At 39.3% G+C, this 230,686-nt stretch carries 227 protein-coding genes, 1 tRNA gene and 1 other RNA gene (2 of these 229 only partly in view); 121 read left to right on the top strand and 108 right to left on the bottom strand.

The window, feature by feature from the left end; all coding sequences use genetic code 11:
* Positions 1-883, top strand: the final stretch of a protein-coding gene (gene cphA / locus H561_RS0102355; RefSeq protein WP_027385552.1) for a cyanophycin synthetase. Its footprint begins 1,745 nt before the window's first position; the window shows 883 of its 2,628 coding nt (coding positions 1,746-2,628); its start codon lies beyond the left edge, outside the window; it ends in the stop codon at positions 881-883.
* A gap of 121 nt (positions 884-1,004) precedes the next feature.
* Here cphA and H561_RS0102350 read toward each other — a convergent pair whose 3' ends face one another.
* From H561_RS0102350 to H561_RS0102310, 9 genes are all read right to left on the bottom strand, one after another.
* Positions 1,005-2,189, bottom strand: coding sequence for a hypothetical protein (locus H561_RS0102350; RefSeq protein WP_027385551.1), 1,185 nt, complete (start codon positions 2,187-2,189; stop codon positions 1,005-1,007).
* Positions 2,190-2,221: 32 nt separating this feature from the next.
* A complete protein-coding gene (locus H561_RS0102345; RefSeq protein WP_027385550.1) occupies positions 2,222-3,055 on the bottom strand; it encodes a type 1 glutamine amidotransferase in 834 nt (277 codons plus the stop codon).
* Between the two features lie 34 nt (positions 3,056-3,089).
* Positions 3,090-4,208 carry a carboxylate-amine ligase gene (locus H561_RS0102340; RefSeq protein ID WP_027385549.1) on the bottom strand — a complete coding sequence of 373 codons (1,119 nt, stop codon included), beginning with the start codon at positions 4,206-4,208 and terminating at the stop codon, positions 3,090-3,092.
* A 24-nt stretch (positions 4,209-4,232) separates the two neighbouring features.
* Positions 4,233-5,186, bottom strand: coding sequence for an ATP-grasp domain-containing protein (locus H561_RS0102335; protein WP_027385548.1), 954 nt, complete (start codon positions 5,184-5,186; stop codon positions 4,233-4,235).
* A 41-nt stretch (positions 5,187-5,227) separates the two neighbouring features.
* A complete protein-coding gene (locus H561_RS0102330) occupies positions 5,228-5,941 on the bottom strand; it encodes an alpha/beta hydrolase-fold protein (RefSeq protein ID WP_027385547.1) in 714 nt (237 codons plus the stop codon).
* A 79-nt stretch (positions 5,942-6,020) separates the two neighbouring features.
* Positions 6,021-6,257 (bottom strand): hypothetical protein, encoded by a 237-nt coding sequence (locus H561_RS0102325; RefSeq protein WP_027385546.1) that lies wholly within the window; start codon positions 6,255-6,257, stop codon positions 6,021-6,023.
* Between the two features lie 5 nt (positions 6,258-6,262).
* Entirely contained in the window at positions 6,263-7,474 is a 1,212-nt protein-coding gene (locus H561_RS0102320; RefSeq protein WP_027385545.1) for an ATP-grasp domain-containing protein, read from the bottom strand.
* A 141-nt stretch (positions 7,475-7,615) separates the two neighbouring features.
* Positions 7,616-9,031 (bottom strand): M17 family metallopeptidase, encoded by a 1,416-nt coding sequence (locus H561_RS0102315; RefSeq protein WP_027385544.1) that lies wholly within the window; start codon positions 9,029-9,031, stop codon positions 7,616-7,618.
* A gap of 5 nt (positions 9,032-9,036) precedes the next feature.
* Positions 9,037-10,158: an alpha/beta hydrolase-fold protein gene (locus H561_RS0102310; RefSeq protein WP_027385543.1), complete on the bottom strand. Its 1,122-nt coding sequence runs from the start codon at positions 10,156-10,158 to the stop codon at positions 9,037-9,039.
* Positions 10,159-10,372: 214 nt separating this feature from the next.
* Between H561_RS0102310 and glgB the strand changes: the two genes are divergently transcribed.
* From glgB to apaG, 8 genes are all read left to right on the top strand, one after another.
* Positions 10,373-12,319 (top strand): 1,4-alpha-glucan branching protein GlgB, encoded by a 1,947-nt coding sequence (gene glgB / locus H561_RS0102305; RefSeq protein ID WP_027385542.1) that lies wholly within the window; start codon positions 10,373-10,375, stop codon positions 12,317-12,319.
* An 8-nt stretch (positions 12,320-12,327) separates the two neighbouring features.
* On the top strand, positions 12,328-13,734 hold the full coding sequence (locus tag H561_RS0102300; protein WP_027385541.1) for a glycogen synthase: 1,407 nt from the start codon (positions 12,328-12,330) through the stop codon (positions 13,732-13,734).
* 8 nt (positions 13,735-13,742) lie between these two features.
* Positions 13,743-14,174: a hypothetical protein gene (locus tag H561_RS0102295; protein ID WP_155845714.1), complete on the top strand. Its 432-nt coding sequence runs from the start codon at positions 13,743-13,745 to the stop codon at positions 14,172-14,174.
* A gap of 37 nt (positions 14,175-14,211) precedes the next feature.
* A complete protein-coding gene (locus H561_RS0102290) occupies positions 14,212-15,480 on the top strand; it encodes a glucose-1-phosphate adenylyltransferase (protein ID WP_027385539.1) in 1,269 nt (422 codons plus the stop codon).
* A 69-nt stretch (positions 15,481-15,549) separates the two neighbouring features.
* Positions 15,550-16,590 carry an SRPBCC domain-containing protein gene (locus tag H561_RS0102285; RefSeq protein ID WP_027385538.1) on the top strand — a complete coding sequence of 347 codons (1,041 nt, stop codon included), beginning with the start codon at positions 15,550-15,552 and terminating at the stop codon, positions 16,588-16,590.
* 124 nt (positions 16,591-16,714) lie between these two features.
* Entirely contained in the window at positions 16,715-19,531 is a 2,817-nt protein-coding gene (locus H561_RS0102280; RefSeq protein ID WP_027385537.1) for a 2-oxoglutarate dehydrogenase E1 component, read from the top strand.
* Positions 19,532-19,568: 37 nt separating this feature from the next.
* Positions 19,569-20,837 carry a 2-oxoglutarate dehydrogenase complex dihydrolipoyllysine-residue succinyltransferase gene (gene odhB / locus H561_RS0102275; protein ID WP_027385536.1) on the top strand — a complete coding sequence of 423 codons (1,269 nt, stop codon included), beginning with the start codon at positions 19,569-19,571 and terminating at the stop codon, positions 20,835-20,837.
* 81 nt (positions 20,838-20,918) lie between these two features.
* Positions 20,919-21,308 (top strand): Co2+/Mg2+ efflux protein ApaG, encoded by a 390-nt coding sequence (apaG, locus tag H561_RS0102270; RefSeq protein WP_034761106.1) that lies wholly within the window; start codon positions 20,919-20,921, stop codon positions 21,306-21,308.
* Positions 21,309-21,353: 45 nt separating this feature from the next.
* Here apaG and H561_RS0102265 read toward each other — a convergent pair whose 3' ends face one another.
* From H561_RS0102265 to H561_RS0102255, 3 genes are read right to left on the bottom strand one after another with little or no spacing between them, the layout of a single operon-like run.
* A complete protein-coding gene (locus H561_RS0102265; protein ID WP_027385534.1) occupies positions 21,354-21,908 on the bottom strand; it encodes a 3'-5' exonuclease in 555 nt (184 codons plus the stop codon).
* A gap of 28 nt (positions 21,909-21,936) precedes the next feature.
* Entirely contained in the window at positions 21,937-22,914 is a 978-nt protein-coding gene (locus tag H561_RS0102260) for a glycosyltransferase family 2 protein (protein WP_027385533.1), read from the bottom strand.
* A gap of 6 nt (positions 22,915-22,920) precedes the next feature.
* Entirely contained in the window at positions 22,921-23,805 is an 885-nt protein-coding gene (locus H561_RS0102255; protein ID WP_027385532.1) for a lysophospholipid acyltransferase family protein, read from the bottom strand.
* 79 nt (positions 23,806-23,884) lie between these two features.
* Between H561_RS0102255 and H561_RS0102250 the strand changes: the two genes are divergently transcribed.
* Positions 23,885-24,451: a thioredoxin family protein gene (locus tag H561_RS0102250; RefSeq protein WP_027385531.1), complete on the top strand. Its 567-nt coding sequence runs from the start codon at positions 23,885-23,887 to the stop codon at positions 24,449-24,451.
* Positions 24,452-24,677: 226 nt separating this feature from the next.
* Here the strand turns inward: H561_RS0102250 and rplI are convergent, their stop codons facing one another.
* From rplI to H561_RS0102225, 5 genes are all read right to left on the bottom strand, one after another.
* Positions 24,678-25,199, bottom strand: a complete 522-nt coding sequence (gene rplI / locus H561_RS0102245) for a 50S ribosomal protein L9 (protein ID WP_027385530.1) — start codon at positions 25,197-25,199, stop codon at positions 24,678-24,680.
* Between the two features lie 174 nt (positions 25,200-25,373).
* On the bottom strand, positions 25,374-25,676 hold the full coding sequence (gene rpsR / locus H561_RS0102240) for a 30S ribosomal protein S18 (RefSeq protein ID WP_027385529.1): 303 nt from the start codon (positions 25,674-25,676) through the stop codon (positions 25,374-25,376).
* 30 nt (positions 25,677-25,706) lie between these two features.
* The gene (gene rpsF / locus H561_RS0102235) at positions 25,707-26,048 is read right to left on the bottom strand and encodes a 30S ribosomal protein S6 (RefSeq protein WP_027385528.1); all 342 of its coding nucleotides are present in this window, start codon (positions 26,046-26,048) and stop codon (positions 25,707-25,709) included.
* 286 nt (positions 26,049-26,334) lie between these two features.
* Positions 26,335-27,645 (bottom strand): dihydrolipoamide acetyltransferase family protein, encoded by a 1,311-nt coding sequence (locus tag H561_RS0102230; protein ID WP_027385527.1) that lies wholly within the window; start codon positions 27,643-27,645, stop codon positions 26,335-26,337.
* Between the two features lie 63 nt (positions 27,646-27,708).
* Positions 27,709-28,536, bottom strand: coding sequence for an SAM hydrolase/SAM-dependent halogenase family protein (locus H561_RS0102225; protein WP_027385526.1), 828 nt, complete (start codon positions 28,534-28,536; stop codon positions 27,709-27,711).
* A 131-nt stretch (positions 28,537-28,667) separates the two neighbouring features.
* Between H561_RS0102225 and H561_RS0102220 the strand changes: the two genes are divergently transcribed.
* The 5 genes from H561_RS0102220 to H561_RS0102200 all read left to right on the top strand — a co-directional run bounded on the left by H561_RS0102220 (position 28,668) and on the right by H561_RS0102200 (position 32,842).
* Complete coding sequence (locus tag H561_RS0102220; protein ID WP_027385525.1) at positions 28,668-29,627, top strand: PhoH family protein; 960 nt, start codon at positions 28,668-28,670, stop codon at positions 29,625-29,627.
* Positions 29,628-29,764: 137 nt separating this feature from the next.
* A complete protein-coding gene (locus H561_RS0102215; protein ID WP_027385524.1) occupies positions 29,765-30,424 on the top strand; it encodes a porin family protein in 660 nt (219 codons plus the stop codon).
* A 128-nt stretch (positions 30,425-30,552) separates the two neighbouring features.
* Positions 30,553-31,062, top strand: coding sequence for a hypothetical protein (locus tag H561_RS0102210; RefSeq protein WP_027385523.1), 510 nt, complete (start codon positions 30,553-30,555; stop codon positions 31,060-31,062).
* Between the two features lie 211 nt (positions 31,063-31,273).
* Positions 31,274-31,936, top strand: coding sequence for an outer membrane beta-barrel protein (locus H561_RS0102205; RefSeq protein ID WP_027385522.1), 663 nt, complete (start codon positions 31,274-31,276; stop codon positions 31,934-31,936).
* A gap of 282 nt (positions 31,937-32,218) precedes the next feature.
* A complete protein-coding gene (locus H561_RS0102200) occupies positions 32,219-32,842 on the top strand; it encodes an outer membrane protein (RefSeq protein WP_027385521.1) in 624 nt (207 codons plus the stop codon).
* Positions 32,843-32,915: 73 nt separating this feature from the next.
* Here H561_RS0102200 and H561_RS0102195 read toward each other — a convergent pair whose 3' ends face one another.
* A complete protein-coding gene (locus H561_RS0102195) occupies positions 32,916-33,188 on the bottom strand; it encodes a TM2 domain-containing protein (RefSeq protein WP_027385520.1) in 273 nt (90 codons plus the stop codon).
* A 35-nt stretch (positions 33,189-33,223) separates the two neighbouring features.
* Positions 33,224-34,585 (bottom strand): signal recognition particle protein, encoded by a 1,362-nt coding sequence (gene ffh, locus H561_RS0102190; protein WP_027385519.1) that lies wholly within the window; start codon positions 34,583-34,585, stop codon positions 33,224-33,226.
* Between the two features lie 195 nt (positions 34,586-34,780).
* Between ffh and H561_RS0102185 the strand changes: the two genes are divergently transcribed.
* The 32 genes from H561_RS0102185 to H561_RS0102025 all read left to right on the top strand — a co-directional run bounded on the left by H561_RS0102185 (position 34,781) and on the right by H561_RS0102025 (position 65,634).
* Positions 34,781-35,152, top strand: a complete 372-nt coding sequence (locus H561_RS0102185) for a hypothetical protein (protein WP_027385518.1) — start codon at positions 34,781-34,783, stop codon at positions 35,150-35,152.
* 60 nt (positions 35,153-35,212) lie between these two features.
* Complete coding sequence (gene atpB, locus H561_RS0102180) at positions 35,213-36,310, top strand: F0F1 ATP synthase subunit A (protein WP_027385517.1); 1,098 nt, start codon at positions 35,213-35,215, stop codon at positions 36,308-36,310.
* 46 nt (positions 36,311-36,356) lie between these two features.
* Positions 36,357-36,551 (top strand): ATP synthase F0 subunit C, encoded by a 195-nt coding sequence (gene atpE / locus H561_RS0102175; protein WP_002979108.1) that lies wholly within the window; start codon positions 36,357-36,359, stop codon positions 36,549-36,551.
* 85 nt (positions 36,552-36,636) lie between these two features.
* Positions 36,637-37,134: a F0F1 ATP synthase subunit B gene (locus H561_RS0102170; RefSeq protein WP_027385516.1), complete on the top strand. Its 498-nt coding sequence runs from the start codon at positions 36,637-36,639 to the stop codon at positions 37,132-37,134.
* Between the two features lie 2 nt (positions 37,135-37,136).
* Complete coding sequence (atpH, locus tag H561_RS0102165; protein ID WP_027385515.1) at positions 37,137-37,676, top strand: ATP synthase F1 subunit delta; 540 nt, start codon at positions 37,137-37,139, stop codon at positions 37,674-37,676.
* A gap of 18 nt (positions 37,677-37,694) precedes the next feature.
* Entirely contained in the window at positions 37,695-39,272 is a 1,578-nt protein-coding gene (atpA, locus tag H561_RS0102160) for a F0F1 ATP synthase subunit alpha (RefSeq protein ID WP_027385514.1), read from the top strand.
* 71 nt (positions 39,273-39,343) lie between these two features.
* Entirely contained in the window at positions 39,344-40,207 is an 864-nt protein-coding gene (gene atpG, locus H561_RS0102155) for an ATP synthase F1 subunit gamma (RefSeq protein WP_027385513.1), read from the top strand.
* Positions 40,208-40,311: 104 nt separating this feature from the next.
* The gene (locus H561_RS0102150; protein WP_027385512.1) at positions 40,312-41,670 is read left to right on the top strand and encodes a hemolysin family protein; all 1,359 of its coding nucleotides are present in this window, start codon (positions 40,312-40,314) and stop codon (positions 41,668-41,670) included.
* 17 nt (positions 41,671-41,687) lie between these two features.
* Entirely contained in the window at positions 41,688-41,993 is a 306-nt protein-coding gene (locus H561_RS0102145) for an ATP-dependent Clp protease adaptor ClpS (RefSeq protein WP_034761101.1), read from the top strand.
* Between the two features lie 140 nt (positions 41,994-42,133).
* Positions 42,134-42,748, top strand: coding sequence for a uridine kinase (gene udk, locus H561_RS0102140; protein ID WP_027385510.1), 615 nt, complete (start codon positions 42,134-42,136; stop codon positions 42,746-42,748).
* Position 42,749: 1 nt separating this feature from the next.
* Positions 42,750-43,106: an FtsB family cell division protein gene (locus H561_RS0102135; RefSeq protein WP_027385509.1), complete on the top strand. Its 357-nt coding sequence runs from the start codon at positions 42,750-42,752 to the stop codon at positions 43,104-43,106.
* Positions 43,107-43,203: 97 nt separating this feature from the next.
* Positions 43,204-44,358 (top strand): methylmalonyl-CoA mutase family protein, encoded by a 1,155-nt coding sequence (locus tag H561_RS0102130; protein WP_027385508.1) that lies wholly within the window; start codon positions 43,204-43,206, stop codon positions 44,356-44,358.
* Positions 44,355-44,795, top strand: coding sequence for a DinB family protein (locus H561_RS0102125; protein ID WP_027385507.1), 441 nt, complete (start codon positions 44,355-44,357; stop codon positions 44,793-44,795). Before H561_RS0102130 ends, H561_RS0102125 begins: the two co-directional genes overlap by 4 nt.
* Positions 44,796-44,830: 35 nt before the next feature.
* Positions 44,831-45,979 (top strand): class I SAM-dependent methyltransferase, encoded by a 1,149-nt coding sequence (locus tag H561_RS0102120; RefSeq protein WP_027385506.1) that lies wholly within the window; start codon positions 44,831-44,833, stop codon positions 45,977-45,979.
* Positions 45,980-46,102: 123 nt separating this feature from the next.
* Positions 46,103-46,405: a hypothetical protein gene (locus H561_RS21925; protein WP_034761098.1), complete on the top strand. Its 303-nt coding sequence runs from the start codon at positions 46,103-46,105 to the stop codon at positions 46,403-46,405.
* 155 nt (positions 46,406-46,560) lie between these two features.
* Positions 46,561-47,946 (top strand): dipeptidase, encoded by a 1,386-nt coding sequence (locus H561_RS0102110; protein ID WP_027385505.1) that lies wholly within the window; start codon positions 46,561-46,563, stop codon positions 47,944-47,946.
* Between the two features lie 90 nt (positions 47,947-48,036).
* Positions 48,037-48,912: a T9SS type A sorting domain-containing protein gene (locus tag H561_RS0102105; RefSeq protein WP_027385504.1), complete on the top strand. Its 876-nt coding sequence runs from the start codon at positions 48,037-48,039 to the stop codon at positions 48,910-48,912.
* Positions 48,913-48,992: 80 nt separating this feature from the next.
* A complete protein-coding gene (locus H561_RS0102100) occupies positions 48,993-49,700 on the top strand; it encodes an SDR family oxidoreductase (protein WP_027385503.1) in 708 nt (235 codons plus the stop codon).
* Positions 49,701-49,894: 194 nt separating this feature from the next.
* Positions 49,895-50,641 (top strand): electron transfer flavoprotein subunit beta/FixA family protein, encoded by a 747-nt coding sequence (locus tag H561_RS0102095; RefSeq protein ID WP_027385502.1) that lies wholly within the window; start codon positions 49,895-49,897, stop codon positions 50,639-50,641.
* 98 nt (positions 50,642-50,739) lie between these two features.
* Positions 50,740-51,687: an electron transfer flavoprotein subunit alpha/FixB family protein gene (locus tag H561_RS0102090; RefSeq protein ID WP_027385501.1), complete on the top strand. Its 948-nt coding sequence runs from the start codon at positions 50,740-50,742 to the stop codon at positions 51,685-51,687.
* A gap of 147 nt (positions 51,688-51,834) precedes the next feature.
* On the top strand, positions 51,835-52,434 hold the full coding sequence (locus tag H561_RS0102085) for a bifunctional nuclease family protein (RefSeq protein WP_027385500.1): 600 nt from the start codon (positions 51,835-51,837) through the stop codon (positions 52,432-52,434).
* 17 nt (positions 52,435-52,451) lie between these two features.
* Positions 52,452-53,834 (top strand): nucleoside permease, encoded by a 1,383-nt coding sequence (locus H561_RS0102080; RefSeq protein ID WP_027385499.1) that lies wholly within the window; start codon positions 52,452-52,454, stop codon positions 53,832-53,834.
* A gap of 112 nt (positions 53,835-53,946) precedes the next feature.
* Entirely contained in the window at positions 53,947-54,492 is a 546-nt protein-coding gene (locus H561_RS0102075; RefSeq protein ID WP_027385498.1) for an RNA polymerase sigma factor, read from the top strand.
* The gene (locus H561_RS0102070) at positions 54,470-55,168 is read left to right on the top strand and encodes a hypothetical protein (protein WP_027385497.1); all 699 of its coding nucleotides are present in this window, start codon (positions 54,470-54,472) and stop codon (positions 55,166-55,168) included. Before H561_RS0102075 ends, H561_RS0102070 begins: the two co-directional genes overlap by 23 nt.
* 80 nt (positions 55,169-55,248) lie before the next feature.
* Positions 55,249-56,343, top strand: a complete 1,095-nt coding sequence (locus H561_RS0102065) for a hypothetical protein (protein WP_027385496.1) — start codon at positions 55,249-55,251, stop codon at positions 56,341-56,343.
* A gap of 148 nt (positions 56,344-56,491) precedes the next feature.
* Positions 56,492-56,872, top strand: a complete 381-nt coding sequence (locus H561_RS0102060) for a hypothetical protein (protein ID WP_027385495.1) — start codon at positions 56,492-56,494, stop codon at positions 56,870-56,872.
* Between the two features lie 155 nt (positions 56,873-57,027).
* Entirely contained in the window at positions 57,028-58,209 is a 1,182-nt protein-coding gene (locus H561_RS0102055) for an acetyl-CoA C-acyltransferase (RefSeq protein ID WP_027385494.1), read from the top strand.
* A 282-nt stretch (positions 58,210-58,491) separates the two neighbouring features.
* On the top strand, positions 58,492-60,021 hold the full coding sequence (locus H561_RS0102045; protein WP_027385493.1) for an MFS transporter: 1,530 nt from the start codon (positions 58,492-58,494) through the stop codon (positions 60,019-60,021).
* Between the two features lie 186 nt (positions 60,022-60,207).
* The gene (locus tag H561_RS0102040) at positions 60,208-62,373 is read left to right on the top strand and encodes a T9SS type A sorting domain-containing protein (protein WP_027385492.1); all 2,166 of its coding nucleotides are present in this window, start codon (positions 60,208-60,210) and stop codon (positions 62,371-62,373) included.
* 161 nt (positions 62,374-62,534) lie between these two features.
* Positions 62,535-63,461 (top strand): mevalonate kinase family protein, encoded by a 927-nt coding sequence (locus H561_RS0102035; protein WP_027385491.1) that lies wholly within the window; start codon positions 62,535-62,537, stop codon positions 63,459-63,461.
* A 10-nt stretch (positions 63,462-63,471) separates the two neighbouring features.
* Entirely contained in the window at positions 63,472-64,401 is a 930-nt protein-coding gene (locus H561_RS0102030) for a UbiA family prenyltransferase (RefSeq protein ID WP_027385490.1), read from the top strand.
* A 63-nt stretch (positions 64,402-64,464) separates the two neighbouring features.
* Entirely contained in the window at positions 64,465-65,634 is a 1,170-nt protein-coding gene (locus H561_RS0102025; protein WP_027385489.1) for a proline dehydrogenase family protein, read from the top strand.
* Between the two features lie 53 nt (positions 65,635-65,687).
* Here H561_RS0102025 and H561_RS0102020 read toward each other — a convergent pair whose 3' ends face one another.
* Positions 65,688-66,236, bottom strand: coding sequence for a helix-turn-helix domain-containing protein (locus tag H561_RS0102020; protein WP_027385488.1), 549 nt, complete (start codon positions 66,234-66,236; stop codon positions 65,688-65,690).
* Positions 66,237-67,054: 818 nt separating this feature from the next.
* Here H561_RS0102020 and H561_RS0102015 point away from each other — a divergent pair.
* Complete coding sequence (locus H561_RS0102015; RefSeq protein WP_027385487.1) at positions 67,055-68,164, top strand: M14 family zinc carboxypeptidase; 1,110 nt, start codon at positions 67,055-67,057, stop codon at positions 68,162-68,164.
* Positions 68,165-68,259: 95 nt separating this feature from the next.
* On the opposite strand, the gene H561_RS0102010 is transcribed toward H561_RS0102015, so the two are convergent.
* Positions 68,260-68,769: a DUF4920 domain-containing protein gene (locus tag H561_RS0102010; protein ID WP_027385486.1), complete on the bottom strand. Its 510-nt coding sequence runs from the start codon at positions 68,767-68,769 to the stop codon at positions 68,260-68,262.
* A gap of 134 nt (positions 68,770-68,903) precedes the next feature.
* Between H561_RS0102010 and H561_RS0102005 the strand changes: the two genes are divergently transcribed.
* The 6 genes from H561_RS0102005 (at position 68,904) to purF (ending at position 74,649) form a co-directional block, all read left to right on the top strand.
* A complete protein-coding gene (locus H561_RS0102005) occupies positions 68,904-70,319 on the top strand; it encodes an APC family permease (protein ID WP_027385485.1) in 1,416 nt (471 codons plus the stop codon).
* On the top strand, positions 70,300-70,668 hold the full coding sequence (locus H561_RS23180; protein ID WP_051349274.1) for a hypothetical protein: 369 nt from the start codon (positions 70,300-70,302) through the stop codon (positions 70,666-70,668). The genes H561_RS0102005 and H561_RS23180 overlap by 20 nt, the downstream gene beginning before the upstream one ends.
* 283 nt (positions 70,669-70,951) lie before the next feature.
* On the top strand, positions 70,952-71,557 hold the full coding sequence (locus H561_RS0101995) for a SatD family protein (RefSeq protein ID WP_027385484.1): 606 nt from the start codon (positions 70,952-70,954) through the stop codon (positions 71,555-71,557).
* 2 nt (positions 71,558-71,559) lie between these two features.
* Positions 71,560-72,258, top strand: coding sequence for a DUF3307 domain-containing protein (locus tag H561_RS0101990; RefSeq protein ID WP_027385483.1), 699 nt, complete (start codon positions 71,560-71,562; stop codon positions 72,256-72,258).
* A gap of 61 nt (positions 72,259-72,319) precedes the next feature.
* Entirely contained in the window at positions 72,320-73,042 is a 723-nt protein-coding gene (gene purC, locus H561_RS0101985) for a phosphoribosylaminoimidazolesuccinocarboxamide synthase (protein WP_027385482.1), read from the top strand.
* Between the two features lie 107 nt (positions 73,043-73,149).
* The gene (gene purF, locus H561_RS0101980) at positions 73,150-74,649 is read left to right on the top strand and encodes an amidophosphoribosyltransferase (RefSeq protein WP_027385481.1); all 1,500 of its coding nucleotides are present in this window, start codon (positions 73,150-73,152) and stop codon (positions 74,647-74,649) included.
* An 82-nt stretch (positions 74,650-74,731) separates the two neighbouring features.
* Here the strand turns inward: purF and H561_RS0101975 are convergent, their stop codons facing one another.
* From H561_RS0101975 to aroB, 3 genes are all read right to left on the bottom strand, one after another.
* Positions 74,732-75,454: a porin family protein gene (locus tag H561_RS0101975; protein ID WP_027385480.1), complete on the bottom strand. Its 723-nt coding sequence runs from the start codon at positions 75,452-75,454 to the stop codon at positions 74,732-74,734.
* Between the two features lie 345 nt (positions 75,455-75,799).
* Entirely contained in the window at positions 75,800-76,456 is a 657-nt protein-coding gene (locus tag H561_RS0101970) for a porin family protein (protein WP_027385479.1), read from the bottom strand.
* Between the two features lie 270 nt (positions 76,457-76,726).
* Positions 76,727-77,773, bottom strand: a complete 1,047-nt coding sequence (gene aroB, locus H561_RS0101965) for a 3-dehydroquinate synthase (protein WP_027385478.1) — start codon at positions 77,771-77,773, stop codon at positions 76,727-76,729.
* Positions 77,774-77,877: 104 nt separating this feature from the next.
* Between aroB and H561_RS0101960 the strand changes: the two genes are divergently transcribed.
* A complete protein-coding gene (locus H561_RS0101960) occupies positions 77,878-79,023 on the top strand; it encodes a pseudouridine synthase (protein WP_228372209.1) in 1,146 nt (381 codons plus the stop codon).
* A 171-nt stretch (positions 79,024-79,194) separates the two neighbouring features.
* On the opposite strand, the gene pncA is transcribed toward H561_RS0101960, so the two are convergent.
* Positions 79,195-79,800, bottom strand: a complete 606-nt coding sequence (pncA, locus tag H561_RS0101955; RefSeq protein WP_027385476.1) for a bifunctional nicotinamidase/pyrazinamidase — start codon at positions 79,798-79,800, stop codon at positions 79,195-79,197.
* A gap of 172 nt (positions 79,801-79,972) precedes the next feature.
* Between pncA and H561_RS0101945 the strand changes: the two genes are divergently transcribed.
* The 16 genes from H561_RS0101945 (at position 79,973) to H561_RS0101875 (ending at position 93,740) form a co-directional block, all read left to right on the top strand.
* On the top strand, positions 79,973-81,115 hold the full coding sequence (locus H561_RS0101945) for a DEAD/DEAH box helicase (protein WP_027385475.1): 1,143 nt from the start codon (positions 79,973-79,975) through the stop codon (positions 81,113-81,115).
* 126 nt (positions 81,116-81,241) lie between these two features.
* Positions 81,242-81,829, top strand: coding sequence for a hypothetical protein (locus tag H561_RS0101940; protein ID WP_155845713.1), 588 nt, complete (start codon positions 81,242-81,244; stop codon positions 81,827-81,829).
* On the top strand, positions 81,822-82,358 hold the full coding sequence (locus tag H561_RS0101935) for a YfiT family bacillithiol transferase (protein ID WP_027385473.1): 537 nt from the start codon (positions 81,822-81,824) through the stop codon (positions 82,356-82,358). The genes H561_RS0101940 and H561_RS0101935 overlap by 8 nt, the downstream gene beginning before the upstream one ends.
* On the top strand, positions 82,355-82,813 hold the full coding sequence (locus H561_RS0101930) for a DUF1569 domain-containing protein (RefSeq protein WP_228372208.1): 459 nt from the start codon (positions 82,355-82,357) through the stop codon (positions 82,811-82,813). Before H561_RS0101935 ends, H561_RS0101930 begins: the two co-directional genes overlap by 4 nt.
* Positions 82,810-83,190 (top strand): bacillithiol system redox-active protein YtxJ, encoded by a 381-nt coding sequence (ytxJ, locus tag H561_RS0101925; RefSeq protein ID WP_027385471.1) that lies wholly within the window; start codon positions 82,810-82,812, stop codon positions 83,188-83,190. The genes H561_RS0101930 and ytxJ overlap by 4 nt, the downstream gene beginning before the upstream one ends.
* Positions 83,187-83,783 carry a Crp/Fnr family transcriptional regulator gene (locus H561_RS0101920; RefSeq protein WP_027385470.1) on the top strand — a complete coding sequence of 199 codons (597 nt, stop codon included), beginning with the start codon at positions 83,187-83,189 and terminating at the stop codon, positions 83,781-83,783. The genes ytxJ and H561_RS0101920 overlap by 4 nt, the downstream gene beginning before the upstream one ends.
* Positions 83,784-84,285: 502 nt before the next feature.
* Entirely contained in the window at positions 84,286-84,882 is a 597-nt protein-coding gene (locus tag H561_RS0101915; protein WP_034761087.1) for a Crp/Fnr family transcriptional regulator, read from the top strand.
* A gap of 243 nt (positions 84,883-85,125) precedes the next feature.
* A complete protein-coding gene (locus H561_RS0101910; protein ID WP_081411616.1) occupies positions 85,126-85,755 on the top strand; it encodes a ferritin-like domain-containing protein in 630 nt (209 codons plus the stop codon).
* A gap of 131 nt (positions 85,756-85,886) precedes the next feature.
* Positions 85,887-88,028: a catalase gene (locus tag H561_RS0101905; protein WP_027385467.1), complete on the top strand. Its 2,142-nt coding sequence runs from the start codon at positions 85,887-85,889 to the stop codon at positions 88,026-88,028.
* 46 nt (positions 88,029-88,074) lie between these two features.
* Positions 88,075-89,253, top strand: coding sequence for a zinc-dependent alcohol dehydrogenase (locus H561_RS0101900; RefSeq protein WP_027385466.1), 1,179 nt, complete (start codon positions 88,075-88,077; stop codon positions 89,251-89,253).
* 29 nt (positions 89,254-89,282) lie between these two features.
* A complete protein-coding gene (locus H561_RS0101895) occupies positions 89,283-89,783 on the top strand; it encodes a CinA family protein (RefSeq protein ID WP_027385465.1) in 501 nt (166 codons plus the stop codon).
* 6 nt (positions 89,784-89,789) lie between these two features.
* On the top strand, positions 89,790-90,587 hold the full coding sequence (locus tag H561_RS0101890) for an SDR family NAD(P)-dependent oxidoreductase (RefSeq protein WP_027385464.1): 798 nt from the start codon (positions 89,790-89,792) through the stop codon (positions 90,585-90,587).
* A 5-nt stretch (positions 90,588-90,592) separates the two neighbouring features.
* Positions 90,593-91,345: an SDR family oxidoreductase gene (locus tag H561_RS0101885; RefSeq protein WP_027385463.1), complete on the top strand. Its 753-nt coding sequence runs from the start codon at positions 90,593-90,595 to the stop codon at positions 91,343-91,345.
* A gap of 17 nt (positions 91,346-91,362) precedes the next feature.
* Complete coding sequence (locus H561_RS23820) at positions 91,363-91,533, top strand: hypothetical protein (protein WP_155845712.1); 171 nt, start codon at positions 91,363-91,365, stop codon at positions 91,531-91,533.
* Positions 91,534-91,554: 21 nt separating this feature from the next.
* The gene (locus H561_RS0101880) at positions 91,555-93,078 is read left to right on the top strand and encodes an FAD-dependent oxidoreductase (RefSeq protein WP_027385462.1); all 1,524 of its coding nucleotides are present in this window, start codon (positions 91,555-91,557) and stop codon (positions 93,076-93,078) included.
* Positions 93,079-93,083: 5 nt separating this feature from the next.
* Positions 93,084-93,740 (top strand): DUF6766 family protein, encoded by a 657-nt coding sequence (locus tag H561_RS0101875; RefSeq protein ID WP_027385461.1) that lies wholly within the window; start codon positions 93,084-93,086, stop codon positions 93,738-93,740.
* A gap of 95 nt (positions 93,741-93,835) precedes the next feature.
* Here the strand turns inward: H561_RS0101875 and H561_RS0101870 are convergent, their stop codons facing one another.
* From H561_RS0101870 to H561_RS0101840, 7 genes are all read right to left on the bottom strand, one after another.
* Positions 93,836-94,345, bottom strand: coding sequence for a pyridoxamine 5'-phosphate oxidase family protein (locus H561_RS0101870; RefSeq protein ID WP_034761084.1), 510 nt, complete (start codon positions 94,343-94,345; stop codon positions 93,836-93,838).
* Between the two features lie 170 nt (positions 94,346-94,515).
* The gene (locus tag H561_RS21915; RefSeq protein ID WP_034761082.1) at positions 94,516-94,896 is read right to left on the bottom strand and encodes a rhodanese-like domain-containing protein; all 381 of its coding nucleotides are present in this window, start codon (positions 94,894-94,896) and stop codon (positions 94,516-94,518) included.
* Positions 94,893-95,195: a DUF3817 domain-containing protein gene (locus H561_RS0101860; protein WP_027385459.1), complete on the bottom strand. Its 303-nt coding sequence runs from the start codon at positions 95,193-95,195 to the stop codon at positions 94,893-94,895. The genes H561_RS21915 and H561_RS0101860 overlap by 4 nt, the downstream gene beginning before the upstream one ends.
* Positions 95,196-95,197: 2 nt before the next feature.
* A complete protein-coding gene (locus H561_RS0101855; RefSeq protein WP_027385458.1) occupies positions 95,198-95,656 on the bottom strand; it encodes a hypothetical protein in 459 nt (152 codons plus the stop codon).
* A 68-nt stretch (positions 95,657-95,724) separates the two neighbouring features.
* The gene (locus tag H561_RS0101850; protein ID WP_027385457.1) at positions 95,725-96,315 is read right to left on the bottom strand and encodes a TetR/AcrR family transcriptional regulator; all 591 of its coding nucleotides are present in this window, start codon (positions 96,313-96,315) and stop codon (positions 95,725-95,727) included.
* Between the two features lie 48 nt (positions 96,316-96,363).
* Complete coding sequence (locus H561_RS21910; RefSeq protein WP_034761080.1) at positions 96,364-96,750, bottom strand: MauE/DoxX family redox-associated membrane protein; 387 nt, start codon at positions 96,748-96,750, stop codon at positions 96,364-96,366.
* Between the two features lie 49 nt (positions 96,751-96,799).
* Positions 96,800-97,645: an NAD(P)-dependent oxidoreductase gene (locus tag H561_RS0101840; protein ID WP_027385456.1), complete on the bottom strand. Its 846-nt coding sequence runs from the start codon at positions 97,643-97,645 to the stop codon at positions 96,800-96,802.
* 217 nt (positions 97,646-97,862) lie between these two features.
* Between H561_RS0101840 and H561_RS0101835 the strand changes: the two genes are divergently transcribed.
* From H561_RS0101835 to H561_RS0101805, 5 genes are all read left to right on the top strand, one after another.
* Complete coding sequence (locus H561_RS0101835; protein WP_027385455.1) at positions 97,863-98,489, top strand: chloramphenicol acetyltransferase; 627 nt, start codon at positions 97,863-97,865, stop codon at positions 98,487-98,489.
* Between the two features lie 918 nt (positions 98,490-99,407).
* Positions 99,408-99,749, top strand: coding sequence for a helix-turn-helix transcriptional regulator (locus H561_RS21905; protein ID WP_051349273.1), 342 nt, complete (start codon positions 99,408-99,410; stop codon positions 99,747-99,749).
* 273 nt (positions 99,750-100,022) lie between these two features.
* A complete protein-coding gene (locus tag H561_RS0101815; RefSeq protein WP_027385454.1) occupies positions 100,023-100,712 on the top strand; it encodes a DsbA family oxidoreductase in 690 nt (229 codons plus the stop codon).
* Positions 100,713-100,755: 43 nt separating this feature from the next.
* Positions 100,756-101,334, top strand: coding sequence for a 5'-methylthioadenosine/S-adenosylhomocysteine nucleosidase family protein (locus H561_RS0101810; protein WP_027385453.1), 579 nt, complete (start codon positions 100,756-100,758; stop codon positions 101,332-101,334).
* 7 nt (positions 101,335-101,341) lie between these two features.
* On the top strand, positions 101,342-101,863 hold the full coding sequence (locus tag H561_RS0101805; protein WP_027385452.1) for a GNAT family N-acetyltransferase: 522 nt from the start codon (positions 101,342-101,344) through the stop codon (positions 101,861-101,863).
* 2 nt (positions 101,864-101,865) lie between these two features.
* Here H561_RS0101805 and pdeM read toward each other — a convergent pair whose 3' ends face one another.
* The 5 genes from pdeM to H561_RS0101780 all read right to left on the bottom strand — a co-directional run bounded on the left by pdeM (position 101,866) and on the right by H561_RS0101780 (position 109,437).
* A complete protein-coding gene (gene pdeM / locus H561_RS0101800; protein WP_027385451.1) occupies positions 101,866-102,510 on the bottom strand; it encodes a ligase-associated DNA damage response endonuclease PdeM in 645 nt (214 codons plus the stop codon).
* Between the two features lie 45 nt (positions 102,511-102,555).
* Complete coding sequence (locus H561_RS0101795; protein WP_051349278.1) at positions 102,556-104,955, bottom strand: ligase-associated DNA damage response DEXH box helicase; 2,400 nt, start codon at positions 104,953-104,955, stop codon at positions 102,556-102,558.
* Between the two features lie 120 nt (positions 104,956-105,075).
* On the bottom strand, positions 105,076-106,656 hold the full coding sequence (locus H561_RS0101790; protein ID WP_027385449.1) for an ATP-dependent DNA ligase: 1,581 nt from the start codon (positions 106,654-106,656) through the stop codon (positions 105,076-105,078).
* A 139-nt stretch (positions 106,657-106,795) separates the two neighbouring features.
* Positions 106,796-107,833 carry a ligase-associated DNA damage response exonuclease gene (locus H561_RS0101785; RefSeq protein WP_034761191.1) on the bottom strand — a complete coding sequence of 346 codons (1,038 nt, stop codon included), beginning with the start codon at positions 107,831-107,833 and terminating at the stop codon, positions 106,796-106,798.
* A gap of 122 nt (positions 107,834-107,955) precedes the next feature.
* A complete protein-coding gene (locus H561_RS0101780; protein ID WP_027385447.1) occupies positions 107,956-109,437 on the bottom strand; it encodes an aminotransferase-like domain-containing protein in 1,482 nt (493 codons plus the stop codon).
* 65 nt (positions 109,438-109,502) lie between these two features.
* Between H561_RS0101780 and H561_RS0101775 the strand changes: the two genes are divergently transcribed.
* From H561_RS0101775 to H561_RS0101745, 7 genes are all read left to right on the top strand, one after another.
* Positions 109,503-110,126 (top strand): hypothetical protein, encoded by a 624-nt coding sequence (locus H561_RS0101775; RefSeq protein WP_027385446.1) that lies wholly within the window; start codon positions 109,503-109,505, stop codon positions 110,124-110,126.
* Positions 110,119-111,228: an aminotransferase class I/II-fold pyridoxal phosphate-dependent enzyme gene (locus H561_RS0101770; protein WP_027385445.1), complete on the top strand. Its 1,110-nt coding sequence runs from the start codon at positions 110,119-110,121 to the stop codon at positions 111,226-111,228. The genes H561_RS0101775 and H561_RS0101770 overlap by 8 nt, the downstream gene beginning before the upstream one ends.
* A gap of 26 nt (positions 111,229-111,254) precedes the next feature.
* Positions 111,255-111,878: a dethiobiotin synthase gene (gene bioD, locus H561_RS0101765; protein WP_034761077.1), complete on the top strand. Its 624-nt coding sequence runs from the start codon at positions 111,255-111,257 to the stop codon at positions 111,876-111,878.
* Positions 111,863-112,843: a biotin synthase BioB gene (bioB, locus tag H561_RS0101760; RefSeq protein WP_027385443.1), complete on the top strand. Its 981-nt coding sequence runs from the start codon at positions 111,863-111,865 to the stop codon at positions 112,841-112,843. The genes bioD and bioB overlap by 16 nt, the downstream gene beginning before the upstream one ends.
* Before the next feature lie 64 nt (positions 112,844-112,907).
* Positions 112,908-114,176, top strand: coding sequence for an adenosylmethionine--8-amino-7-oxononanoate transaminase (bioA, locus tag H561_RS0101755; protein WP_027385442.1), 1,269 nt, complete (start codon positions 112,908-112,910; stop codon positions 114,174-114,176).
* A gap of 40 nt (positions 114,177-114,216) precedes the next feature.
* On the top strand, positions 114,217-114,756 hold the full coding sequence (locus tag H561_RS0101750) for a GNAT family N-acetyltransferase (RefSeq protein WP_027385441.1): 540 nt from the start codon (positions 114,217-114,219) through the stop codon (positions 114,754-114,756).
* A gap of 51 nt (positions 114,757-114,807) precedes the next feature.
* On the top strand, positions 114,808-115,515 hold the full coding sequence (locus H561_RS0101745) for a DUF421 domain-containing protein (protein ID WP_027385440.1): 708 nt from the start codon (positions 114,808-114,810) through the stop codon (positions 115,513-115,515).
* Positions 115,516-115,728: 213 nt separating this feature from the next.
* Here the strand turns inward: H561_RS0101745 and H561_RS0101740 are convergent, their stop codons facing one another.
* From H561_RS0101740 to H561_RS0101730, 3 genes are all read right to left on the bottom strand, one after another.
* On the bottom strand, positions 115,729-116,538 hold the full coding sequence (locus H561_RS0101740) for a ferritin-like domain-containing protein (RefSeq protein ID WP_027385439.1): 810 nt from the start codon (positions 116,536-116,538) through the stop codon (positions 115,729-115,731).
* Between the two features lie 27 nt (positions 116,539-116,565).
* Positions 116,566-117,273: a ferritin-like domain-containing protein gene (locus H561_RS0101735; RefSeq protein ID WP_027385438.1), complete on the bottom strand. Its 708-nt coding sequence runs from the start codon at positions 117,271-117,273 to the stop codon at positions 116,566-116,568.
* A 94-nt stretch (positions 117,274-117,367) separates the two neighbouring features.
* On the bottom strand, positions 117,368-117,937 hold the full coding sequence (locus H561_RS0101730; protein ID WP_027385437.1) for a fasciclin domain-containing protein: 570 nt from the start codon (positions 117,935-117,937) through the stop codon (positions 117,368-117,370).
* 274 nt (positions 117,938-118,211) lie between these two features.
* Between H561_RS0101730 and H561_RS0101725 the strand changes: the two genes are divergently transcribed.
* The 3 genes from H561_RS0101725 (at position 118,212) to H561_RS0101710 (ending at position 120,675) form a co-directional block, all read left to right on the top strand.
* Positions 118,212-118,781: an RNA polymerase sigma factor gene (locus H561_RS0101725; protein ID WP_228372207.1), complete on the top strand. Its 570-nt coding sequence runs from the start codon at positions 118,212-118,214 to the stop codon at positions 118,779-118,781.
* Between the two features lies 1 nt (position 118,782).
* Positions 118,783-119,592 carry an anti-sigma factor gene (locus H561_RS0101720; protein WP_027385435.1) on the top strand — a complete coding sequence of 270 codons (810 nt, stop codon included), beginning with the start codon at positions 118,783-118,785 and terminating at the stop codon, positions 119,590-119,592.
* A gap of 138 nt (positions 119,593-119,730) precedes the next feature.
* Entirely contained in the window at positions 119,731-120,675 is a 945-nt protein-coding gene (locus tag H561_RS0101710; protein ID WP_027385434.1) for an aldo/keto reductase, read from the top strand.
* A gap of 73 nt (positions 120,676-120,748) precedes the next feature.
* Here H561_RS0101710 and H561_RS0101705 read toward each other — a convergent pair whose 3' ends face one another.
* A complete protein-coding gene (locus H561_RS0101705) occupies positions 120,749-122,593 on the bottom strand; it encodes a chloride channel protein (RefSeq protein WP_027385433.1) in 1,845 nt (614 codons plus the stop codon).
* A gap of 74 nt (positions 122,594-122,667) precedes the next feature.
* Positions 122,668-123,939 carry an NAD(P)/FAD-dependent oxidoreductase gene (locus H561_RS0101700; RefSeq protein WP_027385432.1) on the bottom strand — a complete coding sequence of 424 codons (1,272 nt, stop codon included), beginning with the start codon at positions 123,937-123,939 and terminating at the stop codon, positions 122,668-122,670.
* A gap of 241 nt (positions 123,940-124,180) precedes the next feature.
* On the opposite strand from H561_RS0101700, the gene H561_RS0101695 reads away from it, so the two are divergent.
* Complete coding sequence (locus tag H561_RS0101695; RefSeq protein ID WP_027385431.1) at positions 124,181-125,170, top strand: aldo/keto reductase; 990 nt, start codon at positions 124,181-124,183, stop codon at positions 125,168-125,170.
* Positions 125,171-125,358: 188 nt separating this feature from the next.
* Positions 125,359-125,925, top strand: a complete 567-nt coding sequence (locus H561_RS0101690) for an OmpH family outer membrane protein (RefSeq protein ID WP_034761072.1) — start codon at positions 125,359-125,361, stop codon at positions 125,923-125,925.
* 201 nt (positions 125,926-126,126) lie between these two features.
* Here the strand turns inward: H561_RS0101690 and H561_RS23815 are convergent, their stop codons facing one another.
* Both H561_RS23815 and H561_RS0101685 read right to left on the bottom strand, forming a co-directional pair.
* Positions 126,127-126,297 (bottom strand): lmo0937 family membrane protein, encoded by a 171-nt coding sequence (locus tag H561_RS23815; protein ID WP_155845711.1) that lies wholly within the window; start codon positions 126,295-126,297, stop codon positions 126,127-126,129.
* 129 nt (positions 126,298-126,426) lie between these two features.
* Positions 126,427-127,224, bottom strand: coding sequence for a Cof-type HAD-IIB family hydrolase (locus H561_RS0101685; protein ID WP_027385429.1), 798 nt, complete (start codon positions 127,222-127,224; stop codon positions 126,427-126,429).
* Positions 127,225-127,416: 192 nt separating this feature from the next.
* Here H561_RS0101685 and H561_RS21900 point away from each other — a divergent pair, with 192 nt between their 5' ends.
* Positions 127,417-127,872: a PA2169 family four-helix-bundle protein gene (locus tag H561_RS21900; protein WP_051349272.1), complete on the top strand. Its 456-nt coding sequence runs from the start codon at positions 127,417-127,419 to the stop codon at positions 127,870-127,872.
* A 155-nt stretch (positions 127,873-128,027) separates the two neighbouring features.
* Here the strand turns inward: H561_RS21900 and H561_RS0101675 are convergent, their stop codons facing one another.
* The 3 genes from H561_RS0101675 to H561_RS23175 form a co-directional block, all read right to left on the bottom strand.
* Complete coding sequence (locus tag H561_RS0101675; protein ID WP_027385428.1) at positions 128,028-128,786, bottom strand: IS5 family transposase; 759 nt, start codon at positions 128,784-128,786, stop codon at positions 128,028-128,030.
* A gap of 106 nt (positions 128,787-128,892) precedes the next feature.
* Entirely contained in the window at positions 128,893-129,489 is a 597-nt protein-coding gene (locus tag H561_RS0101670) for a YciE/YciF ferroxidase family protein (RefSeq protein WP_034761069.1), read from the bottom strand.
* Positions 129,490-129,694: 205 nt separating this feature from the next.
* Complete coding sequence (locus H561_RS23175) at positions 129,695-130,300, bottom strand: hypothetical protein (protein WP_051349271.1); 606 nt, start codon at positions 130,298-130,300, stop codon at positions 129,695-129,697.
* A 347-nt stretch (positions 130,301-130,647) separates the two neighbouring features.
* Here H561_RS23175 and H561_RS24255 point away from each other — a divergent pair, with 347 nt between their 5' ends.
* From H561_RS24255 to H561_RS0101645, 5 genes are all read left to right on the top strand, one after another.
* Positions 130,648-131,493 carry an alpha-amylase family glycosyl hydrolase gene (locus tag H561_RS24255; protein ID WP_228372206.1) on the top strand — a complete coding sequence of 282 codons (846 nt, stop codon included), beginning with the start codon at positions 130,648-130,650 and terminating at the stop codon, positions 131,491-131,493.
* Positions 131,481-132,152: an alpha-amylase domain-containing protein gene (locus tag H561_RS24250; RefSeq protein ID WP_228372205.1), complete on the top strand. Its 672-nt coding sequence runs from the start codon at positions 131,481-131,483 to the stop codon at positions 132,150-132,152. The genes H561_RS24255 and H561_RS24250 overlap by 13 nt, the downstream gene beginning before the upstream one ends.
* A gap of 168 nt (positions 132,153-132,320) precedes the next feature.
* The gene (locus tag H561_RS0101655) at positions 132,321-133,556 is read left to right on the top strand and encodes a PQQ-dependent sugar dehydrogenase (RefSeq protein WP_027385426.1); all 1,236 of its coding nucleotides are present in this window, start codon (positions 132,321-132,323) and stop codon (positions 133,554-133,556) included.
* A gap of 341 nt (positions 133,557-133,897) precedes the next feature.
* Positions 133,898-134,455 carry a DUF4256 domain-containing protein gene (locus H561_RS0101650; RefSeq protein WP_027385425.1) on the top strand — a complete coding sequence of 186 codons (558 nt, stop codon included), beginning with the start codon at positions 133,898-133,900 and terminating at the stop codon, positions 134,453-134,455.
* A 175-nt stretch (positions 134,456-134,630) separates the two neighbouring features.
* Positions 134,631-135,134 (top strand): hypothetical protein, encoded by a 504-nt coding sequence (locus H561_RS0101645; RefSeq protein WP_027385424.1) that lies wholly within the window; start codon positions 134,631-134,633, stop codon positions 135,132-135,134.
* 191 nt (positions 135,135-135,325) lie between these two features.
* On the opposite strand, the gene H561_RS0101640 is transcribed toward H561_RS0101645, so the two are convergent.
* Positions 135,326-136,366: a threonine aldolase family protein gene (locus tag H561_RS0101640; protein WP_027385423.1), complete on the bottom strand. Its 1,041-nt coding sequence runs from the start codon at positions 136,364-136,366 to the stop codon at positions 135,326-135,328.
* 84 nt (positions 136,367-136,450) lie between these two features.
* Here H561_RS0101640 and H561_RS0101635 point away from each other — a divergent pair, with 84 nt between their 5' ends.
* Positions 136,451-137,104 (top strand): metal-dependent transcriptional regulator, encoded by a 654-nt coding sequence (locus H561_RS0101635; protein ID WP_027385422.1) that lies wholly within the window; start codon positions 136,451-136,453, stop codon positions 137,102-137,104.
* Positions 137,105-137,129: 25 nt separating this feature from the next.
* On the opposite strand, the gene H561_RS0101630 is transcribed toward H561_RS0101635, so the two are convergent.
* The 4 genes from H561_RS0101630 to H561_RS0101615 form a co-directional block, all read right to left on the bottom strand.
* Positions 137,130-138,308: an aminotransferase class V-fold PLP-dependent enzyme gene (locus H561_RS0101630; RefSeq protein WP_027385421.1), complete on the bottom strand. Its 1,179-nt coding sequence runs from the start codon at positions 138,306-138,308 to the stop codon at positions 137,130-137,132.
* A 128-nt stretch (positions 138,309-138,436) separates the two neighbouring features.
* A complete protein-coding gene (locus tag H561_RS0101625) occupies positions 138,437-139,576 on the bottom strand; it encodes a hypothetical protein (protein ID WP_027385420.1) in 1,140 nt (379 codons plus the stop codon).
* Between the two features lie 11 nt (positions 139,577-139,587).
* Positions 139,588-140,502 carry a TssN family type VI secretion system protein gene (locus tag H561_RS0101620; RefSeq protein ID WP_027385419.1) on the bottom strand — a complete coding sequence of 305 codons (915 nt, stop codon included), beginning with the start codon at positions 140,500-140,502 and terminating at the stop codon, positions 139,588-139,590.
* Positions 140,503-140,554: 52 nt separating this feature from the next.
* Positions 140,555-141,496, bottom strand: coding sequence for a type VI secretion system baseplate subunit TssG (locus H561_RS0101615; protein ID WP_027385418.1), 942 nt, complete (start codon positions 141,494-141,496; stop codon positions 140,555-140,557).
* A 289-nt stretch (positions 141,497-141,785) separates the two neighbouring features.
* Here H561_RS0101615 and H561_RS0101610 point away from each other — a divergent pair, with 289 nt between their 5' ends.
* The 4 genes from H561_RS0101610 to H561_RS0101595 all read left to right on the top strand — a co-directional run bounded on the left by H561_RS0101610 (position 141,786) and on the right by H561_RS0101595 (position 145,504).
* Positions 141,786-142,577: a S1/P1 nuclease gene (locus tag H561_RS0101610; protein WP_027385417.1), complete on the top strand. Its 792-nt coding sequence runs from the start codon at positions 141,786-141,788 to the stop codon at positions 142,575-142,577.
* Between the two features lie 232 nt (positions 142,578-142,809).
* The gene (locus H561_RS0101605; protein WP_027385416.1) at positions 142,810-143,676 is read left to right on the top strand and encodes a sigma-70 family RNA polymerase sigma factor; all 867 of its coding nucleotides are present in this window, start codon (positions 142,810-142,812) and stop codon (positions 143,674-143,676) included.
* 119 nt (positions 143,677-143,795) lie between these two features.
* On the top strand, positions 143,796-144,386 hold the full coding sequence (locus H561_RS0101600) for a hypothetical protein (RefSeq protein WP_027385415.1): 591 nt from the start codon (positions 143,796-143,798) through the stop codon (positions 144,384-144,386).
* Positions 144,386-145,504 carry an FAD-dependent monooxygenase gene (locus H561_RS0101595; RefSeq protein ID WP_027385414.1) on the top strand — a complete coding sequence of 373 codons (1,119 nt, stop codon included), beginning with the start codon at positions 144,386-144,388 and terminating at the stop codon, positions 145,502-145,504. The genes H561_RS0101600 and H561_RS0101595 overlap by 1 nt, the downstream gene beginning before the upstream one ends.
* A 27-nt stretch (positions 145,505-145,531) precedes the next feature.
* On the opposite strand, the gene H561_RS0101590 is transcribed toward H561_RS0101595, so the two are convergent.
* The 5 genes from H561_RS0101590 to H561_RS0101570 form a co-directional block, all read right to left on the bottom strand.
* Complete coding sequence (locus H561_RS0101590; RefSeq protein WP_027385413.1) at positions 145,532-146,005, bottom strand: DUF3347 domain-containing protein; 474 nt, start codon at positions 146,003-146,005, stop codon at positions 145,532-145,534.
* A 254-nt stretch (positions 146,006-146,259) separates the two neighbouring features.
* The gene (locus H561_RS0101585) at positions 146,260-148,476 is read right to left on the bottom strand and encodes a TonB-dependent receptor plug domain-containing protein (protein WP_027385412.1); all 2,217 of its coding nucleotides are present in this window, start codon (positions 148,474-148,476) and stop codon (positions 146,260-146,262) included.
* 368 nt (positions 148,477-148,844) lie between these two features.
* Positions 148,845-149,654, bottom strand: coding sequence for a 3-deoxy-8-phosphooctulonate synthase (gene kdsA / locus H561_RS0101580; protein WP_027385411.1), 810 nt, complete (start codon positions 149,652-149,654; stop codon positions 148,845-148,847).
* A gap of 116 nt (positions 149,655-149,770) precedes the next feature.
* Positions 149,771-150,295 (bottom strand): DUF1697 domain-containing protein, encoded by a 525-nt coding sequence (locus tag H561_RS0101575; protein WP_027385410.1) that lies wholly within the window; start codon positions 150,293-150,295, stop codon positions 149,771-149,773.
* A 154-nt stretch (positions 150,296-150,449) separates the two neighbouring features.
* On the bottom strand, positions 150,450-153,935 hold the full coding sequence (locus tag H561_RS0101570) for a glycosyltransferase family 117 protein (RefSeq protein ID WP_027385409.1): 3,486 nt from the start codon (positions 153,933-153,935) through the stop codon (positions 150,450-150,452).
* Between the two features lie 223 nt (positions 153,936-154,158).
* Here H561_RS0101570 and H561_RS0101565 point away from each other — a divergent pair, with 223 nt between their 5' ends.
* From H561_RS0101565 to H561_RS0101545, 5 genes are all read left to right on the top strand, one after another.
* On the top strand, positions 154,159-155,196 hold the full coding sequence (locus tag H561_RS0101565; protein WP_027385408.1) for a PLP-dependent cysteine synthase family protein: 1,038 nt from the start codon (positions 154,159-154,161) through the stop codon (positions 155,194-155,196).
* An 83-nt stretch (positions 155,197-155,279) separates the two neighbouring features.
* Positions 155,280-156,539, top strand: coding sequence for an aminotransferase class I/II-fold pyridoxal phosphate-dependent enzyme (locus H561_RS0101560; protein WP_027385407.1), 1,260 nt, complete (start codon positions 155,280-155,282; stop codon positions 156,537-156,539).
* Positions 156,540-156,805: 266 nt separating this feature from the next.
* Positions 156,806-157,228, top strand: a complete 423-nt coding sequence (locus H561_RS0101555; RefSeq protein WP_228372211.1) for a glucosaminidase domain-containing protein — start codon at positions 156,806-156,808, stop codon at positions 157,226-157,228.
* 116 nt (positions 157,229-157,344) lie between these two features.
* A complete protein-coding gene (locus H561_RS0101550; protein ID WP_027385405.1) occupies positions 157,345-158,697 on the top strand; it encodes an SGNH/GDSL hydrolase family protein in 1,353 nt (450 codons plus the stop codon).
* Complete coding sequence (locus H561_RS0101545) at positions 158,694-160,355, top strand: MBOAT family O-acyltransferase (protein WP_027385404.1); 1,662 nt, start codon at positions 158,694-158,696, stop codon at positions 160,353-160,355. Before H561_RS0101550 ends, H561_RS0101545 begins: the two co-directional genes overlap by 4 nt.
* Before the next feature lie 16 nt (positions 160,356-160,371).
* Here H561_RS0101545 and H561_RS0101540 read toward each other — a convergent pair whose 3' ends face one another.
* Positions 160,372-161,688, bottom strand: coding sequence for a GDSL-type esterase/lipase family protein (locus H561_RS0101540; protein ID WP_051349270.1), 1,317 nt, complete (start codon positions 161,686-161,688; stop codon positions 160,372-160,374).
* 94 nt (positions 161,689-161,782) lie between these two features.
* Here H561_RS0101540 and H561_RS0101535 point away from each other — a divergent pair, with 94 nt between their 5' ends.
* Positions 161,783-163,978, top strand: a complete 2,196-nt coding sequence (locus H561_RS0101535; protein WP_027385402.1) for a B12-binding domain-containing radical SAM protein — start codon at positions 161,783-161,785, stop codon at positions 163,976-163,978.
* A gap of 93 nt (positions 163,979-164,071) precedes the next feature.
* On the opposite strand, the gene H561_RS0101530 is transcribed toward H561_RS0101535, so the two are convergent.
* From H561_RS0101530 to atpD, 3 genes are all read right to left on the bottom strand, one after another.
* Positions 164,072-164,893, bottom strand: coding sequence for a hypothetical protein (locus tag H561_RS0101530; protein ID WP_027385401.1), 822 nt, complete (start codon positions 164,891-164,893; stop codon positions 164,072-164,074).
* Between the two features lie 78 nt (positions 164,894-164,971).
* Positions 164,972-165,253: a FoF1 ATP synthase subunit delta/epsilon gene (locus H561_RS0101525; protein ID WP_027385400.1), complete on the bottom strand. Its 282-nt coding sequence runs from the start codon at positions 165,251-165,253 to the stop codon at positions 164,972-164,974.
* A gap of 86 nt (positions 165,254-165,339) precedes the next feature.
* On the bottom strand, positions 165,340-166,848 hold the full coding sequence (gene atpD, locus H561_RS0101520) for a F0F1 ATP synthase subunit beta (protein ID WP_027385399.1): 1,509 nt from the start codon (positions 166,846-166,848) through the stop codon (positions 165,340-165,342).
* Between the two features lie 230 nt (positions 166,849-167,078).
* On the opposite strand from atpD, the gene H561_RS0101515 reads away from it, so the two are divergent.
* Entirely contained in the window at positions 167,079-167,999 is a 921-nt protein-coding gene (locus tag H561_RS0101515; protein ID WP_027385398.1) for a bifunctional riboflavin kinase/FAD synthetase, read from the top strand.
* Here the strand turns inward: H561_RS0101515 and H561_RS0101510 are convergent.
* Positions 167,996-168,349, bottom strand: a complete 354-nt coding sequence (locus H561_RS0101510) for an MmcQ/YjbR family DNA-binding protein (protein ID WP_027385397.1) — start codon at positions 168,347-168,349, stop codon at positions 167,996-167,998. The genes H561_RS0101515 and H561_RS0101510 overlap by 4 nt on opposite strands.
* Positions 168,350-168,482: 133 nt before the next feature.
* On the opposite strand from H561_RS0101510, the gene H561_RS0101505 reads away from it, so the two are divergent.
* The gene (locus tag H561_RS0101505) at positions 168,483-169,139 is read left to right on the top strand and encodes an NAD(P)H-binding protein (RefSeq protein WP_027385396.1); all 657 of its coding nucleotides are present in this window, start codon (positions 168,483-168,485) and stop codon (positions 169,137-169,139) included.
* 184 nt (positions 169,140-169,323) lie between these two features.
* Here the strand turns inward: H561_RS0101505 and H561_RS0101500 are convergent, their stop codons facing one another.
* From H561_RS0101500 to H561_RS0101450, 10 genes are all read right to left on the bottom strand, one after another.
* Positions 169,324-169,902 carry a glutathione peroxidase gene (locus H561_RS0101500; protein ID WP_027385395.1) on the bottom strand — a complete coding sequence of 193 codons (579 nt, stop codon included), beginning with the start codon at positions 169,900-169,902 and terminating at the stop codon, positions 169,324-169,326.
* A 16-nt stretch (positions 169,903-169,918) separates the two neighbouring features.
* Positions 169,919-170,581 carry a hypothetical protein gene (locus H561_RS0101495; protein ID WP_027385394.1) on the bottom strand — a complete coding sequence of 221 codons (663 nt, stop codon included), beginning with the start codon at positions 170,579-170,581 and terminating at the stop codon, positions 169,919-169,921.
* Positions 170,578-170,916 carry a hypothetical protein gene (locus tag H561_RS0101490; RefSeq protein ID WP_027385393.1) on the bottom strand — a complete coding sequence of 113 codons (339 nt, stop codon included), beginning with the start codon at positions 170,914-170,916 and terminating at the stop codon, positions 170,578-170,580. Before H561_RS0101490 ends, H561_RS0101495 begins: the two co-directional genes overlap by 4 nt.
* Before the next feature lie 133 nt (positions 170,917-171,049).
* Positions 171,050-171,772: a 3-deoxy-manno-octulosonate cytidylyltransferase gene (gene kdsB / locus H561_RS0101485; protein ID WP_027385392.1), complete on the bottom strand. Its 723-nt coding sequence runs from the start codon at positions 171,770-171,772 to the stop codon at positions 171,050-171,052.
* A gap of 83 nt (positions 171,773-171,855) precedes the next feature.
* The gene (locus H561_RS0101480; RefSeq protein ID WP_027385391.1) at positions 171,856-173,109 is read right to left on the bottom strand and encodes a pyridoxal phosphate-dependent aminotransferase; all 1,254 of its coding nucleotides are present in this window, start codon (positions 173,107-173,109) and stop codon (positions 171,856-171,858) included.
* A gap of 116 nt (positions 173,110-173,225) precedes the next feature.
* Positions 173,226-174,941 (bottom strand): phospho-sugar mutase, encoded by a 1,716-nt coding sequence (locus tag H561_RS0101475; protein ID WP_027385390.1) that lies wholly within the window; start codon positions 174,939-174,941, stop codon positions 173,226-173,228.
* Positions 174,942-175,105: 164 nt separating this feature from the next.
* Complete coding sequence (locus H561_RS0101465; protein ID WP_155845709.1) at positions 175,106-175,342, bottom strand: hypothetical protein; 237 nt, start codon at positions 175,340-175,342, stop codon at positions 175,106-175,108.
* A 234-nt stretch (positions 175,343-175,576) separates the two neighbouring features.
* Positions 175,577-176,278, bottom strand: coding sequence for a GIN domain-containing protein (locus H561_RS0101460; RefSeq protein WP_027385388.1), 702 nt, complete (start codon positions 176,276-176,278; stop codon positions 175,577-175,579).
* A gap of 1 nt (position 176,279) precedes the next feature.
* Positions 176,280-177,230, bottom strand: a complete 951-nt coding sequence (locus tag H561_RS0101455) for a glycosyltransferase family 2 protein (RefSeq protein ID WP_027385387.1) — start codon at positions 177,228-177,230, stop codon at positions 176,280-176,282.
* Between the two features lie 16 nt (positions 177,231-177,246).
* Positions 177,247-177,846 (bottom strand): DUF4199 domain-containing protein, encoded by a 600-nt coding sequence (locus tag H561_RS0101450; protein ID WP_027385386.1) that lies wholly within the window; start codon positions 177,844-177,846, stop codon positions 177,247-177,249.
* Positions 177,847-177,977: 131 nt separating this feature from the next.
* Between H561_RS0101450 and ffs the strand changes: the two genes are divergently transcribed.
* Positions 177,978-178,075: signal recognition particle sRNA small type (gene ffs, locus H561_RS23565), an RNA gene on the top strand.
* 101 nt (positions 178,076-178,176) lie between these two features.
* Here ffs and H561_RS0101440 read toward each other — a convergent pair.
* The 5 genes from H561_RS0101440 to gyrA form a co-directional block, all read right to left on the bottom strand.
* Positions 178,177-178,863, bottom strand: coding sequence for a metal-dependent hydrolase (locus H561_RS0101440; protein ID WP_027385384.1), 687 nt, complete (start codon positions 178,861-178,863; stop codon positions 178,177-178,179).
* 308 nt (positions 178,864-179,171) lie between these two features.
* Complete coding sequence (gene menA / locus H561_RS0101430) at positions 179,172-180,101, bottom strand: 1,4-dihydroxy-2-naphthoate octaprenyltransferase (protein WP_027385382.1); 930 nt, start codon at positions 180,099-180,101, stop codon at positions 179,172-179,174.
* Between the two features lie 91 nt (positions 180,102-180,192).
* Positions 180,193-181,029, bottom strand: a complete 837-nt coding sequence (locus H561_RS0101425) for a 1,4-dihydroxy-2-naphthoyl-CoA synthase (protein ID WP_027385381.1) — start codon at positions 181,027-181,029, stop codon at positions 180,193-180,195.
* Positions 181,030-181,391: 362 nt separating this feature from the next.
* Positions 181,392-182,426 carry a tetratricopeptide repeat protein gene (locus H561_RS0101420; RefSeq protein WP_027385380.1) on the bottom strand — a complete coding sequence of 345 codons (1,035 nt, stop codon included), beginning with the start codon at positions 182,424-182,426 and terminating at the stop codon, positions 181,392-181,394.
* 32 nt (positions 182,427-182,458) lie between these two features.
* Complete coding sequence (gene gyrA / locus H561_RS0101415; RefSeq protein ID WP_027385379.1) at positions 182,459-185,041, bottom strand: DNA gyrase subunit A; 2,583 nt, start codon at positions 185,039-185,041, stop codon at positions 182,459-182,461.
* Positions 185,042-185,194: 153 nt separating this feature from the next.
* Between gyrA and H561_RS0101410 the strand changes: the two genes are divergently transcribed.
* Entirely contained in the window at positions 185,195-185,503 is a 309-nt protein-coding gene (locus H561_RS0101410; RefSeq protein ID WP_228372203.1) for a DUF4286 family protein, read from the top strand.
* 681 nt (positions 185,504-186,184) lie between these two features.
* Here H561_RS0101410 and H561_RS0101395 read toward each other — a convergent pair.
* Positions 186,185-186,697 carry a DUF421 domain-containing protein gene (locus H561_RS0101395; protein WP_027385376.1) on the bottom strand — a complete coding sequence of 171 codons (513 nt, stop codon included), beginning with the start codon at positions 186,695-186,697 and terminating at the stop codon, positions 186,185-186,187.
* 111 nt (positions 186,698-186,808) lie between these two features.
* On the opposite strand from H561_RS0101395, the gene H561_RS0101390 reads away from it, so the two are divergent.
* On the top strand, positions 186,809-187,360 hold the full coding sequence (locus H561_RS0101390; protein ID WP_027385375.1) for a DUF3828 domain-containing protein: 552 nt from the start codon (positions 186,809-186,811) through the stop codon (positions 187,358-187,360).
* A gap of 36 nt (positions 187,361-187,396) precedes the next feature.
* On the opposite strand, the gene H561_RS23560 is transcribed toward H561_RS0101390, so the two are convergent.
* From H561_RS23560 to H561_RS0101360, 7 genes are all read right to left on the bottom strand, one after another.
* Entirely contained in the window at positions 187,397-187,531 is a 135-nt protein-coding gene (locus tag H561_RS23560; RefSeq protein ID WP_081411615.1) for a bacteriocin-like protein, read from the bottom strand.
* Positions 187,532-187,684: 153 nt separating this feature from the next.
* Positions 187,685-188,095, bottom strand: a complete 411-nt coding sequence (locus tag H561_RS0101385) for a hypothetical protein (protein WP_027385374.1) — start codon at positions 188,093-188,095, stop codon at positions 187,685-187,687.
* Between the two features lie 226 nt (positions 188,096-188,321).
* Positions 188,322-188,921, bottom strand: a complete 600-nt coding sequence (locus H561_RS0101380; protein WP_027385373.1) for a hypothetical protein — start codon at positions 188,919-188,921, stop codon at positions 188,322-188,324.
* A 5-nt stretch (positions 188,922-188,926) separates the two neighbouring features.
* Positions 188,927-191,758 (bottom strand): excinuclease ABC subunit UvrA, encoded by a 2,832-nt coding sequence (gene uvrA, locus H561_RS0101375; RefSeq protein WP_027385372.1) that lies wholly within the window; start codon positions 191,756-191,758, stop codon positions 188,927-188,929.
* 248 nt (positions 191,759-192,006) lie between these two features.
* Positions 192,007-193,881 carry a type VI secretion system baseplate subunit TssF gene (locus H561_RS0101370; RefSeq protein ID WP_027385371.1) on the bottom strand — a complete coding sequence of 625 codons (1,875 nt, stop codon included), beginning with the start codon at positions 193,879-193,881 and terminating at the stop codon, positions 192,007-192,009.
* 24 nt (positions 193,882-193,905) lie between these two features.
* Entirely contained in the window at positions 193,906-194,346 is a 441-nt protein-coding gene (locus H561_RS0101365; RefSeq protein ID WP_027385370.1) for a GPW/gp25 family protein, read from the bottom strand.
* 167 nt (positions 194,347-194,513) lie between these two features.
* Complete coding sequence (locus tag H561_RS0101360; RefSeq protein WP_027385369.1) at positions 194,514-196,379, bottom strand: endonuclease; 1,866 nt, start codon at positions 196,377-196,379, stop codon at positions 194,514-194,516.
* Between the two features lie 189 nt (positions 196,380-196,568).
* Between H561_RS0101360 and H561_RS0101355 the strand changes: the two genes are divergently transcribed.
* From H561_RS0101355 to H561_RS0101305, 11 genes are all read left to right on the top strand, one after another.
* Entirely contained in the window at positions 196,569-197,708 is a 1,140-nt protein-coding gene (locus tag H561_RS0101355) for an acyl-CoA dehydrogenase family protein (protein WP_027385368.1), read from the top strand.
* Positions 197,709-197,910: 202 nt separating this feature from the next.
* Positions 197,911-200,841 (top strand): reprolysin-like metallopeptidase, encoded by a 2,931-nt coding sequence (locus tag H561_RS0101350; protein WP_034761061.1) that lies wholly within the window; start codon positions 197,911-197,913, stop codon positions 200,839-200,841.
* A 240-nt stretch (positions 200,842-201,081) separates the two neighbouring features.
* Positions 201,082-201,549, top strand: a complete 468-nt coding sequence (locus H561_RS0101345; RefSeq protein WP_027385366.1) for a pyrophosphohydrolase domain-containing protein — start codon at positions 201,082-201,084, stop codon at positions 201,547-201,549.
* A gap of 1 nt (position 201,550) precedes the next feature.
* Positions 201,551-202,090 (top strand): TlpA family protein disulfide reductase, encoded by a 540-nt coding sequence (locus H561_RS0101340; RefSeq protein ID WP_027385365.1) that lies wholly within the window; start codon positions 201,551-201,553, stop codon positions 202,088-202,090.
* A gap of 29 nt (positions 202,091-202,119) precedes the next feature.
* A complete protein-coding gene (locus tag H561_RS0101335) occupies positions 202,120-202,725 on the top strand; it encodes a DUF4230 domain-containing protein (RefSeq protein WP_027385364.1) in 606 nt (201 codons plus the stop codon).
* Positions 202,726-202,866: 141 nt separating this feature from the next.
* A complete protein-coding gene (locus tag H561_RS0101330; protein ID WP_027385363.1) occupies positions 202,867-203,055 on the top strand; it encodes a hypothetical protein in 189 nt (62 codons plus the stop codon).
* Positions 203,056-203,341: 286 nt separating this feature from the next.
* Positions 203,342-205,261 (top strand): threonine--tRNA ligase, encoded by a 1,920-nt coding sequence (gene thrS / locus H561_RS0101325; protein WP_027385362.1) that lies wholly within the window; start codon positions 203,342-203,344, stop codon positions 205,259-205,261.
* A 154-nt stretch (positions 205,262-205,415) separates the two neighbouring features.
* Positions 205,416-205,916 (top strand): translation initiation factor IF-3, encoded by a 501-nt coding sequence (gene infC / locus H561_RS0101320; RefSeq protein ID WP_185095970.1) that lies wholly within the window; start codon positions 205,416-205,418, stop codon positions 205,914-205,916.
* Positions 205,917-206,224: 308 nt separating this feature from the next.
* Positions 206,225-206,422 (top strand): 50S ribosomal protein L35, encoded by a 198-nt coding sequence (gene rpmI / locus H561_RS0101315; RefSeq protein WP_027385360.1) that lies wholly within the window; start codon positions 206,225-206,227, stop codon positions 206,420-206,422.
* A 118-nt stretch (positions 206,423-206,540) separates the two neighbouring features.
* Entirely contained in the window at positions 206,541-206,885 is a 345-nt protein-coding gene (rplT, locus tag H561_RS0101310; RefSeq protein WP_027385359.1) for a 50S ribosomal protein L20, read from the top strand.
* A gap of 99 nt (positions 206,886-206,984) precedes the next feature.
* Positions 206,985-208,160 (top strand): M28 family peptidase, encoded by a 1,176-nt coding sequence (locus tag H561_RS0101305; protein ID WP_027385358.1) that lies wholly within the window; start codon positions 206,985-206,987, stop codon positions 208,158-208,160.
* 87 nt (positions 208,161-208,247) lie between these two features.
* On the opposite strand, the gene hisIE is transcribed toward H561_RS0101305, so the two are convergent.
* The 23 genes from hisIE to lat form a co-directional block, all read right to left on the bottom strand.
* On the bottom strand, positions 208,248-208,835 hold the full coding sequence (gene hisIE, locus H561_RS0101300; protein WP_027385357.1) for a bifunctional phosphoribosyl-AMP cyclohydrolase/phosphoribosyl-ATP diphosphatase HisIE: 588 nt from the start codon (positions 208,833-208,835) through the stop codon (positions 208,248-208,250).
* The gene (gene hisF, locus H561_RS0101295; protein WP_027385356.1) at positions 208,832-209,584 is read right to left on the bottom strand and encodes an imidazole glycerol phosphate synthase subunit HisF; all 753 of its coding nucleotides are present in this window, start codon (positions 209,582-209,584) and stop codon (positions 208,832-208,834) included. Before hisF ends, hisIE begins: the two co-directional genes overlap by 4 nt.
* A 62-nt stretch (positions 209,585-209,646) precedes the next feature.
* Positions 209,647-210,366 carry a 1-(5-phosphoribosyl)-5-[(5-phosphoribosylamino)methylideneamino]imidazole-4-carboxamide isomerase gene (gene hisA, locus H561_RS0101290; RefSeq protein ID WP_027385355.1) on the bottom strand — a complete coding sequence of 240 codons (720 nt, stop codon included), beginning with the start codon at positions 210,364-210,366 and terminating at the stop codon, positions 209,647-209,649.
* Entirely contained in the window at positions 210,366-210,947 is a 582-nt protein-coding gene (gene hisH / locus H561_RS0101285; RefSeq protein WP_027385354.1) for an imidazole glycerol phosphate synthase subunit HisH, read from the bottom strand. The genes hisA and hisH overlap by 1 nt, the downstream gene beginning before the upstream one ends.
* Positions 210,948-210,952: 5 nt before the next feature.
* Entirely contained in the window at positions 210,953-212,047 is a 1,095-nt protein-coding gene (gene hisB / locus H561_RS0101280; protein ID WP_027385353.1) for a bifunctional histidinol-phosphatase/imidazoleglycerol-phosphate dehydratase HisB, read from the bottom strand.
* Positions 212,044-213,075, bottom strand: a complete 1,032-nt coding sequence (gene hisC / locus H561_RS0101275) for a histidinol-phosphate transaminase (RefSeq protein ID WP_027385352.1) — start codon at positions 213,073-213,075, stop codon at positions 212,044-212,046. Before hisC ends, hisB begins: the two co-directional genes overlap by 4 nt.
* A complete protein-coding gene (hisD, locus tag H561_RS0101270; protein WP_027385351.1) occupies positions 213,062-214,354 on the bottom strand; it encodes a histidinol dehydrogenase in 1,293 nt (430 codons plus the stop codon). Before hisD ends, hisC begins: the two co-directional genes overlap by 14 nt.
* Before the next feature lies 1 nt (position 214,355).
* Positions 214,356-215,213: an ATP phosphoribosyltransferase gene (gene hisG / locus H561_RS0101265; RefSeq protein ID WP_027385350.1), complete on the bottom strand. Its 858-nt coding sequence runs from the start codon at positions 215,211-215,213 to the stop codon at positions 214,356-214,358.
* 250 nt (positions 215,214-215,463) lie between these two features.
* Positions 215,464-216,564: a glycosyltransferase family 4 protein gene (locus H561_RS0101255; RefSeq protein WP_027385348.1), complete on the bottom strand. Its 1,101-nt coding sequence runs from the start codon at positions 216,562-216,564 to the stop codon at positions 215,464-215,466.
* Entirely contained in the window at positions 216,561-217,337 is a 777-nt protein-coding gene (locus H561_RS0101250) for a polysaccharide deacetylase family protein (protein WP_027385347.1), read from the bottom strand. Before H561_RS0101250 ends, H561_RS0101255 begins: the two co-directional genes overlap by 4 nt.
* A gap of 2 nt (positions 217,338-217,339) precedes the next feature.
* The gene (locus tag H561_RS0101245; protein ID WP_027385346.1) at positions 217,340-218,269 is read right to left on the bottom strand and encodes a glycosyltransferase family 2 protein; all 930 of its coding nucleotides are present in this window, start codon (positions 218,267-218,269) and stop codon (positions 217,340-217,342) included.
* A 4-nt stretch (positions 218,270-218,273) separates the two neighbouring features.
* Entirely contained in the window at positions 218,274-219,443 is a 1,170-nt protein-coding gene (locus H561_RS0101240) for a glycosyltransferase family 87 protein (protein WP_027385345.1), read from the bottom strand.
* A 30-nt stretch (positions 219,444-219,473) separates the two neighbouring features.
* Positions 219,474-220,286 (bottom strand): 2,3,4,5-tetrahydropyridine-2,6-dicarboxylate N-succinyltransferase, encoded by an 813-nt coding sequence (locus H561_RS0101235; protein WP_027385344.1) that lies wholly within the window; start codon positions 220,284-220,286, stop codon positions 219,474-219,476.
* Positions 220,287-220,366: 80 nt separating this feature from the next.
* Positions 220,367-220,942 carry a C40 family peptidase gene (locus H561_RS0101230; protein ID WP_034761056.1) on the bottom strand — a complete coding sequence of 192 codons (576 nt, stop codon included), beginning with the start codon at positions 220,940-220,942 and terminating at the stop codon, positions 220,367-220,369.
* A gap of 134 nt (positions 220,943-221,076) precedes the next feature.
* Complete coding sequence (locus H561_RS0101225) at positions 221,077-221,451, bottom strand: hypothetical protein (RefSeq protein ID WP_027385342.1); 375 nt, start codon at positions 221,449-221,451, stop codon at positions 221,077-221,079.
* Between the two features lie 452 nt (positions 221,452-221,903).
* Positions 221,904-221,977 (bottom strand) — tRNA-Ala (locus H561_RS0101220).
* A 229-nt stretch (positions 221,978-222,206) separates the two neighbouring features.
* Positions 222,207-223,622 carry an efflux transporter outer membrane subunit gene (locus H561_RS0101215; RefSeq protein ID WP_027385341.1) on the bottom strand — a complete coding sequence of 472 codons (1,416 nt, stop codon included), beginning with the start codon at positions 223,620-223,622 and terminating at the stop codon, positions 222,207-222,209.
* A gap of 21 nt (positions 223,623-223,643) precedes the next feature.
* The gene (locus tag H561_RS0101210) at positions 223,644-226,790 is read right to left on the bottom strand and encodes an efflux RND transporter permease subunit (RefSeq protein WP_027385340.1); all 3,147 of its coding nucleotides are present in this window, start codon (positions 226,788-226,790) and stop codon (positions 223,644-223,646) included.
* A gap of 1 nt (position 226,791) precedes the next feature.
* Positions 226,792-227,979 carry an efflux RND transporter periplasmic adaptor subunit gene (locus H561_RS0101205; RefSeq protein WP_027385339.1) on the bottom strand — a complete coding sequence of 396 codons (1,188 nt, stop codon included), beginning with the start codon at positions 227,977-227,979 and terminating at the stop codon, positions 226,792-226,794.
* Position 227,980: 1 nt separating this feature from the next.
* Positions 227,981-228,433, bottom strand: a complete 453-nt coding sequence (locus H561_RS0101200; RefSeq protein WP_027385338.1) for a hypothetical protein — start codon at positions 228,431-228,433, stop codon at positions 227,981-227,983.
* 116 nt (positions 228,434-228,549) lie between these two features.
* Positions 228,550-229,062: a GNAT family N-acetyltransferase gene (locus tag H561_RS0101195; RefSeq protein ID WP_027385337.1), complete on the bottom strand. Its 513-nt coding sequence runs from the start codon at positions 229,060-229,062 to the stop codon at positions 228,550-228,552.
* Between the two features lie 159 nt (positions 229,063-229,221).
* Positions 229,222-229,452: a DUF2007 domain-containing protein gene (locus tag H561_RS0101190; RefSeq protein WP_027385336.1), complete on the bottom strand. Its 231-nt coding sequence runs from the start codon at positions 229,450-229,452 to the stop codon at positions 229,222-229,224.
* Between the two features lie 61 nt (positions 229,453-229,513).
* Positions 229,514-230,686, bottom strand: partial view of an L-lysine 6-transaminase gene (gene lat / locus H561_RS0101185; RefSeq protein ID WP_027385335.1) — the 3' portion only. 156 nt of this gene lie beyond the right edge of the window; only the last 1,173 of its 1,329 coding nucleotides appear in the window; its start codon lies beyond the right edge, outside the window; the stop codon is at positions 229,514-229,516.

Genomic DNA, 230,686 nt, shown 5'->3' with positions numbered 1-230,686 from the left:
ACTGAATGACATCCACAACCTGAAAGACCTGACAAAGGTGAAAAGAGTGGTCCTTGACAGTGTCAAGAAAAACGGATGGAGCATCCTGAATGCAGACAATGAATATTCAATGAAAATCGTAAATGACCTGGACAGCCAGGTGGCTATTTTCAGTATGAATGAAAATAACCCTTACATCCAGAAGTTTGCAAAAGAAGGCAAGATTACCTGTGTATACGAGGAAGGATTTGTAACCATCAAAAAAGGCGACTGGAAGATCAGAATCGGGAAGGCCAAAGATTTTCCGATTACGATGGAAGGAAAGGCCAAGTTTATGATAGAAAATGTGCTGGCTGCCAGCTTATCCTGTTATCTCTACGGTTTCGGGATTGAAGATATTTCGAATTCCCTGCGTACTTTTATTCCAAGTGCACAACTAACGCCGGGAAGGCTGAATGTTTTTAAATTCAAGAATTTTAAAGTACTGATTGATTTCGCGCATAACCCGTCAGGATACAAAGCCATTGAAGATTATCTTAAAAATGTTGAGTCCACGAAGAAAATAGGGATTATTTCCGGAGTGGGAGACCGACGTGACGGTGACATCAAAGAATGCGGAAAGATTGCTGGCAGAATGTTTGATCACATCATCATCAGAAACGAAAAACACCTGCGCGGCAGAACGGAAGATGAAATTAACGGGCTGATTATTGAAGGCATGCAGTCTTCGGGAAAAAGCGTCAGTTATGAAATCATTCCTAAAGAAATCGATGCCCTGAAGCACGCTATGGGAATGGCTGAAGAAGGAACTTTTATTACAGCATTGAGTGACGTAATTTCCAATGCCATCGAACTTGTACAGGAATACCAGACGAAGGAATTGCAGGAAGAGGACAAAGCTTAATTATTAAGTATAGGTTTTTGGGGCGGCTTCGTAGAAGCCGCCCCAAAAATAACAAAATAAAATAAAAAAGCCTTTCAGCATCTGAACGCTGAAAGGCTTTTTATTGATCACTATATGAGGATTATTCCTCTGCGAAGAACGCATTGGAGCTCCCGATCCAGATGGCATCTTTTTTATTGAAATCCACATTCACCATATCGGCTTTGGTCATTCTCCCGAGATTTTCCACCAGGATAGGACACTCATCCTGTTCTCTCCAGATATACAGCAGACGGATTTCCGCTTTTGAAAACGCTCCGTTAATATCTTCAAAAACGGGTTCGTAAGATACTTTTCTCTGTAAAATATAATTTTGCGGATCTTTAATAGACGCTGTAATTTCTTTAGTAGGAGTAAGGTTGACTCCGCTTCCGGCGAAAGAGAATAATGGTTTCAAAACAAAATCCTTAAGGTTTTCACTGTCGGGAAATTCATGCAGGAAATAACTTTTCGGGACGAACGGATGTTTTAAGAACGGCAGTAAAAATTTAGATATTTTAAAGAACCAGTTCGGATGGGTTACCCAGATAACATTCACCTCTTCACGAAAGTCAAACTCCGTTTTCAGATCGGGAATCCGGTCCAGTTCATCAAAGATAACGCGGTTATAAATCCGCTTGATTTCAGTTAATGTTCCGTCATTTTCATAAAACAGGTTTTTACCTTCTTTTTTTATCTGGGTCAGGCAAACCGTTTTTATTCCTAATAATTTTTCAGTCAGAAGGAAGTCGATGACTGTTTTCTGCTTTTCAGGATAAATTTCTAAAAGAATAGCGTGTTCAGGGTTTTCTTTTCCGACAATCAACTCCTTTAAATAATTTTTAAGCTGCTCGTGAGGCATTTCATTACGGATCTCCGAAAGAAAAGGGTATACTTCACAGAATGTTTCTTCAAAAATTTCCTGAAAGGCATATAATGAAGGAAAGGACTGCAGCTCAATTAATTGAGGCTCGATTTCCCCGTTCTCATTTTTGCAGATCCCGAAATCAATCGTGAAAAAATGGGGTTGGTCCGTATCATTCGGTACCCGGCAGTCATCAGGAATCGCTTTCTGTAAAGTTTCTTTCGGCAGAGATTTGATCTGGTCAATAATACTGTCGCTGGCATCCAGTAATTTTGATTTAAATTCTTTAGTCAGAAACATCGGGCTTTCGGAAATTCTGAAAGCCGGTTCCAGACCGCTTTTCTGCTTTAGGATTGCTTTTACCTGATCATATTTTTCCTTTGAAAATTCTTCATTGAACTGTTTTCTGTATTTCGGGATCATGCTTTTCTTTGGGATTTTAATTTTTGAATGCTTTAAACAGCTACTCCAGCTTGCTTCATGATATTTTCTCTCGCAAATTGTAAAAACCTTGGAATAATCTGGGCCTGGGTTAAAAGGATTTTATCAGGATCATCTATCCGGTCAATGGTTTCAAGGTATTTTTCCATGCCAAAACTGTCGATCATGGCCTGCTTATTCTTTTCATCTTTCAGGTTTTCGATCATGCCCGCAGGATTGGCTTCAGGATGAAACTGTGTGCCGAAAATCTCTTCTGAAAAGCGAATGGCCATTACCGCCCGTTCAAGATGGATGTGCGGACGGAATTTTTCAATACCCACAATTTTCATTCCCAGTGCTTCAATACGCTCATGTTCAGGTTCTATAAACTGGTAAGCCCTTGAATCCACGGCATAAAAAGGATCCGGAAGGTTTTCAAACAAGAATTCCTGTTCACCGTCTTCCGTTTTATGAACCGGCATGACTCCGAATGAATACGACTTTCTTTTGCAGATGTTCCCCAGTTTCCAGTGGATGCTGGCCAGCTGGAAGGAGTGACAGATCAGAAAGAGATATTTTTTGGATTGATGGGAAGTATTGTATTCGAAAATCTGATCCAGAAAATCGGCAAACCGGTATTCCCATTCCAGGCCTTCCCTGTGAGGATCACCCGGACCTCCGGAAGATATGAAGATGTCAAAATCATTAATATCTGGCATCTCATTTTTAAAACGGACATCGAATGAACTGATCGTTACATTTTCACTGCAGCGTTCCTTAAATGCCTCGGAAATTTCTTTTATATTTTTAAAGCCCTGGTTAACCCGGTTATTGTTCATATCCAGCAAAGCCATTCGGATATCCTTCATTTCAGCCTGTATTTTCACAAAATTAATTAAAATATCACCATGCGTTTTCGTGATGCGTTATGCCATATTCTGTTTCTGAGATCATATAATCCACTACCTTTGTCAGGTCTCCTGTTTCTTTCAGGACCCGGAGCTGGCGGTCTGCGCCTGTCCCGTGTTCCAGGATTTTCCATGCATAATCTACTTCTTCCCGGCATCCCAGATCATCAACGACATCATCAATAAATTCCAGAAGTTCTTTCAACAGATCAGGATAAGGTACGGATTCTTCCTTGCCGAAATCAATCAGATGGGCTTCAATCCCGCTTTTGGAAGCCCTCCATTTATTTTCATTCAGCAATAGTCTCCGGTAACTTCTGAAACTTAAATTCTGTTGGTGAAGCTTGTAAATTTTGGCCACCAGGCTCTGCATAATGGCAGCCATACAGACCGTTTCATCAATCCTCAGGGGCATATCACAGATTCTGAACTCAATGGTAGGATAGAACGGGTGAACCCTTAAATCCCACCAGATTTTCTTGGCATTATCGATGGTTCCGGTTTTCACCAGAAGGTCCACATAACTGTCGAATTCAGCCAGAGAATTAAAAAAGCTAGGAATACCGGTCCTCGGGAATTTTACAAAAATTTCCTGGCGGTAGGATTTGAAGCCTGTATTCCGTCCGATCCAGAAAGGTGAATTGGTAGACAATGCATACACATGGGGAAGAAAATAGCGCATGACGTTCTGAATTCTCACCCCTTCTTCACGATTCGGAATGCCGATATGAACATGTAGCCCGAAAATAAGGTTTCCGCGGGCTACATCGCCCATATCGTCTACAATTTTGTTGTAGCGTTCCCCATTGGTAATCGTATTATGTTCCCAGTTTGAAAAAGGATGCGTTCCGCCGCCGGAAACCCGAAGCCCCTGCTCATGGGCCGTTCTGATTAGATGCCTTCTCAGATTGGTGAGCTCCGCTTTAGCTTCCTGGATGTTCTGGCAGATGCCCGTTTCCATTTCAATCATGGATTCATGCATTTCATGTTTCAGGTTTTCACTTAAGACAGCCTTTCCGCCTTCAATAATTTTCGAAACATGAGACACCAGATCCCTGCTTTCAACATCAATGATTTGATATTCTTCTTCGATTCCGATCGTAAACTGATGCATTCTTTGTGCTTTTATGGTATGTTCTTATTGTACAGAATCTTTTACAAAAGTTCCCCAAGAGATATTCGGTTTTCCGGGAACATATTCTTTCGCTTTTTCAACAGCCAGTTTCGCTGCATGCTCCACAATCCATGCGAAATTCTCTTCCCCGACTGAGTTTCTGTCGGCATCCGGTGCCGGATTACAGAAATCAATGGCATACGGGATTCCGTCTTTTACTGCAAATTCAACGGTATTGAAATCGTACCCAAGTGCTTCATTCATTTTAATGGTATAATCATGGATGGTCTTCAACAGCTTTTCCCGTTTTTTACCCTTGGTCTGATGAGTAGTTTCATATCGTAAATGCGGTTCATTTCTCGGTTCATAAGGCATAATATGTACATACTTTTTACCCAGACAGTAAACCCGGTAATAATCTTCAAAAATAATTTCTTCCTGTACCATCATAACCAGCTGCTGTGTTTCACCAAGCTTATTCCATAGGTCTTCCGGGTTTTCCACACGGTAGACATTTCGCCAGCCGCCTCCGTCATGGGGTTTCATATAAGCCGGGAACCCTACATAGTCGAAGATATAATCCCAGTCGTGAGGGAACTTCAGGTTTCTGAAAGAGGTCTCCGAAGTATTGGTTGGTCTTTCGTGTGAAGGCAGCAGTACCGTTTTCGGAAGCGGTATTCCGAGCTTGGACATCAGGGCATTATTAAAGAATTTTTCATCTGCACTCCACCAGAACGGATTGTTGATGACATAGGTTCCGTTTAATGCAGCATTTTTAAGATAAGCCCTGTAAAAGGGAACATCCTGGGAAATCCTGTCGATAATAACGGCATAGCCGTAATCTTCGCCCTGTTCCAGTTTATCAATTGTTACCGGTTCGGCAATAATTTCCCCGCCTCCCAGTTCATTTACTTTATCGATAAAAGCCCAGGGAAATGTGTCTTCCATACCGAATAAAATTCCAACCTTTTTTGCCATAACTGAATGTTTTTTAATATTTTATATTTTGATTATAATTTTTATGAAAAGAAAGTACCGATAAAAGTGGGAAAAACCATGCGCCACAGCGGCCAGTCATGGTTGATCCATTTTCTTTCGTCATACCAGAAATCAATTCCTTTTGCGCTTAAAATGTCTGCCATTTCAATGTTTTTATCTTTACAGATGTCCTGGTCAGACGTGCTTAATACAATATGCATATGCTTGTATTTCCAGGCTTCATCATTTTTTACAAATTCTTTCGGACAGTTGAAATACACCAGATCATCGGAATATCCGTCCATGAAGTTCCGTATGCTGAAGGCTCCTGAAAGGCAGAATACATGTGAAACGACATCCGGGAATCTGAAGGCGAAATTTGCGGCATGATATCCTCCGAAGCTCGCTCCTGCTACGGCCACCCGATGGGTCTGATGAAGTTTCTGAATGTAAGGCACGAATTCCTGGATCAGAAACTGCACATACTTTTCGTAATTTCTGATTCTCTGTTGCGGGGAAATGTTTTCATTGTAAAAGCTCCAGCTATCGATGGTCTGGATATTATACAGCTTCACTTTTCCCTGTTCCACAAACCAGTTGATGCTTTCGTTTAAATGAAAATCATGGTTCTGGGTGTACTGTCCCTGAGAAGTGGGGAACATAATAATCGGGTGGCCGTAATGCCCTGTTAGTTCCACTTTAAGGCTTGTTCCTAAAATATTTGAATAATAATCCGTATGTTCTATCTGCGGCATTTCTTTTTGTTTGGGTTTAAAAATTATACTCTTGAGATTATATGAATTTAATAAATTCAATTCCTCCTAATTGACCGTTTTAAAGAATATCTAATACAATCGTTTTAAATTTTGGATGTTCCAAAACAATATTTTCTTTAAACTGCCATTCTGAACCGGGCTGGTTTGCATTTGTAGAATCAACAAATTTGTAATAAGCTTTGCTTTCCCACTTTCCAGATTTAATTGGTTCTAAATTACTTATTAAATTCAATTCTTCAGGTAGCTTAAACCTTATAAAATCAATAATTTCTTTAATATTAATATCTCTGTTCATTGAAATTATGAAGTTGGTTTACTTTTCGGAGGAAGGATGCTGAGCATTTCTGCCTGGATCTTTTCAGCGGCTTTGTCCAACCGTTCCCGGATGATCTCAGGATCTTTTGATTTGTACACAATGCCTACATGATATTCAATCGGTAAAAATTTTACCGCTTCTCCGCACTCAAACTGATGATAATCTGCTTCTTTATCCTTAATCAGAGCAATGATCAATCCGGAATAATAGTCTTTGGCTTTTGGTATTTTGTATTTTCTTTCCCTGAGTAAGGCATCTTCTATTTTTGCCCATTCCCTCCAGATATTAATGCTGCTCGAAGCTTCCACCAGATCAGGGATATGTGCTCCTCCGACCCTTGAAGAAGTCTCAAGAAAATAATATTTTCCATCTTCCTTGCTGCGGATAAACTCGGTGTGCGTAGCTCCGTTCATTAAGCCGAAATTGGAAAGCACTTTGGCATTGGCTTCTTTAAGAGCCTTATATTCCTCCGATGATTTTCCCAGAGTTCTGGTTCTGAATACGCCACCTTCATGGGAAACTTCCATGGGCGGGGCCAGATATTTTGAAGCGGAGGTGAAAACTATTTTTTTATTAAACGTCAGGCTGTCTACATGATACACATCGCCGGGCTTGAAACTTTCGAGTAAAAACAAATGTCTTTCTTCCCCGAGCTGATTCAGCGCGTCCCAGACACCGTCTTTAGAAGCCAGTTTTTTAATTCCTGAAGCGGACGCTTCCGAACGTGGTTTCAGGACCCATGGAGCGGGAACTGTATCTGCAAAATAGTTGACCTCATCGTTATTGAAGACAGCAGTAAACTCAGGAACATCAATTCCCGAATCTTTTGCTTTCTGCCTCATGGCCAGTTTGTCCCTGAAATAGCGGTGCGTAGTCTGTCCCATTCCGGGAATCCGGAAAGTTTCCCTGATCAGCGCAGCTTTTTCGACATCGTAGTCGTCAAGCGCGATGACAGCATCCACTTTTCGGGTCTGCATCAGATGGGAAAAACCCTGTACAAGATGGTCAAGATTCCAGACGGACGGTTTTATTTCGGGCATGTAGAAAACTTCATCCATAGCATGCCAGGGCCAGTTTTTATCTTTGAGATTCTCTGAGGTTACCAAGATTATTTTATTACCGAGCTGCTTCATTTCATCCATGAAGTCATAGCCCTTGTAATAGCACGAAATACATACTATCGTTTTTTTCTCCATATAATGTTTATTGGCTTCTGGTAAATTTTCAAAAATAAAAATACATTTTAGCTACATACTTCTCATTGAAATGGAAAATATAATAGGTATTTGAAAATTCCCCTATCAATTATACAGAGATTTTTTTTAATAAACTAATTTTTAGTGATAATTTTCGATTAAATCTGCCAATAACTGTACCCCGAATCCGGTTGCTGCTTTTTCCTTCGCATATCCTACATTCCCGAATGCAACCCCTGCAATATCAAGATGTGCCCAGTTAGGATGATTTTCAATAAACTGTTCAAGAAATTTCGCGGCCACAATGCAGTCCCCGATAGGTTTCATGGAAATGTTTTTAAGATCGGCAACATCAGACTGAATATCATCTTTCCAGATATCCCAAAGCGGCAGGTTCCAGAGTCTCTGGTTGGTTTTTTCGCCGGTTCTGATCAGAAGATTCTTCAGCTCCTCACTGTTGGAAAACAATGCTCCGCAGGTATCCCCGAACATCCTTACCGAACTTCCGGTTAAGGTGGCAAGGTCAATCAGGAAATCTGTTCTGTAGTTTTTTGCCAGGTAGGAGAGTGAATCGGCCAGAACCATCCTGCCTTCGGCATCTGTATTTAAAACCTCAATAGTTTTTCCGTTATAGGCCGTGATCACGTCGCTCGGAAGAAAAGCATTTTCAGAAACGGCATTATCCGTTATGGGCAGAACCGCGATGATATTTACAGGAAGCTGCATTTCTGCAGCGTAAATTAAAGTTCCTAAAACAGCTGTCGCACCGCCCATATCAGACTTCATATAATGCATGTTATCCGGGTTTTTCAAAGAGACTCCACCGGTATCAAACAAAACGCATTTCCCGACAAGGCCAAATGTCTTTGCATTTTTAGCAGGCGTTTTATATTCCAGAATCGTAAAAGCAGCATCATAGGCGCTTCCTTGGTTTACGGCAAGATAAGCTCCCAGCCCGAGTTCTTCACACTTTTTCCTGTTAAAGACGGTGTACTTTAAATCATGCTTTTTCGCAAGATTTTTAAGATATAAGCTCAGCGTATCCGGTTTCTTGAAATTGGCTGGTTTGTTAAGCCATTCCTGGCAGGCCGTTTGCCCGTTGCTTAAAGCCTCGGTTTTCTGGCAGATATAGTCTAATTTCTTCTGACTTAAATTTTCAAAATGAAGTTCAAATTTTGCATTCCAGAATGCATGGTTTTTTTCGAAAGGATAATGATAGGTTCCGCTCAGCAGGCCTTTCACCAGTTCCTCAAACTGCCTTTCGTTCATAAAATCCGCTACAATAAGGGTCGGGACTGCCTGCAGGGTCTTTTTCTGAGCCTGCGAAAACTTAACGGCCACCTGCTGGATCTCAAAGTTCTGTAATGTAGATTTCCCGAGGCCGATGAAATAGGCAATACCTTCTTCATGGGTATGAATGAACACTTCATGCTTTTTACCGGTGAAGAACGTGGAAATATTTTTGTTGAAATTCTTTTCCGTTTTTATCCATTCTTCTTCGGTGAACACATGGAAGATCTGAGTATAGGATTTGTTCTTTTTATTGATGAGTTTCATGCCTGTTAATTTTTAATGCTTTGCTGATGGGGTTTTACCTCCACCGGATTTTCTGTATTGTTGTAGAAAAGCCATTCAATGGCCCTAGGGAATTCCTGTGACCAGTAAAATTCACTGTGGGTACCTTCCGGATTGATGCTTGTCCTGAATTCAAAATCAAAAAGGTTCTTCTTTTCCCATCGTTTGAGGTACTGCTCAAAAACCTGAATCCTTTTCACCATTTTTGAACCTTCCTGTTCGCCTCCGTACAGATAAATCTTAGTGCTGAAAGGAGTCCTGAAATTCATCATCGGGAAATTATTGTTAGGCTCTACCCAAAGGGAAGGGGAAAAAATCAGTAGTTTGGAATATACTTCAGGGTAGAGGAAACCGCTGTAAATACTGATCAGAGCGCCCAGAGAGCTTCCTCCGATTCCCGTATTTTCACGGTCTTTTCTGGTGCGGTAATTCTGGTCCACAAAAGGTTTTAAGGTATCGGTGATAAAACGGATGTATTTCTTTCCTTCCGAACCGTTGGCCACATGATCATTGTCAAAGATATATTCCTTGATCCTTTCTTCGCTTCCGTGTTCTATGGCAATAATGATAATATCTCCCCGGCCATATTCTGCGAGGACGGAAAGCTTTTTATCGATCTCCCAGTTGCCGTAACCGCTGCCTTCATTAAAAAGGTTCTGGGCATCCTGAAGATAAAGCACGGGATAATTTTTGTCAGAAATATAATAGTCATGGGGGAGAAGTGCCCAGACTTTACGCGAACGTTCCAACTGCGGTATATAAAATTCCTCCGAAATAATTTCTGCAATCGGGAAAAATTCCTTTTTGAAAGGTCCCCAGTTAAACCTCCATTTTTCAACGGCATCAACTGTTTTCCCTATGTATTTTGAGACTTTTCTGTTGGGTGTAATATTGCCGTGAGCATCAAGTTCTACGTTTTCCCAACCGCCTTTGGCAAATTTATATTCAATTTGATCAGGTAAAATTTGAGGGTCAATCTCAATATAATAATTTTGAGCATCTGACTGTTTTAGCTGAAAGCGATAATCCTTCGGGTTCCAGTTGTTGAAATTTCCTGTGATATAGATTGCTCTGTCATCATCCGCTTCCGTATAAAGTTCAAACCTCATCATGCGTATTTAAAAATTCTGAGTGCTAAATTTATAAAAAAATCTTTTAAATCTCATTATATTCAAAACCATAAAAGGTGATTAAAAATTAATATATTTGATAGATACAAATGATGGTAGGTGGTTAATATAATAATAACTTCATTAATAATTAACACTTCCCCCTGTTTGTTTTTGGTACTTTCAGAAAATATAAAAATTAAATCAGACCGTAATGAATTCGGTTAAAACCTATACACTTTTTACAGATCATGATATTTACCTTTTTAAAGAAGGTAGTCATTACAAACTTTATGATAAATTTGGTGCCCATTCCGTTGAGAAAGACGGGGTAAAGGGGGTTTGCTTTTCCGTGTGGGCTCCGAATGCCAAGAAAGTTTCGGTGATCGGGAATTTTAACGGCTGGGACCATCAGGAGCATATCCTGTTTTCCCGATGGGACGGATCCGGTATCTGGGAAGGATTTATCGTAGGTTTGACCTGGGGTACTCTGTATAAATATGCCATAGAAACGGCCTTAGGCGAAATCCTTGAAAAAAGTGATCCTTATGCATTAAGCTGGGAACAGAACCTTCAGGCCGCCTCACTGGTTTCCACCACATGGTATGAATGGAAAGATAAGGAATGGATGACGGACCGGTTGAAAAACAACAGCCTGAAAGCTCCTGTCTCAGTCTATGAAATCCATTTGGGTTCATGGATGAGAAATGAAGATAACCCTGAACGTTTCCTGAATTATCGCGAGGTAGCAGAAAAGCTGGTGCCGTATGTAAAAGAAATGGGTTTTACCCATGTGGAATTTATGCCGGTCATGGAATACCCGTATGACCCGAGCTGGGGCTACCAGATCACCGGTTTCTTTGCCGCAACGTCACGCTTCGGATCCCCACAGGATCTGATGTTTTTAATTGATCAACTCCACCGGAATGAAATCGGGGTGATCTTAGACTGGGTACCGTCCCACTTTCCGGGCGATGCCAACGGGCTGCACCGGTTTGACGGTTCTTACCTGTATGAACATGAGGATCCGAGAAAAGGGTTTCACCCGGACTGGAAATCGTATATTTTCAACTACGGAAGAAATGAAGTGAAGTCTTTTCTCATTTCCAACGCGATGTTCTGGCTTGAAAGATACCATGCGGACGGCCTGCGGGTCGATGCGGTAACTTCAATGCTGCATCTCGACTATTCAAGAAATGAGGGCGAGTGGGAACCTAACATATATGGAGATAATGTGAACCTTGAAGCCAAAGCTTTTTTGCAGGATTTCAATACAGCGGTTTATAAAGAATTCGGAGATCATATCATCACCATTGCGGAGGAAAGTTCAGATTTTCCGCTGTTGACAAAACCCGTGCATGACGGAGGCGTAGGATTTGGAATGAAATGGATGATGGGCTGGATGCATGATACCCTGGACTATTTTAAAAAAGACCCGGCCGAGAGGAAATTTTATCACCATAAGCTGACGTTTGCCTCAATGTATATGTATAATGAAAATTATATGATGCCTTTGTCACACGATGAAGTGGTGCATGGAAAAGCAAGCCTGATCTATAAGATGCCCGGTGATGAATGGCAGAAATTTGCCAACCTCCGTGCCTTGTATGTGTATATGTTTACACATCCCGGTGCCAAACTCTTATTCATGGGAGATGAGTTCGGGCAGACCGGTGAATGGAATTTTACCCGCAGTCTGGACTGGCATTTGCTGCAGTATCCTGTTCATAAAGGCTTACAGACCTTAATCAAAGATCTTAATCATATCTACAGAAATGAAACGGCTTTTTACGAGAACCAGTTTGATGTAAACGGTTTTGAATGGGTGCAGGCTGATGATCAGGAAAATTCAGTGTATATCTATTTAAGAAAAGGAAAAAAGAAGGACAATATTTTTATGGTCATTCTCAATTTAACCCCGAAAGTTTTAGATTATAAAATCGGAGTACAGGACGGAAGCCGTTGGGAAGTTGTCTTTAATTCCGATGACAAAAAATACGGAGGAAGCGATGTGAAACCGGATATTTTCAATGAACATGGTGAAGCATACATGGGACATCCGGAATCAATCAACATCAAGCTGTCACCGCTTTCAGGAATAATTGTGAAGAAAAAAGACAAAAAATATAAACAGAACAGAATTAATCAACGCAAAAGATAAAGCAGAAAATGATCATATATCATCTAAGTACGGAATGTTATCCGGTTGCAAAAGTAGGAGGATTGGCCGATGTAGTAGGGGCTCTGCCGAAATATCAGAACAAAATTAAAGGAATTGATGCCAAAGTGGTAATGCCTTGGTACAATAAACCCTTTGTTTTAGACCATGAGTTTGACATCGTTTTTGACGGGTTTATTCACCAGGGGCCTAATATGCTCCAGGTACAGGTATTAAAAGAAAAATCCGATGCCCTGGGATTTGAGCTGTATATGGTCAGAATCCCGGGATTGCTGGACAGGGATAATCCGTACGGATACCAGGATGAAAATTTCCAGTTCATCGGTTTTCAGCATGCGATACTGCACTGGCTCAGCGCCATGGAGATCCGTCCCGATGTTTTGCATTGCCATGACTATCATACCGGGCTGGTCCCTTTTATGGTAGAACATTGCCCTGAATTTTCTTTTTTAAAAGGAGTTAAAACAATCGGAACGATCCATAATGGTGAATATCAGGGAATGATGAGCTGGGAAATGGCAAATTATTTACCGTCGTTTGATCAGTACCGATGGGGGCTGATGGATTGGAACGGGCTGATTAACCCTCTGGCAAGCATGATCAAATGTACCCATGCCTTTACGACGGTTTCTCAGGGATATCTTGAAGAACTTTTTGTAAGCTTCAGAGGATTGGAAAGCCTCGTGCGTTATGAATCCGGAAAAGCATACGGAATCATTAACGGAATTGATGCGGAAGTGTGGAATCCTGAGACGGATCCGATGCTGTATTTTAACTTTAACCGTAAAAATGCTGTGGCACAGAAAAAGAAAAATAAGGAGCATTTGTGTAAGACCTACGGTTTAAATCCTGAACTGCCCTTATTTGCTTTTATCGGACGCTTTGCCACAGAAAAAGGAGCCGATCTACTTCCTGATATGGTCTCAAGAAGCATCAAACAAAGTTTTGGGGCTCTGAATATCATGGTTCTGGGTTCCGGAAATTCCTATATAGAAAATAAACTGAAAGAGTATGAGTATATCTATACCAATTTTGCTCTGGATTTAGGTTATAAGGAACATCTTTCACATCAGATCTATGCTTCGGCAGATTTCTTACTCATGCCTTCAAGGGTTGAGCCTTGCGGACTGAACCAAATGTATTCCATGAAATACGGAACCGTCCCTGTTGTTTCTTATACGGGAGGCCTGAGAGATACGGTTCAGGATATTTCAACGGGCGGAGCAGGCATCAACTTTACACATGCCGGAGTAGATGATATTATTCACGCTATGAGCAGGGCTTTAATGCTCTACAACCAGAAAGGAATGATGGAAAATCTGATTCATGCCAATATGGATTTCAATTTTGCATGGGAACAATCGGCAGAGAAATATATAACTTTATACAATAGTTAGATAAAATCATGAAAAATATATCCTGCATAGGGATGTTTGGTTTAATGTTTGCCGTTCCTATTGGGATCAATGCCCAAAGCAATATGCAGATGGCTGTACGGCAAAACCAGCAGGTCATAGTGAACGAACAGCAAAGGCTTAACCGATTTGTTACATCAAGTTACAGCAACTACTACTCATCTAACTATGAAACGCAATTGAAGATCAGGTACAATCAATTGGCGAGGATTGAAGAAAGAATAAAAAAGCTAGAGACAGAAATTGCATCAGAGGAAGAGCCCAGATCTGATAATAAGGGAGAGAATATAAAAAGGATGAACAGCCTGGAAGCTAAATTAAATGATCTTCACAATGAAAAGGAAAAAGTTCAGAAAAGGATAATCAGGCTGGAATCTTTAGGTAAGAAACCTGAAAAAAATAAAACTGATACATTAAAATAAATAATATTAACTCAAAGATAAAAACGCAACATAATTTATGAACCGCAATGTTATATCCATTGTTTTAGGGGGTGGCAGAGGAACAAGGCTTTTTCCTTTAACGTATACGAGATCAAAACCGGCCGTGCCTATCGCGGGTAAATATCGTCTGGTAGACATTCCTATTTCCAACTGTCTGAATTCGGGGATGAATAAAATCCTTGTTCTGACGCAGTTTAATTCGGCATCTTTAAATTCACATATCAAAAACTCATATCATTTTGATATTTTCAGCAAAGGGTTTGTGGATATTCTCGCAGCAGAACAGAATGTAGAAAACGAAAGCTGGTACCAGGGAACAGCTGATGCCGTACGGCAGTCGATGAAGCATCTGGAAAAATATGATTATGAATATATTTTGATTCTTTCGGGTGACCAGCTGTATCAGATGGATTTCAAAGAAATGCTGGATTTCCATATTGAAAAAGGCGGTGACGTTACCATTGCCACGATTCCCGTTAATGCAAAAGACGCTACAGGCTTTGGAATTTTAAGTTCTGATGATGAAGGCAATATCACTTCTTTCGTTGAAAAACCGGGTTACGATATGCTGGATGGATTACAATCTGAAGTTTCTGAAGAAAATAAACATGCCGGAAAAGAATATCTTGCTTCCATGGGAATTTATATTTTCACGAAAAGCATTTTAATAAAAATGTTTGAGGATGGGGCAGGAGACGATTTCGGAAAAGATATTATCCCTAATTCGATCGGAAAATATACAACCCTGAGTTACCAGTATGAAGGGTATTGGACGGATATCGGAACGATTGAGTCCTTTTATGAAGCGAACCTGGATCTGTGCCAGGATTTCCCGCAGTTCAACCTATTTTCTTCTTCACCGATTTATACAAGGGCAAGAATGCTTCCGCCTTCTAAAATAAACGGTTCTTATGTAAGCAAGGCGGTTTTCGGGGATGGATGTATTATTATGGCCGATAAAATTGAGAATTCTGTAATCGGTAACAGGACAAGAGTCGATAAAGGAAGTACCATTGTTAATTCTTATGTGATGGGGGCCGATTTCTACCAGGATACCATGGAAATTATAATCAATGACAGAGAAGGCCGTCCCAATATGGGAATCGGGAAATACTGTTATATCGAAAAAGCGATTTTAGATAAAAACTGCCATATCGGGGACAATGTCAGAATCATAGGCGGCAAGCATCTGCAGGACGGGGATTACGGAACCCATTCGGTTCAGGATGGTATTATCGTCGTAAAAAAAGGAGCGTTTCTTGACCACGGTACCCATATCGGATAATTTAAACAAACATACAGCAGAAGTGATCAATATATTGGTCACTTTTGTTATTTGTGTTACATTTGTACGATGCGTTTTTTTAAGATCATAGCAGTATTGATAGTGTTGATGATCGGGGCTTATGCAGCCTCGATGTATTACTTTGTGGATGAAAGCAAGGATTTCAGAGTAGAAAAAGAAATTGATTATCCCATTGAAAAGGTTTTCAGCCAGTTTAACAACCTGCAGCATTTTACCCGCTGGAATAACTTCTTTACCAGTTCTCCGACCATTGATATCGATTACTACACGCCTTATGAAGGGCAGGGAAGTTCCATCAGTTATACAGACCCGAAAAATGAGACCGACGGAGAAATGTTTATCCGTTACGAAAACCCGAATAAGACACTGAGATACCAGCTTTTTGAAGACCGTAATGAAAGTCCTACCCTGGTGGATGTAAAATTCAAAGCGATTTCTCCAGAAAAAACTAAAATTATATGGATCGTCCATACCCCTAAATTATCTGTTTTAACACGGGTTGAAAACTTCTGGACGGAAGACCGGTTTGCCGAAAACATCGACAAAAGCATGGTAAACCTTAAAAATACTTTAGGGAATAAAGTGGAAAAAGACAACCAGATGGCTGCCATAAAATACGACAGCATCATGGTTGAAAATGATGAGGAAAAACTGCTGCTGGGCATCAATGTCAGTACTTCCAATAAAAAAGATGCATTGTACAGAAATATTGTAATGAATTATAATAAAATTTATAATTACACCACAATGGATCTGGGCAAAAAAGATGATGAATTCGGTTTCCCTGTCCTGATTACGGATGCCGATAATTACAAGGACAAAGAAGTCTCTTATTTCCTCGGTATTCCTTTATCCAAAAAGTTTGGGGTGACGGATAATAATTTCAGTTTCAGGACGCAGAATCCTACCCGGAATTATGTGATGTACTATAAAGGGAATTACGATGCAAGAGTAAAAGCCATACAGCAGCTGATCCAGAAAGCCAAAAAAGATGAAATGCGGTTTAATGACATTCGTCATACTTTCCTTGAACGTCCTGTAGAAGATCAGGAGGTCAATATGAAACTCTCATTATCAGTATTCAAGTAAATCCCCAGGAATAAATTTATTTATGGTTTTTTTAATAGTTTAAAGGCTGTTCTACCTCGGTTTTTTTTATTAAATTTGAAGATTAATTCTACTAACAAAATTTAATAACAGATAAACTGTAATAATGGACAGATTTTCATTCCTAAACGCAGCTCATTCTCAGTTAATTGAGGATTTATACCAACAGTATTTAAAGTTCCCAGACTCTTTAGAACCATCATGGAAGGCCTTTTTTCAGGGCTTTGATTTTGCGTTGGAGAATTACGGGGATGATGATAATCTCCAATATATTCAGACTTCCGCAGCTTCTGCACCTGCAGTACAGCAAATTTCCCAGGCCGCTGCCAATGGTGAAGTTCCGGAGCACATCAAAAAAGAGTTTAAGGTGGTAAACCTTATCGAAGCTTACAGAAGCAGAGGCCATCTGTTCACACAAACGAACCCTGTTAGAGAAAGAAGACACTATACTCCGACACTGGACATCGAAAACTTCGGACTGAGCAGTGCGGATCTTCAGACCAAATTCAACTGTGCGGTTGAAACAGGAATGAAAGAGCCTGCTACTTTGCAGGACCTGATCAAGCACCTTGAAAACATCTATTGTGATTCTATCGGTGTTGAATACATGCACATCAACAATGTTGAGGAAAAAGATTTTATTAAAAAATGGCTTCAGGTTAATGAAAACCATCCCAATCTTTCGGCCAACGAAAAAACAGAAATCCTTTTAAAATTAAACCAGGCGGTAGCATTTGAAAATTACCTTCATACCAAATTTGTCGGACAGAAAAGATTCTCTTTAGAAGGAGGGGAAACACTGATCCCTGCTTTGGATCAGCTGATCTCAAAATCTTCACAGCTTGGGGTTGATGAAGTGGTACTGGGAATGGCCCACAGAGGAAGGCTGAATGTTTTATCCAATATTTTCGGTAAATCCTACAAACAGATTTTCTCGGAATTTGAAGGGAAAGAATTTGAAGAAGATGTATTTTCCGGTGACGTGAAATATCACTTAGGATCGTCTAAAACCGTTAAAACCGCTTCCGGAGAAGAGGTTTCCATCAATCTGACACCGAACCCGTCTCACCTGGAAACGGTAGCGGCCCTTGTAGAAGGGATCTGCCGTGCGAAAGTAGATGATAAATACAAAGGGGACTATTCTAAAATATTGCCGATTGTTATTCACGGTGACGGTGCTATTGCCGGTCAGGGTATTGCCTATGAAGTTGCCCAGATGATGACATTGGAAGGTTACAAAACGGGTGGTACGGTTCATATCGTGGTGAACAACCAGGTATCGTTCACGACCAATTACATGGATGCAAGATCTTCAACATACTGTACCGATATCGCTAAGGTAACCGAATCTCCTGTAATGCACGTGAATGCAGATGATGCGGAAGCAGTGGTTCATGCTATCCATTTTGCTGCTGATTTCAGGGCTAAATTCGGTAAAGATGTTTATATTGATTTACTAGGGTACAGAAAATACGGACACAATGAAGGGGATGAACCAAGGTTCACCCAGCCTAATTTATATAAACTGATTTCAAAGCACCCGAATCCCAGAGAAATTTATAAAGACCAGCTTCTTAAAGACAGCATAACCTCAAACGACGTTATTGCAAAAATGGAAGCTGATTTCAAAGGACTCCTAGATAAGGATTTTGATGCATCCAAAGAAATCGAGAAGAATGTAATGGATGTTTTCATGGCAGAAGACTGGACAAAGTATCCGATTGGGAAAAGAGGAGCCGTTCAGGAAGCCGTTGATACAAAATATGACTTGGAAAAGCTGAAGAAACTGGCGATTCAGATGTCAACACTTCCGTCTGACAAAAAATTCATCAATAAAATCACCAGACTTTTCGAAAACAGAATTAAAGCGATTGAAGGGAACTCTCTGGATTGGGCTTTGGGGGAATGGTTAGCGTACGCTACTTTGCTTACCGAAGGTCATAACATAAGAATCTCCGGTGAAGATGTGGAGAGAGGGACATTCTCCCACAGACACGCCGTCATAAAAACTGAAGATACCGAAGAAGAATATATCCCGTTGAGACACGTTTCCGAAAACCGGTTTGATATTTACAATTCCCATCTTTCCGAATACGGAGTGTTAGGCTTTGATTATGGTTACGCGATGGCTTCACCGAATACCCTGACCATCTGGGAAGCCCAGTTTGGGGATTTCGTAAACGGTGCGCAGATTATTGTTGACCAATACCTGGCTGCAGCAGAAGAAAAATGGAAAATTCAGGACGGACTGGTGATGTTATTGCCTCACGGTTCGGAAGGGCAAGGTGCCGAGCACTCTTCAGCCAGACTGGAAAGATTCCTTACGCTTTGTGCCAATGAAAATATGGTGGTGGCGAATATTACCTCGCCTGCCAACTATTTCCACCTGCTGAGAAGGCAGCTGAAATGGCCGTTCAGAAAGCCGTTAATCGTCATGAGTCCGAAATCATTGTTAAGACATCCGAAAGTGGTTTCTCCGCTTGAGGATTTCTCAGACAAAGGGTTCCAGCCTATTTTAGACGATCCGGCTGCTGATCCAAATAAAATTGAAAAAGTGGTTCTTTGTTCAGGTAAGCTGTATTTTGAATTGCTTGCTAAAAAAGAAGAATTGAATGCTGAAAATGTCGCATTGGTAAGATTCGAGCAGTTATATCCTCTTCAGGCTGATGCCATCCAGGCCGTTTTCGATAAATATGAAAACAGAAAAGAACTGGTATGGGCACAGGAAGAACCTGAAAATATGGGGGCATGGTCTTATATCCTGAGAAATTTCAGAGAAACGGGAATTCAGGTGATAGCACCTGTTCCGAGCGGTGCTCCGGCTCCGGGAAGCCATAAAATGTTTGAAAAGAACCAGAACCTGGTGATCAACAGAGTGTTTGACAGGGATGATGCTCCGGCAAAAAGACCTGTAACCGCTTAATTTTAATTAATAATCAATAAAAAATAAAAAATACGATATGTCAGTTTTAGAAATGAAAGTTCCTTCACCGGGCGAATCAATTACAGAAGTTGAAATTGCAACCTGGCTTGTGAAAGATGGTGATTATGTAGAAAAAGATCAGCCCATCGCTGAAGTGGATTCAGATAAAGCGACACTTGAACTGCCTGCTGAAGAAAGTGGTATTATTACTTTAAAAGCTGAAGAAGGAGATGTGGTACAGGTAGGACAAGTGGTGTGTTTAATTGATAGGGATGCTGCAAAACCTGCGGGTGATGCTGGCGCTGCTCCGGCTGCTGAAGCTCCAAAACAGGAAGAAACGCCTAAAGCGGCCGAACCGGCAAAACAGGAAGCTCCGAAACCTGCTGCCCAACCGGCAGCGACTGCAACTCAGACTTATGCCACAGGCGCTCCGTCTCCTGCTGCCAAGAAAATTCTTGACGAAAAAGGGATTGATGCTTCACAGGTTTCAGGTTCCGGAAGAGACGGAAGAATTTCTAAATCTGATGCCGAACTGGCTGCAGTTCCTGCATTGGGAGGAAACCCGGTCAGTGCCACAGGATCCAGGTCTACAACGACCACCAAACTTTCAGTTTTAAGAAGAAAAATCGCTCAGAGATTAGTTTCTGTGAAGAATGAAACGGCTATGTTAACCACTTTCAATGAAGTTGACATGTCTGAAATCTTCAGACTGAGAAAACAATATAAAGAAGAATTTGCGCAGAAGCACGGGGTAGGACTTGGGTTTATGTCTTTCTTCACCAAAGCGGTGACCAGAGCATTGCAGATGTATCCTGATGTAAACGCATCCATTGACGGAGATTTTAAGGTAAACTATGATTTCTGTGATATTTCCATTGCTGTCTCCGGTCCTAAGGGATTGATGGTTCCGGTATTGAGAAATGCTGAAAATATGTCGTTCCAGAGTGTTGAAGCCAATATCAAGGATCTGGCAATAAAAGTAAGAGACGGTAAGATTACGGTTGATGAAATGACCGGAGGTACTTTCACCATTACCAACGGCGGAACTTTCGGGTCTATGATGTCTACACCAATCATCAACCCTCCTCAGTCTGCAATTTTAGGGATGCATAACATCATCCAGAGACCGGTTGCTGTTGACGGGCAGGTAGTGATCCGTCCAATGATGTATGTGGCTATGTCTTATGACCACAGGATTATCGACGGTAAGGAATCCGTAGGTTTCCTTGTGGCGGTAAAAGAAGCTATTGATAATCCGGTTGCTGTTTTATTGGGCGGAGACGAAAGAAAAGGTCTCGGTCTGTAATCCGGTTAATTAACACACAACTTACAATCTCGCCTCAAAAAGGCGAGATTTTTGTATCTCTTATTTATTATAAATACGAACATGATGTTTTCACAAACGACCTCAAATATCAAAGTTTCAGTTATCCCTGAGTATGATAGTAAGAACAGTTACCCCTCTGAAAACAGATATGTTTTCAAATATAATATCACGATCGAAAATGACGGGGATTTTCCCATACAGGTCCTTAAAAGAAAATGGCTTATTTTTGATGTGGGTTTTGGGTTTACGGAAATTATCGGTGACGGAGTAATCGGTTTAACCCCGGAAATTCCTGTCAATGAAAATTTCACTTATTTTTCTAATGTCATGCTTCGCTCTGGAGTAGGGCATATGAGCGGAAAATATCTGGTAAGAAATATGGACACCCAGGAAAATTTTGAAATTGACATCCCGAAGTTTAATTTATTATCGGAAGTGTTGAGTAATTAAATAAAAAAGTATCATTTCAGATTACTCAATTTTCCTTAAAAAAAATTAAAGCTTCTTAATTTTCAGCTTCATATAATCGGAAACTTCTTCATTGCTGGTAAGCAGCAGTTTTTCAAAAGCCAGTAAAGAAATTTTGGCACATACTTCGGCATCCGCTCCGGCCCTGTGATGATTAAACTTAATCTGATGGTATTCCGCAAGATGTTTTAAGCCGTATTTAGGCAGATAATTCCATGATTTTTTGGCCAGCTGAATGCTGCACATATAATTCATTTTTGGCGTGAACATTCCATAATGGTTCAGGCATCCTCTTAAAACTCCGGCATCAAATCCTGCATTATGAGCGATCATTAATGTACCGTACATCATTTCTTCCACTTCGTACCAGATCTCATCAAAAGTAGGTGCGTCTTTCACATCATCCGGAATAATTCCATGAACTCCAACGTTAAAAGGACTGAAATATGGAAAGCTCGGCGGCTTGATCAGCCATGTTTTTGTTTCCACGATTTCAGAATCCTGTACAATGCATATTCCCAGCTCACAGGCTGAATTCCTTTCATGGGTAGCGGTTTCGAAGTCTAGTGCACAAAAATCCATTCAGTTGGTATAAAGGTTTATATTAAAATTATTTTACGCCTGAAAAATGTTTAAAGATCAGCCATTCCGACTGATAGAACTTTTTTTTCTGATACTTTTGGCGGCGTTTCCAGGTTCCGGCAGCCTGCCTATAAAATGAAGAATGTGCCCTTCCGACAGCCCAGAAATGGGCTATTCCATATTTGTATCCAAAATATGCCGCAGCCAGTCCGTCAAGGCAAAGTCTTAAGAAAAGGATACCGATCAGTCTTGGAAACGGAAGATTCTTCAGCATCATGGACAGATTGTTCCTGATATTCAGGAAGGTCTTTTGAGGGCTTTGTTTATTCAAGGTTCCGCCGCCGACATGATAGACAGCAGATTTTCCGGTATAAAAGATTTTCTTCCCGGAATTGATGAGTCTCCAGCAGAGATCAATTTCCTCCTGATGGGCAAAGAACCGTTCATCAAAACCGTTCTGCTCCCAAAAATCTTCTGAGCGGATAAATAAACAGCAGCCTGAAGCCCAGAAAATTTCTGTTTCATCATTGTACTGCCCTTTATCTTCTTCAAGGTCATCAAAAACCCTTCCCCTGCAGTACGGGTAGCCCAGATTGTCGATCAAGCCTCCTGCAGCCCCGGCAAACTCAAAATGTTTTTTATGATCAAAAGATAAAATTTTTGGCTGAACGGCTGCAATTAGGGGATCCTTTTCAAATAATTGCAGGACAGGCGCAATCCAGTTTTCCGTAACTTCCACATCAGAGTTCAGCAGACAGTAATAGGGATTGTTGATCTTTTTTAATCCTTCATTGTAACCTCCTGCAAAGCCGTAATTTTCACTGTTTCTAATAATTCCGACTGATGGATAATGAGTCTCTAAAAACGTAATAGAATCATCTGTAGAAAGATTGTCAATGACATAAATATCTGCATTTTGAGAAAACCGGATTACATCAGGAAGAAACTTTTCAAGCCAGTTTTTCCCGTTCCAGTTTAAAATGATAACGGCTAACTTTTCGGACATAGGAAGTTATTTTTTTTCAGAATCAAAATTTTTAATGGAATCCTGATATTTCCATTTTCTGTGTGACCACAGGTAATTATCAGGACGCTTACGCAATGTGTTTTCCAATAGCTTATGAAATTTCTTAACAACTTCATGCTCAACAAACTTTTCCCCGTCAGGCTCAATCCTATGATAGTTTACCTGGTAAAACCCGCGTTTTACTTTCTTCATTTCAGAATAGATAAAGGCAAGGTCCATCCGGGTGGCTAATTTATCATATCCTGTAAAAACGGGCGTTCTCTGATTCAGAAATTCAAGGCCATACGTAATATGTGAAAAATGCGGTGTCTGGTCAGCTACAAACATATAGGCAGCGTTACCGTCATTCTTGGCTCTGAAAATATGGAGAATTACCTCATTGGCTTCCAGTGCTTCGTTACCGAACTTGTTTCGTGTCATTTTCATCTGGTTTTCCCAGAAATCACTGTTCACTTTTCTGTATACGGGATGGCTGTGGTCCTGTGGGGCAATAGTAGCCAGAGCATTCATCCATTCCCAGTTGAAGACATGACCCGCAAGTAAAATAATATTTTTGCCTTCTGCCTTTGCCTGATGGAAAACCTCTTGATTGATGTGCTGCATCCTCACCTTAGCTTCTGTTTCCGAAATGTTGAAAGATTTAATGGTTTCAACCAGATAATCAGAAAAATTCCTGTAAAACTTTTTTCTGATCCGGGCAATTTCTTCATCCGATTTTTCAGGAAATGAGTTTTTTAAATTTTGGGTAATGACCTCTTTTCGGTAACCTACAAAGTAATAGTTCAGAAAGAACATAATATCCGAAAATATGTATAATATTTTCAGCGGAAGCTTTGAAACTAAATTTAATATACTGATCAGGATATTCATAAAACAGGCAAATTTACGGATAATAAAATTATGGTTCCGTTTTTGCTGGCAATAAGTATTATTTTTTTATTTTTATAGTATGAAAAAAGTATTATTAACAGCTTTTTTGGGATTCAGTGCTATTGCTTTTTCTCAGGAACTGAAAGATAAACCCGAAGCAAGGGAAGCGGATAAAACCTTATTGATGCCAGCAGATCATGCGGAATTGGATGCAAAGAAGAAAGCCGCGGAGGAGAAGAACAAACTGCCTAAACCCTACGATCCGAAGGCCGATGCAGAGAAAGACATTCAGAACTTAATAGCAAAAGCTAAAAAAGAAAAGAAGAATATCATGATCCAGGCAGGAGGAAATTGGTGTATTTGGTGTTTGCGGTTTAATAATTTTGTACAGACCACGCCTGAGCTGAAACAGATTGTCGATAAAAATTACCTGTACTACCATCTTAACTATTCTCCGGATAATAAAAACGAAAAAGTTTTTGCTAAATATGGAAATCCGGGAGATAAATTCGGGTATCCTGTTTTTATTGTTCTGAACAGAGATGGAAAACAGATTCATATCCAGCAAAGTGATGTTTTGGAAGAAGGAAAAGGATATAGTTTAGAAAAAGTAAAGCAGTTTTTGGAAAATTGGAAACCTAATTAATCAATAATCCCTTTCATCATCGAAAGGGATTATTATTTTGTTTAATTAGAAACACATAATTCTAATTTCACTTTATATAGGGATAAATTATTTGAGTATAATTATAGCCAACATTTTTCATAAAATTTCAGCAGGAATTTAATCCCAAAATAATATAATGACAATAAAAAAACCACTTCAAACGAAGTGGTTTATATATTTAAGAAAAAATTTCTTGAATTTTTAATTAAGCTTCTTCAGAAGGAGTTTCTTCCGCTACCTTAGCCGGCTTTGGAGCTGCAGGAGCCTGTGGAGCAGGAGGTGCATCAGATACGATGTCGAATTCGAAATTATACTCAACGTTTCTGTGTAATCTGATGTTAGCTGTTACTTTACCGGTTCTCTTAATCGTGTTCCCAGGAATTTTGATATATTTTTTATCAACAGAAACTCCGGTTTTAGCAAGAGCAGCAGAAAGATCTGCATTGTTGATAGACCCGAATAACTTGTCGCCTGAACCTACTTTTGCAGGAATGGTAACAGAAGTTTTCTTTAATTGATCTACGATACCGTTGGCAGTAGCCACTAATTTAGCTTCTTCTTCTTTTCTGGCTTCCAAAGTAGCTTCAAGAGCTGCTTTGTTTTTAGGAGTAGCCAAAAGAGCGATCCCCTGAGGCAATAAGAAATTTCTTGCGTAACCAGGCTTTACACTTACCGTGTCAAATTCAAGGCCTAAGTTTTCTACGTCTTTTTTTAAGATAATGTCCATTGTTGTTGTCCTTTTTTAGATATTAGAGGTTAGAGATGTCAGGGGTCAGAGATCAGACAAAGTCTGTCATCTGAATTCTGTGATCTGAAATCTAAAATCAAGTTAGAATTAAAATATTTATTCAGCAACAAAAGAAGAGGTTGCCCTCTTCCTTTATTTATTTTTGTCTTATTATTATTTTAATAAGTCAGCTACGTAAGGTAGTAATGAAAGGTGTCTTGCTCTTTTAATTGCAGCAGAAACTTTTCTTTGGTATTTTAAAGAAGTTCCGGTATATCTTCTTGGTAAGATTTTACCTTGCTCGTTTACAAACTGTAATAAGAAATCAGCATCTTTGTAATCAACGTGCTTAATTCCGAATTTTTTGAATCTACAATATTTCTTTTCAGATTTTGTATTGATATCAAGCGGAGTAAGGAATTTTACTTCAGATTCTCCTCCAGCTGAGGCTTGTTTAGCCATATCATCTATTGCCATGTCTTGTCTTTTTTAATAGGGGGTTAATAATTAAGCTCTAGCTGCTTTTACTTTTGCTCTTCTTGTTACAGCGTACTCAATAGCGTGTTTGTCCAGCTTTGTAGTCAGGTAACGGATTACTCTCTCGTCACGTTTGAATGCCAATTCTAAATCAGCTACTACAGAACCTTCACCTTTAAATTCGATTAAAGTGTAAAAGCCGTTCTTTTTCAATTGGATAGGATACGCTAATTTTTTTAATCCCCAGCTTTCTTTAGCAACGATTTCGCAGTTCTTTTCTTTGATAAGATCTTCAAATTTTTTCACTGCTTCCTCCACCTGTGCGTCAGATAGAACGGGAGTTAAAATGAAAACAGTTTCGTAATTGTTCATAATGTTAAATGAATTTGTTAATTATTTCGAGGTGCAAAAGTATGAAATATATTTGTAATAAACAATATCGAGTATAGTTTTCTTAATGATAGTAAAAATATATTCTTCTGATAAATCCGGAAATCTTATACTTTTATTAAAGTTAGAATGTATATGATTTCTAAAATCAGGTTTCTAATATGTTTAAATAAAGTTCTTCCTATTATATTAAATCAAAAACCTCCGGAAGATCCGAAGGTTTATATTTTGAAACTGGTAAAATTACTTATTGCCAATTATTCATCATTTATATTTCCGTATTCAGATCCCAGTTTTGAAGGTAATCATGAACATGCTTCAGCATCATTCCTCCCAATGAACCGTCTACGACTCTGTGGTCATATGAGTGAGACATGAACATCAACTGACGGATGGCGATTACATCACCGTCTTTAGTCTCAAGAACTGCCGGTTTTTTCACGATAGCACCGATGGCCATAATGGCAACCTGCGGCTGGGGAATTATAGGGGTTCCCATCAGGTTTCCGAAGCTTCCTACATTGGAAATCGTATACGTGGCACCCTGAGTGTCTTCCGGTCTTAATTTTTTGTTCCTTGCTCTGTATGCCAGATCATTGATCGCTTTAGCCAATCCTGAAAGTGATAATTGATCAGCATTTTTAATAACCGGAACAATAAGGTTTCCGTCGGGTAAAGCCGTTGCCATCCCGATATTGATGTTTTTCTTTTTAATAATGTTGTCACCGTTCAAGGAAACATTGATCATTGGGAAATCCTGAATCGCTTTCACGATTGCTTTCACAAAAATCGGCATGAACGTTAATTTTTCACCCTCACGTTTTTCAAAAATATCTTTATGCTTGTTTCTCCATTTTACCACGTTGGTCACGTCTGTTTCAATGAAAGAAGTCACATGCGGAGCAATATGTTTGGCTTTCACCATATTCTCAGCGATGATTTTTCTCATTCTGTCCATCGGAATGATCTCGTCACCTGCTGCTACAGCAATGGTAGAAGCTGGAGCTGAAATAGCAACGGATTGCGGAGCATGGGCCACCTGTTGTACCGGAGCTGTTTGTGGAGCCGGCTGGTTCCCTCTGTTACTTACGTAGGCTAAAATATCTTCTTTGGTAATTCTCCCTTCCAGACCGTTTCCTGTAATGGATTTAAGTTCTGTTTCAGAAATATTTTCCTGTTGTGCGATTGATTTTACCAGGGGAGACAAATATAAATCTCCGGAAAATTCCTGTGCTGAAGCAGCAGGCTGTAACGGCTGTTCAATAGTGTTTAAAATCTCGGTATCCGGTGCAGGAGTTTCGGCTTTCACTTCTTCCGAAGCTGTATTCCCGTTCTCACCTTCAATTTCTAAAATGGCAATAGCTTCACCTACCTTGGCAACCTCGTCCTTCTGTTTCAAAATCTTCACGATTTTCCCCGAAACCGGTGTCGGAACATCTGAATCTACCTTATCGGTTGCAATTTCCACTACGGAATCATCTTCTTTCACACTATCACCTTCGCTGAACAACCAAGTGATAATTGTCGCTTCCATAACGCCTTCTCCCATGGAAGGAAGCAATAATTTGTACTCTGCCATTTTTAATTTTTAGATTTTGACAAATATATAAAAAAAAACGATTTTTTTATGAAATATTAAATGTTAGAAAAATTCAATGTAAATATTTTCCCCGACATTAAGACCGAATAAAGTTTTAGCCCCGTTTTTTCTGCTGCCTTTGTAGATCGTGAGCTCTAAAACCTGACTGTCATTGAAAATTGCTGCAGACTGCCCGTGGAATTCCGTTTCTCTTTCCCAGTCTGAAACCACTTCCGTATGGCTTCCGAATACTTTTGAAAGAGCAAGATTCCTGAACTTTATGGTGAAACTTTCGTATCCTTTTCCAATGGTTTCAAATAAGTCTTTATTGATATTTGAGATTATATTTCCGAAATTATCAATATACATCACCTCGCCGATAATCATTTTTTCAGAATCATTATAAACAGGCTTTGGAAACAGCAGCTGCTTTGAAGAGTCGATTTTCCGCCCGATGACCTCCGGGAGCCCACCATTGGCAAGGTGTACGGCTGCAGGGACAAAAACGTCGCTTGAAGTAAAATTAACAATATCATCAAATCTGTTATTCAGGGTGATTTCATAGATGGCTTCCGGCTTGATATCAAAAAAAACAAGGCTTACAAGACCGTTATCGGCGGCAATAAAGTAATGCCCGTCTGCTTTACAGACAATATTTTTCCGGGATTTATGATGAAAACTGTCAACAGAAAGTATATGGATGGTACCTTTCGGGAAATGCTTATATGCGTTTCTTACAATGTAAGAGGTCTGTACAAGGTTGAATGCCTGGATTTCGTGGCTGATATCAATAATATGAACCTCCTGATTCAGAGAGAGGATGCTGCCTTTTACAGCGGCAACTCTGTAATCCAAATTTCCGAAATCTGAAGTGAGGGTAATAATTGACATTGATTCTTTATGAAATAATAGAAATGCAAATTTATCTAAAATAAAGAGAAAGCCGGGACGATTGTGGAAAAGAATTTGATATAAATCTCAAAAAAAGTTTTAAATTTAAAATCTAAATTAATAAATACTGCATGTTTGAATTAACATATGATTTGGAGGATATCGATGCGAAAATCTTCTATGGAGTTAATAACCAATATTTCAATGTCATAAAATCTACTTTTCCTACACTTAAAATTACAGGCAGGGACCATTATATTTTTGCGATGGGAAATCAGGAAGCTCTTGATATATTCAGGCAGAAACTTGATGATATTGTCGGATTTATATCAAAAAACAATTCTATCGGGCTGAAAGATGTTGAAAATATTCTCAATATCAAAGACGAAAACGAAAAACAGCTGGTTTTTGATCAGGATATTATTGTAAAAGGGGTTAACGGCAAAGTGATTAAAGCGAAAACGACTAACCTTAAAAAACTTGTTAAAGAAACGGAGAAAAAGGATATGGTTTTTGCAATAGGACCTGCAGGGACGGGGAAAACCTATACAAGTGTGGCTTTGGCAGCAAAAGCGTTGCGGGATAAATCGGTAAAAAGAATTGTTCTAACAAGGCCTGCCGTGGAAGCAGGGGAGAGCTTAGGGTTTTTACCGGGTGATCTTAAAGAAAAGCTGGATCCTTATCTACAGCCTTTATATGATGCGCTCCGTGATATGATCCCGCATGAAAAGCTGGAAGGGTTTATAGAAAAAAAAATAATTGAAGTGGCACCGCTGGCCTTTATGAGAGGAAGAACCCTGGATGATGCGTTTGTGATTCTGGATGAAGCTCAGAACACCACCCATTCCCAAATGAAGATGTTTTTAACCAGGATGGGAATGAATGCCAAGTTTATCATTACGGGAGACCCAAGCCAGGTCGACCTGCCGCCAAGACAGCAGTCCGGATTAAAGGAGGCGATGAGAATCCTGAAAGACGTTAAGGAAATCGGTTTTGTGCATCTTACGGAAGAAGATGTGGTAAGGCATCCTGTGGTTAGGAAAATTATTTTAGCCTACAACAGTGAGGATAAGAAACAGAGAGAGGAATAATTCTAAGAATCATACTATAAATGCAGAATGAATCAATTATTCTGCATTTTATTTTCATACCACAAAATATCACTTCATTTTGATATTTAAAAAAAAGCGTTATTTTTGCCTCGAATTAATTAAAAACTATTAATACAATGAAGAAATTTATACTTTTGGCAGCCGTGGCTGTAATGGGAATGAGTGTTAATGCTCAGGAAACAAAGTTTGGTGTGAAAGCGGGATATTCAATGTCTACTCTTAAAGCCAAATATGACGGAGGATCTGAAAGCAGTGATCCACTACATACTTTTTATGTAGGAGGTTTAGTAGAACATAAAATCAGTGATAAATTTGGCTTACAAGGAGAGGTCTTATATTCTCCATTGGGAGGTAAGATTTCTGAGACTGTTCAGGCTGATGCAAATACATTTGTTTCTGCAAAAGCAAAAATGACTTTTGGAACTTTATTAGTACCGATCTCAGCGAAATATTTTATTACTGAAGGTTTATCTGTCTCTGCAGGAGCGAGCTTCGGATTTATTCTTTCTGCAAAAACAAAATATGAAGTTGATGCCGGATTAGGTCTGCCTGGATTAGGAATTCAGATCGGTGACGAAGTAGATGTTAAAGACCAAACCAATACGTTAAACATTGCTCCTTTCATTGGTGCTGAATATATGCTAGAAAACGGTTTGTTTTTTGATGCAAGATATAATGTAGGAGTTTCTAACTTAGCTAAAGACGCAGCTAATGGTGAGAAAATGACCAACAGTTTCTTACAGGTAGGTGTAGGATTTAAATTCGGAAATAACTAAGATCTTTTCCATACACAATTAAAGCGGTACAAAATTTGTATCGCTTTTTTTTATTGTATTTTACATACCACATATTTGGGTTTCAGTTTAGATAAATATTTCTCAATTCAATATATAAACTTTTTAAAATGAAAAAATTACTATTATTGGGTGCGTTCGCACTTTTGGGTGGTGTTGCGCAGGCGCAGGAAGGTTTCAGGCTGGGAGGCCATATCGGGGCTCCGCTTGGTGATGCTTCAGATGCTGCCAGTGTTACCTTAGGAATAGATGCCGCATATATGTGGAATATTACAAAAGGTCTGGATATCGGTGCCACTACAGGATATTCTCATTTTTTCGGGAAAGACCGTTTTGAGGATTTCGGTTTTGTGCCTGTTGCCGCTTCAGGAAAATATAAGTTTGCCAAGATCCCACTGTTTGTGGGACTGGATCTGGGAGCAGCCATTTCTACCAGGGATTATATCAACAGCGGCTTATATGTTGCACCAAGAGTAGGTTATCAAATGAAAAAGGCAGAATTGTATCTGGGATTCCAAAATGTAAGCAGTAAATACAAATCTCGCGACTATTATTGGGACCATAATGACAGATTTAGCTTTGGAGCCGTCAACTTCGGCGCTAATTTCTTCTTAAATTAAGATTTTTTTTAATCAGCTATATTGAACTCCAATTGAAAAATTGGAGTTTTTTCATTCAAAATTTTGTGAAAATCCTAAAGGTCTTTATTTAATAAATCTTTTAGCCGAAAATATCTAATAACCTTCAATGATATTAATCACATTAACAAATTGTAATACTACCACAGCATCACAGTAAATTTGCCGTCAGAAAGTATTAAAATTTTAAAAAATGAAAAAAGTATTATTAGCAGGTGCTGTTGCACTTTTCGGTTTATCCAATGCTCAGATTGCTAAAGGAACGGTTTATTTATCAGGACAGGTTGGATATTCTCAACAGGAAAATAACAATACAGACAGAAAAGACGAGAGCTTCAGAATTCTTCCCACTGCTGGTTATTTTGTAGGCACTAATTTAGCTGTAGGTTTAGGAGTTGGGTATGCAAGTGATAAAATAACAACTACTCAAACTACACCTTTCCCTACAGGAAGTGTTGTTGCAGAATCTAAAAATACACAGTCTGCAGTTGTTGTAGCTCCTTTTGTAAGAAAATACTGGACTTTAGCTGACAAATTATATATCTTTGGCCAATTAGAAGTTCCAATGGAATTTGGTAACATTAAACAAGAAGGATCTACGATTACTACAGCAGGTAATACAGTAACTACAACTTCTTCTTCTACAAAGAATAACTATACTTCAGTTGGTGTCAACATTAAGCCAGGTTTGGATTATTTCTTGAATAAAAACTGGTCTATTGAAGCAACTATCGGTGAATTCGGATACAATACTTCAAAATTAGATGTTGACGGAGCGAAAAGCGTAGATAACTATAACTTCGGTTTAAACTTATCTTCTATAACGTTCGGAGTTAAGTATGTATTTGCAAAATAATAAACAAAGCATATAAGTTTAAAGTCCTGGGATTTAATTTCAGGACTTTTTTATCGTATTATACATATGATGTTGAAAAATATCAGTCTGTAGAATAAATTATATATTTTTGCAAAACTTAAACTTCCTTTATTATTAACCAGGATTGCAGTAATGCAACATGAGGAAATAAGGAATTTATAAGAGATATTTTGATTAAACTCCTTATTAAGGTATTTTCCGGTTAAGAGTTTATACCAAATAAAAATCAGATTAATTATATTTTAAATAAAATAAATAACTATGAAAAAACTATTATTAGCAGGTGCAGTGGCACTTTTCGGCTTGTCAAATGCCCAGATGACTAAAGGTGACTGGGTAATCAGTGGAAATACAGGTCTTGGTTTCAACAGTGTTGATACTAAAACCAAAGTAGAAGGGCAGACGTATGATGGTGCTAAAGTAAGTACGTTTTCTGTCACTCCATCTGTAGGGTATTTCGTAATTGACAAATTGGCCGTAGGTATTGATTTAGGCTTTACAAACATTACAACAAAAGAAGATGGTGATAAATCTACAATCTCCAGCTTTTCTGTAATGCCGACTGCCACTTATTATTTTGTAAACAGCAGCAAACTGGTTCCTTTCTTAGGTGCCGGTATCGGATATGCATCCGGTAAAACAAAAGAGACATATTCTAATGTTTCTGAAGAATTTACAACGAATGGTTTAGCCTGGAAAGTAAAGGGAGGAGTAACTTATATGGCGACTCAGTCTTTAGGTATTAACTTAGGGGTATCTTTCGATCAGTTTTCCAACAAAGAAACGTATTTCGGAACCGAGTATAAAAATACGGTAAATACTTTCGGTGTAAATGTAGGTTTCTCATATTTCATCAAAGGTAAAGCTCAGAAATCTGATAAATAAGGAATTATTTTGGAGGATAAAAAAAACGGCTCATTTCTGAGCCGGTTTTTTATTTAAATAGTAAGTATTGTAACTAAAACCATTCTTTCTGATTATGGACATAGGTTCTGTCAAATTCTTCATCAGACTTCGTCAGGTAGATGATCCCTTCGATAAACCCGACAATACCTACAATCCCGCAGCTTACCAGGCCCAAAACCAATTGAATAATCCCAGCTTTTGTGTAACCCAGATAAAATTTATGAATGCCAAAAGTACCGAGCAGCAATCCTAAAATACCCGCTACTACTTTTTTTTCCGATTTGTAAGGCTGCAGGTAATTTCCCTGCTTCTCATTAATTTCCATATTGTTTATTTTTTGGTGTGTGTAGTGTATTTATATTATTTACCGAACATTCCGCCCATTCCAGGCATGTTCGGCATTTTGCTCATCATCTGCATCATCTGTTTTCCCTGAGGCCCCTGCATCATCTTCATCATTTTACCCATCTGGTCAAACTGTTTCATCAGAGCATTAACATCTTCAATTTTTCTGCCTGCGCCTTTGGCAATCCTGTTCTTTCTCTGGGTGTTGATAATGGATGGCCTTCTTCTTTCGTCCGGAGTCATTGAATAGATGATCGCTTCGATGTGTTTAAAGGCATCATCGCTGATTTCCACATCTTTGATCGCTTTTCCGACACCCGGGATCATTCCCATCAGATCCTTCATATTCCCCATTTTCTTGATCTGGTTGATCTGCTTTAAGAAATCATCAAAACCAAACTCGTTCTTGGCAATCTTCTTATGAAGTTTTTTTGCTTCTTCCTCATCAAACTGTTCCTGAGCCCTTTCTACCAGGGAAACAACGTCTCCCATCCCAAGAATTCTGTCGGCCATCCTTTCCGGGTAGAAAAGGTCTAATGCTTCCATTTTCTCTCCCGTAGAAATGAACTTGATCGGTTTTTCCACGACTGACCGGATGGTCAGTGCCGCTCCACCACGGGTATCACCATCCAATTTGGTTAAAACAACCCCGTCAAAATTCAAAGCTTCATTAAATGCTTTTGCCGTATTGACAGCATCCTGACCGGTCATTGCGTCAACAACGAATAAAGTTTCGCTGGGCTTAATAAAATAATGAACCGATTTGATTTCATTCATCATCTGCTCATCAATGGCCAGACGGCCTGCCGTATCCACAATGACTACATCATGGCCGTTTGACTTAGCAAAGGCAATCCCGTTTTCAGCAATCGTAGAAGGATTGGTAGAGCCGTCTTCAGTAAAAACCGGAACACCGATCTGCCCGCCCAATACCTTCAGCTGGTCAATGGCTGCCGGACGATATACGTCACACGCTACCAAAAGGGGTTTTTTATTTCTTTTTGTTTTTAAATAATGAGCCAGTTTCCCGGAGAAAGTCGTCTTACCGGAACCCTGGAGGCCGGCAATCAGAATGACAGACGGTTTTCCGGAAAGGTTGATGCCTTCCTGGGAACCTCCCATCAGATCTACCAATTCATCATGAACGATTTTGGTCATCAGCTGTCCCGGGGTCAGGGAAGTAAGAACATCCTGTCCCAGTGCTTTATCCTGAACCCTCTTGGTAAGATCCTTGGCAACTTTATAATTAACGTCGGCATCTACCAATGCTCTGCGAATCTCTTTTACGGTTTCCGCAACATTGATTTCCGTAATTTTTCCTCTTCCGGAAATATTGTGAAGTGCTTTGTCTAATTTATCCTGTAAGCTATTAAACATATGTATTGTAAATTATAGGTGTGCAAAAATAAGGAAATTTTAGAATATTTGAGTCTTCAATACGTAATATTATATATAGGCAGATATTAATGGGATGATAAAAATCAAATTATGCCGAAATCCGCTAGAAAAAGTATATTTTTGTGACACTTTGAAAATAAGCCTAATGGATGTTAGGCAGAATAAATATAATGCATGAAAGCTAATCCGAATATATTAGTTACCCTATTGTTCTTTTTAACATTCCTGATCCATTTTTCACTCTGGAAGTTTGTTTTTCATCTGGATGAAATTATCATCGTGAAATTTTATCTTTTTTTAAGTGTCATGTTTATGATGATGATTACGCTTATTGTGCTGATCAATAAGGTCGTTCCTGAATTTTTGGGACTGTCTGTCATCGGTTTGGTTCTTCTTAAATTCGCTTTGATGTATTTAATCAGAAAGAAACTGAATTTTGAAGTCATCCCGGGATATAAATTCCACTTTATTATTCCGTATTTTGTGCTGACTACGCTTCTTACCTATTATGCGATTAAGCTGATCAATCATGACAAAAAACAGTAAAATTATTTATTGAAACTAGAAAAAAATATTATATTTTTGCACAACGAAAAAAACCTATCAATGTTTAAAAAATTCGCAGTTTTATTCTACAGTATTTTTGTATTAAGCTTAGTGTCCGCACAGCACGGTGAGGCAGGTTCTGAGGCTATTCCGGCTACAGAACTTTCTGAAAAAGACAAAGTAAGTAAAGAAAACAAAGAGTACATCGATCATCACTTGTTGGATGCACACGATTTTACATTGATGGTGGACAAAGAAGGCCACCACATCGGTTTCCCTCTTCCGGTTATTTTTTATGATAACGGTTTTCATTCTTTCATGAGCAACAAAGAAGGATTTATTCACGGAGAGCCCATTGAAGTTGACGGTAATTTCTATAAGCTTCACCATGAAAAGATTTATAAGACTGATGTCAACGGAACTTTGAATTTAGGTGAAGACGGACATCCTGTCAATGAAAAGCCTTTAGATCTTTCCATTACAAAAAGTGTGCTTATTATTTTATTGACATCAATCTTTATGCTGTTACTATTTACAGGAATGGCAAGGTCATATAAAAAATCTCAGGTTCCTACAGGGGTGGCAAGATTTTTAGAGCCTTTGGTAATTTTTGTAAGAGACGAAGTAGCAATTCCGAATATCGGACATAAGTATAAAAGATTTATGGGGTATTTATTAACGGTATTCTTCTTTATCTTATTTCTGAATGTATTAGGATTAATGCCTTTCGGAATCAATGTTACGGGTAATATCACCATGACATTCTTCTTAGCAATCCTTACTTATCTGATTACAACATTTTCCGCGAATAAGGATTACTGGAAGCACATCTTCTGGATGCCTGGAGTTCCGGTACCGATGAAACTGATCATGCTGCCAATCGAATTATTGGGGACAATCACAAAGCCTTTCGCATTGATGATCCGTCTTTTTGCCAACATGACGGCAGGGCATATCGTTGTAATGAGTCTGATCGGATTGATCTATGTTTTTAAAAATGTAATTGCAGGGGTTGCATTTCCTTTCTTAACATTAGTAATTTATTTACTGGAAGTACTGGTAGCATTCTTACAGGCGTATATCTTTACGATGTTATCGGCTTTATTTATCGGAATGGCTGTACAGGAGCACGAACATGAACATCATGCCGCTCACTAATTAATTATATTATAATAAAAGAAACAAATTTTTAAAATTATATATTATGGAAATCCCTAAAATTGTAGGTGCTGGTATCGTAGTACTAGGTGTAGGTATCGGTCTTGGTAAAATCGGAGCTGCTGCTCTTGAAGCTATCGCTAGACAACCTGAGCAATCTGGAAAAATCCAAACAGCTATGCTTATTGCTGCTGCCCTTGTAGAAGGTGTTGCGTTTGCTGCTCTATTCGCAGTAAACTAATTAAAACTAAAGCCACTATCCGTAACGGTTGGTTACAGATAGTGGTTATTTAAGAAAAAATAGTAATCATTTATACATTTATATAATGGAATTAATTCACCAGTTTTCATCAGGATTATTTATTATCCAGACTATTATTTTTCTAGCATTGTTATTTTTGTTAGGTAAGTTTGCCTGGAAACCTATTTTGAACTCTATCAACGACAGAGAAACGTCTATTGTTGATGCTCTTAATCAGGCTACATTGGCAAGAAAAGAAATGGAAACTTTAAAAGAGGATAACGAAAGAATCATTCGCGAAGCTAAAATCGAAAGAGATGCCATCCTTAAAGAAGCAAGAGAAATTAAAGACAGAATTGTAGGTGAAGCTAAAGATACTGCCAAAGCTGAAGGTGATAAATTAATCGAAGCTGCGAAGCAGACCATCAATGCAGAGAAAAATGCTGCCATGGCAGATATTAAAACCCAGATCGGTGTTTTATCTGTGAACATTGCAGAATCTATCCTGAAGCAAAAGCTGGATAACAGCGAAGCTCAAAACGAATTAGTTCAGAATTATCTAAACAAATCAAACCTTAACTAAGAATGCTTACATCTAAAGTAGCTAAAAGATACGCACAGGGTTTACTTGATTTTACGAACGAATCAGGTCAGACTTCTGCTGTATTTTCTGACATGAAAGATGTGGTGAAGTTAATGTCTCAATCTCCGGATCTGAACAAATTCTTCCTTACGCCTTATATTGACAGCAAAAAGAAAATAGAGGTAGCGAAAGAGATATTTAAAAGCTTGTCGGCTTCTTCTCAGAATCTGATTACTCTGGTGATCAGACAGGGAAGAGAAAACCAGCTGAAAAATATCGCACAGGAATTCATCAATAAAGTTGAAGATATCAACGGTGTGGAAAGAGTGACGCTTACGACGGCAACTGAGCTTTCAAAAGAAAATCTTGATCAGATTTTAAAATCTACAAGCCTTGTCAAAGCAGATTCCAATTTTGATCTGAAAGTGCATGTAAGACCTGAAATCTTAGGAGGTTATATTTTGAGGGTCGGAGACCAGCAGATCGATGCTTCCGTAAAGTCTAAGCTTAACAGTATTAAAAAAGATTTTCATTTAAATTAAGAAAAAAACAACCATACAATGGCAGAAATAAATCCGGCAGAAGTATCTGCGATCTTAAAACAGCAATTGGCCAACTTCGATACTCAATCCAACGTTGAGGAAGTAGGTACAGTTTTAACCATCGGTGATGGTATTGCTCGTGTATACGGGTTAGAAAACGTACAATACGGAGAGTTGGTGAAATTTTCTAGTGATGTAGAAGGTATTGTACTTAACCTTGAAGAAGACAACGTAGGGGTTGCTTTATTGGGTGAAAGTAAACTGGTAAGAGAAGGTGATACCGTAAGAAGAACCAACAGAATCTCTTCTATCAAAGTAGGAGAAGGCATGTTAGGAAGAGTAGTGGATACTCTTGGTAACCCTATCGATGGTAAAGGTCCTATTTCAGGAGATTTATACGAAATGCCATTGGAAAGAAAGGCTCCCGGAGTTATCTTCAGACAGCCGGTAACCGAGCCTTTACAGACCGGTATCGTAGCGATCGACTCTATGATCCCTGTAGGAAGAGGACAGAGAGAGCTTATCATCGGTGACAGACAAACGGGTAAAACCACGGTTGCCATTGATACGATCATCAACCAAAGAGAATTTTTTGATGCAGGAAATCCTGTATATTGTATATATGTTGCAATCGGGCAGAAAGCTTCTACTGTAGCACAAATCGTTAAAACGCTTTCTGATAAAGGCGCTTTGGCATATACGGTAATCGTTGCAGCTAACGCCTCAGATCCTGTTCCGATGCAGGTGTATTCTGCAATGGCAGGAGCTTCGATCGGTGAGTTCTTTAGAGATACCGGGAGACCGGCATTGATCATTTATGATGATTTATCTAAGCAGGCGGTGGCTTACCGTGAGCTTTCTCTTCTATTGAGAAGACCACCGGGCCGTGAAGCTTATCCTGGAGACGTTTTTTATCTTCACTCAAGATTATTGGAAAGAGCGGCAAAAGTTATTGCTGATGATACCATTGCAAGCCAGATGAATGATTTGCCTGAGTCTTTAAAACCAATAGTAAAAGGAGGCGGTTCGTTAACAGCACTTCCGATTATCGAAACTCAGGCGGGTGACGTTTCTGCGTATATCCCGACGAACGTAATCTCTATTACAGACGGACAGATCTTCCTGGAGTCTGACTTATTCAACTCAGGGGTGCGTCCGGCGATCAACGTAGGGATTTCCGTATCGAGAGTAGGAGGTAACGCTCAGATCAAATCAATGAAAAAAGTGTCTGGTACTTTGAAGTTAGACCAGGCTCAGTATAAAGAACTGGAAGCATTTGCTAAATTCGGTTCAGACCTTGATGCTTCTACTTTAGCAGTAATCTCCAAAGGAGAAAGAAACGTGGAGCTTCTTAAGCAGCCGGTAAATTCTCCGCTTCCTGTAGACAGCCAGGTAGCTATGATTTATGCAGGTACCGAGAACCTGATGAGAAACGTTCCTATTAAAAAAGTAAAAGAATTCCAGATCGAATATATCGCTTTCTTAAGATCCAAGCATCCTGAGACAATGGCTGCTCTTAAAGCCGGGAAAATCGATGATTCCATCACAGGTGTTCTTAAGCAGGCTGCTAATGATTTAGCTTCTAAGTATAACTAAAAAATTCAATGTTTAAGGTTTAGACAAAGTTTAAACCTTAAACTTAAGACCTTAAACCTTGAACCAAAATAATGGCAAACTTAAAAGAAATACGAGGCAGGATTACGTCAATTTCATCAACGATGCAGATTACCCGTGCTATGAAAATGGTTTCGGCTGCGAAACTGAAAAAGGCACAGGATGCAATCGTAATGTTAAGACCATATTCTGAAAAACTGCAGGAGCTTATCCAGAATGTCAATTCAAGTTCAGATCCTGATCAGATTTCTGTCTATGCTCAGAAAAGAGAAGTTAAAAAGATACTTTTCATCGCTGTTACTTCAAACAGAGGTTTGGCGGGGGCTTTCAACTCTAATGTGGTAAAAGAACTGAACATTCAGTTTCAGAATAAAGCTCAATATGAGTTTGAAGTTCTTACCATTGGTAAAAAAGCTTACGATTCTGTAAGAAGAACCCGTGCAGTATACTCCAATGAAAGTGCCGTTTTTGATAACTTAAACTTTGATACGGTATCCCATGTTACCGAGGGAGTAATGACCAGTTTCAGAGAAGGGAAATTTGATGAAGTATATGTAATTTACAATAAATTTGTCAATGCAGCGACTCAGGAAGTAACCACAGAGCATCTTCTTCCGATCTCTATGCCGGAAACTACGGAACCTCAGGTAGAAACAGATTATATTTTTGAGCCGAACAGAAAAGAAATCCTTGATAATCTGATTCCTAAATCAATCAAGACTCAGGTATTCAAAGCGGTCCTTGATTCTGTTGCATCGGAACACGGAGCGAGGATGACTGCCATGCATAAAGCTACTGATAATGCTCAGGAACTTAAAAATGATCTGGTAATCTTCTACAACAAAGCAAGACAGGCTGCCATTACAAACGAAATCCTGGAAATCGTTTCGGGAGCGGAAGCACTGAAAAATTCGTAAGAATTTATTTTAACATAAATATAAAGCATCGTCTACCACGATGCTTTTTTTGTTACTTTTATTTTGTCTATCTTTGTCATTACAAATTTTATATTAATTTCTAAATGGACTCGGACATAGTCAGGCTTTTGCTAGCCTTATTTCTTGTTTTACTTAATGGCTTTTTTGTAGCCGCAGAATTTTCAATTGTTAAAGTTCGTTACTCACAGATACAGATCAAAGCCGCAGAGGGAAACTCTATGGCAAAGCAGGCGGAACATATCATCAAGCATCTTGATGAGTATCTGTCAGCCACACAGCTGGGGATTACACTGGCTTCGCTGGCCCTGGGTTGGGTTGGGGAAAGCGCCCTTCACCATGTGGTTCAGAATATTTTCAGCTCTTTACGCATTGATTTGGCTGAAACAACAGTTACCACCATTTCAGTGGTAACCAGTTTTGTACTGATTACCGTTATGCATATTGTATTCGGTGAGCTTATTCCTAAATCAATAGCCATCAGGAAGGCGGAGGCTACGACAATGGCCACTGCTGTACCATTGAGGGTCTTTTACACCGTTTTTAAGCCGTTTATCTGGCTGATGAATCTAATGTCAAATACCTTTTTAAGACTGGTTAAGATCCACCCAGCTTCAGAGCAGGAGATCCACTCAACAGAAGAATTGCAGCTTTTGGTAAAGCAAAGTGCAGACAGCGGGGAAATTGAAGAGGAAAACTATGAGATTATCAAGAATGCCTTTGATTTTACAGACCATTCCGCAAAGCAGATCATGGTTCCCCGTCAGAACATTACCTCTATGGATTTTGAGGAAGATGTGAATGAGATTATTAATAAAATAATGGACAGCGGATATTCGCGTATTCCGGTATATGTCGATTCCATTGATAATATAATCGGTATTTTATACACAAAGGAAATTATCAGGGAATTTGTTAAGAGAAAAGGGGAGCTGAACCATGATGATCTTAGAGAATTGATGCGGGATGCATTCTTCGTAGTCGGAAGTAAGAAGATTTCCGATTTACTGAAGATTTTCCAGCAGAAAAAGCAGCATTTGGCGATTGTAATTGATGAGTTTGGAGGAACGGAAGGAATTATCACCCTTGAAGATATTTTGGAAGAACTGGTTGGCGAAATCCAGGATGAAGAAGACGATGAAGAGAAAATCGTTGATAAAATAGGAGAGAATACCTATTGGATCCAGGCCACGCAGCCTTTGGATGAAATCAATGAGTTCTTACCTAAAAAACTGCCGCTTCCGGAAGAAAGCGAGTATAATACCCTGGCCGGATTTATTCTGCATGCCCTTGAGGATATTCCGGAAGAAAATCAGGAATTCGCCCTTGAAAACTACCATTGCAAAATTCTGAAAATGAATAATAAAAGCGTGGAGATGGTTGAACTGGTCTATCAGGAACCCAATGATATCAATGATCAGGCAGAAAAAATAGGAGAGGTTTAATTTAACGAAGCAATACAATGATTTTTTATAACAGTATAAAAGATTACGAAGATCCGAAACGTCAGTACGAAGAAGATGTGCTGGTTTTAGATGAAACAGATGAAGTGTACAAGTTGGTTTTACACAATGATGAGATTCATACTTTTGATTATGTCATTGACTGCCTGATTGAAATATGCAAACATACCCTGGAACAGGCGGAACAATGCACTATGTTGGTACATTTCAAAGGTAAATGTACCGTAAAAACAGGTTCAATGGACCTGCTGAAGCCCATGCATGAAAAATTGCTGTCACGGGAACTGACAAGCGAAATCATATAATACAAAGCTCTGACCACCGGTCGGAGCTTTTTTTTATCTCAACGATGATATTACTCACAAAACTTCACATTTTATAAACTCCATTGTTACATCTTATCTAAAATAGTATATTTGTATAAACTATATAGAAACAAAAAAGAATGCTTGTAATAGGAATTGCCGGCGGTACCGGATCCGGCAAAACTACGGTTGTTGATAAGATTATCCAGCAGCTTGATGTTGAAGGAATGAACATCCTTTCCCAGGATAATTATTATCACGACAATCATAATTTAACGCTTACCGAAAGAGAAGCCTTAAACTATGACCATCCGAAGTCCATAGATTTCGAACTGATGCTGAAACATGTAAAAGCATTGAAAAACAATGAATCCATAGAGCAGCCGGTTTACAGCTTTGTTACGCACTCCAGAACCGGAGACCATGTTACGGTAGAACCTAAAAATGTATTGGTGGTAGAAGGGATCCTGGTTTTAACCAATAAAGAATTATTAAAGGAGTTTGACCTTAAAGTCTTTGTGCATGCCGATTCAGATGAAAGACTGATCAGACGGATCAGGAGAGATACCCAGGAAAGGGGACGGGACCTGAACGAAGTCCTGCACCGCTATCAGACTACTTTAAAACCGATGCATCAGGAGTTTATTGAACCTTCAAAAAATGAAGCCGATCTGATTATTCCGAACATGAGGCAGAATTCCGTAGCCATTGATTTTTTAACAACCGTTATCAAAAATTCATTGAGAAAACACTAAAATGAAAGAAAATAAGCTTATTAAAGATATTCAGCCTAAATCTGAGAGCATTAAACTGATTCAGAAGTATGTTCTGAATAAATACACCATTACCATAGGTCTATTTCTGGTCTGGATGGTTTTCTTTGATAAGACCTCTTTTCTGGTAATTAACGAATTGAACGGCGAGATCAATAAATATGAAGACCAGCTTCAGTATTATAAAACGGAATATGAAAAAAATGACGCGTTTTATAAAAAATTGATGAATAATAAATCGGAAAAGGAAAAATACGCAAGAGAAAACTATTTCATGAAAAAACCGAATGAAGAGATCTTCATCCTGGTCGTGGACAGTACAAACATTGCAAAAAAATAATTGGCAGATAAAGGTGAATGCTTTTAAACAGGTCAGTTAAAACCGTTTTAAATTCAATACACTGTCAATAACCAATCATAAATTTTAAAACGAGACTATGTCAGATACAGCCTGGGAAATTTTAGTAAAAAAACAGCTTAAGACAGAAGATATTTATTCAGTCCTTACCAAAGAAAACCTGGAAGGGATTGAAGTAAAACCTTTTTATGATTCCGTTTCCGGTCCTTTGGTAAACCTTCCCAAAATTGAAGAAAGCACGCATCTGGTAGCAAGGTACCATGAAAGCCTGGAAGAAGATGTGTTCGCATTCCTTCTGGATCATAATGTTGAAAATCTTGAGCAGAAAACAATTTTTGTCAACAATGCAGATCTGGCAGGCCACATCAGTCCGAAAGAAGAAGACCAGTATTTTTGTCTAGTTGATGTTTTTGATGAAGAGAAAGCCGAGATTAATGATCAGCTGGTAAAAGAATTACTTGCAAAAGAGTTCAGAAGAAATATCTGTGTCGACATTTCCCTTCACCAGAATGCAGGAGCCTCCATTTATCAGCAGTTGGGGATTGCCCTGGCAAAAACGAAAGAATTAACGGAACTCTATGGACCTGACATTTTAAACAAGCTGATCTTCAGGATAGCGGTCGGAGGAAATTATTTCTTCGAAATGGCAAAATTAAGAGCTTTTAAAATGGTTTTCAATCAGTTTTCAAAAGAATATGACTTAGATGAGATTCCTTATATTTTTGCAGAAACTTCATTGAGGAACAAAGCGGTTTCAGATCAGGAAAACAATCTGATCCGTTCTACCCTGGAACTGACTTCTGCCATGATTGGCGGTGCCGATGCGGTGTTCAGCAACAATTATATGGTAGATAAAAGCACGGATATTTCTGAAGAAATCTCTTTTAAGCAGCAGATTGTCTTGGCTTATGAAAGCATCATCAATGTATTTGAAGACGCTTCCAACGGCAGTTATTACATAGAAGATGTTACGCGGCAGATGGCTGAAAAATCATGGGCTCTGTTTATAGAAATCGAAGAGGCGGGAGGTTATCTGGAGCTTTTAAAACAAGGAATTATTCAGAAGAAAATCTATGACCATGCTGTTGAAGAACAGAAATGGGTAGAAGAAGGAAAAATAAAACTGATCGGTGTTAATTTATATCCCAAATTAGACGTTATAAAATCAGTTACGGAACTTTATAACGAAAATGAGATTAAAGCCGTTCGTTGGGCGGAAATGTTTGAATCATGAAAGAAAAACTGACCGACCTGTTTGAATATACCTATCATTTCAATAAAGAGGTGATTGCAGTTATTTCTGAGAATATTTCCGGCGTTGATGAAAAGACAATCAGCTTAATCAATCACACGCTGAATGCCCAGCAGGTCTGGAACTCACGAATTTTAGGGGAAACCCCTTTCGAAGTCTGGCAGATCAATCCTTTTGAAAACTTAAAGGATATTAATCATTTGAATTTTCAAAAAAGTATAGGAATTGTTGAAAATTCGGATCTTGACCAAAAGATAGAATATCATAATTCCAAAGGAACACGATTTGAAAATACCGTTTTTGAAATGCTTTTTCAGGCGGTCAATCATTCCACTTACCACAGAGGGCAGATCAACTCTTTATTAAAGCAAAACGAGATCGAACCTCTGCTGACGGATTATATTTTTTATAAAAGATAGATTGTATAAATCCTTTACATTAATCTGCGAAATCTGTGGGAAACAAACTGCTGAATAAAGAAATCCAGGAATACATCAATGCAAATCTGAATACAGATCTGCATACCTTACTGTTGAAAAAGTCCCCGTTTACGGAAATCTCCATGCAGGAAATCGTTCAGCAGATCAAAGGAAAGAAGGTGGCACAGAAAAAATTTCCGTTTTTACTTAAAGAGGGAATTATTTTTCCGCCACAGCTTAATCTGGAGCAGTCATCTTCAGAAAAAACCGCCCATTATAAATCTGAAATTCTTAAAGGAAAACAGTTTATTGATTTGACAAGCGGCTTTGGAATTGATGCCTATTATCTGTCTCAACATTTTAAAGACGTAACACTTGTTGAACAAAATGCCGAACTTTTGGAAATAGTACGGCATAACTGGTCTGTTTTAGGCCGGCATGCTACCTTTATCCATCAGAAACTGGAAAATTTCCTTCAGGAAAACAAAGAAACTTTCGATGTTATTTATCTTGATCCGGCCCGGAGGGATAGCCATAAAAATAAAGTTTTCCTGCTGGAAGATTTATCGCCGGATATTTTAGAAATTCAGGGGAAACTGCTTTCTGTTTCAAATCAGATAGTGATCAAACTATCACCGCTGATTGATTTGAAGTATCTTGTTTCTGTATTACCGAATATTTTTAGGATCGATATCATTGCTGTAAAAAACGACGTTAAAGAGGTCGTTGTTTTTCTTTCTGAAGGTAAGCCGGATAAAATCCAATGCCACTGTATTAATTTAGAAAGCGGAGAACCCGATTTCAGCTTTACGTTTGAAGAAGAGAAAAATGCCGTCTCAGAATATTCCGAACCGGAAAAATTTATCTATATTCCCAATCATTCCATTTTAAAAGCGGGTATCTTTAATTTGATTTCAGAAAAATTTGCACTGAAAAAGCTCCATCCCAATACCCATCTTTATACATCACATCATAAGATTGAACGTTTTCCGGGAAGAGTGATTGAAACGGAAGTTGTTGAGGCCAAACAAATTAAGAAGAAAAGCCAGTACAATATTATTTCAAAAAACTATCCCTTAACACCGGAACACATTAGAAAAAAGTATGGACTGAAAGATGGTGGAGCGCGCTATCTTATTTTTACGCAATCCGTAGAAGGGAAAATAATTTTAAAATCAGTCTAAAAATGTTGCCGTAAAATGCATTATTTCTTAATTTTGGGCAATCAAAAATGAAACATGAAATCGCCTGGTGTTAAAAACTAAAATAATGCGATTCCATAGACCTTTAAAAAATAAATTTTACATATGAAAAAATTAGTTATATGTTTAGCCATTGCTGCTGTTGTGGTAAGCTGTAAAAAAATCCAGGCTGGCGGAAATAAAAACATTATTAAGCTGGAAGAAGGAGCAGACCGGTATTCTGACGATGAGCAGACCAGCGGCGAGCAGGATAATCTTTCTGAATACAGGGGTGATGCACATGACGGGCATGAAACGCCTGTAAAAACAGATACTGCGGGGGCTGTAGAGCATAAAGCAGAAGACGGAAGACATTCTGATGCTACTCCTATACCGGAAGGGTCGCAGACTCCGAAAGCTGAACACTAATTATTTAAAATACAAAGGATATCCTGCAGAAATGCAGGATATTTTTTTTGATAGCCACTGCCTTTTCCCTAAGGATAAATATAATTCGGAAAATTCTATTTTTTGTTTGTTCCCGCAAGGTATTTTTTTTACTTTTAACAAAATAAAATTTTAGAATGCAAGAGACCTTAAATTACATCAATGAAAACAAACAGCGTTTTGTTGATGAATTATTTGAATTATTGAGAATCCCTTCTATTTCTGCAGATCCTGCCTATAAGAATGACGTTTTAAAATGTGCAGATGTTGTAGCAGGATACCTTAAAAATGCCGGTGCCGATAATGTAGAAGTCTGTCAGACCAAGGGATATCCTATTGTGTATGGGGATAAAATTTTAGATAAAAGCCTGCCGACGGTCTTGGTATACGGACATTATGATGTTCAGCCCGCAGACCCGCTGGAATTATGGACCAAACCTCCTTTTGAACCTTATATTGAAAAAACCGATCTTCACCCTGACGGAGCAATCTTCGCAAGAGGTTCAGCAGATGATAAAGGCCAGTTTTTCATGCATCTGAAAGCTTTCGAAGCCATGATGAAAACCGATGCGCTCCCTTGTAATGTCAAATTTATTTTAGAAGGGGAAGAGGAAGTAGGCTCAGTAAGCTTAGGCGATTTTGTTAATGAAAATAAAGAGAAATTATCTTGCGACTGTATTTTAATTTCTGATACTCACATTTATAGCAACGAACAACCGACTGTTACAACAGGTTTGAGAGGGTTGAGCTATGTAGAAGTTGAAATTGAAGGTCCAAACAGAGATTTACATTCCGGACTTTATGGTGGAGCAGTTCCGAACCCTATTCATGTGCTTTCAAGAATGATTGCTAAATTAATCGATGAAGACGGTCATATCACAATCGATGGATTCTATGATAATGTAGAAGCAGTTTCTGATGCCGACAGAGCGGACATGAATAAATTGAAAGACAATCCTGAAGAGTTCAAAAAATCTATCGGATTAAGTGGAGTTGAAGGAGAAAAAGGCTACACAACGCTTGAAAGAACATCTATTCGCCCAACACTAGACTGTAACGGAATTTGGGGCGGTTACACAGGAGAAGGTGCAAAAACAGTTATTCCTTCTAAGGCTTCTGCCAAAATTTCTATGCGTTTGGTTCCTTATCAGACTCCAGAAGAGATTACAGAAAAATTCACCGCCTATTTTAAGAAACTCGCTCCGGACAATGTAAAAGTGAAGGTAACGCCGCACCATGGAGGAATGCCATATGTATTACCCACTGATACCAAAGAATTTGCAGCAGCGAAACAGGCGATGGAAATGGCTTTCGGAAAAGAGGTTCTTCCGTACAGGGGCGGTGGAAGCATCCCGATTACTGCCATGTTCGAACAGGTGTTGAATGCTAAATCTGTTTTAATGGGATTTGGGCTGGACTCTGACGCCATCCACTCTCCGAATGAACATTACGGATTATTCAATTTCTATAAAGGGATTGAAAGTATTCCGTTATTTTTTGATAATTATGCGAAAAATAAATAGTCTTTAATACAAATGACAATTTTTTTGTTAAAAAACTTTTCTACATCATAAAAAAAAAATATCTTTACAACATAACAAAAAAAAATTATTATGCGAAAAATTTTTACATCTTTAGCTGCATTGGTATTTGCAGGAACTACTTTTGCACAGGTGATTACGCAAAGTTCTACACCTACTACAGTTAGTCCCACAGGTTCAGTAGCTTGTGGCAGTCAGGCAAACGGTTATACCGCAGATAACTCTTATATCAGAGTTTTCAAATTGTCAGATTACGGAATTAATTATACTTATAACATTACCAATGTTGCATTTGGCGTTCAAACGGCTAATTCATCATTTCCGGTTGAAGTAAATGTTTACAACTGGACGGGAGGGACATTTCCAACAGGAACGGCTACTCTTTTAGGTACCGCAAACGTTGCTCTTACAACTGATAGTCCGGGAACAATAGTAAATACCGGTACATCTTTGACTGCAAGTGTGCCAGCAGGCTCTACATTTGTTTTGGAAGTTTATCACGACGGTGATGTAGAACCGCCACAGTCTTTTTATATGGGAACAAACCCTGGTGCACAAACGGGCCCGTCATATCTTTCTTCTGAAACTTGTAATATCCTGACTCCTACAGCAACCGGTACAGGCGGACTGGCTGCATTTGCAACGGCCAGATGGGTAATGACTGTTACAGGACAAAATGCTACTTTAGGAACAACTGAAGTGATCAATTCAAGAGATTTGCAGATTTATCCAAATCCTGTTAAAGACGTTCTTAAGTTCAAGTTTGCCAATAATCTGAAATCTGAATCTATCGAAATTCATGACATGAACGGTAGGGTAGTTACTTCAATCTCTAATAACAAAAATGTTAATGAAGTAAATATGTCAGCTTATACAACAGGAAATTATATCTTGAGAGTAAAAGCAAGCGACGGCAAAGTTTATATTCAAAAAATTATTAAAGAATAATTACTGATAAATATTATCTTTATAAAACGCTCCGATTGGAGCGTTTTTCTTATTTTTAAGAACTAAAATCCCAAAAAAATATGTTAGAAAATAAAGTAGCTTATATCACCGGAGGAACTAAGGGTATTGGTTTCGGAATTGCAAAGATCTTGCTTGAAAATGGGGCTTCGGTGGCATTTTCAGGAAGAAAAAAAGAGGAGGTGGAAAAAGCAGAGCAGGAATTGAAGCAATATTCTGAAAATGTTCTGGGAATTGTTTCCGATGTAAGAAGCCTTGAAAGTGAAGAGGAAGCTGTGCAGCAGATTAAAGAAAAATTTGGGCCGCTGGATTTTGTCATTGCCAATGCCGGACTGGGCGTTTTCAAACCGGTAGATCAGCTGACGGCAGAAGAATGGAATGATATGATCGAAACCAATCTCACAGGTGTTTTTTATACATTAAAAGCTTCTGTGGAAGAACTGAAAAAAACGGAAGGATATTACATCACCATTGCCAGTCTGGCAGGCGCAAATTTCTTTGAAAACGGATCAGGATACAATGCTTCGAAATTTGGTGTGGTTGGTTTTACCCAGGCTGCCATGATCGATTTAAGAAAATATAATATCAAATCAACGGTTATTATGCCGGGATCCGTAGCTACTCATTTTAATGGGAATACTCCGTCAGAAAAAGATGCCTGGAAAATCCAGCCGGAAGATATGGGGAACCTGGTCCTGGATATTTTAAAAATGAATCCGAGGGTTTTACCAAGCAAGATTGAATTCAGGGCAACTAAGCCTGCTAACTGAAAAACATCTAATGCGCTGAATAATAAATTCATAAGTATTATGCATGCATAATATATTTTTTATTTATATTAGCAAGATAAATTCAGATAAAATCCTGGTGTAAAATACAGCGGTTTATAGTCAGGAAAACAATAAAACAGTACACTTGAAACCGAAAGGTTATATAGGACAACGAAAAATTTAAAACAACATATATGAAAATATTAGTTTGTATAAGTAGTGTTCCGGATACTACTTCTAAAATTAACTTTACAGCAGACAAATCTGCTTTTGAAAAAAACGGGATTCAGTGGGTCATTAACCCGTTAGATGAATTTGCACTTACCAAAGCGATTAAGCTTCAGGAGTCTCAGGGCGCTACGGTAACCGTAATCAATGTAGGTGATGCTGTTACAGAACCTGTTATCAGAAAAGCACTGGCCATCGGAGCCAATGATGCGATAAGAGTAAATCTTGATCCGAAAGACAGCTATTCTACGGCAAAAGAAATTGCGGCAGTTGCTCAGAATGGTGGATATGATCTGATCCTTTGCGGTAAAGAATCTATCGATTATAACGGAGGTTCTGTTCCGGGAATGGTTGCCCAATTATTGAACCAGCCTTTCGTCAATGCATCTATAGGCCTTGATGTAAACGGAAGTGAGGCGACAGCCGTAAGAGAAATTGAAGGCGGAAAAGAAACGATCTCCGTAAAATTACCGGCTGTTATTGCAGGTCAGAAAGGATTGGTGGATGAAAAGGATCTTATCATCCCGAATATGAGGGGCATTATGTCTGCAAGAACAAAACCTTTGCAGGTAGTGGAGGCAACTTCTTCTGAAGTGAAAGTCCAAGGCGTTTCTTACGACAGTGTTCCGCCGAGAGGAGCTGTGAAAATGGTTTCTCCTGATAATCTTGACGAATTGGTAAGATTGCTTCACGAAGAAGCTAAAGTGATCTAAAAGTTGGAAGCTGGAAGTCATAAAAGGGAAGTTTAATTCCTGCTTTTGAATCCAATCTTTCCAATTATTAAATTTTTTAATCTTTAAATTAATTTAAAATGGCAGTATTCGTATACGCAGAAAATATAAACGGAGTTTACAAAAAGGCAGCTTTTGAAGCGGTTTCCTATGCTAAAGCTGTAGCAGACCAGGCTGGAGAAACCGTTACCGCGATTTCTGTAAACCCTACGGATTCTTCAGATCTGTTGTACAGATATGGAGCATCAAACGTAATCAATATCAAAGATGAAGGTCTTAAAAATTTCTCAGCAAAAGCTTATGCACAGGCTGTAAAAGAAGTGGCTGACGGGAATATTATTGTTTTCCCTCATACTACGGATGCCTCTTCCGTTGCTCCGATGTTGGCAATAATGAATGGGTATTCTTTAATTACCAACGTTCTGGAGGCTCCGGAAAGCGTTTCTCCGCTTCAGGTGAAGAGAAGGGCATTTTCAGGAAAAGGATTTATGCATGCCAAAGCAGAAGGGACCGGGGTGATCATTACGGTTTCCCAGAATGCTTTCGGGGTTAAGGAAAATGCAGTTTCAGGTTCTGAAGAAGTAAAGGAATTATCTGTTTCCAATGAGGATACAAAAGTACTTTCTCATGAGCAGAGTTCAGGGAAATTAGACCTTAAGGAAGCAGAAATTGTAGTATCTGCAGGAAGAGGATTGAAAGGTCCTGAAAACTGGGGAATGATTGAAGATTTAGCAGAGGTCCTGGGAGCGGCTACTGCCTGTTCAAAACCGGTTTCGGATATCGGATGGAGGCCTCATACAGAACACGTGGGACAGACCGGTAAAGCAATTGCACCGAATCTGTATATCGCAGTAGGAATTTCAGGAGCCATTCAGCACTTGGCAGGCGTTAACTCTTCCAAAACAATCGTCGTAATCAACAGTGATCCTGAATCTCCGTTCTATAAATCGGCAGATTACGGTGTTGTAGGGGATGCTTTCCAGATTGTTCCTGCTTTAACGGAGAAGATTAAGGCACTAAGAGGATAAAATACCATTATTGGGTTTTGCCTTGCAGATCAATAATGATATTTAAAATTATAACGAAGCAAATTCATATATAAAAGCCCTCTCCGGGCTTTTATTTTTGTCTGAAAAGTAAAAAAAATTTTGAAAAATTAATCTATATTTGTAGCCATGGATTATAAACAGCTAATTATTCGCGGAATATCGTACAGCCAGACTCAATCCGGGGCGTACGCATTGTTATTGGAACATGAAGAAACACATATAAAATTACCTGTTGTTATAGGGAATTTCGAGGCGCAATCCATTTCCCTCGGTCTGGAGAAAGACATTCATCCGCCCCGCCCCCTTACCCACGATTTATTTACAAAATTTATCGCTTCTGTCAATTATGAACTGGTATCTGTCATCATTTATCAGATTGTAGACGGAGTCTTTTTTTCAAATATTAATTTTAAAAATAAAAGTAACGAAGAAGAGCTTATTCTTGATGCCAGGACTTCTGATGCGGTGGCTATGGCTGTAAGATTTGATGCTCCGATCTTTACCACCCAACAGGTACTGAACGAAGCCGGCATTCTTCTGGAACTGGAAGATACTTCTAAAGAAGAACAGCCGTTTTCCGAAACGGTTCAGAGTGAAGACAGCTTGAAATCTGTTTCTATGGAGGAACTTCAGAAATTACTGGAAGAAGCCGTAAAAGAAGAAGATTTTGATACCGCTCTGGAGATTCAGGAAGAAATCAAAAGGAGAAAAAAGAAAATCGATTAAGATATTATAGATACACCATGAGTTTAAAATTACGATTGACCATTCTCAGTTTTCTGCAGTTCTTCGTTTGGGGAGCATGGCTGATTACAATAGCGAACTTTTGGTTCGGCACAAAACATTGGGATGGCGCTCAGTTTGGTGCTGTGTTCGGAACAATGGGGATTGCCTCTATTTTTATGCCGACCATCACCGGAATCATCGCCGACCGCTGGGTCAATGCGGAACGGATTTTTTCAGTTTTGCATATACTTTACGGAATCGTGCTTTTTATCCTGCCTCACTCTGCAGACCCGGATTCCTTCTTTTATATCATGCTTTTGGCCATGTGCTTTTATATGCCGACCATTGCTTTGGCCAATTCAATTTCATACACCATCCTTAAGAACAGTGATCTTGATGTCGTGAAAGACTTTCCGCCGATCCGTGTTTGGGGTACTATAGGGTTCATTGTAGCGATGTGGATTACCAATCTTACAGGAAATAAGGCTACGGAAGGCCAATTCTATATTGCCGGAGCTGTTGCTGTTTTCTTAGGAATCTATGCCCTGACATTGCCAAAATGCCCACCGCAGAAGTTAATTGATAAAGATGCTCCATTGACTGAACAATTAGGACTTAATGCCTTTAAGTTGTTTAAAGATTATAAAACTGCATTGTTTTTCCTGTTCTCTATGTTGCTGGGCGCGGCATTACAACTCACCAATGCTTATGGAGATGTTTTTCTTAGTGAGTTTGAGCATTTCCCGAAATATTCAGATTCTTTTGTAGTACAGAGGTCTACGATCATCATGTCGATCTCCCAGGTATCCGAAACATTATTTATATTGGCTATTCCATTTTTTTTGAAGAGATATGGAATTAAAAAAGTAATGCTGATATCGATGTTTGCATGGGTTTTAAGATTCGGATTCTTTGCCTATGGAATTCCCGAAGGGTATGGCTTAAGTTTAATCGTTCTTTCATGTATCGTTTACGGAATGGCGTTCGATTTCTTTAACATTTCAGGATCGCTTTTTGTTGAAACCACTACAGACAAAAAAATCCGTTCTTCAGCCCAGGGATTGTTCATGATGATGACCAATGGTTTCGGAGCCGTTTTCGGAAGCTATGCAGCCGGTTGGGCAATTGATAAATTCTTCACTCATAAATTTACAACCGCATCATCTTTGTCTTCGTATCTTGAGACAACTCCTGACAATCCTACTTTTTTAGAAATTCTGAAAAAAAGTTTTAACGCTGTTGTTAATCCGGATGGAACACTATCATCAGTTGTTATGGTAAAAGACTGGCATAATATCTGGCTTTCTTTTGCAGCTTATGCCTTAGTTCTTGCCATTTTGTTTGCGGTTCTGTTCAGACATAAACACAATCCTGAAGAAATTTCACAGATAAAACATTAATTTTGTATCATCTATAATTAATTAAATTGCATTTTTAAAAAAAATGCAATTTTTTTTGTTTTTGAAGCAACCATTTAAAAAATAGGGCGTCTTAGTAAATAGAAACTGATCAATGAATAACTTAGAAGAGAATTTTAAACTGGCAAAAAAACGAGACCGAAAGGGGCAGAAAGCTCTTTACGATATGTTTTCGGCAAAAATGCTCGCCATTGCAAACTCTTATGTTAATAATCTTCATGACGCAGAAGACATCTTAATGAATTCTTTTTTTATCTGTTTTTCAAAAATTGATGAATGCAGAGAATGGAAAAGTTTTCAGTTTTGGCTCAGGAAAATTGTGGTCAATAATTCAATCAGTTTTATCCGGAAAAATAAAAATATTCTTTATACGGATATCGAAATCAATACTATTGAAAATGCAGAAGAGGAATGGAAAGATGAAATAGAAGAAATTAATATAAATGAAATTTTTTCTAAGATGCCCGATGGATACAGGTTGATTTTTAATCTTTATGTTTTTGAAGATAAAAAGCACCACGAAATTGCACAAACCCTCAATATTTCTGAAGGCACCAGTAAAAGCCAGCTGAGCAAATCTAAGAAATGGATCGCAGATTTTTTAAAACAAAAGAAAGATGAAAAACAATATATTAAATAGGTTAAGGTCTGACTATGAAGAGCATGAAATAAAACCTTCATCGGAACTTTGGGATCAACTTGAACAAAAGTTGGATGAAGCACCTGAAATCGTGCCTACAATACCCTTTCAATGGTGGAAATATGCAGCTGTAGTTTTATTACTGATTTCTTTAGGAATTTTTATTTATAATAAAAACAGTTTTGATTATAAAAAAACAGATTATATTGCTAAAAAGAAACTGGAAAAAACGATAAATCAAGTAAATAATGATTTACAAAATGAATCTTCTATTCCCAACAGGCTAGTCGAAAAAAAGGAACTGAAAATTGCTGTTGAAAATCAAAAAGTCAATAATAATAGTTTTAATTTACAAAAAGAATCACAATCGGTTCAACCTTCAATTTCAGAGTTTACAGCATTTAAAATGACTGTCAAACCAACCGAAAACATTACAATACAACCTGCTAAAATTGAAATAAAAAATCCCCATTTTCCTATTATTGAAGAAGTCAAAAAAGAAAACCCCGTTTACATCAGTTCAAATGAACTTCTTTTGGGGAGAGAATTTGATAAAGTAAGAAAAAATCCTTATAAAAAGGATATAAAATTCAGCATTTTTCATCTTGACAAAGCAGTACCGAATATAGATAACGTCACCGTTTTAGGAGTTACTGTTTACGTAGATCCTAAATAAATTGTAAAATTTTTTAAAATTAATATACTGTTCATTTAAAATGATCAGCGCTAAAATATTGTCTTAAATAATTAAAAGATATGAAAACAAAAATTGCTTTAATGACCATCATGATGACTTTTTCATTTGCTTCTGCACAGGAAAATGCACATGTTAATCCTTCTATGAAGAATTATTCCAGAAAGATTGACAGCATCGTAGTTTCGGAAAAAATAAAAATGAATAAGGAACTTGATGATATTGATCAGGATTTTAAAAAAAATAAAATCGATGGTAATGAAAAACAGAACTTGAGAGCTGATATTGCATCAAAATATGAGCAGGCAATTAATGAAAAAATAGATGCTCAGAAATTGGAATTCGAGGAAATAACCAGACAAATGGTAAAAGATGCGATTTTAAAACCTAATGATTCTTTACGTAATGATAAAAATCAGATGGTGTTTGGATTAGGCGGTATTAGCGTTCATATTGATGAAGATAAAAAAATACCCGCAGATTATCTTCATTCCTGGGAATATGCTATTGCACTTGTAGGAGCAGGATATACTTCCAAAGACAAACCGTTCAGGTTTTTTGATAAAAATTCTGATTTTAAGAATACTGTTTTTAATTCTGCCGGTTTTATAATAAGGTATGAAAACCAGCTTGGAGGTTTCAAAAGTCCTGTTTTTTATCGTTTGGGAGTTGGTTACCGTTGGGATCAGTCGAATGCCAAATACGGAAGAGTGTTCAGCCAGGAACATCATGCTTTAGAGATTACTGATTTTACGAAAGGAGATCTGAAAGAAACTTATATCAATAATCATTATATTTTTATTCCTGCTGATCTTAGATTTATTCTGAATCCTAAATACATTGAATATGATGGTGTGAAATACTTAAACAACAAGGTAAACCAGTTCAGTATCATTGCGGGTGTATATGGAGGCGTTAGAGTTGCCAGCAATATTTACAACAGATATTCCAATGAATTCAGCAAAAGAATTGTAGAAAGAGAAACAATAAACCACGGGCTGAATGATATTATTTTTGGCGGAAAACTGGGAATCCGTTATGCAGGATTCAATCTGTATGTTCAAAAAGATTTTACACCGGCATTCAATAATAATGCGAATCTCACCCATAAATATGGACTTCAGATCGGAATTGAGTTAATGAATGTCCGTTTTTAATTATCTAATGATTGCCTTTATATATTATATAATGATTAAATTTTTGTTAATTATTTTATCATTTATGAAATACTAATGAATAAAATTTACTTTTAAAACACATTTATTATAAGTGTGTTTTTTTTTGTATTTTGGTACTTTAAGAAATATGAAAAATATTCAAATATTAGGATTGTTATTGGTGGTCGCGGGAAGCTTTCTGCCACTGGTTCATATTCCTGTTATCGGAAACTGGAACTATTGGAAACTCGATCATTATCTGGCTATTGCATGTTGGATTCTTTCCGCAGGAGTTATGTTTGGGATTGTAAACAACAGTGTGAGAGCAGCAAGGATTTTTGCGGTTCTCTTAATTATTTTATTTTCATTCACTTTATTTGCTGTAAAGTATCAGGCTTCTGAATATTTCAGGTTTATGCCTTTTAAATCATGGCAGGATAAACTGGCGGGTATTGTAAAATTAAGATGGGGGTGGATTGTGGAATTTTTAGGTGCTTTCATCATCATTTTTACTGGAAATAAAAAATAACAGCAATCTAAAGTTTTTTATCATACTGAAATTAGTGTTATACCAAACTATAATCTCAATTTGAATTTTGAACTTATTTAATCTGATTTTGATCAACATCGAGTTAAAATTAAATCTAAAGATATATTTAATAAAATAAAAATAGAATTATAAAAATGAAAGAGGTATTCATTGTTTCCGCAGTAAGAACCCCGATGGGAAGTTTTATGGGAAGTTTATCAACGGTTCCGGCTACAAAATTAGGATCTGTTGCAGTAAAAGGAGCATTAGACAAAATCGGTCTGGATCCGAAAGCGGTTCAGGAAATTTATATGGGAAACGTTTTACAGGCTGGGGAAGGACAGGCCCCGGCACGTCAGGTAGCTTTGGGAGCAGGCCTTTCTGTTGAAACGCCTTCCACTACGGTCAATAAAGTTTGTGCTTCAGGAATGAAAGCAGTGACCATGGCTGCTCAGGCTATCAAAGCCGGTGATGCAGATGTCATTGTTGCAGGAGGTATGGAAAACATGTCTTCTGTTCCCCACTATTATAACGCGAGAATTGCAGCCAAATTAGGCGATGTAAAAATGCAGGACGGAATGGTATTGGACGGTCTTACAGATGTTTATAACAAAGTTCATATGGGAGTTTGTGCAGAAAAATGTGCCACTGACTATGGCTTCTCAAGAGAAGATCAGGATCAGTTCGCCATTGAATCTTACACCAGAGCTGCCAAGGCATGGAGCGAAGGAAAATTTACTGATGAGGTAGTTGCCGTAGAGATCCCTCAGAGAAAAGGAGATGCCATCATCTTTGCTGAAGATGAGGAATACAAAGCCGTGAAATTTGATAAAATCCCGACACTTCCAACCGTTTTCAAAAAAGATGAAGGGACGGTGACTGCCGCCAATGCCTCTACACTTAACGATGGTGCGTCTGCTTTGATCCTTGTTTCCAGAGAAAAAATGGAAGAATTGGGTCTTAAGCCACTGGCAAGAATTGTTTCCTATGCTGATGCTGCCCAGGAGCCTGAGAATTTTACCACAGCACCTTCCAAAGCATTGCCGATTGCACTTAAAAAAGCAGGTTTAGAGCTTACAGATATTGATTTCTTTGAATTTAATGAGGCTTTCTCCGTAGTTGGTTTGGCCAATAATAAAATTTTAGGTTTAGATGCTTCTAAAGTGAATATTCACGGGGGAGCGGTAGCATTAGGTCACCCGCTGGGAAGTTCAGGATCAAGAATTATTGTGACCCTGATTAATATTTTAAAGCAAAACAACGGGAAATATGGTGCTGCAGCCATATGCAACGGAGGTGGAGGTGCTTCTGCCATTGTTATTGAAAATATACAATAATCATTTTTTTTGATAACCGATCTATCCGGAAGTTCAGGCTTCCGGATTTTTTGTTTTGAGAAACGTATGGCTGCTGTTCCGGGACATAACAGAAGTGGGATTTTGAATAAGATAAATCTTGAATGTTGTTAGAAACAAATACCATCACTATATTATACCTAATAAAACAAACCAAAAAATCATCTGTATTTTAACCCAATAATAAAATTTCTCCGAAACAAAATAAAAACCATTGAATATGCAATGGTTTTTCTATTTTTGTGCTACTAATATATATTTGAAATGTCTGAAATTGAGCATCTGCAAACTCAAAACATAAAGAATAATCCGAAAATCATGAAAGCATGGGCAGTCTATGACTGGGCTAACTCGGTATACTCTTTAGTAATTACTTCTACTATTTTCCCGATTTATTATTCCATTCTTACCACGGCTTATGAAAAGAAGGAATATGTGGAAGCGACAAAAACATGGATTGATGTTCCGGTACGGCACATGATCAAGATTTTTGGTAAAGAATACCAGCCGGATGCCGTGTACGGATATTCACTGACGATCTCGTTCTTTATCGTTGTTCTCCTGTCACCGTTCTTATCTTCCCTGGCAGATACGATCGGAAATAAAAAATCTTTCCTTCAGTTCTTCTGCTATCTGGGGGCAACTTCATGTATGGGGCTGGCGATGTTTACGGGAATGCACAATGTCTTTCTTGGTTTGCTGTTCAGTATTACGGCCAGTGTAGGATTCTGGGGAAGCCTCGTGTTTTACAATTCTTTTTTACCGGATATTGCGACACGGGACAAACAGGATGCGCTTTCTGCAAAAGGTTATGTGTACGGATACATCGGTTCTGTAGTTTTGGTAGTAATCTGTTTGGTATTGATTCAGGTTTTTGCCAAAGGTGCCGCACAGCAGCTACTGTTCACCAGGATCAGCTTTTTGCTGACAGGAGCATGGTGGTTTGGTTTTTCTCAGTATACTTTCAAGCACCTGCCTCAGTTTGGGGATGTGAAGGAAAAGCTTCCGAAGGACCTGGTTTTGTTAAATTATAAAAACATTTTTAAAAGGCATGAAGAGCAGGGAGGTTTCTTCGAGGTTTTAAAGGATAACCTGAGCTTTTATAAAGATATTGCCAAAGAAAGTTTTCATGAACTTTTTAAAGTCGGGAAAGAACTTTTTAAACACAGAAACTTAAAGTTTTTCTTATCAAGTTTCTTTTTCTACAGCGTAGGGATGCAGACTATTTTTCTGATGGCCACATTGTTCGGAAAAAGTGAAATCAATCTTCCGCAGGATAAATTGATCGGGACCCTGTTGATTATTCAGATTGAAGCCATTATCGGGGCCGTGGTTTTCTCAAGATTATCAAGAAAAATAGGAAATAAAAACGTTATCTCAATTGCCATTGTCTTATGGATTGTTGCCTGTATCTGGGCATACTTCCTGAACAAAGAAAACCCTACGGTTGAATATCAGTTTTATGGTGTAGCTGCGGTGGTGGGTCTTGTGATGGGCGGCCTGCAGGCGATGTCACGGTCTACCTATTCCAAATTGCTGCCAGAAAACTCTATGGAAAACACCACGTTTTTCAGTTTTTATGACGTTCTGGAGAAAATTGCCATCATTGTAGGAACTTTTGTATTTGCTTTATTTATTGATAAATATGATGCGCTGATCAGGATTTTTGCTAAGATTGACATCACGCTTCCTTCAGCATCAGGGATGAGGTTTGCCGCTTTCTCTATGGCCTTGTTCTTTTTTGTAGGATTGATATTGATCCGGTTTATGAAATTGAATACGCAGAACAAATAATTAAAAAAATAATTTTGCAAAGGCGCTTTAAGCGCCTTTTTTTGTTTTTAAACCTTTATGTTACCAGTTTTATATTGTATAGGTTATTTTTTATTATTATAAAATTTAATTTTATTAAAACTGTAGCTATTTCTCATAATAAATATATATTTTTTGTTTATTTGCAAATTATAATTAATCGTAACAATGATAAAAAAAATTCTACTCCTCTGTATTCTTCAGTTTATGGTATTGGGCTTTTCTCAGAATATGAGACCTGTCGCCCAGAAAGTTTCCGAATATCATGCCCAGAAAAAAAACTTTGAAAAATTTGATCTGTTTACAGCAGACCAGATGTCAGATAAATTAGCTGAATACAAAAGGGCAGCTACAGACATCTCTGTAATTCGTGTCAATAATAAACAATTAAAAAAGCTGGTGTATGAGAAGCCGGAATATCTGGAACTGACATTTCCTTTTGACGGAAAACAGATTACAATAGAACTGTATAAAAACCAGATTTTCACCAATGATTTTAAAGTAACCACCAATAAAGGCGAAATTGTAAATTATACACCCGGAGCTTATTACCAGGGAATTGTAAAGGGAGATAACCACTCAGTTGTTGCGTTCAGCTTTTTTGATAATGATATTGTAGGAGTGGCTTCAACACCGGAATTGGGAAATATCATTGTAGGAAAAGTAAAAAATTCTGAAGACTTTGTCAGTTATTCAGATTCAAAACTCACAGGGATAAATCCTTTTATCTGCGGGATTGATGAATTAGCTGAAAATCAGAAGCAAAAAGTTTCTTTTAACCCTGAAGCACAGAAAAACACAGGGAAATTACTGACGCAGAACTGTGTCAGAATCTATTATGAAATATGCTATACTCCCTATGTAAACAATGGTTCTAATACGACCACTACATCCAACTGGCTGACCGCCATCCATAACAATATAGCAACACTCTATAATAACGATGATGTGAAGATTGCGCTGAACGAGATCTTTATCTGGACCACTGCGGATCCGTATACCGGAGCACCCAATGCCAATCTGGCCAGTTTCAGAGCGAACAGGCAGACATTCAATGGAGATCTGGCGCATTTGGTAAATCAGCCTTCCACCACAAGTGTTGCGTATATCAATTCCCTGTGTACAACAAACAGGCATGCTTACTCGGGAGCTTCCCAAACTTACAATAACGTTCCGGTTTATTCGTGGACAATTATGGCGATGACTCACGAAATGGGTCACAGCTTAGGTTCTCCCCATACCCATGCCTGTGCCTGGAACGGAAACAATACAGCCATTGATGGATGTGGCCCTGCCGCAGGTGCTGATGAAGGCTGCACCGGTCCTATTCCTTCTACTTCTGTAAAAGGGACTATTATGAGTTATTGCCATTTGATTTCGGGAGTCGGAATTAATTTTACGAACGGCTTTGGCCCTCAGCCGGCTGCGCTGATCAGGAATACAGTAGATTCCAAGGCTTGTCTGGGAACCAATTGTACAACCGCCTGTTCCACAACCATCACGGGATTGTCTGTTTCAAATATTACGCAGATTTCTGCCAATGCGGCATTTACCGATGCAGCCTCTGCTTCCTGGAAATATAAGCTGACGAAGTTTGACGGAACTCCGGTTTCCACAGGAACCACAGCGACACCGTCATTCAGCTTTTCAAACCTTCAGCCGGCAACCTATTATCTGTTGTCAGTAGGAACGGATTGTTCAGCAGGATATCAGAGGACACAGATGTTCATGACAGACGGCGACTGGTGTGGCGGAACTTTATTTACAGATACGGGAGGGACGACCGGAAATTACGGCGATAACCAGACGATTGTAAAAACATTCTATCCGAGTTCAGGAGCACTGACCATGAATTTTACAGAACTTTCTTTAGAAGAGGATTATGATTTCATGTATGTTTACAATGGTCCGTCTACCAGCTCACCGATGTTTACAACAGGGAATGCTCTAACGGGAACTGTGGCACCGGTATCCTTTACATCCACACATCCTTCAGGAGCTATCACCGTGAGATTCGTTTCAGATCCTGCAGAAAATGAAAGCGGATGGAAAGCAAATTTTTCATGTGCCGTACTGGCAGTGGAAGATGTGAATACAAAAGATTCTTCAGTAAATATCTATCCGAACCCAGCAAGAAATACAATTACAATTTCATCTAAAGATGCTTTAAAGTCATTTAAAATGTATGACGAAGCAGGAAGGTTGATTAAATCAGCATCTTCTCTGAAAGGAACGAAGTATGACGTAAATATTTCTGAAATGCAAACCGGCAATTACGTGGTCACTGTAGAAACAGAAAAGCAGAAGGTCACTAAAAAACTGATCAAACAATAATTTAAACAATTGATATTAAAAGCCTGATTTTTTCAGGCTTTTTTGTTAAGTATAAGGTATACTTAAAATCAGTTAAAATAGTTGTGACGATTCGGCTTGGATTTTGCATGTATTCAGCAGAATAATCATAAATTTGCAAAAGTTTATTACTTACATAACAAATGACGAACCCTTTATTTTACGCGAAAATCATTTTGTTCGGAGAATATGGAATGATAGAAGATTCCCGGGGCCTTGTAGTTCCCTACAGTTTTTATAAAGGGGCACTGAAGTTTTCAGATCTCGGTTCTGAATTTGAAAAAAAATCAAATCAGCATCTTCATGAATATTCGGATTTTCTTTCCGTACTTGAGGTATCAGATGAATTCAAACTTGATATCGAAAGCTTTAAAAAAGATATTGAAGACGGGCTGTTCTTTGACTCAAATATTCCGCAGGGGTATGGAGTAGGAAGTTCAGGTGCTTTGGTCGCTGCGATTTTTGAAAAATATTCGGCCAATAAACTGAATCCTGAAACTATTTCCAAAGATAACCTCAAACAGCTTAAAGCGGTTTTCGGAGAAATGGAAAGTTATTTCCACGGTAAAAGTTCGGGGATGGATCCTTTGATCTGTTACATGAACCTGCCGATTCTTATTGAAAATAGGGAGAACTTGGATAAAGTAGCCATTCCAGACGGTGAAGAAGGAAAAGGAGCAATTTTCCTGATTGATTCGGGAATTACAGGAGAAACGGGTCCCATGATTCAGATTTTCTTTGAAAAAATGAAAACCGAAGGATTCCGTAAAACGCTAAAGGAGGAGTTTATCCGCTACAATAATGCCTGTATCGATGCTTTCCTGAAAAAAGACATGAATCCGTTTTTCAGAAACCTGAAGAAACTTTCCTATTGGGCATATGAACATTTTCGTCCGATGATCCCCGAAAGTATTTTTAATATCTGGAAAAAAGGTCTCGATTCCAATGCGTATTATCTTAAGCTCTGCGGAAGCGGCGGCGGCGGTTATATATTAGGCTTCACCAAAGATTACGAAAAAGCAGAAAAAATGCTTGACGGTTTCCAGAAAGAAGTAATTTACAGATTCTAAACTGTTGTAAATGAATTCTGAAAAAGAAAATTTACAACAGAGAAATTATATACAGAAATCTTTTTTTTACAGATTTTCACAATTTGTGGGCTTTCTTCTGGGAGCCCGCTTTTTTATTGCCATCCTGCTCACTTTTGCGCTGTACGTCTCAACCTTTTTCCTTTTCAATCAGGATGAAACCTTCAGGAAATTTGTTTTTGATTTTAAAGTTCACGGCATTATTTTCTGTACCGTTCTGACCATTCTGGCAGGAGGGACCATCAACCAGTTTTATGATTTTGAAAAAGATCATATCGTAAAGCCTTTCAGAACGAGAATCCAGAGCTTTATCAAACAGAAATATTTTCTGTACGCCTATTTGTTTTTAAGTGTAATTTCCCTTGGAATTGCATTGATGATCTCACACAGGGTATTTATATTTTTTGTCGTCTATCAGTTTTTCATGTGGCTGTACAGCCATAAACTCAGCCGTGTACTGATCTTAAACAACCTCACTTTTGTAAGCCTTACCCTGTATCCGTTCTTCGGAATGATGGTGTATTATGAAACCTTTTCAAAGAAGGTTTTGTTGATGGCCGTGTTTCTGTTTTTGATCCTTCTCTGCATTGATATCGTAAAAGATACCTTAACGAAAAGTGTTGACAAGGCCTTTGGCTATACTACCGTACCGAATCATTTTTCAAACAAGACCACAAAAACAATCATTGTTTCATTACTGGTCATTACCATGGCCGTTTCAATGAAAATAATAATGAGGACCGGAATTTCCGGATTCATGGCCTATTATTTTGCAGGAGGACTGTTTGTTATGACGCTATGCATTTATTTGATTCTCAACCATTCCAGGAAAAGTAAATTTCTGACACTCAATATTCTGAGATTTTGGGTTTTTGCAGGGATTATCGCAATGCTTTTTAACGGGATTGAAGGTAAATTATAAAAAAATCCTTTAAAAAACCTTTCCTAATTATTACCTTTGCAAAACCTAAATTTATATAAAATAATGCCCATTTTTAACGATACTAAAGTTGCATTTGCGGATAAAACCGATGCACAGTTAAAGAAAGCGTATTGGATGTTCAGAATGATTGAGCAGCCGTCCCTTACCAAAGTAGGCACTTCCGTGCTGAATTTTACGGTTCACCATAATTTTCCTTTTGTTGGCGGAATTGTAAAAAATACTTTATTTGAACAGTTTTGCGGCGGTGAAACCCGTGAAGAAAGTATGAAGGTGGTAAAGCAGCTTTTCAAAAGAGGCGTGGGAAGTATCTTTGACTATTCTATTGAGGGTAAAGAAGACGAAGAAACTTTTGATTCGGTATGCCGTGAGATTAAAGATATCGTAAGGTTTTCTGTGGGCAATCCTGCCATTCCTTTTATTGTTTTTAAGCCGACGGCCTTCGGAAGAATTGACCTCTATGAAGCGGTAGGGAAAAAAAACGAACTCACTTCAAGCCAGAAGGAAGAATGGGAAAGAGTGGTGAAAAGATTTGATGAAGTCTGTAAATTATGTCATGAAAATGACAAAAAAGTAATGGTGGATGCAGAGGAAACCTGGATGCAGGATGCTGCTGATCACCTTTGCGAAGAGATGATGGAGAAGTACAATCAGGAAAAGCCTATTGTCTGGAATACCATTCAGATGTACAGGACCGGAAGGCTGGAATACATGGAAGAGCATCTTCACAGAGCCAAGGAAAAAGGCTATTTCATCGGTTATAAAATAGTCCGTGGTGCCTATATGGAAAAAGAAAGGGCCAGAGCTGCGGAAAAGGGATATCCTGATCCGATTCAGCCGAATAAAGAGGCTTCCGATAAAAATTACAATGCAGGAATTGATTTTGTCATGAACCATCTGGATAAAGTTTCGGCGTTCTTCGGGACCCATAACGAAATTTCTTCTGAGCTTGTAATGGATAAAATGAAAGCTAAAAATCTTGAAAATGGCAATCCGCATGTCTATTTCGGACAGCTTTACGGGATGAGTGACAATATCACATTTTATCTTTCTGACAAAGGATACAATGCCACCAAATATCTTCCTTACGGACCCGTAAAAGATGTTGTGCCATACCTGGCGAGAAGAGCCCAGGAAAATACTTCCGTTGCTGGGCAGACCGGAAGGGAACTCGGACTTATCAAAAAGGAACTTGAAAGAAGAAATCGCAGATAAATAAAGGATATCTTCATCGATATAATAACCTGGTCATTTATGATCAGGTTTTTTTACGGCTCAAAACTCTCGAATTTTCCGTTATCATAAAAGATGACAATACGCTTGATATTACCCTGTTGGTTCCCAATAGCTTGGCTTAATAAATCAGCCTTTTGATTCTCTAAACGCTGAGAATCGGTTATTTTTTCCCGCACAGGGCTTTGGACGTCTGCAGACGATTCTCGCTGATTTATTTTTGAAGGCTCTATTTCATTTTCATCCGTTCCAAAATCTTTATCATTATTGATCATGGTAAAAAGATCGGGAAGCGATTTTGGAGTTATCTTTTCTTCCTCTATAATCTCAGCATGTTCATCGGCGGGTTCAATTATTTCTTTCAGTTCAGACTTTAACATTTCGCCTTCACCTGTTACCAGCCAGTCCCACAGGATCTCCGGAAACCTCGATTTTATTTTTATGATAAATTCCAGGGACGGCTTATTTCTTCCGGAAGTAATGTGAGAAATTGAAGAACGTTGCACATCGATCTCATCCGCAAATTCAGATGGTGTAAGACGTGAATATTCGATAACCTTTGAAATTCTTTCATTTAAACCCATAAAAACAGTTTATAAATCGCTTTACAAATGTAAACATTTAATTTACAAATGCAAAGTACAATTGTAAATTATTTAAATATACAAAAGTAAACGATTTATATAATTGAAATACAGTTATTTATAGTATAGTCTAAATTTTCTTGTGATTTTTATTCAACATATTTTCCCCACCTTATTAACTTCCGATACTGACTTAAAGTAATGGATGAAGTAAATGTACATAGGTATCATTTGACCTAATTTCATTTATAAGGCTACTTTCAACCGCTATGGTTAGGCATTTTGAAGGGTATTAACCGTTAAATAGAGTAGGGAATTGCTAAATATCTGATTTGTTACTCTATTCAATAAATATGAAGGTTATAAAAGCCTTAAATAGTCAGCTACACTCTTTATCTAAAGACGATGCAGAGATTTATTATAAGTCTAAATTTTTCCTGGGTGGTTTTAAGTTACATTTTTAAATTCTCCTGAAATTTATGTAAAAATATATAGTTACATTTCTAAATTATCAACAATTTACAATTGTATACAACTGTAAATAGAAAATTTTCCACATCTAAAATCGTTTAATGTATTTACCAGCAAATGCGGATAAAATAGGAATATTTAACTTAAAGCCATATTAATACTGTAGTTTAATTAAAAGTTATAAATTACTCATTTTAAGTTAATTAAATATATTATATTGAATTATATGCAATCCACAATTTTATCAACAGACATACTGTCATTTTCAAGTGTTTAATAGGATTACTTATGTTAATTTTAATTTTACGTCTAAAAATGTTAAATTTGATTTTTGTAAACAATTGTCAATGAACTTTGAAGAGATTTATCAGCAGAACCCCGATTTCCCAAATCGTTATATTTCCCCCGAAAAATTATTTTATTACCTACAGCAGAATCTCAGTGATTGTATTCGGCAGATTGGAACTTCCCATCTTGGTAATCCTGTTTATCAGCTAACAGTCGGTTCCGGAGCTATTCATATATTGGCCTGGTCCCAGATGCACGGAAATGAATCCAATGCTACCCATGCGATGCTGGATCTTTTAATGACCCTTGAGCAGGCTCAGGAATTAAAGGATGAACTTTTCAGTAAAATACAGCTTGACTTTATATTTATGCTGAACCCTGATGGTTCTGAAAAATGGACCCGGCTGAATGCCGTTGATATTGATCTCAACAGAGATTTTCACAATGAATCCAGTAAAGAGATCAGGTTTCTGAAAAATGCAGCGGCTTCTAAAAAATATAACTATGCATTGAATCTCCATGAGCAGAGGACTATTTTTACAACCGACGGTATCCATCCGGCGACGCTTTCATTTCTGGCTCCTTCCGAAAATGTTGAGCGCACCGTAACAGATAACAGAAAAAAATGCATGGCCGTTATTGCCGAAATTTACCGTCATCTTAAGGAAATGATCCCGGATCAGATCGGAAGATATTCTGATGAATTTTATCCGGCTTCCACAGGCGATAATTTTATCAAAGCCGGAATGCCCACCATTCTATTTGAAGGCGGACATTTCGCAGATGACTATACCAGGAAGGAAACCCGTAAATATTATACGATAGCTTTGTATTATGCTTTGAAAGCAATCACTGAATTAAATTCAGGAACGGAAGGCTGGGAAACCTATCTGGAAATTCCAGAAAACAAAGAGACGCATTATGATATCATTTACCGGAATGTAAAACTCAATACAACCCATGAATGTATTTTAGATGTAGCGGTTCAGTATAAAGAAATCAAAGAAGAAGGAAAAGATGAGATATCTTTTGTACCATACGTCATGGAAGTGGGAGATGTAAAGCAGCGGAAAGGCTGGCAGGAAATTGACTGCACCGGCAAAAAGTTTATTTCTGAAAATAAGTATCCGAAGCTGGATGCAGAAGTCAACTTTACTATTGAGGATTAAAAAAGCGGAACAATTAATTTGTTCCGCTTTTTATCTGATTCTGTTTACAGCGTATTAATCTGTTATATTTTAGGAATAATTAAAATAGTGATTAATTAGTCGACCACTTTAATTCCGTTGGCTACAAATCTGATCTCTTCTTTCGGGGCAGTAATCGCATCGATTTCCGCCTGAGGTTTCTTGGCATCTTCTGCGTAATGTTTCTGTTCGTCAACAGAAGTTACTTTTCTTTCTGCCGTCCCTTCCAAAACAACATTTTTACCTTTTAAAGCCGTAGGAACAAAGAAGGCATAATCTTTCATTTTTACGAAAAACTGGGAATTGTCTTCAGTCTGGATCGTTAACCAGCAACCTTTTTTCTCACAAACGTCAGTTACCTTTCCTTTTACGGCAACGTTTTCAGCTTTCTTATTATCTTTTTTAAGTTTTTTGCTTAATTTATCAACCGAAACCGCTTTTGATTCTGCATTAGAAGCGATTACGTTACCGTAAGTGTCGCCGGTTACCGCATTTCCTGCCGGAGGACCGAATTTTTTTGACTCCTGTGCAAAAGCCAGAGCTGAAGTACTTAAAGCTGCTGCTAATAATAATGCCTTGAATTTCATTTTTAATATTTTTTCAAAAGTACTAATAAAATCCGAATCATAAATTGATAAAATTACATGATATCTTCAAATAATAAATAAACGCTGCAACCAATCGCATATTTATTTATATTTGATGACTACTATACTTCATTATGCAGAAAAAACTAAAACTCTGGGACACCATTATGCTGGTGATGGGCTCCATGATCGGAAGCGGGATTTTTATTGTCAGTGCCGATATGATGCGGAACTTAGGCTCTGGATTCTGGCTGGTTATCGTTTGGGTAATTACAGCGGTGATGACGGTGGCCGCAGCCATAAGCTACGGAGAACTTTCTGCACTGTTCCCTAAAGCGGGCGGACAGTATACGTATATTAAAGAAATTTTCGGAAGAAGGATGGGGTTTCTGTATGGCTGGGGATTGTTCACCGTTATTCAGACAGGGACCATTGCAGCGGTGGCTATGGCATTCGGGAAGTTTACAGCATACCTGGTTCCGGCTTTAAATGATGCTGCCCCGATTTTTCAGAGCGGCGAGTTTAAAATTACCTGGATTCAAATGCTGGCAATTGCTATGATTCTCCTGCTTACCTATATCAATACCAGAGGCGTCGAAAGCGGAAAACTGCTGCAGAATATTTTTACAGGGTCCAAGATCATTGCCCTGTTGGGATTGATTGCGGCCGGCTTTATTCTGGTTGACGTGTCTCATCTGGCAGAAAACTTCAGCTTAGGGACAGACTCTTTCAGCAACCTGACAAAAGATATTTCCGGGAATTTCCTTAAGGAAGGCTGGAAACCCATTGGCGGGATGACCTTAATGGGAGGAATTGCTGCCGCTATGGTGGGATCGGTATTCAGTTCCGTCGCGTGGGAAAGCGTGACTTTTGTTTCCGGGGAAATTGAAAACCCAAAAAAGAATGTTGTAAAATCCATGATCTACGGGACTACTGCTGTAATGATTTTATACATCGCAGTGAATTATGTATACCTGAATGCGCTGAACAGGGATTCCATTGCCTTTGCCGGGAACGACAGGGTAGCGGTTGCCGCTTCTCATTTTATCTTCGGCTCGGCAGGTACGGCGATTATTGCTGTTTTGGTAATGGTTTCAACATTCGGATGCAATAACGGACTGATTTTAGCCGGGGCAAGAGTATTCCAGACCATGGCGAAAGACGGCATGTTTTTTAAACATGCTGAAAAGAACAATAGCAATCAGGTTCCTGCCAACGCACTCTGGATGCAAGGGATCTGGGCCTCTGTATTGTGCCTGAGCGGGCAGTACGGGAATCTTCTGGATATGATTTCTTTTGTGATTGTATTATTTTATATGATTACCGTTTTCGGGGTCATTTACCTGAGAATAAAACAGCCGGATCTGGAAAGGCCGTATAAAACATGGTTATATCCGGTAACACCGGTTATTTATCTGCTCATCGGATCGGTTTTCTGTATTTTATTACTCATTTATAAACAACAGTATACCTGGCCGGGATTCGTTATGGTTCTGCTCGGGCTGCCGGTATATTATTTCATTAACCGGAATGAGAAAATCAGAAAGTAACTTTATAGAAAGAAGCCTGACAGTCTTGTCTTGCTTTGTCATTATAATCATTTCCTCTCAGAAAGTTGCGGGAGATTATTTTCCCGCAGAATCAAAATGCAGGGTCAGTCTAAAAATAAACCAGAAAAATGAATATACTTTCCGGGCTGACCTGAAATTAAAGCAGAAAGGAAAGGTAAAGGTTTCAAGGGAAGACCAGGTTACCTATCTTACTTTTGACGATATCGGCTCAATGTATCATCAGGATACCATATCTATACAGAATTACGGCAATGCAATAAATGACTATATTTATTTTGAACAATGCGACGCCAAATATATTCACTTTGTCAGAAAAGAAAAGCAGTAAATTATCAATTATAAGTTACAGATTTTAGCATTGCTACTTCAATGATTTTAAGAAGCTGATCCCGCTTTCCGCTGTATCTTTTTCCATGCTTGAGTCCGGGCTGAAAAGAATGCCGCTCCAATCGGGGCTATGGGGTTAAGCCATCAGATCATTTTTGATCCTCAAAATATATTTAGTCATTTACAGAATATGATCGACAGAAGCAGATCCTTCAATAACCAATATCTATAAGTACTGATCTTTATGCCTTTTATGTATAAGTAATTATGCTTATATTTGCAAAATGATAGCGGTCATTACCGGAGATATTATACATTCACAGCAGACTGAAACCGAAGTTTGGATTACCGGACTTAAACATCTTCTCGCAAACTGGGGAAGCGCTCCTCAGACATGGGAAATCTACAGGGGAGATGAATTCCAGTTCAGGTGTAATATCAATGATGCGTTCTGGCGGTTCTTAGCCATTAAATCATTAATTAAAAGTCAGGAAAATTTAGACGTAAGGATTGCAATAGGCATCGGTGAGGAAAATTTCTCATCCGAAAAAATCACGGAATCCAACGGAACGGCCTATGTCCATTCCGGGAGACTACTGGATGACCTTAAGTCAAACGGCCACACCGTATCGGTAAAAACATCCAGCGACTCGGTAGACAGGGACCTGAATATCCTGCTAAAGTGGTCGTCAAAAGATTTTGACAACTGGACGGTAGCTACTGCAGAAATCATCCATGAGATGATCATGAACAAAGACAATACGCAGGAAGACCTTGCAAAGAAATTTGCCATCTCCCAATCATCGGTAAGCCAGCGCCTGAAACGGGCGAACTACGAGCTGATCGTAGAAACCAATCAATATTTTAGAAAGAAAATTTCAGAACTGTAAAAATGATTTTCATTAAACTCATATTGGCACATCTACTCGGAGATTTTGTTCTTCAGCCGGATTCCTGGGTTGCAGATAAGGAAAATCGTAAGCTGAAGAGCACGTATCTGTATCTGCATGTTCTGATCATTACCGCTTTAAGTTTTATCTTCCTCTGGGATCTGAAACTTTGGTGGGTTGCTGCCGTAATTGGAATTTCACACGGTATTATTGATGCCGCAAAACTGAGTTTTCAGACCGTTAAGAATAAAAAAAACTGGTTTTTTATTGATCAGGCTTTGCATCTGACGGTTATAGGGGCGGTATCGCTTTATTATCATGAGTTCAGCTTTGAGTTTATAAAAAATCAGGATTTCCTGAAAATACTGATGGCTGCATTGTTTCTGACCGTGCCGGCCTCCGTTTTTATAAAAATCCTGTTATCATCCTGGACACCGGTTCCGGAAATGCAGGGTAATATCCAGACCGAGTCTTTATCAAGTGCCGGAAAATATATCGGGATTCTGGAACGTTTACTGGTTTTTACCTTTATTATAGTGGATCACTGGGAAGGTGTAGGTTTTATGGTAGCCGCAAAATCTGTATTCAGGTTCAGTGATCTGGCACAGGCCAAACAGAGAAAACTGACGGAATATGTCCTGATCGGCACTCTTCTGAGTTTCGGAACGGCTGTTTTAACGGGAATTTTAATTAAACAATAAAATAAAATCTAATATAAAACGGGAACTGCAGATTTGCCGGTTCTTTTAAAAAGTAAAAATTATGAGTCAAAAAAAAGAAATGTTGTACGAGGGTAAAGCAAAACAGGTATTTGCCACCGATAATCCTGATGAGGTAGTAGTACGCTTCAAAGACGATGCTACTGCATTTAATGCTCAGAAAAGAGGATCTGTAGATCTGAAAGGTGAAATGAATAATGCCATCACCACTTTGATTTTTGAGTATTTAAACGAAAAAGGGATTAAGACTCATTTCATCAAACAGCTGGACGAAAGAGAGCAGCTGGTAAAAAAAGTATCCATTATTCCTTTGGAAATGGTGGTAAGAAACTATTCTGCCGGGAGCATGGCTCAGAGACTGGGCGTGGAAGAAGGAATCAAATCTCCGGTCACCATCTTCGATATCTGTTATAAGAAAGACGAATTGGGAGATCCGCTGATCAATGATCATCACGCGGTATTCTTAGGAGCTGCCACTTATGAAGAACTTAATGAAATGTACGCATTAACCAATGACATTAATAATATTCTGATTGATCTTTTCGACAGAATGAATATTATTTTGGTTGATTTCAAAATTGAGCTCGGTAAAACTTCAGACGGCGAGATCATCCTTGCAGATGAAATTTCTCCGGATACCTGCAGACTTTGGGATAAGGACACCATGAAAAAACTGGATAAAGACAGATTCAGAAGGGATCTTGGAGAAGTTACCGAAGCCTATGTAGAAATCTACAACCGCCTGAAAAATCTTCTTAAGAAATAAGATGTCAGATAAAAGAAATTAGATGTTGGTTTCTATTTAACATAATATTTAATTTTTCATCTAACTGATACATCTGCCAAATAAAATCTAGATTGGAAAAAATAGAAATGAAAAGTTTAGACCTTCATAAAAGTGAATATTTAAAACAATTTGAAACTGAGACCTACGGAAGGAATCTTTTCAGGACTCAGGAAGAAGAAAGGCTGGATGCTCCGAATGAGGAGTGCGGCATCTTCGGAATGTATTCTGATAATGATCTCGATACGTTTTCTCTTTCACAGTTCGGGCTTTTTGCGCTTCAGCACAGGGGCCAGGAAGCATGTGGTATTTCTGTTTTAAAAGATGGAAGAATTACCAATATGAAAGATGAGGGTTTGGTTTTGGATGTGTATAAAGAAATTGAGCATCCTGAAACTTTTATGGGAAATTCTGCGATCGGGCATACCCGTTATACCACAGCAGGAGACAAGAAGAAATATAATTTTCAGCCGTTTTTCGCCAAAAACGAATACGACCAGATTATTCTTTCAATTGCCCATAACGGCAATCTGACCAATGCCAGAGAACTCAAGACAGAACTTGAAGCGGAAGGGGTTGTGTTCAGGGCTACTTCAGATTCTGAGGTAATCTTAAGGCTGATCCAGAAAAACCTTGATCTCGGACTTCGCGCAGCGATTAAGATAACGATGGAGAAAATTGAGGGCGCTTATTCTGTTGTGGGTATGACCAGAAACAAATTCTTTGCTTTCAGGGATTTCAACGGGATCAGGCCGCTGGTTTTGGGAGCCATTGATGCAAACTCATATGTTGTAGCTTCTGAATCTGTAGCATTGGACGCTGTAGGTGCTCAATACGTTCGGAATATTTTACCGGGGGAAATTGTATACACCAATGAAAACGAGCCGGGGAAACTTCATTCGTATATGGCAGATGAACAAAAAGGAAAACAAAGGATCTGTTCATTTGAATATATTTACTTTGCAAGACCGGATTCTTCTCTTGAAAATATCAACGTATATGAGATCAGGGAGAAATCGGGGGAGAAAATCTGGCACCAGGCACCTGTGGATGCTGATGTGGTCATCGGGGTTCCTGATTCAGGAGTTCCGGCTGCGATTGGTTTTTCCAAAGCTTCGGGAATTCCGTTCCGTCCCGTTCTGATTAAGAACAGGTATATCGGAAGAAGCTTTATCGTTCCGACCCAGGAAATGAGAGAAAGGGTAGTTAATCTAAAACTCAACCCGATCATATCTGAAATTAAAGATAAAAGAGTCGTTATTATCGACGATTCCATTGTCCGCGGAACGACTTCGAAAAGACTGGTTAAAATTTTAAAGGATGCCGGTGTAAAGGAAATTCATTTCAGAAGCGTATCCCCGCCGATTATTGCTCCTTGTTACCTTGGAATCGATACGCCTTCTAAAGACGATCTGATTTCCGCCAATATGACTACCGAGCAGCTTAAAGATTATCTGGGAGTAGATTCTCTGGAATTTTTAAGTGTGGAAAACCTGAAAGAAATCTTAGGTTCCGCCAATCATTGTTTCGGGTGTTTTACAGAAGAATATCCTGTAGCGAAAGGAGAAGAAGTGGAACTGTTCAATTAAAATTCTGCTAACAGATAAAATGAAAGGTCAGACTTAATTGTAAGTCTGACCTTTCTATTGAAATCAAATTGGTTATGCTGTATTAAAATTTATAATTCAACCCTAACTGGAATACCCTGTTGGTATTGATATTCTTCTGTGCATCATTGACGGCGTCGGAATTATTGGCGATATGCGTCAGGCTGCTCACATACCTTGCATTGATCCCCAGGTTAGGAGTAAAGTAATACCCAAGACCCAGGCCTAAACCTAAATTAAACTTTTTAATACCGTCTTTATCGATGGTTTCTGAAGCAGACTGGGTCTGCGTCGTCGTAGTCCCGGAAGTTGTGGTGGAAACCGTGCGCTCTCCTTTGTTTTTACCGTCTACGAAGTAACTTACTTCAGGACCTGCTTCAATATAAAAATTATCGACAGGCTTCATCTGAAGCATTACCGGTACTGAAATATAGTTTAATGTGGTTGTGTAATCCTGTTTTGTTCTTACCGTCGTAGTTCCTGAAGTAAGCTCTGTATCAGAAAGCACACTCTTTGCTCCCATCTGGTTGTACAGTACCTCCGGCTGAAGTGCAAATTTCTGTGATAATGGAATATTAACAAAAACACCTGCATTAAAGCCAATTTTCTGATTTTTTGCATTAAGCTGCTGTTCGCTGAACTGAGAAGCATTGGCACCACCTTTAATACCGAATCTCACAGGCTCTTTTTTATTCAGAGGCATTGGTGAAATTTCTGTCGGCTTTGTTTCCTGGGCAAATGCTAGGGTTCCTGCAACTACTGCTAATCCTAAAAATAACTTGTTCATAATTTTATTTTTTACTAATTAAACTTTCTGCCTAATCGTTTAATCAGGCTTAATGTACTTAACAAATTGCTTGCCAAAATTATAAGTTGTTGACTTTCAAATAAATATACAGATTATTAAATAGTGTGATAAATTACTTATTCCCGATAGTGATGATAATAATCAATCCTGTTATCCTAAATATTGATAAGTGTATAGCCAAATCTTTAAATGAATTATACAGCATTAATTATATCATTTATACAATTGGGTTAGCTCTTATACTGATATATACAACAAAAAAACCGGACCTTCTAAGAAGCCCGGTTCTGTATTTTAAACCTTTTGATTTAAGTTGAGTACGTATTAGAATTTATACGCCAATCCAACTTGGAATACGTTATTTCTAACAGCATCAGAACCATTAGGTCTGTTTTTAGCGATATCAGTAAGACCAGCTACGTATCTTGCTGTAATACCGATATTATCTGTGAAATAATAACCGGCACCAAGACCAAGACCGAAGTTAAAAGTACTGAACCTGTCTTTATAATTTCCTGATTCAGAAATTACGTCGTTATTAGTTTCATTTTTAGCTTTGTTCTTAGCACTAACCATAAAACCGAATTCCGGACCTGCTTCTACATATAAGTTTGGAATAAGGTTATACTGTAACATTACAGGTACAGTAATATAGTCTAAATGGTTTGCGTAAGAATATCTATTTCCTGCAATTACCTGATCATATTTATCACCATACTGAGAATATAAAACCTCTGGTTGAACACTGAACATGCTTCCTACAGGAATGTTAGCAAAAACACCTGCATTAAATCCGATTTTAGATCCCTGATCTTCTAAAGTACCATCGTTTGAAAGTGAAGATACATTCATTCCTGCTTTAACACCAAATCTTACAGCGCTGCCAGATGACATGTTGGAAGAAGTAGTTGTAGTAGTCGTAGTCTGAGCAAATGCTAATGAACCAGCTGTTAGAGCCATTCCTAAAATTAACTTTTTCATAACTTTAATTTTTAATAATTTAATTTCTAATATTTAAATTTTACTACTTGTCAATAATTTGACAGATAGTTTCTGTCAAATTACTTGCCAAAAGAATGTGTCATGATAAATATCAGTAAAAAATATACAATGAAATTAAGCTGATTTGAATCATATATTATTGAATATTAAATGATTATTTAATAAATTAAACATTTGTTTAGAAATGATCTAAATTGTCATCTTGTAAAGAGATGTCATGAATATTCTGCTGTCATTGACAAATCGCAGTTATGCATCATTTAATTTTCTGTAGAACAGGAGTGATTCCAAAATATTTTTCTGACTGCATTCATAGTCAAAAGTACATGATCCAATCCCTGTGAGTAAAGAAAAGAGGATGGTGCGGCCGGTGTTTTTTTTATCATTGAATAAAAGATCGAAGATATCATCATCATTAAAATCACTGATATCCAGGTAAGGATAATATTTCTGAATATTTCCGATGATCAGATCGCAGTCTTCCTGGGAAATCAAACCTTCGAGGAAGGAAAGATAAGCTTCCGTGATCATGCCCATGGCCACCGCTTCGCCATGCATAACAGGGTTTTTCTGATTAAGGTACAGGCTTTCAATGGCATGTCCGATTGTATGCCCGAAATTCAGGGTCTTTCTAATGTTTTTTTCATGAAAATCCTGCTGAACGACATTTTGTTTGATATCCATTGAAGTTTGGATATGAGAAATCATCGCTTCGGCATCTAATTTATGAATCCGGATCAGATGTTCCCAATGGGTTTTATCTGCAATAAGCCCGTGCTTCAGCATTTCTGCAAATCCGCTTCTCAGTTCTTTAAAGGGAAGTGTTTCTAAAAATTTAGGGTATACGAAAATATGTTCCGGGAATGTAAAAGTTCCTACCATATTCTTATAATGCATCAGGTCAATCCCTGTTTTTCCGCCGATGGATGCATCGCACATGGACAAAAGGGTAGTAGGGATGTTAATGAACTGAATTCCTCTTTTATAGGTAGAAGCAACGAAACCGCCCATGTCGGTAATGACACCGCCGCCCAGATTGATCACCAGTGCCTTCCGGTCTGCATGCATTTCCGTAAGAATTTCCCAAAGCTGATTGGCTGTCTGGATATTTTTCATTTCTTCGCCTGCTTCAATCTCAAGGATCTCAAATTCAAGATCGGTTTCCATATTTCCCAAAAGGACGGGAAGACAGTATTCATGGGTGTTTTCATCAACCAGAATAAAGATCTTGCTGAAAGATGTTCGGTCCAGGAATTCGTTTAATGAAGAAAAATTATCGTTTGTTATGGTGATCATTTTCTGATTTTCTGTAGGGTTATTTATGCAACTATATGGCAAAGTTATGATTCTTAATTTTTAACTCGTTGGTAAATATACTATCTTTGCAGAAATTTTTAGAAATGAGCAGAGATAATAATTCAGGAAAACCAAAAAGACCAAGAAGTTCAACAAGAAATAATTCTGATGATTCTCGTGCTTCCAGATCTGGAAATTCTTCCGGGTCAAAACCTTTTAAAAAACCATTTCCAAAGGCCGGAGAGAGAAATTCTCCTAAGAGCGGCGATACCAGTTACGAGAGCCGGATGGAAAAGAAATATTCAAAAATTGAAAAAGAACCGTTCATTACGAACCCGGGTGAAGAGAAAAAGTCATTCGCAAAACCGGCTCCTAAAAGAGGTGGCAGCAGAAGCAATACATTCGACGCCAGGGATAAATATGAAAGAGGCAGTTTAAAATACGGAAGAAGACCTTCTTCAAATGGTGAAGAAAAAGACGATAAAGCAAGATCTTTCGTACAGAAAAGAAGATTGACCAAGATTGACAAAGATATTCATAAGGACACGATTCGTCTTAATAAATACATTGCCAATTCAGGGATCTGCAGCAGGAGAGAAGCGGATGATTTAATTACCCAAGGTTTGGTAGAAGTCAACGGAAAAGTGGTGAATGAAATGGGCTATCAAGTTCAGAAAACAGATAAAGTGGTTTTTGACGGACAAACGATTACTCCGGAAAAACCTGTTTATGTTCTTTTAAATAAGCCAAAAGGATATATTTCTACGACAAAAGACGACAAGGCAAGAAAAACAGTAATGGATTTGGTGGCCAATGCTTCACCGTACCGCGTGTTTCCTGTAGGAAGATTAGACCGTTCTACAACCGGAGTTATTCTTCTGACAAATGACGGGCACATGACGAAAAAACTGACGCATCCCTCTTTTGACGCCAAGAAAATCTATCATGTGACATTGGATAAAAAACTAACTAACGAAGATATGAAGCTTATTGCAGAAGGGATCCGTTTGGATGAAGGAGTAGCGGAAGTAGATCAGATTTCTTTTATTGAAGGAAAGCCTAAGAATGAAATAGGCATTGAAATACATATCGGCTGGAACCGGGTCATCAGAAGGATTTTCCAAAGGTTAGGATATGAAGTGGAGGCTCTTGACAGGGTCATGTTTGCCGGCTTGACGAAGAAGAACATCAAGAGAGGACACTGGAGAATCCTTACGGAACTGGAAGTGAATAATCTTAAAATGCTTTAATTAGGTGAGAAGTTGTAAATAATGAGTTATGAGTTTCTGTAAAACAGGCATAACAATTAATTTCATCCTGAATAAATAAAAATTCCGCAGATAATCTCTGCGGAATTCTTTTTTTTACTATAGATTATAGAACTGCAAATTAATTCATAATTTATAACTCATAGCTATTGTCTACCCTAAAACGGTTACTCCTTTCTGGATCATTTCATAGATCGCGTCCTTTCCGTTATCGGGCTTTACATTTACCGCACGAGTCCCGTTAAAATGCAGGCAGGTGATATACCCTTCGGCAACCGCATCTGTACAGGTGAATTTCACACAGTAATCCATTGCGAGGCCTACAATTTCCAATAACTGAATATCATGGTATTTCAGAAAATCATCGAGTCCGGTTTTCATGAAGTGGTTGTTATCCTGAAAGCCGCTGTACGCATCAATTTCGGTATTCTTGCCTTTCTGGATAATATGGGTCACTTTATCCCTGTTGAGATCTTTATGGAATTCCGCGCCGAAAGTTCCCTGGATGCAATGGTCAGGCCACATAAACTGCGGAACGCCATTCAGGATGATGCTTTCTCCCACCTTTTTGCCGTTGTTGCTCGCAAAACTTTTATGATTGGCAGGATGCCAGTCCTGGGTCAGGATAATCTGGTCGTATTCATTTTCCTCCATTAATGAATTGATGTACGGAATTACCTCATTGGCTCCCGGAACTGCCAGTGCGCCGCCTTCACAAAAATCATTCTGTACATCGACGATTATTAATGCTTTTTTCATATTTAAAATTCTCGGATATTTATAAATCCACAAAAAATAATATTCAAAATATTGTCCAAAAAAAAATTATCGGACAAATAGGCATCTTATAGAATAAAATTATAATCGGTATTGCGCTCAGGGATATAAAACAATTTCCAATAGCTTATCTTTGCAGCAAATAAGTAATTTTATGTCATTTGAGTCTTTGGGATTATCACACAATATCATTCGTTCCGTCAACAAACTGGGGTATCTGAAACCGTTTCCTATCCAAGAACAGGCTGTACCTGTTATTTTGCAGGGAAAAGACCTGATGGGGATTGCACAGACAGGCTCCGGGAAAACCGCCTGTTTTGTAATGCCTATTCTGGAAAAGCTGCAGAATGAAGAAGTTAAAAAAGACAGGAATGTTGAGGTCCTGATATTGGTTCCGACGCGTGAACTGGCCATTCAGATTGATGACGTATTCAGGAGTTTTACAGAAAACCTGAAACGGGAAATCCAGACCATGGCAGTGTATGGCGGTGTTTCCATTAATCCGCAGATGAAGGGAATGTTCGGCGTGGAAGTGCTTATTGCAACACCCGGCCGTTTGCTGGATCTGATTGATCACAATGCGCTGAGCATTTCAGGAATCCGGCATCTGGTAATTGATGAAGCGGATAAAATGTTTCAGCTGGGCTTTGATGAAGAAATGAATAAGCTTTTTGCTTTAATGCCCGTGATGAAGCAGACGACATTGTTTTCAGCGACTTTAAATGATAAGGTTTCTGAAATGAAGCAGCGTCTGTCAATCAATCCTACAATTATTGAAATCAAAAAAGAAGACGTTGAGATTGACCATATCGAGCAGCTGGCCTATCATGTTTCTCCGGAAAACAAAGGCCCGTTCCTGCGTTATCTGATTAAAGAAAAAAAGGTTGAAAAAGCCTTGATCTTTGTTTCATCGACAAAATCTGCAGATAATTTAGTAGAAAAACTCAAGAAGAATAAAATAAAAGCAGTAGCCATTCACAGCCAGAAATCACAGGGTGCCCGAAGGAATAATTTGGAAGAATTTAAGGTCAACGGTGCCCAGATCCTGGTGGCCACGGACCTGATCGGTCGTGGTATCCACATTGAGTCCCTGCCGTGTGTGATCAATTACGAACTGCCGCGTTCCCCTCTGGATTATATTCACCGGATCGGAAGGACGGGCAGAGCGAATGAAATGGGGACAGCCATCAGCATCCTGACCGATGACGAATTGCAGCATTTCCGGGTAATCCAAAAGAAAATGGGTAAAAAAGTAACATTGCAGAGAACAGAAGATATTAATTTACACGGTTATTAGAGTATAATCCGAATAATAAAGGCTTCAATTTTAACAGAATTGAAGCCTTTTCAATTTAGATTCTCGATTTTTTGATAAATTTGTAAAAACTAATGTCCGGAAAATGACAGGGCACATCAGTATTGCATGAGAGAATTTACTATTGTTCGAGGATTATTTGACAACAGAAAACGATCATTGATCATTGACGAAAATTTTTTAAAATTTGAGAATAAAGATCGAACTAATGATTTTTTTACTATTATTAATAAGGAAGATATTGCTGGAATTCGCTATGGAGTCCACTTTATCAAAGGTTATAGTTTTTATATAGGAAGAGAATACCAGATCTTTATCAGAACTCAAACAAATAAGGAATTAAAAATATATTTCAAACTTTTTTACGGAAGAAAATTAAATGAAAAGCATCAGCTGTATTGTGACATCATCGATGAATTATGGAAAAATTTCATCGGGCATATCACAGATGCTTATCTTGAAAATCTTAAGAATAAAAAAGAAGTAAATATTGCAGGAATTGATATTTTTAATGATAGGATTAGGTTTCATAGGCAGGAGATCTTATTTGAAGATTTAGATATCAGAAGATACCGCCATCATTTTATGATTTTCTCGAAACAAGACAATTATAAAAATAAAATGCTTTATCACTTGAAAGATAAGGATGCTGTAATTTTACTTGACGTATTAACGAAAATTATTAAAAATGAATGATTTAGAACATAAAAAATTCCCGATTGGGAAATTTGAAAACCCTGAAAATATCTGTGATATTACACTGGATGAATATATCAAAGTGATCCGGGACTTTCCGGGGAAACTGAAAAACCTCATTGAAGATTTCAGTGACGGGCAGCTCGATACGCAGTACAGGGAAGGCGGCTGGACGGTAAGGCAGGTGGTCAACCATCTTGCAGACAGCCATATCAATAGTTTTATGCGATTCAAATTAGCTCTTACTGAAGATAATCCTATCATAAAGCCTTATGATGAGGCAAAATGGGCCGAACTTCAGGACAGTTTAAATATGCCAGTAAAACCTGCCATGAGAATGCTTAAAGGAACGCACCAGCGATGGACAGCCTTACTGAAAACAATGACGAATAAGCAGTTTGAAAGAACTTTTCATCATCCTGAACATGATAGGGATTATAATCTGCGAAGTTGCCTGGCACTTTACGTCTGGCATTGCCGGCATCATTTTGCCCATATTGAGAACCTGAAGAAAGAAAAAGGCTGGTGAAAAAAAGTCTCCACAATCCAACGCATTTTGAGGAAATCATTGGAAGGATCAATCTGTTATCTGAAAGCTCATCAAGGAAATGGGGGAAAATGGAGGTATGTCAGATGATGAGGCACTGCAGCTTCGTACTCCAGGTTCCTTTGAAAAAAATCGAACTTCCGCCGGTTAATGTACTGTTTGAGACAATAGGCATCCTTACAAAAATGGAAATGCAGGTTTTTAACAACGGAATTCCCAGAAACATGCCTACTTTTCGGAAACTTATTATTAATTTTGAATGTGATTTTTATGAAGAAAAAGAAAATCTTCTTAAAATGCTGGACGAGTACAGGGTCTGCTTCCGGAATAATGATTTACCTGACAGGCATGTGCTTTTCGGAAGAATGAAAGAGAAAGACTGGGGTTTTCTGGAATATAAACACCTGGACCATCACTTAAAACAATTTCATGTATGAGTTTTTTTGATAAAATTTTTAGCGGAAAAGAGGACAGTTCGGATAAATCTACGATCTGGAAATCCATCGGAAGTGAAAAAGACCTTAAAAAAGCGATTGAAGATTCCTTTCACCATAAAATCGGGATATTTAAACATTCCACAAGCTGTTTTATCAGCAAAACGGTACTGAAGAATTTTGAAAAGGAAATCAACAGTCTGGATCAGAAGCCGGATTTGTATTTTCTGGATCTGTTGGCCCACAGAGCAGTTTCCAATAAGATTGCAGCAGATCTTGAGGTAAGACACGAAAGCCCGCAGTTTCTGGTTATCGAAAATGGAAAAGTAATCAGTAACGCTTCACATCAGCATATATCGGCAGATCAGATTACAGAATGAAAAATATTACCAATTATTTATCGAAAGTCCTTAATGTTCCTGTAGAAAAGGTGAATATGTGCACGCTGCAGTATGAAACGAAAAAGATTCAGAAGAATCAGTTTCTTTTACAGTATGGTGAAATCTGCAGGTATATTTATTTTGTGGAAAAAGGGCTGCTTAAAATGTATTCTATCGATAAGAACGGTAAGGAACATATCATTCAGTTTGCCCCTGAAAGCTGGCTGATTTCAGACCGGAGCAGTCTTTATTTCAACGAAAAATCGCTGTATTATATCGAGGCGGTGGAAGACTCTGAAGTACTTTTGTTACATCCTGATTTCATCAATAAAATTGTCGGTGAATTTCCGGACAGCCTTGAAAAAAGCGATATTTTAATTCAGAAGCATATCCGCAGCCTTCAGGACAGGATCAATTCCTTATTGGGCGAAACAGCGGAAGAACGGTATATGAAGTTCATCAGGATGTATCCTGATCTCCTGTTGAGAGTTCCCCAATGGATGATCGCTTCCTATCTTGGCATTACCCCTGAAAGCCTGAGCCGTGTACGGAAAGAGCTTGCCAGGAAGAACTTTGTTCCGGACAGCAAATAGTAAATTCGGAGGTTACAGAGGCCTGAATCATTTTTAGCTTCTTATTTCTATTTTTTCCGGTTACATTAAGGCAGACTTCCGGTCTGTCTTGATTCATTATACTGTAAATCCGTTTTTATCAGAAGTGACGGGGATTATTTTGTTGATTTGCTGTGGCTTTATCCGGAAATTTTTCTGAATACAGACAATTGCCGGCACAAAGACTGAATGTTAAGATCATAATGGCACAAAACTTGTCATTATAAGATCTGACTGCGGAGCTTAAGGTATTGGTGGATTATTTAAAAAACTTTCAGCATGAGCAGTTTTCCTATTCTTTCAGAATACCGTTAATGAGACAGCAAGCAGGCAGTCTTATAACAGTATGTTTATAAACAGTTGTCAGAGTTGTTAAATAATGGAAAGAAATAAAAAGTACAATAAAAAACCGTAAGATTTTATATCAGTGTATTGTATACTAAATCTTAAAGTTTTATAAATACCTATGAAAATTATAAGCTGTATGAATATTGATCCTGAATTTCTGTATTCGTACGGAGGAGAGGACCGATGTTATAAACCAGGAGATATAATTTACCGTCAGGGCGACCACGCAGCCTACTATTACCAGATCATAAAAGGAAAAGTCAAGCAGAATCATTACGATGATGCAGGAAAAGAGTTCATCCATAATATTCTGGGTGAAAATCAGAGTTTTGGTGAATCGATGATTTTTCTGGAAGATTTTCATGTTATGAATGCTATCTGCCTTATCCCGTCGGATATCATCAGGCTTCCCAAGAACGGTTTTTTAGAGCTTTTGGAGCAGAATCCAAAAATTTCTCTAAAGATGAATGCCTGTCTTTCCCAAAGGCTGTATTTTAAAGCAATCATGCTGCAGAATATGTCTTCCCAGAATCCTGCGCTACGCTTGGAAGGATTGTTGGATTATTTAAAAAGCTACCATAACGGAGACTGTGATCACTCATTTCATGTGGAGCTTACCCGGCAACAGTTGGCCAATCTTACAGGATTGCGGGTTGAAACAGTAATCAGGACGCTGAAAAAGATGGAAGAACAGCAGAAATTGGTCATTCAAAACAGAAAAGTTTATTATTAATATCTATCAATATGATTACAATCATAGTAATAGGAAATTTTATCATGTAAATTTGAGTAAATAATCCATCCATATTCTTAAGCCTCAGTTCGGGGAACGTTAAAACGTTTATCGTTTGTACTCATTTTTTTTAACTAAACAAAATTATTGCTGTCTATTATTAGTTACGGCTGGAAATAGTATACATCACTATATATTAATATAAAAATAACGTTTAAAATCAAAAACACCACTTCCACACCTATGGCCAATATAATATCAGACAACAAAGAGAGCAAAGGCATTGAAATAACGGATACTGAGGGCACTGCATTGTCTTCGTCAGAAAAGAATACAACATCAGTAGATAATGCACAAGTGAACGGAAACGACATGCAAAGCGCTCCGCTTCATAAGCTTTTCGTTTCTGTCCTTAAAGATATTTATTTTGCAGAACATGCCGTTATTGAAGCATTAGGGGAAATGCAGAAGGCTGCTACAACAGATCAGCTGAAAAAAGCCTTTGAAGACCATCAGACTCAGACCCGAAAGCAGGTAAGCCGTTTAGAAAATATTTTTAAACTGATTGATGAGGCGCCGGAGAAAAAAGAATGCAAAGCCGTGAAAGGGATTATTGAAGATGGTCAGGAAATGATCAAGTCCACACAAGAAGGCTCCATGACCCGCGATGCTGCGCTCATCCTTGCCGCACAGAAAGTTGAACACTACGAAATCGCTACGTATGGCGGACTGGCCCAGCTTGCCACTACCATGGGACATGACAAAGCTGCAGATTTACTTAAAACAACCTTGAAAGAAGAGGAAGATACGGATTATCATCTTACGGAAATTGCTGAAACCGTCATCAATTTTGATGCTTACCAGGAAGATTAATCTTTGATAAAATCAGGGCCTGTAGAGGTGATCTATAGGGGCCCATTTAAATAAAATACATACTGGAAAACAGTAAACCGATTAGAACTTAAGTTCTTAACAAAAGCACACCATTAAAAATATTCAGAATTATGAAAGACAACCAACCGACCAATGACAAGCTGGACCAGCTTGACGCTTACAAAACATCGAATAATCAGGAAAAAATGACCACCAATCAGGGCCTGAAGATCAACAATGATCAGGATTCCCTGAAAGCGGGCGACAGAGGTCCTACGTTATTGGAAGACTTTATCCTTCGGGAGAAAATTACGCATTTCGACCACGAAAGAATACCGGAAAGGGTAGTCCACGCAAGAGGTTCTGGCGCTCACGGGGTTTTTAAACTTAATAAAAGCCTGGCAAAGTATACAAAGGCAAAATTTTTAGCTGAAGAAGGGAAAGAAACTCCGGTATTTGTAAGGTTTTCTACCGTAGCAGGAAACAGGGGAAGTACGGATCTGGCCAGGGACGTCAGGGGATTTGCCGTAAAATTTTATACCGATGAAGGAAATTATGACCTTGTTGCCAATAACATCCCGGTCTTTTTCATTCAGGATGCCATCAAATTCCCGGACCTTGTCCATGCCGTAAAGCCTGAACCCCACAATGAAATTCCGCAGGCACAGTCTGCCCATGATACTTTCTGGGATTTTATTTCCCTGATGCCGGAAAGTATGCACATGATCATGTGGCTGATGAGCGACAGATCAATCCCGAGAAGTTACCGGATGATTGAAGGATTCGGAGTCCATTCTTTCAAATTTGTCAATGATGAAGGAAAAGTTCATTTTGTAAAATTCCATTTCAAACCGAAATTAGGTGTACATTCTGTAGCCTGGGATGAGGCGCAGAGAATTTCAGGAGTTGATCCTGACTTTCATAAAAGAGACCTCTGGGAATCCATTGAAAACGGATTATTCCCAGAATGGGATTTCGGAGTTCAGCTGATTCCTGAAGAAGATGAACATAAATTTGATTTTGATCTTCTCGATCCCACTAAATTAGTTCCTGAAGAATTAGTTCCTGTAGAGCTTATCGGGACACTCACACTCAACAGAAACCCGGAAAACTTTTTTGCAGAAACCGAACAGATTGCATTCCATCCCGGACACGTCGTTCCTGGAATCGACTTTACCAATGATCCGTTGCTTCAGGGAAGGTTGTTTTCTTATACGGATACGCAGCTGCTTAGACTGGGCGGACCCAATTTCCATGAAATTCCAATCAACAGATCGGTAAACACTGTACACAATAACCAGAGAGACGGCCTTATGAGACAGCAGATCGATAAAGGAAAAGTAAGCTATGAGCCGAATTCAATCGGTGGCGGATGTCCTTTCCAGTCGATGATGAAAGAAGGTGGATATGCCACGCAGGAAGCAAGAGTTTCGGGCACGAAAATAAGAGAAAGAAGTAAAAGTTTCGTAGACCATTATTCTCAGGCAAAATTATTTTACAACAGCCAGTCGGCACCGGAGAAACTGCATCTTCAGAATGCACTGATCTTCGAATTGTCAAAAGTGACCATTCCTGCCGTGAGAGAAAGAACGGTAAGCCAGCTGGCATTTATTGATAAAGCATTGGCGGCAAAAGTGGCTAAGAAAGTAGGGGTTGAAGTAAAAGAACTCGATCTCCCGAATCAAAGTTTACCGGCAGACATTGATCCTTTAACTCTTCAGAGTGAGGAAAGAGAACCGGAAACCAAGTCTTCTGAAGCGTTAAGCATGAAGAATACGGTTAAAGATTCCATTGTGGGAAGAAAGATCGGATTTATTACAGCCAACGGTGCTGATGCATCAGCCATCGATGCACTGAAAACAGAGCTGGAGGCAGAAAATGCAGTCGTTGAAATTATCGGTCCAAGTCTGGCACCCGTTAAGCTAAATGAAGGTTCTTCTTTAATCCCAAAACATTCCCTGACAAGCATTGCCAGTGTCTGCTTTGATGCCCTGTATATCAGTGCCGGGGAAGATTCTACCAAGGAGCTTTTAACACCGGAAAACAAACATCTGGTATTGAATTTCATTAATGAAGCTTATAAGCACTGTAAGGCAATTAATTTCGGAGAAGGCACCGAACCTCTTTATATAAACAGCAATGTCGGCGCAAAAAAACACATCGACCCTGCTATTATTACCGCAGAAGACAAAGATACAGCCGCCAAGTTTATCCAGGCTATTGCCAACCACAGAGTCTGGGATCTTGAATTAGAGCGTAATGCTCAGGATTAACAATAAATAAAATTACACCCATCACACCACACTAAATATTATAATTATGAGAGCAGCAGTCATTCACGGACCGGGTATCATTAAATGCGATACCGTAGATGATCCCATTATTAAAGAGTCAACCGATATTATTCTGAAAGTCACTTCCACAGCAATCTGTGGGAGTGACCTTCATATGTATTCGGGAGGGATCCCTCAGGCACGTCCTATGGTTATGGGACATGAGTTCATGGGGATTGTAGAGGAAGTAGGGCAGCGTATTACCAATTTAAAAGTTGGTGACCGTGTAGTGGTACCTTTCCCAATCTCCTGCGGAAGCTGCTTTTTCTGTCAGCATGATCTTCCTACCGCATGTGAGCACAGCAATCCGGAGCATTACGGTCCCGAAGGCGGAATCTTAACGGAAAAAGGCGGAGCCATGTTCGGCTATTCCGATCTTTACGGAGGATATGACGGTGGGCAGGCACAATATGTAAGGGTTCCGTACGGGCACATCGGACCCCGGAAAGTACCGGATAACCTTACCGATGAACAGGTATTATTCCTTACTGATATTTTCCCTACCGGCTACAGCGGAGTAATGTGGGGAGACTTGAAAGGAGGGGAAACCGTGGCTATTTTCGGAGCAGGGCCGGTAGGTTCCATGTCGGCAAAAAGTGCGATCCTCCATAACGCAAAAAAAGTGATTGTTGTAGATACCCAGCAGTACCGACTGGACCAGATTAAAAAACTCACAGGCTGCGATACCATCTTATGGAAAAGCGGCAAGGATGTTATTGAACAGATCAGAGAGATGACAGACGGCCGCGGCGCCGATCTTTGTATTGAAGCCGTAGGTTTTGAACCGGACCGGGATTTACTGGACCGGGCAAAGGCAGTGATCAATTTTGAAAAGGGTTCCATAAAAGTTCTTGACGCCTGTATGAGTGCGGTACGGCGCGGCGGAATTGTATCTATTTTAGGAGTTTATCCGGTCAATTATGATAATTTCAGACTTGGACAGATTTTTGATAAAGGAATTACTATTAAAGCTGGTCAGTGCAACGTTCATACAATTATTGATCAGTTAATGGACCATGTTCAGAGCGGACGCGTTACACTAGACGATATTATTACCCATCGTCTTTCCCTGGAAGATGTTTCAAAAGGTTACCAGATTTTTGACAAGAAAGAAGACGGGTGTGTAAAAGTAGTTCTGGATCCCTGGAAAAACTCACAGTTTTAATCATAACACCAACACCAAAAAGTATAATTATGGAATTTCAAAAAAGTCTTCTCGAATACATCAGCCAGTCTCTCATGACTACCGATGAAACCATTGCCATAGCAGAAGGCGTTACTTCCGGCTGTCTGCAACTGGCTTTTTCACAGATGCCCAATGCCACTCTTTTTTACAAAGGCGGGCTTACGACCTATACAATGCAGGAAAAAGTAAAAATTCTGAAAGTGGATGCCCACGAAGCAGAAGAATGCGACTGCGTATCAGAAAACATTGCCGAAACAATGGCCTTAAATGTGTCCAAGCTTTTTGAATCGGATTGGGCTATTGCCACTACAGGCTACTGTACCCCGATCAGAAATTCATCCTATAAAATCTATGCTTTTTTCTCCTTTGCTTATAAAGGAGAAATTGTACTAACCAAAAAGCTTGAACTGCATCCCAAAACACAGGCTTTGAATGCACAGCTGTATTACACTGAATTTATCTTAGGCTGTTTTAAAAGTGAAATTAACCAGCTGATGATTTTAAAATAGGCTCATATGGATCGTAAAAATCAATATGCTTTAATCACCGGAGCTACCAGTGGTATAGGTTATGAATTATCTAAACAGTTTGCTAAAAACGGGTATAATCTCGTTATGGTAGCCAGAAATCACGATGAGCTGAAATTAAAGGCCGATGAATTCAAAACTTATGGAATCAATGTCATTACGATGGCTAAAAATTTATTTACCCAGGAAGATGTTTATTCCCTGTATTCAGAATTGCAGTTAAACGGCATCAGCTCGGAGATCCTGGTTAATAATGCAGGTCAGGGTGCTTACGGAAAATTTCAGGATACGGACATCCATCGTGAGGTAGATATCGTTAACCTGAATATTGTGTCAGTCATTATATTGACTAAACTTTTCTTAAAAGACCGCTTACCCAAAGGATCTGGGAGAATACTTAATCTGGCTTCGATAGCCAGTAAATCTCCCGGCCCGTGGCAATCGGTGTATCACGGTACGAAAGCATTCATTTTATCATGGTCTGAAGCGATCCGTGAAGAGCTTAAAGATTCCGGAATTACGGTAACGGCACTTTTACCGGGGCCTACGGATACGGATTTTTTTAATAAGGCTGATATGAATGAAAGCAGAATCCTGGATGATAAAGACAACCTTTCTTCACCGGAAGAAGTAGCCATTGACGGATACAATGCACTGATGAACGGAGATGACAAAGTGATTTCAGGATTGAAAAATAAAATAAGCGTAGCAATGTCCAATATATCTACAGACAGTATGGCAGCATATAACATGTCTGAAATGCAGAAACCTAAAAATGAGAATTAAGTTTTATGAAGAAGTTGAAATTAGAAAATAAATCTGTCCTGATTACCGGTGCCGACAGTGGAATAGGGAAGGCAGTGGCATTGCTGTTTGCTGAAGAAGGAGCCGATGTGGCCATCATTTATCATTCTGATGAAGAAAATGCCCGGAAAACAAAATCAGAAATACAGGATCTGGGAAGAAAATCAGTTATATTTCAGGGCGACGTCAGTGATTCCGGATTCTGTAAGGAAGTAACGGAAAAAGTAGCATCTGAATTCGGAGGTATTGATATCTTAATTAATAATGCCGGCACCCAGTTCCCTTCAAAAAATATTGAAGACCTGGAGGAGGAAAACATCAGGACAACCTTCAATTCCAATATCATCGGGATGATTCTTCTGACAAAAGCCGCCTTTCCTTATCTGAAACAGGGGAATTCTGTTATCAATACCACTTCCGCTGCCGCTTATCAGGGCCATCCGGAACTGCTGGATTATTCCGCCACCAAGGGCGCTATTGTTTCTTTCACGCGTTCACTGGCCCTGCAGGCAAAACCGAAAGGGATCCGTGTTAACGCTGTGGCACCGGGGCCTGTTTTTACGCCTTTAACAGAAGAAACCTTCGGAGACACAGAAGATGACCCAAACAAACCGCCTTTTGAAAGAAAAGCAACCCCTGAAGAGGTTGCATCCAGCTTCCTGTTTCTGGCGAGCGATGAGGCAGCCCAGATCACAGGGCAGGTGCTTCATCCCAACGGGGGATTAATTGTTAACGGATAAAAAACAACATAAATATTATGAAAACAACTGCTTTACTTCTTGGAATTTTGGGCCTTTTCACATTTTCATCATGCAAGTGTGATTTTGATGAAGACGAGGCTGAAAACAGATACGATAAAGAGAAAAGAGTCAGTGATCACCAATACACAAATACTATTGCACAGAATGATACATTACGTGTGAAATAAATGTAACAATAAACGATAATTATGTACAGAGACGGCGCGAGAAAAAGTATTTGGCAGGAAGAAATCCGCAGGTTTTCTTCAGAAGCTGATCTTAACCAAACCTTTGATGTGGCCATCGTAGGCGGAGGAATTACCGGTATTTCAACTGCTTTAAGACTTCAGCAGTCAGGAAAAAAATGCATCCTTCTGGAAGCTGCCAATATCGGGTTCGGAACCACCGGCGGTACAACTGCCCATCTTAATAATTTTTTTGACACTACTTATAACGAAGCCATCAGTAATTTCGGTCTGGATAACGCTAAATTGTTAGCTGAAGCAGGGAGAGAAGCTATAGGAATTATACAAAACAACATCCGCAATTTTACCATCGACTGCGATTTTGAAGAAAAATCCGCATATCTTTTTGCCTTGGACGAAAAGCAGCAGAAGCAATTGAAAGATATTGTTGACGGTGCCTCAAAAGTAGGTATTGAGATGAATTATACGGAAGAGATACCTTTTCCTGTCCCTTTTAAACAAGCGGTGATCATTCCGGGCCAGGCTCAGTTTCATCCGATAAAATATATCAAAGCTCTTTGTGATGAGTTCCAAAGCTTAGGGGGAATTATTCAGGAAGATTGCCTTTGCGAAAGTCATGATGAGCAGGAAGAAGCTGTAATCCTGAAAACTTCAAAAGGGGAGATTCGTGCGGAACATGTTGTCTATGCTACCCATATCCCTCCCGGACTGAGTATCCTTCATACGGTCAATGCCCCTTACCGAAGCTATGCCATTGCCTTCAGTTTAAATGACAGTACCTATCCGAGAGATCTGGGATATGACCTTACAGATCCTTACCATTATTACCGGATTCAGGAAATCGATGGTGAAAATCTGCTGATTGCAGGCGGAGAAGACCATAAGACCGGACATGAGGAAGATACGGGAGCATGTTTTTCAAGGCTTGAAAATTATGTACGACAGTATTTTAATGTCGATACGGCCCGTTACAGCTGGTCCAGTCAGTATTATGAGCCTACGGATGGTTTCCCATACATCGGAAAGCTTCCGGGAAGCAAAGGAAATATATTTACCGCTACCGGTTTCAGGGGAAACGGAATGATATTCGGGACCATTTCTTCACAGATTATAGCAGATCTCATTATTTCAGGAAGCAGCAGGTATGAAACTATGTTCAGCCCTTCCAGAATAAAACCAATCGCCGGATTTACAGAATTTGTAAAAGAAAATGCCTTTGTCGCCTATGATTTTATCAAAGACAAGCTTTTCGCGGAAAAAATAAGTTCTTTGGCCGAAGTAAAAGAAGGCGAAGCAAAAGTGGTAAAATATGAAGGTAATTCGTATGCTTTATATAAAGAAAACAACGGCAAAATGCATCTTGTGAAAAGTACGTGTCCCCATGCTTTGTGTGAAGTACGGTGGAACAGTGCCGAACTTTCATGGGACTGTCCTTGTCATGGGTCCAGGTTTAATGTAAACGGAAAATTACTTACAGGGCCGACGGTTAAAGATCTTCCGAGAATAGAATCTGAATCAGAACTATAAAATATATGTCAAAAAAAGGATTTTTTTACCGGAACAGTCTGAGCATTGTCGTAATCACCCTAATGCTTGCATGCCTTACAGCCCAGTTTCTGACAGGATGGAACACGCACAATACAGAACTGGCAGAAAATGGGAAAGCACTGTTAAGTGCAGGAGAATACATGCACAGCGGACATTTTATACAGGCCACCTTTGAAAACTGGGAAAGCGAATTCCTGCAGATGATGCTGTATATTCTGTTAACGGTATCATTGAGGCAGAAAGGGTCCAGCGAATCCAAATCCCTGGATGGTAAAGAAGATGTTGACCGTGAGCCTGTATCACATAATAACGCACCATGGCCGGTAAAAAAAGGAGGCATATGGCTGAAATTATATAAGCACTCGCTGTCATTGGCTTTTGCCATTTTGTTTTTGTTCAGCTTTATCATGCATTTTTACGGCAGCCTGAAAGATTTTAATGAAGAGCAGATAGCGAAAAACAAACCGGTCACTACGGCTGTCCACTATATTTCCGATTCCAGGTTCTGGTTTGAATCCTTCCAGAACTGGCAGAGTGAATTCCTGGCGGTAGCCTCTATTGTCATTCTTTCTATCTGGCTTCGTGAAAAAGGGTCACCGGAATCAAAGCCTGTGGATATGCCCCACGATGAAACACCCTGATCTCCTACATTATAATATAAAATAAAAGAGACTGCCTTTAAGGCGGTCTCTTTTATTTTATGATCTGTTTTGTTTAGCTAATATCGGTTTCAGAATTAAACTCTTGCATTCCCTTCAACACCGTCAGAATTATCAGTTGTCTTTCCGGTAATGGCAGATGCTACAAAAGTGAACAGGCTAACCAGTTTTCCTACCTTTGTATCCCAGTAATAAGAGTCCTGCGGCTCAACACGGATAATGGATACATCAGGATCGTCTTTTCCGTCTTCAAACCATGCTTTTGCCATTGGAGACCATTTATCTTCAATGGTTGAACGGTCTTTATAAATTGTTGCAGTGCCGTATACAGAAAGGTATTGGTAATCACTGTTATTCATGAAAAACAATTGTACCCTTTTATCTTCTTTAATTTCAAAATTCTTGTTGCTTGTGTCGCTGCTGATAAACCATAAATTTCCTTCCTCATCAGTTTCCTGTAAAGACATCGGGCGTGAATTGATAGGGGATTTATCGAGTTCGGTACAGAACATACAGATTTTTGCACTTTCTGATAAATCCTTGATTTTTTTAACGGCATCCTGATGCGTAAGATTTTCTGTTGACATAATATTATATTTTTGTGATTAATTTTTTATTAGAATAAACTATTCTTTCCTATTCAAAAATCCGACCACAATTAAATTCTGCCATGAAAAATATATTCTAAAATTATAATGAATGCTGTAAAAATGACCAGGTTTAAAAGCTATAATATTATATAAAAATGTTTTAGCATTTAAGGGCTGCCGGGTTCAGCAATCTTTAAGTCGAAACTTTTCTGCAGATCGCTCCAGGCTCCGCCGTTATGTACATTCCTAAAGCCTTTCTCCTTTAAGATCTGTTCTGCTTTTACACTTCTTAATCCGTGAGAACAGACTGTAATGTACGTTTTGCCGGGATCCAGTTCCGTATATCTTTCCCTGATGGTTCCCAGGGAAATATTTTCTGAATTCCGGATATGCCCGGTTTCATATTCTTTCTCAGTCCTGACATCAAGAATAACAGCGCCGTTTTTTATCAGTTGATCCAGACCGTTGTCAAGCGTCTGGTACCGGTATATTCTGTACACCACATACACTGTGAGAATAATCCCGCAAAAAATCAGTATGTTTTTCATAGCCGGCTCAAAATTTTCCTATCAATATAAAACGTCCCGAACGGGATCATGCAGGCCAGAAGTACCTTCCAGGTCGTATCTTTGAATTTCCATTTCTGTTCTACGCCTACACTGAGTGTATTGAATAAAAAAAGCAGGAATAAGGCACCGTGAACAGGTCCCATTACTTTTACAAAATCAGGATTCCCTGTCATATACTTCAGAGGAACCGCTATAAATACAAGGGTTAATAAAGAAATCCCTTCAAGAATCGCTATGATCCTCAATCTTCCGATGCTGGTCTTTAATAATTTCATCATGATTATCTAAAATAAGGTCTGTTGGCGAAAGGAGAAAACGGCCAGGGAACAGCGATGAAAATAACAGCCAGAGCTATGCTGTACCAAGTGAACATGGTCTTAAATTTATCTCTGTCAGATGTTTTTCTTTTGGCAGCAGAAGATCCTATGGTAATCAGGACTATTGAAAACAGCATCAGGACTATATGAATCAGGCCGAAAAACAATAATTCAAAAGATTCCTTAGCGGTATTGAAATTCTTCCAGAAATAGCTGATGACAGGACTTTGGGAATATAATATAATGCCTAATACCAGCTGGACATGAGCAATCGTTGCAGTCCAGTGTCTCACCGAATCATCTGTTTTTGAAAATTTTTCATCCGAAAAATATCCTTTACAGGCAAGGAACATCGCATAGATTAAGCTCAATAAGACCAGCCAGCGGACCGTAGAGTGGAGGAAAGTAAGGGTCTGATACATGAAATAAATTTAATGTTCAGCAAAGGTATAATAAAAACATACTACTTAGTATGTTTTTTGATAAAAAATTATTGAATGCTTTTGAAATAAGACTTAAGCCCCTTTAAATAAATAAGATAAACCGCTTTTGAATTTTCGAGTTTTCCTAAATTTCTTACGCCCCAATAGCCCGATATTACAAAAACAGCGATTTCCTTTGCATTGATGTCAGCAGCAATATGGCCATTTTCCTTTCCTTTTTCAATAGCTTCGGTCATAGACGTTTCCCACTGTAAGGAAAGATCATTCAAAGCTTTTGTGAAATCCAGGTTCCACGGTGTCATTTCCTGGGTGAAATTGGAAGCAGGGCAGCCGTATTCAACCTTTAAATCCTCATTTTCCATCAGCAGGCTATAGATTAGATTATAGATGGTATCCAGAGGATTTTCATTATTCTGAAAGGGTTCAATAAATGCATTTGTCATGCTGGGCTTCATCAGTTCATTGATAATCGCCAGTCCCATTTCATCCTTTGTTTTGAAATGGTAAAAGAAAGCTCCTTTGGTGACCTGGGTCGTTGCGATGATCTCATCTATACTGGTAGTCTGGTAACCTTTCGTATAGATCAGTTCAAATGCTTTCTGAAGAATATTTAAACGGGTAGCTTCCGATTTTTTCATGACAAAAATTGACAATGCAAAGGAACAGTTTTTAATTAAGAACTGCAATCAGCTGTTATTGCCGACGCTGTATTTTTCATAAAACCAGAACAAGCCGAAGAGATACAGTGAATGCAGCAGCTGGGATTCAATGGCAGACCAGTTTTCAACAGAGCTGCTTCCGAGGATCAGGATGCTCATTAAACTTAAACCTGCATACAGAGTATATTTTGTCGTATAATTAATCAGTAATAAAATACCGATGATTGCCTCTGCAACGGGCAGGACATAGCTGAACGGCAAAATTAGAACGTCGGGAAGTGCCGATTTCTCCATAGTTTTCATCATCCATTCGCTGAAAGCGGGAAGTTTCGGCAGACGCACCAGTCCATGACCCAACAGGGAAAGGGCCACCGGAAGCCGCAGAAAGAAAAATACGGTCTTGAAATCTTTCATATCATTCTTTTAAATTCAGGTTAATGTAACAAATTAAAAAATCAGCAGTCTATTTTTTCAGATAATTAATAATACCGATCACGTCATTTTTCCCAAACCCTGCATCATGAGCAGACTGGTAGGTCTCAATCAGGGTTTCCGATAACGGAAAATCAGCGCCTGCATTTTTAGCGAGCAGGATATCCTTCAACATCAGGTCTAGGGCAAAGGCGGGCTCATAGGAATCATTGATCAGCAATGGCGTTTTCACTTTGGTAGCACCACTTCCGCTTGCGCTTTCATTGATGATATCCAGCATATCTTCCCTTGCAATGCCCAGTTTATCCGATAAAAGAACGGTTTCCGCCAATCCCTGATAAATTGCTGAGATAAAATAATTAACGGATAATTTGGCAGCAATCCCTTTTCCGTTTTCACCCAGATGTTTAATGCTTTTTCCAAGCTTCTGCAAAAAGAGTTCGGCACGCCGGATGTCTTTTTCTTCACCTCCGGCCATGATGATCAGTGTTCCTTCAGCTGCCGGCTTTGTACTTCCCGCTACCGGAGCATCGATGAACCCTGCTTCCTTTATTTTTACGGCGGCAGATATTTCTTTCGTCGTTTCAGGAGAGATCGTGCTCATGTCTACAAACAGTTTTCCGGAAATATCCTGCGCTAAAACTTCTTCATACACTGCTTTTACAGCTTGATCATTGGTCAGCATTGTGAAAATGATATCACTGTTGTCAATTACTTCAGAAACCGTATGACAGACAATTGACTTTTCTTTAAAATCCTCAGCCTTCTCAGCCGTTCGGTTGTAAACAGAAAGTACGTATCCTGACTTTTCTAAATTTTTCGCCATCGGATATCCCATATTTCCAAGTCCGATGAACCCTAATTTTTCTTCTTTCATTATTTTGTTAATTGAATGATTAAGATAAAAATAATCTTATGGATCTTAAATAACTGTGGTATCAAAAAACTGACCAGTTTATGCATTAAAAATATTTTAAGTGTATTTAAATGACTGTAACTCGCTAATAATGAATATACAATATGTTTCCATGTCTTTTTTTAATACGCTGCATTTTTTTTAACGGTAAATCTTACGGAATTTTACAAAAAAAACAATGAAGGTTATAGATATTAAAAGCTGGAACAGAAAAGAACACTTTGAATTTTTTTCAGCCATGGCAAGTCCTTACTTTGGTTTCACCACGGAAGTGGAGTGTACAGTGGCCTATAAAAAATCCAGAGAAAAAGGCCATTCTTTTTTTGCAGCATATCTGCATGCCTCAATGATTGCCGTCAATGCTGTTGCCGAAATGAAACTGCGTATTCTTGATGATAACGTTGTTTTCTATGACATTATTAATGCCGGAACAACGATCGGAAGGGCAGACGGAACCTTTGGCTTTGCTTATATCCGCTTTTCAGAAGATTTTAATACGTTCAACACTGAACTTCAGGAAGAAATTGCAGGAGTACAGAATTCTACAGGAATAAGAATGAACAACGGAGAACTGGGGAAAGACCTGATCAGGCATTCCACCATTCCCTGGAATTCTTTTTCAGCCATTCTTCATCCAACTCCGCTTGACAGAAAAGAATCGGTTCCGAAAATTACATTTGGCAAATTTACGATTAGGGACGGCAAATACTATCTCCCGGTTTCAGTTGAGGCACATCATGGCCTTGCAGACGGATTCCATCTGGCAAAATACCTTGAAGAATTTCAAAAGCAGCTGGCACAATAGTAAGGTATGGCAGATGAATAAGAGCCCATTTTGAAACATTATAAAACTTTTAATGCTTCATTTTCAGCTTTATCTAATTGATTTTAAATAGGACAGATTTAAACTCATATAAAATCTGCCGGATTATCATCATCTGCAGGTAATTATTTGTATTCTAAAGCTAAACAGGCTTTTGCCCATCTATGCGTTTTTTTATGATCAAAAATTTTTATCGGTGTATTTCTCAGGATGCTTTACTATACTGAAAATACAGAAATTCACATCTAATCCAATGAAAATAAGCCAATTCATTTATAAATTCTCAATCTTTCCTATTCCAGTAATAGTACATCGATGTCTGTTTTGCTTAAAAAATATATCAATTTGATAATTGAACCAGTTTAAAATTTTAAAATCAATAAAAGAACGATCCGTTTTCTATTTTTCAGCATCAAAGGTGATAAAAACCCCTTTGAATACGCTTATAATGATTTATGTAACAGCCTTTTTGAACGATCCTTTACCGGTGAAAAAATAGTTCATTTTTTTAGACATATTGATCGTAATCATAAAAATGGAGACAATAAAAGTCTAGTTTTGTTGTCGGATATGTAACATGCTTTGTTTCAGATCAGGAGATAAGATTTAAAAAATATGCGTGGTATGTATGTGGTATTTTTATTAAAGGAAATTTTAATCATTTTTTATTTCTTTGTTTTTAATCTGCCATAAAGTATAAGTTTTTGTAATACAGTTTGAATTTTAAAAGAATAAACATAAAAATTTGAGGTATCGGCAAAAACCGTCAATTTCCAAAATGATAAAATAATAAAGGCATTAAACAGAAAGTACCTAAACTTTATAGCGAAGTACAGTGCTAAGAGTGACTTAATACTGGGGCTGTCATCAGCAACAGAAATTTGAAGAGATCAGAATATTATGAAAAACGAAAAAACTGAATTTAATTTAGAAGATTTAAACCAAAAGATTTTTGTACAGGACGAAATTTTATCCCTGGCAAAAGAAAATTCCCCCAGGCTGTTGAGCAAGTTCAGATTGGTAGATCCTGATTTTTTTAATACGCTATCTTCCATTCAGCCTAATCTTAAAAACTCTGAATTGATTTTTTGTATTTATTTAAAACTCAATTTAACAACTAAAGAAATTGCAACCTACACATTTGTTACACCGAAAGCCATACAAAACCGTAAGAACAGGCTGAGGAAAAAACTGAATATTGCATCAACAGTTGATATTTATAAATGGTTTAATGATCTTTAAACCATTTTTTTATTTTACGCCGGATCGGGCAGAATAGCTTATAAAATAAAACATATCCATAGTACATTAACCTCTACTATTTTTTCGATACTGATTACATTCAGCTTTTGTGAAAGCTTCTATTCGATTGCCGGCCGATGATTATTTTCCTTCGGATTCCAAAATTATTTTATACTTTCATAAACACATCGTTGTTCATAACGGTTTGACCGGGATAAAACATAATATTTTTACTATTTATGATTAAATTTGTCTGTGTTTAAATAAAAAGCAATGAAAGTAGAAATATGGTCGGACGTAATGTGTCCGTTTTGCTATATCGGTAAAAATAATTTTGAAAAAGCACTTGAGCAGCTGTCTTTTAAAGAGGATGTGGAAGTAGAGTGGAAGAGTTTTCAGCTGGATCCGACGTTGAGCCCCGATGAAACCAAAAGTACCTTTGATTATTTCAGGGAGAAAAAAGGGTTCCCGGAAGCACAGGCCCGGCAGATGATGGCCCAAGTAACGGAGATGGGAAAAAATTCAGGCATTGAATTTAATTTCAACCGGGTTTTAATTACCGGTACTTTTCCGGCTCACAAGCTTCTTCACCTGGCTAAAAAGCACCAGAAATCCAGTGAGATGGAAGAAACCCTTTTCACTGCACACTTTACGGAAGGTAAAAATGTTGCTGATTTTGATACCTTGACTTCTCTGGCAGGTTCCATAGGAATTGATAAAGAAGAAGCAGGACAGGTTTTAAACTCTGCGGAATTTGAGGATGAAGTCAGGAAAGATATTCAGGAAGCCCGGGACCATGGAATTTCCGGAGTTCCTTTCTTTATTCTGGACGGAAAGTATGCGGTTTCCGGAGCACAACCTGCAGAAGCTTTCCGTGATGCACTGATGCAGACTTATGATGAAACAAGATCCGGAAAAGAAAGCACTGACAATTCCTGCAGTACGGACGGTTGCAGTATTTAATCCGAATGCCTAATTTTAAAAAGAATTTAACAGTCCGTTTCAAATGATAAAAATTACCGGCGAACATCATTTTGCCATCGACAGGACCCTTTTCGTTTTCGCCCTGGATTCGGAAGCAGGCAAAGTATTTAATGATAAAAATAAACTGGTCACAGGCATCGGAAAAGTAAACGCTGCCATGGAGCTGACCCAGGAAATCCACCGCAGCAGACCGGAACTGATTGTCAATCTCGGATCTGCCGGAAGCAGAAGCTTTCAGAAAGGCGAAGTGGTCTGCTGCACAAAGTTTATCCAGCGCGATATGGATGTAAGAGGCCTCGGCTTCGGGAAGTATGAGACACCGCTTTCAGGCATACCGCCTGTTTTAGAGTACGGGCTTATCAAAGAAGACCTGCCTCAGGGCATCTGCGGCACCGGGGACAGCTTTGAAATGAACCATGCGGAAACCGATTACAATATTGTGGATATGGAAGCCTACCCGCTGGCTCTGATCGCCATGAAGAAAAACATCCCTTTCCTTTGCCTGAAATATATCTCGGATGATGCAGGAAGCGAAGCAGCAGATGACTGGGCAGTCCAGGTTCATTTGGCTTCAGAAGCATTTGTCAAAATTTTATTTTAATTATACGATGACATCAATTATTATCAAGAAGGTTTCCGCTGAAGAACTGGAAGTCCTACAGAGCGTAGGAAGAGAAACATTTTACGAAACATTTGCCAAAGACAATTCTGAGGATGAAATGCAGAAATACCTTGATGAAAGCTTTTCTACGGAAAAACTGTCTCAGGAACTTAACACGGCTGACTCCCATTTCTTTATTGCATGGGAAGAGGACAATCCGATCGGTTATCTTAAAGTAAATGCCGGAAAAGCCCAGACAGAGCTTCAGGATGATGCTTCAATGGAGATTGAAAGGATTTATGTAAAAAGCTCACACCAGGGTAAAAAAGTAGGCCAGCTTTTATATGACAAGGCATTGGAAGTTGCGCTGCATGAAAAGAAACAATACCTCTGGCTAGGCGTTTGGGAAGAGAATCTCCGTGCGGTTAACTTTTATAAGAAGAATGGTTTTGTGACATTCGACAAGCATATTTTCAGGCTGGGCAGCGAAGAGCAGACCGACCTGATGATGAGGAAAGATTTAGCCTGAACTTAAATTTCATAAATTTCAGCATCCGTAAAAACGTAGAATTTCCCGTTCTTAGGGATATTTTTTGTGTCTAAACCTGTAAATTCACTGAAGGCAGGAAGCAGCAGCTGTTTATCCGTCAGGACAAAGCACGGCAATTTAATTTTCTTTACCGCTGAATGGATCATAAACCCGGGATGGATATGGCCGGTAATCTGGAGATTCGGATGTTTTTTCTCAAAATCATGGATAAAGGTGAAACCGTCAAGCTCTAAAGATTTTGATTTAAAGTTCAGGCATAACTTAGATTCCAGGGTTTTCGAGATCCGGTCATGGTTTCCTTCGATGAGGTAAAACCCTAAATCCGGATACTGGCTTCTCCAGGTGCAGAATTCATCGACATCAGAATTGTCGCCCGCATGCAGAAGATCACCAACCACCAGGAATTTTTCAGGCTGGAAATATTCAATCAGGATTGATAACCGTTCCAGGTCATTCTTCATAATCTGGTTGGCCAGGGCAATGCCGTTTTTCCTGAAATGTGCGGTTTTTCCAATATGGAGGTCTGATAAAACCAGCACTTTCTGCACTTTCCAGAATAAAGCCCTCTGGTTGGTTAAAGTAAAAATTTCGTTTTGTACCGTTATATTTTTTGTTACTATTTTCATTTTTCAGATCTGTTAATCATTCTTCATTTTTTCAATTTCTTGTCTTCATTTTACTTTCCTGGCCTGCTGAATCAGTTTCTGGATCCTAGAATCCAGATCTTCACTGGAAAGCGTCTGCCGAAGACTGTCCACCTTGATCGGGAAGCTTAAAGGCGTAAACGAGGCCGCATGTTTGAGGATAATTTTTGACTTTTCAATTCTTTTGAAAGCTCCTACCAGCCTCTGTTCCTGCAGCTGCATATTGAAGACTTCCGTATACGCCTGCCTGACAAGGAAATTATTAGGGTCATAATCTTCCAGTACTTTAAAAATAAGTCCTGCTGAACTCTGCAGTGATTTGTTGGAACGCTGCTGTCCCGGGAAATTCTGAACCACCATTCCGGAAATCACGGCAATATCACGGAATTTTCGCCTTGCCATTTCCGCCGAATTGATACTTGAAATCACGTCATTCATCAGGTTGTCGCGGGTCAGGATGCCGTGCAGGTTTTCTTCCGTCAGCGGGATTTCTTTATCACTGAACAGTTCAAAACCGTAATCGTTCATTGCCATTGAGAAAGAAATCGGAGCAAGCTTTGAAATCCGGTAGGCCACCAGGGCGGCCATCACTTCATGAACCAGCCGCCCTTCAAAAGGATACATGAACAGGTGATAGCCTTCCCTGTTTTTAATCATCTCAACGAGGAATTCGTCTTCCCTTGGAATATGTGAACGTTCTTCCTGGTTGGCCAGCAGCGGATGAAGGAATTTAAGCTCTTTTTCGGAAGCTTTTGGATTGAGGGCTCCGGATAATTTTTCGCGCAGAAAATGTCCCAGGTTGGAGCTAAGCGGAAGTCTTCCGCCAAGATAGCTCGGGGCAAATGCTTTTCCTTTGGAGGCCCGGACAAATACCGTCATATCTTTGATCATTGCCACTTCCAAAACCCTTCCCGCCAGGATGAATTTATCTTCTTTCTTTAACCTCGAAATAAAATATTCTTCCACCATCCCGATATAGCCGCCGGAAATAAACTTTACCTTAAGCATCGCATCGCTTACAATCACGCCCATATTCATCCGGTGGAGCATGGCAATCCGCCTTGAGGTTACTTTATACAGCCCGGTTTCATCAATGACTACTTTATGGAACTCTTCATAGCTTCTCAGTGCTTTTCCGCCGATCGTTAAAAAATCGATGATGCCTTTCCATTCTTCCTCATTCATTTCCCGGAATGCAAAGGTTTCTTTAATCCTAGGATATATCTCATCAGGATAGAAGCCGTCTCCGACTGCCAGGGTCATCATAAACTGAACCAGGACATCAAAACACAGCACCTGCGGATCACGCGGTTCAATCACATTGTTTTTCACGGCTTCCTTAAGAGCGGCCACTTCAATCAGTTCTAAAGAATGGGTAGGCACACAATAGATTTTCGAAGTCTCAAAAGGAGAGTGCCCGCTTCGGCCAGCCCGTTGTAAAAACCGGGCAACCCCTTTCGCAGAACCGATCTGAATTACCGTATCCACAGGCTTAAAATCGATTCCAAGATCCAGCGATGAGGTTGAAACAACCGCTTTCAGTTTACCGGAGCTCAGGTTTTCTTCAATCCAGATCCTCAGGTGGGCATCAATGGAACTGTGATGGATGGCAATCTGCCCTGCAAAATCAGGATAGGCATTCAGCAGCAACTGGTACCACATCTCACTCTGGCTTCTGGTGTTGGTAAAGACAATGGTGGAAGTGGAGTTGAGGATAATCGGGACCACTTTATCCGCAAGCTTATGCCCGAGATGTCCTGCCCAGGGTAAAATTTCAACTTCATCCGGAAAAACCGGAACAATATCTATTTTCTTTTTTTCTTTAGCGGTGACGGTGGTTTTCTTAATATGGTACGGAATCAGGATTTCCATGGCTTCATCAAGATTCCCGATAGTTGCGGTAATGCCCCAGATTTTTATTTTGGGAACATAGCTTCTGAGCTGAGAAATCCCGAGCTCCATCATCACGCCGCGTTTTGATCCCAGAAGCTCATGCCATTCGTCAACCACGATGACTTTTAAACTTTTAAAAAACCGCTGATGGTTTTTCTGCCCGAGCAGCAGATGCAGGCTTTCCGGAGTGGCCACTAAAATTTCCGGCATGTTTTTAACCTGCTGTTGGCGTACTTTAGGGTCGGTGTCACCGTTCCTTACGCCCACCATCCAGTCGAGGCCGATTTCATCAATCGCTTCCTGCATGGCTTTGGCAATATCTTTTGAAAGGGAACGTAGCGGGGTGATCCAGATCATTTTCAGCCCTTTTTCATATTTTTCGGGATGGTTAAGGAAATCCGTAATCAGTGCTAAAAAGACAGAATAGGTTTTCCCGAAACCGGTCGGGGCAATTACCATCCCGCTGTATCCGCTTCCGAATTTGCACCACGTTTCAGCCTGAAATTTAAAAGGGGAAATTTCTTTATCCGCCATCCAGCTCTGAATGACGGTGAATCCGTTGGTATTTTCAAAAGCAGTCAATTTTTTTATCCTGATTTTTTAATGCGGTGTCCGCAATTTATGAATCGTTTTTTATTTAATTATTTAAAGAAATTACTGAATGAGCTTTTTAATTTCTTCAAGATCATCAATATCATGAACCGTTTTATCTTTCCGCCACCTTAAAATCCTGGGGAAACGCAGGGCAACACCGCTTTTGTGACGGTTGCTGAACCCGATGCCTTCAAACGCAATTTCAAAGACCAGTTCAGCCTTTACGGTACGGACCGGACCGAATTTTTCAATGGCATTCTTATTCACAAAACGGCTGACTTCCATAATTTCTTTATCCGTAAGCCCGGAATAGGCTTTTGCAATGGTAACCAGCGCATCGCCGTTCTTTACGGCAAAGGTATAATCAGTATAGTAACCGCTTCTTCTCCCGCTTCCTTTCTGTGCGTAAATCATTACCGCATCGATGGTTAAAGGGTTGATTTTCCATTTCCACCAGTCCCCTTTTTTACGTCCGGAATGGTAGAAGGAGTCTTTTTTCTTTAACATGAGCCCTTCACTGTTGATATCGCGGGAGTTTTCTCTGATTTGGTTTAAATTATCCCAGCTTTCAAAACCGATGACTTGGGAAAGCTTAATATGTTCCGGACTTTCATTCAGCAGCAGTTCTTCCAGCATGGCACGCCTTGCAGAGATCGGCTTTTCTCTCAGGTCATTGTTTTCCAGTTCCAGTATATCATAGGCAAAAACCTGGATCGGGATTTCGGAAAGCATTTTTTTGGTCAATGTTTTCCGGTTCAGTCTTTTCTGAAGCTCATTAAAGTTCAGAACTTTACCATCTTTTACCGCCAGTATCTCTCCGTCGATGACAAAATTGCCTTTCATCTGCTGAACCGCTTCTGTAATTTCAGGGAATTGTTCGGTAATCAGTTCTTCACCTCTGGACCAGATAAACACTTCATCATTCCTTCTGATGATCTGTCCGCGGATTCCGTCCCATTTGTATTCAATCAGCCATTCATCAGGAGTTCCGAGGTCTTCCAGTTCTTTTTCCAGAGGATAAGCCAGGCAGAAAGGATAGGGTTTTGAATTGTCGGGATTGATATTTTCAGCGGAAATAAGTTCCTGGAACGATGCTTCTTCCGGAGCCCATTTTCCCATCAGGCTGTGCATTAATGTGCTGGATTCCTGGTTTGAGAACTTCGTCAGGGCATTGATGAGGGTTTTGTCCGAAACCCCGATCCGGAAGCTTCCGCCCAGTAATTTATTAAAAATCAGGCGTTCCGTATAGTCCAGACCGTTCCATGATCGCAGGACAAAGTCTTTTTTCTCATCATCGGACTCGCCTTTTAACCCACTGATGTCATTCATCCATTGGGACAGCGTACGTTCAATTTTTTCAGTGGGCGGCGGAAGGATCAATGAAATGGTTTCCCCGAGGTCTCCTACCGAAGAATAGCTTTCCTGAAAAAGCCAGAAGGGCAGCCCGGTAATTTGCAGTGCCCATTCTTTCATATAGTTGGTATTGACATTCCGTTTGGGCCTTTTGCCTGTAAACAGCGCAATAAACCATACTTTATCATCATCCGGTGCACGTTCCAGATAATCAATGATCGCATCGATCTTTGCATTGGTCTTATTGGTGCTCTCGAGGGCATTGATCAGTTCTGCGAAATGCTTCATAATTTAAAATATAATTTCCGGTAATCGATTCTTTAATAATTGGGACTGCTATGACCTTCATTTGTAAACTTCTCCATTGCTCTCTTTATGAATAAAAGGATTTTGTTCAGGTCGTTTGTATACTATTTAAATTAATGAATTAGCCCTTGGGCTGAGATTCAGATGCTTCAGCAGTTTCCTCCTTTTCAGTTTCCTCTTCATCATCACCGTATAAAGTTTCTACAACATCTGCCTTTATCCCGATTTCATTTAAATATTTTGAAAAAACTTCGGTCTGGCCGTGTGTAACATGAACAATTTCTGCTTCCGTTGCTTTTATAGCCTGTAACAAACCGCTCCAGTCCGCATGATCACTCATGGGAAAACCGGCATCCGCACTCCGCCATCTTCTCGCCCCGCGCACCTGCATCCAGCCTGAACAGATGGCCGTTGCAGGATTTGGGATTTTTTTGATAACATTGCTGTCCAGTAAGGCAGGCGGGACAATAACAATATCATCCTGTACATGCTTTACGCTTTCCCTGAAATCCGGGACTTCATATTCTGGAAGTATAATCCCGGCATTTTCAAAAGCTTCATTCAGCTTTCCGATAGAGTAGTGGACATGGATTTTCCCGAGGCCTTCCACCGCTTTCATGATCCGCTGTGCTTTCCCCAGGGAATATCCTATAAATACGGATGTTTTCTGATTTTCTTTATTTTTCAGCACCCAGCTCTGCATTCTTTTGTTAAGGTCATCCACTTCCAGCCAGTTGTAAATAGGAAGTCCGAACGTACTTTCAGTAACAAATTCATGGCACTTTACCAGTTCAAAAGGTGTACTCAGCCCATCATCCTCTACTTTATAATCTCCGGAGATAACACTTACATACCCTTTATATTCCAGCCGGATCTGCGCAGAGCCGATAATATGGCCTGCCGGATGAAGTGAAACCTTTACGCCGTTCATATTCACCACTTCGCCATATTCCACACTCTGGCACTCGATGTCTTCACTGATCCTTTTATGAAGAATCGGTTTCGTGAAATGATGGCAGAGGTATTTTTTCATTCCCCAGCGGGCATGGTCAGCATGCCCGTGCGTAATTAAGGCAAGATCTACCGGCCTCCAGGGATCGATATAAAACTTTCCCTGCGGACAGTAAATGCCTTTATTGGTAAATGTGATCAGTTTCAATAGTACGGATTTGAATTTTACCATTCAAAAACCTAACCAATCATTTAAAAAATTATGATTTTAATCTTCATAATTGGGTACCAGCAAGGTTGATGTCAATATCAGATTATTCAAAATGATAATCAGGATAGCTTTTTGACCGTCTTTGAAAGAATGTCAATGCTTTTTTCAGCTTCATCCAGATTGAAATTTCCAAATCCGAGCCTCATGGCTGTCAGGTGTTTATTCTGGTAAAGCAGTGTTTTCGGAATGAACAGATTGCTTTTTGAGCATTCCCGGCTTAGTTTCATCAGGTTAACCGGTAATTTCCACTCTGCCCAGACCGCAAGTCCGCCCGAAGGCTTCTGAAAACTGATCCATTCTCCCAGTTTTTCCTCGAGAAGCAGGGAGAAATGATCTCTTCTTTCCCTGTAAATTTTAAGTGATTTTTTCAGATACCGGTTGATTTCGCCTTCGGCAATCATTTCGCCCAGAACATGTTCCATCAGCACATCGCCCTGCCGGTCTATAATCCCCAGATATTTACGCATTTCTGCCATCAGATTTTCGGGAGCAACGATAAAGCCTGTCCGGAAACCGGGAGCCAATGATTTTCCGAAAGAACCGATGTATATGACCATGCCATGTGTATCTGCACTGGCCAGGGGCAAAATGGGACTTTTATCATAATGGAATTCGTAATCATAATCGTCTTCGAGAATAATAAAGCCGAATTCAACAGCAAGATCCAACAGTTTCAGCCTTCGCTGTGCATTTAATGTGACCGTCGTGGGATAGTGATGATGCGGGGTAAGATACAGCATCCTGACCTTTTGTTTCTCACAGACGCTCCTTACTTCATTCACATTTATTCCATGCTCGTCAATCGGAATGGGCCGGATATTTACTCCGGCTTTCTGAAAAATCATATTGACTGAGAAATAGCTCAGTTCGCCTACCAGAACTGTATCATCCTGTGTCAGCAATATTTGTGAAACGATGTAAATACTCATTTCCGTACTTCTCGTGATCAGAAGATTGTTTCTTGAAATCGGTAAACCTCTGGACAGATTTAAATATTGAGAAAGATTCTTTTTAAAAAATTCACTTCCGTCGTAATTGTATTGCCCGATCTTATGGGCTTTCCGTTTTAAGGTTGCACTGTAAATTCTGGATTGCTGGTCAATCTGGGTCAGCCGGATATCGGGGATGCCGTCGTTGAAAAGGTAGTCGCAGCCCGAATACTCAAATGGATTGTCCAGAATATTGGAAGTATTAAAGGAAAACCCGGCTGTTTCCGGATAGTTTCCAAGATGGTTCTTTTCAAATTTCTTAATTTTCAACGGCTGTTCCCGTTCTTTGCCGATCACAAAAGTTCCCTTATTGGGATAAGTTTCTATCCAGCCCTGGGCCAGTAATTCTTCATAAACATTTACTGCCGTATTTCTGTGAACCTCAAGAAGACGGCTTAAAACTCTTGTTCCCGGAAGTTTTGTCCCGAAAGGAAGATAGCCGCGCTGTATGGCATTAACCAGCTGGCCGGCAACCTGCAGGTATATAGAAACATCAGAATTTCTTTCTATCGTAATAAAACTTTTGTAAGGAATTTCAACCGGACTATCCATAATATTAAAACTGGCACCATTCAACCGTCCGGCAATATACTAATTTTGGAATCAAAATAAAATCTATGGAATTCTATAGCCTTATTGAAAGAATTATTCAGGATCCCCGGACGCATGCACGATGGCTGAATACCCTTTCGTTTATGGAAAATGCCGGAGCCAAAAAAATTTCAGCCTGTGAGCATCCCACCCACGTGAATGTCATTCAGTTGAAACATGCCTGTGAGGAACACCGCCATGCCTATTACCTGAAAAAGCAGATCGGAAAACTGGGTAGCGGACTATGCACTACTTACGAGAATGATGAACTGCTGGCTGCGGCAGCAACAAGGCAGTACCTGCATGCCCTGGACATAAAAGCCTGTAAATACCTGATAAAACATTTCAGCCTGACCCAGGAAGAACTTAAATATGCGGCCTATCTTTTTGTAACCTATGCTATTGAAATTCGTGCTGATGAATTATATCCGGTTTATCAGGATGTTCTCACCAAAACATCATCGAAGATTATGGTTAAATCCATTATTCTTGAAGAAGAAGGCCATCTGGAAGAAATGATTTCCCAGCTTGATAATTTTTCTGAAAGCTGGCATGGACATGCAAAAGATATAGTCCGGATTGAAAAAGAATTGCATGACGCATGGATTAAAGCCATTATCGATGAAGTGACCATCCCTGATTATGCATAAAGGGCAGCTGCATCTGCGGGAGGCTTTGGATAAAAGAAAGAAGCATGGGAATTTAAGGGCATTGCAGCCAAGACCTGAAGGCATTGATTTTTATTCCAATGATTATTTAGGAATGGCGGGAAATCAAGAGTTTCATGAATTGCTGTTGAAAAAAATCATTCAAAATCCTCAGCTGCTTTCGGGCAATACAGGTTCCAGATTAATCAGTGGAAACAGTGATCATATAACTGAAACCGAACAATGGATCGCCCATGAACATCAATACCCTGACGCGCTGCTTTTTCATTCCGGATACAATGCGAACCTGGCTTTATTTTCAGCAATTCCGCACCGGCATGATACCATTATAGCCGATGAAAAAATCCATCGTTCCGTACATGACGGCTGCACCATGTCGCATGCTAAGAAATTAAAATTCAGGCATAATGATCCTGAACATCTGGAGAGGCTATTAAGCAGGCAAAACGGAAACTGTTATGTTGCCATAGAAAGCCTTTATTCCATGGATGGGGATTTTGCCCCTGTCCGGGAGATCGCCGGGATTTGTGAAAAGTATGCAGCAGGCCTGATTGTGGATGAAGCGCATGCTTTCGGAATATTTGGGTACGGCCTGGTAGACCGATATAACCTCCAGAGCAAAGTTCTGGCAGCAGTGATTACCTATGGCAAAGCTTTGGGCATGCATGGTGCCGCAGTCCTCAGTAATGATGTACTGATATCTTATCTGATCAATTTTGCCTCGCCGTTCATTTATACAACCTCAGCTCCCGATGCGCAATGGGCGGGCATAAAAACAGGATATGAATTTTTGAAAAGGCATCCTGAACGATCCGCAGGACTTCAGAAAAATATCAAAATTTTCCGTCAGCAGCAGTTGGATTCAATTTCGTCAGAAACAAGTCCTGTTCAGGCAATCTTGGTTCCCGATACCCGGAAACTGAAAAGCCTGCAAAAGATATTGTACGATGAGGGATTGTTAACGTACGCTGTTTACAGCCCTGCGGTCAGGGAAGGGTCGGAACGTCTCCGGATCTGTATTCACAGCTTTAATACAGAAGAAGAAATTATAAAACTCGCGGGAATTATCAGAGATATTATATAAGCCGGAGAAATTATTGAATCAATATTATGAAATTATTTATAACCGGAATAGGGACTGAAGTCGGGAAAACCGTATGTTCGGCGATTTTAACTAAATATTTTAATGCGGAATACTGGAAACCCGTTCAGTCGGGATATCTTGAGTATTCCGACAGCATGAAAATAAAAAACTGGACTGGAAATGATACCGTTTGTCACCCGGAAACATATCGTTTCAAGCTGGCTGCTTCACCTCATCAGTCAGCTAAAGAAGAAGGAATTACAATAGATTTAAATACATTCAAAATCCCTGAAACTTCAAATCATCTGATCGTGGAAGGAGCCGGAGGACTGATGGTGCCGCTTAATGAATATCAATGTATGATTGATCTGATTAAAAAGCTGGATCTCCCTGTGGCTTTGGTGATAAGGAACTACCTGGGATGCATCAATCACACTCTGTTATCAGTAATGGCCTTGCAGCAGCGTACACTACAGCTGAAGTACCTGATCCTTAACGGAAATTTCCCACCGGATACAGAGCGTGTTATCTGCAGGCATCTTCCACAGGAAACTTACGTGATAAGGATTCCGGATCTTGAAAATATAACAAAAGAACATATAGAAAGTATTACAAAACAATTATCAGAAAAAGAATGGATCGAAAACTAATAAGAAATGACTGGACAAAAGAAGAAGTCAGGGACATCTATAATCTTCCGCTCTTTGAGCTGATCTACAAAGCAGCTGCCGTTCACCGGGAGTGGCATAATCCTGAAGAAATTCAGATGTCTACGCTGCTTTCGATAAAAACCGGAGGCTGCCCGGAAGACTGTTCCTACTGCGGGCAGGCAGCACGGTATCATACCAATATCAAGGTTCAGGCATTACTGCCGACAGAAACGGTCATTGCACATGCCCAGAAGGCGAAAGACAGAGGCTCATCCAGGTTCTGCATGGCCGCGGCGTGGCGGGAAGTACGGAATAACCGTGATTTCGACCGGGTGATCGATATGGTAAAGGGCGTTAATGAACTGGGACTGGAAGTCTGCTGTACCCTGGGAATGCTGACCGAAGACCAGGCAGTCCGCCTTCAGGAAGCAGGTTTATATGCCTATAACCATAATCTTGATACTTCGGAACAGTATTATGAAGAGATTATTTCCACCAGAACGTTTGACAACCGGATCAACACCATCAACAATGTCCGAAAAGCCGGGATTACCGTCTGTTCAGGAGGGATTATCGGATTGGGAGAAACCCATCATGACAGGATTTCCATGCTGTTGACCTTAGCCACCATGCCGAGGCATCCGGAATCCGTTCCGATTAATGCATTGGCAAGAGTAGCAGGGACACCTCTTGAAGACAATAAAAAAACCGATACCTGGGAAATGGTAAGAATGATCGCCACGGCAAGAATCATTATGCCTTCTTCAATGATCCGTTTAAGCGCAGGAAGAATAGAAATGACGGAATTTGAGCAGGCGTGGTGTTTTATGGCAGGGGCAAATTCCATTTTTACTGGTGAAAATGAAACTTTGCTTGTCACTCCGAATCCTGGCATCTCGGAAGATCTGCAAATGCTCGAAACTTTAGGACTGAAGTCGATGAAGAGAGAAAAAGCAGGCTGCTAAATGATGAATTACCCCTCTACAGCAAATAGAACAATCATTCACAAATTACTTATTTTCAGAATCTATGAACTTACAGCAACGCGATAAAGCAGTCAACTGGCATCCGTATACGCAGATGAAAACGGCAGCAGATGCCATCCCTATTGTAAAAGGAAAAGGGGTTTATCTTTTCGATGATCAGGGAAATAAATACATCGATGCCGTTTCTTCCTGGTGGGTTACGCTTCACGGCCATGCGCACCCTTATATTGCCAAAAAAGTAGCCGAGCAGCTCAATACACTGGAACAGGTCATTTTTGCAGGATTTACCCATCAGCCGGCAATAGAGCTTTCGGAGAATTTATTAAAACTCCTTCCTGAGAACCAGAAGAAGGTGTTCTATTCCGACAACGGGTCGACAGCAGTGGAGGTTGCCCTGAAGATCTGTATTCAGCATGCCCATAATACAGGAATAAAGAAGACAAAAATACTGGCCTTTCATAATGCCTATCACGGCGATACGTTCGGGGCCATGTCCGTAAGCGGAAGAAGTGCCTGGACAAAACCTTTCAGAGAGATGCTGTTTGAAGTGATTTTTATCGATACGCCGGATCCGGAAAATCTCGAGAATTTAAAAGCGGTCATTAAAAGTCATTCAGATGAGGTTGCCTGCTTTATTTATGAACCGCTGGTTCAGGGAGCTGCGGGAATGCTGATGCACAGGGCGGAAGATCTGGATGTACTTATGAAATTCTGCAGGGAGCAGGGTATCCTGATGATTCAGGATGAGGTTTTTACAGGCTTTGGCAGGACGGGGAAACTGTTTGCGGCAAATTATCTTTCCGAAAAGCCGGATATCATGTGTTTTTCAAAGGGCCTGACCGGCGGGACCATGCCTATGGGTATCACCACCTGCTCACAGGGTATTTTTGAGGTATTTCTGTCCGAAGACCCGTACAAAACTTTATTTCACGGTCATTCTTTCACCGCAAACCCACTGGCGTGCACGGCAGCCCTAGCCAGTATGGAATTATTACTGGATGAAGAAACGCAAGCAGATATTCAGAGGATCACTGAACAGCATTCTGATTTTTCGGCAATTTTTCGGCAGCATCCGCAGGTTGGGCAGGTAAGGCAGACCGGTACAATCATAGCGTGGGAAGTTAAAAATAACCGGCAAACTTCCTATTTCAATGAAACCGGAAAAATGCTTTACCATGAATTTCTGTCAAGAGGGATCATCATGCGTCCCCTGGGAAATGTGATGTACCTTGTTCCGCCTTATTGTATCACACGGGAGGAACTGGAATTTATTTACACCCATATTATGGAGGTCCTTGACGATTTAAAATAACAGCTGAACTCCTTATCTTTACATCAGTTAATACATTATTATGCTGCTTGAAACAGAAAGACTGATCCTTCGTGATATGGTGCCTGAAGACAGACAGGCTATTTTCGATTACCGTTCTGATGCCGGAACCAATAAATTCCAAAGCTGGATTCCTGAAACCCTGGAAGAAGTGGACGGATTTATCGAAAGAAATGATAAGGAGTTTAACCTGCCGGAAACCTGGTACCAGATTCTAATAACTGATAAAGAAACCGATGGCGTTATCGGAGATATCGGAATTCATTTTTTCGGTGAAGAAAACAGTCAGGTCGAATTGGGAATTACCGTAAACAAGAAATTTCACGGAAAAGGCTATGCCGCCGAGGCTTTGAAAGGTGTTATTGATTACTTATTCAACAATCTTCAAAAACACAGGATCATAGCCTCCGTTGATCCTGAAAATACCGGTTCTTTACGCTTAATGGAACGCATCGGGTTCAGAAAAGAAGGACATTTTGTTAAGAGTCTGTTCTGGAAAAACCAATGGGTAGATGATGTCATTTATGCTTTGCTTAAAGAAGACTGGAAACTTCATCCATAAATGCTATACTCATTGGCTTATTTTTTGAAGCCCAGACCGTAAATAAATTTTATGGTATCTTCATTTCTTTTACAGTTAGAATGGAAGGAATTTTTAATGGGACAGGAAGAATGGTCATTTCTTTTCGAGATCATTCTGAGGACCTCTATTATGTTTTTGACGATTATTATCGGTCTCCGGATATTGGGGAAGAGGGGAGTGAAACAGCTGTCGCTCTTTGAATTAGTCGTAATTATCGGACTGGGTTCAGCGGCAGGTGACCCGATGTTTTATAAAGAAGTAGGAATAGCATCTTCAATCATTGTTTTTATGGTGATTATTCTGCTCTACACTTCTGTAACCTATCTTATAGGAAAAAGCAAATTTTTGGAGAAATTACTGGAAGGGACATCCATCTGTCTGATTGAAAACGGGGAATTCTCTATTGAAAATTTTAAAAAGGAAAATCTTGGAAGTGATGAATTTTTCGCAGAACTGAGGCTGAAAGGTATATCACAGCTGGGCCAGATCGAAAGGGCCATTGAAGAAGTCTCCGGCGAAATCAGCGTTTTTTATTTTGAAGACAGCCAGGTGAAATACGGGCTTCCCATTATGCCGGGATCCCTGGAAAACCCTACAAAAACAATAAGTATGAAAGGATTCTATTCATGTACGTTTTGCGGATATACAGAAGAAAAGGATGCAGGCAATGCAGGAAGCTGTTGTAAATGTAAAAAAGATGAGTGGGTCGAGGCCAGTAACAAAAAGCGGGTAACTTAAAAATAAAAAGGCTCCCAAAGAAAGGAGCCTAAAAAAACACAAATGATGAAAAAAAATTATTTCGATTCACAAATATAATGATTATGCATATTATGTTAAACATAGTATGATTGTCATTTATAAAATCTATTATCTTTCTTTATTCTCCGGTTCAAAAAAAGCCCCCTTCCGAAATCGGAAAGGGACACACACACCTAACATTAAGAAATTTCCTCAGTCAATAAACATTGCTGCAATGGCCTGAGCATCACTTCCCGTTAAAATTTCATCGTAAGCAGCAGAACCTGCTTCCGGCCCGAAAGCCGTAGCCGTATTAAATCCGGCCTGTAGAGTAACCCCTTCTCCTGCATATACAGGGTTGGTCGCTGCCGGCATGCTTCCGCCGTCTGCCAGTTCGATCCAGCCTTTATTGGCTCTCATTCTTCTGACCTGTGAGGCATGCCTCGCTTCTACGGAGTGGATCTGTAAAGCTGCCTGCAATACCGTTTTATTGGACATTACATTTCCGGCCTGACCTTTATATGCCCTTACACCTGTATCTTCAAATGCCTGGGCGAGGATAAGGAAAACACTGTAATCTGAAAAAGGATCAAAGGCACCGTCTGCTGTAAAATCGAAGTTGGGTTTTGCTCCTGGAGTTACATTCAGTGAAGTCAGCGTGGTTTTCAGGAAAGCCACGTGTGCCGATTCATGTTTTGAAATCTGCATGAAAACCGGACGGTCGGTGCTTGGAATCAGTCCTGCTTTTGCCAGTCCCTGAGAATAATATTCATCTTCCAGATATTCCAAGACCAGGGCAAGCTGGAGCGCATCGGTTAATACGCTTTTGTTGGTATTTCCCGGTACAGTTGTTGTCTGGGCATTGACAGAGGTGGTCATTAATGCTCCTAATCCTAAAGGAATGGAGGCAACGGCAGCTTTCTTACCGAATTCAGAAATATGGGTGAGGGTTTCTAATCTCGAAGCTTCCGTGGTGAAGAACTTATCGTCAGATAACCTGTCTAATAATTTTAGAATGTTCATAATGTAAATTTTTGTGAAGTGAATAAATTAGCCGATTCCTTGTTCTTTCCAGGTAAACGGGGTTTTAAAAAATCCTCCTGCTACGGTTACCACCTCTTTGGGCTCTTTCGCTACATCAAGTCCGTTGGCATTGATTACATCATCCCCTGAAAAGGCTGCCGTCCCCGGACTGATTAGGTCTCTGATAGCAGCGGCATGTCTGGCCTCCACAGAAACTATTTTTCCGGCAATAACCAGGTAATCTGCATTCGTAATATACTTTCCTGCACCGTTATAGGCGGCCACCCCTGTATCTTCCAATGCTTTTGCCGTGGCAAGAACGGAATTCCTGTTGCTGAAATTCACACCGGGATACTGAAATTCAAGAGTCGGAAGAACATTGGTAGTGGCTCCACTGATGGCTGCTTTAAAAAAATCCCTGTGAATAACTTCATGATGGTAAAGGTCTGTAAGGATATCTTTTTCCGCACTTGAAATTCCTGAATAGAAATTATTGACCACTTTGGTATAGAAATCCGCTTCAAGCTGTTCCAGTGCATAGGCATAGTTTAAAATACCGACATCCCCTTTTCCAAGATCGAAAACATTGTAATCAACAAATTCAAAGTCACTGTCTTCACAGCCGATCAATGTAAGCCCGGCCATGGCCAAACCCACACCACTCAATTTCAAAAAGTTTCTTCTGTTGGTATCAAGGGTGGCTCCCTGATTAGAAACACTGATGGTTTTTTTCATAATATAATTTGTTTAAGTGTTAATTTTTACATTAATGACGGAGAGAAAAAAAACAGCATAAAAAAATTTATGCTGTTTCACAACTAACAAACCATTACGGCATTAAAACCGTGTCTATAACATGAATCACTCCATTTGACTGATTGACATCAGCTATCGTAATTTTAGCATCATTGCCTTTAGCATCCCTTGCAAACAGATCTTTTCCTTTTGTCCAGAACGTTAACTGCTCGCCCTCTACAGTTTTCATCATTGCTTTTCCGCCATTCGCATTTACGGCAGCCATAATTTCTTTAGCATTGAATTTCCCGGCAAGAACATGATAGGTCAGGATTTTAGTCAGCATTGCCTTGTTTTCAGGCTTTACCAGGCTTTCAACCGTTCCTTTCGGAAGTTTGGCAAATGCCGCATCGGTAGGAGCGAGTACAGTAAAAGGTCCTGCCCCCTGTAAAGTTTCCACCAGCCCGGCTGCTTTTACCGCAGCTACCAGCGTTTTATGATCTTTGGAGTTTACTGCGTTTTCAATAATGTTTTTGGATGGATACATTGCGGCACCGCCAACCATTACCGTTTTTTCTTTCGTCATTTGTGCAGCTGCGTTACCACTGAATGCGAATGATAAAGCCACCATTCCTAAAACTGCGATTTTTGATCTTGTATTCATTATTTGATTTTTAATTTATTTATTAATTTGAAATTCTGTTGTTATATTCATTTACGAGGATAGTTTCAATTCAGATTTAAAATTTTTAATATTATTTTTAAACAGCTAACTGTCAGTGGTTTATTTTTATGATTTATGGTTGTTTCACAATTTTAATTTGATAATTATCAACAGCAGCGTATTTATTTTGAAGAATAATAAACAAATGTTTAATTTTATTGAATTGTTTAAAATTATTGCGCTTCTGTCATACTTGTTTAAAATTTCATTATATTTGAAAAGAAAATTATTCGCTATTAAAACAAATTATTCGGAAGAGCAACTTATCGTTTTACTACAACAAAAAAACGAAAATGGTTTTCATTATCTGTATGACCACTATTCCGGTGCGTTATATGGTATTATCTTCCGGATCGTTCAGTCAAAAGATTATACCGAAGACATTATTCAGGATGTATTTGTAAAAATATGGAATTCTATCCATCAGTATGATTCATCAAAAGGAAGGTTTTATACCTGGATGATCAATATTGCAAGGAATACCGCCATCGATTATTTAAAGTCGAAAGGCTTCCAGAATGAACTTAAAAACCAATCTCTTCCTGATTTCGTATATAACTCTGCAGAACTTTCAACGACCAATGATGCTTCGGATTTTATCGGGTTCAGCAAAGTACTTGAAGGTCTGGATGTAGATAAAAAGGAACTTATTGACCTGGCGTATTATCAGGGATACACCCAAAATGAAATATCCGAAAAACTGAAAATCCCGCTGGGAACCGTAAAAACCAAGATGCGGAATGCACTGATGAAATTAAAGGATTTGTTAAAAGATTATCAATAAATTGAACACTAAAGAATACATATCATCCGGAATTATAGAATCTTATATTCTAGGTCTTGCCTCTCCAGAAGAAGCAGGTATTTTGGAGTGTGTGATGAAGAATAATACTGAAGTAAAAGCTGCTTTTGACGAAGCACAGAAAATAATGGAAGACCTGGCTACTGCTCAGGCTGTGACGCCTCCCGAAAATTTGAAATCAAAAATTTGGGACAGGATTCAGAAAGAGCAGACGGCTGAAGATCACCCGCCGGTATTTTCCAGGGATACTCCTGCTGCAGAGCCACGGGAAGAAATCAGGATACAGCGTACCGCCAACTGGAAAGCCTATGCCGTTGCTGCGATGGTCTTATTCCTAATCAGTATGGCCGGAAACCTGTTCTGGATGAATGACCAAGCTAAAATGAGAGAACAGCTGACTGCAATGAAGACCGACAAGCAGTCCCAGGACCTGGCCATGCAGAAAATGAATCGGAAAATGGAAATGTTTACTAATCCTGAAATGAAAGTTGTGATGCTGAAAGGGGTTGAAAAACATACCGGATCCAAAGCAATGGTATTCTGGGATAAAAAAACAAAAGAAGTCTATGTAAATGCGGAAAGCCTTCCTAAAGCTCCCGAAGGCATGCAGTACCAGCTTTGGGCTATTGCCGACGGAAAACCGGTGAATGCAGGAATGTATACCGAAGATAAAGACAGCAGGATAGCCCTCGCCAGCATCCCTGATGCACAGGCCTTTGCCATTACTCTTGAAAAGCAGGGAGGAAGCCCGGCCCCGACCATGGAGAACATGTATGTCATGGGAGAAATTTAATCTGAATATTTAAAATAAAAATAGAGGAAGATCAGCTGTAAAGCTGGTCTTTTTTATTGTTTTAAATTTTGATTTTAGAGAGACATTAACCTTAAATAAAGTAAAATTCTTACCTTTAAGTTCATCAATCATTATTTTATGGAAAAACGAATAATTAAAAATACCGATCTCTCAGTAGCACCGATTAATTTTGGCGGAAATGTTTTCGGTTGGACACTGGACGAGAAACAGTCTTTTGATATTTTAGATCAGTTTACACAGCGAGGCTTCAACTTCATCGATACTGCTGATACCTATTCCTGGTGGGTCAACGGGAAAGGCGGGCAATCGGAAGAAATTATCGGAAAATGGATGAAAAGCCGCGGAAACAGGAACGAACTGGTTATTGCAACAAAAGTCGGCTCTGAAACAAAAGAACACGGGCATGACATCAGCAGAAAGCACATCTTGAAATCTGTGGACGAATCTTTACAGCGTCTCCAGACCGATCATATCGATTTGTATTACACTCATTTTGATGACAATAAAACACCGGTTGAAGAGACTTTGTCTGCTTATGATGAAATTATAAAGGCGGGGAAAGTGCGCTACATCGGTGCCTCTAACCTGTCTCCCGAACGACTTAGGGAATCCTTTGAAGTTTCCCGGAAACATAACCTTCCGCAATATGTGGCCCTCCAGCCGCATTACAATCTGATGGAAAGGGAAAAGTTTGAGACTCAGTATGCTCCTTTAGTTAAGGAATTTAACCTCAGTGTTTTAACCTACTGGTCTCTGGCATCAGGTTTTTTGACCGGAAAGTACCGTGATGAAGATGATTTGTCCAAGAGCCAAAGAGGAGAAGGAGCCATGAAATATTTAAATCCCAAAGGGCTTGAGGTCCTGAAAGCTTTGGATCAGATCAGTTTGGACCATGATTCAGATCCTGCCACCGTAGCATTGGCGTGGTTATTGGCCCAACCGCTGGTAACGGCTCCTATTGTCAGTGCTACCAGTACCTCACAGCTGAAAACATTATTTGCAGCTCCTCAGCTGGAACTCAGCAATGAAGATATCGAGCTTCTGAATGCAGCAAGCCGGTAATTGCTGAAACGTATTAAAAAAATCCGTTCAAAAATATAGTTTGAATGGGTTTTTTATAGATAGATTTAAAATTTTAATCAGAATATTCTTTTAACAGCTGTCGGTAACTCATCAGGATGGTAGACTTTGAAATAAATCCGATAAAGGTATTCCGCTCATTGACAACCGGTAAATTCCAGACTCCGGTATCATCAAACGTCTGAAGGATTTCCAACGGTTTATTTTCAGGGTGAAGCACGGCCGGCGGTGCTTTCATGATCTGAATTATGGTGGCTGAAATTTTTTCATTGCTGAACAGGTAAGGGCGGATATCATCCAGCGTTAAAATTCCCTGTAATATTTTATCATCATCAACCACGGCAAAAATATTTTTGCTGCCGTTTTTGACCAATTCGAACAGGTCCGTAATGGGCGCGTTCTGATGGATGACCTGCGAATACCGGTCAATAAAATCTTCTGTTTTCAATGAAAACAATAAATTAGTGTCATGCTTATCAGTAAATATTTTCCCCTGATCCGCCAGTGATTTAAGTTCCGGGGAAATGGGGGAGAACCATTTTGCAATCAGATAGGATATAATGGCAACAATCATCAACGGAATAAAAAGGTCATATCCGAAACTTGATTCCGCAATCAGGAAAATGGCGGTTAAGGGCGCATACATGACCCCGCTCATGGCTCCGGCCATTCCTACCAGCACCAGATTGGTAACGGGAACTTCTTCAAAACCGATCTGCTGACAGATAATGGCAAAGAGATATCCGACAGTTCCGCCTGCAAAGAGGGAAGGGGCAAAATTCCCTCCGTTCCCTCCGCTGAAAATGGTAAATGACGTTGCAAAAGCCTTCAACAAAAGAACCAGAACAAGGAAAATAATAATAGTGAAATTCTTGATTTCAAAATATCTGAAAAAACTGTTTTCTATAATGGTATGAGTATTCCCATTGGTAAAAGCCTTTACCGTATCATAACCCTCACCGAACAAAGGCGGAAACAGGACGCAGAGCATGGACAATACAGCTCCGCCGAACATGGCTTTTCTCAGCGGGGACATTTGCAATCCCTTGATAAAATGTTCCACTTTCTGAGAAATAATGACAAAATACCGTGCATACAGCCCCGTAACAATTCCCAGAACAAAATAATACGGAAGATTCCTGTAATTAAATGCCTCCCTGGTATAAAACCTGAAAAGGACATCTTCCTGAAGCAGGATCCTGGATAATAGGCTTCCGCAGACCGCTGCCACCACCAAAGGAATAAAATCGGTAAATACCACTCCTGTAAGCAGGATTTCAAAAGCGAACATTATCCCTGCAATCGGAGCATTGAAGGCTGAAGCAATTCCTGCAGTGGCACCTGCTGCCAGCAGCAGTGTACGCTCCTTATAACTCAAACGGTAGGTCTGGGCATAATTTGAGCCGATGGCTGCACCCGTTACGGCTATCGGGCTTTCAAGACCGGCAGACCCTCCGAGACCCACCGTAACCGCACTCTGCACAATCTGTGAATACATTTTGACGGAGGAAACAACACTTGAATTCTGTGCAATTTCATACAGGATCGCTCCGATCCCTTTCCTGTCCTGGCCTTTGAATATCGTCATAACGATCATCACCGTCAGTACAATTCCTAAAAAAGGAAAAATAATATAAAACAAGATCTGATATTCAAAATGAACCTTCGTAGTAATAAAATGATGGATATTATGAACCAGAGTCTTCAGCAATACGCCTGCCAAACCTGCCGTACACCCTACAAGGATCCCGGAAAGTACCAGGAACTGATTCCTGCTGAGTCTGTTGTTCAGCCAATGAAGGATAAGTTCATAACTGCGCGCCTTTTCAAGTCCGTATTTCTGGAAATCTCTTTTAAACTTTAGAAAACTGAGAAACTTTTTTTTGTGATGAATATTCACCTGTCTGAAAATTTATACTGTAACCGAATTGCCGCAGTTCCGTAAATTTATGAAATATATCATGAATATTAAAATTACTGATGCTCACCGGTGTCTCTTTTCGGTCTTAAAATTAACCGGATCGAAGGATTATTGGTGATAAACAGCCTCAGCCAGTTAAAAGCAAGACGAACCTTGCTTCTGAAAGTAACCAGTGGTATAATATGAATGAAAAGCCAGGTGAGCCATGCCGTAAACCCTTTATACGAAAATTTCGAAAGGTCTACAACGGCATCAAACTTTGAAATAATTGCCATGCTTCCTTTATTGTTATATGAAAATGGCTTCAGTACTTTTTCATTTTCAATCCTTTTAAAATTTTCTGCTAAATTGACAGCCTGCTGTATGGCAACCTGCGCCAGCTGCGGATGGCCTTTCGGATATTTTTCTTCGGTAAGCTGTAAGGCAATATCTCCCAATGCGTAAATATTGGCCATTCCCTGAACTTTATTGTAAGCATCTACCAGCAATCTTCTGCCTTTCCCGATACTTTCTGCAGCAATTCCCGGTACTTCGCGCCCGATCACGCCGGAAGTCCAGATCAGCGTTTCCGTTTCAATGGTTTTTCCATCTGCTAAAATTACTTTTTTATCTACATAATCTTTTACTGCAACATTCAGGAGGATTTTTACCCCAAGCTTTTTAAGCCTTTCGTAAGCTGCTTCCTGTGCCATTTTACTCATCGGCGACAGAAGGGTCGGAAGGGCATCGATCAGGTAAATATTGGAAAGTCCGAGTTTGATTTCAGGATATTCCTTTTCGGCAATATATGTCCCCATTTCTGCGATCATTCCGGCAAGTTCCACACCTGTAGGCCCGCCGCCGGCAATCACAATATTCTGGAGTTTCTGGGCTTCCTTTATATTTTTGTTACGGGCAGCTTCCTCAAGGGTCAGCAGCATATGATTTCTCAGGTACAGCGCTTCGTCGATGGTTTTCATGGACAGTGCGCATTTCTGTACATTATCCATTCCGAAGAAATTGGTTTCCGTGCCCAGTGCCAGCACCAGGTAATCATATTTAAGTGTTCCCGCATCCGTTTCAACGGTATTGGTATCATGATCAACTTTCACAAGGCTTCCCATATGAAAACTGACGTTTTTATAATTCGAGATCATCTTACGGAACGGGTAACTGATATTGGATGCTTCGATAAACGAAGTAGCCACCTGATAGATAAGTGGCGGAAAAAAATGGTAGTTATTTTTGTCAACTAAAGTAATACGGAAACGGTTGTCATTAACCATAGATTTAACAAGGTTAATGCCTGCAAATCCTCCGCCTACGATAACGATATGCTTTTTCATGAAGTATGATATTGAAAGGTGTGTTACAATGGCTTCAAGAATAACGCCAAAGCGGGTTATGTGGTAGATTTTACGGTTGCGAGGCTGTATAGGGTTTATACAGAAATTACTTTCATTTTCTAAAAGTCTGATTATGATTGATCAAAATTTCACGGCTGCTTACCAATGCTTAAGGTTAAAAATCATTTTAACTGCACGATGTTTGCACTTTGTATGAAACCAAAATTTTAAACAGGACGATATGAAAACAGACATTTTAACAGAAAAACACAGACTCGGATTGGGCGGAGTAGCCATCGGAACCGCTTTTGAAGCCCTGACAGACGGAGAATCTTATGAAGTTTTGCAGAAAGCATGGGATCTGGGTATCCGGTATTATGATACGTCACCGTGGTACGGGCTGACTAAAAGTGAACGCAGATTCGGGAATTTTCTTCATGGGCAGAATCGTGACGAATTCGTTTTTTCAACAAAAGTAGGAAGGCTTTTTACCCCGGTATCCGAAAATGAAGTGCCGCCGACCATGTGGCAGGATCCTTTATCTTTTGATTTTGAACACAACTACACCGCTGATGCCATAAAAAGATCCGTAGAGGAAAGCCTTGAAAGAAGCCTGCTGAATCATATCGATATTGTTTATGTCCATGATTTATCCGAAGACCAGGTTGGCGACCGTTACCCTTATTTTTTAAAGCAGGCCAGGGGAGGCGCATTCAAAGTCCTTTCGGAATTACGGGATCAGGGTGTCATCAAAGCATGGGGAATGGGAGTTAATAAAATTGAGCCTATTTTAGATTGCTTGGACTCAGCCGATCCGGACATTTGTCTTTCAGCAACCCAGTATTCTATCCTCGACCATGAAGAGGCGGTTGACCGGCTGCTTCCGGCAGTGAAGAAAGCAGGTGTAAAGCTGGTTTCCGGAGCCGGTTATAATTCAGGGTTCATCAATGGCCGGCCGAGATACAATTATAAAGATGTAATCCCGAAAGGAATGATGGAGAAACGTGACAAAATTAGTGAAATTGCAAAAAGATATGGAATCAGTATCGTAGATGCCGCGCTTCATTTTGTACTCGCAGCCGATGAATTTGCCTCTATTATTCCCGGAGCCAGCAAGCCGGAGCAGGTGGCAGACAATGTAAATGCCCTGCATCAGGATATTCCTTCAGATTTCTGGAGAGAATTGAAATCGGAAGGTCTTATTTATGAAAAAGCACAAACGCCGGATTAAATCGTATCGGTATAACCTCAAATTCAACAAGATATTTTTGTTGAAATACAATATTAAATATCCTTAGAATAAAAGCCCGGAAAATAGATTCCGGGCTTCTTTTTTTATAATATCACTACCTATGTAGTTATTTGTTATATTTGTGCCTTTAAAAATCTCGATATTTAATAACAGTTAATCAATAAAACATGAAAAAATTAATTACGGCATGTTCTCTGGCAGCCGGTTTATTTCTAACTTCCAACTTTGTCAGTGCACAGCAGAAAATAGGTCACGTTAATTCCGATGATATTTTTTCCAATCTTCCTGAAGCAAAAACAGCAGAAGCTTCTTTGGATGCTTTCACAAAAACCAGACAAAGCGAAATTGAAAAGCTGATCACGGCTTATCAAACCAAACTGAAAGCAGCTCAGGATAAAGAAAAAACGATCAGTGAAGCCAATAAGGAAAGCGTGATTAAGGAATTAACCCTTGCACAGACTGAATTGCAGACTTTGGGTAAAGATATAGAAGCAGCCCGTACTAAGGCAGCCCAGGATGTCTCAAAAAAACAGTCTGAACTTTTCGTACCGATCCAGAAGAAAGTAAGCGGCATGATTTCTACAGTAGCGAAGGAAAAAGGACTGGCTTATGTATTTGATGTTGCTTCTTCACAGGGAAACAACAGTATTGCCTATACTGACGGAGGTGAAGACATTACCCCGGCGGTAAAATCAAAATTAGGTGCTGTTGCGGCAAAGCCGGCAGGTAAATAATATATTAAAATAAGTATTAATATCAGATTAAATATGGGTATCATATTTAAATCATAATCTTTTATAAATATTCTTAAGATGATGATCTTGTCCATAGGTTTCACCTTCTCAAGATGAACCTGTTTATCAAAATAAAAAGCTGGAAAATAAGAATGTATGTCTTCCCATTTCCAGCTTTTATTTTTTAAGTTTTACACTGTACTAATCAAGGGGTCTACGGCCCGATATAAGATTGTATAGAACCACAATAATTGCAATAACCAGCAATATGTGAACTAAATTACTTGTGCCTATCCCAGGAACGATATTAAGCATTCCTAAAAGCCATACTATAATACAAATAACTGCGACTAACCATAATATACTTCTCATGACTAAAAAATTTTAATGTTGTTTGATTAGTGTTATACACATATTGTGCCTTTTTTTTAAAAACATGATAAAACAGGTACCACAAATTAAAATATGAGTAGTTTTTTGTAATAAAACTACAGATCATTATCAAAGTACATGGAAGTAAAGTAAAGCCTTTTCAATACCGTGATGGTCTACATCCTCCGTTACATAATCAGCAATTTCCTTTACGTGATCATTTGCATTTCCCATAGCAATACCTATTCTGGTGCACTTCAGCATGGTAATATCATTCCCTCCGTCTCCGAAAGACATGGTTTCCGAAAGATCAATTCCAAAATGCCTGCAGAAATATTCGATCCCGTTCTGTTTGGTAATTCCCTCGGGGTTAACATCTGCAAATAAAGGGGTCCATCTTGAGCTTACGGAATTAGGCATTACATTTTCCATAAATGTTTTTTCATCATCCGGTCCGAGAAAGATATTGGCCTGAAGAACATTTTCCATATCGATGTAATCCTGATTGTGAACCGGCGGAACCGGAAGATTGACATGCGCGTACATCCCGACGACTTCAGGAGTAGCATCATTAATTTCCACCTTGTCTTCATACATCAGGGAATAGCTTAAAGGATGATTCTGTGAATAGGTGACTAAATTTCTTATATCTGCGGCATCGATAGCTTTCTTAAACATAATTTCCCCTTCACTGGTTATACAGTATCCTCCGTTAAACGTAATAAAACCGTCAAAGGAAATATGCTTGATATGGTCGAGGGAATTAATGGAGCGCCCTGTGGCTACAATTACCTTAATGCCTTTTTCGCGGAGCTGCCTGATCGCATTCTGTGTTGATTCGGGAATCGTAGTGGTTTTGAAACTTATAAGCGTACCGTCAACATCAAAAAATACAGCCTTTATATTAAAATCCTGAGTGGAATTCATTTTTGAATGTTTTCATTTGATTTCTGTTATGGCAAAAGTACGGACAAAGTTTTATTAACCTGTTGAGCATATGTTTAAATTTATCTTAAAAATGCCTGATCTCTATTTTCCTGTATAATATTTATGAATCATTAATATTTGCCTGTATAAGGTATAATTCTTGTAAGACTGTAATACACCAAAATAGGTATTATGAAAAATCAAGAAGAAGCATCTGTATTAAATGATCTGCTGCACATTACCAATGACAGGATAGAAGGATTTTCCAGAGTGGAGGGCAAAGTATGGGAAAACTATCCTGATGTAAAGGCAGAATACGCCCGTCTGAATTCTCTCGGAAGAGTAATGAAGAATGAACTGATTAACCTCATTCAGGATGACGGCGGAACCCCGGAAGATACAACTACTGCAGCAGGCGCACTCCACAGGGCATGGATTGATGTCAAGAATTCCTTTACCATAGGCAATACCGAAGAATCTACTATAGAGAATGTGATTTTTGGGGAGAAAGCAGCCATTGATGCTTACCAAAGTGCCATAGACAGCGGAAAGCTTTCCGGGGACAGCCTTGATATTGTTTCTGAGCATTTAAAACACATCAAGGATTCTTACCACCAGTTTAAAAGAATGACCGAATATAAAAAATAATAATTCAGGAATTTTTTTGCTTAACCTGTTACAATATTACTAACCGCTCTTTTTTAAGGGCGGTTTTTGAATATAGACAAAATACAGTTCCTTTAAAAAAAAGGGTTGCTTCACTGTAGTGAAGCAACCTTTAATAAAATAATGTAAGAGCCTGTTTAGATTTTATTCAATAATAATTTTATGGCTGATAATTTGACCATATTTTCAGAAGTTTCCATCAGGAGTTCATAATTTCTGCATAGTCTCCTGTCATTATCAAACCATGAAAAAGTACGTTCAACAATCCATCTTTTATGAATGGGTTCAAACTTTTTATCTTTTTTGCCACTGCGCATAACGATTTGAATGGTGTACCCAAACTTAGCTTTTATTTCTTCAACAATATCTCCCCGATAGCCTCCGTCCGCCAGGATTCCCTGAAGCGGGATCAGCAAATATTGCAGCATTTTCATTAGTAATACCGCTGATTTACTGTCATGAATACTAGCTGCCCCTACCATAACAGCTAACAAGAATCCATTTTTATCTACGACTACATGTCTCTTGATTCCTTTTACTTTTTTGTGTCCGTCGAAGCTATTTAATGAACGGTTATTTCCCCATCTTACACTCTGACTGTCCATGATGCCCAGGCTTGCTGTAGCTTTCTGACCTCTTTTTACCCGAACCTTTTCCCTTAGTTTTGATAATAGTAAATCGAAGGCTTCCAGATTAGACCATTTTGAGTAATAATAATATACCAATTGCCATTTAGGAAAGCCGGAAGGTAAGAGTCTCCATTGGCAACCTGTTTTTACCAAATACAGAATGGCATTCCAAATGATATGTAAATCATATTTCCGCTTCCGGTCATCAAAATCTAATACTTTTTTTATAAATTGCCACTGAGTTTGGGTTAAGTCTGTTGTATACATTGATATTTTTTGTTTTGCAACTCTAAAATGGCAATTTTTATTCAATTTCTTTCCCCTTACTCTTTTTTATTATTACTTTTTTAAACAGGCTCTAAGCAATGAAATATTATTTTGCTTTGCTGTTAAGGTTCGTATCCGCTACTTTGGTTAAGAGTTTATCACATTTTTTCTCTTCATTTAATGTTTCTAATAGATGTTTAAGGCATTCATCCTCTTTTAAAACCTTTGCAAAGGCAGCTAGTGTTCCGTAGGTAGCAATCTCGTAGTGTTCTACTTTTTGCGCTGCCGCAATAATTCCTGCATCTCTTACTGTTCCGGGTTCGGTTTCTTCTATGATGCTTTTTCCCTCATCCAGCAAACCCTGCATGGCATCGCATTTTTTTGCCTGGGCCTTTTTGCCTATTGCTTTAAAACATGCTTCCAGCCTGTCTATCTGGTTTTCCGTTTCAGAAATATGATTTTTGATAGCACTTTTAAGTTTTTCATCGGTCGCATTTTTCATCATGGTAGGCAATGCTTTTACCAATGCTTTTTCTGCCCAATAAATATCTTTTAATGAATCTTCAAAAAGATCTTTAAGTTTTTTGGCAGCGTCTTTTTTAGCAGGTGTTTTGGCTTTTGCTTTTACCGCCGTCTTAGCTGTTCCGGATTTAGAGGCCGTGGATTTGGATGTTGCTTTTTTTGCAGGTCTTTTAGATTCCATAATAATTATATTAAGTTGTTTTGATTGCCGGTGAATCTGCAACTATAAGACCATCTTTATTTAAATTATCCTGATGTGGTATCAAAAAGTTACTATAATGACATACGGATCCTGAAAAGAGGCTTTCCCAAAAGGCTGGCCGCTTCAAAAAAAAGCAACAATAGAGTATAAAACAATATTGCTTTTTTGTATAATTTAAGATTATTTATTTAAAGTTCAGGAGCCCCTCGGCAAGGAGTTTCCACTGTATTTTAGAAATCCCGAACATTCCGCCGAAAGCAATTAAAAAATTTCTGATTTTATCCATAAACCCGGCATTCAGATTAGGACGTTCATTACGGCCATACACCCCGACTTTCAGAAGATTTCCTTCTTTGGAAATCATAATGTTCGATGTGGCTGCACTGTTGTAAAAATGCGCGATACGGCCTTTCGGCTTATTGGGTTCTTTGGAGGGCCTGCAGATCATCAGGTAAGACTCGTAATCTTCAGTATGCCTGTATGACAGATGTTCGATTTGCACCCAGTCGTAGCCATTGGCCTCTTTATTTCCCGGACCCGGAATATCAATCCTTATAAAATCTCCCTCTTGGGGAATCCGGTTAATAGCCTGCCCGGAATGGTCATAATGCTTAAATTCAGCTGCAGCCTTTTTAGTATAGCTTTTCCACTCATTGATCGAAAAAAAACGGGTTTTCAGAATATTGAACTTTTCATTTATTTCTGAAGCATTGTATTCTTTGGTACTTTCACTATCATGAAATCCTCCGACTTTCTGTAAAGGAATTCCGGGGATGTGTTTCGGTTTCATACTGTTATTGATGTAGGTGTAATAACAAAGATAAGGTTCTGAAGTGAAAAACCGTTATGAGCAGGATCACATTAACAGGATATCCCGAATATGGCCTGATTATAATCATAGATTTTAAAAATTTTATTTACGAAATTAGGGCATGTCATCCATTTCATTACAGTATCGTCTTTCGGATCCTAACTAACAGGACTGTTATTTATTTATCATGATTTAAGAAAATGGATTCATCATTTGCAGTGAACTGCAAAAGCTGAAGCTGTTTATTAAATGTAGGATGAAAAGCTATTAAAAGTATTTAACGGGTTCTATAGAGCTATGCTATAGAAATAAAATGATGACAGAAAATGAACGGAGTAATTATTCAGTATTTCCATTGGTACCATACCGGTAATCTTTGGAATGAGTTTGCAGAGAACGCAGAATATTTAAATAGATTGGGATTTACCGCGGCATGGCTGCCGCCGGCTACCAAATGCAGTCAGGGAAAAGAGGGAAGGGGCTATGATGTATACGACTTGTATGACCTCGGAGAATTTGATCAGAAAGACGGCATCCCTACACGCTACGGAACAAAAGAAGAATATCTTCATGCCATCGAAAAAGGCCACCAGGCAGGGATGGCCGTATATGCCGATATTGTTCTCAACCACCGGATGGGAGCCGATGAAGAAGAGCAGGTTACGGTGCATGAAGTAAACGGAGAAGACCGGAATGAAGTTATTTCAGATCCTTTGCAGGTTTCTGCATTTACAAAGTTTACTTTTCCGGGCCGGCAGGGAAAATATTCAGATTTTATCTGGGATCACCAATGCTTCAGCGGGATAGACATCGTTAAGAAAGATGATACGGTACTTCACGGTATTTTTAAGATTCATAATAAATACGGTACGGACTGGACCGAAGCGGTAAGCCATCAGTTCGGCAATTATGATTACCTGATGGGAGCAGATGTAGAGTACAGGAATCCCAAGGTGATCGGGGAAATGAAAAACTGGATCAAGTGGTATATGGAAACCACCAAGGCAGACGGAATACGGCTTGATGCTCTGAAACATCTTTCTTCTGATTTCCTTAAAGAATGGATTACTTATATTAAAACAGAATTAAGCCCGACTGTTTTGTACTGGGTGAGTTCTGGAAAGACAAAGCTGAAAAACTGGAATCTTTTTCAGATAAAATGGAGGATATAATTTCCTGCTTTGACACCCCTCTGCATTATAATTTCTTTAAAGCATCTGAAGAGGGAAGAGCTTATGACCTTTCCCGAATATTAGAAGGAAGCTTCCTGGAAAAAAAACCTACACTTTCAGTCTCTTTCGTAGAAAACAATGATACCCAGCCGCTGCAGTCACTGGAATCTTCGGTCCATACCTGGTTTAAGCCTTTGGCATACGCCATCATATTATTATTAAAGGATGGATATCCCTGTGTTTTTTATCCGGATCTCTTCGGAGCGGAATATAGCGATGTAAAAGACGGTGAGTTAATCAGAATCACATTGCCGAAGATAGACGTACTGCCTAAATTATTAAAGGCCAGACAGCATTTCGCCTATGGAGAACAGGTTGATTATTTTGACCATCCCAACTGTGTTGCATGGGCAAGGATGGGAAATAAAGAAAAACCGGGCTGTATTGTGATTATTTCCAACGGTGATGAAGGCTCTAAAGACATCAATCTGGGAAAAGATAATGCCCATACCGCATTTAAAGATTTTTTGGGCCATAGAAATGATGAAATAACAACAGATGAAAATGGAACTGCGAAATTCTGGGTCGATGGAAATTCAGCGAGTGTATGGATAAGATCAGCAGTTATAAATGAATTCAACCTAACAGGACATGACTGATTTATATAAATACACAGGCAAATCAATACCTTATTTTGATTCGTATGCTATTGAGTATGATTGAAAAGCAATATAGAACTGAATATATTTCAACAAAAAGTGAATACGGCAGACGATTTGCATAGAATTTCTGAAAATCACACACCTTATCACAAAATATTTTAGTTTATGAAATTTAAATTTTCACACCTGATGATCGCTTCATCAATGATTTTAGCAGGATGTTCAGAAACGATTGATGAAAATCCGTCAGATCCGGAAACAGATACAGGGCTTCCGCCGGTAGAAACCAACCCGGCCAATACCGGCTATGCACCGGCATTTGCCGGACAGACCCGGGTGAATGGAGTGAAAACGTCAACCCCTTATAAAATCAGTGTTTTATCTTCGGCATTATCTTCCCCCTGGGGAATTACCAATTTACCTGACGGAAGATTACTCATTACCGAAAAGGGTGGAACCATGCGTATTGCAACCGCCACAGGAACCTTAAGCGGTCCGGTCACCGGACTTCCGGCTGTTAATTCAGCAGGGCAGGGTGGCTTGCTTGGGGTATGTGTAGATCCGCAGTTTTCCACCAACCGGATGATCTACTGGGTATTTTCTGAAAACGTAGCCGGAGGGAATCAGACTTCGGTTGCCAAAGGGAAATTATCAGCCTCGGAAACAGCCGTTGAAAACATCACTGTTATCTACAGGGCAAATCCTGCTGCAAATGTAGGAAGTTTGCATTACGGGGGACGAATTGTATTTGACAACACCGGAAACCTGATGATCAGTACAGGTGAACGTTCGGATTTATCCACCAGGCCGCTGGCACAGTCGGTTACTGCAGCATTAGGAAAAGTCGTACGCATTACCGTAAACGGGCAGCCAGCAGCTGGAAACCCGACATTTACCCAGTCAGGGGCTTTACCTGAGTTATACAGTATGGGACACAGAAACCCGCAGGGCCTTGCCATTCATCCGATTACGGGAGAATTGTGGGAAAGTGAGCATGGACCGAGGGGCGGAGACGAAATCAATCGGGTTCAGGGAGGCGCCAATTACGGATGGCCAACCATCACATACGGAATTGAATACAGCGGCACAGTGATCGGTAACGGGATCCAGCAGCAGAGCGGCATGCAGCAGCCGGTATATTACTGGGATCCTGTAATTTCACCAAGCGGAATTACTTTCTACAAAGGAAATAATATCCCGGAATGGCAGAATAACCTTTTTGTAGCGGCGTTAAGCGGAAAACATATTGTAAGGCTGGTCATTAATAACAATGTGGTTACCGGTGAGGAAAGATTACTGGCTGACCAGAACCAGCGTTTCAGGGATATTACACAAGGTACGGACAGCGCATTATATGCTGTAACGGACGAAGGCAGATTATTCCGTATTTCTAAACAATGATTTGTTCATCATATAATTAAATAATAAAAGCTTATCTTATGATGAGCTTTTTATGTTTTGAAAATAAGCTATTTATAGAGCGATGGTTTCAGCATTAAATTCTTAAAATACATCCAATTTAACATAATATAAATTATAAGACTTTTCATAATCGGAATAATCTGAAGATAGTAGCTGTTATTTATAGAGATAATTAAATCTAGATCATAATTATAAATAAAAAGTTCAGCAGCAGACAAATGGACTGATATGGACTGATCTAAAATAATTATTGCCAAGTTAAATTACTTCATTTAAATTTGATTCAATGGAAATATAATCATCATTTTAAAATATTAGCTATGAATAAGAAAGAACTGAGTACGGAGCAATCTGAAAGCCTCTTAAGCATTCTTAAAATACGTTTTGAAAAAAACATGGACCGCCATGAAGGTCTGGATTGGAATAAGATTCAGGCTAAGCTTGAAAAAAATCCGGGAAAGCTTTGGTCCTTGTACCTAATGGAAATTACAGGCGGTGAACCGGACGTTACCGATTTTCAAAACGATACAGACGAATATATTTTCTCCGACTGTTCCCCGGAAAGCCCTAAACGAAGAAGTCTCTGTTATGATTACCCGGCCTGGGAATCCAGGAAAGCCAATCAGCCTGAAAGTAATGTTATTGATAAAGCTTCAGGAATGGGAATTGAACTCTTAACTGAAGACCAGTACCGAAGGCTTCAGGAACTGGGAAAATTTGACCTGAAAACTTCAAGCTGGATAAAGACGCCTGAACACATTCGTGAACTCGGAGGAGCTCTTTTCTGTGACCGCCGGTATAATACCGTTTTTACCTATCATAACGGTGCTGATTCCTATTATGCAGCAAGAGGATTCCGGGGCCGTCTGAAGGTTTAATTCTGATAAACAAAAATATTCCGGTTATATTATGTTAAATCCATAGGTGAAACTATGGACAATCTTATCTGATCTAGGTAAGTTTTGTTTAATTTACTGTAAATTTATCTTCTTATAAGAATACAATTATTATTTTAGCATTATCAGATATAAACAAACATAACAACTAAAGGATATGAAAAAAGTAATTTTATTAAGCTCAGTTGCTGTTTTGCTGCTGAATTGCAATAAAAAAGCAGAAGCGCCTGTACCGGAAGCCGCTTCTGCAGACACAACAGCTACAACAGAAAAGGATATTGATACCCTCGGCGCAAAATCTTCCTGTTACATGGATGTAACAGGTAAGGATACTGTTTTTGCCAGCATTGATGATAACCTTGGGACCCTAACAGGGAAGCTACGGTATAAAAATTATGAAAAGGACAATTCAAAGGGGACTGTAACAGGCTTTAAGTCAGGGGATACTTTAAAACTTACGTACGAATTTCAGTCTGAGGGTACGACCAGTAAACGTGATATTTATTTTCTTAATAAAAATAATAGGTTAACCGAAGGAATAGGTGAACACAAAAATGACAATGGACAGATGAAATATGCAAACGAAAGCAAAATCAGCTATAAAGAAGGTCAACAGCTTAAGCCGGCTGACTGCGCTCTGGTTACAAAAGCACTGAAATAATAAAAACAGCACCCCTGGATTTTTTTTTAACTCCCCTACTTCCTGATAATCAAGTATTTATATCAGTAATTTTTAAAGTTAAGCTTAATAAGGCTGATTTCCGCCCTTATTTCCGTTTAGCATTACCAATGCATCAAAATAAAAATTCAGCGGGATTTAAGCCTTATAAAAAACAGCCTTAGCGGCTGTTTTTATGCTCTTGGGAGTTCATCTTTTATTATTTTTATGAGGCTGCTAACCTTTTCATCACCGGTATTCCATGACGTAATAAGCCGGATAGCCGAGAAATTATCATCCATTTTCTTCCAGATATAGAAATCGAATTGACAGGACAGCTTCTCAATGAGATCATTGCTCAATATCGGGAAAATCTGATTGGTATAGGTATCTGAAAGGAACCGTACTCCCCTCTCTTCCATTGCCTTTTTAATTTTCATTGCCTGTTGGTTGGCATGCCTGGCCAGGCCGAAATACAGATCGTTTTTCATCAGTTCCAGAAACTGGATGCCCAGTACTCTGCCCTTTGCCAGCAGCGCGCCTTTCTGTTTGATATTAAAAGCAAAATCCGGCTGCAGTTCCTTATTATTAATCACAATGGCTTCCCCTAATAAAGCTCCGTTTTTGGTACCTCCCAGATAAAAAATATCCGTCAGTTCTGCCACTTTTTCCAGTGTAAGATCACTGATCTCGGCGGTCAGTCCATGCCCTAATCTAGCACCGTCCATAAAAAGGAACAGTTTATTTTCCCGGCAGAACGCAGAAAGCTTTTCCAGTTCATTTAAAGTATAGATTGTTCCCAGCTCCGTAGAATTCGAGATATAGACCAGTTTCGGCATCACCTGGTGCGGTATATTCCTGTGGCCCTCGAGAACCGGGATAATATCTTCCGGCATCAGTTTCCCGTCTTCTTTTTCAATGCTCAGGATTTTGTGCCCTGTCGCTTCAATAGCTCCCGTTTCATTGTTTAGGATATGTCCCGTGGATGCTGAAACCACACACTGGTAAGGTTTTAAAACAGAAGAAATAACAATTAAATTAGCTTGGGTGCCGCCGGAAACAAAATAGATGTCGGAATCCTGGTTATTGATTTTTTTCCGGATTAGTTCTTTAGCCTGTAAAGAATACTGATCCTCCCCGTAACCTGCCTGCTGATCGAGATTATGATCTAAAAGTGCCTGTAAAACCTGAGGATGGCAGCCTTCCGAGTAATCGTTCTTAAATGAAAATTTCATCCTGTAAAATTAAAAAAAGTAAAATGAACAGGCATCCATAATTCATAATATTTTGTTAGATTTGTCATGAAAAACATCTAACATTTGAAAGCAACACTTACAGAAGAAAACTATCTGAAGGCTTTGTTTCACGTGGTCGACCGGGAAGGCAAGGTCACGATTAATGAACTTAGCAAATTTTTATCAGTGAAAATGCCGAGCGTCAATAACATGATGAAAAAGTTTGCAGAAAAGAAATGGGTTATCTATGAAACCTACAAACCGCTGATTGTTACGGAGAAAGGAAGGCGTGAAGCAGCCCTGGTGGTAAGAAAGCACAGGCTTACAGAAATGTTCCTGGTTAAAAAAATGAATTTCGGCTGGGAGAACGTGCATGAAATTGCAGAACAACTCGAACACGTCCACTCCACTGTTTTCTTTGACAAGATGGATGAAATCCTGGATTATCCCAAATTTGACCCGCACGGAGAGCCCATACCGGATAAAGACGGAAATATTATCGCTCAGGATTTACAGAAGTTGAGCTCATGCCGGCTTGGAGAAACGGTTATTTTCACTTCTGTAACGCTTTCTGACGATTCTTTTCTCAATTATCTTACGGAACGGAATTTATTTTTAAATAAAAAAATCAAAATTATTAAACTGGAAAGTTTTGATAAATCCATGACGGTTGAAGTAGACGGAAAGCAGGAAATCCTGAGCCGAAAAGCAACGGATAAAATATTGGTAAAAAAATAAATCTGATCTTACCTGATCTGATGGATTACGGTAAACTGCTTTTGAGGATTTCTGAAACCCGCTCCATTTCTTCCGGCGTATTGAAATAATGCGGTGACAATCTCACGATACCGTTGATATTTTTACGGGTAAAATCAATCAGAGCTGAATTTTTATAAGTTAATGAAAAGAATATGTTATTTTCTTTCAATACTTTCTGAACAGACTCAAGATTTCCGTCCGGGCCGGAAAAAGTAATGATGCTGCTCAGGCGGTTCCCCAAATCCCATGTTTTAAAACCGGCATTGTCAATATTCCGTCTTAATTTCCCGGATAATATCGTATTGTAATCTTCAATATTCTGTAAACCGATGCTGTTCGCATACTGTAAAGCTTTGGTAAAACCAAGCATTGAAGCATAAGAAACTTCCCAGTGCTCAAATCTCTTGGCCGTCGGTAACAATTGATAATCATTATATTCTGTCCAGTCGGCCCCTCTCATATCCAGAAGCAACGGTGCATAATCCTGTGCTAAAACCCTGTCTGAAATATAGAGGAAACCGCTTCCTCTGGGACCGCGCATAAACTTTCTTCCTGTTGCCGTCAGAAAATCACATCCTATTTTTTCAACATCAACGGCCATCTGGCCAACCGACTGGCACGCATCTACGAGATACAATACCTCATACTGCCTGCAGATTTTCCCGACACCTGCAACATTCTGAATCAGCCCTGAATTCGTAGGGATATGGGTAACGGCAACCAATTTGGGATGATGTTTTTTGATTAAGTTTTCAAAATCTTCCAGATCCAGTTCATGATCCGGAAGGTTTTTCATTCTGATGATATTGACTTTTAATTTCTTCTGTAAGGAGAGAAACGTTATCTGATTGGAGATGTAATCATCATCTGTTGTGATGATAAAGTCTCCTTCTTCAAACATAATGCTTGACAATGCTTTTACAAATGCTTCCGTAGCACTCGTTGCAAAGGCAATATTATCAGGCTTACCGTTGATTAGCATGGCAGTTTCCGTATAGAACTGTTCCAATAACGCTGCATTTCTGCCGGCCACTTCATAGCCTCCGGACTGTTCTTCCTGATGCAGATAATCGGTCATGGAATCTGTGACGACGTTTGGCATTAAAGAAGACCCGGCATTGTTCAGGAATATTTTACCGTCAGCTAAACCTCTGGTCTCCTGTCTTATCTGATTGATGTCCATTTTCAATTGTTTTTACTGAGCATGGGAGAATTTCATGTAATTGATGAAAGTTAAATCTGCTCTTTTTATCATTAAAAAGCAAAATCCCGAATACAATATCGGGATTTTTATAGATGAACTTATATTTATTAATCTAAAACGCTCCAGCCCCTTTTCGGATTGTTGTTTGACGAAACCTCCTGTTCGTTCACAATGATATTTTCTTTTCTCTGGCCGATATAATCGAGCTCGCTCAGTTTGGAGAAAATAATTTCAAGGCTTCTCAGCATCTGCTGAATATAAAGCAGCGGTTCCCCGCAGTTATGATGGTCATAATTGGTTTCTGCGACCACGGAAAGCTGGTTCAGCAGCGTATGAGGTGCAATTTCACTCCACTCTAGACTGTAGTTCAGCATTTCTTCCAGTTCTGCCGGCACCAAAACCTGAGTGGCATTGTATAAACGGAGTGCCAGTTTCGCAAAAGATTCGATTAAAAATACGGGCGGCTGATAAGGCGTGATATTTCTGAACTGGAAATACATATCTCCGAATGTATTGACCATGGTGTTGCACAGGAACTTTACATTCTGGGCCAACGCTGTATTCTGATTTTTATGCGATGCTTTCTGAATAATCTTGAAAGCATACTGTTGCAGGTTTCCGACGGATTTTGCAAAACTGTTGTAATAATCCAACAATGCCGGATGGCTCTGTACCGATGTGCACGGCGGGATAAAATTGGTATCTACCTGTGCAATATTTCCTTTAAAATCTACTTTGCCGATAATCAGATAATTCCCTCCGGAATAACTGCTGTTCAGGGAAGTTACGGGCAGCAGTTCGATATGATGGTTAGGCTGCGTGTTCGGATGGCGCGGCGGAAGCTCCTCCGGGTCAATATCTCCGAACGGAACCTTGTCAAACGGATTTACAGAAATCAGGATATAATATTCTCCGTCAGCCTGTTCTTCTTCCATTGATTTGGCTAATGATTTTACGCTTACCCTACGGTCGTTCAGTTCTATTCTGTATCCTGCCATAGTAACGGCCGTACAGTGTTTGATCACAAGCTGAACGTCATTAGTTGCGGTATTATGAACATCAAAAATACTTCTGTCCGTAAACTCCTTTGAAATAGGTAAAAGTCCGTAATTATACATGTTGATTCCAAGTGAGCTGGAATCTCTGATGGTGTCAATTAAAAAATTATCCTGATCATTAAGATGTCTCTGGGAAACTTTCATCCCGTCAACCCAATTGATGGCAAAATGCTTGATAGGCTGTATCATATTCAATATTTTTAAACGGTGGTCGATTGTTGTTTTCTGATTCCTTCCTCTTCATGCTGAATCACTCTCTTGCAGATGACAACATCATTTTCTGCAATTCTGTTCTGGGTAATATCCTGATCAAAATCAATATATTTTCTAAAGCTGAAGAATGATTTCTTGGTATAAAAAATCCAGTAATAAGGCTCCTGTACCTGATCGGAAAGGTGAATGACGGAATTTGGGTTTTTATGGTTGTAATCATCCACAACCCGGTAGAACCAGTCTCCGAAGGTTACCCCTGTCGGTAATGTTTTGGCCTTTATTCTGAACCGGTTCGCATCTTCCAGATTTTTGCTTAATTCTACATTCAGGACCATTAAACGGTCAAAATCAGCGCCTTCGAAATCCGGAAGCCTCTGCTCGGGAGAGTACCTCCAGGTCTTGTAAATATCTACAGGGATGCTGATGAGCTGGATATAGCAATAATGAAAAACAAGAGGAACAGCAAAGACAAAAATGCTGGTTGCTGCCATAATGGGGTATCCTGCGCCTCTGCTGATCCAGTTGAAAATCAGATAAAACAGGTATCCCCCAAAACCTATGCAGGTCAGGGTAAGAACAGATTCAAACAAAACACTTTTAGTCAGCGAGGTAAAATGCTTTTTAAAATAGGTATCTGACAGATTTACGTGGATAATTCCCAGAATAAGATAAATGATCTGTGCAATCAGATACCAGTACGGATTGAAAAGATTTCTTGTAAAGCCGAAAATTCCCGGAAGGGCAAGGCAAAGACTGCACAGCAGAACGTAAATGATAATGGTTTTGATCTTAATCGCCGGTTTATTCCTCCTGATAGCTCCTAAAACAGCCATCATGATTACCGCAAATAAAGGCATCATAATATACCTTAAAAAGATTCCTTTTACTGAAGAAATTTCCATGTTTCTTTCGGTTAATATTTTTTATTGGTGAATGTAAATATAGTTAAAATTTTTACAGGAATGTAGAGTAGCCGAGCCGGCTCGCATTTCTTTCATCTAGATCCAGCGCAAAAGAGTATTCCTGCTTCTCAGTGATGAAGTTTTCTTCCACTTCCACATTGACAGGTAAAAAATAATCATACATAGTCTGCAGAACCTTCCGGAATACGTTTCCTCTAATGTACTTTTTCATTTCTTCATAAGGAATCGGTCCGATATTCACTACCCAGTTTCGCTGTCCGTCCATATGCCTTCCGCTTGGAATATAAGTTACGCCCAATCGGGAATTTCCCAACAGCATGGAATCATCCTGTTCTTCCACCCGGTCTATGACATTCGATGAAAAAGTAACTTTTACCGGGATCTGCAGGAAAGCGCTCATGCATCGCTCAAACCACTTCTTGTCTCCCCTGATCTGATGAAAAAAAGGTAAAATATAGATGAAGACATACGCATTCTGTTTATCCATCATCTTGATTAATGGCCACAGTTCACTGACGGTATTCAGCAGTGCATCGGTATCACTGGAGATGTCAAAATCATATTCTTTGAGCAGGGCACTGATTTCGGTAAAAAATATTTCCAGTTCAAAAGGCTTGAAAAATTTCCGGGCGTCCTCTTCTACCCTTTTCTGCTTCCTGATTTCACGGACTACGGTATCCACATTTTTTCTTGAAGCGCCCAATGAAGGCGGATGGAAAACCCCTTCCGGAAGGTAATCATAAATCCCTTCCCTGTACGTTTCTATCGTGAAAACTTCTTCATCAAACCCCAGGTAATTGCTCGAAATATTTTTAATATCCTTTAAATAAGCACGATCATTGATTCCGATCCGGTCAATAAATATATTGCTTACGGCTCTGTGATATTTTAAAAGGTTAACCGCAACAGCTTCCGCTTTGAAATCTGTCTGCAGCTTATTGTAATGCAGATCTACAATATTATTCTCATACATGGTGTTTGCAATGATTTTGGCTTGTAAAAATAATAGATTCCAGATGACTGAAAAATATTTTACTATTAATTTTTATTTTAAAAATACGAATTAATTCCATTAAAATTAACATTATCCTTTATAAATACTCAAAATATATTTTTTCATCAATAATGTCAGGATTGGCAGCAATAAAATCTGAATGCCAGCCGGAATTTTAATAATACGTTAAATTTCCGGATGAGGGTTCCGCCTTTGTTTAACAACCTTAAATTAACCGTATCTTTGCGGACTGAAAATGTAATTTATAATGAAAAGTATGTATTCTAAAATTCTGGTGCTGGCATTTATGGCATCTTCACTGTATTCTTATGCATGGGGGCTGACCGGACACAGAATTATTGCGGAAATCGCAGAAAACCATCTTTCCGGCAAGGCAAGAAGGGAAATTAGAAAGATCATGGGACAGGAACGTCTGGCGTATTGGGCCAACTGGCCGGATTTTATTAAATCTGACACTACGGGAGCATGGAAGCAGGCTGCGGCATGGCACTATGTAAATATCGACCCTCAGACCGATTTCAAGGTTTTTGAACAAAATCTGAAAGCGCAGGCCGGGCCGAACTTATACACCCAGGTAAATACCTTATCCAGCCAGATCAAAGATGTAAAAACTTCTGAAAAAGACAGGAAAATCGCTTTAATTTTCCTTATACATATCATGGGCGATCTTTCCCAGCCCCTGCATGTAGGAAGAGCCGAAGACTTAGGAGGAAATAAAATCAATGTTACCTATTTCGGAGAAAAAACAAACCTGCACTCGGTTTGGGACGGGAAACTGGTAGACTCGCAAAAGTACAGTTATACTGAATATGCCAAATTACTGGATATAAAATCTGGTGACGAAGTAAAGCAGATTCAGAAAGGCACATTGGAAGACTGGCTGTATGATTCGCATAAAATTGCAAACAGGATCTATGCACAGACTCCAAATGATTCAAAATTAGCTTACGATTATCAGTATAAGTTTAATGATACCATGGAAAGGCAACTTCTGTACGGAGGATTGAGGCTGGCAAAATTATTGAATGACCTGTATTAGTGAAGTGAATTATAACTTATTCAGATGATATCCTATAAGCGAAACTCCGGTTTCGCTTTTTTTGTCAGTTAAATATAAAGGGTAAATCCCTTTTTCTAAAATCCGAGAGCGATAATTTACAACTATTTTCTAATATGAAAATGAATTAAATGAAAAATTATTACGGCAACTGTAACCTTTTTGTTTCTTCGGACGTATAATATAATAGAAACTCTTTTTGAGGATATAATAGATGAGACAATTAAAAATCACTAAGCAGGTAACCAACAGGGAAACTGCTTCATTAGACAAGTATTTGCAGGAAATTGGTAAAGTTGAACTAATCACTGCGGACGAAGAGGTAGATTTGGCACAAAGAATCCGTGCAGGCGACAGAGCAGCACTGGAAAAATTAATCAAAGCCAACCTTCGTTTCGTGGTATCAGTATCCAAACAGTACCAAAATCAAGGTCTTTCTTTACCCGATTTGATTAATGAAGGTAATTTAGGACTGATGAAGGCAGCAAAAAGGTATGATGAAACTAGAGGTTTCAAATTTATCTCTTATGCGGTTTGGTGGATTCGTCAGTCGATTTTACAGGCATTGGCAGAACAGTCGAGAATTGTAAGGTTGCCATTGAATAAAATCGGTTCTATCAACAAGATTAATAAAGCGTATGCCCACCTTGAGCAGGAAAATGAAAGACCGCCTTCCCCGGAAGAGCTGGCTGAAGTTCTTGACATGAGTGAGGAGGACATTAAAGAATCGATGAAGAACTCCGGAAGACATTTGTCCATGGATGCACCTTTGGTAGAAGGTGAAGATTCTAATCTTTATGATGTACTGCGTTCCGGAGAATCTCCGAGCCCTGATAAAGACTTAATGCTTGAATCTCTTCAGATTGAAATTGAAAGGGCATTGAATACGCTGACGCCGAGAGAAGCTGACCTGGTAAGGTTGTACTTCGGACTGAACGGAAAACACCCGATGACGCTGGAAGAAATCGGCGAAACTTTTGATCTTACAAGAGAGAGAGTCCGCCAGATTAAAGAAAAAGCGATCAAGAGACTGAAACACAATACCAGAAGTAAGATTTTGAAATCTTATTTGGGTAAATAATTTAACGAAACAATTTAACTAACGGAGTCTGATTTTTCAGGCTCCGTTTTTTTTGTGAAAATTTTTCCAGTATCTTCAGCCTATCAAAATTATTACAAAATAAAACTCAAAAATAAGCTATGAAAAAAATATTCATCACTTCTACTCTGTTCTTATTTATCATTTCATGTCAGGAAAATAAAACGGCTGATAATGACATGGTTGAAAAGGCGGTTGAAAATACAGAATCAAGCTTTTCTATAAAGCGGATGAGCAAATCCAAAGCAATAATTGATGGGATTTATATAGAAAAAATTAAAGATGATGAACATCTTAAAGGCTTCCATAAAAGGTTCTTATCATTGCAGAATGACAGCAGAATAATGAAAGATCTGTATGATGACATTATAAGATCATCTGAAAATTATTATGCTGATGCAGATATGCGGACAAAAAATATCATGGATTCTGCTTTACAGAAAGAAGTTTTAGATCTTTTAAAAAACAGTTCAGAAAAATACGATGTTAAAATCAATAAACTGAATGCATTAAAAATTCAGGTAAATTTCAATATCATAAAACTCAATTCTTTTTATGACATTTATAAAATTAAAAAAACGCTTCCTGAGATCGAAAATTATCAGGAAACTCATCCTTTAGAAACAGACAGTTTACAGAATTTTATTAATAAGCAGAACCGATTATTGAACGAATTGAAAAATTTAAAATAATGAATTCAATCTCAATTATAGGGGCGGGAATCGGCGGGCTTACGCTTGGGAATATCCTGAAACAGCTGAATATTGACTTTACCATATATGAATCGGCACCGGAGATCAGGCCTGTAGGCGCCGGAATTATGATGGCTGTCAATGCAATGCAGGTATTTGACCAACTGGGATTAAAAGGAAAAATTGAAAATGCAGGAAATAAAATCCACGCCATTTCGATCACCGATGAACATTTCAAACCTATTTCAAAGACCGATGTCCTTGCCCTTGAAAAGAAACACAACTCCAGCAATGTAGCCATCCACAGAGCGGAATTACAGAAAATCCTGGCTGAAAATATCGGTTTTGATCATATCAGGCTGAATCATTCTTTACATCAAATTCAGAAAAAAGAAAATTATATTCTCAGTTTTCAGAATGGAAATGAAGTTGAAAGTAATATTGTTTTCGGGGCAGACGGAATCCGTTCAAATATCCGCCGCCAGATCATGAAAAGAGATACAATACGGAATACCGGACAAAAATGCTGGCGCGGATGGTCCGATTTTACCCTGCCTAAGGAATATGACCACGAAGCTTTTGAAATGTGGGAAAAAGGAAAACGTTTCGGGTTCGTAAAAATGTCGGGCAGCACGGTATACTGGTATGCTGTAGTGAATGAAGGTCTCTATAAAAATTCACGTAGTGTAGCGGAACATTTCAGCGGTTTCCATCCTTTAATTCTGCAGCTGATTAAATCTACGTTGCCGGAACATACAATTCTGAATGACCTTTCCGATCTCGCTCCCATTCCGGAATGGTATGCTGAAAACCTCTGCCTTATCGGTGATGCTGCTCATGCCACTACTCCGAATTTGGGTCAGGGTGCCTGTCAGGCCATTGAAGATGCTTATGTCATCGGGAAATTATTAGAGAAGACCCGGGACTTTAATTCTGTTTTCAAAGAATTCCAGAAGATCAGGAGAAAGAAAGTAGATGACATTGTTAACATAAGCTGGCGCATCGGAAAGTTTTCCCATTGGGAAAAGACAACCTTTTTACGGAATTTCCTGATGAGATCGGTTCCCAACCGCATTAATCAAAAATTGGCTGAAAAAATCATCCGGCTTGAGATGTAGTTCAGAAGATCCTTATTATAAGCTAAATTATTTAATCTCTGATTTTACGGTTCCGCAGGAAAGCATAGATTTTCCGTAATAAGGATTTACGATCTGAGATTCGTTGCTCAGCCAGCTTCCTTCAGCCATAGGGCAATACTGAACATAGACAGGATGCTCAGAAAGTTCAAAATCTTTTGTTAAAGCAATCATATAATCTGACAGTTCATAAAACGATTTTCGCTGGGCACTGATGTTCCGGGTTCCGGAAATTTCCGTTGCAGATTTTTTAAGTCTCTTTATATTTTCCGGTAAAACCGTTTTAGAATCTGTTGCAGAAGCAGTTTTTACAAATTCAGCGGCAGATTTTGATGTTTTAACTGCATCATCCGAAGCCAATGCGGATTTTACAGCAATATAGTTTTGATACAGCTTTGAAACCAGAGCGCTATTTTTAGACTGTGCGGACGCTGAAAGTACAGTCATTAAACATAGTAGTCCGGTAAAAATATATTTTTTCATTGTTCTGATTCTTTACAGTTATTAAAATTGCGAGAGATTTATAAATAATATATCGACCACAAATCTTCTTTTAAGAAGCAAATATAAAGATATCTAGGAAATATTGTTGTGATTTATAATTTTGCAGCAAAAATATCAACCGATTTTTTATTTTAATAATGATTTGAACATATGATTCGGTATATCAAAAAAAACTCCTGATAATTTCAGGAGTCTGATTTTTATGCTTTTTGCAGCTGTTTTTTAAAGCCGTCTTATTTAATTTTAAACTCTAGTTTTACATTAAAGAAACGGCCTGTAAGACGTACCGGAACAGGATACATTAAAGTCGTATTGGCATCGGTAATCCATTGGTTGGCCACTGTATTCCTGATATTGAAAGCATTGAAAACCTGAACGCCTAAGGTCAGTTCTTCAAAATTACCCCAGAAGCCATAGGTCTTTTTGTTTTCCTTTCGGTCGATAAATACTTTTGAAAGTCCGATATCCACCCTTTTGTAAGAAGGTAATGTTCTCTGATATTGGTATGGATCGGTAAGCACCGGCGCTCCTGTCGGGAGCCCCATGGCATACACTAAAGTCAGGTTTACCCGCATGGACGGGAATTTGGGCATATAATCCTGATAGAACATGGCAAATCTTAAACGCTGATCCGTTGGCCTCGGGATATCACCTTTACCGTCAATATTTTCAAATACCCTTGCATAACTGGCTGACAGCCATGAATCCACACCCGGAACAAATTCCCCGAATAAGCGGGTGTCAATTCCATACGCATATCCTGAAGCATTGTTTTTTCCGGTATAACGGATCCTGACATTGTCCATATAATACGGGATCAGGTCGTTCATTTTTTTGTAGTACAGCTCAGTAGTCAGCTTGAACGGCCTGTCATCGAAATAAAATTCGTAATCATTGGCAAGAATAGCCTGAATCGAACGCTGGGATTTTATATCAGCATTAAAATTACCGTCCAGGTCTTTAATTTCTTTATAAAATGGAGCCTGGTAATAAACACCTCCCGAAATCCTAAATAGCATATCGGTATCCCAATCCGGTTTGATGGCAAACTGGGCTCTCGGAGAGAAGATGGTTTCATTGTTAAAGCTCCAGTGGGCCACCCGTGCACCGGCATTCACAAATATTTTGTTGCTGCCCCAGAAAAACTTCTGGGAATACTGGGCATAGGCAGAAAACCGTGTCGGCTGGATATGGTTTCTGCCTGCAATATTATACATCAGCTTCAGGTCTCCGGCATTCCTCGGATCAATGAATTCTTCATGCGGAAGGCTGTACCCTGCAGAATCTACCAGCTTCCACTCGTTGGTAAGATCTTTCAGGTTTTCTTTTTCATACTTAAACCCAACTTCAATATCAGTATTGACATTGGGTGAAAAACGGGTTCTGAACTGGGTACCATATGTTTTTACAAATAAGTCATTCCTTGCATGCTCAATCTGCCCGCCTGCATCATAGGATGTAACAGGCTCTCCTGTAACCGGATCAAAAGTCTGTAAAACATAGGCTGATGCGATAGAATAATATTCCCGTTCACGGTTCTGGTAAGAGAAGGCATCCAGCGTAAATCTCCATTTATCGGACGGCTTGAAATTCATGGAAACCGTGCCCATCATATTTTTATACTTGTCATCCTCACGGCCTGCATACGCTACATTTAGTTTAAGCGGCTGCTGAAGGCTTCCGAAATCGACCTCCCTTTCCTTGGGAATCATTTCATAATCATTCTTGGAATAATATCCGATGAATGAAATGTTGAATTTCGGGCTGAAATGGTAGTTCAGATACGTCTGGAAATCCATATACTTAGGATTAAAATCGGTATCTTCCTTTAAAGTATTGAGAACAAGGTTGGTGTTCCTGTATCTTCCTGAAAACAAAGCGGTGAATTTTCGGTTATCGTCTTTGTCTTTCCCGGAGGCAAATCCGGCAGTCAGCCTGCCTCCTATCAGACTTCCTTCTCCGGAAAGTTCAAATTTTTCCGGCTCCCGGTAGTAAATATTCAGGGCTGAAGACATTTTATCGCCATATCTCGGCTCAAAGCCTCCAGCTGAAAAGTTCACGGTGGATACCATATCAGGATTAATGATGCTCAGACCCTCCTGCTGGGAATTCCTGATCAGGAAAGGCCTGTAGATTTCAATATCATTGATGTAGATAAGGTTTTCGTCATAGTTTCCCCCACGCACCATGTATTGCGAAGACAGCTCGGTATTCGAATTTACTGAAGGCAGGGTTTTAAGAATCCCTTCAATACCTCCGGAAATACTCGCTACATTCTGGGCATCTTTTGCTGAAATTTTTACGGCAGTAAGGTCATTGGTTTTTCCCGTTACCTTTTTCTGGAAAACGACTTCTTCAATAGCAGAAGTTCTCATTGTATCCTTTTTTCTGTTCTGAGAAAATAATAAGGCGGGAACCAAAAGGCTCAGTGGTAAAACTAGTTTTTTCAAAAGAAATATTTTAAAATTTCAAACGTGAATATATAACTTTTATTTTAACTTTTTTATAATTTATTTAACATTTAAAGACGGTAGATGAATCTTTTTTATTTTCTGCAGAAGCCTTAAAAGGGTGTCATAAAATACTTAAACGCATTTACGGTTCAAACTGAAAAACAAGCAGCAGAATCTTTATTAATGTTAAATGTAAAGGCAACCAATCAAATTTAGTTTAAAAATTTTAAAAAAATAAAAGCTTCATTATCAACTTTATTCCACGTTGATTTTACAGATTTAGATGCCCCATAAAATCTGCATGATCATAATCTGCGCAAAATTATTTTAAAAAGAAAATTTAAACAGGCTTTAAGATGTCAAAATTATAGAATAGCTTCCCGTACTCGCGTTAATTTCTGCAACAGGTCTTCCAGTAAATCCAGTCTCAGCATATTGGCTCCGTCGGACAAGGCTGTTTCGGGGGTCGGATGTGTTTCAATGAAAATTCCGTCAGCACCTACTGCAATACCTGCTTTGGCAACAGTTTCTATAAGATCAGGCCTGCCTCCGGTTACTCCTGAACTCTGGTTAGGCTGCTGCAAAGAATGGGTTACATCCAGAATAACGGGTGCATAAGCCCTCATGGTAGGAATTCCCCGGTAATCAACAATCAGGTCCGTATATCCGAAAGAATTTCCTCTTTCAATAATGGCCACTTTAGGATTATCGGAATCCGTAATTTTCTGAACGGCAAATTTCATGGATTCCGGAGAAAGGAACTGTCCTTTTTTTAAAGAGACGCATTTTCCCGTTTGTGCCGCTGCTATCAAAAGGTCTGTCTGGCGGACCAGGAACGCAGGAATCTGCAATACATCCACATACTGGGCTGCCAATGCAGCATGTTCGTTTTCATGGATATCCGTCGTAGTCGGGATATTAAAGGTCTCTCCTACTTTTTTAAGGATTTCCAGCGATTTTTCTTCACCAATCGTTGTGAAAGAATCTACCCGGCTTCTGTTGGCCTTTTTAAAGCTGCCTTTGAAAATATAGGGAATATTATATTTGTTAGTCAGCTCCACCACCTTTTCGGCAATCCTGAGTGCCATATCTTCACCTTCGATGATACACGGCCCGGCAATAAGGAAAAAGTTTTTTGAATCTTTGTGATGGATATTATCTAAATACTGAATCATTTTATTATTTATTAAAAAGTTCAGTAAAAGTAATGAGAAAGTTCCGGAATCGGAAATTTTTAATGAGTTTGGTTATTTGCAGATAATATAATTATGCTTTGCAGATAATCTTCAGATCAGAATTTCTTTAAAATTTTTTCAAACGTATTGATATTCCTGCTAGTAAACTGGTCTTTTAAATTTTTCCTGCCTAAAATCTTCCCGAATGCTGAATCGAGGGTATTGCCTTTCGAAACCTGCCAATAGAAGATGTGATCTGCGATGCGCGCCTCTTCATTTTCAGATTTTAAGGCATTTTCAAATTCTTTCATCAGAATGTTTTCGATACCACTGTTTCCGATGAATGCATACGAATGCAGGTTTTCGTTTTTTTCAAAAGGATTCCCATTCCATATGTTTTCTATTTCTGACCGGGATTTTATGAATAAAAAGGCTTCGTAAGAAAAATATTCAGACATGGCCTGTTCAAGGGTATTCTCTAATTCTTTTGACTTTGCATCAAATGAGAAAATAATATTTCCTGAAGCGAGAACAGAAACTACATCCTCCATTCCGGCATTTTCGATAACCTGACAGACTTCCGCCATTTTCATATGGGTTCCTTTGACATTGACACCGCGAAGAAAAGCACAGTATTTCATATTTCTGAATTAAAAACTATCTATGGTTATGTAACCCTTATGGTACATTTAACGTAAATATACACATTAAGCTGCTGCCATGTAGTTTCACAGCCTTAAATTTTAAAACACCATCATAAAAAAACGGAACCGAAGTTCCGTTTTAAGTGTGTTGTTATTGTGTTGCTTTGATAATGGAGTTGGTAATCTGGGTTTCCTTTTCTTTCGAATAGGTAGAATCAAAAGGTTCCATGACATCAAATAAATACTGGTAGAACGGGGTGATCTTCTGAACTTCTTCAGATTCGTTCATTGCTTTTTCCTTACCCATTTCTTTAAGGTTTTCAACGAAAGTATTGAATTTCTTATCAATCGGTTCTATGGACTTTACCAGATAATCGTACGCTTTGTCTTTCTTCCCGATTTTTGTATACGCATCGGTAACGGCAGAAACCACTAAAGAATACTCCATCGGTTTGGTCCTGATCTGTCTTCTCAGATAGCTCTGGTCTGCCTTGCTTAAGCTCATATAATAGTCATATTCTTCGAAGATTCCTTTTTTAAGAACTTCTGCAAGCTGAAGGCCTTTCCCTTCCTGTCCTGAAACAATATATCCATAAGCCATTGAGCTTAATGAACGCGGATCATTGTATTTCTGTGCCGGGATTTCTTTTGAAGCCAGATCCAGCATTTCCAGGGCTTTTCCTTTCTGCCCGATTGCTGATAAAGCTGCTGCGGCCCGGCTTGCGGACGCTCTGTAGCTCATAATGTTTGAAGTTGCGGTCTCATCAAAATGCGTATTCAGGTCCTTAAAATTACCCCATTTGTAGTTTTTCACTACATTATATAATGAGCTGGCATCTACCCTTCCCATTTCTCCGTCGGGAGTCGGTGGCGTATGAATCGGGATCAGCCTGTAGCTGAATCCGTCAAACTGAAGGTATTCATCAAGATAGAAAATGTTTTCACTGTCATAAATTCCTCCCGAAGAGAAGCTGATCGGCTTTTTCCAATCGAAATTGGCCAGAACATCAAGCATAATCAGGTTATTTTTATATAAAGTATTGGATTTATAGGTAATCATAATCTGGTTGACCGTATTTGGAAGATCAGCTGCCTTGATGATACCTGCATTTACTGCATTTACTTTGTTTACCGGTAAAATGAATTTATTCACAGGTAAAATATTGTATTTCTCATATTTCTCCTCTCCGAAATACATTTTAAGAAGTTCGTTTTTTGAAGGAGAAGTATATTTCAGGAAGCTGACCGCCTCTTTCATGGTCATTGAATCCTGAGTAAGGTATTTTCTGAACTCCGCAAATTCTGTTGCCGGAGCCCCTTGCTCTTTCAGCATGGAGAAAATCCCTTCCCAGTCATCTTTTTTCATCATATAGATCTGGTCGTTTACGCCGTCCCGGTAATCTTCATGGGTCAGTACCCCGGGAACCGGAGCAGCATTGTATGTCCTTCTTTTGATCTGATCGATGTTCCATGGGGTTGAAGCCAGCGTGAAGTTAACTACTTTCACATCATCTCTCAGTCTTTCCGTTTCCTGGATTGCCCAGACCGGATAAGTATCATTATCACCATATACAAAAAGGATGTCGTTTTTAGGCAATGATTTCAATACAGAATATCCGTAGTCATAAGAAGTATACCGGTCATGCCTATCATGTACAGTATAGTTCTGGAATCCCATCATGAAAGGAACGCCCAATAAAACCACGCCTGCGGCAATATTAGCGGCATTAGATTTTATTTTTGACTGTAACAGCCAGAGAATGCCACCGGCTCCCAATCCGATCCAGATCGCAAAAACGTAGAAAGATCCTACCATGGCATAATCTCTTTCCCTCGGCTCAAACGGCTTTACTCCCGTATAGAACACAATTCCTAGACTCATCAATACAAAGATTGAAAGCATGGCATAAAACCTTCCGAAATCCCTGTTCAACTGGAAAAAGAATCCGATCAACCCTAATATGAGCGGTAAAAAGAAGAATTTTACCGTACTTTCATTCTTGAATTTTGCAGGCATTTTATCCTGATTCCCAACAATGGAATTGTCAATAAAAGGAATTCCGGAAATCCAGTTTCCTCTTGTGATTTCCATATTTCCTTCAAGGTCGTTCTGACGACCTACAAAGTTCCACATCAGATATCTTAAAAAATAATATCCGTTCTGGAAGGTGATAAAATAGTCTAAATTCTGTCCCAGTGAAGGTTTCTGAATCGTAATTAAATTATAAGGCTTTACCTTTAAATAATCGGCAGCCGTAATGGTTTTATTTTCATATTTCTGTCTGAGCTCATCAAAAATCTGTTTGGCTTCCGGACTGTTGGCCACGTCTTCATTAGCATAATTAAATGAAAAATCCGGGGCTCCGTACATTGAAATATAGTTTGACATAACGTCTTTATCCTCACTAAACATCCTTGGCATAAAACCGACATGGGCTTTATTGAAAACATATTTAAAACGGTCTCCTGTTTTCCTGTAGGTTCCGGTATTCTCATCTTTTTCGTAAGTCTCTCCTGTTTTTGTGGTTTTGAAACTTCCGTCCTCATTCTTGTCAATTCCGTCTGAGGTAAGGAAAGCTGTGTAGTTCTGCCCATAAATAGTAGGCCAATCGCCATACTGCTCCCTGTTATAATAATCCAGCATCCCGATGGCATTGTCAGGATCATTAAGGTTCATCGGCGGGTTGGCATTAGCCCTGATAGGAATCACCATCCAGCAGGAAAAACCGATCATCATGAAAACTACTGATAAAGCGATCGTCTGATAAAGGCTTTTCTTCATTTTCTGCGAATAGGAAATAAGGAAATAGCACAGTGCCACCATTAAGATAAAGCCGGCAATAGTCCCGGAATGAAAAGGCAGCCCCAACCCGTTAACGAAGAAAATCTCAAGCTTCCCGAATAAAGTCATGATCAGAGGGAAAATTCCTTTAAAGACAATCGCAAGAATAACCAGTGTGATGACATTGGCAAGAATAAAATTCTTCCAGGTAAATTCATATTTCCTTGCATAATATACAAGGCAGACTGCAGGGATCGCCAGCATACACATCATGTGTACCCCGACTGAAAGCCCTAAAATAAAGAAAATCAAAATAATCCACCGCTCGCTGTCTGAAGCCAGGTATTCATTTTCCCATTTGGTAATCAGCCATACCAGAAGCGCAATGAACATTGAGGCCATTGAATAGACTTCCCCTTCCACGGCAGAAAACCAGAAGGTATCGGAGAATGTGAAACACAATGCGCCTACGATTCCAGCGAACAGGATAGAAATTTCCTGATGCTTTGTAACATCTTCAAAATCTTTGTGTAAAAGCCTTCTTACAAAATGCGTAATCGTCCAGAAAAGGAACAGGATCGTGAAAGCACTGAACAGTGCAGACATCCCGTTGATCACAATAGAATAGTTTTCGCCTTTTCCCAAAGCAAAAATGGCTGCCACTGCACCCAAAATCTGGAATAATGCAGCACCCGGCGCATGCGTTACTTCAAGTTTTACTGCTGAGGAAATATACTCGCCACAATCCCAAAAACTGAAATTGGGTTCTATGGTGGACAAGTATGTAATAAATGCAATGACGAAAATCACCCATCCGAGAACGGTGTTCCACTGCCTGAAAGTCCAATTTTTCATAGTTTTAAATCAATTACGCGAAAATAAGGTTTTTATATGATTTTACGCGGGTTTTAACAAAATTTAAAGGTTTTGGCTCGTTTTTTGACAAGTTTGATTTTTGGAAAGCAAGCTTAAAAAATAAATTTATCTTTATTATACAATAGAAATCAATCAAAATTTTAGAAATAAATTTATTTTTTGTATTTTTGCCGACAGATTTTTATTGGAAAAATAACAACTAATGAGTAATGTTTACGATAATATACTTGGCCTAATAGGAAATACTCCTATGGTGAAGCTTAACACTGTGACGAAAGATATTCCTGCAACCGTTTACGCCAAGTTAGAATCATATAATCCTGGACATTCCACTAAAGACAGAATCGCACTTCATATTATAGATAACGCTGAAAGAAAAGGTTTATTAAAAGAAGATTCCGTTGTGGTAGAAACTACTTCAGGAAATACAGGATTTTCAATTGCAATGGTATGCATTATTAAAGGATATAAGTGTATTCTTGCGGTAAGTGACAAAACGAAGCCTGAAAAAATAGCCTATCTTAAGGCTCTGGGAGCTACCGTATATATCTGTCCGGCAAACGTCCCCGCCAATGATCCGAGATCATATTATGAAGTGGCTAAAAGAATTGCCCTGGAAACACCTAATTCCATTTATATTAATCAGTATTTCAATGAATTGAATATTGATGCCCATTACCAGACTACAGGCCCTGAAATATGGGAACAGACACAAGGCAAGATTACCCATCTTTTTGCATGTACCGGAACCGGAGGAACCTTATCCGGATCGGCAAAATTTTTAAAAGAAAAAAATCCTGACATTAAAATCATCGGTGTTGATGCAGACGGATCAATTTTAAAGAGCTACCACGAAACCGGAGAAATTCATAAAGAGGATGTACATCCTTACCAGATTGAAGGAATGGGGAAAAACCTGATCCCCTCTGCCCTGCTTTTTGATAAAGTAGATGAATTTGTAAGGGTAAATGACGAAATGTCAGCTTACAGAACCCGTGAAATTGCTTTGAAAGAAGCTATTATGGGCGGATATACAACCGGGGCTGTTACACAGGGGCTTATCCAGTATGCACAGTCTTATGAGTTTTCAGAAAATAATCTGGTGGTACTCATCTATCCTGATCACGGTTCAAGATATATTACAAAGGTATATAGTGACAAATGGATGGCTGAGCAGGGGTTCATCAACAATTGTGTTCACAACTACGATGAAGTCTTCAAAACGGAGTTTATCAAATAAGAAAAGAATAAAGAATTTATACAAATAAAGCCTTTTTTGTAATCACAAAAGGCTTTTTTACTTAAAAAAATAATACTATAATGTTGGATATTTTTGACAGAATAAAACAAAATCCGGGACCTCTTGGACAATTTGCAGATTATGCTGAAGGATATTTTGTTTTCCCTAAGCTGGAAGGACCAATCGGCCCGAGAATGAAGTTTCAGGGAAAAGAAGTAATTTTCTGGAGTGCAAACGATTATTTAGGCCTTTGTAACCATCCGGAGGTTTTGGAAGCTGACGCTAAAGCGGCAGCAGAATTCGGGATGTTCTATCCGATGGGTGCAAGAGCCATGTCAGGTGAAACCCAGCAGCACCAGCAACTGGAAAAAGAACTGGCAGAGTTCACCCAGAAAGAATCGGCCTATTTACTGAACTTCGGTTATCAGGGAATGGTTTCGGCTATTGATGCTTTGGTAACAAGACATGATGTAATTGTTTATGATGCTGACTCTCATGCCTGTATCGTAGACGGGGTACGTCTTCACATGGGTAAGAGTTTTACGTTCAAACACAACGATATTGCCAGCCTGGAAAAAAACCTGGCCCGTGCCACTAAAGTAGCAGAGGAAAACGGCGGCGGGATCCTTGTTATCACGGAAGGTGTTTTCGGGATGCGCGGAATGCAGGGAAAATTGAAAGAAATCTGTGAATTAAAGTCAAAATTCAATTTCAGACTTCTGGTAGACGATGCACATGGTTTCGGTACTTTAGGGAAAACTGGAGCCGGAGCAGGTGAAGAACAGGGCTGCCAGGATCAGATCGATGTTTATTTTTCTACTTTCGCCAAATCAATGGCAGGTTTCGGAGCATTCCTTTCCGGAGACGAAACCATTATCCGGTTTTTAAAATACAATCTTCGTTCTCAGATTTTTGCCAAATCTTTAACCATGCCGATGGTCATCGGAGGATTAAAAAGGCTGGAGCTTTTAAGGACACGCCCGGAAATTAAAGCCAAACTGTGGGAAAATGTAAACAAGCTTCAGAACGGACTGAAGGAAAGAGGTTTTAATCTTGGGAATACAAATACCTGTGTAACGCCTGTTTTTATTGAGGGAACTACGATTGAAGCGACTCTTTTAGCTAAAGATTTAAGAGAAAATTACGGGGTTTTCACATCCGTAGTCGTATATCCGGTAATTCCAAAAGGAATGATCCTGTTAAGGTTAATTCCTACGGCATCTCATACCGATTCGGAAATTAATGAAACACTGGCCGCTTTTGAAGGCATCCGTGAAAAACTGATTTCCGGAGCTTATAAAGAAATGGAGAAGGAAATGAACATCGAGTACAAACAAATGTAACAGATTATTAAAATAATAGTAAAAACAGCTGTAGGACCTTCTTACAGCTGTTTTTTTGTAACAAATAATTAAAATAAAATTAATATGATAATTCCAAATTTTTAACATATTTTAACCAATATATGCTGTAATACTTCTATAAAGCGTTATATTGTGTTAAAAATTAGGCTCTTAAGTACGGTAGGGGTAAATTTGCACTCATGATTTCAGAACATACAATTATGAAACACAATGTTAAGTACTTAAGAATTGTAATTTTGAGTTTAGTGTTTAGTTTAATTTCTATTGTCGGTAATGCGCAGACGCATACTTACTTAGAAAGAAATAAGGCAATCGCATCTGAGCTTTCCATGAAATACGGTATTCCGGTTTCAGTTATTCTTTCCATAGCATTCGTTGAATCCGGCGGAGGGACAAGTAAAAATTCCGTAACGTACAATAATCATTTTGGCATTGTAGGCAAAAACAACCCTCAGTCAAAATACAGAAGTTTTTCTTCAGTGAGAGAATGCTACGAGGCATTTTGTAAGTTAGTCGTAAAAAAAGACTATTATTCAGCTTTAAAAGGAAGCGGTGATTTTTCTAAATGGGTGAAGGCTATTGCCTCTGCAGGCTACTCTACCCGTCCGAAGGAATGGATGAGAAGAATCAATCTGATCATCACCAAATACAGCCTTTCAAATCTGTAAAAAATTAAGATTTATAATTTATAAGCTCCGTAAAACGGAGCTTATTTTTTTTCACATTTATATTGTCAGGACTAATTTATCTGATTAAATTAGCCAAATAAATTTCCTTACGTTTTATGAATCCAAACAGAAATTGGAGGGTCGTGGTTTTACTTTCCCTGTGCTTTGTCATTTACCTGTTTTCATCGGTCATCATGTATGTTTTTAACATTAAATGGGAGCCATTACAGAATGTAAACTTATTATCAGAAATCATACATCCTGAAAAATTGAATGACGGTGCTTTGGCAAGCGACAGTTTGGCTGATTCCTCCAAACATGCCAACAGGGCGAAGGATTTTGAACTGTATAAAAAACCGGACTTTATTACAGACTTTACCAAAGGTGACAGCATTACAGCACTGATGCATTTTTCAGAAAAACTCGCCGAGCTGAAAAAAACAAAAAAAGGAAAGATAAGAATCGCTTATTTCGGAGACAGTATGATCGAAGGAGACCTGCTTACCCGCAAATTGCGAAAACTGCTTCAGGGTGAATTCGGAGGATATGGGGTAGGCTATCTACCCGTTCAGAGTAAAGTGGCTCCTATACGGGAATCTGCGGAGATAAAAGCCAGCGGATGGAAAATCATTAATTTTATGGATAAAGGGGCCAAAAATATGTATGTTTCCGGATTCAGTTTCAGCGGAATGGGAAACAGTCGTGTTACCGATAAAACCCTTATCAGCGGTACCAGAACAAACAAGTTTCTGATTTACGGACAGCCCCAGGGAAATGCTGCCATCAATTATAACGGAGCCAATATTATGCTTAACGGAACACTGCCTGTAAACAGACAGCTGCTTGCGAATGATACTGTAAGATCTTATTCCCTGAAGAGCAATACTTCTTCAGTTCCTTATTACGGAGTAAGTTTTGAATCCGATAACGGAATTATTTTAGACAATTTTTCTTTTCGCGGGATTACAGGGGTTGAATTTAAAAAAATTGATGAACATTTCCTGAAAGAGGTCCAGTCGCAGAATCATTATGATCTTATTGTCATGCAATATGGTGTTAATCTGCTGTTCAGGCCGAATGATACTGATTATTCATATTATGTGAAGATCATGACGCCTACGCTGGTGAAATTTAAAAGTGCATTTCCTGAAACCGATATCCTTATGATAAGTACGGCAGACCGGGCTTTCAGATATAACGGGGAATTCCAAAGTGCGAAAGGAGTTCGTAATCTAGTGGAGACCCAGGCAAAAATGGCTTACGACAACAACCTTTCATTCTTTAACCTTTTTGAAACCATGGGCGGTGAAAACTCTATTGTAGCATGGGCCCAGAAAGAGCCACCCCTTGCCAATAAGGATTATGTACACCCTAACGGGAAAGGAACCGATATCCTGGCAGAAAAACTGTACCATGCCATGATGAAAGATTATAAAAATTATACTGCTAAAAAAAGATCTGCACAATGAATCACGTAGAGGCGCTAATTTCAACTTTTGACTGGAAAGCATTTTTGCATCAGTTTGTCTACGACAGTAAAAATCCCCTGCTGTTCAATAACGGATTTTTCGTATACTTTTTCACGCTGTTTATCATTCTGTTTTATCTGTTAAGAAATAACTTCACGGCGAGGAGGTATGTTTTTACATTTTTTTCATTGTACTTCTTTTATAAAGCAAGTGGATGGTTTGTGGGGCTGGTTATTGTGTCTGCTATTGTCAATTACGTCCTTTCCAACGGGATATATAAAAGTCCGCAGAAAGCAAGAAAAACAGTACTGCTGGTGATAAGCATTATTTTCAACCTGGGGCTTTTGTTTTATTATAAGTATACGAACTTTTTTATTACGCTTTATAATGAGTTTTCCAGTGCAGAAATACACCCTTTGAATATCCTGCTGCCTATCGGTATATCATTCTTTACTTTTGAAAATTTAAGTTATACCATTGATGTATATCGGGGGGATTTCAAGCCCGCAAAGAAATTTACAGATTACCTGCTGTTCCTGTCTTTTTTCCCGAAGCTGATGATGGGACCGATTGTGCGTGCACATGATTTTGTACCGCAGATTAATCAGCCTTACTTTTTATCGGAAAAAGATTTTGCCATGGGATTCTATCTCATTATTTCAGGACTGATTAAAAAGCTGATTATTTCCGATTATATTACGCTAAATCTTGTCAATTATATCTTCGACAATCCTTCCCTCCATGTGGGTCTCGAAAACCTTTTCGCGGTCTATGGCTATGCTATGGTCATTTATTGTGATTTCAGCGGCTACAGTGACATCGCTATTGGTATTGCGCTTTGGCTTGGGGTAAAGATTCCTGCGAATTTCATGTCGCCTTACCAGAGTAAAAACATTACGGAGTTCTGGAGGAGATGGCACATTTCTCTTTCCTCATGGCTGAAAGACTATCTCTATATTCCGCTGGGAGGCAACCGGAAATTTTCCCTGGCATCCGTTATTTTTGTCGTAGCATTCTTATGCGGAACCTATTTTACTTCTGTCGGATTGTTTAAACTGGCTCCTTTATATGCAGGACTGATTACATTGCTGATGCTGATTATCTTTATATTACCGGCAGTGATTACGAAAAACTCAAAAGGGATTGCGGCTAACTTTAATCTTCTTACGACAATGCTTTTGGGCGGATTCTGGCATGGAGCGAGCTGGAATTTTATTATTTGGGGGGCGATTCACGGAATCGGTCTTGGCGTGCATAAAATATGGATGCTGACCACAGGAAAAGCTTTTTCAGGATTTAATAATAGTATCGTGTACAGGATCATTATGGGAGTAATCACCTTCCATTTTGTGTGTTTCGGATGGATTTTCTTCAGAGCAGAAAATTTTGACACTGCGATTTCCATGCTGAAGCAGATATTCTATAATTTTGATGCCAGTGCTTTTACGCCGTTCTATGATAATTATAAAGAAGTATTAGGTATGATCGTCATTGCCATGGCCATTCACCTTATTCCTGAAAATGCAGCCGAGAAATTTATTTCAAAGCGAGGGAGCATTCCTTTAATCGTCTATATAATTATCTTTTTTGCATTTCTGCTGGTGTATGGATATTTCAAATCTGCAGAACAGGTGCTCCCTATTTACCTCCAGTTTTAAGAGGGCTTTATTTTATTTATTGAGTAATGGCAGAAAATGCCTTCCAGATAAGTTCGGCCTGGTTTTCATAACCGGGCTTTACAAAATGTACCCCGTCTGAATTGGCTTCTTTTCTTATCTGCGCTCTTTTAAAAGATCCTTTTCCGCCACTGGCCTGATAAAGATCAAAAAAGGCAGCATTATTCTGCACGGCGCTTTCCCTGATCCAGCTTACGATTTCCGGAACCCGGGACTGTTTCGGGAGGTTATCAGGCGGGGAGACCAGCAATACCGGAAGTACAGCATTTTCTTTACGGAATTTACTGATAAGTTCTGTAACGGCATATTGGAATTCTTCCTTGCTTATCGGCGCAAAAGCTTCATTGGTTCCCAGGGCAATGACCAGGATATCAGGATGTACCGTAACCAGCTGCTGCACCTGAAGCGGGTACTTTAAAAAATCGGCATAAGTAGCACCGTTAACCCCTACGGTATTAAACACAATCCCTTTCTCTACATTTTTTAAAAACTGGAATCCGTAGAATATATTTCCGGCAGGATTATCGGAACGTATTAAAAATACCTGCTGGGGCTCCTTTACATCAATCTCTGTTTTAAATCCTTTCAGTTTCTGTCGGGCAATCGGCTCAATCTGATTTTCAAAATCGGCATTGTAGATCAGGTAATTCCTTTCCACTTTATAACTTTGCCCTTCAGCAGGATTTAAGATCCGGGTTCCGTTCATCTGTTTCAGCCTGGTGGTGGTGCTGTTATATTTTGAGACCATCTCATGAAATGTTTCTCCGGCAGCGGCCGTATGATTCAGGTTTTCTGTCTTTTTTTGAATAAAGTTTCTGAGACTCTGCTTTTCACGGTACAGCGTCACTTCTTGGCCGTCCATCTGCGCATCATGGTAAATAATAACCTTATCAAAAGTATCCTGGGGATTTTTAAAGCTTATTTCCAATAAAGAGTTCTCTTTGTTGCCGATTACAAAACCACCGGCTCCGATCTGCGGAAACACTTTTTGCTCATGCACCAGCCTGAAGGTTTCCCAAGTACGGTTGCTTGCTGAAGTGAAATCATCAGATCCGTTGGTATTGGCTACGGTATAAGGGAAAACCATTCCGCGCCCGGCATTCCCATACTGGTCCTGAAACTTTTTTCTCAGGTATGAAGTAAGCCAGTCGGCCTGGATATGCGAATCTCCCATAAAAAGGATCTGGGAAACTTTATTCTGTTTCAGTTTTTCTGTAAAAGGTTTTAATGTTTCTGCATTTTCGATCTGCTGTGCCTGTATGCCTGTTGAAAAGAGTAACAACAGGATGCCTAAATTTCTGCCCGTAATTTTCATACCGTGAATTTATAAATTTTTCTGATAGAGGCATCTCATAATCTAAAATAAGTCAGTCTGAATTTTAAATATTAACTTTGCAAAAATTCTCCTTTTGAAAGACCTGCTTCTTATCACGCCTCCTTTTACCCAGCTTAATACGCCTTATCCTGCTACAGCTTATATCAAAGGCTTCCTTACTACCAAGAATATTTCAAGCTTCCAGATGGATCTGGGGATAGAAGTTATTCTTAAATTATTTTCAAAAGACGGCATTAAGGACATTTTCAGTAAAGGAATTGATATTCAGAACAGTTCAGAAAATACCAAAAGGATTTTTACGCTGAGAGACGAATATGTAAAAACCATTGACCAGGTAATTGCTTTCCTTCAGGGTAAAATCCCTACCCTGGCAAGGCAGATCTGCTCTATGAACTTTCTGCCGGAGGCTTCCCGCTTTAGTCAGCTGGATGATATGGAATTTGCTTTTGGCAACATGGGATTGCAGGATAAAGCCAAACATCTGGCTACCTTATATTTAGAAGACCTGTCTGATTATATCGTCGAGCATACCGATGCTGATTTCGGGTTCAGCAGATATGCAGAACGGCTGGGGAAAAGTGCCAATTCCTTTGATGAATTGTATGCGAAAATTTCCGGGGATACGACCTTTATTGATGATGTTACGTTAAAAATCCTTCATGAAAAACTGGAATCCGTTCAGCCGAAACTGGTCTGTTTTTCCGTTCCGTTTCCCGGAAATTTATACTCTGCTTTCAGATGTGCCAGATGGATTAAGGAATATTTTCCTCATATTAAAACGGCGATGGGCGGCGGTTTCCCGAATACGGAATTAAGAGAAGTCAAGGATCAGAGGGTATTTGAGTTTTTTGATTTCATCACGCTGGATGATGGTGAACTTCCGCTTGAATTACTCTGTGAGCATGTTTTTCATTCTAGGGAGACCGGAGATTCCGAGTTCAAGAGGACTTTTTTGATTGAAAACCAAGAGGTTATTTATAAAAATAATTCAAAAAGATCTGATTACAAGCAGGCGGAAATCGGAACTCCGGACTATACCGATTTACAGCTGGACCAATATATTTCCGTTATTGAAATTGCCAATCCGATGCACAGTTTATGGAGCGACGGACGATGGAATAAGCTGACCATGGCACACGGATGTTATTGGGGAAAATGTACGTTCTGTGATATTTCTCTGGATTACATTAAAATTTATGAACCGATCTCTGCCAAAATTCTGGTGGACAGAATGGAAGAACTGGTCAGCACAACCGGGGAAACCGGATTCCATTTTGTGGATGAAGCAGCTCCGCCAGCTCTGATGAGGGAAGTAGCATTGGAAATTCTGAGGAGAAACCTCGTAGTGACCTGGTGGACGAATATCCGTTTTGAAAAAAGTTTCACGAAAGATTTATGCTTTTTGCTGAAACTTTCGGGGTGTGTCGCCGTTTCAGGCGGACTGGAAGTAGCCAGTGACCGCCTGCTGAACTTGATTGACAAAGGGATTTCCGTAGAACAGGTAGCGAAAGTAACCCGGAATTTTACAGAAGCCGGAATTATGATCCATGCCTATCTGATGTATGGCTACCCTACCCAGACCGTTCAGGAAACGGTGGATTCCCTGGAAATGGTCCGCCAGATGTTTGAAATGGGAATTTTACAGAGCGGCTTCTGGCATCAGTTTGCCATGACTGCCCATTCTCCCGTCGGCATGAATCCGGAGGAATTTGGAGTTACACCTATAAGACAGGAAATTTTATTTGCGAATAACGATATTGATTTTACGGATAAAACGGGGATTGATCATGTTAAATTCAGTTTCGGGTTAAAAAAATCCCTGTTCAATTATATGCATGGAATTAATTTTGATATTCCGCTTCAGGATTGGTTTGATTTCAAAATTCCGCGGGCAAGCATTGATCCGGATTATATTCATGACTGCCTGTTGGAGGAAGAAGATTTTAAGTTCAAAGGCAATGCGAAAGTTATTTTTATCACCAAAAACGTAATCGCTGAGAATCGCTTAAAAACAAAAAAGAAATATATTTACCCGTACACGAAAATTACAGTCCATTTAAAAACCAATATGGTCAGTATAGAATTAGACCAGGCTCAGGCGGAATGGCTGATTAAAATGTTTCAGGACCATTCTACTGAAAACCAGAAAAAAGTTACTCTTCAGCAATTGAAACTAAATTTTGAAGAAAATTTTGAAAATTTTGAATTGTTCTGGTTTTCTAAACCCATGCAGCAGCTGAAAGATAACGGTGTTATCCTGAGTTTATAATATCGTATTTTCTTTTGGTAAAATAATATTGAATAGCATAAAAAATTCCAGAATTTTCCCCGAAATTTTTTACTTTTAAACTTTAATAAAATTTTATTTCTGGACACCGTCTTTCGTCACTTCACCCACAATTACTTTTTCCTGAACCTTAATAAAATTCGGATCCATAACAGCCATCCGTTCTGCAAGTGCTTTGTAAGTCGGAAATTTTAAGATGGATGCGCGTCCGGACATTTCCCTGTAAACGGTAAATGTTTTTCCGCCGGCAGATTTAAGCTGTTTGGTAGTCGTAATATACCTTCCGATGTATTTGCTTTTGGCATCGTAAATTTCTATGTCAACAAAAGTTTTATCGGTAACGGTATCTTCCGATCCGAAACTTACCGGTAAATTGGTAAAATATCCTACCGGTCTGCCATTGCTCAGGATTTCACCTACATTATTGACCGTAATATTCAGCCTGTCAATCTTGGTTCTCGTGGTGTAGGCGTCTTTAGTTTTGGTATCCAGCTTTCGTTTCGGGTTATTTTTAAAGAGCTCGTCCAGGTTTTTGATATTGATGCCTCTTTCATCGATTATTTTCAAACCCTTTATCGATGTATACACTGCGGATTTTTCTTCACCCGAGAACGCCGACGGAGAAATATAATCCATCTCAAGGGTTTTCTCCTGGTTATAGACTCTGTTCAGCCTGATATAACTGTCCCGTACGGAATCAACAATACTTTTGTCAATAAATTCTATGGTATAGACCGGATTTTCTTTAAGATCCATAAAAATGTAACTACTGCCCTTACTGGCAATCTTTGCCACATGTATTCCGTCAATACTTACAATACCCCTTTTGGTCTTGATATTCTGGGCGTTTACAATAATGCCCAAAACTGTAAATAAAATGATTAAACTCCTTTGCATAAGCCAGATTCTTACATCCATAAAAAAAAGTGTAACAAAGTTACACTTTCTTGAAAATATATTTAGCTCTTCCTTTAATTATTCACAAAGGATAATTCCTTTATTATGATTAAATTCTACAACACCGCTTGTGATAGGATAAGAAAAAACAGCGTCTTTCTCATTTTCTTTGGTAAAATATTTTGTATACGTTTCGTTGATGGATTTCGTATATAATTTTACTTTACCTCCGACTAAAGAAGAAACAATTCCTGCGTGGTTGGTCATGATGTGGAATTCACCATCTTTCCCAGGCAGCAATACAGAATCTACTTCTCCTTCAAAAACTACGTATTCTGGTGTTAAAATTTTTATATTCATTTCTTTAGATTTGAAGATTTCAGATTTCAGATTTCAGACAACATTAAAGTCTCATGTCTTGAATCTGATCCCTTTTGTCTAATTTATTAAGCGTTATCCGCTAACATTTTTTGTCCTGCCTCGATTGCTTCTTCAATGGTTCCTTTCAGGTTGAAAGCAGCTTCCGGTAAATGATCCAATTCACCATCGATGATCATGTTGAATCCTTTGATGGTATCTTTGATATCTACCAATGATCCCGGGATCCCTGTAAACTGTTCTGCTACGTGGAAAGGCTGAGACAAGAATCTCTGAACTTTTCTGGCACGGTAAACCACAGATTTATCTTCTTCTGAAAGTTCTTCCATCCCTAAGATCGCGATGATATCCTGAAGCGCTTTATATCTCTGAAGGATTTCTTTTACTCTCTGAGCACAGTTATAATGTTCTTCACCGATAATTTCCGGAGCCAGGATTCTTGATGTAGAAGCCAATGGATCTACTGCCGGGTAAATACCTAATGAAGCAATTTTTCTATCCAATACCGTTGTTGCATCCAAGTGGGCAAATGTTGTTGCAGGAGCCGGGTCAGTTAAATCATCCGCAGGTACGTAAACCGCCTGTACTGAAGTAATAGATCCGTTTTTTGTTGAAGTAATTCTTTCCTGCATCGCCCCCATTTCAGATGCCAATGTCGGCTGGTAACCTACCGCAGAAGGCATACGTCCTAAAAGTGCAGACACCTCGGAACCGGCCTGTGTGAAACGGAAAATGTTGTCCACAAAGAACAATACGTCTCTACCCTGTCCGCTTTCACCACCGTCTCTGTAGTACTCAGCTAATGTAAGACCGGAAAGTGCAACTCTCGCTCTTGCTCCCGGCGGCTCATTCATCTGTCCGAATACGAAGGCAGCTTTGGATTCTTTCATAACCTCCATGTCCACTTTTGAAAGGTCCCAACCTCCGTTTTCCATAGAGTGCATGAAATCATCACCGTATTTAATAATACCTGATTCAAGCATTTCTCTTAAAAGGTCATTTCCTTCTCTCGTTCTTTCACCTACGCCGGCGAAAACAGAAAGACCTCCGTGTCCTTTTGCAATATTGTTAATCAACTCCTGGATCAATACCGTTTTACCTACACCGGCACCACCGAACAAACCGATCTTACCTCCTTTTGCGTAAGGCTCAACCAAGTCGATTACTTTAATACCTGTAAATAAAACTTCTGCAGAAGTTGAAAGTTGATCAAATTTCGGAGCTGGTCTGTGAATAGGAAGACCACCTTCCTTAGAAATATTCTGAAGTCCGTCGATAGCATCACCAACCACGTTGAATAGCCTTCCGTTGACAGCTTCTCCGACCGGCATGGTAATAGGATTTCCGTATCCGATTACATCCTGTCCTCTTTGAAGACCGTCTGTAGCATCCATTGCGATACATCTCACTGTATCTTCACCAATATGTTGTTCTACTTCTAAGACTACTTTTTCACCGTTCCCTTTTGTAATTTCCAACGCGTCATAAATGCTCGGAATTGCTTCCACATTTGAAAAGACTACGTCGATTACAGGACCAATGATTTGAGAAATTTTTCCTTTAATTTGGTTTGCCATTGCTAAATTTTTTCTTGGTGCAAATATAATGATTCTTGATAAACCTACAATTGGTAAAAAAAAGATTTTTATCATACTTTTTTAAACAATGTAGCAATATAATAATCCATCAATTTGTCAATAATGACTCAGTAAAATACGTAATTTTATCGTTACATGATTACATTGACAAAATGTTACATTAATAATGTTACATTATTTCTATATTTGCAGTCAAATTTTTTTTCGTTTTGAAAGTTTTCAGAAATTTTACAGATTATTCTTCCCACAAGCCTTTAGCGTTATCCTTAGGGATGTTTGACGGGGTTCATCTCGGGCATAAAAGCATTATTGATGCCTTGATAAAAACAGGTTCAGAAAATAATCTGGAAACAGCGGTGCTTACTTTCTGGCCGCATCCGAGGTTTATTTTTAATCCGAATGAAGATCTAAAGCTTCTGAATACGGTGGAAGAAAAAAAATTCCTGATGGAAAAATACGGCATCAGCCATTTATTTTTAAAAGAGTTTGACGAAGAGTTCCGGAACCTGACGGGAGAAGAGTTCGTCCGCCAGATTTTAATTGGCCAGCTGCATGTCAAATATCTGATTATCGGATACGACCATTCCTTTGGAAAGAATAAAAGCGGAAATTTCGAGTTGCTGCAAAAACTATCAGAAGAGCTGGATTTTGAAGTGGAACAGATGGAAGCCGTTAACATTCATGAAAATAATATCAGTTCTACCAAAATCAGGAATGCCCTTTTTGCCGGAGACATCAAAAAAGCCAATGAAATGCTGGGTTATTCCTACTCTGTTTCCGGTACGGTGGTTCACGGAAAGAAAATAGGAAGAACGATAGGCTATCCTACGGCCAACATTGAATCGGATTCCATTAAGCTTTTACCGAAGAAAGGAGCCTACATTGTTGAAGTTTGGATTAAAGGAAAGGAATATAAAGGAATGTTGAGCGTTGGAACCAACCCTACCGTTAACGGTGAAAAATTAACCGTCGAAGTATATATTCTCAATTTTAATGAGGATATTTATGATGAAGAAATCACAGTGAAATTCAGAGATTTCCTTCACGACGAAATTAAATTTGAAGGACTTGACAAATTAATCGAAAGGCTGGATGAAGATAAGAAGCTGACGGAAGAATTTCCGTTTTAACTGCTGCTTATATCCGCTTTTGCTTTCTTAGTTAAAGAATTAAACACCAATTCATACGAATGATCGATTAATTTAAAGATTAGTTCTCTTTTTAACCCATCTACCCTCACGGAATTCCAATGGATCTTATTCATGTGATAAGCCCCTGTAATCTGCGGATGCTGCTCACGAAGCTCTGCACTCCATTCAGGATCTGTTTTGACATTAATGCCCAAAGGCTGTTTTTCCAGTGCCATTAATAAAAACATTTTTGTTCCTACTTTTAACACGAGTGTTTCATTATCAAAAGGAAAAGATTCCGTTACCCCTTTTTTTTCAAGACAATATTCTAAAATTTCGTTGGCATCCATGCTCTTTATGAATTATAAGTATAGGAAATAAGCAATCTGTAAATAATAAACTATGATTTTATAGTCGCTCTGTAATTATTGGTCCAAATTTAGTAATTTTAAGAAACAAACATCATCACCCAAACACTATTTTATGAAAGCTCTCATTATCGGTGCTACCGGCGCTACAGGAAAAGATTTAGTCAGACAGTTACTTAATGATAAGGACTTTGAAGAAGTCAATATTTTCGTAAGAAAGCCTGTTGATATCCAGGACCCCAAACTGAAAGTTCATGTAGTCAATTTTGATCAGCCTGATGAATGGAAGCATACAATAAAAGGTGACGTTGCTTTTTCATGTCTAGGAACCACTTTAAAAGCTGCAGGAAGTAAAGAAGCCCAGAAAAAAGTGGATTTTAATTATCAGTATGAATTTGCGAAAGCAGCCAGAGAAAATAATGTAGATGATTATATCCTGGTTTCTTCATACGGAGCTGATCCGAAATCAAAAATTTTCTATTCCAGAATGAAAGGTGAACTGGAAGCAGCGGTAAAAGAACTGCATTTTGAGAAGATCACGATCTTCAGGCCGGGAATGCTGGAAAGAAAGGATTCTGACCGGACCGGAGAAGTACTGGGAAGCAGGGTTATAAAATTTGCCAATACATTAGGTCTTCTGGAAAGTCAGAAACCGCTCCCGACAGATGTCTTAGCAAAAGCCATGATCAATTCCTCCAAAATTAAAAGCAACGGTTATTCCAGTATAGAACTGGGGAATATTTTCGGTTTTGCCGAGAAAAGCAATGACTAGCAGTATACGTTTAGAGTAAATTAAATACACCTGAAAATCAGTATGATCAACATAATGTGAGCGAAATTATTTGTAAAATAAATTTAAACCCTCTCTAAAAAAATACCGGCTCCACTTAATAAGATCATTTTATGATCAAATCGAGCGGAGCCGGTTAATTTTTGTTGTTTAAATATTGCTTATCTTATTTCATATACTTCGTAATGGCTTCATCCGTAGGCTTTGTAGTGCTTACAAAAGAATCAACCAATTTCCCGTTTTCATCAATTAAAAATTTTGTAAAGTTCCAAAGAATGCTGGTATTCTTTACACCGTTCAAATCTTTCTCTGTTAAATATTTAAAGATCGGGGCCATATCGTTTCCTTTAACGGAAATTTTGGCTGCCAACGGAAATGTTACGCCAAAATTTTTCTGGCAGAATGCACCGATTTCCTTATTGGTTCCCGGTTCCTGGCCTCCGAAATTGTTTGCAGGAAATCCTACCACCACCAGTTTGTCTTTATATTCCTGAGCTACTTTTTCAAGATCGGCATACTGCGGTGTAAACCCACATTCTGAAGCTGTGTTGACAATAAGGATTTTCTTTCCTTTAAAATCCGCAAAATTAATTTCCTTACCTTCTTCCAGGGCCGGAACTTTATAATCGTAGATTGATTTTCCCATAAGTTCTTTGGTTTTGGCTTTAGACGCTTCACTTTTTTTCTGTGCACAGCTGTTGAAGAATGCAACGAAAGAAAGAAGCATTATAAATAATCTTTTCATAATATTTTTATTTAGTTTAAAATTTAAACGTATTGGCAGGAAATACTTTATTGATGTCAATCCTGTTGATCATCATTACATAATCCCCGTCTTTTTTTGTACTGGAAGATTCAATCCTGAAAGGCATCGAAAGGCTTCCCACTTTTTTATATTCCGAATAGTCCAGAGTTTCATCCTTTTTAATTTCTCTAAGCAGCATATAGGTTTTGGTATCAAAGTAATACATGTTCTTGTTGACATTCTTTGTCAGCTCAACCTTATGGCAGTAAATATTCCCGATCTTTTCCTTTCCTAAATACTTTGCTTCAAATCCTTTATTTTCCCAGTCGATGAAATCATTGTCGAAACTTTCCGGAACATATCCTGCGTATTCCTGAACTTTATTATTGGCATAGTTCATCGCATACCCTTTAGATCCGTCATAGCCTTCAATAGCCGTGTCCTTCCCGCTGATGGTAATGATTGTTTTTGTAAGATTTGGGCGCTGCTGGTAGATCTTTATCGGGTATTCGTCCTTAACTCCCAAAATAACTTTTCCCTGAAGCAGTACCGAATTCAGGAGCTTCCAATTCGTTAATCCTCCGGACAGTTCTATATTTTTGTCTATGATCTCCTTTGCCGTCTGAGCGCACAATGAAGTGGTAAACGTTAAAAGGACCAGGTATATTATTTTTTTCATTTATTTCTTTTATAATAGCTGTCTGAAGAAGGTCTGAAAATAAATTTCGGTTCATTCCTTCTATTTTTGGGGATCAGATTTCCATTGATATAAGTGAATACGGATCCCAGATCTTCATTAAAATCCAATGGCTTTGTAAGATATAGTTTTTTATTTTCAAATATATAATGAACGGGGTCTTTTACAATTTGATTTTTAGACGGGATGACCAGATAAGACGGGTATATTTTATTATTTTTAAATTCCAGCACCATAAATGTATAGATATCAATTGCTCCATTCGTTGTTGCCCTACAACTGTGATTAATCCGGGCATAGAATTTTTTATTATTCAAATTCTGACATTTCAGATTTGAACAGCAACATACTAATATTAAAAATAAAATTCTCACTTATGTCTTGTATATTAATTCAAATATAAGGGGAATTGGGCGAAAAACAAAAAGCAATGTCTTCCAGAAATTATTTTCAGATCAATTTCCGTGCTTTTTCCAGATCTTCGGGAGTATCGATCCCTACTCCGATAAAATTGGTTTCTATTAATTTAATCTTCATTCCGTATTCCAGATACCGGATACATTCGATCTTTTCCGAGATTTCCAGCGGCTTCATCTCCAGTTTTGAAAACTGAATTAATGCATGCTTTCTGAAAGCGTAAACCCCAATGTGTTTGAAATAGCTTATATTATAGGAAACTTCCCTGTGAAAAGGAATCACGGAACGGCTGAAATACAAAGCGAAACCGCTATTGTCCGTAATGACTTTTACATTATTCGGGTTTTCAATTTCTTCTTTTTCCGTGAGCCTGATTCTTAATGAAGCTAAAGAAATTTCCTGATTTTCATCGTTGTGGAATACTTCAATCAGCTGTTTCAGCGGCTCTAATTTGAGAAACGGTTCATCTCCCTGTACATTAATCACGATATCACAGTCAATATGCTGGACGGCTTCTGCAATCCGGTCGCTTCCTGTTTCATGCCGGCCGGTCATTACTGCTTTACCGCCATTTTTAACAATTTCATCAAAAATAATTTCGGAATCTGTTGCTACAAAGACTTCATCAAACAGACCTGTTTCCAAAACATTCTTATAGGTTGTCGCAATAACGGTTTTTTCTCCCAGCATCTGCATCAGCTTTGCCGGAAAGCGGCTGGCTTCATAACGTGCGGGAATAACGGCAATGATTTTCATATTCAAATATATCAATTTAACAATGTACCAGCGTAACAATAACCGCATTTATTGACATTATGTTACACTGATACATTGGTAAACTATTTAAGATTATTTAAAGCATTTTCCAGTTTCGGCATCATTCCTGAAATCTCTTCCGTAGCCAGACCTCCAACAGAAGCCCTGAACCAAGGCTCCGATTTTTCTTCCCCGAAAGCAGAGAAAGGAACCAAAGCAACTCCGGCCTCATTGATCAGGTAAAATACAAGGTCGGAAGAATTTTCAATAAGAGAACCATCCGGTTTCGTTTTCCCGATGTAATCCAATTTAATCGTAAGATATAGTGCTCCCATGGGTTCGATGCTGTCTACAGCAAGACCTTTTCCTTTTAAATCCTGAATTCCTGCATGCAGAACTTTCAGACTTGCTTCCAATTTCCCTTTGAAATCTTCTATGAAAACATTCACATCCTCCGGATTTTCAAAATATTTTGCAGTAGCTTCCTGTTCCGGTTTAGGAGCCCATGCTCCCACATGGGTAAGAAGGGCTTTCATTTTATCCATGATATGAGCCGGACCGAATCCCCAGCCCACACGAACGCCTGTGGCAGCAAGGCATTTTGAAATACCGTCAATGTAAACCGTATATTCTTTCATTTCAGGAAAAAGTGATACCGGATCTACATGCTCAGCCCCGAAAGTAAGGTTGGAATAAATCTGGTCGTACATTAGGTACAACGGTTTTTCATCTTCGCTTCTCTGTTTGTTTTCCGCTAAAACCAACTCACAGATTTCAGACAGCTGTTCTTTGGTAAACATGGTGCCGGTCGGGTTCAGCGGTGAACAAAGTGCCAGTAAAACGGCTCCTGATAAATGAGGTCTCAAATCATCCGCCGTCGGAAGGAAATTATTTTCAGGGGTTGTTTTCACTTCTACAGCATCAGCAGAAGTAAGGTAGGCGTAATGGTTATTATTCCACGAAGGGACAGGGTAAATCACTTTATCGCCTTCATCAACAATCGTTTTATACACCGCATAGATCAGAGGTCTTGAACCGGCTGTAATTAGAATGTCATTGGGGGAATAATCCAGGTTCCATCTTATTTTTAAGTCTTTTGAAACTTCTTTCCTTAAAGATAAAAGTCCGTTAGCCGGCGGATAATTCGTCAGATTATTCTGATATGCTTTCTGAATCTCTTCCTTTAACTTTGCAGGAATAGGATAAATATTAGAATTCAGATCACCGATGGTAAGGTTTGCTATTTCCGCTCCTTTTGCCTTTAAATCATTTACTTCGTTACCAATTTTTACAATTTCAGAACCGATCAGGTTCGCCGCTAATTTTGAAACTTTCACTTTACTTTTATTTAGAATTATATTTATGCTGAGGGATCAGAAATTAGGTTTTAAGGCTTAGCTCTGCCTGTGCAAAATTATCTAATTCTTATTACCTAAATCCTAACACCTTATATTTATGTTAACTGTAAGTCGTTTTTTACCTGATTGATTTTCTCTTCCAGGGAGATTAATTTATTATTGAAATCCGCTTCGGAAGTAACAGAGTCTTTTACTGAAATATAGAATTTAATTTTAGGTTCTGTTCCGGAAGGTCTTACACAGACTTTTGTACCGTCCTGTGTATAATAGATAAGTACATTTGATGCAGGAATGTCTTTCATGACCAGTTTTTCATTTTTGGAAACAACAAAATTGGTCTGCTCTTTGAAATCCTTCACTTCTTCTACCGGAGAACCTGCCAGCTGTTCAGGCGGATTTTCACGGAAGTTCTTCATCATATTCTGGATCTCTTCTGCCCCGTCTCTCCCTTTTCTTACCAGGTTTACCAATCCTTCATAATACATCCCGGTTTCCTGATAGATCTCAATTAAGTACTGATACATTGTTCTTCCGTTAGCTTTACACCATGCGGCAATTTCACATGCCAGTACAATACTGCCGCATGAGTCTTTGTCACGGACGAAATCACCGGTCATAAATCCGAAACTTTCTTCTCCGCCACAGATAAACTTTTCTTTCCCTTCAGCGTCGCGGATCATCTTGCCGATCCATTTGAAACCGGTCAGCCCGGCCTTGCACTGTACACCGAATTTCTGAGCAATATCAAAGAAAATATCAGAGGTAACGATGGTAGAACCAATAAATTCTTTACCGGTGATCCTTTCCTGTTTTCTCCATTCGTTCAGGATATAATAGGTCAGGATGGTATTACACTGGTTGCCGTTCAGCAGCTGCATTTCACCATCCAGGTTTCTTACGGCAATGCCCAGTCTGTCGCCATCCGGATCTGTTCCGATCACAATATCCGCATTGGTAATTTTCGCCAGGTCCATGGCCATTTCCAAGGCTGCCGGTTCTTCAGGGTTCGGAGAATCTACTGTCGGGAAATTCCCGCTTGGGATCATCTGCTCCTTTACCAGGTCGATTTTTTTGAAGCCAGCCTTTCGCAGTGCTTTCGGAACTGTAGTATAGGTTGTGCCGTGGATGGAAGTAAATACAATATTCAGATTTTCCTTTCCGACATTCTGATAAGTAGAATTTTCGATACAGGCGTCTATGTATACATCATCCTGCTCTTCCCCGATCCATTCGATCAGGCTATCGTTTCCGCTGAATTTAATTTCGTCAAATTTTACCGAAAGTACTTCATTGATAATTGCTTCATCATGAGGGGGAACAATCTGTGCGCCGTCATTCCAGTATACTTTATATCCGTTGTATTCAGGTGGGTTATGAGATGCGGTAAGAACAATTCCGCCGTGGCACTGTCTGTCTCTTACGGTAAATGACAATTCCGGAGTTGGTCTGTGATCTTTAAAAAGCAGGACTTTGATTCCGTTTGCCGTAAAGACATCGGCGACCAGTTTACCGAATTCTTTTGAATTATTTCTGACATCGTAGGCAATGGCTACTTTTATTTCTTCATTGGGGAACTGCTTCAGCATATAATTGGCAAGTCCCTGGGTTGCCTGACCTAAGGTGTATTTATTTAAACGGTTGGTCCCGACACCCATTATTCCCCTCATACCTCCGGTTCCGAATTCTAAGGCTCTGTAAAAAGAGTCTTCCAGATCCGGTGAATTGCCTTCAATTAATAGTTGAACAGCATTTCTTGTTTCCTCGTCAAATGATTCATGCAACCAAAGTTTTGCTTTTTCTAATGTTGTCATAGATGTATTTTGTAATTTTTATGGTTTATAAAATTCCAGTTTCATTCCGGGTAATTGTGCTCTTAATATATTTATTTTCAACCGAAGATCATTCAACTCAAGAGTAAAATCTCTGAAAATTTCTTTATTTATTTTAACTGATTGTTGTAGATTCTTCTGAAACTTCAGTTTTGACAATTTCTTTGAAAACAGTTTTTTTCATTTTCAAAAGTGAAATGACCTTTTTGCTTATTACAAATGGTTACTAATTCACATTTCTCTGAAGCAGCATTAATGGCAGCCATTCCGATACGGCAAAATTCATTGCCGGCTTCCAGATGCTTTTTTTCATTGCTGCACGCTCCAATTTTAGTCATTATACATTCAGCTTTAGTCAAATCGTGAGATTTTTCTAAGGACATTCATGCATTATATTTCACAGTGAATGACATGGCTTCAGTATTGATAATAATTTCATTGCAGTTACCGTCGGAATATTCATTAATAGCATGACAAACGGCACCCAATATAATGACGTTTAAATTATTATCTTGAAAACACTTTTCAAAATACATTTTAGGACGAAGTCTCACATGATCACTTGAATCAATATGAAGTAATGAATGTGCTTCATATATTTTTTTTTCTTCCAACTTCTAATCCAGTTTTTTATTCTCAACACGCGTGTCCTTATCTATTTTAAAAGCCCGGATCGGATCATTATAATAGATAAATTTAGCCGTATTCTGAACATGTCCTTTTAATGAATCCAAGACATTTACTTCTGCATAATTTCCGTTTTTGGAATCAATATTCAGGTTTTCGATTTTCCAGTAAGGAGCGATGAGACTTGCCGTATCGGAAATCTTGATCAATGCTTCTTTGGTTTCGCCCAGGAAATTCGCCCTGCTGCGGTTCAGCATTTCAACTTCTGCCCTTCTGGTATTCACCGAACCCATAAATGTAGCATTATTTTTTAAATTAAGCCTGAAATTATCGGTCTTAATTTCGCTTGAAATATTCATTTCCACAGAATCGGCAATGGCCACTTTTTCCAGATTATATTTTGAATAAATCGTTATATTATAGAAGTCAACACCTTTGGTCCCGCGTTTTTCCTTAATGGAAAGTGTTTTGTCGTTTACATCAACATCAAGATTATCCGCTACATTCGGATAGGTTTCTATTTCTACAAAGTTTTTGGTTCCCCGTGCATAAAATACACGGAACTTCCCTTCCAGATCAAGGTTTACAAATTCCGGAACCGCTACATCTTTCCTTTCAATTGTTCCTTCAGGGGAAACCTTTCCGCAGGAAACCAATGTCAATACAGCAATAGCATAAACAACATTTTTCATTTTAAATCACTTCGTCAATATTGTAATTTTTATGTTCTCTGTTTGTTCTGATGATCATCTCTCCTAAGAATCCTGCAATGAAAAGCAAAGTTCCCATGATCATCATGGTCAAGGCAATAAAAAACCACGGATTATTGGTGATCAGGTGCCCGTAAATTCCTCTGGCGACATCAATCAGTTTCGACAATCCCAACCATACTGCGGACAGAAAACCGACGATAAACATCAAAGTCCCTACGGCACCAAAAAAATGCATCGGGCGCCCTCCAAAACGGCTGACAAACCAAAGAGTCACTAAATCCAGGAAGCCACGGATAAATCTTTCCGTTCCGAATTTTGACGTTCCGTAAGGTCTTGCCTGATGCTGAACCTCTTTTTCCGTAATCCTTCTGAAGCCTGCATTGGCAGCCAGAACCGGGATATAACGGTGCATATCACCGTATACGTCAATCGTTTTCACCACCTGTTTTTTATAAGCTTTCAGGCCACAGTTAAAATCATGAAGTTCAACCCCCGAAACTTTTCTTGCAGCGGCATTGAACAGTTTAGAAGGGACGTTTTTTGTCATTACGTTATCAAAGCGTTTCTTTTTCCATCCGGAAACAATATCGTAATTTTCATGAACCACCATTTTATACAGTTCAGGAATTTCTTCCGGAAAATCCTGTAAATCAGCATCCATGGTAATGATAACATCACCGTTTGTTCTTTCAAAAGCCGCATGAAGTGCCTGGGATTTGCCGTAGTTTTTAGAGAATTTAATAGCATGGATCTGCGGATGCTGTACCTTCAGATTTTCAATGATACTCCATGACAGATCAGTACTTCCGTCATCTACAAACCAGATTTCGTAGGATAAACTGTTGGCCTGGCAAACCGTATCAATTCTTAAAAAAAGTTCTTCGAGAGAAGCCTCTTCGTTCAATAGTGGAATAACTATGGATAAATTCATTTAATCTTAATAAAAATTATTCTTGATTTTCTGTTTCCTGATAGATCGTTCTTGTTCTGAAGAACGCCCCGAAAAATAAAGACAAAACTACGTAAAATATAAGAATTGCTGCAAAATATCCTGAAAAATGACTTGCTGTAAGCATATCTTTTCCTTTAACGGCTTCAGGGGTAAAACTTTGAAGTCTTTCATTGTATTTCTGGTCCAGTTCATCAATGTCTTTCTGGTGTTTTAAAATTTTTCTTGCCGACGTATATTCTTTATCCAGTTCTGATTTCTGACGGGTTACATACTGATAATTCAGCAGTTTTTTCGCATCAGTATCCACAAAATTTAGATAAGCATATATGCTTAAAACCGAAAGAATGCCTCCGACGAACATCGGTACAAATGCTCTTTTAAATGCATCCTTAAAACCAACCACGCTATGGTTATTCCAATATGATTTTACCGACCAGAAAGCAGCACCGGCATACAAAACCGGTAATACGAATGCATTGGCTTTCAGGGAGATGTCAAAATAATTGTCTCCCGAATAAAAAGAATAGACTACAAAAAAAATGATCATTGTAGCGATAAAAAGTATAATTCCTAATGTTAATGGACTTTTTGTCATATGTAAATTTTTAGAAAATAGTTGAAAATTTATTCCACTACCTTTCAGCAGTTTAGCGCTGTCACTGCATTTTTCCAACTATTTTTCTGTGATAATATTTTCAGGTTTATAAAATATTCCTATCTTTGCAACGGCAAGTCCTAAACAACCAGCTCCTGAGAATCCTCCAGGGTGGGAACGCAGCAAAGGTAATTGGTCGTAGCGGTGTGATTTAGGTAGCTTGCCATTTTTTTTTGGTTTAAGTTGAAGTAAGGTAATTTGAAGATTATCTTTTTTTGTTTCTAAACTTTTCAGCATTTCCATTCTAATTTTCAAATTACCTTCTGTTTATTAAAATTCAAACGCCTCACCTAATTTCGGCAAAACAAGTTCTATATTTCTATCTGAAAAATGCTTCGATGCGCTTTCATGATTAATCTCAATGGCAGGGAATGTATCAAAATGACATCCGATAACCTTCGGGGTTCTCAATAATTCTGCTGCCGCGAAAGCCGCTTTTCTGGAACACATGGTGTAGTGGCCTCCGATCGGCAGGATTGACAGGTCCAGGTTTCCGTATAACCTTGGAAATAATTCCATATCTGCCATGACACCGGTATCACCTGCCAGATATATATTTTTACCTTCAGGAAGCCTGAAAATATACCCTACAGGAACTCCTCCATAGCTTCCGTCAGGAAAAGAACTCGTGTGATGAGCGGGAACCATGGAAATCTTAAGATCATCGATTTTTGCTGATCCTCCTAAATTAACATCGTCTGTATTTTTCGCATTTTTAAAATATCCGCAGATTTCCGGAACAGCGATAATCGTTGCTTCAGGATGGAACTGCAATACTTCTTCTACATCTGCAATGTGATCGCCGTGAGCATGGGTCAATAAAATATAATCGATTTTCTGAGCCGAAATATCAAACCCTGATTCCGCTTTTCTGTAGCTGTAGAAAGGATCGCATAAAATCGTTTTGTCTTTGTAGGTGAACAAAAAACAGTTTTGTCCTAAGAATTGTATTTTCATTTTAATTTATTTATTATTTTTAATCAACTTTTACTCCTCCGAAATTAAAATAGTACACTAAGTACAGACATAATGTAATTATAAAAATCTGGAATATCAAAACAGGAATATTAGGTTTTAATTTTTTTCTGATTATAAATACAGCGATTGTGAAATTCAGCAATAATATGATCCCGAATGTAATGGGCACAATATCAAGAGTGGATAACATGAAATTGTTAAACAATTCTTTCGTAAACAATAAAGCATAGCTGACAAAAGCAATAATGGATAACCATGAAAAAACACTAATAGTTTTATCCATTCATTTAACTGAAAAAATTAAGCCCGAAAGCCGTAAGAACAGCCATTACGAAAGTCATGATCCCTACCTGTTTTAAGAACGGATCGAGTTCCCTCGGGTTCTTCACGGCCATGATCTGTCTCCGCAGTTTCATCAACGGAAGCAGCAAAATCATCACGATAAAAACATAGTAGTTCTGGGTCTGGAAAAAACCGTTTACGCCAAAAAACATTAGCATTAGGATCAACGGGAGCTGCAATAAGATCATTTCGTAGATCATGGCATTTTTAAAACCGATCCTGAGTGCAAAGCTATTTTTCCCTGATAACCGGTCGCTTTCGATATCTCTCATATTATTCAGGTTCAGAACAGCCATACTCATCATTCCTACAGCTGTCCCCGGCAGCAGCATATCCCAGCTGAATGTTTTTGTAAAAAGGAAATAACTCCCGCACACTGAAACAAGGCCGAAAAATATAAAAACGAAAAGATCACCCAGACCCATGTATCCGTAAGGTTTTTTTCCCACAGTATACCCGATGGCCGCTAGAATACTTGCCACGCCCAGTCCGATAAAAATATAAAACTCGTTCATATATTGCGGAATGAAAGCAACGTACAGAAGGGCAACCGTTGCCGCGAAAGATAATACGGATAAAATGATTACTGCGTTCTTCATCTGTCCGGCCGTAATTCTTCCGGATGCCACCGCTCTGGATTCTGCTTCTGCAACTCTTGTCGCATCGGTTCCTTTCACCCCGTCTCCGTAATCATTGGCATAGTTTGATAAAATCTGATAAAGCAACGTCACCAAAAGGGCTAAACCGAAAATCTTCCAGTCCCAGGTTCCGCCTTCACCATACAGCTTCCATCTTGCAATGAAGGAACCCATGATAATTCCGCTTAATGAAAGCGGCAATGTTCTAAGCCTTGCGGCTTTTATCCAATCTGACATAATATTTAGATGTTAGACATTAGAAGTTAGAAGTTAGATTAAACTGCATAAGTTTAATATCTAATTTCTAACCTCTAACTTCTTATTTATGTTAAGAGATCCACTGATCTTTTCCGAAGTCCGGTTTTCTTTTTTCAAGGAATGCATTCCTCCCTTCCTGGGCTTCTTCCGTCATATAAGCCAGACGTGTCGCCTCACCTGCAAAAATCTGCTGGCCTACCATGCCGTCATCGGTAAGGTTCATGGCGAATTTAAGCATCCTGATCGAGGTCGGGGATTTGGCCAGAATTTCCTGTGCCCATTCGTAAGCGGTATCTTCCAGTTCCGCATGAGGTATTACGGCATTGACCATGCCCATTTCCAAAGCTTCCTGAGCAGAATAGTTTCTGCCTAAAAAGAAAATTTCACGGGCTTTTTTCTGTCCGACCATTTTAGCAAGGTAAGCTGAGCCGTAACCGCCGTCAAAGCTGGTAACATCGGCATCCGTCTGCTTGAAGATGGCATGCTCTTTACTCGCTAATGTAAGATCACATACGACATGGAGAGAGTGGCCTCCGCCGACTGCCCATCCCGGGACTACTGCAATAACCACTTTTGGCATAAAACGGATCAGACGCTGAACCTCAAGAATATTCAGGCGGTGCCTGCCGTCTTCTCCTACATACCCCTGATGTCCTCTCGCTTTCTGGTCTCCGCCGCTGCAGAATGCCCAGCCTCCGTCTTTCGGACTCGGCCCTTCTCCTGAAAGAAGAATCACCCCTATGGAAGGATCTTCAGAAGCATCATAAAAAGCATCATATAATTCTGAAGTTGTTTTGGGTCTGAAAGCGTTCCGAATTTCCGGTCTGTTGAAAGCAATTCTCGCTACACCATTACATTTTTTGTAAGTAATGTCCTGGTATTCCCTGGCGGTTTTCCACTCGATCATTTTTGTAAAAATTTTTCTCAAAGATACGGAATTGCAGAGAATTTTAAGGCGGATTTTTAAGGATAATATACAGAAATCAGCGGGATATTGAAACTAAAATACTTAATTACCCGTAATGCTATTGTGACCAGAATCCTTAACATGACGGTTTAGCATCAGGACTGAAAATTATGATTTATCAACATACGTTGCAGACTGACCTTAAAGACAGATTAATAATGATGCCCGATGCAAGCCTGTTTTATATTTTCCGGTATTGTTTAAAGGAAAGTTTTCGATAAACTATCATCGCATTTTGGAAATCCGATCAACAAAAAACCGGAACAAAGCTGCTCCGGTTTTCTATATTGATTCTGATTGAATTATTTAGGCTGCTGTGCCTTAAGCTCTGCCTCTTTAACTTTCATTTCATTATACTTAGCCGTATTCTTCGTCGTATTGTAGATATCTTTCAATACCTGAACGCTGTTGATATCATTAGGCATTGCCTGATACCATTTTTCAGCATAAGGGGTCGCCTTAACGAATCTTTCTTTTCTGGCTTCAATGAGTTTGGTCGCTTCATCCGGCTTGGTCTTTCTTAAAGCATTGATATCGGTTACCACTTTTTCATCATCTCCGATTACCGTGTATACCAGGTTCTGGTAAGCGTTGGAAAAATCGGCTTTAAGATCAATGGCTTTCTGGAAAGAAGTGACTGCTTCATTTGCCGTTTCAGGATTTTTAGCCTGAAGCACTCCCAGATTATACCAGTTGGTGGCATCATTAGGGTTCTTGGCCAACTGTTCTTTTAAATTCGTCATGAATTTATCCGTATTTCCTGAAGCGTATAGCGCAGATCCCTGATATTCTTTCAGCTTCGTGCTGTTCGGGAACTTTGCCAAACCTTTTTCAATGATGGCCAGAGCTTCATCGTTTTTCTTGGCATTTAACAGTAACGTTGATAAGGTTTCATACAAATCTGCTTCCACACTTGGGGACTGTTCTGTTTTGAAATCAGAATAATCTTTGGATGCGGTTTTTTTCAACAGTTCCCAGGTTGCTTTATCGTAACTTTTTACTTCCCCGGATTTGTTTTCTTTCGCAGTATAGGTTGTTTCCACTCCTGTATAGCCCGAGTTGATCAGATCAGAATATATCTTAGTCGCTTGGTCTATATCATTTGCCAAAGCATAATTAAGACCTGAGTAATACATATAAACTTTATTATCCTGACCACTTGTTTTAAGCAAGTTGTAAACTTCCATAAACTTAGGAGCAGCAACGGCATAGTTTTTTGCATTGTATGCATCCATTGCCGCCTTGTTAGCTTCCTGTAGCTTAGCGTTTGCATCACCTTTCTGTGCGAAAGCAAAAGTTGATGCTACGATAGCCATACCTAAAATCAGCTTTTTCATAATCACTATTTTATATTAATTGTACACTATTGTTATTCAGTATCCGCGTTATTTTCCTCTGTAGGATCCTGGCTTTCAGCCTGGGGCGCTTCTGTATTATTTTCCGGGTGATCAGCTGCAGGCTCTGCTCCTCCTTCATTTTCTCCAATGACTTCTTCCACCTCTTTATCCATTTCTACTTTCGCAATCGCTGCAATTTCGTCATTTTTCTTAAGATTGATCATCTTCACACCTTGTGTATTTCTACCCATCACTCTCATCTCATCCATATTCATACGGATGGCAACCCCAGATTTGTTGATGATCATTAATCCGTCCTCATCCGTTACATTCTGGATTGCAATCAGGTTTCCTGTTTTTTCGGTAATATTCAAGGTAATGACACCTTTTCCTCCTCTGTTGGTTTCTCTGTAATCCAGCACGGCAGTTCTTTTACCATATCCTTTTTCAGATATAACAAGAACCGTTTCGTTTTCAAGATCGTTGACCACAATCATACCAATGGCTTCATCGTTATCTTCCATGCTGATCCCACGAACTCCGATAGAACCTCTTCCCACTTCTCTTACCTTTTCTTCAGGGAAACGGATACATTTACCATTTTTGGTCGCGATCATAATCTGGGAAGTCCCGTTGGTAAGGTAAGCCCCTAACAACTGGTCATTGTCCCTGATTTCAATGGCATTCACCCCGTTGATTCTCGGTCTCGAATAAGCTTCCAGAGAGGTTTTCTTAATGGTCCCGTTTTTAGTAACCATAACCACGCTCATCTGATTGACATATTCTGAATCTTTCAGGTTATTGGTTCTAATGTAGGCTTTGATTTTATCATCCGGCTCAATGTTGATCAGGTTCTGAACAGCACGTCCTTTGGATGTTTTGGAACCTTCAGGGATTTCAAATACCCTCAGCCAGTAACATCTTCCTTTTTCCGTAAAGAACAGCATGTACTGGTGGTTGGTTGCGGAAACGATATACTCCAGGAAGTCTTCATCCCTTGTTGTAGCTGCCCTGTTTCCAACACCGCCTCTGCTCTGTATTTTATATTCTGAAAGGGAAGTTCTTTTGATATAACCGGCATGAGAAATTGTCAGTACCACAGATTCGTTCGGGATGATGTCTTCGATTGACATTTCACCTCCTGAATAATCAATTTCGGTTCTTCTTTCGTCTCCGTATTTTTCTCTTACTTCAACCAGTTCATCCTTAATGATCTGGAACCTTCTCGGCTCGTTACCCAGGATGTCTTCAAGATCAGCAATTTCCTTCATAATGGTATCGTACTCATCACGGATCTTGTCAAGCTCCATTCCCGTAAGACGGGCAAGACGCATATCAAGAATAGCCTGGGCCTGAATTTCAGACAGGTCGAACTCTGTAATCAATCCTTCTTTTGCCGCCTGAGGGTTGGCACTGTGACGGATAATAGCAATGGCTTTATCCAATGAGTCCTGCGTTCCGATCACTTTCATGAAGCCTTCCAGGATATGAGCTCTTTCTTTGGCTTTTCTGAGCTCATACTCAGTTCTTCTGACAATGATTTGGTGCCTGTGCTCTACGAAATGATGAATAATATCTTTCAGGTTCAGCTGTTCCGGCCTGCCGTGTACCAAAGCAATACTATTGACACTGAAAGAGGTCTGAAGAGAAGTATATTTGTATAATAAATTTAAAACAACATTAGGGATCGCATCATTTTTAAGTTCGTAAACGATACGCAGACCCCGTCTGTCGGATTCGTCTCTGATTTCATAAATTCCAGGAATCTTATCGTCTTTCACCAGGTCAGCTGTCTTCGAGATCATTTCAGCCTTATTGACCTGATATGGGATTTCGTTGACAATAATCGCATTCCTGTTGCCGATTTCTTCAAAAGCCACTTTTGCTCTTAAAACCACCCTGCCTCTGCCGGTATGGAACGCATCCCTTACTCCGTCATATCCGTAAATAATCCCTCCGGTCGGGAAATCGGGCGCAATAATATGCTGCATCAGCTCATCAATGGTGATTTCCCTATTGTCGATGTAAGCAGAGATCGCATTGACCGCTTCCGTTAAATTGTGAGGCGCCATATTGGTCGCCATCCCTACTGCAATACCTGAAGTTCCGTTTACCAGAAGGTTCGGGATTTTTGAAGGCATTACAGTCGGTTCCTGTAAACTGTCGTCGAAGTTATTCTGAAAATCCACCGTTTCTTTGTCAAGGTCTGAAAGAATCTCATCAGAGATCTTTTTTAATCTTGCTTCGGTATAACGCATGGCTGCCGGCGGGTCACCATCCATGGAACCGAAGTTACCCTGTCCGTCAACCTGAGGATAACGCAGGCTCCAGTCCTGTGCCATTCTTACCATTGCATCATAAACGGAAGAATCTCCGTGCGGGTGGTACTTACCCAAAACGTCCCCAACAATTCTCGCGGATTTTAAATATTTCCTATTAGAAAAAACCCCTAGTCCATACATACCGTAAAGTACTCTTCTATGAACAGGTTTTAAGCCATCTCTTACATCAGGTAACGCTCTTGAGACGATAACCGACATCGAATAATCGATATAAGACGACTTCATTTCATCAACAATGTTGATAGGAATCAGTCTTTCTCCTTCTTTTTGCATAAACAATTTTATTATAATGATAGTCAGACCCTTAGCTGTACGTCTGAAAATTATCTTTTTGTATTTTCAATTAACGGGCTAATTTACGAAAAATTTGCCGATTTTTACGGTAAAATTTACGCATAGAATCTTAAAAAATCATAAAATATGAGCATGCTTAGCATAACTTTCCACTGTACAAAAGATAATCTTGAGGAATGGGAAAATTATATGAATGAAACGCTTGTTTTAATGGCAGAAAATTTAATGGATGTCAATAGATATATCCTTTCTGAAGTGCACAGCGATTATATTGATGAAGGTAAAAATTATAACCTTCTTCTTCTTTTTGAGAACAATGATCTGAGGGAGGATTTTATGGAAAGCGAACTGCAGAATATTTCGGAACGGATTGAAACGAAGTTCGGACAGGAAGTCATGATTTTTAATACACTCCTTAATACAAAAACATCAAGAATGTAGTTTATTACGACAGGATATATTCAGGAATCCTATACCTTAATTATCATTTAAAATCTTAATACATAAGCCCGGATATTTCCGGGCTTTATGGTTTTGTTTTATCGCCCGTGATGCGGTGGTCTCGGCGGTCTTGGGGGTGCCGGCGGATGATGCAGACATGAAGAAAGAACCCCGGCCAAAACCAGAGCCATCAGTAATTTTGATACATTTTTCATAATTCTTTTTTTTGAAATTCAGATTAGGATGATCAATACAGATGCCAACTGCATCATCTGAAGAAAAACTTATGGTACAAAAACAGGAGCACTGAAAATTCAGTGCTCCTGTTTTTCTTTTTTAATTTATCTGTGATGCCAATGTACATGTCTGTGACCGTGATGGCCTCTGTGTTTTTGATGCCCGTGTCCCCTTTTTTCATATACATGCATTCTCTTCGATTGTCCCGGCGGCACACCTTTTCTTCCCGGATGTTCATGCACTACAATGAGGTCAGAAGCAAAAAAGATATAATGATTCCGACGGCCATAATCAATCCTTCCATTTCTTCAACTTTTCAAATTTCGAAGGTAAAACAACAAGGATAATGCCAGGCAATTACCAGATTTCTATGCCTTAGCTATCTGACCGGAGGCAGCGAGATGAAGTTATACAGAATTGAATAGTTAATTAGGCGTAAAATATTCAGTTATATTTTCTTTTGCTTTTTCTTTTAATCCTGGAATAATGGGTCTGTTTGCTCTTTTCGTCTTCCGATACCACGCTGATGTTTCCATCAACTTCGAGGATGGACAGCTTCACATGTTCAATACCGTCAACACCGTGTTCCCTGATTGCTTCTTCCAGCTCTCCCCTGCTGATTTTAACTTTCTGTAATGCATTTTCATCTATTATTCCGTCCCTCACAAGAATAACAGGGTCGTCTTCCAGAAAACTTTCAAACTTCTGACTTGAAAACATCAACCTTTTAACAATAAAATTAGCGACAAAAAGAACGAGCGCGGCAATCAGTCCGCCCTGAAGGGACGTATCCTGGCCTACCATTGCATTCTGGACGGCATTGGAAATCAGCAAAAGCAAAACGACATCCCCGGCATTGAGCTGTGAAAGCTGGTTTTTGCCAAAAAGGCGTATGGCGATAACCATAAAAAGATAAACACAGAGCGAACGGACAACAACATCTAAAATGGGATTCACAATACTTTTATTAGAGACCCAAATGTATCAAATTTATATGGCATGTCAGGATATTAAAATTAATCTTCAATTAAAAATTTGTAAATTCACAAACCAACAGTACAACTCATTATGAAATCATTACTTTTACTGCTGGGTATCTGTCTTATTTTTACAGGCTGCCGAAAAACAGAAAGCAATGCTGAAAAGCGTGCCGATCAGGAAATTACGCAACGTATTAACCAGATTTACACTACCTACGGCACTTCCAGTGAAGAGCTCTATGATAAACCCATTAATGAAGCCGTGTTTTCCCCTGAATTGAAAAAAGCCCTCGAAGATGCAGTTAATGTATCCAAAGCAGATATGGAAAGAATCAAAAAAAGCAAATATCCGGACGATAAGCCTATGCTGCTGGAAGGTTCTGTTTTTACAAGCCAGTATGAAGGGCTTACTTCATATAAGATAAAGAAAATCCATACAACAGATCCTTCGGAGACGTCGGCAAAGGTAGATATTGAGCTTGAAAATTCTGCATTTTCACCTAAAACAGTCTGGACAGACCAAGTACAACTGGTAAAAGTGGGAGACACTTGGAAAGTGGATAATATTAATTTCAGTGACAATCCGGATATAAAAGACCTGAAAACAGGTTTAAAAAATTTTGTTTTTGATGCAGAATAACTATAAAATAAAAGCCGCTCCATGGAGCGGCCTGTTTTAAGGGCATGTACCGATCGGGACGGTACTGCATACTGTTTTGTTTAGTCTTTCGCAGTATACACAGTATTGCTTAGGCTGCCCGCCGTACACCGATTCCAGATCTGTTCTGTTGAGTTTCTTTAAATTTTTCATATTGTTTAATGGTATTGATTATTCTCTATAAACGCAGCTTTTCAACAGTTATTATATAACTTATTTAAAATATTCACGATCTGGTGTCTTAAAATAAAAAGCCATACAAAATTCTGTATGGCTTTTACAATATAAAATATTATGAATTTTTGATTATCTGTTGTCAATTTCCAATGTTACGGGCATTACGTAAGTATACGCCATCATATCAGCATTTGATTTTTTACGGTCCACTTTATAGTAAGACCCTTTTAAAACATTTTCGATTTCTTTACTCACGTTTTTACAGTCGCCGGTAGAATGAACATTTACAATTTTTCCGTTGGATGCGATCTCAAATTTCACTTCGGAATTCACAACACCTTGCTTGTAATCAGAATTTGTAAAATCGAAGTTATCAACTAACATTTCCCTGATCTCAGCAAAGGCATCATTCTTATATAACTGGACTTCCTGTATGGTATTGGCTTCTGTATTCACGGTTTGTGCCTTCAGGATATTCATTACGGCCATACATCCAAATATAAAAACTGAAGCAAAAAACAGCTGAACTTTATTTTTCATAACGTTTTGATTTTATAGATTAAACTTATTTTGTCTGGTATCTCTTTATCAAAGTTATGAAATAATTCATGTTAAATTAATACACAGTTAACATTTGGTTAACATTGTAATTTATATCATTGATTATCAGTTATATAAATTTTATAAATGTTGAAAATTTAATATTGGTATTTGAAATCAGAATATAAAAAAGGCTGAATTGTATCAATCCAGCCAGAATATTAATTTATAATCCTTCAATGATCCGCTTGCTTTCTAACTGCTCAATGATAAATTTTGCATCACCTTCAGTAATGTATTTATTTTCATAAAGCCAGTGGATTCTGCTCATCTGTATATGTATTGGAATCAAATTATCAACCTTATAATAAATTTTTAAAAAATAATTCTTTTTACTTTCTTTAATATTGGAAATAAACAAATCAACCTCAGCCGTTTCTTTTTTCATATACGAAAAAATAAGAGGTTTTGCCGCTGAAATCGTCTTTGAATTTTCTTTCCTGAATTCGTTATTGCATAATCCCACAATTACAAAAACAGGAATCATAATAGCTATAAAAACAATGATTCCGGTTGATGCAGACAGGTTATACGACTCGTTGATCACTATGTTGAGTAATATTCCGTTAAATAATACAGAAATAACAATTGCGATAAGCACGAAATCTTTGGATTTGCGGATAACACTTTCATCATCATGAATATCTGTAAAATAAACTTTATACTCCCGTACTTCTTTTGCAAAATTATCCTTCACTACAATTCCGTCTTCCTGAATTTCAAATGATTTTGAGTTTCTTCCACTCTTCTGTACCAATATATTCATTACCTCTATTGCAGCTCCTTCTTCAAAAACTTCCCGGTCAGGCTCTTCTTAGACTTCACTATTTCTTCCGGTGTCCCCTGGGCCACGATCTGTCCGCCATGTTTTCCGCCTTCAGGACCAACGTCAATAATATGGTCGGCCAGTTTGATCACATCCATATTATGTTCAATGATGATAAATGAGTTTCCTAATTCCACTAAACGGTTAATCGCATCCATCAGGATTTTCACGTCTTCAAAATGAAGACCGGTCGTCGGTTCATCAAGAATGTACAAGGTATTTCCGGTCTGCCTTTTGGCCAGTTCCGTAGCCAGCTTGATACGCTGGGCTTCTCCTCCGGAAAGCGTGGTCGACTGCTGCCCCATCGTGATATACCCTAATCCCACATCCTGTAACGTTTTTACCCTAGCAAAAATCTTAGGAATCGGTTGAAAAAAATCTACGGCTTCATCAATCGTCATCTCAAGCACATCGGAAATCGATTTCCCTTTGTACCGGACTTCCAGAGTCTCTCTATTGAATCTTTTTCCGTTGCAGGTTTCACAGTGAACGTATACGTCCGGTAAAAAGTTCATTTCAATAACTTTTAAACCGCCGCCCTGGCAGGTTTCGCATCTTCCGCCTTTAACATTGAAAGAAAAACGGCCGGGCTTGTACCCACGGATTTTACTTTCCGGCAGTTCGGCAAATAGATTACGGATATCGGTAAACATTCCCGTGTAAGTAGCCGGGTTTGAACGTGGAGTCCTCCCGATCGGGGTCTGGTCTACGTCCACAATTTTATCAATATGTTCAAGGCCTTCGATTTTCTTGTATGGCAAAGGTTCCTGGACCGCCCTGTAAAAATGCTTATTGAGAATCGGATACAGGGTCCCGTTAATCAGCGAAGATTTTCCGCTTCCGGAAATTCCTGAAACCACAACTAATTTCCCCAAAGGGACATCAAGCGTGACGTTCTTAAGGTTATTTCCTGTGGCTCCTTTCAGGATGATGTGCTTTCCGTTTCCGGCACGTCTTTCAGCCGGGATTTCAATTTTCCTTTTTCCGTTGATGTATTGGGCTGTGATGGTATCCGCTTTGATCAGGTCTTCCGGTTTTCCCTGCCAAAGGATTTCACCTCCGAATTTTCCGGCTCTCGGCCCGATATCCAGCACCTCATCGGCTTCCATAATCATATCCTTGTCATGCTCCACTACAAGAACGGAATTTCCGATGTCACGAAGGTTTTTCAACGAATTAATCAGCCTTTCATTATCCCTCTGATGCAGTCCGATACTCGGTTCATCAAGGATATACAGGACATTGACCAGTTGAGACCCGATCTGTGTCGCCAGGCGGATCCTCTGGGATTCCCCTCCGGAAAGGGTTCTTGAGCTTCGGCTCAGGCTCAGATAATCCAAACCGACATCCAGTAAGAACTGAAGGCGGGTTTCGATTTCTTTCAGGATTTCGTGGGCAATAATGGCATTTTTTTCTGAGAAGGTCCCCCGGACATCTGCTAACCATTCCTTCAGGTCAATTAAACTCAACCCGTTAACCTCAGCAATATTTTTTCCGTCGATTTTAAAGCTTAGGCTTGACGGCTGGAGGCGGGTTCCCTTACATTCCGGGCACGTTTCTTCCGTGGTAAAATGTCTTTCCAGCAGAATTGACTCGTAAGATTCCCTTTCTTCAATAAGCTCTTCCATGAAAGGAATCAGCCCGTCAAAACTGATTTTGATCTTTTTGGCAATGCCTGCGTATTTTAAGTCTTTGTTAAATTCTTTATGGCACCCGTTATAGATATAATCCAGTGCTTCTTCCGGAATATCTTTAAAAGCGGTCGACAGCCCTAACCCGAAGATTTCCAAGATATTCTTAATCTGGGCAAGGATCCATTTGTTGGACTTGATATCTTCCAGAGGCAATAAAGCTCCCTGATTGACGGACAGCTTAGGGTTTTCAACGAAATGATCGGTGTTAATCTTCTTAATCATTCCCAGGCCTTTACAGCTCGGACAACTTCCTTTCGGTGAGTTGAACGAAAATGTATTGGGTTCAGGCAAAGCTAAAGAATGGCCGGTCTCTGCATCCATGAGGTTTTTAGAGAAATATTCAATATCTCTGCCTCCCAGTTTCTGAATCCCGATAATCCCATCTCCCATATCCATTGCCGTACGCAGTGATTTTTCCATTCTGCTTTCGGATGCGCTTTCGCCGATAATCCAGCGGTCAACCACAATATCAATATCGTGGGTTTTGTACCGGTCCAATTTCAGGTCGTACTCAATATCCTGCAGTTCACCGTCAATCCTTGCCTGTCCGTAGCCTTTTTTGGCCATCTGTACAAAAAGCTCATGGTAATGTCCTTTTCTCGAACGTACAACCGGGGCCATCAGCATGATCTTCTGGCCTTTATAATTTTCTTTGATGGCTTGGAGGATCTGATCTTCGGTATAGCTTACCAACTTCTTTCCTGAAGTCTGTGAGTAGGCATCCGAAACCCTTGCGTACAGAAGACGCAGGAAATCGTACAGTTCGGTCACCGTTCCTACCGTTGAACGCGGGTTTTTGTTGGTGGTCTTCTGCTCAATCGCAATAACCGGGGAAAGCCCTTCGATTTTATCGACATCGGGACGTTCAAGTCCTCCCAGAAATTGTCTTGCATAGGCAGAAAACGTTTCAATATAACGGCGCTGGCCTTCTGCAAAAATCGTATCAAAAGCCAATGAGGATTTTCCGCTCCCTGAAAGCCCGGTAATCACGACCAGCTGGTTGCGCGGAATTTTAACATTGATGTTTTTAAGATTGTGCTCGCGTGCACCGTAAACTTCTATATATTCTGTTGATTTACTCATAATTTGGTATGATCTCACATGAAAATCACGCAGTGCAAAATTACGGAATTTTATGGAATTTCCGGTGTTAAAAAATGTTAGATTGGCTAACTCAATACTATAGGGTTTTCCTATTAACTTAATGATAAGTTCAATGAGTTTTAGACGGTATTCAAAATTGATAACCCAACTTTAAAAATTAAATCATATTTCATACAAACAAAAAACCGGTGATGATGTTCACCGGTTTTGTCCTGTATTTATTCATTTTAAAAATCAGCATCTTCATTGGTGATTTTTACCAGATACTCTATTCCGTCTATCGCTTTTGAAATAATCTGGTTGCGGAGGATGTTTGCCATATTTTCCCAATAGACCCTTCCATAAAAAGTGTAGTTCTGCGGAATGATCTCAACCTCAACCGTGCGGATGAATCCTTCCTTGGGCTTATTGCTGATCATGGTTCCCCGTTTCACACGCACTTCTTTAAGCTCATCCTTCATCACCATTCTGCAGTAATTTTTCACATCTTCCAAAGAAATGATTTTATCCCTTGTGGTAAGTGCATATTTATAGGCCTGGATACTGTCGGTTCCTTTCTGCTCTTCCGCTCCGCCAATGGTTTCGGTAAGAAGGATCAGGGTCTGTGATTTCAGCTGGTTGGATAACTCGGTTCCGGGACGCATGTGGTTGGCTAATGTGCAGTGGGTAATCCAGAAAGCCGCATAGGTATGGTCTGTTTTCTCTACCGGTTCCATAATAACATAGTTCAGTTCCTGTTTGATGCTTCTTCTGGCATTATTCACTTTCTGAACCATAGATTTCATTTTATCGGACATTTCGCTTAAAACCCCTTTTACGTTATCCCTGTTGAGTAAAGAGAAGGCGGCAATTTCATCTCTCGTCAGCTCAAGTACATTGGCAATCATATCGACAGCGTTTCGGTTGGTAAAGCGTTCCATCCCACCTTTTCTAACGGTATAAAGACCTTTTTTAAGGTCATCATTCGGGGTAAACGGAATTTCAGTATACCTTCTTCCGTCCCCGTCCTGAACTTCATCAACATATAAAAAATGTTCGCCTTCATCTGTGACCAAGGGAATGTTGTTCCCCATGATGTCAAGGCTGTATTCTGTCTTCTTCCAGCCTCTGTTATAGATCGGGAAAGCATTCAGTACAAAAGAAAAATTATCTAAAATTTCAGAGGAAAACTGCGGGGGGAATTCCAAGGTCAGCCATAAATAACGCTTTCCGTCAATATGCTTCATAATTTCTTCCTTATAATCGATAAAGCTGAGATTATCCGGAAGTTTGCCGGGCTCCGAAAAAAGACGGTCCGAAAGGCCTGAAATTTCTATGAATTTATGCTGGTAAATACTTTTTACATCTTCAATCAGTTTATTCTGTATCGACTGCTCGCGAAACATCTGTTCATATCCGTCCGGCTGATCGTTGGTGAGATAGGTCAGTCCTTCTTTTACAAACAAAGGGCTTCCGTTGCTTGAAACGGTAATATAGGGAAGTAGCTTATACGTGAAATCCAAGTGTTCAAACGCAGGATTTGAACAATAGATGCTTATATACTTAGGAAATGTTTCATGGGAATATTTCGTAACATCAATTCCGATGGTAACTTTTCTGTAATCTTCCGGTCTTCCCTGAAATCTTGCAATCGGGATTTTATTCAACCTTTCATCGATGCTGTAACAGGTATTTCCAACAAACATCATTGCAGTCTGTACTTTGTTGATTTTAATATTCCCTACCGGAGTAAAAGGGATATTGATCTGCTTATCGGATTCGGCTTTAACTGTGGAAGTCATCTGCTTTCTGAAGAAAAACTCGGTGTGTTCCAACAGCACTTCAGACGATTCATAAGGCTGTGTGAAAGCGACGGCATGCGCGGGAACCGGATGAGTATAAATAGAAGGGGTCAGTAATTTCGCCAGCTTCTCTAAAATTCTGGCATTGACGGTCTGTATTTCATTGTTCGCTTTGAAAACTTCAGTGCTGAAGGCATCGATCAGCAGTTTTACGAAGGGATCCAGAGACTGCGGGCTTTTTAATCCCCACACTTTGGTCGCATTCTGAAGCATTCTGGCTTTTACGGATTCTTTGGAATAGATATTCTGGTCTAAATTCATAATTCTGGTTACCGTTAATAATCTTTAATCAATCGACATTGGGCTCAAAAACAATTCTGTAGAAAAGCTGAAACGCTCTCCCGTCGACTCCATTTTTGCATTGATGGCTATTTTTACTTTTTTCTTGATTTCTGTATGTTCTTTGGTGTCGTAGCTGTGTTCAACAATCTGTAAATGGGCATCGATCTGAGGCTGGACAATTCTCTGTTCATATTCCTGGATCTGCCTTTTGAGGCTTTTTATAAAAACGTTTTCCCATACGGCACTGGTTACTCCGTTGTCAAATTCCAGGTTCCAGACGTCATTCCCGTAATTTTCATCATACCGGTTCTCTCCTTTTTTGGTTGTAATCAGCAGCATGATATTGTGGGCGATGCTTTCACCCATGTCACAGGTGTCAATACTTCCACCTTCCGTCATAAGTACCGACGGTACAAAAGGCATTCTGTAATTTGGTGTATCCATGATTCAGCTTCTTTATGGTTTTATTTCATCATTCGTATGCATGCGAAAGAAATACCAATTTAAACATTTTTCACGAGATACAACATGATAAATTTTAAATTATGGCATATCTCCCAGCAGTTCCAATGAAGCCTGAAACTATTGAAATGAAATGATAAAAGTAGTGTTTACTTCTTAATAAACTGATAAGTAGCGTCGTCCAGTTTTAGCAAGTAGGAACCGGCCGGCAGATTATCAACGGGAATATTTCTTTTGTGTTTGAAAGGCAGATGTTCGTAATAGATCAGTTTTCCGGAAAAATCCAGTATTTGTGCAGATTTCACATCATCAGCCTTTCCCGAAATGAAAATGTCATCCTGAACAGGATTCGGATAAATCTGAAATTTATCAGTCTTAACATGAATGTCTTCCGAAATCGACATTTGACCTAAATCCTGGCAATAATTGACTGCGTATGAATCCCATTCACTTATATTGAATACTGAAACAGGCTGCGTCACGCTGTTTTTTCTATAAAGAGAAAGGTCTGCATTGGTGTTGCTTACAAACTTACTTCCTATGGCATCAACCGTTGTTGATTTGTATGCCAATTCAATATATTGAGTCCCTGTAAAAGTTAACGCATCACCTGCTGTTAAAAACCTTGCATCAGTATTCGTATAACATGATAATAGTGATTTGGGATTAAGGATCACGAAGCTTTCGTTATCCGGTATTTTTCCTTCAAGCTCAAAACTGTTTCCGAAATAATAAGAATCATTTACACTGTTATAATATTGCACCCGTATGCTGTAATTATTCAGATTGACTTCATGACCGGTCCTATTTAGAATTTCAAGAGCTTTATTATGATCGGTTCCTTCAATATATTTAACAATTAAAAGATCTCTGGACTTTGTGTCTAAAGCTAAAGTGGATACTGTAGCGGTATTGCTGTCCGGAGATTGCAGGTAGCCTTGGTCATAAGCGCGTACGGTAAAGGAATACGAGGTTGAAGGATTCAGATGATCAATAACTATTGATGTAGATCTGGTAGCTGTTAAAAAAACTCCGTTCTGATAAATATTATATCCGATAACATCAGCACTGGTGCTTGATGACCAGGTTAAAGAAGTGTAGTGAGCGCCGGATTGGGCAGCGTTTAAATTTAAAGGCGCTTGGGGAACAACGGCATCAGGAGTCTGAACCCAGATGGAGTTCACCCATTGGGGATGGTCAATAAAAGGGTTTCTGTTTTTCTGGATTGTGTATATTGCGTTATTCCGTTCTGTTTCTCTTTGGGATACCGGATCCTGAGTATGCCATTGGATAAGCATTGAAATATAGGCAGGATCAAAAGCCCGCTCTGCAGTTCCGTCAAAAGCAGAGCGATCCATTGCCGGGTTACTGTTTGTGGAATAATTAAATGAGGGCAGCTTTTCTTCATACCTTACCGCAAAGTACAGCAGCATTCTTGCAATATCGCCTTTAAACTCATCAACAGGTTCGTAAACCCTGTTGGTATATGCATAATTGGGAATGGCACTGTTTGCAATCCTGGAAGTATTGGAAAATGTATAATGAACGGTAGAATTCCCGATTCCATAAGGATAATTATTCCTCAACTGATTGATTCTGGCATCTGTAGGAATTACAAAATGCAAGTCAGAATACATGGGGTAGTTGCTGTTAAAGGTACTCTGCGGAACAGCATGTTCCCTGTTGTAACCCAACCCTTCTGCTCCGGAAGTACTTACCAAGTTTGCAGAAGTATACTCATAGGCATCAGCTCCTGCAGGGATTTCAGAATACATATCAAGCAGAATGGTTGTATTATCCGGTCCATGATCATAATATTTATCAAGATCCGTCTGATTATAATAATTCACAAGATCACCATAATTCCAGTTCACATTCTTCACGGAAATTATATCATGAAGTTTTGATTTCAAGGAATAGCCACTGAGACCTGCTGTTCCGTTATAATACCCTGCCGGAGCTTGGGCGGCAAAATACGATGAAATCAGAAGTATAGGAAGTAAAAATGTTTTCATGATGTAAAATTATAAGGCTAAAATAGGGAATTCATCAACTCAAATTTCTGAATTTTTTATTAAAATATCATTAATTTTCAGGGTACAAAAAATTGAAAATTAGTTTTTTATAATAAATTTTCACCGTCTGAATTATTTTTTTGGGCGTTCCGTCAATTTGGTTATCTTTGGCAATTAACTATTATCTATATGAATACAGAGACTATTGACAACATTAAAATGATAGCTGAAACAGCAAGGGAATTTGCTGAAAAGAATATCAGGCCTAATATTATGGAGTGGGATGAAAGTCAGACTTTCCCTAAAGATTTATTTCATGAGTTGGGGGAAATGGGTTTCATGGGAATTGTGATTCCTGAGCAATATGGAGGTTCTGGTCTTGGTTATCATGAGTATGTTACGATCCTGGACGAGATCTCTCAGGTAGATCCGTCAATCGGGCTTTCTGTAGCAGCGCACAATTCACTTTGCACCAACCATATTTATGAATTCGGAAATGAAGAACAGAGAAACAAGTGGCTTCCGCAGCTGGCTTCCGGTAAAGTAATCGGAGCATGGGGGCTTACTGAACACAATACCGGTTCAGATTCCGGAGGAATGTCTACCACTGCTGTAAAAGACGGTGATGAATGGATCATCAACGGAGCTAAAAACTTTATTACCCACGCCATTTCCGGGGATATTGCCGTGGTTATGACGAGAACAGGTGAGATAGGAGCCAAAAATAACTCAACAGCTTTCGTTTTGGAAAAAGGGATGACCGGTTTTTCTTCAGGTAAGAAAGAAAACAAATTGGGAATGAGAGCTTCGGAAACGGCAGAGCTGATTTTCGATAATGTACGTGTCCCAGATTCTTACCGGTTGGGAGAAGTGGGAGAAGGTTTCAAGCAGGCGATGAAAATCCTGGACGGCGGCAGAATCTCTATTGCAGCACTAAGTTTAGGAACGGCAAGAGGTGCCTATAAAGCAGCTTTGAAATACGCTAAAGAAAGACATCAGTTTGGTAAATCCATTTCAGAATTTCAGGCCGTGAACTTTATGCTGGCGGATATGGCAACAGAAATCGATGCTTCTGAATTATTAATCCAGAGAGCAGCTACATTGAAAAATGCCAAGCAGAAAATGACCAAAGAAGGAGCTATGGCGAAGCTGTATGCTTCTGAAGCCTGTGTAAGAATCTCCAACAATGCGGTTCAGATCTTCGGCGGATACGGATATACCAAAGATTTCCCTGCTGAGAAATTCTACAGAGACTCTAAACTTTGCACCATCGGTGAAGGAACTTCCGAAATCCAAAGGTTAGTGATCGGAAGAGATATTACAAAATAAGATTCCAGAAAATCAGACTTATATCATCAATAAGTGAATAGCATCCGTATTTTTCGGGTGCTATTTTCTTTTTATGAGATAATGACATGCAATGTTCTACATAGCTTTTTATAAACAAATTCTAAAATTTTCTTAATTGTTTTTATTTTCCGTAAATAATTTTTCATTAGCTTTGATAATTCACAATCTAAAGAGAATTTATATGAAAAAACAATTATCAGTGATTGGGATGCTTTTTCTGTCAGGCATTTCTTTCGCGCAGACTAACCGCCTTTGGTCTGCACATTCCCAGAAAGCATCTTCGGATATCTTTGAAAATAAAAAAAGTATTATAAATCCCAGAATTTACAGTCTTGATTTCAACGGCTTAAAAACGGTTCTTTCAAAAGCACCCAAAAGGCTGGCGGCAGGAGAAAAATCAGAGATCATTATTTCTTTTCCGAATGCTGAAGGAAAAATGGAAAATTTCAAAGTACGGGAGAATTCTAACTTTGATACCCAGCTGGCTTTAAAATATCCTGATATCAAATCATACGTCGGAGAAGGATTCGGGGATTCAAATTCTACCCTATACTTTAGTATTTCCCCGCTTGGATTGTCATCAATGGAAATTTACGGTGACAAATCTGCAGTTTTTATCGAACCTTATTCAAAAGATCTTTCTACCTATGTAGTTTATAAAAAATCAGATAAAAAAGATGATTTAAATACTTTTGAATGTACGGTCATTGACGTTGCCCAAAAAGGGGTTTCAAATACCGATAACCTTGCCGCAAGGCCGAATGCGGACGATGCCAAATTAAGGACATTCAGGCTGGCCTTATCGTGTACAGGAGAATATACCTCGTATTTCGGAGGGACAAAAGCGAACGCGCTGGCCGCCATGAACAATACGATGACCCGTGTAAACGGTGTTTTTGAAAAAGATTTCGCCGCAAGAATGGTTCTGATTTCAAATAATGATTCGGTCATTTATACCAATGCTTCTACCGACCCGTATTCAGCGGCTTCAGGAATGAGCAGCTGGAACTCTCAGTTACAGTCTACTTTAACATCGGTAATCGGTGAAGCCAATTATGACATCGGCCATTTATTCGGTGCTTCGGGAGGCGGCGGAAATGCAGGATGTATCGGCTGTGTATGCACGAACGGCTCCAAAGGAAGCGGTTATACTTCTCCGGCAGATGCCATTCCTTCAGGAGATAATTTCGACATTGATTACGTAGCTCACGAAATGGGGCATCAGTTCGGAGGAAATCATACGTTTTCCAACTCCAATGAAGGAACAGGCGTAAATATGGAACCCGGATCAGGATCTACCATTATGGGATATGCAGGAATCACCAGCCAAGATGTTCAGCCGCATTCGGACGTGTTCTTCCATGCCATCAGCATTCAGCAGATTACCAACAATATTAAAGCCAAAACCTGCCCTGTAAGCACCAGCACAGGAAATTCCATTCCTACGGCCAGTGCCGGTTCAGATTATACCATCCCGAAAGGGACCCCTTTCATGTTGACCGGAACCGGAACTGATGCCAACGGTGACTCATTAACCTATATTTGGGAACAAACGGACAACGCTTCATCTTCCCAGACAGGCGCAAGTTCCGCAGCAAGTGTCACAAAAGCTTCCGGGCCGACTTTCAGATCCTGGACCCCAACCGCTTCTCCGGTACGGTATTTCCCGAGAATGGCCTCCGTTTTGGCAGGTGCTGCGACAACGACAGGTTCGGAAATTACGGTAGAAGCCCTATCCAATGTAGCCAGAACCTACAATTTCAGATTTACCGTTCGTGATAACCGGGCCGGAGGTTCGGGCAATAATTCCGATGATGCCGTAATTACGGTCAACGGAACGGCAGGACCTTTCAGTGTGAGTTCTCAGAATTCAGCAACCACGGTTTCGGGAGGGACGTCTCAGACAGTGACCTGGAATGTGGCAGGAACAACTTCCAATGGGGTCAATACCTCGAATGTAGATATCCTTTGGTCCACCAATTCAGGAAGTACATGGACGACACTGTTGGCAGGAACACCAAACGACGGTTCCCAGACAGTTACCATCCCGAACGTTTCCACAACAACAGGAAGGATTATGGTAAAAGGTTCTAACCATATCTTCTTTGATGTCAACAATGCCAATATTACGGTGAATGCCGGCTCCGGCAGTGTAGATGTTACAGCACCTACTCCTCCTGCCCTTTCAGCTTCGGGCACCACTTCCAACAGTACTAACCTTTCCTGGTCTGGTGCAACGGATGCCGTCGGCGTTACAGGATATGACGTGTATCAGGGCTCATCATTGATCGGATCAACGGCTTCAACTGCCTATACGTTAACCAGCTTAAGCCCGTCAACCACCTATAGCTTTACGGTTAGGGCCAAAGATGCAGCAGGAAATGTTTCAGCAGCAAGCAATACGGTGAGTGTGACCACTTCTGCAGGAAGTACGGTTTCTTACTGTTCTGCAGCAGCAACCAATACAGGTGACGAAAGAATCGGGAATGTAAAATTCGGAACGATTAACAATACCTCTTCAGGAACATCCGGTTATGAAAACTTCACTTCCGTTTCCACAGACGTAACAAGAGGAAGCGCCTATGCAATTTCTGTAACTCCGGTCTGGACATCAACGGTATACAGTGAAGCCTATGCGGTTTATATTGATTATAACGGAGACGGTGATTTTACCGACAGCGGAGAGCTGGCCTGGTCAAAATCAGGTTCTACAACAAGCCCCGCTACCGGATCAATAACCATCCCTTCAACGGCAGCTGTCGGATCAACAAGAATGAGGGTAATGATGCAGTATAATTCGGTTCCTTCATCATCGTGCGGTTCTTATACCTACGGGCAGGTGGAAGATTATACTTTAAATATTGTTTCATCCGGAAGAGGTGAGGTAGCCGTTGAGCATGGATCAACAGACATTAAACTATATCCGAATCCGGCAAAAGATATTTTATATATTTCAAATACGACGAATGAAGATTACAGAATCTTCGATATGGGAGGAAAACTAATTAACTCAGGAAAACTTGAAAGAGGATCTGTGAATGTAAGCAACCTTATTAAAGGCGCTTATATGATTCAGATCGGAGACATCTCCAAGAGATTCATTAAAAACTAATTACCTGATCGATTTAAGCATTGAGAAAAAGGCTGTCCGGCAACGGACGGCTTTTTTTATGTTTAAATCGTATTATTTGATAATATGATTTACTTTAGATAATCTGAACATCATCATGGTCGTATCTGAAACAAAGACAGATTCTTCCTTTACCAGAATGACAAAACGCACAAAAAACCTAAGTCTTAATCCCTGATATCTGATTGCTTATTTTTATATTTGCCTTAAATAAAAATATTCATGGATAAAATTGACAGTCTGAACCAGGTAGCAGAATTCCACACCACTTTTAAAGCACCCATCTTGGAAACGCCGCAGATTCCGTCCCCGGAAAGATGCAGTCTCAGGGTTGAGCTTTTACAGGAAGAACTGAATGAACTGAAACAGGCTATCGAAGATCAGGATATCGTAGAGATTGCTGATGCCTTATGTGATCTGCAGTATGTTTTAAGCGGTGCTGTCCTGGAATTCGGGCTTGGCAGTAAATTTGCAGAACTGTTCAACGAAGTTCAGCGCTCCAATATGTCCAAAGCATGCGATAACGAAGAACAGGCTCAGGAAACGGTTGAATTTTATAAAGAGAAAGAGGTCGACTCTTTTTATGAAAAATCAGGGGAAAAATATAATGTTTATCGCAAGGCAGACCATAAAGTATTGAAAAATAAGTACTACTCTCCTGCCGATCTGAAGACCATTATGGAAAAATAATATGAAAAAAATCATTACAAATATTGCGGTTGCTTCATGCCTGATTTTTACGGCTCAACAGGCTAACGCCCAGAACGTGGTGGAGAATCATGAAGTAAAAACCAACGATGACAGCAATATGCTTCTCGGAAATCTGCTAAAAGATCAGCTGCTAAAAGCACCTTATTCGGAATGGTATGTAAAAGAGCATGATGAATATGCTGTAGATAGAAAAGCAACCGGTGAACTGACAAAAAATAAAGTCAATTCTTATAACATTACTGTCTTCATGGGAACCTGGTGCGAAGACAGCCACAGGGATGTTCCACGATTAATGAAAATCCTGGAGGAAGTCAGTTATCCTGAAAGCAAACTCACGATGATTGCGGTAAACCGTAAAAAGAAATCTCCATCAGGAGAGGAAAGTCGTTATAAAATTGAGAAAGTTCCGACGATTATCGTCGAAAAATCCGGCAAAGAGATCGGCAGGATTGTAGAAATGCCTACCACAGGATATCTCGAAAGAGATCTTGCCGAAATTTTGAAAAAAGACAACCAATAGATGCGTAATGAAATTTTAACCCATAAGATTTGAGAAATATTAAGATCATACTCCCGTTTCTGGCAGGCATCATTTTGATGACCATCCTTTTCTTCAGTTTCAGATCATGTTTTAACATCAGTAAGAAAACCGAAAATTCAGATTATTATATCCTGACCAACCAGATTTCAAAGATGAATAAAATGGTGGTTCTTGAACAGGATATTTCTTCGATGCAGAAAACCAAAATGGGCTATGAACTTTTTGGCAGGGAAATGACCAGCAACAGCATTATTACTTATACTAGAACTAATGCACAGGTTTCCTATGATCTTAATAAAATGAAAATGGAAGTAGATTCGGTCAACAGGAAATTAATCATTACGGAACTGCCTGATGCAGAAGTAAGAATTACGCCAAGTGTTGAAATTCAGTCGCTGGACGATTCTTTTTTCAACAGGATTTCTGAAAAAGATATAAAAAATGTTACCGCAAAAGCAAAAACTACAGCCGTCAAATCCATTGACCAGAACAAACTCAGAAATGAAGGCCGTAAACAGCTGATGGAAAATCTCAACACTATATTTGTCCTGGCCAAGGCATTACATTACGATATAGAGGATAAAACAGGGAAAGTAGGTATTCTGCCGCTTTAAAAATATATCAGACACCAATTATATCTGATTGATCTGAGCAGAAGAACCTTTCCTGAAACAAACCCATACTATTAAAACCCGTTACCCGCCATGTTTGGCAAACGCTTTGAATACGTAATGGTATCCCTAAAAAATAAAGCAATGGATCCAAACGAAAATACAAAAAAAACAGAGTCTGCCAATAACGCAGAGACAAAAAAGCAGAATGAGGATTTTCAGAACATTCCCGCTTCATCCCAGAAGACTAATCCGTCTGATGTTGATAAAAAGGATATTAAAAAGTCCTCTGAAAACAATCCTTCGGGAAAAACAGATAACATAAAGGAATAAATACTAATTCTTTTTTACAGACTGAATCACAAAAATGATCGAATACACATCATTTTTGTGATTTTTTTTATAGGTTAAATTATTTAGTATTTCATTCCTTAGCCTTCTGCCTGTTAGAACGATAAATGTAGCCGATAAACAAATATTTATCATAATCAATTCTGTTTTGTGATTATTGGTAAAAGCTATATTGCTTATTTAGCATTAATTCTCATGTATATTACGTATTGTTACTGTATTTGTTTAAATTTTCGTATTTTTGCTTCTTAAAATTTCTCAGTAAACAATGATAAAAATTACACTTCCAGACAACAGCGTCAAAGAATTCGAGGCGGGAGTTACTCCGCTAGATGTGGCAAAATCTATAAGCGAGGGATTGGCTAGAAATACCATTTCCGCAGTTGTAAATGACAGACAAGTAGAAACCACCACACCTATCACCACGGATTCCACGGTACAGCTGCTGACCTGGAATGATGATCTTGGTAAGAAAGCCTTCTGGCATTCTTCTGCCCACCTTCTGGCGCAGGCCATCCTTGAGTTTTATCCTGATGCTAAGCTAACGATCGGTCCTGCTATCGAAAGCGGATTCTACTACGATGTGGATTTCGGTGGCGAAAGCTTATCTGAAAAAGACTTTGAGAAAATTGAAAAGAAGGTATTGGAAAATGCCAGAAAAGGTTCGACATTCTCATTATACCCTGTTTCTAAAGAGGAAGCGTTGAAGGTTTATGCAGATAATCCTTATAAAGTGGAACTGATTTCCAACCTTAATGACGGAGAGATCACTTTTGTAACACATGATGACTTCACGGATCTTTGCCGTGGAGGGCATATTCCGAATACCGGTATTGTAAAAGCGGTTAAAATTTTAAATGCAGCCGGCGCATACTGGAGAGGAAACGAAAAAAATCCACAGCTGACAAGAGTTTACGGTATTTCTTTTCCAAAACAGAAAGAATTGACCGAGTATCTTGAAAGGTTGGAAGAAGCCAAGAGAAGAGACCACAGAAAACTGGGTAAAGAACTTGGAATTTTCGCTTTCTCTGAAAAAGTAGGGGCCGGTTTGCCACTTTGGCTGCCGAAAGGAACTGCCTTGAGAAGAAAATTAGAAAATTTCCTTTCTGTAGCCCAGAAAAAAGGAGGTTACGAATTTGTAATGACGCCACATATCGGTTCAAAAGAATTATATGTCACTTCAGGACACTGGGATAAGTACGGAGCAGACAGCTTCCAGCCGATTAAAACGCCGAATGAAGGAGAAGAATTCTTGCTGAAGCCGATGAACTGCCCTCACCATTGTGAAATTTACAAAACGTCACAATGGAGCTACAGGGATTTGCCAAAAAGATATGCTGAATTCGGGACTGTATACAGATATGAGCAAAGCGGGGAACTTCACGGGTTGACAAGAGTCCGTGGATTTACTCAGGATGATGCGCATATTTTCTGTACTCCTGATCAGCTGTTAGGAGAATTCGAAGCGGTAATCGATCTGGTGTTATACGTTTTTAAATCTTTAGGGTTTGAAGATTTCATGACTCAGGTTTCATTGAGGGATCCTGACAACAGGGAAAAATATATCGGTTCTGATGAGAATTGGGAAAAAGCAGAAAATGCGATCATCACGGCAGCAAAAAACAAAAACCTGAAAACGGTTGTTGAATATGGTGAAGCGGCATTCTACGGTCCTAAGCTGGACTTTATGGTAAAAGATGCTTTAGGCAGAAAATGGCAGCTGGGAACGATCCAGGTTGACTATAATTTACCGGAAAGATTTGATCTTCATTATATCGGAAATGATAATGAGAAACACAGGCCGGTCATGATCCACAGAGCCCCTTTTGGTTCCCTGGAACGTTTTATTGCAATCCTTCTTGAAAATACAGCAGGAGATTTTCCGTTGTGGTTAAGCCCTGATCAGTTCATTGTTCTTCCGATCAGTGAAAAATATGTAGATTATGCGAAAAAAGTTTCACAATTTTTAGAAAATCACGATATTAGCGGTCAGATTGATGAAAGAAACGAGAAGGCAGGAAAGAAAATCCGTGATGCAGAATTAAATAAAATCCCTTTTATGCTGGTAATCGGCGAAAATGAGGAGAAGGATGGCACAATTTCTGTACGAAGACGTGGTGAAGGAGACCTGGGAGTTATGAACATGGAAGATTTTGTTTCTTACTTCAAAAAGGAATCAGCAATATAAAAAGTCATTTAAAATTGAATGAATTAATTTTTTAAAACATTCAGTTTTTAAATCTTTACATAAAATTAGTACTAACCAATAAAAATATAATACAATAGCACAAAGATTTAACAACAGGGGCCCACAAAGACGTCCTGTACAGGAGGACTTACACTTGATCAACGATAAAATTCGTGTGAGAGAGCTTCGTTTGGTGGGCGATAACGTAGAGCCGGGAATTTATCCGATTGACAAAGCAAAACAGATTGCTGCAGAACAGGAATTGGATTTAGTAGTAATTTCCGATAAGGCTGAACCGTTTATTGCGAGAATATTAGAATATAAAAAATTCTTATATGAGCAAAAGAAAAAACAGAAAGAACTGAAAGCTAAGCAGATCAAAGTTGTGGTGAAAGAGATCCGTTTCGGACCTCAGACTGACGAACATGATTATGAATTCAAAAGAAAGCATGCTGAAAAGTTTCTTGAAGAAGGTTCAAAATTAAAGACTTACGTATTTTTTAAAGGACGTTCAATTATCTTTAAAGATCAGGGAGAAATCCTGCTTTTAAAACTTGCTCAGGAATTAGAGCATGTTGGAAAAGTAGACCAGCTTCCTAAGCTTGAAGGAAAAAGAATGATCATGATGATGAGCCCTAAAAAACCAGCTAAATAATCAACAGCAGATCATTGTGATCTGACAACATTATACTACCTACTGACCTCAAAGAAATTTGAGGTTTTTTACTTTGAGAAGGAATAATTTATATTTCTATTCATAATTAAATTGAAAATTCTTGTCATTTGCAATTTATTTTGATTTCGACAGACTTTTTTAAGTCCTTTCATCCACTTCTCCCATTAATATTAATAATTCTTTTATCCGGATCTCACTTTTTTTTAGTAATTTTGCACCCTACTATTCCTGACCGAGATCAGGAGCCAAAACAGATATTGATAACAAAATAATAAAAAAGCAGAACAATGCCAAAATTAAAAACGAAATCAGGTGCTAAAAAGCGTTTTGCTCTTACCGGAAGCGGAAAGATCAAAAGAAAAAATGCTTACAAAAGCCACATCTTGACTAAGAAAGAAACGAAACAGAAGAGAAATCTTACGACGACTTCTTACGTAGCTAAAGTGGACGAGAAAAGTGTTAAGCGTCAATTAGCCATCAAGTAGTTTTTATAAATCTATATTCGGTTTATAAGAATTCAAAATTCAACAATTTAACCCTGACATGGAGCAGCCAAGCGCAATGAAACAGTTTGCCGCACATTTCAAAAAAACATTTTAAATTATGCCAAGATCAGTAAATGCAGTAGCTTCAAGAGCTCGCAGAAAAAAAATCATTAAACAAGCCAAAGGTTTTTTCGGTAGAAGAAAGAACGTTTGGACGGTAGCTAAAAATGCCGTGGAAAAAGCAATGCAATATGCTTACCGCGGCAGAAAAGAGAAAAAGAGAAATTTCAGAGCACTTTGGATCATGCGTATCAACGCCGGAGCCAGAGAGCACGGAATGTCTTACTCTCAGTTTATGGGAGCTCTTAAAAAGAACAACGTAGAGCTTAACAGAAAAGTTTTAGCCGATTTAGCAATGAATCACCCTGAAGCTTTCAAAGCAGTTGTAGATCAAGTAAAATAATGTAGAATTTTTTGTTATCAATATAAATCCTGAGTTTTTTGCTCAGGATTTTTTTATTATTTACATTTGTTTAATTATTAAATATAATTTTTTCTAAAGGTGAAAAAAATAACTACCCTTCTGCTTATTTCATTAGCAGCTTATAATCTACATGCTCAAACTCTTATTCAGGCATATAAAAACAGAGCAGATCAGGTTTCACAGACCAATGTTACCACTCTTTTACAGGAATTTCAGACGCTGGGCATAAAAACGACCGGTTCACCGGCAAATACCAATACTTTGGACTGGCTTAAAGCAAAATATCAGTCTTACGGATATACAGTAAACCAGATTGCGGAAGACCCTTTTACTTTTGGAAATAATATCAACTCAAAGAATTTAATCATTACAAAGACGGGTACTACCTACCCCAACATCTATGTGATCATCTGCGGCCACTATGATACGATCTTCGGCCCCGGTGTAAGCGATAACGGAAGCGGAACCTCGGTTATTCTGGAAGCAGCAAGGATTTTAAAAGATATACCGACAGAATATTCTATTAAATTTATCCATTTTTCCGGCGAAGAACAGGGCTTGCAGGGAAGCGGACATTATGCGGATAATGTGGCCTTTCAGAACAACGTCCGGCAGTTAAATATTAAACTGGTATTCAATCTCGATCAGATAGGAGGCCAGATCGGGAATAACAACAACGCGATTAAATGTGAAAGCGACCAGGACGGCCTGCCGGGTAACAATGCGCAGTCTATGGCATTTACGCAGCAGCTTGCCAATTGCACGGCATTATATTCCCCGTTACAGACGGTTATGTCAAATACCTATTCATCCGACTATGTTCCTTTTGAGCAGAACGGAGACATCATCACCGGTTTTTATGAAAATGTAAGAAGCTTTAATGAACATACAGTGAACGATACTTTTGCCAATGTAGACCCGGCGTATGTATTTAATGTCGGAAAAGCGTCGGTAGGTGCATTACAGCATTTTGCCGTGGCTACCAGTGTTTTGGCCACCAATGAAGCACCGGTAAATGCTTTGGAATTGGTAAAAGTGTATCCCAACCCAGCAAAAGATGTGCTGACTATTGAAGTGCCGGGAAGCATTAAGAAATTCAATGCAGAGATTGCAGACCTGAGCGGGCGTTTGGTTATAGCAGGTAAGGAAAATGAGACAAAGATTAATGTTTCGGGATTAACCAGCGGTGCTTATCTGTGTACCGTCAGGGCTAACGGTACAACTGCAGTAAGAAAAATAATCATCGGGAAATAATTCAGTACCTGCAGCATTCAGAACAACAGGTTCTCTGTAAAATATGAAAAAGCCAATGGTAATCATTGGCTTTTTTCGTTCTATAATTTACTCTGCACGCGACATCAGGATTTCTTCAACATCTTTTAGACTTACATTTTTAGCTTTCAGTAAAATTAAATAATGATACAGCAGATCGGCTGCTTCATTTTTAAACAGGTCTTCATTATCATCTTTTGCTTCGATCACCAGTTCCACCGCTTCCTCTCCTACTTTCTGGGCTACTTTGTTGATGCCTTTCCTGAATAATGAATAGGTATAGGAACCTTCCGTTTTTTCATCGATTCTCCGGCTGATTTTTGCTTCCAGTTCATAGACAAATCCCTTCGCCGTTTTATCCCCGAAACAGCTGAAGCTTCCGGTGTGGCATACCGCTTTTCCGGGTATGGCGTTTATCAATACCGTGTCCTGGTCACAGTCAACAGCCATACTTTTTACAGTAAGGAAATTACCCGATTCTTCGCCCTTGGTCCATAACCTATTTTTAGAGCGGCTGAAAAAGGTAACAATTCCTTCCTTTTCTGTTTTCTCGTAAGCATCTTTATTCATGTATCCCAGCATGAGGACCTGCAGGGTGCGGTCATCCTGGATAATAACAGGAACCAGTCCGTTGCTTTTATCAAAATTTATATTCATCGTACGGGTATTTTTTTAGATTTTAATTCATTTTTTAAATTCCGGATTCCGATCTCCCCGAAATGGAAAATACTGGCTGCCAACGCACCTGTGGCTTTGGTTTGGGTAAAGACATGCTCAAAATCTCCGGTTTTTCCGGCACCGCCTGAGGCAATGACAGGAATACCGATATTTTCAGATACCAGTCTAGTAATCCTCAGGTCAAAGCCGTTCTTCATTCCGTCTCCGTCCATCGATGTCAGGAGAATTTCTCCGGCTCCTAAGGCTTCTGCTTTTTTTGCCCAATCCAGGGTTTTTAAACCGGTTATTTCCCTTCCGCCTTTAACATGTACCCAATCTGAACCGTTGATCTGTTTTGTATCAATTGCCACGACAACACATTGGCTTCCGAATTCTTTCGCCAGATCAGAAATCAGTCCCGGGTTTTTAACGGCAGAAGAATTGATGCTGATTTTATCGGCTCCGGCTTCCAGCAGGTTCCTGACATCTTCAACCGTTGAAATACCGCCGCCTACCGTAAAAGGAATGCTCAGCTCTCCAGCAATTTTTTTTACCAGTCCGGCAAATGTTTTACGTTCTTCTATGGTTGCGGTAATATCCAGGAAAACCAGCTCATCGGCTCCGTCATTTTCATACTTTTTTGCCAGCTCAACGGGATCTCCGGCATTCCGCAGGCCTTCAAACTGAACGCCTTTCACCGTTGTACCGTCTTTGATGTCCAGACAGGGTATGATTCTTTTTTTTAACATTTTTATTTGTTGTAATTAATGGGTATGGTTTATTTATCATCAAACAGCTTTGCCCGATTTAATCAGGAATCAATAAATTCCCGGAGTTCAGCCAGACTGATTTTTCCTTCGTAGATCGCTTTCCCGATAATGGTTCCTGAACATCCTATTTCCTTCATCCGGTATACATCTTCCATTTTTGAAATCCCGCCGCTTGCTACCAATTGAACAGAAGTTCGCGATAAAATATCCTGATACAACTCTTCCGATGGTCCCTGTAGCATGCCGTCTTTGGCAATATCGGTACAGATCACGCTCTGTATTCCTTTCTGCTGATACTGAAGAATGAAATCAATAACATCTTTATCACTTTCCTCCAGCCAGCCCGAAGTTTTTATTTTCCTGTCTTTACAGTCGGCTCCCAGGATAATCTTTTCTTTCCCGAATGTTGAAATCAGGTTAAAACAGAATTCCGGATCCTGAACGGCAATGCTTCCAATGGTAATCTGTTCTGCCCCTGCATCAAAAGCAGTTTCAATATCGCCCAAGGTCTTCAGCCCGCCGCCGAAATCGATTTTTAAAGACGTTTCCCTGGCAATTGCTTCCAGTATTTTATGGTTAACAATATGTCTGGATTTTGCCCCATCGAGATCAACGAGATGAAGGAACTGAATTCCGGAAGCTTCAAATTCTTTGGCTACTTCTACCGGGTTTTCATTGTAGACCTTCATGGTATCATAATCGCCTTCTGAAAGCCGGACACATTTGCCGTTTATAATATCAATGGCTGGAATAATTTTCATTATTTAATATTTAAAAAGTTATGTAATAACCTGCTTCCGGTACTCCCCGATTTTTCAGGGTGAAACTGCATGGCATGAAAATTACCTTTCTGCAGGGACGCGCTGAACGGCAGGATATAATTACAGACCGAAGTTGTATATTCAGATAATTCACAATAAAAGCTGTGGACAAAATACACATCATGTTCTTCTTTACTGTCAGAAAAAAGATTTGATTTAAAATCTGAAAGCGTATTCCAGCCCATATGTGGAACGATATGGTCAGCGGGAAATTTTTTAACCTGAATATCAAAAATTCCCATACCAACCGTATTGCCTTCTTCATTACCGGCACACATCAGCTGCATTCCCAGGCAAATTCCTAATACCGGCTGCTGTAACGCCGGAATTAAGAGGTCCAGCCCTCTTTCTTTCAGCACCTTCATCGTAGACGAAGCTTCACCGACACCCGGAAAAATCACTTTGTCTGCATTCTTAATCACTTCAGGGTCATTAGTAATTATTGATTTTGTCTTCAGCCTGTCCAGGGCATTCTGTACGGAATTTACATTTCCGCCGTTGTATTTTATAATGGCAACCATATTATTTATAAGCTTCCTTTAGTTGAGGGAATATTAAAATTCTGACCGGTCTGCCGTACCGCTGCTTTTATCGATTTTGCGAATGCTTTAAAGACCGATTCTATTTTGTGGTGCTCGTTGTCACCGTCTGCTTTGATATTAATATTGCACCGACCCGAATCTGTAAAAGATTTAAAGAAATGGTAAAACATTTCGGTAGGGACGTCTCCTATTTTCTCACGCTTGAAATCTGCGGCCCACACCAGCCACGGGCGGCCTCCGAAATCAATGGCCACCTGTGCCAGACAATCATCCATAGGCAGCAGAAAACCATATCGTTCGATTCCTTTCTTCTTTCCTAAAGCTTCCAGAACGGCCTGGCCTAATACAATTCCGGTGTCTTCAATGGTGTGGTGTTCATCCACATGCAGATCTCCTTTTACACTGATTTTCAGATCTAAATTACCGTGTTTGACAATCTGTTCCAGCATATGGTCGAAAAAATGAAGCCCTGTTGAGATGTCAGACAGGCCGTTTCCATCCAGGTTAATTTCAATTTCAATATCAGTCTCGTTGGTTTTTCTTGATACTTTTGCTTTTCGCGGAACTTGTTTCAGATACGAATAGATTTCGTTCCAGCTTTCAGTAGTCAGCGCTGCATACTCATTCTGAACGGCACCGATAAAAATGGCTTTTGATCTGAGGTTTTCCGCCAGCCGGATATCGGTCAGCCTGTCCCCGATCACAAAGGAATTTTCAAGGTCATAATCACCGTAAATATATTTTCCCAGCATCCCGGTCTGCGGTTTACGGGTCGGCTGATTTTCATGCTCAAAACTTCTGTCAATTAAAATATCGCTGAAAACAATCCCTTCATTTTCAAAAGCTGTCAGCATTTTTTCATGAGGCTTTATAAAATCTTCGTAAGGAAAACTTTCCGTTCCCAGGCCATCCTGATTGGTGATCATGACCAGTTCATAATCCAGTTCACTGGCGATTTTGGACAGGTTTTGGAAGACACCCGGATAGAATTCCAGTTTTTCCAGGGAATCTACCTGGAGGTCAGTTTCCGGTTCTATAATTAAGGTTCCGTCACGGTCTATAAACAATACTTTTTTCATAATTCAATATTTTGTAAAGCGGCTATTAACTTGCTGTTTTCTTCTCTGGTTCCTACATTCATTCTGATACAATCGGGAATATAAGGACTTCTCTTGCTTGTTAAAATTTCCTTTTTTAACAGCTGCTCATACACTTTATCACCATTTTCAAAGGCAATTAAAAAGAAATTAGCCTCGCTCGGATATACTTTTTTTATACAGCTGATATTTTCAAACTGATCTCGCAGCCATGATTTTTCAAGTAATATTCTTTCTATATTCTGATTTAACGGTTTGAGGCTATCAATTGCTTTTGAGACCAGGTCCACACTTAACGAATTGATATTATAAGGAGCTTTTACCGTATTGATAAGTTTAATAATTTCTTCCGAGGCATAAGCCATGCCTACCCTTGCACCTGCCATTCCCCAGGCTTTTGAAAAAGTCTGCAGGACAATAAGGTTCGGGTATTTATCCAACAATTCAATACATGATTTCCTGCCGGAAAATTCAATATATGCTTCATCTACCACAACAATTCCGTTAAAATTTTCAATGTAGAATTCCAGGTCTTCAATGCTGTTCCCGGTAGGATTGTTCGGGGAACAAAGAAAGAAAATCTTGAGCTGATTACCATTCATCAGGTTTAAAAAATCATCTTTTACGATATTAAAATCTTCATTTAAATCCAGCTTTACGACTTTGTTTTCATTGATCGATGCGTAAAAATCATACATGGCAAAAGAAGGGTTCATTCTTAAGACCGCATCTTTTTTAGGTTCGCAGAAAATTTTGATGATCAGGTCTATCAATTCATCGCTTCCGTTTCCGAGGGCAATATTATTCGATGAAACATTCTTTATAACAGAGAGTTTCTGCTTCAGTTTCTTATGTGTTGAATCCGGGTAACGGTTCAGGTTTCCGAACGGGCTTTCGTTGGCATCCATAAACACAGGACTGTCAAATTCATTCTGATCCCTGAAACTGATGTACGGTTGAAGTTCCAGAATATTTTTGCGCACGAAGCCGTTGATGTTAAATTCTTTCATTGTGTTGTTTTAATCTTATGGAGACAGCATTTTTGTGAGCGAAAAGCCCTTCTGCTTCGGCCATGACTTCTATAGTTCTTCCTAAATTCCCCAATCCTTCTGCAGACAGGTGCTGAAAAGTGATTTTCTTGACAAAGCTGTCCAGGGAAACCCCGCTGTAATTTCTGGCAAAACCATTCGTTGGAAGGGTATGATTGGTTCCGCTGGCATAATCTCCGGCACTTTCACAGGAATAATTTCCCAGAAAAACCGAACCTGCATTTTTAATTTCCGGAATGTATTTTTCAAAATCCTCTATCGCTAAAATCAAATGTTCGGGAGCATAGAGATTGCTGAATTTCAAAGCTTCTTCAATGGATTCCATTAAAATAAAATGACTGTTTTCTAAAGATTTACGGGCCATTTCATTTCTTGGAAGCTGCTCAAGCTGTTTTTCCGTTTCCTCAACCGTCCGGTTAAGAACGGTTTCATCTGTTGTAATAAAGATAACCTGGCTATCGCTTCCGTGCTCTGCCTGGGAAAGCAGGTCTGATGCACAAAATTCCGGGACGGCAAATTCATCGGCAATCACCAGAACTTCGCTGGGACCGGCAGGCATATCGATGGCCACCTTATAATTCTGTGCATATTCTTTTGCGGCCACCACATATTGGTTTCCGGGTCCGAAGATTTTATAAACATCCGGAATGCTTTCAGTCCCGAATGTCATAGCAGCAATCGCCTGCGCCCCGCCTGTTTTGAATATTTTACGGACTCCGCAAAGCTGTGCCGCGTAAAGGATGGCAGGATTGATCTTCCCGTTTTTATCCGGAGGCGTACATAAAATGATTTCTTCACAGCCCGCCAATTGTGCAGGCACTGCCAGCATCAACACAGTTGAAAATAAAGGTGCCGTTCCTCCGGGAATATAAATCCCCACTTTTTCAATCGCCCGGTTTTCTCTCCAGCATGTTACTCCTGCAGTCGTTTCAATTTTATGAATTTCAGGATTTTGGGAAGCATGGAATTTTGTAATATTCTCTTTAGCCTGCTGAATTGCTGTTTTCAGTTCTTCCGGCAAAGTATCTTCAGCATTTTTCACTTCTTCTTCAGGCACCCAGATCCGGTCAACATCAGTCTGATCAAATTTTTTATTGAACCTGATTAATGCCCGGTCACCATTTCGCCGGACTTCTGCAAAGATGTCTGATACGGTTTCCGTAAGTCCTGTCCTTTCCAAAGCAGGCCTTTTCACCAGTTCCGGCCAGGTATTTTTTTGTGGGTATTTTGAAATATTCATCTTATATCACCATTTTATCGATTGGAATTATCAAAATATCCTGAGCCCCTTTGTCTTTGAGTTCATCAATGACTTCCCAGAACCGGTCTTCATCAATCACGGAATGAATGCTGCTCCATCCTTCCTGCGCGAGGGGAATAACCGTCGGGCTTTTAAGGACCGGAAGTGCTTCAGAGATGATTTTAATTTTATCATTTGGGACATTCATCAGAATGTATTTTGAATTTTTTGCTTTTAAAACGGCTTTAATCCTGAACAGTAATTTTCCGAGAACGGCTTCTTTTTCATCATTTAAGCTGAAGGTTTTTGCCAGAACGGCTTCGGATAATAAAAGAGTAACGGTTTCCCTTAGACCGTTCTTAAATAAAGTGCTTCCCGAGCTTACAATATCACATATTCCATCAGCAAGGCCAATATTCGGGGCAATTTCCACTGAACCTGAGATGACATGGATATCTGCTGAAATACTGTTTTTCTGAAGGAAGTTCTCAAGGGTATTTGGATAGGACGTGGCAATTTTTTTTCCCTGGAAATAACTGAGTTGATCAGTTTCCACTTCTTTTGGGACGGCTAATGAGACGCGACATTTTGAGAACCCGAGCTTTTGGACAATCTCTATATTTTTGTCCTTTTCTGCTAGCAGGTTTTCGCCCACAATAGCAATGTCTACAACCCCGTCTTCCAGATACTGCGGGATATCTGAGTTTCTCAGGTACATAATTTCCAGAGGAAAGTTGTCTACGGAAACTTTGAGCTGGTCTTTTCCATTATTGATGAAGATTCCGCAGTCTTTAAGAAGCTGAAGGGATTCCTCGTACAGCCGTCCGCTTTTCTGTATGGCAATTTTTAATTTACTCATTGGATTATTATTGGGTCTGAGTAAATAAAACTGGTTGGATGGTAAAGATTTCCCGGGATAAATTCAGAAACAAAAAACCGCCTGTTTACTCAGACGGTTTTTTAATTATTTTGATTTTAACATATTGTATCGATCAATCAATTCCGTCTAGCAGAGATGATGATGATAATGATGTACTGTTAAAAAATTCGGTTTCATTGTTGAAATGTGTACTGCAAATGTAGGAATTATTTTGAAACATCCAGGAAATTTATACAAAAAATTTTCTGTAGAGCTCCATCAGCTGGCCTGCAATCGGTTCATCATTAAACTTCTGAACGAAGTCAAAACCTTTATCGACACGGCGTTGCCTCTCAGATTCATTATTCCAGAGAAACTGGATTTTGGCTGAAATATCGGCTTCATTTCCAGGATTAATGTATACGGAGTCCGGCCCGCCTGCTTCAGGAAGACAGCTGGTGTTGCTGGTCACCACAACCGTTTTTGAGAACAGGGCTTCAATCACCGGAATGCCGAAACCTTCAAACAAGCTCGGGTAAACAAAAATATCTGCTGATTTGTAAATTACGGCCAGCTCATGCATTGAAACGCCCTCCAGAAAACGGACCTGTTTTTCCATTTTGTTTTTCTGAATAAACTGCCGGATTTTACTGAAGTACTTTGTCTTTCTTCCGACGACCACTAAAGGAATTTCTGTATCTTTTATGGCTTTAATGATGTTTAAAAGGTTTTTCCGCTCCTCAATAGTGCCTACGTTTAAGATAAATCGTTCAGGAAGATTAAATTTCTCCTTGGTCTGAAGGGTAAATTCTTCAGGCTGCTCTTCTTTAAAAGCCTGATGGCAGCCCTGGTAAATCACTTCAATTTTGCTTTCCGGAACGTTAAGAAACTGAATGATATCCTTTTTGGTCTGTTCGGAAATCGCAATGATTTTATCTGCGGAATCTGCTGCCTTTCTGAATTTCCACAAGTGAATTTTCCTATCAAAAAAAGAATAATACTGCGGATATCTCATAAAAATGAGATCATGGATGGTAACCACTTTTTTAATCGGGGCATTATCCCATTTCAGAGGCAGTTCACCGGATAAGCCATGAAAAATATCGGCATCCTGTTTCTGGGCATCTTTCCCCATTTTCAGCTGCCGAGACATCATTTCGCCTGAGGTTTCAACGAATCTGGCATTAGAGTTTTCTAAGATATCCTTCCCTCTCTCAGATCGGTTTTTATTGAGTAAAATGTATTCGTTTTCAGGAAAATATTTCACTAAAATCCTCACCAGATCCCTGGAATAGTTGCCTAATCCCGACGTGTTGTGAAAAAATCTTTTGGCATCGTAAGCAATCTTCATAATTCAATCTGTTTTTGGAATTCCTGAAAAGTTCCGAAGGTATAATTTTTACTTTTGAGCCAGGAAATAAATCCATCAAACCTTTCCACCATATCTTTTCCAGAGTTTTTTACTGTAAAACCGGGTAATTTAAATGCTTCGTCTTTAATTTCCGCAAATTCCCAGGGATGGAAATAAATATTTAAATACTGGTCTTTCTTTAACGTGTCTAAAGCCAGTTTCCTGTAAAAAGACAGAGGAAAATTATGAAAGCTAAGCCAGAATAAAGGGATCCTGAAATTAGGAGATACCGAAGCCGGGATCTGGGTCACCATGCCTTCTTTGAAATACGTTCTTGAAATTTTGAGATTATTGTATCTTCCCGGAAGAAAGGTCGGATTGATAGATGAATTGTAGGCATAGCCTGCATCTTCCACCGCATTTTTACTCACCGGCATCATTCTGGGCATCCTGAGACCGGTTACTTTTACAGAAAATAACTCTTCCAGCCTTTCTTTAGATTCTTTCAAGTGCTTTTCTTCAAAATCAGAATGGAACCACGTGTGGGAAGCAAGTTCATGGTCATCATCCAACAGCTTTTGAATAAGGTTTTTACTATTCTCCGCAAAAACTACCGTTGAGAAAAAAGTAGCTTTTATCTGATGCTTTTTAAGGATATTCAAAATCCTTTTTAGTCCGGTCTGTGAGATGGAAATCTGTTGTTCAAACGGTATTTCTCCTTTATATTCCAATGGCATATCAAATTCCTCAATGTCAAAACTCAATAAAACCATGGTTAAAAATTTTTATTTTTGATGATATAGTTCGGTCTTTCTTTTACCTGTTTGAAGATCTTGCCTAAATAAATTCCTATAATTCCTAAAATGATCAGCTGCAACCCGCCGAAGAAAACGATGGTCATGATCAATGAAGCCCAGCCTGAAATTTCCGTTTCTGTAATAAATGAATGGATCACATAAATGCCGTATCCAACTACAGAAAATCCTGAAAACAGGAAGCCCAGGTACGCTGCAATATAAAGCGGCTTTACGCTGAACGCCGTGATTCCGGTAAAAGCGAATGTCACCATCTTTTTAAGATTGTAGCTGCTTTGCCCTGACAGTCTTTCGTTTGCTGTAAATTCGATTCCGGCCTGTTTAAAGCCCATCCAACTCGTTAATCCTCTCAGGAACAAATCATCTTCATTGAAACTCCTCATAACTTCTACGGCATTCGCATCCATCAGCCTGAAATCTGAGCCGCCGCCCTTGGTAAGATTGACATCAGATAATTTCGACAGGATTTTATAAAAAAAGTCTGAAGTTTTTCTTTTGAACCAAGAAATTTCCTTCGGGTATTTTCTTACGGTAAATACAATGTCATTGCCTTCCTCCCATTTCGTGATCATGTCAGGAATCAGTTCCGGAGGATGCTGAAGGTCGCCGTCCATTGAAATAACGGCATTTCCATGGGCATGATCCATTCCCGCTTTTACGGCAGGCTGGTGACCAAAGTTCCTTGAAAATTCAATGAATTTTATTTCACTATATTTTTTGGAAAGCTCTTCTAATTTTTGCTGGGTCTGGTCTCTGCTTCCGTCATTAACAAAGATAATTTCAAAATCATAATCGTTTAATCCGGAAAAAACCTGTCTAATTTTTTCATGAACCAAAGCAACGTTTCCTTCTTCATTATGGGCAGGAATAACGATTGAAATTTTCTTCATAGGATTAATTGAGGCTGTAGTTTTTTTCGAAATCTTTGGTTAAAAGCTCATAGATTACCCTTAACCAAACCACAATGCAAGGTACAGCTTTTAAAGAATATTTTATGATATAATTCTCCTTCACAAATTTCGGAAACAGATCTGAAGTTGAAAAACACGTAAAAACAATAACGAAAATCAGCAGTCCGATGACAAGAGGAGTTCTTTCTTTCTGCAGGAAAAACCAGATCATCACGCCTGTAACCGCAATAATATACGTTGGTGATTCTGAACTTGAACTGAACAATACCAGAAAGAGTAAGGTTGAAGCCAGAATCATCAGCTGAAAGGCATAATTTTTATATTGTCTGATCCTGATATAAGGCAAGGCAAAAAGCGGTAACCCGAATGCTAAAAATATCACATTGGAAATGGATGCATCGCCTAAGATCCTTCTGAAAAACCCCATCAGTGAGATATCCTGCATATTTCCCAACGTCTGGTTTGCACTGTTCTTTTCAATAATCGACTGATACCAGTCAGAATAGCATTGTATGACAAACCGGGGGCTTGAATAGATCATGGGCAGAATAAAAAATACTCCAGCAATAATCAACCCTGAGACTATAAATTTTGTTTTATTCTTAATGAAAAAGAACTGGGACAGACCTACAATCCCATATATTTTCACAAAAACCCCTACTAAAATAGCCGTAACGGATTTTGTCTCTTTTCTTTCGTAAATGTATACCGCCGACAATAGCAGAAGACCTGTCAGTGCAACATTGAACTGCAGGCTTAAAGCTGCCGTAATGTATTCCTGCAGACAAAATAAGGCAAAGAGCGCTTTTTTGGCATCAGAAAAGGGAAGCTTGTGAATGGCATAGACAAAGATAAACGTATTGGCAGCATTCCACAGCGTAATTCCCAGCCAGTCGGGCATCAGGGCAAACGGAGCAATCAGTACGCTGAAAAAAACACCGTAATGGTTCATATCGAAAAACCTTTCTGGGTATTCCGTAAACAGATTGGCCTGATCTCGGGTATTGAAAAATACGCTTTTGAAAATCAGGTAATTGTTGATTGCATAATTTCCTCTGAAATATTTGGAAATTGCCGTAACAACGGCTATAATAAGATAAACCCCAAATATATATTTAGGGTTTAGCAGTATTTTAAAAAATTTATCTTTCAAAATGGTGAAGTATGGGTTTACACTGAAGTCTTAAACAGCTACATTATTATCTCTCAGCGCATCATTCAAAGAAGTTTTTTTATCCGTAGATTCTTTTCTCTGGCCGATGATCAGCGCACATGGCACCTGATATTCTCCGGCAGGATACTGTCTTGTATAACTTCCCGGAATTACTACCGAACGGGCAGGAACCCTTCCCTTGATTTCTACAGGCTCAGGACCGGTAACATCAATGATTTTTGTAGAAGCGGTCAGTACAACATTGGCTCCCAATACGGCTTCTTTTTCTACATGAACTCCTTCTACGACGATACATCTTGAACCGATAAAGCAATCATCCTCAATAATCACCGGAGCTGCCTGAAGCGGCTCTAAAACACCGCCGATCCCCACTCCGCCGCTCAGATGGACGTTTTTACCGATCTGTGCACAGCTTCCTACCGTTGCCCAGGTATCCACCATCGTTCCTGAATCTACATAAGCTCCGATATTTACGTAAGAAGGCATTAAAATAACTCCTGAAGCAATAAAAGAACCTTCTCTTGCAATCGCATGCGGAACTACCCGTACTCCTTTTTCAGCATAATTTCTCTTCAAAGGAATTTTGTCATGAAACTCAAAAGGCCCTACCTCAATCGTTTCCATTTTCTGAATCGGGAAATACATCACTACCGCTTTTTTCACCCATTCATTCACCTGCCATCCGTTTTCTGTAGGCTCGGCAACACGAAGACTACCTGCATCCAATAAAGAAACAACTTCTCTGATGGCTTTGCGGCTGTCTTCATTCTGCAATAGATCTCTATGATCCCAAATATTTTCAATGGTCTGTTGTAATGACATGTCTGTGGTTTAAAATTAATAGCGGCAAATATACAAAAAAGTTCTGTGTAACCTTGTCAGGATTTAGAACCCTAACAAGGTTAAAGAATTCTCTGGGCATGCAGATATGCCTTATTCCAATACACCTCGTTTAAGGATGAAATAATCACCCCTTTGGTCGTTGAAGCATGGATAAATTTCACTTCACCGTCGTTTCCGATATCATGAACAATACCGACATGGGAAACACGGTCTCCTCCCGCAGTTGAAAAAAACAAAAGGTCTCCGGGTTTCACTTCCCTGATGTCTATTTTTTTTCCGGCCCCGGCTTGGTCTGATGATCTTCTGGGAAGCTGGTAGTCATTTTCTTCAAAGACTTTTAAGGCAAACCCGGAACAGTCGAAGCCGGATGAGGTATTGCCGCCGAATTTGTAGGGGGCACCCAGATACTTTTCAGCATCTTTTAAAATTTCGCTGATGGATTTTGAAATATTTCCGTCAAACTTAGAATCGAGTTTACGTAGATTTTCAGTTTTTGCTACGGACGGTGAGATTCGAGGATTTCTTTTTAACATAACATTTTTTGAGCTTCCACACGAAACAGAAATGGCGGAAGTAATGAGCAAAACAGGAATGGTTTTTAGTTTTAAATTTCCATAATTCAATCTGTTCTTCATATTTTGTATATTTTCTGCTCTAAAGATGCTTACAAATATAAATAAATTATACTTTCCCTGTATTTAATTTGTGGTAGGAAATTATGGCATAAAAAAAGCTATTCAAAAGAATAGCTTTTTTTATTAATACAATTTTATTTAGATTTTTTTGTCCCTGTCCAAGTTCCTGACTTTGTGGGTGTAATGGCTAAATTGGACCAGCTGCCTGAACCTTTTTTATTTCTTCTCAGCGTCCCATTGAATTCACCATTTTCAGGCATCCCTAAAGCTGCCGTCAGTTCTCCCGATTCACTAAGATGTCCGGAAATGGAATAATTTTTAGTGGTCTGGGTTGAATGCATGGTCCCTGTGACTTTTCCGTCGGCAGCCACTACAATGTTCCAGTCGCCTTTCTCAGTTCCCTTATAAGTTCCGGCCCATGTTCCGATGAAATCATAAATGGTATCTTCATCTTTGCCACAACCAATGAATAAAAAAGCCGTCAGTAAAAGTAAAAATATTTTCTTCATAGTTTTATAAGTAGTTTTATCACTTAACTCATTACTGGCCCATTTTATCAATAGCCAGTATGCCTCAAAAAGATATTTTTGAATGCTGACAAATATAGAATTTTTATTTGATTTTAAATACTTTTTAGATATTTAAAAACACTTTCATTTTGATAAAAATTCAGTTTTATTTAAAATTACCATATTTTTCAGGGTCTATTTACCCCATATTAGGTACTGATTAATAAATAATATTATCCTTTTAGCAAAAAGAAGATGTGAACAAAAAAAATATTCCTGACAAAAATGCCGGGAATATTTGGAGTTCCTTAAAATTTATTTTTAATAGTTGAATTTTTATTTTCAATTATTGTGCCACAATTAAACCGAAAGATTTAATCTAAGGATAGTTTTTAATCTTCACATTATAAAAAAAATAAGGCTCTTCAATCGAAGAGCTTTAGATAATCTTGTGGAGAATACGGGATTCGAACCCGTGACCTTTTGACTGCCAGTCAAACGCGCTAGCCAACTGCGCCAATCCCCCGTCATGCTTCTGTTCTGAAGCGGTACAAAAGTAAGTATTTAAACTAGATCTGCAAACATTTTTGGAAATTTATTGTTAATTTTTTTAATATTTTCCAATTAAATATCTTAATGTTTAAGTTAATAATTAATTATCAAGCATTTATAAAATAATAAAATTCAAATTTTCAGTGATAAAAAACGCATGTCAAAGATAACATGCGTTTTTATAATCTATTTTCAGAACGAAACTACTTCCATCCGCCTCCAAGTGCCTGATAAAGTTCTACGGCAGCTCTCATTTTATTGTATTCTGCATTGGCGATATTCAGCTCTGCATTTAAGGAGTTTACACTGGCATTCAGTACTTCCAGATAATTGGCCATACCATAATTAACCAGTTCCTGAGAATATTCAACTGAATTTTTATAGGCATTTAATTCTTTCTGCTTTAATTCAATGTAAGAATCCTGAACCGAAAATACCCTGATAGCATCCGAAACTTCTTTTCCGGCTGTAAGCACAGCTTTTCTGAAGTTCAGGTAGGCGGTTTCCTGATTTGCCAGACTGACTTCATAATTCGTTCTAATTGCTCTTCGGTTTAAAACCGGTTGTGCCAATCCTCCGACAATACTCGCAAATAATGAATTTACACTGAACAAATGATCAATATCTAATGATTGAATCCCTCCACTTCCCGTAAGTCTTAAAGTAGGATAAAACTGTGCTTTTGCAGAATTTGTCAGTTCAAAAGCATTCATTAAATTATATTCTGCTCTCATTACATCCGGTCTGTTTGCTAATAACTGGGCCGGATATCCTAATTTCACATCAATAGGAAGCTGCTGTCCTTCCAATGTCGATCTTTCAATGGAATGTGAGGGCTCACCCATCAGCAGGCTCATCGTATTTTCCAGAAGCTGGATCTGGGTGTCAATGTCGATCAGTAAAGATTTTGCATTGAATACCAATGCTTCACTTTGCTGAACGGCAACTTCCGTTAATGTTCCGGCTGTTTTCAAGGCTTTTGTCGTTTCCAGGTTTCTCTCACGGATTGCAATGGTTTCCGTGATGATTCTTTTTTGGGCATCGTAGGTCAACAATTGATAGTAAGAAGAAGCAATAGAAGCAACCAGATCACTTTTCACTGCTTTATGAGCGGCAACACTTCCCAGGTAACTCGCCAACTGCGATTTTTCCTGGGATTTTAATTTACCCCAAATATCTGCCTCAAAAGCTACACTTGCTGTTATATCCAGCTGATTGATATAACGTCTCTGCCCGAATAACTGTCCGGTCTGCGTATTTAATGATTGCGTTTGAAAAGTATAGCCGGGACCCACCGTTAAAGTGGGTTCATACGCAGCTTTACTTTGCTTTAAATAAGCTTCTGCAGAAACAATGCTCTGCAGGGCGATTCTAATGTCCAGGTTATTATCCAGGGCTTTGGTAATATGACCCTGAAGTATCGGATCAGTGAAGATCTGTTTCCATGAAACAGTTGCGATATTGGTGCTGTCCGAAGGAAGCATATCGGTACGGTACAGTTTCTCATCAGCAACTTTGTCCGGCCTCTGATATTCTTTTCTTACCGTGCAGGATGATACGGCGGCAAGAATGATGACTGAAAAAGCAGTTCCTTTTATTATTATTGATAAATTTTTCATTATTTAAATCTTAAAGATTTCTTATTCAGCTAAATTGATATCTTTTTGCTTAATGGGTTTAATTTTCTCCTGCAAAGTCTGGAAAACCACATACAAAACAGGAATGACAAATACCCCTAAAATAGTACCTATCAATAATCCGATCGAAGCACCGGTTGCAATCGACCTGTTCCCGACAGCACCAATCCCGCTTGCTAATACCAATGGCAATAAACCGAAGATAAATGCCAATGAGGTCATCAAGATAGGCCTTAGCCTTGCTTTGGCTGCATTAATCGCAGATTCCACAATGGTTTCACCATGATGTCTTCTCTGAACCGCAAATTCGATAATCAGAATCGCATTTTTAGCCAGTAACCCCACCAACATGATCAAGGCAATCTGGAAGTAAATGTTATTTTCAAGTCCCATGATTTTCTGTCCGAAGTAAGCCCCCATCACCCCGAGCGGAAGTGAAATGACCACCACCAAAGGCAGAATATAACTCTCATACTGAGCCGACAGAATGAAATAGACAAATACCAGACTTAAAGCAAAAATCAGTAATGTCTGTGATCCTGAATTTAATTCTTCTCTGGTAAGACCTGTAAATTCTACGTCATAATTCTGATCAAGCGTTTCTTTCGCAACCTCCTGCACCGCAGTAATGGCATCCCCGGAACTGAATCCGGCTTTGTTTGCCCCGGTAATCTTTACGGAAGTAAACAGGTTATAACGGCCTACCGACTGAGGACCATATGTTTTTGTCAATGTCACAAACTGTGAAATCGGCGACATTTCCCCGGAACTCGTTTTAATATAATACTGGTTAAGATTATCTGCATTTACTCTATTTTCAGGAAGCGCCTGAATCATTACCCTGAACTGTTTCCCGTATTTGGTAAAGTCAGCCCCGTAAATTCCACCGATATATCCCTGCATCGTCGAAAGAATATCATTTACTGAAACCCCTTTTTGCTTGGCTAAAGGAACATTAATCTGCATCATATACTGAGGGTATTTTGTATTGAATGAGGTCTGGGCAAATTCAATTTCAGGCCGCTGCATCAAGTTCCCGATAAATTCGTTCGTTTTCGCATCCAGCTGGGCAAAATCGCCTCCCGATTTATCCAGAAGTACCATCTCAAAACCTGCACTGTTCCCGAACCCCGGTACACTTGGCGGCTGGAAGAATACTACTTTGGCATCCGGCACTTTCCCTGCAAGGCCAAATAAACGCTTGGAAATCTCTTCTGAGGATAGGCCATCGCCTTTTCGGTCGTCAAAAGGTTTTAATTTGATGAACGCAAGACCGTTGTTACTTCCGTTTCCGGACAGTAATCCTCTACCTGTAGAAATCGTCACATTCTGGATTCCCGGAATCTGCATGGCATTTTTCTGCAGTGTTTTCAGGACATTGTATGTTCTTTCCATCGACGCTCCGGGCGGAAGCTGTACATCGGTAAAGATAATCCCTCTGTCTTCCGTAGGTACGAAACCTTTCTTCATGCTGCCGTTTGCCCAGTAAATAATTCCTCCGGTAACCACAAGGATGACCAAAGTTACCCACTTGTGCTTGATAAGGAAATTAAATCCTCTTCCGTAACGGTCTGTGGCTGTTTTAAAGCCAATATTGAATTTATAAAAGAATTTCTGAATGAAATTTTTATTTTTATAACCTTCATGATGATCTTCATGAGGCTTTAAGAATAATGAACATAAAACCGGACTCAGTGTCAATGCATTAACCGCCGAAATGATGATGGCAATGATCAGTGTGATTCCAAACTGCTGATAGAAAACACCGGTAGGGCCTGTAATAAAGGTAACAGGAATAAATACCGCTGCCATTACGAGGGTAATTGAGATAATCGCTCCTGTGATTTCATCCATCGCCTCAATAGTGGCTTTTTTGGCATCCGATATCCCGTGTTCCATTTTGGCATGGACCGCCTCGACGACGACAATGGCATCATCCACCACAATACCAATCGCCAGTACCAACGCAAAAAGCGTTAAGAGGTTTAATGAATATCCGAACAGATTCAGAAAAAAGAATGTTCCCACAATAGATACCGGAACCGCAATGGCCGGAATCAATGTTGATCTGAAATCCTGTAAGAAGATATATACAACGATAAATACCAGAATAAATGCTTCAATCAAAGTATGGATTACTTTTTCGATGGATGCATCCAAAAATTCATTCGTATCAAAGTTGAAAGTATATTTTACGCCTTCAGGATAAGTGCTTTCATTATCTTTAAGCTGTTTTTTAATATTCTCGATAATTTCCTGGGCATTGGATCCCGGCGTCTGGAAAACCCCCATACTGATAGACGGGTTATCTCCGTTTTCACCGATTCCGCTGTATGACAAGCCTCCCAATTCCACTTTCGCAACATCTTTCAGCATTAAATTCTGTCCGTCCGGAAGAGATTTGATGATAATATCGTCATACTGTTCTTTTTCACTGAACTTCCCGACATATTTAATGATATATTCAAAAGAGCTTCCGCTGTTCTGTCCTAAAGATCCCGCAGCGGCTTCCCTGCTCTGGTCATTGATGGCATTGGTAACTTCCGTTGGAGTGATTCCGTAGGCTGCCAGTTTAGCCGGGTCAAGCCAGATTCTCATAGAATAGTTTTTACCACCGAAAACGCTGGCCTCACCTACTCCATTGATTCTCTGGAGATCCGGAATCACATTGATATTCAAAAAGTTCTGAAGATAGACATCATCAATATTTTTATTTTCAGAATAAAAAGAAAGATACATCAAGGCACTCGTCTGCTGTTTCTGCGTTACCACCCCTGAACGCGTAACTTCACTTGGAAGGAGCGGGCTTGCTCTGGCGACACGGTTCTGAACGTTTACCGCAGCAATATCTGCGTCGACGCCCTGTTTAAAAAATACCTGAATCTGAGCCGAACCGTCATTTCCTGCTGTGGAAGTGATATAATCCATTCCTTCCACCCCGTTGATCTGTTCTTCAAGAGGTACAACGACACTCTTCATAACTGTTTCAGCATTGGCTCCGGTGTAATTGGCCCTGACACTTACCGTTGCCGGGGCAATGTCAGGATACTGGGTAACCGGCAGTGAGATCAGTCCCAAAACCCCGAGAATCACAATCAGGATAGAGATTACGGTGGATAAAACCGGTCGGTTGATAAAATTTTTAATCATTTTAGAATTTCGGTTTTATAGATTGAACAAGACTATCCATTTTTATGGGTTTCGGTTTCACGGCAGTTCCCGGCTTTAAAGCGCCGACCCCTGCTGCAACAACGGTTTCACCTTTATTAACCCCTGATTTGATAAGCGCCATATTGTCGATCCTGTCGATTACATTAATAACAACGTTCCTTGCCGTATCGCCTTTATCCACTTTATAAACATATACAATACCCTGCTGCTCGTAAGTGGCACTTTCCGGGACAACCAGTACATTATCATATGCTTTCGGCAATCTGATGGTTCCGCTGTTTCCGTTGCTCAATAACTTCTGGGCATTGGTAAAGCTTACCCTGAACTGAATGGTTCCCGTAGTAGGATCAATCTGCCCTGTGATGGCCTCAATCTTTCCTTTTTCCGGGTAAAGGCTTCCGTTGGCCAGCTGCAATTCAACCATCGGAAGGTTTTTAATTTTCTCCGGCATCGTGGCCCCTTTGGATTTTTCAAGGAAGTCGAAGTATTCTTTCTCATTCATTGAAAAGTAGGCATAGACTCCTGATGTATCCGAAATTGTCGTTAAGGCTGACTGGTCAGTAGGGCCCACCAGGCTTCCCACTTTCAGCGGAAGCTTTCCGATCACCCCTGAAATGGGTGCACGGATAACAGAATATTCGATATTGGCTTCTACCCCTTTATAATTAGCCACCGCCTGGCTTTTTGCCGCCCTTGCCTGCTGCAACTGAGCCTGAGCCTGAGCCAGATTGGCCTGTGCGGTCTGCAGCTGGACATTGCTGATGATATTTTTCTGAACAAGCGGCTTTAGTTTGTTGACTTCCACATTGGCTGCGCTTACTGCAGCCTGTGCAGCAGCAATAGTAGATTCCGCCGCGCCGATGCCTGCTTTGGAAGCCGCCGCATTCTGGCTCAGAATATTGGTTTCAAGTCGGAATAAAGGCTGTCCTTTGGTAACATACTGCCCTTCATCTACGAGCACCTGAGTAATGTATCCCTGAATTTTAGCACGAACATCATTATTCACTCTTCCTTCAATACTGGCAGGAAATGTCTGGTAGCCGACTATATTTTTTGACTCCACTTTGACTACAGGATAAGGCTTAGGGCCATCCTGTTTCGGAGCTTCTTTTTTGCAGGCTGTCAAGGAAATTGCTGCAACAGAAAGTATAAATAGTTTATTATTCATATTATAGTTTATTAAGAGATTCCTGAATATTAATTATATTTTTATTTAAAAGCACTTTGTAAGCTTCCATCTTTTCGTCATATCCGACATTATTTTTTTTGAAATGATCTAAATCATCCAGCAGTTTTAATTCGTCTTTCATTTTTTGGACAATTTTTTCAAATCTTAGCTTCTTATATTCGTCATTGATGAAAAAATATCTTTTCCGCTCGTCCATTTTATTATGATCTATAATAAGTTCCGCATTCAGCAACAGTGAAATACTTGTAGAGACCGAACTTTTGCTTGCACAAAACACTTCGACGAACTCGTCAAAAGGTATGCCTACTTTGTCATAATCAAACAGCAGATATGCATAGATTTTTGAAGCTAAAGGAGGTAAGCTGAAAACAGCCCCGTAAAACTTCACGGCTTCCTGGAAAATTTTTTCATCAATTTCTATACTCTTATGCATGGTATATAAATTTGATGCAAAAATATAAATTAGTTCAGAACTAAACGAACAAACCTAATAGAGTTTATGTATAGATAAAGTGATAAAAATTCAATAAGGAGTATTGTGGGAATTTATTAAATAATAATTTTCTCAAAAGCTTTCCTCATTCCTCCTGCGAGAAAAACTTCTCCGCAGTAGCTGTAGCCTTTATTTTCAAGGATTTTAAGCATCGCCGTATTGTCAAAATTAGTATCGACTTTTACACTTTGGATCCCATGGGACCTGGTAAATTCTTCAATAAGATCGAACAGTTTCTTTACCATTCCCTGCCCTGCAAATTTTCCGTCAACGGCAACCCGGTGTACTACGACAAATTCTCCGTTACTCAGCCAGGCTCCGTCGATGGTACTGTAAGCAGGCTCATCATTTAGAATCAGAGCCGTATATACTGCGATTTCGCCATCTACCGTCATCACATACCCGAACCCTTTTTCAATGTCACTTTCTACTGTTCCCAGATTTGGATAGCCCTGCTGCCATTGAGTGCTGCCATCCTGTTTTCTCCTTTCAATAGCCTGTTGCATGATGTCCCAGATGGCATCACGGTCTTCAGCTTCTGCTTTTCTTAGTCTGATTTCTGAATTCATGTTATAAAATTTAGCCGTAAAAATTATATTTTTATCTTTTTCCCTTAACCCTAATAGATTTACGGTTTCGATGTTCACCGAAAACCTGAATTAAAAAACCGAAAACTAATTAAAATTAATTTTCGGTTCGAAGTAGTAAAATTTAAAATTATGAAATTGTTATTGATTTTCGCTTTGCTGCAGATAAGCATCGATAATGTCAAATGCCTTTTTTTCATCTTCCAGATCTACCATAACCTTTAACGATGTAGCCGTTGGTGTAGTGGTAAAAGTAAGATAATTGTTTTCAACTTCATTGGTGATTTGTGCATCGTCCAGCTTGGATTTTATCAATTGGATCTCTGCAGGTTTGTCGCTTTCAAAAACTGATACTCTTGTACTTCTTTCCATGTTCTATCTCGTTTAAGTATCTAAATTTATAACATTTTTTTGAAAATTACAAGTTCAAAATTTAAATTTTGTTAATATTGTTTTCAATTTTATCCAGTGCAAGCTGGATTTCTTCTCTGGAGACATTAAGGTGAGGCCTGAACCGGAGCGACTGATCGCCACAGGCAAGAATGATCATCCCGTCGCGCCAAAGCTCGTCTCTCAGTGTATTTCTCTGCTCGTGGGTAAATAAATCAATTGCACATATTAATCCACGACCTCTGGCATTGGTCAGTTTTTCCGGATATTTTTCTTCCAGTTTTTTCAGCCCTTCCAGTAAATATTCTCCGACTACTCTTGCATTCTCTACCAGGTTTTCTTGTTCAATAACTTCCATCACCAACTGGAAACGGAGCATATCAATGAAATTCCCTCCAAACGTCGAGTTGATTCTTGAGCTTTCCCTGAATACATTATCCGGCACTTCATCAAACTTTTCCTTATTGGCCAAAATGCCGCATACTTGTGTTTTTTTCCCGAAAGAAATAATGTCCGGTTTTGCTGTAAAATGTTCAAAGGCCCACATTTTTCCGGTCATGGCAATACCCGTCTGCACTTCATCAAAGATCAGAAGAATGTCATGCTCATCACAGATCTTTCTCAGACCGGTAAAAAATTCGTCCCTGAAATGATTGTCGCCCCCTTCCGCCTGAATCGGCTCAATGATAATGCAGGCGACTTTGTCAGGATTCATCAGAATGGCTTCTTCAATATTCAATAAAGCCAGTCTTTCGTTTTTGATGGTTTCTTCCAGATTTTCCTCTGTGATGGGGAAAGTCAGTTTGGGATTTAAGATTCTTGGCCAGTCAAACATCGGGAAATACTGATATTTTCTCGGGTCAGAGGTATTGGTTAAGCTTAAGGTATACCCGCTCCTTCCGTGAAATGCCTGTCTGAAGTGGATACAAATTCCGGCTTCGGTATCAAGACCTTTTTCAAAGTTCTTTCTGGTCTTCCAGTCGAAACAAGCTTTCATGGCATTCTCCACAGCCAGTGATCCGCCTTCAATAAAAAATGCATACTGAAGCTCTTCAGGAATGGCCACCCTCTCAAAAACTTCCAGGAAATGAGCATATTCTTCCGAATAGACATCTGCCAGCGTGGGTTTATTGACCGCCATTTTTCCCAGCCACTCTGATTTTTCCACCAGGTAAGGGTGGTTATACCCGATAGAGGCGGATGCGAACATGGAGAA

This window comes from Chryseobacterium gregarium DSM 19109 (genome assembly GCF_000430845.1).
Lineage (GTDB): Bacteria > Bacteroidota > Bacteroidia > Flavobacteriales > Weeksellaceae > Chryseobacterium > Chryseobacterium gregarium.
Note: the sequence above shows the minus strand (reverse complement) of the source record. Positions and strands in the feature narration are given on the sequence as shown.

What these genes read in the sequence shown, in the direction of transcription:
- H561_RS0102005 (WP_027385485.1), top strand. Translation starts at nt 68,904, where the DNA reads ATGCAGAAAAAACTAAAACTCTGGGACACCATTATGCTGGTGATGGGC.
- H561_RS0101550 (WP_027385405.1), top strand. Translation starts at nt 157,345, where the DNA reads ATGAATCCAAACAGAAATTGGAGGGTCGTGGTTTTACTTTCCCTGTGC.
- H561_RS0101975 (WP_027385480.1), bottom strand. Translation starts at nt 75,454, where the DNA reads ATGAACAAGTTATTTTTAGGATTAGCAGTAGTTGCAGGAACCCTAGCA.
- H561_RS0101730 (WP_027385437.1), bottom strand. Translation starts at nt 117,937, where the DNA reads ATGAATACAAGATCAAAAATCGCAGTTTTAGGAATGGTGGCTTTATCA.
- H561_RS0101890 (WP_027385464.1), top strand. Translation starts at nt 89,790, where the DNA reads ATGGATCGTAAAAATCAATATGCTTTAATCACCGGAGCTACCAGTGGT.
- rpmI (WP_027385360.1), top strand. Translation starts at nt 206,225, where the DNA reads ATGCCAAAATTAAAAACGAAATCAGGTGCTAAAAAGCGTTTTGCTCTT.
- H561_RS0101735 (WP_027385438.1), bottom strand. Translation starts at nt 117,273, where the DNA reads ATGAAAAAAACCATCAGTGTTTCTAATCAGGGAGCCACCCTTGATACC.
- H561_RS0101390 (WP_027385375.1), top strand. Translation starts at nt 186,809, where the DNA reads ATGAAATCATTACTTTTACTGCTGGGTATCTGTCTTATTTTTACAGGC.
- hisC (WP_027385352.1), bottom strand. Translation starts at nt 213,075, where the DNA reads ATGAAAGAATTTAACATCAACGGCTTCGTGCGCAAAAATATTCTGGAA.
- H561_RS0101880 (WP_027385462.1), top strand. Translation starts at nt 91,555, where the DNA reads ATGTACAGAGACGGCGCGAGAAAAAGTATTTGGCAGGAAGAAATCCGC.
- H561_RS0101215 (WP_027385341.1), bottom strand. Translation starts at nt 223,622, where the DNA reads ATGAAAAATTTATCAATAATAATAAAAGGAACTGCTTTTTCAGTCATC.
- hisB (WP_027385353.1), bottom strand. Translation starts at nt 212,047, where the DNA reads ATGAAAAAAGTATTGTTTATAGACCGTGACGGAACCTTAATTATAGAA.
- H561_RS0101840 (WP_027385456.1), bottom strand. Translation starts at nt 97,645, where the DNA reads ATGAAAGAAGAAAAATTAGGGTTCATCGGACTTGGAAATATGGGATAT.
- H561_RS0101380 (WP_027385373.1), bottom strand. Translation starts at nt 188,921, where the DNA reads ATGAATATATTGGTACAGAAGAGTGGAAGAAACTCAAAATCATTTGAA.
- H561_RS0101870 (WP_034761084.1), bottom strand. Translation starts at nt 94,345, where the DNA reads ATGTCAACAGAAAATCTTACGCATCAGGATGCCGTTAAAAAAATCAAG.
- H561_RS0101245 (WP_027385346.1), bottom strand. Translation starts at nt 218,269, where the DNA reads ATGAAGAAAATTTCAATCGTTATTCCTGCCCATAATGAAGAAGGAAAC.
- H561_RS0102265 (WP_027385534.1), bottom strand. Translation starts at nt 21,908, where the DNA reads ATGGATTTTTGTGCACTAGACTTCGAAACCGCTACCCATGAAAGGAAT.
- hisA (WP_027385355.1), bottom strand. Translation starts at nt 210,366, where the DNA reads ATGAAAATTATTCCAGCCATTGATATTATAAACGGCAAATGTGTCCGG.
- H561_RS0102095 (WP_027385502.1), top strand. Translation starts at nt 49,895, where the DNA reads ATGAAAATATTAGTTTGTATAAGTAGTGTTCCGGATACTACTTCTAAA.
- H561_RS0101455 (WP_027385387.1), bottom strand. Translation starts at nt 177,230, where the DNA reads ATGAATTTATCCATAGTTATTCCACTATTGAACGAAGAGGCTTCTCTC.
- H561_RS0101855 (WP_027385458.1), bottom strand. Translation starts at nt 95,656, where the DNA reads ATGTATCAGACCCTTACTTTCCTCCACTCTACGGTCCGCTGGCTGGTC.
- H561_RS0101815 (WP_027385454.1), top strand. Translation starts at nt 100,023, where the DNA reads ATGAAAGTAGAAATATGGTCGGACGTAATGTGTCCGTTTTGCTATATC.
- atpD (WP_027385399.1), bottom strand. Translation starts at nt 166,848, where the DNA reads ATGGCAAACCAAATTAAAGGAAAAATTTCTCAAATCATTGGTCCTGTA.
- odhB (WP_027385536.1), top strand. Translation starts at nt 19,569, where the DNA reads ATGTCAGTTTTAGAAATGAAAGTTCCTTCACCGGGCGAATCAATTACA.
- udk (WP_027385510.1), top strand. Translation starts at nt 42,134, where the DNA reads ATGCTTGTAATAGGAATTGCCGGCGGTACCGGATCCGGCAAAACTACG.
- menA (WP_027385382.1), bottom strand. Translation starts at nt 180,101, where the DNA reads ATGTCAGATTGGATAAAAGCCGCAAGGCTTAGAACATTGCCGCTTTCA.
- H561_RS0101650 (WP_027385425.1), top strand. Translation starts at nt 133,898, where the DNA reads ATGAATAAGAAAGAACTGAGTACGGAGCAATCTGAAAGCCTCTTAAGC.
- H561_RS0102045 (WP_027385493.1), top strand. Translation starts at nt 58,492, where the DNA reads ATGTCTGAAATTGAGCATCTGCAAACTCAAAACATAAAGAATAATCCG.
- H561_RS0102215 (WP_027385524.1), top strand. Translation starts at nt 29,765, where the DNA reads ATGAAGAAATTTATACTTTTGGCAGCCGTGGCTGTAATGGGAATGAGT.
- H561_RS0102220 (WP_027385525.1), top strand. Translation starts at nt 28,668, where the DNA reads ATGTTTGAATTAACATATGATTTGGAGGATATCGATGCGAAAATCTTC.
- H561_RS0101340 (WP_027385365.1), top strand. Translation starts at nt 201,551, where the DNA reads ATGAAAAAAATCATTACAAATATTGCGGTTGCTTCATGCCTGATTTTT.
- H561_RS0102255 (WP_027385532.1), bottom strand. Translation starts at nt 23,805, where the DNA reads ATGAATATCCTGATCAGTATATTAAATTTAGTTTCAAAGCTTCCGCTG.
- rpsR (WP_027385529.1), bottom strand. Translation starts at nt 25,676, where the DNA reads ATGGCAATAGATGATATGGCTAAACAAGCCTCAGCTGGAGGAGAATCT.
- atpE (WP_002979108.1), top strand. Translation starts at nt 36,357, where the DNA reads ATGGAAATCCCTAAAATTGTAGGTGCTGGTATCGTAGTACTAGGTGTA.
- H561_RS23815 (WP_155845711.1), bottom strand. Translation starts at nt 126,297, where the DNA reads ATGAGAAGTATATTATGGTTAGTCGCAGTTATTTGTATTATAGTATGG.
- H561_RS0101745 (WP_027385440.1), top strand. Translation starts at nt 114,808, where the DNA reads ATGGTATCTTCATTTCTTTTACAGTTAGAATGGAAGGAATTTTTAATG.
- H561_RS0102020 (WP_027385488.1), bottom strand. Translation starts at nt 66,236, where the DNA reads ATGGGTTTAAATGAAAGAATTTCAAAGGTTATCGAATATTCACGTCTT.
- H561_RS0101695 (WP_027385431.1), top strand. Translation starts at nt 124,181, where the DNA reads ATGAAAACAGACATTTTAACAGAAAAACACAGACTCGGATTGGGCGGA.
- H561_RS0101670 (WP_034761069.1), bottom strand. Translation starts at nt 129,489, where the DNA reads ATGGAATCTAAAAGACCTGCAAAAAAAGCAACATCCAAATCCACGGCC.
- H561_RS0102195 (WP_027385520.1), bottom strand. Translation starts at nt 33,188, where the DNA reads ATGGAAATTAATGAGAAGCAGGGAAATTACCTGCAGCCTTACAAATCG.
- H561_RS0102075 (WP_027385498.1), top strand. Translation starts at nt 53,947, where the DNA reads ATGAATAACTTAGAAGAGAATTTTAAACTGGCAAAAAAACGAGACCGA.
- uvrA (WP_027385372.1), bottom strand. Translation starts at nt 191,758, where the DNA reads ATGAGTAAATCAACAGAATATATAGAAGTTTACGGTGCACGCGAGCAC.
- H561_RS0101330 (WP_027385363.1), top strand. Translation starts at nt 202,867, where the DNA reads ATGGATCCAAACGAAAATACAAAAAAAACAGAGTCTGCCAATAACGCA.
- H561_RS0101750 (WP_027385441.1), top strand. Translation starts at nt 114,217, where the DNA reads ATGCTGCTTGAAACAGAAAGACTGATCCTTCGTGATATGGTGCCTGAA.
- H561_RS0101450 (WP_027385386.1), bottom strand. Translation starts at nt 177,846, where the DNA reads ATGACAAAAAGTCCATTAACATTAGGAATTATACTTTTTATCGCTACA.
- H561_RS0101620 (WP_027385419.1), bottom strand. Translation starts at nt 140,502, where the DNA reads ATGGAAATTTCTTCAGTAAAAGGAATCTTTTTAAGGTATATTATGATG.
- H561_RS0101805 (WP_027385452.1), top strand. Translation starts at nt 101,342, where the DNA reads ATGACATCAATTATTATCAAGAAGGTTTCCGCTGAAGAACTGGAAGTC.
- apaG (WP_034761106.1), top strand. Translation starts at nt 20,919, where the DNA reads ATGATGTTTTCACAAACGACCTCAAATATCAAAGTTTCAGTTATCCCT.
- H561_RS0102125 (WP_027385507.1), top strand. Translation starts at nt 44,355, where the DNA reads ATGAAAGAAAAACTGACCGACCTGTTTGAATATACCTATCATTTCAAT.
- H561_RS0101895 (WP_027385465.1), top strand. Translation starts at nt 89,283, where the DNA reads ATGGAATTTCAAAAAAGTCTTCTCGAATACATCAGCCAGTCTCTCATG.
- H561_RS0101900 (WP_027385466.1), top strand. Translation starts at nt 88,075, where the DNA reads ATGAGAGCAGCAGTCATTCACGGACCGGGTATCATTAAATGCGATACC.
- H561_RS0102315 (WP_027385544.1), bottom strand. Translation starts at nt 9,031, where the DNA reads ATGAAACTCATCAATAAAAAGAACAAATCCTATACTCAGATCTTCCAT.
- H561_RS0101615 (WP_027385418.1), bottom strand. Translation starts at nt 141,496, where the DNA reads ATGTATGAGAATAATATTGTAGATCTGCATTACAATAAGCTGCAGACA.
- H561_RS0101200 (WP_027385338.1), bottom strand. Translation starts at nt 228,433, where the DNA reads ATGCATAAGAGTATAGAAATTGATGAAAAAATTTTCCAGGAAGCCGTG.
- H561_RS0102335 (WP_027385548.1), bottom strand. Translation starts at nt 5,186, where the DNA reads ATGGCAAAAAAGGTTGGAATTTTATTCGGTATGGAAGACACATTTCCC.
- H561_RS0101770 (WP_027385445.1), top strand. Translation starts at nt 110,119, where the DNA reads ATGCATAAAGGGCAGCTGCATCTGCGGGAGGCTTTGGATAAAAGAAAG.
- H561_RS0101565 (WP_027385408.1), top strand. Translation starts at nt 154,159, where the DNA reads ATGAGTAATGTTTACGATAATATACTTGGCCTAATAGGAAATACTCCT.
- H561_RS0101910 (WP_081411616.1), top strand. Translation starts at nt 85,126, where the DNA reads ATGGCCAATATAATATCAGACAACAAAGAGAGCAAAGGCATTGAAATA.
- H561_RS0101205 (WP_027385339.1), bottom strand. Translation starts at nt 227,979, where the DNA reads ATGAATAATAAACTATTTATACTTTCTGTTGCAGCAATTTCCTTGACA.
- aroB (WP_027385478.1), bottom strand. Translation starts at nt 77,773, where the DNA reads ATGATCACCATAACAAACGATAATTTTTCTTCATTAAACGAATTCCTG.
- rpsF (WP_027385528.1), bottom strand. Translation starts at nt 26,048, where the DNA reads ATGAACAATTACGAAACTGTTTTCATTTTAACTCCCGTTCTATCTGAC.
- H561_RS0101235 (WP_027385344.1), bottom strand. Translation starts at nt 220,286, where the DNA reads ATGTCATTACAACAGACCATTGAAAATATTTGGGATCATAGAGATCTA.
- H561_RS0101475 (WP_027385390.1), bottom strand. Translation starts at nt 174,941, where the DNA reads ATGACAACATTAGAAAAAGCAAAACTTTGGTTGCATGAATCATTTGAC.
- H561_RS0102080 (WP_027385499.1), top strand. Translation starts at nt 52,452, where the DNA reads ATGAGTTTAAAATTACGATTGACCATTCTCAGTTTTCTGCAGTTCTTC.
- H561_RS0101530 (WP_027385401.1), bottom strand. Translation starts at nt 164,893, where the DNA reads ATGCAAAGGAGTTTAATCATTTTATTTACAGTTTTGGGCATTATTGTA.
- hisH (WP_027385354.1), bottom strand. Translation starts at nt 210,947, where the DNA reads ATGGTTGCCATTATAAAATACAACGGCGGAAATGTAAATTCCGTACAG.
- H561_RS0101810 (WP_027385453.1), top strand. Translation starts at nt 100,756, where the DNA reads ATGATAAAAATTACCGGCGAACATCATTTTGCCATCGACAGGACCCTT.
- H561_RS0102040 (WP_027385492.1), top strand. Translation starts at nt 60,208, where the DNA reads ATGATAAAAAAAATTCTACTCCTCTGTATTCTTCAGTTTATGGTATTG.
- H561_RS0102300 (WP_027385541.1), top strand. Translation starts at nt 12,328, where the DNA reads ATGATCATATATCATCTAAGTACGGAATGTTATCCGGTTGCAAAAGTA.
- kdsB (WP_027385392.1), bottom strand. Translation starts at nt 171,772, where the DNA reads ATGAAAATCATTGCCGTTATTCCCGCACGTTATGAAGCCAGCCGCTTT.
- H561_RS0102310 (WP_027385543.1), bottom strand. Translation starts at nt 10,158, where the DNA reads ATGAGGTTTGAACTTTATACGGAAGCGGATGATGACAGAGCAATCTAT.
- H561_RS21915 (WP_034761082.1), bottom strand. Translation starts at nt 94,896, where the DNA reads ATGAAAAACATACTGATTTTTTGCGGGATTATTCTCACAGTGTATGTG.
- H561_RS0101410 (WP_228372203.1), top strand. Translation starts at nt 185,195, where the DNA reads ATGCTTAGCATAACTTTCCACTGTACAAAAGATAATCTTGAGGAATGG.
- H561_RS0102210 (WP_027385523.1), top strand. Translation starts at nt 30,553, where the DNA reads ATGAAAAAATTACTATTATTGGGTGCGTTCGCACTTTTGGGTGGTGTT.
- H561_RS0101990 (WP_027385483.1), top strand. Translation starts at nt 71,560, where the DNA reads ATGATTTTCATTAAACTCATATTGGCACATCTACTCGGAGATTTTGTT.
- H561_RS0101860 (WP_027385459.1), bottom strand. Translation starts at nt 95,195, where the DNA reads ATGATGAAATTATTAAAGACCAGCATCGGAAGATTGAGGATCATAGCG.
- H561_RS0101920 (WP_027385470.1), top strand. Translation starts at nt 83,187, where the DNA reads ATGAAAAATATTACCAATTATTTATCGAAAGTCCTTAATGTTCCTGTA.
- H561_RS24250 (WP_228372205.1), top strand. Translation starts at nt 131,481, where the DNA reads ATGGAGGATATAATTTCCTGCTTTGACACCCCTCTGCATTATAATTTC.
- H561_RS0101210 (WP_027385340.1), bottom strand. Translation starts at nt 226,790, where the DNA reads ATGATTAAAAATTTTATCAACCGACCGGTTTTATCCACCGTAATCTCT.
- H561_RS0101190 (WP_027385336.1), bottom strand. Translation starts at nt 229,452, where the DNA reads ATGGAAAGAAGTACAAGAGTATCAGTTTTTGAAAGCGACAAACCTGCA.
- H561_RS0101790 (WP_027385449.1), bottom strand. Translation starts at nt 106,656, where the DNA reads ATGAAGCATTTCGCAGAACTGATCAATGCCCTCGAGAGCACCAATAAG.
- H561_RS0101345 (WP_027385366.1), top strand. Translation starts at nt 201,082, where the DNA reads ATGGATAAAATTGACAGTCTGAACCAGGTAGCAGAATTCCACACCACT.
- H561_RS0101350 (WP_034761061.1), top strand. Translation starts at nt 197,911, where the DNA reads ATGAAAAAACAATTATCAGTGATTGGGATGCTTTTTCTGTCAGGCATT.
- H561_RS0101590 (WP_027385413.1), bottom strand. Translation starts at nt 146,005, where the DNA reads ATGAAAAAATATATTTTTACCGGACTACTATGTTTAATGACTGTACTT.
- H561_RS0102100 (WP_027385503.1), top strand. Translation starts at nt 48,993, where the DNA reads ATGTTAGAAAATAAAGTAGCTTATATCACCGGAGGAACTAAGGGTATT.
- rplT (WP_027385359.1), top strand. Translation starts at nt 206,541, where the DNA reads ATGCCAAGATCAGTAAATGCAGTAGCTTCAAGAGCTCGCAGAAAAAAA.
- H561_RS0102030 (WP_027385490.1), top strand. Translation starts at nt 63,472, where the DNA reads ATGAATTCTGAAAAAGAAAATTTACAACAGAGAAATTATATACAGAAA.
- H561_RS21925 (WP_034761098.1), top strand. Translation starts at nt 46,103, where the DNA reads ATGAAAAAATTAGTTATATGTTTAGCCATTGCTGCTGTTGTGGTAAGC.
- H561_RS0101970 (WP_027385479.1), bottom strand. Translation starts at nt 76,456, where the DNA reads ATGAAAAAGTTAATTTTAGGAATGGCTCTAACAGCTGGTTCATTAGCA.
- atpH (WP_027385515.1), top strand. Translation starts at nt 37,137, where the DNA reads ATGCTTACATCTAAAGTAGCTAAAAGATACGCACAGGGTTTACTTGAT.
- H561_RS0101360 (WP_027385369.1), bottom strand. Translation starts at nt 196,379, where the DNA reads ATGAAAACATTTTTACTTCCTATACTTCTGATTTCATCGTATTTTGCC.
- purC (WP_027385482.1), top strand. Translation starts at nt 72,320, where the DNA reads ATGAGTCAAAAAAAAGAAATGTTGTACGAGGGTAAAGCAAAACAGGTA.
- H561_RS0101195 (WP_027385337.1), bottom strand. Translation starts at nt 229,062, where the DNA reads ATGAATTCAGAAATCAGACTAAGAAAAGCAGAAGCTGAAGACCGTGAT.
- pncA (WP_027385476.1), bottom strand. Translation starts at nt 79,800, where the DNA reads ATGAAAAAAGCATTAATAATCGTCGATGTACAGAATGATTTTTGTGAA.
- H561_RS0102025 (WP_027385489.1), top strand. Translation starts at nt 64,465, where the DNA reads ATGCCCATTTTTAACGATACTAAAGTTGCATTTGCGGATAAAACCGAT.
- H561_RS0102280 (WP_027385537.1), top strand. Translation starts at nt 16,715, where the DNA reads ATGGACAGATTTTCATTCCTAAACGCAGCTCATTCTCAGTTAATTGAG.
- H561_RS0101505 (WP_027385396.1), top strand. Translation starts at nt 168,483, where the DNA reads ATGAAAGCTCTCATTATCGGTGCTACCGGCGCTACAGGAAAAGATTTA.
- H561_RS0102290 (WP_027385539.1), top strand. Translation starts at nt 14,212, where the DNA reads ATGAACCGCAATGTTATATCCATTGTTTTAGGGGGTGGCAGAGGAACA.
- H561_RS23560 (WP_081411615.1), bottom strand. Translation starts at nt 187,531, where the DNA reads ATGAAAAATTTAAAGAAACTCAACAGAACAGATCTGGAATCGGTGTAC.
- H561_RS0101230 (WP_034761056.1), bottom strand. Translation starts at nt 220,942, where the DNA reads ATGAAGAACAGATTGAATTATGGAAATTTAAAACTAAAAACCATTCCT.
- H561_RS0102295 (WP_155845714.1), top strand. Translation starts at nt 13,743, where the DNA reads ATGAAAAATATATCCTGCATAGGGATGTTTGGTTTAATGTTTGCCGTT.
- H561_RS0102200 (WP_027385521.1), top strand. Translation starts at nt 32,219, where the DNA reads ATGAAAAAACTATTATTAGCAGGTGCAGTGGCACTTTTCGGCTTGTCA.
- H561_RS0101465 (WP_155845709.1), bottom strand. Translation starts at nt 175,342, where the DNA reads ATGTCCTTAGAAAAATCTCACGATTTGACTAAAGCTGAATGTATAATG.
- gyrA (WP_027385379.1), bottom strand. Translation starts at nt 185,041, where the DNA reads ATGCAAAAAGAAGGAGAAAGACTGATTCCTATCAACATTGTTGATGAA.
- hisD (WP_027385351.1), bottom strand. Translation starts at nt 214,354, where the DNA reads ATGAATATTTCAAAATACCCACAAAAAAATACCTGGCCGGAACTGGTG.
- H561_RS0102250 (WP_027385531.1), top strand. Translation starts at nt 23,885, where the DNA reads ATGAAAAAAGTATTATTAACAGCTTTTTTGGGATTCAGTGCTATTGCT.
- H561_RS21900 (WP_051349272.1), top strand. Translation starts at nt 127,417, where the DNA reads ATGAAAAATCAAGAAGAAGCATCTGTATTAAATGATCTGCTGCACATT.
- H561_RS0102345 (WP_027385550.1), bottom strand. Translation starts at nt 3,055, where the DNA reads ATGAAGGATATCCGAATGGCTTTGCTGGATATGAACAATAACCGGGTT.
- H561_RS0101630 (WP_027385421.1), bottom strand. Translation starts at nt 138,308, where the DNA reads ATGGACATCAATCAGATAAGACAGGAGACCAGAGGTTTAGCTGACGGT.
- H561_RS0102130 (WP_027385508.1), top strand. Translation starts at nt 43,204, where the DNA reads ATGTCAGATACAGCCTGGGAAATTTTAGTAAAAAAACAGCTTAAGACA.
- H561_RS0102150 (WP_027385512.1), top strand. Translation starts at nt 40,312, where the DNA reads ATGGACTCGGACATAGTCAGGCTTTTGCTAGCCTTATTTCTTGTTTTA.
- H561_RS0102035 (WP_027385491.1), top strand. Translation starts at nt 62,535, where the DNA reads ATGACGAACCCTTTATTTTACGCGAAAATCATTTTGTTCGGAGAATAT.
- H561_RS0101610 (WP_027385417.1), top strand. Translation starts at nt 141,786, where the DNA reads ATGAAAAGTATGTATTCTAAAATTCTGGTGCTGGCATTTATGGCATCT.
- H561_RS0101540 (WP_051349270.1), bottom strand. Translation starts at nt 161,688, where the DNA reads ATGAAAATTACGGGCAGAAATTTAGGCATCCTGTTGTTACTCTTTTCA.
- hisIE (WP_027385357.1), bottom strand. Translation starts at nt 208,835, where the DNA reads ATGAATATAAATTTTGATAAAAGCAACGGACTGGTTCCTGTTATTATC.
- H561_RS0101250 (WP_027385347.1), bottom strand. Translation starts at nt 217,337, where the DNA reads ATGGTTTTATTGAGTTTTGACATTGAGGAATTTGATATGCCATTGGAA.
- H561_RS0102170 (WP_027385516.1), top strand. Translation starts at nt 36,637, where the DNA reads ATGGAATTAATTCACCAGTTTTCATCAGGATTATTTATTATCCAGACT.
- H561_RS0101625 (WP_027385420.1), bottom strand. Translation starts at nt 139,576, where the DNA reads ATGATACAGCCTATCAAGCATTTTGCCATCAATTGGGTTGACGGGATG.
- H561_RS0101545 (WP_027385404.1), top strand. Translation starts at nt 158,694, where the DNA reads ATGAATCACGTAGAGGCGCTAATTTCAACTTTTGACTGGAAAGCATTT.
- H561_RS0101355 (WP_027385368.1), top strand. Translation starts at nt 196,569, where the DNA reads ATGAATACAGAGACTATTGACAACATTAAAATGATAGCTGAAACAGCA.
- H561_RS0101780 (WP_027385447.1), bottom strand. Translation starts at nt 109,437, where the DNA reads ATGGATAGTCCGGTTGAAATTCCTTACAAAAGTTTTATTACGATAGAA.
- bioA (WP_027385442.1), top strand. Translation starts at nt 112,908, where the DNA reads ATGAACTTACAGCAACGCGATAAAGCAGTCAACTGGCATCCGTATACG.
- H561_RS23175 (WP_051349271.1), bottom strand. Translation starts at nt 130,300, where the DNA reads ATGAAACCGAAACACATCCCCGGAATTCCTTTACAGAAAGTCGGAGGA.
- kdsA (WP_027385411.1), bottom strand. Translation starts at nt 149,654, where the DNA reads ATGATTCAGTATTTAGATAATATCCATCACAAAGATTCAAAAAACTTT.
- H561_RS0101575 (WP_027385410.1), bottom strand. Translation starts at nt 150,295, where the DNA reads ATGAAATACTGTGCTTTTCTTCGCGGTGTCAATGTCAAAGGAACCCAT.
- H561_RS0101995 (WP_027385484.1), top strand. Translation starts at nt 70,952, where the DNA reads ATGATAGCGGTCATTACCGGAGATATTATACATTCACAGCAGACTGAA.
- H561_RS0101835 (WP_027385455.1), top strand. Translation starts at nt 97,863, where the DNA reads ATGAAGGTTATAGATATTAAAAGCTGGAACAGAAAAGAACACTTTGAA.
- H561_RS0101885 (WP_027385463.1), top strand. Translation starts at nt 90,593, where the DNA reads ATGAAGAAGTTGAAATTAGAAAATAAATCTGTCCTGATTACCGGTGCC.
- H561_RS0101915 (WP_034761087.1), top strand. Translation starts at nt 84,286, where the DNA reads ATGAATATTGATCCTGAATTTCTGTATTCGTACGGAGGAGAGGACCGA.
- hisG (WP_027385350.1), bottom strand. Translation starts at nt 215,213, where the DNA reads ATGAGTAAATTAAAAATTGCCATACAGAAAAGCGGACGGCTGTACGAG.
- H561_RS0102070 (WP_027385497.1), top strand. Translation starts at nt 54,470, where the DNA reads ATGAAAAACAATATATTAAATAGGTTAAGGTCTGACTATGAAGAGCAT.
- H561_RS0102055 (WP_027385494.1), top strand. Translation starts at nt 57,028, where the DNA reads ATGAAAGAGGTATTCATTGTTTCCGCAGTAAGAACCCCGATGGGAAGT.
- H561_RS0101655 (WP_027385426.1), top strand. Translation starts at nt 132,321, where the DNA reads ATGAAATTTAAATTTTCACACCTGATGATCGCTTCATCAATGATTTTA.
- H561_RS0101935 (WP_027385473.1), top strand. Translation starts at nt 81,822, where the DNA reads ATGAATGATTTAGAACATAAAAAATTCCCGATTGGGAAATTTGAAAAC.
- H561_RS0101700 (WP_027385432.1), bottom strand. Translation starts at nt 123,939, where the DNA reads ATGAAAAAGCATATCGTTATCGTAGGCGGAGGATTTGCAGGCATTAAC.
- H561_RS0102085 (WP_027385500.1), top strand. Translation starts at nt 51,835, where the DNA reads ATGGATTATAAACAGCTAATTATTCGCGGAATATCGTACAGCCAGACT.
- H561_RS0101595 (WP_027385414.1), top strand. Translation starts at nt 144,386, where the DNA reads ATGAATTCAATCTCAATTATAGGGGCGGGAATCGGCGGGCTTACGCTT.
- H561_RS0101605 (WP_027385416.1), top strand. Translation starts at nt 142,810, where the DNA reads ATGAGACAATTAAAAATCACTAAGCAGGTAACCAACAGGGAAACTGCT.
- H561_RS23180 (WP_051349274.1), top strand. Translation starts at nt 70,300, where the DNA reads ATGAGAAAATCAGAAAGTAACTTTATAGAAAGAAGCCTGACAGTCTTG.
- bioD (WP_034761077.1), top strand. Translation starts at nt 111,255, where the DNA reads ATGAAATTATTTATAACCGGAATAGGGACTGAAGTCGGGAAAACCGTA.
- H561_RS0101905 (WP_027385467.1), top strand. Translation starts at nt 85,887, where the DNA reads ATGAAAGACAACCAACCGACCAATGACAAGCTGGACCAGCTTGACGCT.
- hisF (WP_027385356.1), bottom strand. Translation starts at nt 209,584, where the DNA reads ATGTTAAAAAAAAGAATCATACCCTGTCTGGACATCAAAGACGGTACA.
- H561_RS0101875 (WP_027385461.1), top strand. Translation starts at nt 93,084, where the DNA reads ATGTCAAAAAAAGGATTTTTTTACCGGAACAGTCTGAGCATTGTCGTA.
- H561_RS0102320 (WP_027385545.1), bottom strand. Translation starts at nt 7,474, where the DNA reads ATGGAGAAAAAAACGATAGTATGTATTTCGTGCTATTACAAGGGCTAT.
- H561_RS0102340 (WP_027385549.1), bottom strand. Translation starts at nt 4,208, where the DNA reads ATGCATCAGTTTACGATCGGAATCGAAGAAGAATATCAAATCATTGAT.
- H561_RS0101940 (WP_155845713.1), top strand. Translation starts at nt 81,242, where the DNA reads ATGAGAGAATTTACTATTGTTCGAGGATTATTTGACAACAGAAAACGA.
- H561_RS0101385 (WP_027385374.1), bottom strand. Translation starts at nt 188,095, where the DNA reads ATGAAAAATAAAGTTCAGCTGTTTTTTGCTTCAGTTTTTATATTTGGA.
- H561_RS21910 (WP_034761080.1), bottom strand. Translation starts at nt 96,750, where the DNA reads ATGAAAGATTTCAAGACCGTATTTTTCTTTCTGCGGCTTCCGGTGGCC.
- H561_RS0101945 (WP_027385475.1), top strand. Translation starts at nt 79,973, where the DNA reads ATGTCATTTGAGTCTTTGGGATTATCACACAATATCATTCGTTCCGTC.
- H561_RS0101795 (WP_051349278.1), bottom strand. Translation starts at nt 104,955, where the DNA reads ATGGCGGATAAAGAAATTTCCCCTTTTAAATTTCAGGCTGAAACGTGG.
- H561_RS23820 (WP_155845712.1), top strand. Translation starts at nt 91,363, where the DNA reads ATGAAAACAACTGCTTTACTTCTTGGAATTTTGGGCCTTTTCACATTT.
- H561_RS0101690 (WP_034761072.1), top strand. Translation starts at nt 125,359, where the DNA reads ATGAAAAAATTAATTACGGCATGTTCTCTGGCAGCCGGTTTATTTCTA.
- H561_RS0101960 (WP_228372209.1), top strand. Translation starts at nt 77,878, where the DNA reads ATGAGCAGAGATAATAATTCAGGAAAACCAAAAAGACCAAGAAGTTCA.
- purF (WP_027385481.1), top strand. Translation starts at nt 73,150, where the DNA reads ATGAAAAGTTTAGACCTTCATAAAAGTGAATATTTAAAACAATTTGAA.
- H561_RS0101640 (WP_027385423.1), bottom strand. Translation starts at nt 136,366, where the DNA reads ATGAAATTTTCATTTAAGAACGATTACTCGGAAGGCTGCCATCCTCAG.
- H561_RS0102110 (WP_027385505.1), top strand. Translation starts at nt 46,561, where the DNA reads ATGCAAGAGACCTTAAATTACATCAATGAAAACAAACAGCGTTTTGTT.
- H561_RS0102230 (WP_027385527.1), bottom strand. Translation starts at nt 27,645, where the DNA reads ATGGCAGAGTACAAATTATTGCTTCCTTCCATGGGAGAAGGCGTTATG.
- H561_RS0102065 (WP_027385496.1), top strand. Translation starts at nt 55,249, where the DNA reads ATGAAAACAAAAATTGCTTTAATGACCATCATGATGACTTTTTCATTT.
- rplI (WP_027385530.1), bottom strand. Translation starts at nt 25,199, where the DNA reads ATGGACATTATCTTAAAAAAAGACGTAGAAAACTTAGGCCTTGAATTT.
- H561_RS0102205 (WP_027385522.1), top strand. Translation starts at nt 31,274, where the DNA reads ATGAAAAAAGTATTATTAGCAGGTGCTGTTGCACTTTTCGGTTTATCC.
- H561_RS0102285 (WP_027385538.1), top strand. Translation starts at nt 15,550, where the DNA reads ATGCGTTTTTTTAAGATCATAGCAGTATTGATAGTGTTGATGATCGGG.
- H561_RS0101675 (WP_027385428.1), bottom strand. Translation starts at nt 128,786, where the DNA reads ATGTATACAACAGACTTAACCCAAACTCAGTGGCAATTTATAAAAAAA.
- H561_RS0101710 (WP_027385434.1), top strand. Translation starts at nt 119,731, where the DNA reads ATGGAAAAACGAATAATTAAAAATACCGATCTCTCAGTAGCACCGATT.
- H561_RS0101440 (WP_027385384.1), bottom strand. Translation starts at nt 178,863, where the DNA reads ATGAAAATACAATTCTTAGGACAAAACTGTTTTTTGTTCACCTACAAA.
- H561_RS0101500 (WP_027385395.1), bottom strand. Translation starts at nt 169,902, where the DNA reads ATGAAAAGATTATTTATAATGCTTCTTTCTTTCGTTGCATTCTTCAAC.
- ffh (WP_027385519.1), bottom strand. Translation starts at nt 34,585, where the DNA reads ATGTTTAATAGCTTACAGGATAAATTAGACAAAGCACTTCACAATATT.
- atpG (WP_027385513.1), top strand. Translation starts at nt 39,344, where the DNA reads ATGGCAAACTTAAAAGAAATACGAGGCAGGATTACGTCAATTTCATCA.
- H561_RS0101600 (WP_027385415.1), top strand. Translation starts at nt 143,796, where the DNA reads ATGAAAAAAATATTCATCACTTCTACTCTGTTCTTATTTATCATTTCA.
- ytxJ (WP_027385471.1), top strand. Translation starts at nt 82,810, where the DNA reads ATGAGTTTTTTTGATAAAATTTTTAGCGGAAAAGAGGACAGTTCGGAT.
- H561_RS0102135 (WP_027385509.1), top strand. Translation starts at nt 42,750, where the DNA reads ATGAAAGAAAATAAGCTTATTAAAGATATTCAGCCTAAATCTGAGAGC.
- H561_RS0101460 (WP_027385388.1), bottom strand. Translation starts at nt 176,278, where the DNA reads ATGAAAAATGTTGTTTATGCTATTGCTGTATTGACATTGGTTTCCTGC.
- H561_RS0102225 (WP_027385526.1), bottom strand. Translation starts at nt 28,536, where the DNA reads ATGTCAATTATTACCCTCACTTCAGATTTCGGAAATTTGGATTACAGA.
- H561_RS0101685 (WP_027385429.1), bottom strand. Translation starts at nt 127,224, where the DNA reads ATGAATTCCACTCAGGATTTTAATATAAAGGCTGTATTTTTTGATGTT.
- pdeM (WP_027385451.1), bottom strand. Translation starts at nt 102,510, where the DNA reads ATGAAAATAGTAACAAAAAATATAACGGTACAAAACGAAATTTTTACT.
- H561_RS0101645 (WP_027385424.1), top strand. Translation starts at nt 134,631, where the DNA reads ATGAAAAAAGTAATTTTATTAAGCTCAGTTGCTGTTTTGCTGCTGAAT.
- H561_RS0101420 (WP_027385380.1), bottom strand. Translation starts at nt 182,426, where the DNA reads ATGAAAAAGCTGATTTTAGGTATGGCTATCGTAGCATCAACTTTTGCT.
- atpB (WP_027385517.1), top strand. Translation starts at nt 35,213, where the DNA reads ATGTTTAAAAAATTCGCAGTTTTATTCTACAGTATTTTTGTATTAAGC.
- H561_RS0101370 (WP_027385371.1), bottom strand. Translation starts at nt 193,881, where the DNA reads ATGAATTTAGACCAGAATATCTATTCCAAAGAATCCGTAAAAGCCAGA.
- H561_RS0101365 (WP_027385370.1), bottom strand. Translation starts at nt 194,346, where the DNA reads ATGGATACACCAAATTACAGAATGCCTTTTGTACCGTCGGTACTTATG.
- H561_RS0102185 (WP_027385518.1), top strand. Translation starts at nt 34,781, where the DNA reads ATGAAAGCTAATCCGAATATATTAGTTACCCTATTGTTCTTTTTAACA.
- H561_RS0101850 (WP_027385457.1), bottom strand. Translation starts at nt 96,315, where the DNA reads ATGAAAAAATCGGAAGCTACCCGTTTAAATATTCTTCAGAAAGCATTT.
- H561_RS0101225 (WP_027385342.1), bottom strand. Translation starts at nt 221,451, where the DNA reads ATGAAGAAAATATTTTTACTTTTACTGACGGCTTTTTTATTCATTGGT.
- H561_RS0102010 (WP_027385486.1), bottom strand. Translation starts at nt 68,769, where the DNA reads ATGAAATTCAAGGCATTATTATTAGCAGCAGCTTTAAGTACTTCAGCT.
- H561_RS0102350 (WP_027385551.1), bottom strand. Translation starts at nt 2,189, where the DNA reads ATGATCCCGAAATACAGAAAACAGTTCAATGAAGAATTTTCAAAGGAA.
- H561_RS21905 (WP_051349273.1), top strand. Translation starts at nt 99,408, where the DNA reads ATGAAAAACGAAAAAACTGAATTTAATTTAGAAGATTTAAACCAAAAG.
- H561_RS0102145 (WP_034761101.1), top strand. Translation starts at nt 41,688, where the DNA reads ATGATTTTTTATAACAGTATAAAAGATTACGAAGATCCGAAACGTCAG.
- H561_RS0102090 (WP_027385501.1), top strand. Translation starts at nt 50,740, where the DNA reads ATGGCAGTATTCGTATACGCAGAAAATATAAACGGAGTTTACAAAAAG.
- H561_RS0101255 (WP_027385348.1), bottom strand. Translation starts at nt 216,564, where the DNA reads ATGAAGATTGCTTACGATGCCAAAAGATTTTTTCACAACACGTCGGGA.
- H561_RS0102060 (WP_027385495.1), top strand. Translation starts at nt 56,492, where the DNA reads ATGAAAAATATTCAAATATTAGGATTGTTATTGGTGGTCGCGGGAAGC.
- H561_RS0102105 (WP_027385504.1), top strand. Translation starts at nt 48,037, where the DNA reads ATGCGAAAAATTTTTACATCTTTAGCTGCATTGGTATTTGCAGGAACT.
- H561_RS0101740 (WP_027385439.1), bottom strand. Translation starts at nt 116,538, where the DNA reads ATGAACATTCTAAAATTATTAGACAGGTTATCTGACGATAAGTTCTTC.
- H561_RS0101495 (WP_027385394.1), bottom strand. Translation starts at nt 170,581, where the DNA reads ATGAAAAAAATAATATACCTGGTCCTTTTAACGTTTACCACTTCATTG.
- H561_RS24255 (WP_228372206.1), top strand. Translation starts at nt 130,648, where the DNA reads ATGAACGGAGTAATTATTCAGTATTTCCATTGGTACCATACCGGTAAT.
- H561_RS0102260 (WP_027385533.1), bottom strand. Translation starts at nt 22,914, where the DNA reads ATGTCCGAAAAGTTAGCCGTTATCATTTTAAACTGGAACGGGAAAAAC.
- H561_RS0102015 (WP_027385487.1), top strand. Translation starts at nt 67,055, where the DNA reads ATGAACTTTGAAGAGATTTATCAGCAGAACCCCGATTTCCCAAATCGT.
- H561_RS0102325 (WP_027385546.1), bottom strand. Translation starts at nt 6,257, where the DNA reads ATGAACAGAGATATTAATATTAAAGAAATTATTGATTTTATAAGGTTT.
- glgB (WP_027385542.1), top strand. Translation starts at nt 10,373, where the DNA reads ATGAATTCGGTTAAAACCTATACACTTTTTACAGATCATGATATTTAC.
- thrS (WP_027385362.1), top strand. Translation starts at nt 203,342, where the DNA reads ATGATAAAAATTACACTTCCAGACAACAGCGTCAAAGAATTCGAGGCG.
- H561_RS0101425 (WP_027385381.1), bottom strand. Translation starts at nt 181,029, where the DNA reads ATGATCGAGTGGAAAACCGCCAGGGAATACCAGGACATTACTTACAAA.
- H561_RS0101775 (WP_027385446.1), top strand. Translation starts at nt 109,503, where the DNA reads ATGGAATTCTATAGCCTTATTGAAAGAATTATTCAGGATCCCCGGACG.
- H561_RS0101570 (WP_027385409.1), bottom strand. Translation starts at nt 153,935, where the DNA reads ATGAAAAATTGGACTTTCAGGCAGTGGAACACCGTTCTCGGATGGGTG.
- H561_RS0101525 (WP_027385400.1), bottom strand. Translation starts at nt 165,253, where the DNA reads ATGAATATAAAAATTTTAACACCAGAATACGTAGTTTTTGAAGGAGAA.
- H561_RS0102330 (WP_027385547.1), bottom strand. Translation starts at nt 5,941, where the DNA reads ATGCCGCAGATAGAACATACGGATTATTATTCAAATATTTTAGGAACA.
- H561_RS0101510 (WP_027385397.1), bottom strand. Translation starts at nt 168,349, where the DNA reads ATGGATGCCAACGAAATTTTAGAATATTGTCTTGAAAAAAAAGGGGTA.
- bioB (WP_027385443.1), top strand. Translation starts at nt 111,863, where the DNA reads ATGGATCGAAAACTAATAAGAAATGACTGGACAAAAGAAGAAGTCAGG.
- atpA (WP_027385514.1), top strand. Translation starts at nt 37,695, where the DNA reads ATGGCAGAAATAAATCCGGCAGAAGTATCTGCGATCTTAAAACAGCAA.